Genomic DNA, 230,686 nt, shown 5'->3' with positions numbered 1-230,686 from the left:
CCCAATCACACCCTCATCGTCCTAACGGACACCTCCTCCCTTATTGAGAGAAGGGAAAATCTTTAATTTAATGACCGTTTCATTCTAGCAAGGCAACGATTGTTTTAAATAAACTGCAGCGCCTAAAATTCCTGGGTGCTCGGCAGTAATTACATAGGTCGGAATTTTCGCATTAAACTCGCTAAAACGCCCCTTTTCTTCAAAACGCGCTCTGAAATCACTGCCAGACAACAAGGAAATTAAACGTGGCACAATACCACCAGCAATATAAACACCACCAAAAGCAGCAACGATTAGTGCTAAGTCCCCCGCATAAGCCCCCAGAATTGCGAAAAACTGTGCGACAGCTGCTTCTGCAATAGTACATTGTTGTGTTAAAGCCAAAGTAATAATCTGAGATGCAGGAATAGGAGGTTTCTCTTTTTGGTGCAATGCCGTCAATGCTTGATATAAATTTTCCAAACCTTGACCTGACAATAAGCGCTCATAAGAGACATGATCGTATTTTTTTTTCAGATGACAATAAATAAACCACTCCTGTTCTGTTTTGGCTCCCCAGCTGATGTGTCCACCTTCTCCCGCATGGGCTACATATCCCTCTCGACCAGGCACAAGGAAAGCGACCCCAAGTCCTGTTCCAGCGCCTAATACTGCTCGTGCTCCATTGGGGTCTGCACTGCCTCTTCCTATCTGTATGATTTGCTGATCCGATAAAACAGGAAGGCTCATGGCAATCGCATTAAAATCATTCAAAACGTTCAGTTCTCTCAGATTTAACTTGTGTTTTAATTCGCTGATTGAAAAACTCCAATGTGTATTGGTCATACAGAGCACATCACCAAGTACCGGACAAGCAATAGCAAGAGCAACTTGATCAATTTCTTCCAATTGATGCTGTTCTTTATAAGCCAATAATACCGATTCAATACTGGCGAACGCAGCGCATGAATAAATTTCAATTTTATCCATGACCAAGTTTTCTAAATTGACACGACTAAAACGAGCAAAAGTTCCACCAATATCCGCAACAATCGCATAAGATTTTAAATCATCAACGCTCATAACAAGACTCTTTTCCCTGAAACAAACTGCAAGCGCCCTGCTCAGCTCCTGTAAATTGTGACCTTAACGTGGTGAATAATTCTCGACCCGTGCCAAGGTGGAATGCTGTTTCATGCAAAACAGCTTTGGTTCTTTGTCCTAAAACCTGCTCAGAAACTAATAATTGTAATATACCTTGGTCTGCATCAATTAAAATCATATCCCCCGTTTCAACTCGAGAAAGTACCTCATTATCCAGTGCTTCTGGCGTAACATGAATTGCCGCAGGAACTTTACCTGAAGCACCCGACATACGCCCGTCCGTGACTAAAGCAACTTGATAACCTTTATCCATAAGCACACCGAGCTTAGGTGTTAATTGATGCAATTCTGGCATCCCACAGGCTTTAGGTCCTTGAAAGCGAACTACAACCACACAATCCTGATTTAACATCCCTTTTTGAAACATCTCCTCAAACTCTTCCTGACTGGAACAAACTACGGCGGGAGCTTCAATCTTACTTTTTCCTGAGGCAAGTCCAGAGGTTTTGATTACAGCCCGTCCAATATTTCCACTTAAAACTTGCACCCCACCCTGGGGCTTAAAAGGAGTTTTAGCTGAAATTAATACACGTTCATCACTCGAACTAGAAGGCCCAGAAACCCATAGTAATTGTTCATTGTCCAATATCGGCTGTGTCGTATATCGTTGCAAACCATGCCCCATCACCGTATCAACGTCTTCATGTAGTAGCTGAGCTTCCAATAGGGTGTGAATAAAATAGGCCATACCCCCAGCTCGTTGAAAATGATTAATGTCTGCATATCCATTAGGATAAATTTTGGCAATTAGGGGAGTAACCGCAGATAATTGAGCAAAGTCATCCCAATTGATCGAGTAACCGGCGATACTCGCTATAGCAATCAAATGCATCGTATGATTGGTTGAACCACCAGATGCCAACCAAGCCACTATCCCATTAACAATATTTTTGACATCGAGCATCTTGCCTATGGGCAGGTAATACTCATCCAAATCGGTTAAAGAAAGAATCTGCTGTGCTGCCTGCCGAGTTAAGGCATCGCGCAATGGAGTATTTGGATTGATAAATGATGAACCAGGAAGTTGCAACCCCATCGTTTCTATAATCAGCTGGTTGGAATTTGCCGTGCCATAAAAAGTACATGTACCTGCAGAATGATACGAGGCTGCTTCTGCTTCAAGCAGTGCTTTTTTATCTACCTTTCCTTCCGCATATAATTGACGGATACGTGCTTTTTCCTCATTTGATATTCCTGAAGGCATAGGACCTGCTGGAATAAAAATGAACGGTAAATGGCCAAAACTCAATGCGGCCATTAATAAACCAGGCACAATTTTATCGCAAATACCCAGCATGAGGCCGCCATCAAACATATTATGTGACAGCCCTACAGCTGCAGACATGGCGATCACATCCCGACTTAATAAACTTAACTCCATTCCTGACTGGCCCTGGGTTATCCCATCACACATTGCAGGAACGCCCCCAGCAAATTGTGCGACACCTCCTGCTTCAGAAATAGCTTCTTTAATTAAAGAGGGGTAATTCAGGTAGGGTTGATGTGCAGAAAGCATGTCGTTATAAGCAGAAACAATAGCAATATTGGCTTTGGTCATACCGCTCAGGTTGGCTTTATCCTGCTTCACACAGGCAGCAAAACCATGCGCTAAATTGCCACAATGCAGTATACTGCGCTGAGGCCCTTTAATACGTGATTTTTCAATATGCTTCAGATATAAATCTCTGGTATGAGTACTGCGTTTACGGATGCGATCAGTAACTTGAGCTACAACCGGGTGCATGTTTTTTCCTTAAGGTGCATACAACACCTGAACATTGGCATCTGCATTATTTAAAAAAGCACTGACTGGCATAACTCTAGGATCGTGCTCTGCCATTGCTTGATGCAACACAGCCAGTTTTTTGTGGCCTAATAAATGAAAAAAAATCACGCGACTATTTAGTAATCTTTTTTTAGATAAGCTTATTCGTTGATGAGATGCTTTTTTCGGACTAACACGAAGTACTGCTGCCGCATTATCATCTAATCCTTTATCAAGCTCGTCCGAACAAGGAAATAAAGATGCGGTATGTCCATCTTCCCCCATCCCTAAAACTACTGCATCAAAAGTCGGTAAAGAGGCGATGAGATGCTCAATTTGTTCTAGCGAGTGCCCTTCGTTATATAAACTCAGGAAATGAGCTTTGGACGCGTGATTCTGAAGTAAAAACTGTCGAACCAGATGCTCATTTCGCTCGGAGTCATGAGCAGAAACACAACGTTCGTCAGCCAGAGTTATTGTAACTTGATTCCAGGGAATATCTGTTTTTGCCAAAGCCTTAAATAAATCGATAGGCGTTTTCCCACCTGAAACTACTAGATAAGCATGACCTCGTAGATTGACCGCATCACCGAGAATTTGCTTTAGCCGGTTAGCTAAGTCTTCTGTTAATAAAGGCGCTTCACTAAAACTATGTAACTGCATTTTGTTCACCCCATACATGTGCTTTGCCATTGTATAAACGAATTACTTCCAAAGGCCCCCAAGTTCCTGAGGGATAAGTATAGAGAGGGGTATCTTGTCTTTCCCATGCTTGCTTGATTTCATCAATCCATTGCCAGGCTTGCTCTACTTCTTCACGACTAACAAACAGATATTGATGGCCTAACATTACTTCCAACAACAACCGTTCATAGGCATCCGCAATTCTTTGTGAATTAAAAAGGTGATTGAAATTTAAATCCAACTTACTGTCCCTTAATTGCATGCTTTCACTAAGGCCAGGGACTTTATTCATCATTCGTAACTCCACCCCCTCATCAGGTTGTAGCCGAATAATGAGCTGATTGGGAGACAGCTCCTGTTTTAATTGCTTGAAAATATTATATGGTTGTGGTTTAAAATAAATGACTACTTCACTTTGTTTTTTTGATAATCTTTTACCCGTCAATAAATAAAAAGGAACACCTGACCAGCGCCAATTATCAATATAGGCTTTAATCGCAACAAAAGTCTCGGTGGTTGACTTTTTGTAAGCCCCCTCTTCCTCCAAATATCCAGGTATCTGCTGACCTCTCATCACGTTTCCCACATATTGGGCTCGTACGGTATGATCATGCACATGAGTATCTGAAATAGGTCGTAATGATTTTAATACTTTTAATTTTTCACTACGAATACAATCGGCATCAAGACTCATTGGCGGCTCCATGGCCAAAAGCGATAGGATTTGTAGTAAATGATTTTGCAACATGTCTCTGACTTGGCCTGATTTATCATAATAGGCCCATCGTCCTTCTACACCCACTTCTTCAGCCACAGTAATTTCGACTTTATCAATAGCTTGGTGATCCCAATTTGAGGAAAAAATTGCATTTGCAAAACGGAGTACCAAAAGATTCAGTACCGTTTCTTTACCTAAATAATGATCAATTCGATAAATTTGACTTTCAGCAAAAAAATGGGCCACTTCATTATTAATGGCAATCGATGAAGGCAAGTCATGGCCAATCGGTTTTTCTAAAACCACCCGCGATGGTTGATTTGTTAAACCTATACTGGAAAGACCTTGGCATGTTTGAGCATAGAGTGACGGAGGAATTGCAAAATAGGAAATGGGTATTCGCTCTTGAGGATTCACATAATCGATTATTTTTGCAAAATCTTCAGATTGCGCTAAGTCAATCTGGCAATAAGTTATGCGCTCTACAAGGCGTGACCAAACTCGTTCATCCAGTCCCTCACTTATAAAAGTCTGCATTTTAGATTTCATTAACACGGTGAAATCAGTTAATGTTAACGAATCACGTGCACAACTAATTATACGCGTATTGGCATGAAGCAAATGAGCACATTCCAGTTGATATAAAGCAGGGAATAATTTACGACAAGACAGATCCCCCAAGGCACCGAATATAATTAAATCACAAGGATATTGTGCAGCGACTTCTTCGATCATGTTTATCCTAAATCAATCGTCTTTTAGAGGTTCAATACTAAATTGAAAGATAGTACAGATCAACCCAAATCAAGATTATCTTCAAAGTCGCCATATGAAACAATTTTCGCTATCAAAGTTCCGCGTATAAACCGGGGAACGTAGACCAATGCATTTTTTTCCTACATCGCCGCTATTATCTTAAAAAAAGAAGTTGCAATTTATACGAAACGGTTTAATGTGCTGAATTTTCAGGATCATTTCCAAGAAATTTGGGTATATTATTGCAAAACCTCATTTTTATGCTATATGAAATAAATAAGGTAGCAGTTCGCTTCTGCCGGACATCCTATGGCTTAGCTTTGGAGCGATGACTTAGATGAGTAGTTGTTGCAGTACTGACCTTAACCTAAATCATTATTAGGAGAAGCAGATGCTTAATAAGAGATTTTCAGAAAGACTAAATAAAGAACTTGATAATATTGGAGCTCCCGAATCAAGTGCAGAACGTATTGAAGTATTATCAAAGCTCGTTAAGATTCCAAAATTTAAAGCAGAAGCATTACTAAATGGCGCTACAAATCCTGATGAAAAACTACTTAATGCATTAGCACAAGAATTTGAAGTGAGTGCTGATTGGTTAGTTGGCAAAAGTGATTCATCTCATTAATATTATCTTCAGATTGTAATCGTATAATACATATATTGGCTATAATTAAATCAAAACAGTTATAATTGTGGGATATATGTATTATGCAAACACCAATAGATGCATCAATTATACTTTCCTTGGAACAACAAATTGATCATTACGATAATCGTGGTCCATTTTGTATCAGCCCCGAAGGAGAAGAACAGTTATACGAAGGTATAGAAAAATATGAAGGTACTCGCTATGCATCAGCTAAATCTTATATCGAAAGATATCATCTAAATATAGATCCTAATGCTTCCTCTGATCCCCAATTTTTTAGAAAAAAATTCATAGAATACATTCAAAATCATCCCTTCCCTCAATATAACGATGACCCTGCAATACGTAAGACCCGTCCTGAAGACGCTACCACTGATATGGAGCAATTTTTTGGTAAACAAGGTGCGGAATTATACCAACTCGCATTAGAAGAAGAGATGAATAGCAAAGATTACAGGAATGCAGTAGTCATCAAGTCAACCACTCATTTTGATGGCCCAAAATGGTTAGAACGCCCTGTGGTAATCGTTGGTGGTCCTTCAGCCTCTGGAAAATCTTTTGCTGCACAAGCAGCAGTGGAAAAAGCAACCGAGTTTTTAGTAGCTGATTATAGTGATATGAGTGGAAATCATGTGATAGCGGCTGATGGAGGAATTGTTCGTGAAGTATCGCAAATGCGTAAACTAGTCATCCAATTAGCGAATAATCAAGGATATACAGGGGTTAATGATTTATATAAAAAATCTAAAAAATATATGGAAGGTGTAAAAGACTGTGTCCGTGAAGCAGCATTTTTAACCCCTGAATTAGGTGTTGTGATTCCAGAAACTTTTACAGACCCGTTAAAAGGAAAAAAACTGCTGAAACAAATTGAAAAGTTAGATAATACAAAACATATTTTTACACGTGTGGTAGGTCGCAATGACACTATTTTGAAAAAAGTTGTTGCTTTTATGGGCTCAAGAAGAGCATGGAAAACCGATAATTTTAACCAAGAAGCATTAGATTTAAATAAATCCGGTTTAGCAGAATCCAAGGCATATGGCAAAGGCGGGTTTAAATGGGGTAAATATTTCTCTAAACAAGCAGAGGACTGGTTTCGACATCACAGTAAAGATAAATTATATATGCACATCACTAATGATCTCATTCTTTTGAAACCGGATCCCAATCAACCAGGAAATTGGATTGATGCAAACCAAGACGATGAAGGGGCACGCCTATTCTCTGAGAAGGCCTATAAAGAATGGAAAGCCTTAACTTCTGAACCCGGACCTGATCCTGATGCTGCTCTTTCTCCTAAACCCAGTCTTATCGACTATTGCAAGGCCCATTCAAAATCTCAAATTACAACATCGCCACAAATCGACTTTCTCGTAGCCCAAAAAAAAGTGGAACAAAAAATAGCTTTAGGCCATCAAAAAATTAATAAGTTAATGACTCAAGATCCGGTTAATGAAGAAAAAATTAGATGCCTAAAAACGAGAGAAGCCTTTTTAGAAGGCATTTTGAACTTTTCATTAAAAAACTTGGATCGTTATGAAGATATCGGACAAATGAAAGCTCAGGTTGAAGATCAGCTGTTTGCTCTAAAAATGGACCATAATGCAAAAAAAATTCTCAGCAAAAGAACAATGAATACAGTCAATGAATTTATAGAAACACTGGATAAGGCAAGTAAAGAATTCGAAAATAATCCAACCTTCTTTGAAAAGAGCAACAATACGGTCTTTTTTAAGCGGAAATATAATGAAGTTTTAAAACAACTTGAAAATGTGGATCAGCAAGAAGAGCCAACTACCCCGAACGGTCCGTTTTAATCATTCCGGATTGCTTAAAAATCCTGAGCCGCTGGCCCAGACACTGACTTTTTCATTCAATCGTGTTCAAAATCGACCGTTCACAAGTTAGTTTCCTATCTGACCTATAACTCCTGAAGTGCATTCAATAAATTATCTATATCTTGTTCATTATTATAGTAGTGCAAGGAAACTCTGATACCGCCATCGCGCTGAGTGACCCAGACATTATGGCTTTCCAAGTGTTTCATGACCTTATCTAACTCGGGGAAAGGCCCTAACTGCACGATACCTGAGCGAGATTGTATCTCGGTGTCTGAAAGTACAGGTATATTGAATTGATGTAATCGTTCTATCAAATAATCAGTCAGAGATGTAATACGCTCTGCGATATTTGAAATACCAATTTCTTCAATCAGATCAAGTGCCGCATTAAAACCGGAAAAAATAGTCATATTATCCCAGCCTAATTCAAAAACACGGGCAGATTGATAAAATTGACAACTTCCATCAAAGTTCATTGCAGACTGTAGACTTCTCCAACCGATTAAAGCGGGAGTCAACTGTTTAAAGAAGTCTGGATGAATATAGATAAATGCTATTCCTTCACCACAGGCCATCCATTTATAACAAGAACAAACTAATGCATCAATTCCTTGTTGTTTCACATCGATAGGGAATGCACCAATTCCTTGAGTTCCATTCACAATAAAATGCGCATCTTTTTTTAAGTGCTTAATTTGTTCCAAATTAAGCTTATAACCATTGGCATAATGAACGTAACTGGCAACAATTGAAGAAATTCGTTCATCTTCCTGTTGAGCAGAGTCTAATCGTGCCGCAAGATTCGCAGCTGAATCAGTCCATTTTACTGAATGTCCAGCATTTTCCCAAGGTAAAATCGATGAAGAAAAATCATTTTTTACAAGTAAAACAGAGTCTTTACGGGGGAGCGAATGAGCTAATGCGTTCATACCGAATGAAACACTAGGGATAAAAGCAATATGCTCTTTTTCTGCATTAATCAATTGAGCAATTTTTTCTCGACATGTTTCCATCAGCTGAATGTTGTCACCAAAAATTCTTCCCCCATTCAATGCCAGTGATTGGTATCGATCAGTCACTGCTTGAAGTGCTTGTTTTGATAAAGCGCCACCTCCAGCTGTCATAAAATAGGTTTGTTGATTTACAACAGGAAACAGTTCTCGGTATTTTTCCCAATTTATCATTATCTTATAACCCTTCTTCGCAACAATAATTTAATTCCAGCCGTTCTTTAGCCTCTTCTTCACTCAAGCCGTCTAACACGTAAAGAGTTCCTGCCTTAGTTTTTGCAATCCCTAATTTATTGGCGAGTTGACCGGGCATAAAAACATGGATATGTTCAACAGCAATAGACAATTGATGCATAATATCTGTTTTTAGTTGTTGAATTAATGCTGAAATTTGTGCTGAATCTAGATTGTTTAACAATTCAATTCTCAATTCAACGGCACCACCTCGTGTAATAATTTGGTAATCACAGGCAATTTCATCGTATTCAAATAAGATATTTTCAATTTCTATAGGAAAAGCTGTGTTTCCTGTGGTTTTGCACTGAATTAAATCTGCAGCCCGCCCCATCGCATTGATCACAGGAGTTGAATACTCACAACCACAGTCATTTTGTAATTTACCAAAATCACCCGTTTTATAACGTAACAGTGGCATATGATTTTTATGGGTATTTGTTAAAACGATATTGCCTAACTCACCCTGATTCTTTATTGGTGTATTAAAATCATCTTCTAATAATTCAATAATCAAATAAGGTTTTGAAGGTAAATGATACTGATGTTTACTGCATGATACTAAACCACCACTATCAAGTTCCGTTAATCCGTAAACTCCATGAACAGTTGCTCCTCCATATAGCTTACTGATACGAGCAAATTTAGCTTTGGAGATAATTTCCCCTGTTAAAATAATTTTTTTAATTGACGATTTTGCTGGATCAATACCTTGTGCACGCATTGCCTCGGCGTAACGCAGCGTTTCCAATGGACGAGCAATAAGGAGCTCAGGTTTCATGCGGGCGAAAATTTCCAACATTTTTCTAGGTGAGCACAGATGAGTTTTTACACCAGTAGGGATAGCCATAATCCCTAACTGGTTTAACGCAGCAAAATATTTTAATCCAATAGGATTCATCTCAAAAGGTAATGCAATCACAGCACTTTTGACTTCGGTTTTATCTAAGGCGAGCCATTCGTATATAAAATTCGCGAATTCACGACTGCGTTCTGGACCTAAATCAGGAATAACAGGAAATGGATTACCTGAAGTACCACTGGTTTCAAAATAAGCAGGGGGTCTTTTGGCAAGTGCCTCATCAACAAGGACTGAAATTCCAGGATATTTTTTATCAAGGGTTGGGAAATGCCGGAGATCACTTAAGTCATTAATCGAAGCCGGAACGTTCTTGTAGATGTTGTTATAAAATGCAAAATTCTCTTTTACATATTGAATCAAATCATTAAAGCGATTACACAATACTTCTTGATCACTTTTGCTTAAAAATATACTCGACATATTAACCCCAAAAAATTGAATAAATTACTTCCATGTTTCATTGAAGCGTTCAATATGTTGATGCTATGCATCTGCTAATGCTTCTTTGTCCTTGGCACCTATGCTGTAATTATTTTTAATCTGCATCATTAAGAAATCAGCATATTCCATTGGTTCAAATATTGGCTTTTTCTCAGTATTAACCGGTGCTATTACCGCATGAGGATCCGGTTCAAAAAATAGTGGAATAGAATATCTTTCTTTCCCAGAAACATTAATTACCCGATGTGGTGTTGAAATATATTCGCCGTTACTGAGGCGATGCATCATATCTCCAGTATTTAAAATAAAGGCTCCTTCTAGAGGAGGTACATCCAACCAGGTACCATCACATTGTTTCACTTGCAAGCCCCCAACTGAATCTTGAGCTAACAAAGTCAATGCTCCCCAATCAGTATGTGGTGCAATTCCATATTGATGCTCAGGAATGACTTCGGGTTGTGCTGGATAATATTGCAACCGTAAGAAAGTGGTTGGCTTGATAAAAAATTTATCTAATTCATAATAATTCTGATTTAATGATAGGGAAAAAACACGAATTAAATTACGCAAAAGAAGTAAAACATTTTCACGATAATGTAATAATATATTCTTAAAATCAGGTAATAAATGTTCTGAAGGCCACTGATTAGGTCCGGCAAGATTAATACCTAATTTATAATCTTCATCTGTATCGGACACGTCATGACCCAATATAAATGCTGCGCTTTGATTCGGTATAATCGTTTCACCTAAAGTGGATAACTTAAAACGAGATCCTTGAATAGCCATATACCCGCGAAAAAATTCGTTTTGCTTTATTTTTAATTTTTCTTCTTCAGGTAAATGGTGAAATAATCTTGATTGTTCAAAAATCGTTTCGAACATATGTTGAGAAATCCCATGATTAATAACATATGCGAAACCAATATTGGTATATACTTCTTTAAACTGCTGGGCTAAAGCGTGTAAATCATGTATTGAACGAGCAGTAAAAAGGGCTGAAACATCAATTATTGGGATTTGGCTAACTTTTATCATAAAAATTCCTTAAAAACCGCCTAAAACAAAACAATATTTGGTAAAAAATGCCCTCCCTAACATTTTGGCATCCTAAAAAAGGATGCCTCCTGATGCCTGATGTTCATTATTTCTTTTTAAAACGCAGATAGATCCACTGACATTTATCACTGTATTCATCAGTAACAAATAGTTCTCGAGTTTTGGCCATGCCAGGTGTTAAAGGCTTAGGATAAATAATGTAGTCATAACCCATTTTTGCCCAGAGTGGCATTACAATAGGACATTCCTCTATGAGATAGTTCAATCCATGATTAAATAGGGTACTGGTATCAGTAGAAGGATTAATTAGGGTTAAGCGCTCAATATACGTCAAAACATTCGTATGAAGAGCAGCCTTATATTCTTCATTGTCACGATAAGCAGCATCTACACGCTCTTTAAGTGCTGCATAGTCTTCATGAAATAGAAAATCATCCCAACGAATGATGCTATGAGGTACATTCAATTTACTCAGTGCAAAAGCACTTCGTTCGAGCCAAAGATCACCTGCCTCTTTAGCAAAGATGTATGCTTTTTCTTCACCCAATCTGCCGTAATGATTATGCTTTTGTAGCGTATCAGCTAATACAATGTCGCAGCGTTCAAATGGATATTTATTAACGAGTTCAATTGTTGCTAAAAACTTCCCTTTTTCATGATAAGCCTGTCCAACACTAATAAATAACAGGGCCTTCTTTCCCTCAAAATTCATTTTCTTATTTTCACTCTCGATATCCAAATCAGAATATCTGAATGAAGCCTTATGCGTATTTAATTCTTCCGTGTTTACTGGGATCCATTGTTCCTCAACTTTATGTTCGACAGAAAACATTTAGAACTTCCTTTTGAAAATTGTTATTTTTTTAGCACTCTAAATTGCTAACTATTTAATTTTAAAGTTAAAAATATTTACAATTTGAGAGTTGGGCGTGATTATATCAATTATCCGTACTATTTCACTATTTTTTTTTCATTAAACATTAAAAATATTCACTTTGCTATTTACTAATTCAATAAATTTGTTTTTAATGCGCTCAAAATAAACGACTAATTTAAGTACTAGGCATATAGGATCCAAGATGGCTCAGCAGATGAAAAATCCGTTAAAATGGTATAGCAAGGAGATTAAAGACGGCCCTGCAAATTCTAGAGAACTTTCTTTACATGAAAAAAAGGTGGTCACTCAAGTTCTAGATCTTTTGGAAAACAAAGATTCTGCATGGGATAACAGTACGGTCAAAAATAAATTGCACCATGAACTTAGCCCATTATTCGACGAAATCATGCATTCTTTAATCCAAGTTCGCGGATTTATAACCATAACCGGATTTCCCTCTGCCAATGATAAATACAGCGCTGACGTAATTAAAAAATTTCTTTTAGCGTTTTGTTCACACTTTGGTTCTCCCTTAATCCAAAATAAAAACAATGATCTTATATTTGATGTTAAAAGTATCGAAGGAATGACTCTTGATACCAAAGATTCGCGTGGTCCTTATGTGAAAGATGCTTTGCCAATGCATACCGATGCAGGAGCTATTCTTGGAATGTATTGTCTTGCATCCGCTGATGTTGGTGGTCACACGATACTTGCCAGTTCACGGACTGTTCATGATGAAATACAAAAAATAAGACCTGATCTTCTTGAGGTATTATATCAACCTGTGTATGCGGATCGGCGTGGAAATGAACCAGCAGGCGAACTACCGTATGATTTAAGCCCGGTCTTTGCAATGTATGAGGATGAATTGCGTTGTCAATATCATCAACCATTTTATAACGATGCGCAAAAAAAATTCCCCGAGCTACCGCGCTTTACATCGCAACAAATTGAAGCGATGGCATTATTCGATCAAATTTCACTAAGAGAAGATATTGCATTTGAGACAAAAGTAAAGCCAGGCAGCATAATTTTTATTAACAATGAAGAAATTCTCCATGGACGAACAACTTTTGATCACCCTGAAAATCAAACTGTGCGTCATTTATTAAGGATTTGGTTAAATACTCCGAAAATTAAACATAGCTTCCCGAGCTTTTTAGGATACCCAGGATAAAATAAATACGACACGGATGTTGCCACATTCATCTATTAAAAAATTCATTTGTTTTAAAATAGATATTAATTTACAATTTTCCCGCATACAATGGCTAAAAATTATCTTTTGTAGCCTTTTTTTAAACATACTCTTAGGATGAAACGTGTCTACAACCAGCAAAGTCGATAATTATCAACATAAATGGTATGCATTTATGGGAATTGCCCTACTGTCTTTCGGATGTTATCTCGATTATACCGTAGTCAATGTCGCATTACCCACCATCCAACATGAATTACAAGCAAACCTAGTATCCATGCAATGGGTCATGAATATTTACTTTCTGGCATTATGCGTTTTAGCGACGGTAATGGGGGGATTTGGTGATTTGTATGGTCGTCGACGTTGCTTATATCTGGGGGGAGCGATTTTTGTCATTGCATCGATCATTGCCGGCGTTTCCTCTCACATTCATTGGTTGATTTTCGGTCGATTATTGCAGGGAGTCGGTGCTGCTATTATCTTTCCTTTAGGGCTTTCATTACTCCCCCAATTTTTCCCTGAACAAGAGCGAGGTAAAGCCGTAGCTTGGTTTGGCAGCATAGGAGGCATTGCATTAGCCTTGGGTCCGCTTTTGGGCGGTCTTATCGTGACATATCTGGGATGGAGATGGATTTTCTTCATCAATATTCCTATCTGCTTATTAGGGTATATTTTTTGTTTCAAATCTGTATCAGAATCGCAAACTAATTCCCAACTGATTGCTTTAGATATAAAAGGGATGCTCTTACTTGCATTCACTATGGGTAGCATCGTATTGGGTTTAATTTATACCCAAAGCTATGGTTGGAGCGCACCAATCACTTTAACCTGTTTTGCAGTGACTTTGATCATGGGCAGTTTATTGGTCAAGGCTGAAAATAATCATCCTAATCCTCTGATTGACTTTAAAGATTATTCCAATTTACTCTTTTCAGCCGGAGCTATTCTTGTCTTTTTAGCCGGTATATTAAGCGCCGTTACTTTATTTTTTGATCCCCTGTATTTACAAATTATAAAAGAGCAATCGGCACAATTATCTGGCTTTGTTTTATTCGCCATACCTGTCTCTGTGTTTTTAATTGCTTTTTTTGTAGGAAAACTAATTCATAATCTCGGATTGTTGCATACTATTTTGCTAGGGTTGTTCTTAGGGTGTTTCGCAACCTTATTACAAGTGTTTTTTACCGGTAATGCCTCAGTATTCTACATTATTTTTGCATTTATATGCCTTGGCAGCATGTGGGCATTGGGTAATACTGTCTCAATCATTGCAGCCCAAACCGCAGTAGGCCCTGAACGTGCAAGTGTTGCAACAGGATCTATGGTTACTTTATTTAATATCGGTGGCTCTATAGGCTTATCTCTGGCAATTGTTATTTATAATTTTGTAACCAATCATTCTCTATCTTCGCTAACTAAAGACAACTCAAACGGCCTAGGTGAAACACAAATTTCCACTTTGCAAGAATTCATTGCCAATCCAACTCATTCATTACAACTTTCAGAAAATGATTTAACCCATCAATTGTTTAACAAAATATTCATGAATGGTTTTACTGGCGTGATGACGTTTCTATTTATCGCTTCTCTTATTGCCTTCTCAGTTATCTGGCGGGGCAAAAAAGTTGAAGGCAAACTGAAGTTAAATAAAATTACCCGTGTTAAGAACAATGGTTCTGTAGCTTAATCAGTAGCCTGGTGCTTGCAACCAGGCTCAAATTAAAAATCCCTTTCCGTTTCTAACCAAACCTCTTGGAAAAAATAAAGACTCTGGGAAAAATGTGGCGACAACTAACCGTGAAATCGATCAGTAGCAGTGATCGGTTTTGCATGTTTTTCAATATATTCAATAACTTTTCCAGCAATATTAATGCCAGTAGCTTTTTCTACACCTTCAAGGCCAGGTGAAGAATTAATTTCCAAAACCAACGGTCCATGATTCGAGCGAATTAAATCAACACCAGCTACTTTTAAACCCATTGTTTTAGCGGCGCTGACTGCAATTGCACGTTCTTGAGGTGATAATTTTACTTTGATTGCCTTTCCGCCTTGATGCACATTCGCACGAAACTCGCCATCTTTTGCTTGTCGTTTCACAGCAGCAACTACTTTCTCCCCTACAACAAAGCAACGGATATCAACTCCGCGGGATTCCTCAATGAATTCTTGTACCAAAATATTAGCATGCATTTCTTTAAACGCATTAATGATGCTTACGGCAGATTGATGGCTATCAGCTAGGATTACTCCTTTGCCTTGTGTTCCCTCCAATAATTTAATTACTAAAGGTGCCCCCCCAACCATGCGTACTAAATCCTCAGTATCATCAGGTGATTGAGCAAAGCTCGTTAATGGCATAGGAATACCTTTTCGCGCTAATAACTGTAACGAACGGAATTTATCTCGAGAGCGTGCAATAGCTATGGACTCGTTTAAAGTATACATGCCCATCGTTTCCATATGACGTAAGACTGCTGTTCCGTAATAAGTATTCGATGCACCAATTCTGGGAATCACCGCATCAAAATGAGGCAAGGGAGAGCCACCTCGATAATGAACCTTTGGACAAGAAGCGGCGACATTCATGTAACAATAGAGTGGATTTATTATTTTAATTTCATGACCAGCAGCCTCACCCTCCTCCTTCAAACGCTTGTGAGAGTACAAATGTGGATTAGTGGCTAATATTGCAATTTTCATGAAAAACGCTTTCCTCAACTTTTTATTTTTATTATTAAAGTTCCATGTTGAAAATTTATTTATGACAGACTCATCTAAATAAAGCCTAGTCTAAAATTGTAAAAATCACATTGGAAATAAAAAAAATATATTTATAAAAAATTCCCCAATTAGGAAACCAATAACAGGTAATCTTTTGCTAATAAATCAGCATGATGTGGCGTAGTAAAAAATGCATTAAGTTCTCCTTGCGGATTAAATAGCATTAAAGCACCGCTATGCTGAATATCATAATTTGTTGCATCATCAACTCCCTTTTCAACCACCTTCGCATAGGCGATACCCATCTCTCGAGTCATTGATTTAATAGACTCTTCATCGCCACGAGCTCCATAAAAATTTGGATGGAATGACGTCACATAACCACGTAGTTTCTCAGGGCTATCACGCTCTGGATCGATAGAGATCATCACGATACGAGGTAAATTCTTCACACCCTTGTCTTCAAGGATATGATACATTTTAGTCAATTCCGCCATTGTAGTTGGACAAACATAACCGCAGTTTGTAAAACCAAAAAACATTAAAGTCCATTTTCCTTTTAAACTTTTATTATCGAATGGTTTTTCATCAATTCCTGTCAATTGAAACCGATTCACAGGTCTTGGATTTTCAAGGTATGTACCATGAAATGTGGTCACATCGATTTTTTTCTTAAAATGAAAATGTTGGCCTACAAAAATTCCTGAGAATAATCCTGCAAGAGCCAGCAAAACAACTACAGTAAAGGTAACACTTTTAGCCTTTAAACTCATTTTACCCCCTTATAGGAACATACAGGAAATAAGTCTCACAACACGTCACTCAAATGACTAGGCATTTGCATTGTGGCATGGGACTTATTTCATACACATTCCTTATAAATAATGATCAATCAATAAAAAAACAAACAACAACATCAAATAAACTATTGAAAATCTAAAGGTTTGCATCGCAACAACGGGCTTATCGGTACGATATAACTTGTGAGACCAAAACAAAAATCGTCCACCAAGCACTAAGGCCCCTATTAAATAAAACAAACCACTCATCCCGATAACAAAAGGCAGCATACTTACAACCAATAATAAAATGGTATATAAATAAACATTGAGTTTTGTAAACTCGATACCATGTGTCACTGGTAACATCGGAATTTGCGCATGTTGGTACTCTTCGTAGCGATAAATCGCTAAAGCCCAAAAATGGGGCGGTGTCCAAATAAAAATAATTAATACCAACAATAAAGCTTGGGGATCCAATTGATTGGTGACCGCCGTCCAACCAAGTAGCGGTGGAGCAGCTCCGGCTAATCCGCCAATGACTATGTTTTGTGAGGTGGCTCTTTTTAAATAGCCAGTATAAACACCGGCATAGCCAATCAATGTAATAAATGTCAGTAAAGCGGTTAATTGATTTACAAAAACAACCAAAACGGTCAAACCAAGAGTTCCCATGATTACTGCAAACCATAAGGCTTGACGCACAGAGACTTGGCCACTGGCCACAGGTCTTTTTTTAGTTCGAGCCATAATGGCATCGATTCGCTTATCCACTAAATGATTAATTGCGGCGGCACTGCCCGCACACAATCCAATACCAAGTAATGAAAAACATAATAAGGATAAGCTAACCCAACCCGGTGCTGCCAAGTACATGCCTACAACTACAGTCAACAGCATAAGCAATACAACTCGAGGTTTACATAACTCAAGATAATCACGCCAAGCAGCTGACGAGGGTTGAACTACATGATCAACGTGCATCATTTTGCCCCTTACGCGTAAAATGAAGAGTACTAAATACCGTTGCCAATAAAAGCGCCGCAACGCCATTATGAGCTACCGCCACACTGATTGGGAGGAGATAGATTACATTCAAGATCCCTAAAGTAAATTGAACGAATATGAGTAGGAGCATGAACCCCGCTGCTATTTTGAGATAATTGAAACTGCTTCTTCGCAGGATCAATAGAGAAAGCACCAGGATATACGCAGCAGTGATTACGGCCCCTAATCGATGAATCCATTGAATCGTTACCCGCACATCATGATCTAATAACCCTCCTTGATAATTAGCCCCTACTGGTGAAAATAAATTAAAGCCTTGGGCAAAATGCAAATCAGGCACCCACACTCCATTGCACTGTGGGAAACCAATACATGAGATCCCTGCATAGTTTGAACTCACCCAACCGCCCAAAGCGATTTGTAGGAAAACAATGACCACCCCAAGACGTAACCAAGGACGCCATTGTGGTAAATCCTGCCCGCTTAATGAACTGATTTGCAATCGAAAGCGACTTAAACACGTAACGATCAAGATTCCGCCTAAAAGATGTCCCATAACCACTACAGGCAGTAACTTTAAAGTTACGGTCCACATTCCCAAAGCAGCTTGAAAAAAAACCAGTATGAGTAAAGCGGTAGGCAAATGCCAAGGCATCAAATGATTACCTTGTAAACGTTTGCGTAGCGCCGAAAAACCTATAAAAAAAATCAATAAAGCTAAAGACCCTGCGACATAGCGATGCGCCATTTCAGTCCATGCTTTTCTAGACTCGATAGGAATTTGCGGATATTGAGTCTGAGCTGCCTGTAATTTTTCCTTAGCACTTGGAAGAACCATCTGTCCATAGCAACCCGGCCAATCAGGGCAGCCTAAGCCAGCATCCGTTAAGCGTGTATATGCACCCAACATCACGACGAACAAAGATAAAAGCACAGCAAATGATACTACATATCGTAATAATTTATTCTGCATCAGATTAATCACTCTTGTTTTCTGTGGTATTCAACAACAACTTCAAATCTTTATATACATCCTCTGGATTGACCTGAGGGGCATAACGGAGAATTAAATAATTACCTGGATCAGCTACAAATACTTTTGCATGTGAAAATAATGTATCTTTTGCAATAAGCTCCGTCGCAGATAATGTCGCTACTTTAAAATCTATATCCTTTAAATAGGTTTGTTGTTCTTGCGATAAAGGAGGTGCTTTATCACTGAGAAGAAGCCATTGATCGACTTGATATAACTTACGTCCTAATGCCAGCCGAATACGCGCCAGAACATCCAATTGCTTCATACATGCCTGCTCACAAGCCTTAGGACTCCAAAAAATGATCCGCCATTTAGACTTTCCTTCCAAAGTATCCAAAAGCACCGGTGGATTCAGTAAAATCCCCTTGTTGACCCGTGGAGCTCCTAACCAAGAAGGATGCTGGAAAAACAAATAAGCAGCTACTCCAGGAGCGGCAAATAGTACAACTAACAACAATAAAATATAATATTTACTGACTTGTTTTCTCATTTTTTATCTTCAGATTTAATGCCACAAATATAATTAGTACCACTAATGCCATAACAAACCACTGCAAAGCATAAGCTAAATGCCGCTGCGGGGGCATGGATACCGTCTCCCATTCACGCACAAATCCATTTGCATCTTGCTTGTCGAGGCGAATAATAAACGGAGAGACCGATTTTTGCAAAATTTGACTTATCAATTGATCATCTACACGTTCCAAAATGATTATTTTGTTCCCTCTCTCTTCTAAAGCAGGACCTAACACCCATTGTTTTTTACTTGGAAAATATGCCGAACCCTGTAATTCTATTACTCCTTTAGGAATTTGAATATTTGGAAGAACTCGGCGGGTTAACTCACCAGGAACCCATCCTCGATCAATTATTACGAGGGTGCCATCAGATAACTCCAAGGGAGTTAGTACATCGTAACCAAATTGATGGTTATGATGCTGATTATCCAATAAGAATATTTGTGACACATATTTCCCTTTCAATACAATGCGCTCATATTGCAAAGGCAATTTTTTCTTTGCGGACCAGAGAACTGGTTTTTGCCTTTCTTGTGTCTTTTGTGCAAGAATCATTTTTGTTTTTTCATCGGCGCGATTAATTTGCCAAAAACCAAGGCGAAGAAACAAAGAAAAAAATACGGCAGCAAGAAGCAACATTGGCCAGCTTGGGGTGAAACGAAAATTAAAACAGGTTAAACTAGGCATCATTATTTAATTGTTCAAATGTTAGTCATAATCAGACGGCAATTCAGGAGTATAACAAATGATCACCAAAATTATCATCATCTTTGCCATGATTATCATCGCAGCCTCTCTAGCAAGTGGTCTTATTTTTCTTATTCGTGATTCAGGTAATTCCAAACGCACCATTAAAGCCTTAACCATAAGAATAAGTATTTCGGTAAGTTTATTTATATTTTTATTAATTGCTTTTAAACTGGGTTTAATTAAGCCTCATGGCATTTAAGTGGTTACTGCTCGGTGGGGCATGCTTAAATCCTAATAGAAGTAAGATTGAACGCTCAGGTTGAACCAAAAAGAGGATATAATATGCGTATCTTATTAATCAGTTTTCTATTTCTTTGTCATTGCATACATGCTGACACGATAAAGAACTACATGAATATTGCTGATAATATCCCTCAGATGGAAATTAAAGCAGACCCTCAAGCACAAGCCTGGGCGCGATCGGCCCGTCATGTTTTGACAATAACCTGCGAAAGCATTGCTGAAACAATGATTCAGGCAAATGAAATCGCAAAAAATCAAGGTAATCCTATTTTTTGCTTGCCACCAAGCGTACAACTGAATGCACCCACTCTTTGTGAACTGATTCAACAAACCTACAAAGAAATCTCAAGTCAGCAAAGTGATAAAGACTCCATGACCGTTTCACAAGTAGCCTGGTTAGGTGCGAGTAAACACTACCCATGTCAACAAAATACTGCAGCCAAAAATGAAATGCTTCACGTTTCTGCTGCGTTAGGTCAACCCTCAGCAGCACAACCACCAACAGAACAGCATTAGATGGAGGTCGGGCCTTGTCCCGACAAAAAACTCTTCGGCGATTATTTTAATCAAAATGAATTTTATGTCGGTTCAAGACCAGATCGAAGTTTGATTAATTCGTTTAATGGCTATTTACTGAACTCTTCAAAGGCTTCTAAAGCTTCTGCAGCATACATTAGAGATGGACCACCGCCCATGTATACAGCCATACCTAAAGTTTCTAAAAATTCTTCGCGAGTTGCTTGTAATTTGATTAAAGCTTGCGCATGAAATCCGATGCAACCATCACATTGCTTTGCAACAGCAAGAGCCATAGCAATTAATTCTTTAGTTTTTTTATCGAGTACACCGTCTTTAGTGGCTGCTTGCGCAAGAGCTGAAAATCCAGACATGACTTCCGGCATTTCCTTACGCATTTTAGCTAATTGAGTACTGATGTCTTTGGTGATGTGAGAAAATTTATCTGACATTGAGAAAGCTCCTTTTGTAACTACTCACTCTTGCTTACCTTCTTGCTTTTTGTTCAGAGGCAGTAAGTAAAGATTTATATAGAGTAATTGTATTAATAATTATGCCAAGCAGGCACTCTAATTTATCATGGGTGTAGGATATAAACTGTCTTTTATATCAAACTCACGTTAATTTACCGCATTACTTTGTTTAGAAAAAGGTTTTTGTAGAGTACATCTCAGGTGACTCAATAGTATTTGGAATAGCTTGCCTCGCTCTAGCACATTGTCGGGCCAGAACCCGATTTACGCCTGCTACACTTTGCTGTTAATTCTTTACATTATGGGTTCCTTAATTCATATATTAAATCAAACAATGTTACATATCAGCATCCGCTAAATCTCCTTTAATCAATCTGACTTGCCCATGTATTTTGAGCAATAGCTGTTCTTTAAATAAAAAATAAGCGATCACTTCCGCTTCAATGGCTAAATTATTCAGATTGACCCCTTTAGGATAATAGAGGGCAAATACTTCATTGCCTGCTTCCATGAGGTGTTTATACTCAATGTCATTTATTTTCATATTCTGCTTTTGCTCGATGACATGAGCAATATAATCATTACGGTTCATTATTACCCCATTAATGCATTGCTCATATTCAGGATGAAAAAATTGTTTTACTGTTGAAGCGACATCGAAATTGGGATCGTAAACAGACTCCCAAATACGTTTCAATAGATCGGAATAAGACATATTGGACTACCTTATTAAATGACTTTAATTATGAATAATAATTTTGTTATGTTGGCATCATAAACTGAATTAGATGTTAAGAAAAATTTATAAATGTCCCTTCTCAACGAAGCATACCTAACGACCGAACCATGCAAAATGGCATCACGAGAAAGCCTCTCCACAGCACTTGTTTTATTTGGGTTAATCGTATTTTAAGGAAAATCCTATAAAATAGGATGACCCATGGCAGCAAATGGCACGGATGATTTTGGGTTAGGGCTAGACGCAGCGAAGGTTGCTCATTCAATTATAAGGTATGAAACAATGAGAAAATTGGCTTTTATTATCATTTATTTTGCAGCCTTTAATGGAAAAGTTTTTGCGATCCCTACTGTCTATACCACCCAGACTTTCTATAAAATACTTGGAACCACGGAACAAGATTTGCGCAATCAGCTGAATAAGTTAGGGCCGTTTTTCTCAGATAAACGCTATGATGCAAAAACAACTTGGCAAATTAATTGGAACTATAAATGGCATTATGATAATCCCAGCAAAAATCCTTGCTATCTTACAGAAGTAAAGGTAACGGCTAATATTGTGACTGTCTTACCTGAATGGGAAGATAAAGAGCACGGCAGTGCTGAGAGCCAATTAAAATGGGAGAATTATCTTACTCATTTGAGTCAACATGAAGAGGGGCACGCAAATAATGGAAAAGAAGTGGCTACTGAGATAGAAAACGCCTTATTAGCCATCCCTCCAATGCTTTCTTGCGAGCAGTTGCAATCCACTATTGAAAATACAGCTCAAGGTATCGTGAAGCGACATAATATCTGGGATATAAATTATGATGCGACAACCCAACATGGTAAAACGCAGGGAGCTACCTTTCCCTAGAGATTTAACACAATTAAATACATTCATTCTCTCGAAAATTACATTTCAAATATAAAATATAGCAATTTATATCAAAATACTATATTCTCCATTTTTTTTGGAGAACAATATGGGTATAGTCAAAATTTCTGATGAATTACATGAAGCAACAAAACTGATGGCAAGAGCCATGAGTCGATCAATTAACTCTCAAGCAGAATATTGGATTCGAATAGGAAAGCTGGCAGAAGAAAATCCATCCATTACTTACTCTGAAATTCTCAAAATTTTAATCAATCAAGCATCATTAGGTGAGATACGCGATGTTAGTGAAGACGCCTGAAGAAATAGAAAAAATGCGGGTTGCCAGTAATCTAGCATCCTCTGTCCTTCAAATGATAGAAACTTATGTGGTTGCAGGGATCAGTACGAGTCAACTTGAGGAAATTTGCCGTCAATACATCATTAACGATTTGGAAGCAATTCCCTCAACATTAAACCACTATGGATTTCCTGCATGCATTTGCACCTCCATAAATCATGTGGTCTGTCATGGCATCCCTTCTGATAAAATACTTAAAAATGGCGATATCCTTAATATTGACGTTACAGTACAAAAAGACGGTTATATCGGTGATACCAGCAAAATGTTTCTCGTGGGTACTGTGAAACCTTTTGCTAAAAAATTAGTAGCGGTTGCCCAGGAGTGTCTCTATAAAGCGATTTCAATAGTCCGTCCAGGAACTCAGCTGGGTGATATAGGAAACATAATCCAAACGCATGCAGAACAACATGGATATTCAGTGGTGCGTGAATATGGTGGCCATGGAATTGGTCGTTCTATGTGGGAAGAACCAGAGGTCATGCATTTTGGCAAACCCAATACCGGATTACGATTACACGCAGGAATGACATTTACCATTGAACCAATGCTCAATTTAGGTCGTAAAGAAGTCAAAACGTTAGGCGATGGTTGGACGGTGGTCACCAAAGATCACAAATTATCCGCACAATGGGAACATACCATTTTAGTCACTGACAATGGATATGAGGTGCTTACCTTAAGACCAGAAGAGAGTTTGATTTAATAAACTACCCTCCCCTCTCCATCTTTGGGGGAGAGGGCTAGGGTGAGGGAGAAATGTAACCTAATATCTTCCTTAATCATGACGGCTATGCCGCTTATCCCGACAAAATACTTGCTAATCTGCAGCTTTTTTAACACATCGATTTCCGCAAGCAGTCGCGATACAGCTTTGACCGACACCACAATCATCGTCTTTGGTGCATTGTTCCCAGCATGATGTACAATTCTTTGGGCAATTAGCGGCCAGTTGTTTAGATGATTTAATAAGCATTGTATCTTCTGGAGACGAATAACCATTCATGTTAAGTCCAATAACCAGGAACAATAAAACATTTAACTGTATGCATTTCATTTTACGTCCCTTTAGGTTTACTGAGATAAGCAGCTGTCTCGAGTATTACTACAGCCTTGGATACAGGGTTGGTACTGCTCCTTGCAGTAGGACTCATCATTATGAGTAGTACACTGGTTATATTGAGTTTCACATGAGCTCATACAGTAATCGTATTTGGTATTGCACGATTGCTCATCTGCATAGCTTACATTCAACCAACCGAAAAACATGACGCTGATTAGTAAGACATGAAATTTTTTCATTTACTCATCTCCTTTCTATTGAGGATCGAAAAAATTGATCATGTATATTTACATGAGTCAAAGGACAAAAAACAATCCAACTGTCCATTTAACTAAGTTTAGCAGGAAACAACAATACGCAGTAAACAGGCACACAGCGTGTTACAATTGATTTCTAATCATCGGCAACTGTAATGCTTTGGTGATTAACTCGCTTCGGCTATAGCAGTTGAGTTTATTTTTAGCTGCATTAAGATGGTCTTCAACAGTTCTCGGGGAGAGATTTAATTGTTGACCAATTTGTTTTACTGTCATTCCTTGAACCAAATAATACAAGCATTTGATTTGCTTCGTTGTGAGCTGATTGTTAGAGTTTTGAGTCGACGAATGAGATAGATTATCGTGACCTGTAGTGCTTGGCTCGTGTATCGCCGTAAACAATGAGGTGTCAGAATCAATCAAAAACGAGATCCCCACTATGCCAATGATCTTGCCTTGTCGTGTATATAAGGGTGCCTTTCGACTCATGTAGTGCCGTAAAGGGCCATTATCGAACTGAACGGCTTCAATAAAGGTTTTCGCTTGATTCTGTTGGATAATCGTTGCATCATTTTTCATGAGGATGGGGGCTTGTTCTTTCCATAACAAATCAGTGTCCATTTTTCCCTTTATCTCTTCTGTTTGCATCTTGTTAACGCATAACATGGTATGGTTGCAGTCTAAATAGCGCCCTTTTTTATCTTTCACATAGACGTTCGCAAGAGTAGTATCTAAAATATTGTCCATACTGGCTGTTAAAGTAGATTCTGTACACATAAAGTGGGCTAGTTCACGCGTTATCATAATATATCGATAATAAATTCCTCGATTTATTATACAATGATGTTCAACTTATGTACAGAAATTCCCTCTTCCCCAAACAGGTAATGAGTCCTGTAGCTAAAAAACAAAGAGCTTAACCTTCTGAATCTGAACTATGAACAATGATGTACAAGGTATGCCCCATACCCCACATACAAACAAGACAGGTAAATAAAAATAGCATATGCACTATTGACGTATTACTAAAATAAAAGACTTGGAAAAAAATAGAAAAACACATTAAGAGTAATCCAGACAATACACCATATAATGATCTTAAACTCTCGACTGGCTTTCCAGCAAAAAAAGCCAGTAAAAAAACATATATTGAAATTGCAAATAAGATAGGATCCGATTTCTCTTTGACATCATAAATATATATATGCTCAAACAATAAAGTAGCTATGCCTAATAATACGGCGAATGAGAGAAATCTCACTAGCGCTTTACTCTGTTTTTTCATAGAAAAAAATTGCATCAATACATTCATTTGGTCAGTGTTTAATTTTTTTATTTTTATGTCTTATTATTTTGCTGGTAAGTTAAGAATTTTAACACCGTATTGATCACGGTGTTTGTAGATTATTCACACCAAGACCATAGCCATCACATGTAGAGTAGCTCCCCCTCTCCCTCAAGATAACTGTTGAAAGAGTTGGATGTCATTTCCGCAGGCGAAATCCCTCCCTCACTTGGGCTTAATCCACCTTGTGAATCGATTCCCTCCTTAGGAATGACATGAATTCAGAGCAAAATATACCATTAATATCGATAGTGATTATAAAAAATTCCTATACATCAACACGTTGAAGCTCCCTTAGGAACAAACTCATGCTTGCAAAATAAATGCTCCTGTTGAACTAATAAAAGCTATGTTATATTGCTTTTCATTTAACAGTTGTATCGTGACTCATAAATCCCCTTCCGAACCCTCTTATTTCAAAAGAAGCGTCCGATTTTTATTTGATTATTTTAAAAATTCAAAAAATAAGCGCAGGGCTTATTGGTTACTTTCTGGCAGTGTACTTAGTGTTTTAACGTTATCTGCTCTTGGTTTTATCCTGGGATGGTGGTGCTTCCCCTATATTTTTGCGGCCTTTATTGCTAAGGATTTAACTCTTTTTGCAATAGGAATAGGAGCTGGACTTTTGATTGCAGGAGGGATGGCTGGATTTAATTATTTGGCCAACCTACTTAAAAATATGTTGTATGTTGATTGGCGGTCTTGGTTAACAAAAAAAACAATCCATCAGTACTTAAAGAATAAAACGAATTATCTGGAAATTTCCAGAGTTTACAAAAATCTGGATAACCCGGAACAACGCATTCAAGAAGATATCGATAAAATTGTTGACTCATCCCTGGAGCTCACCTTGGGATTTATCGATAATTTCACTAATCTTGCAATTTACATCACACTCTTAGGGATAGCGGGCAGCTCCATATCGTTCATGCTCTTAGGTCCTGGCTACTTAATCTTAACGGCACTATTGATAGGAAGTATTTCCTCGCTGATTGGTTACTATATAAGCAATCACTTAAATAAATTGACCAATGAGGAGACTAAAGCACAGTCCAATTTGCGAGGAACGCTACACCAACTTAAGAATTCCTCTGAAGAAATTGCCATTGAACAGGCAGAGAAGTACTACAAAAATCGTCTTGAACATGAAGTGGATTCCTTAAATACAACAACCACAAACCGATTATCTATTGAAAATAGAGTCAAAACATTTAATGTATTCAATGGTATTTTTCAAGCAATTGTTCCATTCATGATTGCAATTCCTTTATACATCACCGATCTGATTAGTTTGGATGTTTTTTATTCTGTTGGCTACTACTTTTCCATGGTGGCTCGCTCACTCAACTGGTTTATTCAATCCTTTGAAGTAATTAATAAATTTAGAACAAGCCTGAATCGTGTTGATGAGTTACAAACCATTTTAAATACTGGGAATGAAGGCGAGTCAACACACAAAATTATGCATAAAATAGATCGAGATACTAAAAATCTCGAGGTAAAAAACTTGGAGCTTAAATTACATGGTCGTCCTGAATTGCTTATAAAGGGGCTTAATTTAAAATTCACTCCAGGCATACATACACTCATTCAAGCGCCTTCGGGCACAGGAAAAAGCAGTTTATTTAAAGCAATAGCAGGTACTTGGTTATCTGGTGAGGGTGAAATTTTTATTCCAAAAAGTCGGGAGTCGATTTATTTTTTACCCCAAAAGCCTACACTTCCTGATGATACGTTGAGAAATGTACTCGCTTATCCAGATGCATATTGTCCTTATTCAGATGAAACCTTAGCTAACGCTCTAAAAGCCGTGAACCTCGAAGGACTTGCCACTAAATTAGATGAAAAAATCGGCTTTAAATCTTTGGGTGAACAACAACGAATTGCCTTTGCTCGTGTCTTGTTAAGAAAACCAGAATGGCTGTTTTTGGATGAGGTCACCGCTTCTTTAGATGAGGACACAGAGGAACAAGTCTATCAATTGATCAAGAAAACGCTCCCGGAAACAACAATCATCAGTATCGCTCATCGCTCAACAGTCAAGCGTCATCATGATAATATTTTATTTTTTAGCACCAATGATGAAAAAGAGGTGCAGGTAAAAGAAAGTAGGATTTTTGATGGGTACGCAAAGAATGTAGGCGCCCCGTTCGGCAAATAGCAACTGTCTTGAATTAACAAATCACTTCAAGACAGTCACTGTGCTAGTTTTTCATTCAGTTAGAGTGTGTTGTTTAATATCATTACAGCTGGCTCTTTTTGAACTCGTTTCGGGGCTCTGAAAAACCCATAATTTAAAAGATTTGTTTGTACATATGCTGGAGGTCGACTGTGTTCTGTTTTCTGTGCCTCTCCAGACACTAAAGGGAGATCAACGAGTAGATTGTCGGGTTTATCAAGATCGAGCTCTTTACCCGATGAGAGTAAGGAATCCAAGCTCATAAGCTTATCCAAAATAGGAAGTTCTTCATTTTCCGCTCCATACAATCGATTCGAGTCCAGATTATCCTGCTCCCCCTGTTTGAACTCCGCCCAAAATTCTTCACTATAGAAAGAATCAGGATGCTCCGCAGTTTGAGTCACCTCAGAAAGCTCCAATTCATCGAAGCACTCTCCTGAACTTGCTTGTCCTTCTGTACTCAAAAGCGCACTGTCTTCATCATCAGAGTCTTCAAATACAAGCGGCTCCACAATTTTATCTAAAGCCTCCCCTTTTGAAAAACCGACAATGGAAATACGGTGCCAACTGGAATTGGTGACTCCATTAGTAGGAACTAATTTTGTGTTGCAATGAACATACTTATCGAAGTCCCATAACAATAAATCGCCCTCGTTCAAATCAAAATAGATGCCTTCAAAATAGGATTGAGGGTCGCTGGAGGAAAAACCGCATACACTTGGAAAGAATGTGTATGAGCCCTCATAAGTTCGCAGAGTATTATCCTGACTCTTGGATGGATAGATAACAAATAAAGGACTTAATCCATAGAGGGGAAACTGATTGTGATCGACATGTGCCGTGGTTTGTTTATCATAATTTGCCTCAGCAGCCAAAAGATACTTTGAACCATTTAGCGTAAAGCTGGATGCATACCCCATTACCTGGCAACGTCTTGCGTATTCAAGAGGTGCACAATCCGCATAGATTGTTTCAGCCGTAGCAATAAGTGGTGCAAGCCCTTCTTCGATTCCAAATTTTTTCTCTGAAAATTGGGTAGGTCTTATCCGATGCAGTTTTATTCCTAGTATCCCGAATGGAGCTGAGCGGATATTTCGACTAGCTCCACTCTTTGGTTTGTTTGCTTCCTCTGCAGATACAGCCCCCATTCTATTTAATTGCCTTGAGGTTACCGAAGCTAACTCATGACGCAATCGATCCGATATCATATCGGGTTTAATTGCGCCAATACGGTATATACCAATCAGCTTGCCTTTGGCATCATAAAAATTAGTATCCTGAACAATTTTTAGCGAGGTAGAAAAAGGTTCATCAAAAACATCATTCATTTGAATTTTTTTATTTAGGTTCTCAAACAGAGTTATTTTGGGAATCATACTCTCATCGGACATATGATCTTGAGGAGCCTCAACAGGAGTTTCAACCTGAGCCATAGGGGTTCGCATAACAATATTCTTAAAAGGTTTTTTTCGCTTAATGAGATCGTAACTGACGTTAATCGCTGTTTTTATTTTTTTTATTTCGTTTTCGCTTAAATCAAAATCTAGTTCATCCAGATGATACATGAGTATTTGACCAAGTTGATCTCCAGACTTGCGTTGTAGATAGATGCTATACATCAAATGATGTTGGTATAAATAAATTAAATTCTGAGCAGCTAAAGAGGGATTTATCTCTATATTAGGGATAATTTCATCGGCTACGTATTGACGTCTTTTTATTTCATCTTGATATAACGCTGATCGTTGCAGACTATTATTACTTTTTTTTACAGTGAACGGGAATGTAATGTGATGGGAATAGATAAATTTCGTTCTAAGTAGCTCTGGAAACCCTCTTTTTATTTCATCGCTAAGGTCATCACGTTGTCCTATAGACGATATGTGCTGCATGGAAAGCCGACTGTTATACTCTTGATTTTTTCGTAGCATTTCCGACTGCACCAGTTCGTAGATTCTCGGATCAAATTCAGCCTGTTGCTCAATAAATTTATTTAAATCAGGTGAAATTAATTTTCTTATCATTGAACCTTTTTTTGAGGATGCTTTGGTTGGAGTACTTGCCTCCTTTTCCTTGCCTTTTGCAAGAGAAGATGTCTCTGAAGAAGAATCCGATTTCAATTTTTTTGCTGGGGGAGGAGTCGCTTGTTGGGCAGAAGCGGTTTGCTGCGGAGAAGACACGTAGGCTCTTTTTTTAGTCATAGTAGTACTGCTACTTTGGGCTTGATCGAATTTTTGTTCCATAGGAAAACCTCATTTTATTATTATTTTTAAAAGAAAAGAATGGAATTCTAATCAGGCACAGTATCGCGAAAATGGATAAAAATGTCGAACATATTTTGCGCTATCCGCTATAAAATATGCACATATGGTTCAATCTAGCCAGTTGTCCACACCTTCTTACGGACACTATTGTGACACTGGATACTAAGGAATCTGGGATTGGAGCAAACCAACTACCATGGGGGTAATTGGTTTTTTACTCGTTTGGGTATAGAGGTTTAAACTTGGTTTACCTTTGTCTTGCTACTTATCCTAAACTAAAGAATATTACAAGAGCTCCTGCTATGCTCCAGTTCCTGTAGTCTAATTTCCTCTCTAGCATTCTCAACTAATAGAAGACGAGCGGCGTTATTAATATGCATTTGCGCTTTTGTAAAAAAGTCATGCACGTTTCTTAAGGCCTCTATCGTATGATGATTTTTCAAGTAGGCAATCTTATCAGGTAACTCTTTGCAAATATCTTGTGTTTTTTTTACGGTCACTTCGTTCAATGTTTCTAAAGTAACAACAAACTCTCGCATTGACTCTAATATCTCATTAAACTGCGGCTCATATTGACTGTTGTCAAATTTTTTAACGTTTTGAAAATTTTTTTCTGACTTACCTTCATTTTCATCATTCAACATTTGAACGGTTAGACTATGTAGCTTCTGTTTAATTGCCTCCAAGGCTTTAATTGTTATTTCTTTTTCTTCAATAATATAATTCTGGACCGGTTGAACAAGAGGGTTTACACTGACTGGATGAACCAATTTCTTTGTAAAAAACTTGGGCATAGTATCTATCCTTTTTTAACTAATGGCGGTGGCATTATATTAGTAATCATTTGATTTAAAAAGACTTTAATTGTTTTCCCCGGCACAAAAATTATTTGAGTAAGGTTATGGATTTTTGTTAAATTAACAGTGCATAAGGTTGTAATCGGCAAGTAAACTAGAACTTTAAAAAAAAGATCTATGGGTAATATCGTAGTTCGATTTTATTGTGTTCCGGATCCAAAATATAAAGCGAAATGCCTTGTCCATGTGCCCCCCAGCGTGCCACGGGACCTTCCTCAATCGCGATACCATGAGATTTGATTCTTTGATACCGCTTGTCCCAGTCATGTTTATCAAAGGAAAGACAAAAATGATTTAAATGATTTGCACGCTCATCTTGCTCAGAGGTCGTCACTTCTTTGGGGAAAAGATCAATAATCGTATCTTCGTTAATACGAACTGATGGAAAAGAGATTTTGCCTGCACGGAACTCCTCTACTCGCTCTGGATGTAACCCCAAAATCTCCTCGTAGAAGACGAGCATTATGTCAATATTTTTTACATTAAGTACAAAATGATCCATTTCAACTTGAGACATAGTTCCCTCAATATTTAAGAATTATTTCTTTCTATTATAGAGTCTAGTTAATTTTTTTATTAATGAGGTTGTTGAGGCTGGATATTGGCGAGAAATTAATGAGCTCGCCATACTTTAAAACTGAGAACCACTACGGGGTGTTTTTTTGTTGCGGTTGTAATGCGGACATCAGATTTTCCTGATAAGCACTAATAAGACTTGATAAACGTTGCTTTTCTTCGTGCGCACTCTTGGGTGATATAGAACCTTCTCTCAATTGGCGCTCTACCAACTCACTTTGCGCATTTAAATTTTGAATGACTTTCTGTAAATCTTGAGCGGTAATATCAGGATATTGTTGTTTAAAAAACATCTTGGTCTCTTATTTTGGCACAATGTTCACATAGTACCTTCTGCACTTTCTAAGATCAATTGATATTTAATAAGGAGCGTTTCAAAATTCCTCACCCGCCCTAACCAGCGTCCTAGAAGAGAAGAAAAACTGGTAGATGTAGCTTATTTTTCCTCCGAAGTCGATGCATCAGCTGTATGAACTCGATAGATCCGAAGGAGTATAATCTTTAGAAAGTGCTTCTTGCAGTTGCTTTTTGTAATGATGCGTAGGAGTCTCTCCGGTTGATGTTGTTGCACTTATTTTAGGCCGGAAAATTGCGAGTTCTTCATGGAGCATTATTTTTTTATCCTGCATGTTTTTTCGATCGATAATCGCGGTTTTTGAATTAAGTACTCGTTCGGCTTCATCCTTATCTTCAGGCAAAATAACAGGAAATTGACTCACTGTATCCAGATAACTCTTAAGTGCTTTGGGTGCTTGTCCGTGATTGATGTACTCATCAGCGATTAAAGCATAAGCCCAGAAATCTCTAAGACTAAAACTGAGTTGATGTTTATTTTCTTGGAGTATTTCATTCATCTTTGCAAAATCACCGTGGCGTGCATAAGCAAGCATGCGTTCAGGAACTGATAATGCTTGGGATATTTTAAATAAATCGTCCGCATCTATCTTGACATCATGCACAACAGGCTCTAAACCAAGTTTCAGCGCACAGGCATTAACAGCCCTAATGTTTGCCGGTGAAAAATACGCATGGGTGAAATTATAAAAATCATTTTTGACTTCCTTTCCAGCATGAAATGCATCAAACAATTCGTTCGTGTATTTTCCAGTATCATGCTTGATCGCGCTTCCTATTTTAAATTGCCAATCACCCGATTCGTCTTTATAAAATAAAATGTTTTCATATCCCATTGCATCCAGGATGATATTGGTTTTTTGATAAAAATCTCGATAGTGGTTGATAAATTCAATCATTACCTCTCTGAGCTTGGGATCGCTATCTAAGCGCTGCAAAATGGCACCGATTCGTGGATCCATGATCGCATACTCTTTAAGATCAATAGGGGATTCAGAACCATCTTTATGAATCAGTACTTTATTTAATTGATGAAACAATGCGTTATTGCGTTCCATTAAGTAAGGGTCAAGCTCTGCAGGTTCTATTTTAAAATCAAACTTTACTTTGGATTGGAAGCATTTTTCGTAGGGAACAATCGATAAGGCTGCTTCTTGAGGCGCTTTACCAGGAAGTTTCACTAGCCGTGTACTATGTTGCTCCCGAATGCATCGTTGCTTCCCATCTTTATCAAAGCTGTCGTATAAAACAGCATATTTTTTCTCTAATTCTTCAAGCTCATCTGGATTGGGTTTTTGTTTCATTAACTTAATCACAAAAGGCGCATCTGGAAAACGATAAAGCACATGAGTTCCCCCTTCAGCAATACGCGCAGCTTGACTCAAATCAATCGCACCCGATTGGGTTTTTGGGGTCGAATCAATAAATTTGACTACTTCGGTTTCTTTAGTTAAAGGTATTTCAATCAATTCTTGCATCTTAATTCTTATTTAATTTTGGGTAAGCTCTATTATATTTTGATCAAAATATGAGTCTTGCGGATTGTTCAATAAATTTACACATTATTTGCAGTTGATGTCTTTATTCCCCATCAACCACAACGTAGCGAGGGATCTCCTTGCGGCAGTATCGGGTTAATGGGAGATCTCTCGCATCGTTTGGGATATCAGAACCCTTTAAAGCTTAATGCTTAATACGTCCGTTGGATTTTCCATATATTGCCCTTCGCAAATTACCTTTGCTCCGAGTTTTATGTACATATTGTTTAGTTTAGGATTTAAAGTATCTAGGTAAATTAAATCAGCACCCGATTCAATAGCCAAAGCCTTTGCCTGATTTAAAAGTTGTCGCGCAAAACCTAAACCTCTAAATTGCTCTTCCACAAAGATATAATCAAAATAAATGGCTTTTAAACCTGTATCCTGGGTAATTTTGTCATCCCCTACATCATCCTGAAAAGGAAAAAATCTTTTTTCGAATAGACCAAACATGGCAACAGGTAGTCCATGAAACGTTGCAACATAAATCTGCTCCTGTTTTTTATGAATATCTCGTTGATAATATTTCTTATCACTTTGATGCAAATATCCCCAGGCTTTCTTGGCCCATGATGCCGTAAGCTTTATATGTGCCTCTTTATCTTCCTTGAATTGGGATAGTTGTTTAAATTCAAGCGTGTGTCTTTTCCCTGCTGCGGTAAAAAATATCATTTTAACTCCTTTAAACTTATTAAATTTTTATTTTGTTAGGGGTAGTATGCAATTCGCTCGTCGAGACAAGATGGCGTACTTTAAGCACCGAAACGCCACCTATAATCCACTCGTCATCTAGAACGTGACAAAGAGTGGCTTATGCGTATTGGCGTGCAAAATTACACTGCAAGATAGTACGATTTGTAAAAAGACCCTATTTTTTCAAAGTATTTTCAGGGGTATTTGCGGACCAATGACTCAAATGTTATTGAGTCCAATCAAAAAGTTTTTGCCCCACAGCCATTCCAACTGCAACTCGTGCTGTTCCCCAACCAATTCTGAATTTTTGTTGAAAAAAACTCAACTGACTTAAAAGCGGTTTCTCTGTTTTTTTTGATTCATGCCATAACGGAGTTAACACTTGATATGCTGAGAGTGATTTGCGGGTCGGTGAGGTTGCATATTGCATATTGCGAACGTAATTAAAGGGACTTGATGCAATAGTAGCCAATCCAGCAGCACTCGCATTACCAAGAAATTCACGATAAGCTTGCTTTGCGCGAGGTTCTTGAGTCTCCGGTTTTTTGGCATTACTTTTCATCAAACCTCGTAACATTTCATACGTACTGCCAAAAACCATTTTGTTTATAATTTAGCTTTGGATCACCCTCATCTGTTTGTTCTTTCAAACTTTTTCCTACCATATCGAATGCCCCATAATTGAATGCTCCAAAACATTATTGCCCCTCATCATGTGAATTGATTTGAAATTTTAAGAATACGACTTATTCAAAATAGAAGTGATTCTATGAGAACAACTGCACTAGTGCATTGAAATTTATAAGAAACTCTCCCTGAAGAAAAAAAGCAACAGGTCACGGCCTCTATTGGGGTGGGTAGTGAATAATATCATGGATGCGCGATAGTTCATTGGTTGGATTCCGGTAGCCATGCGATTGATTGGCATTAAAACGAAGTCCTTCTCCTTTGGAAAGTGTTTTCCAGCGTCCGCCTAACAAAATCTCAATAGTTCCATCCACAACAATGACATGCTCAATAACTCCATGTTTATGAGGAGGTGAAAGATGCTCACATCCGGGCAATAAGTCAATAACAAACAATTCAAAATGTAGCTGCTCATCAAATGGAAACAGGGGAAGTACTCGTATTTTTTGCTCATCTGGATGCAAGATTTCGGCGTCCCCAGTTCTATAAACGGGATTGGTTGAATTATCGAGGCTATCTTCAATAAACGAGGAAAAGGAGGTTTGAAATCCACTCGCAATTTTCCACAAGGTAGCAATCGTTGGGCTTGATTCTTCTCGCTCAATTTGCCCAAGCATCGCTTTAGAAACACCGGTTTCAATCGCTGTTTTATCTAAACTCCAACCTCGCTCCTGTCTTAATGATTTTAATGTTTTTGCAATACGTTTTGAAATTTCTTGCATTATGTCCCTTATAAAAAAAGCTTGTGCGTTTTAGCGCACGAGTATATACTGCATTATTATGCGTTATAACGCACAAATTGTGAAGTAGATTGAGGAGGACGGTATGGTTGAACAACCTTTTAAAAACAAACTGGTTGCTGTGCTTAATAAGCGTATTGAGCCAGGAAAAGTGATGAATGCACTTGCTCATATGTGTATTGGTTTAGGTGCAATGATTGGTGAAAAAGAACTGCGTTTAACTGATTATCGAGATGCAGATGGAGGCTCTCACCCGTATATTTCAGAAATACCTTTTATTATTCTTTGTGAGAACTCCAATAAAATTAGAGCCTTACGCCAGAATGCTTTAGCAAAAAATGTTCTTTTTAATGATTTTACTGATACCATGACTGTTGGCACCTATCAGGAGCAAATTGAAAGGACGGCACAGATTAAAGATAACGATCTGATTTACTACGGCATTGTTTTGTTTGGAGATTGGGACGTGGTGACAGAACTCACGCGAAAGTGTTCTTTGTGGCGATGATAGGTTGGTAATCATGATGAATAAAGATAAAAAATTAAGTAAAAGCGCGCAAATCATACAAGATTTTTTATCTCAAAAGGGGATATCGTGTGCGGTTAAGGAGCTTGACTCGAGCACACGCACGGCAAAGGATGCCGCTGATACTTTAGGATGTGGTGTTGCACAAATTGTAAAGTCACTCTTGTTTCGTACTGAAAAAACCTACAAGCCGGTATTGGTCTTAGCAAGTGGTGTTAATCGTGTGAATGAAGTCCTTATCGAGAGTCTCATCAATGAACCTATTGGGAAAGCTGATGCAGATTTTACACGAGAGGTAACTGGTTTTGCGATTGGTGGAGTCCCGCCAGTTGGGCATAAACAGATTATTAATACTGTTCTTATCGATGAAGATTTGTTATGCCATAACGTCCTCTGGGCAGCAGCAGGAACGCCCAATGCAGTGTTTTCATTATCCCCTGACGCACTAAAACAGTTAACAAATGGGATAGTGGTCAAGGTTAGAGCATAAATCATGAAAAAAATATTTTGGGATAATCCCTATCAACGCCAATTAATGACTCAAGTGGTGTCAATCAATGAAAATCGGCTACTTTTTGCAGAAACTATTGGTTTTTCGTTTTCGGGTGGACAGGAAAGTGATCAGGTTAGCGTGAATGGTTTGAGCGTCACTCATTCTGAAATAGAAGATTTCTTGATTTATTATACATTACCTTCGGGGCATGGGCTTTCTGAAGGGGATGTTGTCCTTATGGAAATTGACTTTGTTCGTCGCTACAAATTAATGCGCCTTCATTTTGCTGCTGAATTAATCTTGGAGCTGGTCCAAAGATTGCTTCCCATTAAAAAAATAGGTGCTCATATTGCTGAACATAAGGCTAGAATCGATTTTAACTGTAATCACAATATCTCGGATATCTTTGACTCTCTGCTGCTGGAGTACAATCAAATTATTGCAAAAGATATGGCTATACGCACTGGGTTTTCTGATGAGAAGAGTCAAAGACGTTATTGGGAAATCGAAGGATTCTCCAGGGTTTCTTGTGGTGGAACACATGTAAAATCAACCGCTGAAGTGGGTTATATTACGCTAAAAAGAGCAAATGTAGGTAAAGGTAAAGAGCGCATCGAAATTTATCTGGTGCAATAAGTCAGCTTAAATATAACCTTTATGAAGATTGGCTTTGACTCTTTAGATTTCTTTACATGTTTTATTCGTCATGCTGACAACAGCAATACCCATCCTAAGCGGAGCATTATTAATAATACATTAATATTATTCTGATATAATACAATAGGATCACTACAAATCCGTTTTAAAGGAATTAGCTTGAGCGAAAACTATGGAGTTATCAGAAAATGAAGTTCTATAATAACCTAGAATCCTTTATTTTTGCCTATCAGATGGGTTCCTTCGCTAAAGCAGCCAAACAACTGAATATCACGCAAGCAGCAGTTTCAATTCACATAAAAAACTTAGAAATTTATCTTGGTGAAACCCTCTTTGAACGAAATGCCAAATGCATTGTACCTACTCAAGCGGCTAAAAAACTTTTTTCTTTAATTTCAGAACCTTTTGATAAAATTAGAGATGTCGCCGAAAATTTCTCAAAGTATACAAATTTCATGAGTGGCGAAATCTACATAAGTTGTGTCAATGAGTTCGCCCAAAATTTAATAATGAAATCAATCGGGGTATGCCTTGAACATGAAATTAAATTAAGAATTAATTACATACCTAGAGATTCGGAAATTATTAATGAATTACAAAATAATACCATCGATTTTGGTATTACATCGATTAAATACGATAATCCTAATTTTGAATTTGTTAAATTATTTGATGATGAACTGGTACTTGTTGGCACCGAGCGATGGGAAAAATATATAGATAAAACGACAGAATCTTCGTTTAATGAAAGTCTTAAACACTTGCGGTGGCTCAGTTATGGAAATGACAAGCCTTTTATTCAAAGGTATTTTGAGCTTGCGCTAAATATAGCTCCTAATTTCATTGAACCCTCTCTTACGTTTACGGATCTCAATGGATTAGTTCAGTCGGTAATCAATGGTTATGGGGTCGCGTGTCTGCCTAAATCTTATTTATTACCTCATTTGGAAAATAAATTAATCGTGCAACTTTATCATCCAGAGCCCCCTCCTCGATATGCTTTATATTTGGTTTATAGAGCTAAAAGTTTATTACATAAGCGCATGAAATTTTTTAAGGATCTTGCTGCTCAATCAGCTCTTGATTAACTCAGTTTATTCACTTCGTAATCTTCGTTTTCTTCTTTTGTCTGGCACTTTGTGGATTTAAAGAGCCTTAAGCGATTTTGTTCTAAGCAATAGCCAATTATTATGACTTTAAACCTAAAAAGTGGGTTAGGACCAAGATGCCAAGGTATCCGCTGCTATTTCGCTCGTTCAGAATAGAGCAATGAATCGTGATAGTTCGTGTGATCCCATATTTCATCTTCAGATAAGCATGTTTCTATAAACTCAATTACCGCACCGTGTTCCTCAATCATCGCGACTCTAAAATCTTTTAAAGGAAAATAAGGCTCAAGAAGAACATGTTTTCCTTTTATCGCTTCATCAATACTCTCCACTTTATAAGCGATATGCGGTTGCGTTTGAATTAACGGATGGAGTGGGCAATTAGGACCAAATCGATGATATTGAATTCGGCCAGGTAATTCCCCACCGGAGGTATACGTATCCATAAGGGAGCTATAACGCTCTCCCGGACGGGGTTCTGTTATCGGAATTCCAACATGATGATATTGATAATTCATAATCAACCACTCAATGCTTAAACTGAATCACATTGTACCGAATTATTGTTCTGATATTAAGGACAAACACGGATACACGTTTTTCCCCAAAAGAAATGAACAATAGGAATTATTTTATATAAAAAATATAGATAAGACTGTTTCTGGATTTTGATTAATAACATTCCAGTAAATGCTAACTGGCCTGCACTTTTGGCAATAATATGTTAAGATTATCCAAAATATGATCATCATTCATAGGGTTCATCTTTTTTATGCTATCTAAACTATTTAACACCCACTATAAAAAAGAACCCATTTCTATGAGTGGCTCAATTAAAAAAATCACCTCGGCTCCAATTGTAGTCCCACCTGAGAAGATACTGCAATTATTGCAAGCCCCTGAATGTGCACAAGATAAAATTGGCGAGAAAACTTATAAAATTCTTCGCTTTTTAATAAGAACCAACGGGGAGCTTGTGTTTGCCCACGAGGGATATCCTGGTGGTCCTATTCCAGCCCATTGGCAGATGACTGGGGAAAACTCACCCTCAAAGGCATATTGTCTCACAGCAGGCAATGTTTATTTTGATAAAAAAAATAATTTATTAGAGCGCATTAACAATAAAAGTGGTGATTTTAGACCTCCATTTGATTCACTACAATTGGTTTTCCCTAAGTTGATTCAGGCTCAAATTCCACTGAGTAATACCCTGAAGATTCAAAAATTAGACAGCTCAGGTTGCCCAGAAGAACTTTTTCAAGTGAGCAAGAAAGAAATACTGGCCCATTTTAGTGCTGCTGAGCATCACCCAATCCCATTTGTAAACAATAAATATCTCGATGAAGACCTAAAAAGATTAGAACAATTCTGCAAAGAAAAATTGGCACTGAATAAAAAGAATCAGTTTGGTATGGAATACAGTGAGTCTATTAAACGTTTTTATTCTAAGGCTGTCGATATTCGTAAATCCAGTTTACCGATTAAAGAGATATCCCAACAGTTGAAAAAACTGGCACATCAGGAATTTCATCATCGGCACAGCACGAGACGCTTTCTTGCAGACATCATACTGATCATCAGTTGTTTTGGTGGTATAGGGCTGCTCGTAGGGTTTGGTCGCATGCGATGGGGAACTTCATTTTTTTTTCGTGATGCAAAAACAGCCCGCGAAAAGGAGCTTACGAATAATTGGATGAATAAAAATGCTGAATCCAATAAACAAGAGGCGCAAGTATTTAATAGTTACTCGCTGGAATAATGGCGTTTTTAGAGCCACCTGAATGTTCTCACACCCTCCTCCTTTTTTCTTCTTAGAAGAGACACTGTAAAATGACCCGCTCCAGAACAACTCAATCCGCTTGGGTGCTAAAAATATTTTTTACTCCTTGAATCTTTTTTTCCAAGGAACTCGAAATGGTTTGATGTTCTGTATGTAACGCAATTTGCCGTAAATCAAGACGAGAAATAATTTTCATCATGGTCGTATTATTGATTTTTCTTGCTTTCCTCAACGTACGTAACTCTTGATGGGCTCCCTCTAAAGCCGCATAGCGTAATTGTCGTTCGAATGTTAAGGCTAATATACTTTCTAATTTTTCATTTTCCGTTCCATGGTTTGATACAATAAATTGATTAAACGAATCCATTAATTTGTTTGCAACCTCAATACACAAAACCCTCTCACGCTCATTGGCCTCTTCACATAAGCGCTCCATTTTTATTTTGATTGCTTCTACAGCTGCTTTAGATAAGGCAAGCACCGCTTCATTTTCTTCATCTTGGGTATGTTTATGAAGCAAGTTTTTTAACCCTGGAGTAATCAAAGGCAAGAGCAAACTACTAATAATTAAAGAGCACAGAACAACACCAATCACAAGAATAATTAAAAGTTTACGCTCAGGAAAAGGTCCTCCATCGACCATATGCGGTAATGATAAAATCGCAGCCAAAGCAATTGCCCCACGGACACCGCCGAGTGAAAAAGTACTGATTATTTTTAAATTAGGAAAACGCCAGGAACTCTTATTACGTCTGGATATTAATCCTTCAAAAGGTAATGTTAAATAAATCCATAAGGTACGCAGAAGAATTAAGGTCACGGTAATAAGAACAACAATCATTGCGTATTCGGACAAACTATATCCAGTTGCTTTGAGGAACTTAATTGAATGGGGTAAATATAATCCCAAAAGGATAAAGATAATTCCGTTTAAAGTAATATCAAGAACCTCCCAAACAAAATGACCTTCAAGACGCATTTTGGCCATTGTTCGATCTAAAAATCCGGCCCGGTCTACTGTAAAACCTGCGGCAACAGTAGCCAATATCCCTGAAAAACCTAATTTTTCAGCAGCAAGATATACGGTAAAAGGTAAAAGCAGCAATAATAAATTTTCAGTAGTGGTTTCATGAACGTTATGTTTGGTTAACTTACCTAATAGCGAAATAAAAATATAAGTAAGAATTACCCCAACACCAATTCCACCAAGGCTAATGAACAAGAGGCTCCAGATTGCTGCCGTCAGCGAGAAAACTCCGGTTAACATCGCAGCAACCGCTAATTTAAACGAAACCAAGCCCGAAGCATCATTTAACAGTGCCTCGCCTTGTAATATATGCATGATGCGATCGGGTATGCGCGCTCCAGCGGTCATTGACCTAAGTGATACGGCATCGGTCGGTGAAAGTGCTGCCGCCAATGCAAATGCAGCAGGCAAAGGAATGAGCGGAATTAACCAATGCACCAAATAACCAATCCCAGCCACCGTAAAAAATACCAAACCAATCGATAACATAATGATAGGCCGGGTGTAGAGGAGAAACTCACGTTTTGGAAAATGCCAGCTGTCATTGAATAATAAAGGAGGGACAAACAACAACATAAAAAGTTCTGGATTAAATCCCACATCAAAGAAAGCGGGAAATAAATCGGCCAGAAGTGTCCCTATGGCAATTTGTATTAATGGCGTTGGCAGGAAGGAAACAAAGCGTGTAATGACACCAGAAATCACCAGTAGAAAAAGAAGAATTAAACAAATGACCACGCCTTCCATTGTTTTTATTACTCCTAAGATTTATTGAGATTAATCAATTAATGACTATTTCCCTGTTTGATCTTACCTTAAAACTCAAATCAAATTTGATGCATGAGCATTAACCCTCATTGAGTACTTACTTCTGTTGATTGTAATTCACTTCCATGGACGCGAATAGAGCTAATTAAGTGCTGATCAACGTTTTTCATTCTCATTAAGCTTCTTATAATAATTTTCAATTATAATAAATATACAAAGAGAGTATTTTTTATCTAAAATGTATGCCTGATAATTATGGTTTAAGTGAAATTGGTACTGTTGAAGATGCCACTGCTGCGTGGCAATCATTTTTTGGTCGTTTTTTTTCGCCGGAAATTCCACCAGGTGTTGATGTCACTTTTGATCCAACAGTACGCGTGTTTGTTCCTAGAGAAAATAAAAATGCTAAATACAAACATCCTGGGTTCATAGACCCCAATACAAAACAGTTTCCTGTAGATCCAGAAAGAACCCTACATTCTGATGATTTTGATGACTTTTTAAATGGCAATAAAATTACTATTCCGCCACATATGACTCTCAATGCTAAAGGTTTGGACCAGGTTGCAAAAGCGCTTGCCCGCGGGGATTTTGAAGACGAGGCCTTAAAAAAAGAAGAGCATATTTTTTATGCATTGTGGCTCTTTAAACAAAATAAAATCACCCGTCAACAAATGTCCACGATACTTGCTCGAGCGCAATTTACAGACCCTCTAAAAACGTTTCCTATCCTTGATGAGGCAGGTGAATTTACCAAAGAGGCACAAGAATTATGGCTCCCAACGATGCGGAAAAAAGCATATGGAGAGAATCTCACTGATTGGCACTTAGAGCGATTACGCTTATTGATTCAAGCGTTGCCCAAATCAGAACAAATTTTTTATCTTTCAGAATATAATCCCTATATCATTGCACCAATATTCTTTGTGTCTACATTGGGCAACGCTTTGCAAAGACTTGGTGCCTGGTACAGTATTCCCTACAATCAACAGCATTATGATCTACATATGTCCTTTGGTGTGATCGAAGCACTGCAAATTGCACAGCATGGAATCAACCATGCTACTGCGAGTCGGACAAAAATAGGCACGATAGGAATTGATTCAGTCAAAGAAGGAGTTGAATCCTATTATAGACCTACAGCGATTAGTATGCGCGATAGTGGAGTGGAAGCAACGACAAAGGGGATTCATGAATATCGTGAGACGCCAATGCCCGTAGTCACCGCACACGATTCGTATCATGCGAAACTACATAGTTCAATCAACCCTGAATTTCATATGATGCTCAATCATATGCATCAGATCATTTTCAAACACACCAAACAAAAATGGTCAAAAACAACTTGGGAGCTTGTGGATCGTGAATTCCATGCCTTTAGAACCCGCAAAGTAAGTTTGGACTCTCCAAAAGATGGCGCAAAATTATTTCAAGAATTGCTTCACCGCGATAATAGTGATAAGGCACGTTTATTCAGGAACTACAATCCTCCGAGATTGAGTGATGATGGATTTGCTATCGTTTGGAATATGGTAACTCACAGTGATGTTTGGAAAAATCTTTATAAAATTGATATTGATAGTTTAGAACATCCTTATCGTAAAGAAATTCAAAAAATAAAGACTTTTATCCAAATAGCGGGTAGTGATCATAAGTATCCCGAGATACTGACACTAAAGTATCGTCTTTTTAGTGCCACCTCTAATGCTGAATTTAAGAAAATTTGCAGATTACTCGATTCGCTTGAGGAGCAATTAATCGTTGAGGGCGATCAAAAAGTTACCAATAAAGAGCAAAAATTAGTATTTGGAAAACATACTGAAGATAAGGTTAAAAACTTAACAATCCTTAAATTCAAAAATTTTGGCCAAAGTATATCAATTGATGAAAGCTCAGTAAGGCAATTAATTCCTATCCTTGTAAATATGCAGCTTCTTTCTAAATTTGGTGAGAAAAATACAGAAAAAGTTCAAACAGAACTTAACAAAATCTCTGCGGGATTCAAGGAAAAAAAACAGCACCATGCCTTTTCAAAAGCACAACTGAATGCGTCGATCGCCACCTTTGCGACAATGACTGAAAAATTAGATTTCCTTGAGGCATGCTATGAAAAAATCGTTGATTCTACAAAAAACACTCAACGCCACGCAACAATAGGCAAGGCATTGAGTTTTTTTAAAAACCCATTATCGACCACTCAACGACAGCGCATTATTTTATTAAAAGAAAAACTCGATGAACTCGTTACTGAGTATAAGCAAGGTTTAAACAACGAGGAAGAGCGCAAAGAACTGCAATGGTATATGAAAAATAGGGGATCTAATCTGGCTGTTTGTCATACGGAACGATTTTATATGGATCTGGACTCAACCGTTCCTGCATTTAAATAATAAAAACCTAAATTCTAAGCATCAAAAAAACTTAAAACAGAATCCTGTACTGCCATCGTATCGTCAAAACCGAGTTTTATTAATTCTCGGGCGAATTTTTTTTCAAACAATAGAAAACTGAGTAAATCACCGGAATGACGTTTTGCACCAAGAAAATTCAGTAAGATCCGTAATAACATGGGTATATTGTTATAATGAGACTGAGCCACTGTTGCTATATCCACACTGGGGCGTAAATGTAACGTTTGAATAGGCCGCCAGGGAGCATGCTCTTTTTTCTCCAGGGGTAACATATGCGCCATCGAATTCATGTGACTCACCATTTCTAGATCACGCTCGAGGTTATCTAAAAATAATCCATTGACCATGCTGCCCAAAACACGTGTGAAATCAATCTCGCTACCCTGTAGTTTTTCTGGATTTTGTACATCAGGTAGTTTCCGAGTGCCAATAATTAAAATTTTATCTACTTGGCAACGGATAGCGCCACGTAGGGGAGCCGCTAATCCCACATGCCCATCTCCATAATGAAATCCATCTATTTTTGCAGGAGGAAAAAACAAGGGTAATGACGTGGACGCCAGGAAATACTCCATTTGCAGATTCACTCGTTGACTACTATGAAGCGGATCATTCCAATCCTCAAAATCCTCTGCATGATGCTGATAAAACGAGATGGTTCTTTGAGTTTCATAACAGCTGCTGATGATCTCCATCATGTCTAAGTGCTTATTTTTAATGGCACATTCCAAACTCTCAAAATGAATAATGTTCTTAATAAAATCCTGTAAAGGCGATGTATCAAGGATATGTCCTAAGAGACGTTGCTTCATCAGCATACTGCTCATATTACGCATAGCCGCTTTGCTTAGTGCATAATTACTGGACTTAAAAATATGTTCACAGGTAATATCACGCCATAATTCCTCTAACTTGTTGGCGCCAGCAGAAAAATCAAGCACATTTCCACCTAATACACCCGCATTAATACTGCCAACACTGGCTCCAGTAAGCATGTTGAAGGGAATTTTTTTTGAACCAAGAATGGTGTTGATCGCCTTGATCACCCCAGCCTGATAAGCTCCGCGGGCTCCACCACCCGCCAAATAAAGCGCTATTTTGGTCATTGCTGATTTTCTTAGAAAGAGAAGTAAAAATATAGCTTTGTTATCCGCTAGTGGCAAGTGCATCAGGTCGTATTACCCTGGCGCGAATATAGGGCTACTCTCCTTAATCTCAATTGATCATAAAATGCATCAACTGATTGACTTTTGCACTAAAAAGGAATACCATGAATCATGATTATTTTTTATACTCATCATGCAAGAACCTTTAGAAATCAAACATCCTTTTCTGAGGCGCGTTAAAGAAAGCGATTATCAGCGAGTTTGGGAAATATGGATGCAAGATCATATAATCCAATGGATGTCTTTTACTAAAAAAGATTTAGTATCCTTTAAAGCAACCTTTGACCGTCTCAATAAACAAAGCGACGTCTACGTCATGGTCGATTTAATCGATGACAAAGAAACAATTGTTGGTGTTCGTCGAATAAAATATCTCTCTGGACCTTATGAACATGTTGCGGAATTTTGTTCCATGGGAGTGGATAGCCAGTACCTCAATAAAGGCTATGGCAAAGTTTTTTGGAAAGAATTTGAAGAAATTGTAAAACAAAATCCTAAAGTTAAATGCATTCGTTTCACTCAAAGTGGCGGAAACAACAAAGCGTTCCATCTTTCGGATTCCATAGGTTATAAAACAGAAGCAGTATTTCCAGATTGGTTACAGCGTTCTGGAGAGGATCAAAAAAGTCATTATTATCTTATTGAACGCTTTAGTTATAAGATAATTGATGAAGCATTACTTGAAAAATCAAAATCTTTTGCATCAAAAAAATATGAACCAAAACTGCCGCCTCTCTTGGATGAAACATCCAGTCATTTAACCGTGCAACGAGCAAACAACAAAATTCAAGTGTTACACGATAAGACCCTGATCCTTGATTTTGATTATTATCCTGATGAAAGCGTGATTCAGCATATTGCCTTTCTCGAAGATCTTAAGATTTATCAAAATGATAAAAAACTTTGTACTGCTGCATTAAGATTGGCTTTAAATTCTATATTGACAGAGAACCGGGTAAAAAAACTTGAACTGTTCACTCATGACGACAAAGCTATAGAACTCTGCGCAGAATTAGGTTTTTGGATTCGTGGTGAACGGCCTGCGTCTTACTGCCAAGAAGATAAGTATTTAAACGAATTAGGTGTTGAGTACAGTTTTTTTGATATCAAGGATGCGCACTCTTTATTTAACAGTTTTAAACACAATGAAGGCATAACGGCAAAATTAAATGAGTTGCAGCAGATTATTAATTCCCTTGAAGAAAAAGGAGTTTGTGATTCATTCGGTAAAAATTATCTGGCAAATATAGTCTATCAGATTGTTCGTGATGAGCTTTTAGAACAAAAATTATATGTATCTCTAGAGGACAAACCATGGGAAAAAGTGTTAACCCAATGTCCTGAAGTATTTGCCCAAACAGCAAAACAATTACAGTCTGCTTTAATTATTTTACGCCACCCCCAAAAGGAAGAGGCTAAACCCAGCCAAATCGGAATATTCAGCGGATTTAAGCCCCCCTCTTCCGAGCAAGACACTGATACCAAAACATTGAGAACCAATCCATTGGATTACCTTTAAACAGATTATTTCGAACAAACGAGGAATCTCCTGAATGTGGCATGGATGATGTTTTGGGAAAGGTGTCACCATGAGGAGAGTCTTCCTCTTAAGCTCCTCAAGATAATGAAGTGATAATTTAGTGAAGAAAAAATTTTCTATTTATTAGTAAGTTATATAGTCCAATCCATTCAATATTACCTTCGTACCGGACAAAAAACCACTGAACTAAACTGTGCCCGTGCCCTTGCCCGGATTTTAATGGGAAGAACTGACCATTTTAATGAGCATAGAGACAATTCGGAATAACAAATCTCTGGCATCACTAAGTTTTTTTGTATCGATCAGGCCTAATTTCAGACCAATATCCAATATAGCAGCACATTCAGTTGCAGATCGCTTAGCCATACGATAGAAGCGATGTTTTTCGTGCCTAGCATATTCTCCTGCGCCTTCAGCAATATTAAGCGCTATTGATGAAGCTGCTCGTTGTAATTGATCTACAAGATAAGCTCGCCCTCTGGGTAGCTCTTCTAAGATTTCATCACTTAAAATGATGAATTCGATAGCCGCTTGATAAACGTCCAAGCGTTCATGATCAAAAGTCTATTTTCCATTTTTTATCCATATGTTGAGGTTGGCGTTTTTTCCATTATTCCATGATGACTGTTGGCTGCTTCAAGATAAAAAAATCTCTAACAATCTTGCCAATATGAACCATAGAAGCGCTGCAATTTAATACAAGATCTCGTATGATATCAAGACCGTATCGAAAATAACTTATCGCTTGACGGCCATGTTTCTTGATTTTGTTGCCTTTTGTTCATTTCGCCATTCACCCGTTTTGTAAGCCCAGCAAAAGGCAATAGTCAGCAAAGCCAGTAACTTTTCAATGCAGTCAATCTTGGTGATGTGCGTATCCTCAAAATGAAAACCCTTTGATTTTAAGCATGCAAACAAGCACTCGATTTCCCGGCGTTTTGCGTAGGTCAGGATAGATGCTAGTATTGATTCATCTGTTGCAACAACCAACAACTCTCCATCAGTGAGCCTTAATCCGCTTAAATAAACCTGTGTGGGTCTCCATAACAAAACATCCTTCTCTTCGCAGAAATCCAGATATTTTGGATAGTTCGCTGAGCTTCTTCAAGCGTAAAGTGAATCTCTCCAATCCTTTAAAATCCGGGCAAGGGCACGGGCACCATTAACATTGGGCACGGACACAGTTTAGTTCAGTGGTTTCTTGTCCAGTACGAAGCAATATTACTTAGAAGTATTGACAGAATCACCAACTAAGCTGTATATTAATAATACAAATATTTTTTACCGAATTTTTATGTCCCTTTCTACTGTACACCACAAGTTAAATAAAGAAGCAGCTTTCGCACAAGCGTTTGCTTGCTTTTTTTATTTTAGCTTTTTTAGCCCGCAGCTGGGTGGTCGGTAGAAAGTAACTAACACTCCAACCCCCAGCTTAGTCTGGGGGTTTTGGTACCCGAATTCCCAGACAATAAAAAGCATGGGAGTTGGATAGAACCCAAAGAGGAGTGTCCATCATGCACCATCAATCGCGAACACATCGTGCCCAGGCTCTATCCAAAGTACTTACTGTATGTAGGAGGGGATGATGAGCTATTCCGTCTTAAAGAAACTACCTCCTGTAGAAGAAATTATTCAAGAAATTCCATTGTCTCCTTTGGCCCACCAACAAATTGCTCGTGACCGGGAAGAGGTCAAAGCCATTTTAGAAGGTCGTGATAACCGTCTCTTAATGATAGTCGGACCTTGTTCTGCGTGGCCGAAAAAAGCCGTACTGGAATATGCTCACCGTTTAGTGCAATTAAACAAGAAAGTGAAAAACGAATTAAAACTCATTATGCGAGTTTATATTCAAAAACCGCGAACAACTAAGGGATGGACCGGTCCTGTAAACCAACCTGATTTATTCTCAGCTCCAGATATTGCATCTGGAATAAAATATACCCGAGATATGATGGTTAAGGTCATTGAAATGGGATTGCCCATTGCTGATGAAGCATTGTTTACCCATAATGCTAAAGGATTTCTGGAACTTCTGTCTTGGGTTGCAATTGGGGCCCGCAGTTCTGAAGATCAGGAGCATCGAATTTTTGCTTCCTCCTTAGACTGCGCAGTAGGATTAAAAAACCCCACTCACGGTTCACTGGCTATCGGCGTAAATAGTATTGTTGCCTCCCAACATGATCATGTTGCGGTATTCGATGGCTACGAAGTACAAACCCATGGAAATCCGCACGCGCATATGGTTTTACGCGGCTCCAATAATGCCCCTAATTATTCCATTGCCCATCTTAAAGAAGTAAAACATCATATGGACATGCATCAGATCATCAACCCGTCGATTATTGTTGATGTCAGCCATGATAATTGCTTGGTAGACGGCAAAAAAAATCACCAATTACAACCTGATATTGCTTTAAACGTTTTAGAAAGCATTCAAAGCCACCCCGATTTAAAAAAGTTGGTTAAAGGTTTCATGGTGGAAAGTTTTATCAAAGAAGGGAATCAAAAAGTTGATGCGATGAATCCGGACGACCTTGATTTAAGCGGGCTATCGATTACGGATCCATGCCTCAGTTGGGAACAGACTGAAACGTTTTTGCTGGAACTCGCTAAGATGCGCTCTTTAGAAACAAATGAGTTAGCAATGGAGATACAGGTATGAATACTTTATTTGGTATTTCAGGAGATGCAGGTTCGTTTTCTGAAGAAGCGGCCTTGGTGTATGCGAAGCAAAAAGGGCTAGCTCCAACTCTTGTTCACTTACTGGATATGGAGGGTGTTCTGCATGCAATCGAAAATGAACGTATCGATCTGGGTATAGTGCCTGTCGTAAATCTTATAGGTGGATTGGTCAAGCCAGCATTCCAAGCCATGGGAAGACATTTATTTACTCCTATTGATGAACTATGGCATGAAATCAATCAATGTCTCCTCGTACGACCAGGCATTCAATCCCATCAAATTACGCACATTGTGTCACATCCTCAAGGGTTTGCCCAATGCCGTCAGTTTCTACAAAAAAATTTCAGCAACACGGAACAACTGGAATGGATTGATACAGCAAAAGCAGCCAAGGACTTAGCGGAGGGAATATTGCCACCCCATTCAGCAATCATTGCCTCAGCACGTTGTGCCGAACTGTATGGTTTAGAAATAAAGACAGCAAAAATCCAAGACAGCCATCCCAATCGAACTGCTTTTATCCTGGTAAAAAACGCACGACTTCTCAAGTAAGGAGGATATCATGCCTACACTAGAAGAATTGAGAAAACAAATTGAACAGACTGATGCTTGCATCATTGAAATATTGGCAAAGCGTCAAGAACTTTCGAAACAAATTGGTGCGCTAAAATCGCAAGAAGGAAAAAAAGTACTGGACCGCTCGCGTGAAAAGCAATTGTTTGAGTATTATGAACATTTGTCCAAGCAGTACCACTTGCAAGAGGAATTTATTAATCGCTTATTCAAAATCATCATATCCAACTCGAGAAAGGTGCAAAAATAATGAATCATTTTATAAAGAAGAGGTTACCTGAAGATTCTGCAACCGTGGCGATTAATTCATTAGCCCAACTAAAAATAAATGAAGGGATTAAAATTTATAACCTCAGCGCCGGTGAGCCCAAACTTCCCCCCTATCCCTCAATTGTTACAGCGACTACATACGCCCTGGAACAAGGACAAACCCTTTACCCTCCAGCAGCAGGTGTTCCAGAATTACGGGCCTTAGCCAGTTCCTGGATGAATAAAACCTATAGTTGTGCGTTTAAAAAAGAAAACTGTCTGGTCGTAAATGGTGGAAAATTTGGAATCTATCTGCTGTTGCAATTATTAGTTCAACAAGACGATGAGGTCATTATCCCCGCCCCCTATTGGGTCTCTTACCCAGCCATGACTCAATTATTTGGCGGGAAACCTGTCATCGTTGACACCTTGGAAGCAGAGGGATGGAAGTTGACACCCCAGTCACTTAAAAAAGCATGTTCACCGCAAAGCAAGCTTCTAATTCTCAATAACGCCACCAATCCAACTGGCACATTATATAGCGAAGATGAGCTTATTGAACTGTTGCGCGTTGCGCAGGAACATGATCTGCTTGTTATCGCGGATGAAGTATACAGTGCCCTCACCTATGATGCGCATACATATATATCGTGTGGCTCTTTTCCCCAATATCAAGATCGGGTTGTTGTTATTCAAAGTTGCTCAAAAAATTTTGCCATGACGGGCTGGCGAATTGGTTTTGTTTTCGCACCCCAATCCATGATTCAACCCTTAACTGCCTTGGTTAGTCAGAGCACCAGCGGCGTGACTACTTTAAGTCAATGGGCAGCCATTGCGGCCTTAACCGAAATAAATGGTGTCCATATATGGGTACAACAATGTATGCAAAAAAGAAGAGATACACTTGTTAAGGCTTTAAATGATGCGTTTGGCTTAACCTTAACTTCCCCAGCTTCATCACTCTATCTGTTCCTGTCATTAAAAAGCCTGGGGTTTAACAAGGCAAGCTCGGAAGAATTTTGTAAACAGGCTTTGGAAGAAGCTCATGTTGCCCTGGTTCCAGGAATTGCATTTGGCAAAGAAGGTTATGTGCGGATGTCTTTTGGAGCCGACGAAAACGATTTAAAAGCAGGAGTTGATGCATTAGCTCAATGGCTGTATTCCCAATAAAAGCAGACACTGCCAACTCAACTCCTTTAAAAAACGACTCACTAAGACGTCCCTGGTGTTCAGCCTCTGTATGCGCCAGACTCTTAATCGACCAACAATTCAAATTTTAACCTACATGACCACTATGTTTACATTAAAGGCAATCAATGTGTATAATTAATAATCATCCATAGAAAAGGTGCTGTCATGGTCAAGATTGTTGTCCAAAAAGATAACCATGAGCTCGTTTTGCTGGATACAGAAAACATCAGGTTAAGTGAAGCATCAGAATATTATAAAAAACTTTCATCCTTCGAAAAGATAGATGAAGCCTTGGAAGTCATGTCGGGTTTTGATATGGGCGACAAAGACAATTGGAGAGTCGCAATACTGTTCAAGAGTCTAAAGAAGAAACAAGAAGATTCTAAAGAATCAGAGATCAACTCACTCTTACAACAGTGCAAGAATTTTTCATCAATTTATATACCTAATTCGGAACAGCTTGCAAGCATGAAGAAATTACGCTGTTATCGAGTAGGGGCAGATGCTGGAGCAGGATTTAAAGACGGTGATTTAGATATTCTAGGGACCGAAGGATTGTTACACTGTACCGGTGTTTTGGTCGCCACAACAGATGCAAAAGGCACGCCTTGTTATTATGTCGCACATATATTTGGTGATCGAACCACAACAAGCGCCGTTCAAGAAGAATTAGATCGAATTCTTTCTGACCTACAAAAGCTTACAGACAGAAAACTCCGTTGGTCGGACTTAGAAGATCAAGTGACCTTAGTAGGTCCTGGAAGCGAATATGAAGAACCAAGCCTATGCTATAAACAAACTTTTAAATTATTAACGCAAGCAAAAGCAAATCCTACACCTTTATTTGGTGATAGCGTTGCTTTCAACATCACGGGAGAAGGCGAATTAATCATATTAGATCCTCAGGCACAATTAAACGAGGGGACTCAATCCCAACAGCCGAGGGTAGGCCATGGTATATATTCTCCAGTTGATAATAGAGACGGTGATGAGCCACTAACAACGATTGAGCAACAAATTGCCGATGCAATTTCAGCGGATAATTTTCCGTATAAAGATCATTCAGTGGTGAGTAAATTATAATTGGAATTTTTTCAGATCAATCCGACACAGGGATGAAAAGATGGGTCTACAAGCTCCCAATTTTTACTTGCCGACTTAATCTCTTCATTTGATTCAGCTTCGAATGATGCTAACAATCATATCGCCACTGTGCACACAAAGGTTCCATTTTAAATTGTAAAAAAATCGCAATAAATTGCGGTTTAATTGCTGCTGTCATTTATTATTGAGTTATATTATTACAAGTTGATTTTTTTTTATTTTTATAAAAAGATTATTGTGGAGATACATTATGTCGATGTCTGAAGAGGAAATGAGAAACAGATTATTAACCGAAAAAGCTCAAGAAGCGGAAGAAAAAAAGAAACATCAGCAGCAAGAATTAGAGCTTGAAGAGCAAAATAGAAGAAAAACAATAATCAAACCAGAACAAATAAATAAGGATTGGCCCAAAATAGTTGAAGATTTCAAAAAACAATATGGCAAAGAGCCTGACAAAAATGGTGCACTGGTTTTTGATTCACCCGAAGAAGTAACCAAATTTTTCCTAGCACAAGCCACTGCGACACCCCCCCGAGAATTTCATGGTGTCCAATTAGGTCAAGATGGCAAGCCCATAGATAACCACGTATATTCCTGTGGTAGTGGCCATCTTTTTCAAGGCAGCTTAAAGGAAATTCAAACTCAGATAAAAAAAGCTTTAGAAAATGATCCTGAAAATCAAAAACTCAAAAATGGGCAAGCATATATTGAAAATTTAATAAATCCCCAGAAAACTATTGAGATGCGCCGCAACATAAGTGACTTGAAAAGTACTGGAGAAGAAGCCTTATCCGAATCACACAGAAATTCCATGGGCAGCAGTTTTTAATCACCACAGATAGCCTGTATAGGCTATTTTTCCTGTGTATGAGTCCACTTATTCTTCTATTTTTTTAAGTTTTTTTACATATTCCTATACGTAATGCATTTCAGCTGGAGTTAAGACCTACATAAAAATGGCTAAACCCATGTTGGTGCATTGAAGTGACTTAAGACAAACTCTATAATTTCATTTAATTAAAAATCACAGGATAGAGCATGAAAATAGAAGAAACTACTCAACCAGTTGAAACCTTAACCAATGAAGATTATTCCAAGGCAATGAACTTTATCGGTCAAAATTTATTGTCCTCTTTAGTACAATCAGTGGAAAAATTACCGCCTCATTTTCGTAATAGCAATGTCATATCCCAGGCGCTCGCTGCATTTTTGGCGAATATTATTTACAAACAAACCCCGGGAAATCCTGAGTCCCGCCAACAAATGCTTGAGGCAATGACCAACCTAGTGCGAATGCAACTGAACAATGTCCCAAATCCATCAAAATAAGAATGGAATGATTCCGTATTAATTGATACGGAATCAAAGATAAGCCGCATTAAATTCAGCTTCACTCATAAACAATCGTTTTTCCTTGAAATTGCCTAGATGAATGTTTTTTTCACGGTATTTGTTAAAAAATTTAACTGGCTTGTAAATTATTTGTGGCGGTTGGTACGTATTATTTGCCCGATATTCATTATAATTCGGGTTTATTTTACGAAGGTTATCATCTAATAACTGAATCGAAGTGTCTAAATTGGCTATTGGCGTCGATAAAATAAAAACGAGCCGATTACCCGATCTACAATCAAGATAAACGGCAAAATCATGAATAGGTTGCTTGAGTGCATGAGCAAGCCCTTCCACCACCTGTTTTATTTCAGAAACAAGGATTTTTTCAGAAATTAGGGAAATTTGTTCTTTTGCACGCGCAAAAAATTTGAAGGTAAGTGGTTTCACAGAGGTGATCTCAATAATATCTTCCATTTCATAATTGATTAAGCCGGCAAGGGTTGTGACATAAATAAGATAACGCTCGCCCTCTTTTAGCTCATGCAATTGCAAGAACTCGGAATCATCTCGATTCTGTTTAAATTGATAAAAGACATCAAAGGGATTAAAAACAAGGCCAGGCCAATCACTATGTAACGTATGCCCAAAAAAGCCCTCCGCAGCAGAATAATGCTCTAAAAATAGGAGCTTTTTCTCAGTGCTTACATCACCTATCCAACTTTTTTTAAGGTAATCGATCTGCGAAGAAGATAAAAAATTTCCTCCATAGACACACACCGATAAATTACTCCATAACTGCTGCAGATAATTTACATTAAAATAGGATAATGCTTTTGCAGTAACTAATTGGATAATCGCAGGAAAACCTAAAATCATGCGAATATCTTGATCTTTAATTTCTTCAAAAATACGTGTCATTCGTATTTGTGCATCTGGAATAGACAATGTTTTTGCAGATGGGTATAGCAAGTCCTTATAAAGCCAATGCCGCTTTGAATTCATATAACCAGATATGAAGCCTACAGGCAAAGCAGTAGGAGAATCATAGATATAGGGTTGCGCACTCAAATACAGCGCCTTGCCATCAAATAACTCCTCAGGATTATTTAATTCATTGGAAAACCCTGCATATAAGCTAAAACTAATGCGTACCAAGTTGTTGATTAAACTTGGGGTTATTGGAATGTATTTGGGACCACCAGTAGTTCCTGAGGTTAAAGAAATGGCTTTAATAGGCTCCCAACTGAAGAATCCCTGTTTCCCTTCATGATAGATTTTTTCAAACTCAGGCCGTAACATTTCATAATTAAAAGCAGGTAGTGTTCGTGCATTATCCATAGTTTTTAATCGAGATAAGCCACATTGGATGCCAAGCTCTGTCTTTCTGCACGTATTGATAATTTTTTTAAGTGCTGCATTCTGATAAGGAAAGGGATCATAAGCGCTTTTTTCGATTTTTTTGGCGTAATGACGAATAATGGGGATACCAAAATTTTTTAGAATCCAATGGCGGAACATGCTTCTGGCCTATAGTTTATAAAAACAAAATGTCTCATTACATTTAAGTTTAGATTATGGGCAATTAGTTTGTCTTAACCGGAGATTTTAATTCAGTGATAAAACAACTCACCTGAGTCTCATTCACCAAATAAGAAATCATGAGTAGACGGAACACTTTATAATATTTCTAAGCTGGTTGATTTATAAAATCCAATACTGTTCCTATAATTTAGGATAAACCCCATGTATCTTTGAACTTTTAATCAATTAAAATTAGGAACTAAGGTTTTAATTTCTCAATGGACTTGAACATGATTATTTCCTCTATTACTGACTATCGTGAAGCGGCTCGACGGAAACTTCCTCGATTTTTGTTTGATTATATTGATGGCGGTGCTTTTGCCGAACAAACACTTAAGGCCAATACTGAAGATCTTGCCAAGGTACTATTACGGCAAAGGATTTTAAAAAATGTAGGACATCTCAATTTTGCAACAGAACTCTTAGGACAAAAGCTGGCAATGCCAGTCATCTTAAGCCCCGTAGGCCTTACCGGAATGTACGCCCGGCGAGGTGAGGTCCAAGTAGCCAAAGCAGCTGCAGAAAAAGGAATACCTTTTGCCTTATCTACAGTTTCTGTATGCTCTTTGGAAGAAGTATCCGCTCATAGTTCCCAGCCTGTCTGGTTTCAACTGTACGTACTCAAAGATCGCGGCTTTATGCAGAGTATGCTGGAACGGGCTCAAACTTGTGGTGTGACTCATCTGGTATTCACAGTAGATATGTCCACTCCCAGTGCTCGCTATCGAGATGCACGCTCAGGAATGTCTGGGCCATTTGCGCGTGAACGTCGATTCTTGCAAGCCCTAATGAAACCCTCCTGGGCTTATCAGGTGGGCATTATGGGACGTCCACATGATCTCGGAAATATTTCGACCTATTTAAAAAAATCGATAGGACTAAAAAATTATATAGGGTGGTTAAATAACAATTTTGATCCCTCAATCAGTTGGCGAGATCTGGAATGGATACGTCATTTTTGGAAAGGCCCCTTACTCATCAAAGGAATACTTGATCCAGAAGATGCAAAAGATGCTGTAACATTCGGGGCAGATGGAATTATCGTCTCTAATCATGGCGGGCGGCAACTTGACGGCGTATTATCTACCGCAAAAGCGCTGCCTATGATTGCAGATAAGGTCCATTCAGACCTCACAATTCTTGCTGATTCAGGGGTGCGCTCGGGGCTCGATGTGGTACGAATGCTGGCTCTAGGCGCCCAAGCAGTGCTTCTAGGTAGACCGACAGCATATGCTTTAGCGGCAAGAGGACAAGCTGGAGTGGAACATATGCTTGAGTTGATACGAAACGAAATGGGTATTGCCATGACCTTGATGGGCGTAGGTACGTCTACAGAAATTAACCGAACTCATCTTTGTCCTGGTTCATGAATTCGAAATCATCCCCCTTTAACACTTTGCTCTACTTCTGAGCATCCTAACGCCCTTTAAGACTTCGTTCCTTTCCTTAGCTAGGTGTTCTTAACACCTGTGGCTTTATTCAGCATCAGTGGTATTAATCTGGTAAAATAAAAATAACATTTACAGCTAAATGCGATATACCTCTGTTGGGTCTATTATGAAATACATCATGCATGCAAATGCAATCCGACGTGAAAGCGATTTAAAAATTGGTGCAGGCAGTGAGATGAGTTGTAACACTATAAATAACCTAATAATTTTTTAGGAGCCAATATATGGAAAATAAATTGGAACTTATTGAAAATGAATCTTCACCTCAGCGACTACCCGTCAAAGAATGTGAAGTGAGTCCTAATCCGCAAGGCACCAATTTGTTCTTTACAGTTCAGCACAAGAACAATTTCGCTCCTTTGTATCCCAAAAAATTATCTATTGCTCATGTTGCCCAAGGAGCTATGAGTGGCGATTGTTATCTTCTCTCGGTCATCAATGCAATCCTTGCTTTACCGAATGGAGAACAATACATTCGTGAAGCAATGATTGATAAAAATAATAAAATTTATGTCCGTTTTTTTAAGGATGATAAGCCGCAATGGCTCATTATTCAAAAATCATTACCTACATCTTGGGGTATTTTAAGTTCGGGCAAAATCTGGGTCCGTTTTCTTGAAAAAGCCTATGTTACTTTTATGGGCGGCAATTATAATAAAACGCTAACCAGCGGCGATAGTCGAACCGCGTTAAAAGCATTTCTTGGGGGTTTTACTGAATCAATCCCTATCCCGCAACAAGCACAATCCCCCCTTGCTCAATTATATAAAAAAGTAATTTATGGCTGTAATGGTAAAGACATTTATTCTTTAATTTTTCTGTTGCGCCCTCATGATAAATTAGCAAGTATCACCAATATGCTCCAATATATTTTTGCGGATCAGCAAACGCTATTGCATGAGTGGTGGAACTGGGTCCATTTGAATCAAAAGTACATCGAGCAATTGCTTGAAGAAAATCCCTTTTTAACAAAAGAAGCGTTCATTTACTTTTTAGAACAACGAATGCATCACAGCATAGCTCCCCCAGTTACAGCGATTTCAGCCGTCACACGCTGGTTGCACCGTTATGCAATTTTGCCAGGAGAAAACGAGTACAGTTATGATGAGGTTGATTTGTTCCTTTCATTAAAAAAAGCTCATACAGAACAAAAACCCATCGTCTGTAGTCCTAAAGAAGATCCGCCTGAAGGAATTACCATGCAGCATACCTATGCGTTGATTGACACTATGGAAAGTAAACTAACTCATCGAAAATTTGTCATTCTTCGCAATCCACATCATGAAAACCGTCATTGGTTCTCTCATTACCTCTTCTATGGCGGACGATATTCAATCGAACAAGAAGAAAATGGACAAATTCAATTGATTACTTTACCAGTAAGACGCTCTACTTTTACTATGGAACTCAGAGATTTTGCTCATGCATTTGCGTATGTTGATTGTGGCCGCTCTTTGTTAGACAAACAACTTCAACAAGAACTTGAACACAGCGCTACTTTTAAAAACTATGGATAATTTATTCTATGGCAAAAGATGCAAATAAGGTTACAGCCATTTCTTTTTTTTAAAAAGGAAATACAAGAATAAGGCACAGAAAATAATTAAACCTAATGCGCCAAAATATCCGTATTTCCAGTGTAACTCAGGAATCCATACAAAATTCATTCCATAGATTCCAGTAATTAAATTGAGTGGCAAAAAAATGGAGGCAAAGGCAGTGAGTATGGCCATTGTCTTACTCATTTTTTGCATTAATTCATTATCAATTTGTCCTAATAAGCTATTTAATAACTCACGAATAGAATCCACTTCATGAATGATGAGATGGCTATGATTCGATAAATTATATAAGGAAGAACGGCATTCTTCTGAGACAACAGAAATATTGCGAGTCGTAATCCGCATTAAAATTTCTCTTATTGCCATCATGTAGCGTTTGATTTGTAAGGTCTGGTGCTTTACCTCGGCAACATCCTTATAGATATTTTCATTCGTGGTTTGTAATAAAGAATCGAACTCCTCCGCTATTACCTCATAATTAAAAAGCACCTTGGCATAGTCATTAATAATCCCTTCAAGAAATAAAAATAATATGAAACAAGAGGTTTTTGCATAATGAATAGACTTTGAACAATTGTTTAGAAAATCAAATAATACAGGCAGCGGTTGTGCCGATGCAGTAAAGCAGTAATTCGCAGTAAGATGAAGCACTAAGTTATCGAGTTTAATTTCATTATTCTCATCGAGCTCAAGCGAAGCCAAACATTTAATTTGCAATGTGAGCGCCTTATCATTATCAATAAGATTCGTTAAATTATTTTCTGCACATAATTTAGTGACCTCCTCAGGTAATTTGAGTGTGTTGGTGAGTTGATTAAAAACATCGACTTGCTGGAGGTTACTATGGATCCAATACACTTTGGTTTTATCTTGGGTATTGATCTTCAATTCCTCAAGAGCAACCTGTTTCATATTGTGATGGGTTAAATCAAATTCAATTGCAATGGTGTCAAAAGTATTCATTTTAACGTACATCCATGTGATGCCTTTAATTAATTATGACTTGTTTTTTCTGATAATCAATTTCAAGACAACTGTTCTGAATTTGCGAGTATTCTCTAGAGAATCCCGTCATCCTGATTTGTGTGGAATGACATACCCAGACCAAGAGTAGTTTCCCAAGCACTCCGCCATCCTGAGCAGTTTACAACGAGGGATCTCCTCATTGCGACACTTATCATGTTGGGCCAAGTGTTTAGGCAAGGGCTCTGGGTAATAGGCATCCGTATATATTGGTACACTATTTTTGTTAAGGATTGCATTCACATGGTCATTCGTAATGATCGTATCCCATATACTCAGTTGATAATTTGATAAGGCGTCAGTTGTGAGGAAATTTGTTTTAATACAACACTAAGTGCGGATTTTTCCCTCCTCAAGCGCACCCTAATTGTATAAATTTAGCGCAAAAATTCGTAAAGTTTGTTAATATTCCCTTAATAATTAATCTATAAAATACCGCCATTGTTAAAACTATTCATGCAGATAAAGACTTTCAATCTGGATGAGCGGAGGACTGATACAACTTAGGCAATCTTAATCAATAAGCTCGATTTTGTTGAAATAGATTTTTTAAGTTATATCAGTGATGTTTAACAAATAAACCCAATCCATAAGAAAAATAAGGGTTAGTACCATTCCATATTTTGTTTGCACCCTACCTTAAATCATCTGTTCACCCACCTATCTCAAGCAAATTGACCTGATTTCTTAGGACTAAAAATTAATTCGCATTTATCTATTCTTTTTCATTTTAAAAAACGAATTAACTTTATAAGGTTCAAAAATGACAATACGCTATTTATCTTTTGATTTTGATGGATGTTTATTTAACAGGGCTTATGTTCAATTACCTCATAACAATTTTAGTAAGGATCGAACTGATGCCGTCCTGGTTAAAAATAGGGGGTTCCTGGACAAACTAAAAAGTGAAAATACCAGGTTTTCAGCAGTTTACGGTTTCATTGGTTCGACCCGTCAAGATTATTTCACCGACATGATAAACGGCGGTATTTATAATCCAAAACAATTTAGGGGATCTTGTTGTCCGGCAATGGTCACCATTTGTGATGATCTGGGCATTACTTTTGATCCACTCCTGCTCGCAGACATTGACGGCGAATTGGCCATCGGCACTTCATACAAGCGCATCATGGATGAGATTAACAACGGCACATGGAGTGATTCCGATAAAAATATTCATCAACATGCAAGCTGTGCCAGCATGGATGAATATAAAAGAACCATTCTTTTTACGCAAATGCAAAAAGCAGCGCAGGATCATCCAGAAGAAGAAATCATATTTGATTTTTTTGATGATCGACTAGACATCTTATGGACTCTAAAAGAATATTTTAATGAATACCCCCACATGATTCCCAAGAATGTACGCTTGCGTATACACAGTTATGCTGGAGAAGAAGACAAGTTATTTGAGTCTATTCAAGGTATAGGAAACCCAATGGCTAACTATCAATTCTGCTTACGCAAAATGCATGAAAACGTTAAGTATTTGAATGAAGTTGCAGAGGCACTTAGAGAGATTGCTTTAAAAACTCGTCCTGGAGAGAAAATATTTTCTATTATGAAAGAACTTGCGGAAAAGGGACTCTATTTTGAGAGTTTTGCGCAAGCAAAAGGCTCCTTTGCTCAAAATCCTAACGCCCCCTTTGCGGTACATCCGAGCAGACATAAGGCTGACAGTCTATATCTGTTCACTGTTTCTTATCCAACCTCTAAAGATGTTGTTTCTTTAAGATATGGTCTGGATTTTGAAGGCAAGTTATTCCTGGTTGATGATGAGGGTAAACGATTTGAGATAGGAATGGATCCCCAAGGATTGGCTGCCACACTGGCAACCCATGTTGGTCACGCAAAAAATCTTGTAGCAACCACTGAAAAGTCGAACAAACCTGTTACGCAACCTGCTGAGTCAAAACCTGAAGAAGTGTCAAAAGGCGAGGCTCTTTACCAGGAACTCACAATGAGTCCTTATTTTGTTGCCGATGCAACTAAGGTTAAAGCCGCTCTGGAAGCCAATCCTGAGTTCCCCTTTGTGATACGCAAAAGTAGTGCCTCCAAAGAAGGGATGATAACTTTTGTTGCCGCCCATGATACATCAAAGGGAATTGTTTCCACACGCTATGGGCTCAATAACCAGGGTGAACTATTTACTCTCGATAACGATGGCGCATATAAGCTCACGGACATATCTGAGAATTTAGTAAGCGTTTTGACAGAACAGACTCTTGTTGTGACAGAACGAGTCAATCGTGCCAAAAATCTTGAGGATATCACCTTTAGTGCCAGTCAAAAAACGAATCAAACAATAGGAGTTTTGGTAGCAGAACAAGGATTCTTTGCAGCCAAAGTGGCAGAGGCTACAGATACACATGGTCCTGGTCATGATCTGCAACCCTAAATAGACTGTAGCAAGCATAGGCCGGACTTATGCTTGCTTTTTTCCATAAGGTTATCAAAATGACTATACGCTACATATCTTTAGATTTTGATGGATGTTTATTCAATAAGACGTTCATGGAATTATGGGGTAATCAATATAAAGGCCGGCAGGCTAATGCCCTTATTCTTGCAAATCAAGATCTTCTATTCCAACTGAAAAGAGAAAATACAAAATTTTCAACAACCTATGCATTCATTGGCTCTACCAGACAGGACCTTAGTATTGACGAAGTAAATGGGAAAGGATCTTGTTGCCCCGCCATGCTCACTATTTGCAATGCTCTGGGCATGGTACATGACCCCTTACTGCTGGCCGATATAGAGGAAAATTTGGAAATCGGCACTTCGTTCAATTTAATCATGAGCGAAATCACCAAGAACACATGGGGTATGTTCCACGAGAATACTCATCATCATGCTTTTTGCAAGCAAACTGATGAATATAAGAGGCCGCTGCTTTTTGCACAAATACAAAAAGCAGCGGCGGATCATCCAGGAGAAGAAATAGTTTTTGATTTTTTTGATGATCGAATGGATATATTGACAGTGCTGAATCACTATTTTAGCAAATATCCCTACCTGATTCCTCAAAATGTGACCCTACGCTTACATCGTTACGCCGGAGGAAAAGAGCAATTCATAGAGTCTCTTCATGGTGAAGGAAAACCAATACCAGACTATCCATTCTGGGTACGTGCGATGCCTCAAAATCTCAATGATCTGGATAAAGTTGCAGAGACACTGATGGAACGGGTAATGAGCCCCAAAGAGAAAATATTCTATATTATGCGTGACGTGTTTCAATATGGCCGCTTTATCAAAAGTATTGATGAGGTGAAGGATTACTTCGCTAAAGATCCCAAGGCTTCCTATGTGGTGCATCCCAGCAGGCAACATGGTGATGAACATGCACTGTTCTCTGTTTCCTTTAAAACGGCTAAGGGTATCGTTTCATTTCCCTTTGACTTTAATTTTAATGATAAAAAAATATTTCTGGTTGACGAGGATGAGCGATTCGAAGTAGACATGCATCCGCGAGGAATAACAACCACACTGTTTTTGCTTACTGAACAAGCAAAGTTGATAATAAACTACGATGACAAATGGAAACCTGGCACTCATAAGGTTCAATCAAAAATATCAAAAGGTGAAATTCTCTATCAGGAGCTTACAGAAAGTCCCTATTTTGTTGCCGATGCACAACGAGGTAAAACCATTCTGACAGATAATCCCCAACTCCCCTTTGTAATACGCAAAAGCAGCTTCTCAAGGGAAGGGATGATCACTTTTGCTACTGACTTTAATACCTCTAAGGGAATTTTTTCTATACGCTATGGCCTGAATGCTCAGGGAGATCTTTTTGTTTTAGATAATAAGGGCGCATGTAAGGTCAAAAATGTTTCCAAAAACTTCTTGGACATTTTGAAGGAGCAAACTCTTGTTGCGGAAATACTTGTGAATCGAACCAAGAATATTGAGAGCATCACCTTTACTCGTGATCAGAATAAAGCGGGTTCTAAGGATCAAACAACAGGAGTTGTGGCCTCACAAAAAGGATTCTTTGCTCACAAAGCGCCACTTCCTGCTGAAGCACATATTCTTCCTCATGGTATGAAACTTTAAATAATACTAAGTAGCAAACATAGGTTTGGCCTGTGTTTGCTTTTACCTCTCAAAAACAACCTCAAAGGCTGTTTTTAATTATTTTTTAGCAAATCCTCTTGAACCTTTAGTGTAGATAAGTTAATTATCAACATGGACCCTAAATATCCAATTAGATTATTGGAATGCAAAAAGGATTTAGACATGAAGACAAAAATACCTACTTTCTCAAAATCGCAACGCAAAAATCCTAAAGACAGCCGGGCCTTGCCCGTGCAATTGGTACAACGCGCCGAACCCGATCGCACCTACTATCTTAAAAGTACCGCAGCAGAAATAAATAATTTTTTTTCCTTGCGCGTCAAAGAGCTGTACCACACTCTGGCATGGACCTTTTCTTTAGAGTCTGTGGATTGGAGTACGTTTAACAAATACATTTGGCCTACCATTTCTTCTGGTGCCGCATTACTTCTTGGTCATTATCTAACACCGCTTCTAAGCGAATACCTAATGGGGAGTTCCGAATATGATTTTGTTATCAAATTTCTTTTTAGTGCAACCCTATTAGGATATTGTGCCTTAAATCGGATTACAGACAATAAACTAGAGTCCGGAGTGGCACTATCTGCTGCGGTAGCCAGTGAGGTTATGGCAATAACATACATGTACAGTTCGGTTTTTAAGGGCACTACCTTTTTACTCCCTGTAGCTGATGAATATTCATTAATTGCCGGATTGGGAGCGAGTACATTGGTTGTTCCCAGCGGCATTTCTTATCTCACCCAAAAAGCACAAGAATTACTCGTCCGCTTCCAATACAGTCGAGGCGCACAACGCTCAGATACCGCAGTGATTTCCAGCGGGCTAACGCCAGTATCCAATATCTGGTTCCAAATCAATCATTTTATCGCCAGTGAATTAATGGTCAGTTCCCGTGCCTTTCAATTGGGACTTATTTCTCACAATATTCGTTATGCGGACCGAATCGTACAAAAATTTCGTAACTTACCGGCATTACTCGCTGATTTAGCCCCATCGACGATAAAAAAAATGCGGGTGCAACAAGAAAAACTGGACCATGATTACGAATACAATCATAAGGTACATCGGGTTTTAAAATTTACCGTAAATGGACCCATGCTCGTTAGTGTCCCCAGATACAAGCTTCGTACTGGAGATCTCGTTCTTTGTGATGAAAGCATCTCTTTGGATTGTGTGCCCATATCTGGAGAGCTTGTCGCGCTACAACGTAACGTAGAAGGCCAATGGACGCCAACGCTGGAGCGTAAAAAATTGAGCGTGAATCTTAAAGCGCAAAATGGAGAGGATGTTTGGATAGAACATCAAACCAAAGCGAATTTGACCTCAGATTACAAAAAAGTGGACTTATATGCAGTTCGGGATGGCAAACAAGCAGGAGTACTCGTAGGCGATAAATTAAACCTGTATGGGAATGACAATATTTTTATTCAAATTAAGCCTGAGAAGGAACTTGTATTAAGTAGTAACTATGAGAAGAAAGCAGTTATTAATGAGATTATCGCCGAACGCAAGCAAAGAAGTGTTTTATATTCTATTTTAGGCTCCATCATTATGGCTGCTTTTCTGCAGCGGGACATTACTCTAATGCCTGCAGAAACGCTAAGACTCATGTTCACCCTCTTTCAAACGATGATCCCCTTTTCTGAGGCTTTTTTACGGGAAACTGTAAATAGCCGCTTGATGAAAAGCCTAAATAGCAATTTGGGGGATCAACCTTTTGAAACGATTGATGCGCTTCGTCTGGTGGATTTATGTAATGCTTTGGGTGGATATTATCGTGATAAATTTCCCTATGGGGTTGCGATTATTTCAGATAAAACCGGCACTCTGACAACAACTCAAATGAATGTATTAGGATTGTGGACTACCGATATGCAATCTGAAGTACAGCACCTACTCAAAGAAAACAAAGGAAATCTACTGCTACCCGAAGAATCACAATGGCGTAAATCCTTTGAGGTATTTTGTTATGCCTTTACTAACAATATAAAGGAATTAGAACCTGAGGAACATGCCATTTTGGGGTTATTCAAATCTTTATTGGATAGTTCTCAGTGTTTGGAAGTGACCACCCTCGGAAACAATCACTTTAAAAAAGTGATTGCTTCTAAAAAAGAAGTTGAGACGTTTCATCTGGGTTTATATCGTACCTTTGGCGGCCGTTTCACCCTCGTGCAGGATGGCAAAGAATCCTCTCTTGTCTTTTGTGGGGTGCCTAAAGCGGATGCGTTTCAAGAAACTCCTTTGTTACGGGCTTATACGTCGATGCAAAGTCGTACCGCAGTTTTATCCCGCGATTGGTGTATCGCCCACACGCCAATTAATGAATTTGAATTTACAACCTTAAAAAAATTATTTGATAAAGATGATAAAAAAGCGATTGAAGAGTTTATTTTAAAAAATCCATCATTACTCAAAAAATTAAGCTATTACGGCACTTTTATTATTGATAACCCAGTAAAAAAAGGGGCTGAACAATTTATCGCTCAATGCCGAGAAATATCCGTTCCGGTATTTGTAGCAACAGGTGATACAACTAAAGCAGCGGTAAATATTGCCAAAGTATTATGTCCGGAAAATGCGAAAAACATCATTACCATTCGCGCCAATCAGGCTGAAGACCAAGCGTTTGACGGTTTAAGTGAAAAAAATTGTCCACCCGATGCCACAGTCATATTTGCCGGCGTCAATGAAACCGTATTAGCACAGTTTCAAAAATTGTTGAATCGAGAGAAAACAAAACGTCCAGTCATTATTTTTGCAGAAATGAGTACCGAAGGAAAAGGTATTCTTGCCCGTTATCTCAAAGATCATCATTATTTTATCGTCGCAAATGGTGATGGGACCAATGATGTCATGATGATGAAAAACTCCAATGTGGTTATCGCCCATCATTCCGATGATGGTACGTTTGCTCCTGGTGTAGGTGCTTTGGCAAATATCAGTGAAGAGCAATTAAGAAGATTATTTGGTTCTGATAAAACCTTTTACGAGCTTTTTGATATTAATCTTCCGAAAAGCTTGTTTGTCCAGCAATTCGCTCCTTTAGCGAACTCACAAGAAAAACCGACGATGGCCTTAGCACTTAAAAGCGGGAAAATGACTTTTGATCTAGCGAAAGCGGTCGGTGCAAATGTCACAGAAATGAATCAGCAACATTGGTATAGCGTTGCATTTGACCTATTATGGTTATGGATTGCATTTTATGAAATTAATCAAAGCGCTGATTTACCGATGGATAACCGCAATGTCAATGCTTCACGATTGATTTCAAATACTATGGGCATTGCGCTACTCATCGCAGTTTTTCAATCTTTGGCGAATTATGCGCTGTTTAATGAATCAACCAACTTAGGCAGCATGCTGATGATGTTAACCCTGCTCCCCTTCGTTCTCAAAAGTGTTTTTTCAGGCTTTAAAATGGTTCAAGAGAGCTTATATCCTGAGCCTGAAATCATCGCAGTTGAAGAGGAAAAGGAGACGAATACGAATCGCTCCATCGTGAGTTATGTGGGTTCTTTTTTTTCACGTAAACCTGCAAAGCACTCGGAGAAAATATCTGCTACTCCTAAACTGCAATAGGTATAAAAATCTTGAAGAAAAGTCAGATTTGAGTATCAAATAGGGCTTTTCTCAATTATTTTTTAGTAAAAGTAGTGCCGAAACAAGCAGCAACACGCCTCCGATGACAATCAAACCAGCACTGGAGATTAGGGATAATAAATTGGAGCCAAATCCGGTAACCATCCACGCAAAAGCCATCACAGCGCCTGATATACCCATCACCCACCCCTGCGATTGGGCATCAACCGCATTGGAGAATAGCGTTAATAAACAAGCAAAGGCCATAATATCAAAAGTTGCGATAACCACCGCTAAGGGCCATTGCCACAATGAATTGGGCATCACATACACCAGTAATTGACCTAAGCCCGTGAGTACAAGGGTAAATAAAGCGATGTGCTGAACCTTATATCGTTTAACACATAAGGGCATGCCAATAAGGATGCCTATAGCAAAACCTAAACCGATCATGCCTTGAACTGCACCCAATTGCCAATTGGTGTAATCGTAAGTCGTCTTCATATGTACAATGATGAATTGAAAATAAAGGCTAAATCCCATTTGCATTAATAAAAAAACTAACGCCAGAATGCGAACGGATTGATGTTCAAATGCTTCTATGAAAATTTGTACTGGACGAAAAAAGGATATTTTTTTATGAGATAAAGCTAAAACAGTATCTTGATAGCCAAGTTCGATCCAAGTCCAAGCGATAAATGCAAGGAATGCTGCCATCAAAAAAGGGGTCGTAAAAGTAAACCAAGGCAGTAATTGTTGATCCGACATCACTCCACCCAGTAAGGGCCCCAGAACAGAGCCAAAACTAAAACTCATAGAAATCAGACTCATGTTTAAGGCCTTAGTTTCAGGTGTACTCAAATCAGCAATAGAAGCTTGCGCTATCGGTTGGCTACCCGCCATTAAACCAGAAAGAGCTCTGCCAATAAGTAATAAACTCAAACAAGAAAAAGCAACTCCAGCCCCCATAAGTAGAAAACTGATGGTTATTCCCAACATGCACAACAATAATACTTTTTTCCGTCCCCAAACATCGGATAAATCCCCCATAAAGGAAGTTCCAAAAAACATGCATAAGGGATAAAGCATATAACTTAATCCTAAATAAAAATGTTTTACTGCCATACTCGCATTGGCACTTAAGACAGGACTATGTTCCGCTGTAAATATAGCGGTCATTACTGGATAAACGAGTCCAAAACCTAAAGCATCAATGACAACTGCAAAAAAGCAAGGAGCGGTTTTTCGAAACATAGAACACCTTTGGATTGAAAATATAATCTAATATACTGATATTTTTGAGAGATTGTCTAATAAAGAGAGTAAGGAATCCCTCTTATTCCCCATCGGTCAGCGCTTTGATTGAATAACTAGTTTGGAGGGATATGATAATTACTAAACTACATCCAGGCCATTCCCGCAAAGACGGGAATGACATATGATTTTTTTAATAAAGTCTTTGTAAGAAAAAATTCAATACAACGTTCCTTTACGGCTCAAGTGGCAATTTATTTTGTTCGATAAGTTTTAATGCGGCATCCACTGCGTCTGCATCATATTGAATCCCTCTTCCACGTTTAATTTCTGCAATAGCTGCACTCACACCTAAAGCGGGTCTATAGGGTCTATGAGATGACATTGCTTCTAATACATCAGCTACGGCAAGCACCAAGGCTTCGGGCAAGATCTCTTTTCCTTTCAGTCCTCGAGGATAGCCACTGCCATCAAGACGCTCGTGATGTTGCAAAATAACTTCTGCTACAGGCTCTTTAAGTGGAACATCTTTTAAAATATCATAGCCCGCTTGTGGATGCGCCCTGATGAGCTCCATTTCAACATCAGTCAGTCGAGTTGGCTTGGAAAGAATTTCCGCAGGTATTGAGATTTTCCCTATGTCATGGACTAACCCCATGAGTTCAATTGATGCACAACGTTCCGCGGACCAGCCAAGCTCTTTGCCAATTTCCTTGGCGATTAATCCCACCCGACGCTCATGGCCTGCTGTGTAGGGATCACGAAGTTCAACCATCGACGAAACAGCAAGAAAAGTTCCCTTTATAGCTGCTTCTAATTGAGCGACATATTGATCTATTTGTTCTCTTGCGTGCTGAATTTCGGTCACATCATCAGCTATGGTCAAGAACTGAGAAGTACCCTTCCAGGATATGACCGTCGTATCAACTCTTAAAATTAAAGAGGTACCGTCACTTTTTCTTGTTAAAGGTAAGTTATAAGTAATGCTCGATTCACCCTGATCTAATTGCTCCCATTTTTCAAGAACTAGTTTTCTTGTTGTTTCATCGTCGATCAAATCCAGCAATCCAATTGATAACAAATCTTTTTCATTTCGACCAATTAGTTCACAAAAGCGTGGGTTTACATATAAAAATCGCTTTTTATTACGTATGTAGACACCAACATGTGCTTGTTCAATAAATGCCTGGAAATGTTTTTCACTTTCTTTAAATCGCTGTTCTGCCTCGGTTGCTTTTTGTTCCGAGTAAAATCGGGTAAGCGTAGTCTTTAATAGAGTAGCTACTGAGTCTAAAAGAGAAACTTCCTCGGGTAAAAAAATGGTCTCTGGTGGAGGGGGAGCACAATAATATACATTTATTTTTATTGCAGATCCGTCATTAAGTCTAAATTCCTTTTCTAATTGATAAGGTAATTTTTCTGCATCAGGATTTGAACTAAACTCACCCCAATTACTTTCTATTTTTGCTACCATGTGTTCAGGGTATTGAAAAGCAGAGGGTAACTCATTCACTGTTTTTGCAAATAGTTCTTCAATATTTAAACTGCTGAGCGCAATTAAATTTGAAATTGTATAAAGGCATTTAAGTTCTTTAATCCGTTCTCCCAGGTCGTAGGTCAATTTTTTTCGCTCTTCTTCAAGCGCTTTACGAAAAGTGATATTTCTTACGATTTGTACCCAAGAATTGGGAAATAAATCAGATTCTATAGGTGACAAGCTGCATTCCACCCATCCCTTTGTTCCGGTCTTGATTTCCACAATAAATTTATTTCTTGTGATCGGCAGTTGCGAACATACCGCACATTGCTCAATCGCTTCAGACTTATTATGAAACAGGCTATGGGAAGATAGGCCCACTAACTCCTCAGGTTTAATCTGGGTATATTTTCCTGCCTCAGTGTTCGCTTGGCTGATGGTGCCTTCAGCTTGAACAATAAACGTAGGATCAGGAATATTATCGTAAGTTGTTGCAGCACGTGCCAATATAGCAAAGGGTCGACGTAAGGTTTGTACGACTAAAGCGATGTAGATAAACCAAAAAGAGTATATTTTCAAAATATGGCCGACTATGTTCTGTATGCCAAATAAATTTCTATAATCTGAAACTGCTAAATCGGAAAGGATCATGGAGATCAAACTCAGGCTTATATATAAAAGCAGCTCTTTTGATATCATGGCTTTCTCATACCAAAGTAATATGAGTGTCATAGTCAAAATAAGAACTACCCCCCATTCGCAATAAAGCTTAAACCAAGTCACCCCATAATTATCAATATAGGTGGTTGGAAAATGACCTGAAAAAATGGCTGCAAAAATAGCTAGAACTATTAAAAAAAATATAAAATTAACTACCCAAATCTTCATGGAATGTTTAAAAAAATAAATCGCAAAAAGAAAAGATAAAGCCTGAAGAAGACGAGCAGAAACCCAAAGTTGAGTGCTTAAATTACCTCCTCCTTGAGGCAATAAATCCATTCCCTGATATGAGAGGATATGGGCGATATCGAGGAGTGTACACCAACCTAAGGCTAAAGAAATAAAAACGACAAACTGATTTCTGGTGAATTGTGTCGTTGTGGCGGCTACAGTCATTGCAGTTAATCCAATAAACACCGAAATTAACTCAGTCAGAGTGTGAAACACCAGAAAGTTGGTTTTATACTCAATTAAAATACAGATTAGGAATAAAGCTGTTGGTGGTATCAATACTCTCCACAGCGGTGATTGAACTGGGACATAAGGAGTATAGGCTTCCCTAACAATACTCATTAATGTACTCCCGATGATGTTCCATGTTCATCCGTATGCATCCCGTAAATGGAATTGACTCATATTTTGCTTTTCTAAGTATAGTTCAATTAAACGTTTAGGTTTGATTTTAATAGCGTTCCGGCATAATTAATGAATAGCTATGATTAACTCAAATAATCACTAAAGACTGAGCTCATATTTCCTTAATTATTTATTGTTAAAATTGTTTTAATTTTAGCTATTAGTAATGAGGTTTTTCATGCAAAAAAAATACGAATCCACGACTATGGGAGCTGCCAAGAAGGAGAAAAAAAATGTTTCCTGGAATGACCATAAGACAGAAGGAAAAATAGATGAGGAACATCTTCAGATTGGGAAAAGTTTTTCTCCCACCAAAGAAACATTAGACAGCGAAATTTCAAAATTACAACAAAATGGATATACAGAAATTGAAGCCACTGCGATAGTAGGAAAACCAATAACACCGAGTGGCATAGAGATTATAAAAAATGAGATTTTTTACGATTCTGAAGAAAAAATCGCCGAGCGCAAATTTTTAGCGGCACAAAACTATAATCGTATAGGTAAAGAAGAATCTCCAGACAGTGAAGTGGATGTGCCCTCTGCGCGACAGAGAGAGCAATGGGTGGAAGCCGTAACTACTCCTAAAGAAAAATCGCCAACTTCAGGGAGTGAAGAACAGGGTGCAAAACTTACATTACCTTCGCAAGAGAATAAGCAAGAAAAAGAGAATGCAGTAAATCCCTATAGCTTTTTCTCACCAACCACTATTGGAGTAGGAGTAATTTTAGGTGTCGCAGCGACACTGGGAATTGCTGCATTAAGGAAATAAAAAAGATTTATAAAATCTCAATTGTAGCCTGGGTGAAAGCAACGCTGTAACCCGGGTTTTCTAACAAAATCACACGATATACCCTAAGCTCTCTGAACAACACCCAAGACTACAGAAGGCCTAAAATGTCAGAGGTTAAAATAACCATTTTTTAAATCCGTTTCAAAATCATCAGGCCAATTACTTCGATATAGACCATATTGCTTTTTTATGGAATTTTTTTCAATTGTTATCCACACCTGCCTACTGACTATTTGGTTGGGATCATAACTTGAACCGTTCTTTATTGTTATTTTGAATTCATGAGTAGCAAGCCCATTTCTAAATAAAATATTTTGAACATCTTCTTTTATTACATCCTCTCCATTATGCATTGTTTATTCCTTAAACGGGTACCTAAGGTAATTATAGTATTAACAGGTTACTTCTCATTAAATTCAGTGATCCAAAATTTTTGTGATGAATTGCTATTTGAAGGCACAGGCGCTACGACTATAGTCTGCACCAATGGGGGATTAAATGGTCCGTCAGCAGTTGCCCATTGATAAGTGATCTTAAATTTCCAAGAATTTTTACCTTGCGCCATTTTTTTAATCTTATAAGAAGTTATCCATGGACTAGAAACCCCGGAAACCCAATAGGGCCAACGATCTTCAAATTTCTTTTTCAATTGATCCGAAAATAACATGAATTGGACAGCGCCATTACGTTGTTTATTCGCTTTGGCAAATAAGTTGGCTACTCCGTCTAACTTCTGAGGCGCCAGTGCTTTCTCCAACATGGAGATTCGAGCTGCATCTGAATCAGATGGCGACACATTTTCAGTCATACCCTGTGCGGTAACAGAAAATAAAATCATCAATCCACTGAGCACAATACTTATTTTTGATATGGTCATAGTATTCTCTTTATCAAAGGTGGCTTTAATCTATTATTTATAGGCCAAATAATCCCCAATGTCATTAGGCTCTATCCGACGCCATCCTGAGCGTAGAGATCTCGAGATGATGAGAATTGTAATGGGATGAGTATTTTTTAAAGAGCGCAATCAAATGCTTCGCTGAGGGCCCCATTTCTTGAGGTTGGTGGTGTACTAAATAAACGGGGTACGTTCTGATATTATTTTCCTCCATAATCAGAGGGAGGATCGGTAAATTTCTCTCTTCAACCATTTGCTGTGGGAGCCAGGCAAAACCTATCCCGTGCGCCACACATTGAACTTTCATTTCCAAGGTACTTAGTTTCCAATGAAATTCAGAACCTAACCAACCTTCATTTCGTTTATGATTGGCTCCAGAGTCCTGAGCGATGAGATAACGTTCCTCATAAAGATCTTCGAGAGTAACCTGTTTTTGATGCAAGGGACTGTCTTTGTGAGCGTATGGACGAAAATGCACGTCCATTAATTTATTCCCTGTATAACCTTCTGGAATTTTTGAAATAATAGCAAGCTCTACATCCCCCTGAACTAATTGATCACTAGGACCTGATAATAAGCCTTGATGGATAATAAGCTTAGTCGATTGATTTTCCTGAGCGAATTGGTGCAGTACGGCCATTAATACAGATAATGGGAAAATCTCATCAATGGCGAGGCGCAATGATTTTTCATAGGTTGATTTTAAATTAAGCGCGGCAAGTTCAACATTTTTTGCCGCCCGGGTAATTTGTCGCGATAACTTTAGAATTTCCACTCCTTGTTCAGTCAACACAGCCCTACGTCCCTCAAGCTGCAGTAATTGCAACCCTAGCATGTCCTGAAGTTTTGCAATGGTATAGCTGATATTGGATTGGCTTTTATGCAATTTTATTGCTGCTTTAGCAAAGCTACCCTCGTCGATTACGGTTTGTAATACCCGCCATTGTTCCAAAGTGACCTTAGTCATCATTCATCACTCCAATCCATCTAAAAATTAGATATATTTGACCAAAATTATGCGCTTTTTTAATTTAAATAGCCATTTATAATCAATTTGTTAGATTAACAAGGAGCAATAATGAAAAAGATACTGTTGTCATTAATAACTGGCGGTTTATTGATTCACTCAATTTCTGGCGTCGCAGGATCTCTTCAGGAGACTAATAAGCACATAGTAAGCCAATTTTATCAAAAAGCATTGAATGAAAAAAACTTTGATGCGGCACAAAATTACTTGGGCGCATGGTATATTCAACATAATCCTATGGCTCAAGATGGGATTGAAGGCTTAAAAAACTACATCAATTACCTCAAAAACACATACCCTCAATCACACAGTGAAATCAAACGTATTCTTGCCGATGGAGATTATGTGATTGTCCATGTTCACTCTGTTCTAGAACCGGGAACAAAAGGACGAGCTATACTGGATATTTTTCGTCTAGAAAACAATAAAATTTATGAGCATTGGGACGTGATTCAATCCATTCCGGCTGAGTCAGCAAATAGTAATGGGATGTTTTAGAAAAAATTCCCCTTCATCCACTTATAAGTACCTTCTCTCCTTTGGGGAGAAGGATCGCATAATTGATCTTAATATAAAGAATCTTCGCACCCAGTCGCTCTAAAGGAATAATCAATATAAGTAATAATTCGACTGAATTGACTCTAAATCATTTTTTAAATAATGCCCAAAAATATAACAAACAATATATAATTGCTCTTTTTTATCCATTAAAAATACGCATCATACATAAAATAAAGTTCAGGAATTAAATGAAAACCCACACTGAAATACTCGAAGAGCTAGGCTTGTTATATGAAAAGAATCAATTACCAACCATTGAATCTTCTGTTGAACCAAATGGTGGAGTTCTGAACCTGGATAAAGTGCTGGCCGATAATCCAGAATGCTGGGATACCATCGCTATAGGTGCCTCCCAACTTGAGAAAAAGTCGATCATTCTCCAATGTAATTTAAATGAATCATCAAAAAATTTCCAATTGAAACAACGTGTTATAAAAAAATTAATTGAAGATAATTTTTCCGTATACGTTCCGACCCAGGAAGGTTTAAAAAAAATAGAGGATGAGGAACAAGTGGCGCTCATCGATAAGCTGTATTGTAAGTTAGATTCAACTCAAGAAACTGCCCAGCTAAAAAAACTAAATCTTGTCGGCGATCGCATTACTGTTTTGGATGTACCTCGATTTGATGATCTTTGTGCAAACATTTTAAACTCCCCTACTGCTTTTTTTCATTTTATCAACTTCATCACCCTCGATTTTGTGCATCTGTACAGCGAACTGGGTTACAGCGAAATGTGCAAAAGTGATTTAAACAGTGCCCTGGAATGGTCTTTTGATACCGCGCCTAATCCGGATACAGATTGGCGAAAAAAATACGTGCATTTTGAGGAAAAAATTTCTAGCAGAAACCCAGAAGAACCAATTCCCACTTTTTTGCAATCGGGTCAAGCGGTAAATATCGCAGAAGAACGCGATAATCTTTATCTTTCCTATTTACTACAAAATTATCCTGACTTACTCAAAAAACCAACCCATATTTCTTTGGCCAACAACAGATTACCCTTATTTTCTTTTCTCAACCGAAGAGAAAACCTATTTTCACTGTCCATAGACTGTTGTGAATTTGGACCCGATGAAGCAGAAGAAGACCCGGATGATGAAGTCCTGTTAACGACTGCTTTAAGATTTTTTTTCGCCCAAGAAGTGCGATTTTCTGCACAGTATCTTGCTACTTTATTAAATAACTCACCTCATTTGGTATCTCTTTGTCTTCTGAATGGCTCGGTGAAACATCATACTCCACTAGCACTTAATCCTAAAAAATTAACTCATTTAAAAACCATTTCTCTGGTCAATGAGTGGATGGCGATCTCTCTAATCAGCGATTTAATTAATGCAACTTCCAATTTAACTGAGCTCAATTTATCTAAGTGTTTCGGACCTTGGGATAGCCCCCTTACAATTAATGCGCCACTGACTCATTTAAAAGAACTGTGCGTCAATGCCAGTCTTATTTTTGATGATCTCTACACGCTTGTTAATTCGGCTCCCAATCTCGAATTATTAATCATATCCGGGTTTGATTGGATGGAATATGAAGCGCCTCTAATTCAATTAGAGAATCCGCTCAAAGCGCTAAAAAAAATGGTTATCACGCACGGATTGATGACTGCGGGACAACTCCAAAATCTCCTGAATTGTGCTCCGAATTTAACCCATTTTGACATGTCGTCTTGCTCCATTGACATCGAGTCAATCAATGTTGCACCCAATTCGCTACCCAATTTAAAAGAGTTCATTGCCCTAAAAAATAATCTAAACACCAAACAATTACTTAACCTTTTAGCCGCGGCACCTAATTTATATGAGATTAAAATTAATAATCCCTCGAATCTCCTTGACCTGCTTAATAGTTTGAACCATGGGTCGCTTCCTTCTTTAACGCACATTTCCTTTACTTCAAAGGCATTGACTTTTGCGGAGTTAAATCAATTAATTAAAGTGGCACCTAATTTAAAATCAATATCCTATCCTAATCCCCAAAATAAAATGGAGCGACTTACATCACAATGGCTTCAAGACAGTTATCCTCAAATTGAAATAAAATTTTTAGAAGAGAGCTCAAATAACTCCCAAGGATTGGTGGTACCGAGTGATGGTTCTTTATCGCTTGATGGACATATTGGTAAAAACGATCACATCCCCACCTTGCCTGCGCGAACAATTTTCAGAGCCAAAGAAGGTCCAGATCCTCTAGTTTCAGACTATCACCTTGAGTCATTTTTTTGGTTTGCTCCCACCAAAAGCTTTAGACCCTATGTCCCTGAAGAAAAGCATTTAGCACCCGTTTCTGAATCCTTAAAACGCTCTACACAACAATTGGAAGAACAGTTTGACCATCCAGATACACCCAAAAATACGGTGTATGGTCAATTTATTTTTGAAAATCCCCAAGTCGACAGATGGCTTCAATTACCTGCTTTAAGTGCCTACGATAAACTCATTAACTATGCAGCAGAACATCCGGATTTTGAAATTAAAAGGTGTAATTTTTCAGGTTATTACTTCATCAAGTTCAATAAAAAAGTAGAATCTTGTCTGGTGAATTACATTCTTGAACCAAGGAATAATATTGATTTCACCCTGGACCAAAAGGCTCCCAAAGAACATCTCAAATGGATATCCCAATTATCTTTTGATGCCACAGGAAAATTAGTTGACTGTGAAGCATATCGAAGATTGTTACAACTTGATGTCATAGAACGTATTCAAGCATTAGCCGAATATTGCCGTTTTGAAAAAGAATCGGCAGAGTCGGATATAAAAGGTAATGTGATTGATGTTTTGAATGCTTTAATTAAAAAACGAGCCGGGGTTTGTAGACACCGTGCGCAACTTTTTTCTGCTCTGGCGGATGCCTTGAACATCGGTGCCAGTCTTATTGATAACGACGTTCACCAATTCATACGAGTACACCAAAAAAGCCTACGTTTTACTTTGAATTTAGGTGGAGGAGCAGCAGACATTATTAACCTGCCGATCCCATCACTTAAAAAAAGGCAAGAAGCGAAGACTCAGGAAGAATCTGTAGCGACAACAAAGAAAGCCGTCCCTCCCTTAAAAGCAGGCAATCGATTTCAAACCTGGAATAACTTCCCGATTCAAGCCCAAAATGCAGATGAACTGGCAAAGAAACTTTCTGCTAAAGATTCGCACGTAAGACAATGGCTTATTTTTAAAAACAATCAAGGTATAGACGCGCTGCATCAAGCATCCTTGCTGTGTAAAAACACGTTGTTTTCACGAGACTTGGATTCGCTGGTGCTTCATCACACGAGGGTCGAGGATCACAAGGATCAGAAAGTAGATAGCCCAATAAGTCAATTTTTAAAGAATGCAACATTAAATCCAAATGAATCCTTTACTTGGTTCATTAACTGGTCTGATCCCAAGGCACGTCATGTCAGCTTAAATAGCATTATTGATAATGAAGACCGTAATCTCGGAGGTCTCCCTATCCCCTCTAATGTGCATATTGTCGTAGGAATGGACGAACGCTCCGCATGCAAAATGGGTGATGATTTTTATTCTCGTTTTGATGCAATCAGCCAAGCACCTGAACTCCCTGCCATCGTTTTGCCAGAAATTAAATTAAATCAACCGATAAGCGATGATGATGTCCTTTTCCCTTCGCCGCTCAATTGGGAGTCCATTTTTCTAGGACGGCATACTTTTAATGAGGGAACTCTAGACATTGCACCGGGTGCGCTCATAAAGGCATCTAAAAATAAAACCACCAAGTTAGTGTTGCATAATGCGCCATTTGAAGACCCTAAATTCCGTTTCTTGATCAAAGAATTAATGGCTAAAAAGCGCTTTTTCTTTAATGGTGAATGGCATGAGTTGCATAAGGATTTTCACCTGGAATTTGCCCAACCTGATTTGAGTATTTATCCCGAGGTGATTACGCCTAAAGAAACGCCTGCAAAAAAGCGAATTGTTAACCAGACAACTCTGCCCTTATTTTTTAATCAATACAAAATCACTGAAAAGCATACGCTTAAACCGCTGCCGGGATTTTTTGCGGCAGATCCCGCTCTTGAATTGATCGTCACCGATAATTTAACTGAAATCCAGTGGTATAGCCTCTTAAGAGAAGCCCAAAAAGCATCCTGCGCCCTAACGATTAAAGCAACACCTAAGGTATTCATTCCTGAGTCATTAAAAAAATGGGTAATTCCCATAGAACCATTAGGACAAAAGAGCCGTCTCATTATTTCCAATGATTTAGATGATGCAGAGGAAAAATATAGACCAGAAGGCACCATCACCATCAATGTTGATCCTAAAACCAATTTTAACAGTTTGTTCTTTCATGTATCATTAAAAGACAAACAATTTAAAGGTGAAGACACTGAATTACTAAAAGCCATTAAAGGGGGCAAACCGGTAATTCTCAAAGGACAATTCGCAACAACTTTTGCCCAACAATTACAGACCCTCTTCGTTGATCCACCCACACTTTGGGTCAATGGTGAACCCGTTTCAGCTTCAAACATCACCTTAATTACTGACCATGCAGCTCCTTTTAAAGCCGTCCATAAGACAACCCATGAGTACAAACCTGAAGAAGATTTCGCCCGCTTAACGCCTGGTTTAGCAGAACAGTTAAAGAAAACCTACCAACGGCTCCAACTGACAGCATGTCATAGCCATTTTATTGATTTGCCTAAGGACCCAACCCAGCATGCAAAATGGCTGGATCATTTAATCCTGCGACTAGAGCACCGAGCAGGAATTCTTCCTGACCATGCGGAACCAACTACTCCTGAAATGGTAATGAACTATCTGGACAATCATTCCTTTGTGTTTCTAACGAGTAAAACTGGAGCTGGGAAGAGCTATTTTGTCGAGAAAATCCTGCCTCAGTACGGTAAGCAACATCTAAAACCTATCAAAATCTATCATGGATTGGCTGGAGTAAAAGACTGGCTTGAGCATCAGGATACGAGACAACCCATATTATTTCTTGATGAAGCCAATATCAGTCAGAATCATTATGCATTGTTCGAAGCACTTGCACGAGGAGATAAAGAGTTTTGGTATGAAGGAACCTGTTACCCATTAAAAAAACATAAAATTATCTTTGCAGGTAATCCGACTGATTATGAGGGACGTTTTGAGCCTGATTTATTTAGACGCTTCCCCCATTATTTGTCCTTTGAAGGGCAACCCTTGGATAAAATTTTAAGTCCTTTACTTGAGCACTATGATGATGCAAAAAGCTTATTCAATCTCATTCAAACCTACTATATCAAAGCACAAGCTGCCGGACTGAATATTACCTCCCGCAATGCGCAAATGATGTGTCTGCGCTTTTTCATCTTAAAAGAGTTGTCGCAAACTAAATTGCTATCCCATGATTTTCTCATGCGCTATGCCATTTTAAGTGAAATCAAAACATTAAATCTCGATAAAAAACTGAGCCAATCGATTCGTCTTGACATAAAGCAGGAAAAAAGCTGGAAACAAGAAAAAAAGTCACTTAAAGAAGTCTTAGCACAATTACAGCCTCAAACGATTGATAAAAAATTCATTTGGACTGACTCACGCAAGAAAATAGCATTAAGCATCGAAATGTTGTTGCTTATTCGAGAAAAAAAGATAAAAGGTCTTTGGGATCAGGAATTGGGTATCAATGGAATCATTCTTGAAGCAGAACCCGGTCTGGGTAAAAGTCAATTAGTCTATGCGTTGCTAAAAGCAAAAGGGGTTGAATACAACACCATTGCCCCAACCAATCCTAAAGAAGTACAAGCGAAACTCTTAGATGCCTTTCATAAAGGACAAATCGTTTTTATTGAAGAATTCAATACCCAAGTGCATGAAGAATTACTTAATGCATTACTTTCAGGCTATGACCTCGAAGGAAATCCACCAAAAAAACCCGGCTTTTGCCTCATTGGGACCCAAAACCCAACCACATTTCACGGCAGACAACCCTTATCCAAAGCATTAGATAATCGTCTGATGTTGGCCGAATTAAGCCATTATAACTTCAGCGAATTCATCCAAATACTGACTGAAAAATTCCAATTACTTGTAGAGAAGGCAAAAACATTGACCGAAGAATATTTTTCAGCACGCACCTATGCGCAAAGTCAAAGCTTATTTCCACCGCCAAACCCACGAAATGTAATGAAAGTGGCGGAGGAAGAACAAAGAAATGAAGTATCGGTGTATTAGCGCTCGATAGCAATTACAGAAGCTGCATGTGTAGTAGTTTGGGCCTTGGCCGAACATTTTTAATTGCAAGCAAAGTCTTTTTGTTGGGTCAAGGTTTCACCTGCTTCAACGCAGGTTTCATTAAAGCATCCAAGCTATGACACTCACAAAATTCCTATTGGACTACACTTGAATTATAAGAGGAATAACAGGAGTGCTCAAATGGACACATCGAAGTTTTTAAGTAAGGTCCTTGGGATTTATCTAATTGTGGTCAGCCTGGCCATTTTAATCAACCTGCATCAATTTACACTCTATGTCCAAGAGTTGTTAAAGGATGGTCCATTAATGCTCGTCCTGGGGTTTTGGACCTTTACTCTGGGTTTACTGATGGTTGTAGGCCATAATGTTTGGCAATGGAGCTGGCGACTTTTAATCACGATTATGGCCTGGATTATTTTGTTAAAAGGTGCGAGTATGATTTTTTATCCGCATTATATTGATAGAGCGACCCTTTTATTTGTGCAAAATAAAAGTATTGCCTACAGCGCTGTCGGGTTTGATCTGATCATTGGCATCATCCTCTGCTATTTGGGTTTTAAACGTTAAACTTGCAGCCAATCGAGCAGGCTAGAAATATAAATAGATCCTAGTCAATTTATAGAGGATTAGGTAAAGTATTAAGACGGATTATTTTTTCGATTAAGGGACGGGTAATGAAAATTTTGGCAAAATCGCTTTTTTGTACGGTCTTTTTAGCTAATATTGCTTTTGCTGATGACATATCACAATTCAATACACAAATTCAAAGCCAGTTAAAACAATTGCAAACCGATCAACAACAGCAAACCCAACAGATGAACACCCAGCTGCAGGAGCAAATTAAAAAAGTACAAGCTGATTTGCAACAACAAATACAATCGGTAAATGCTCAATTGCAAAATCAGATAAAAACAGTACAAAGTCAGCTACAGATGCAAATACAAACTGTAAATTCTCAAGTGCAACAATTAGCAAGCAAACAAGCATCGCAACCGATATCCGTTCCAGCTCCAGCTGCTCCGGGAAAAAAATAAAATAATTAAATCACCTTTCCCGCGCGAGCGGGAACTCTTTATTCCACACCTTCTTAATTCTTCCTCATTTTTGCTTTCATCTCTTTTTGTCTTCTCACAATTCTTAATCAAAAGAATCATAGAAGATGACAAAAGAATTTCTCACCTGATCTAGGTTTAAGCAAAAAATGCATTAACAGTATATACTTTAAGATAAAACTGGATCAGAGCAACAGATGCACGAATTTGTATGTAGTTGAGGGGCTGAGTGAGGGAACATGACCAGACGTCAAATTGACTATCAAAAAGTGGCTAACGCCGCAGAACGAGTTAAAAAACAAGGCCGAGAACCATCGCTTACGAATGTATGCGAAGAATTAGGAATGATTACACCAACTCCTAATCTCTCCACGCTACTCGAAAAATGGTATCACACACAACCTGAGTTTCAGCGCTCTATTAAAGCCCCACTGTCAGAAAATATTAATGTGAAACCCCATAACATTCTTGAAAAAAACATAGAATTGGAAAAGTCCTTATCTCTATTACGCGCTACTCTTGAATCGACTGCTGATGGCATCATGATGGTTAATGGTAAAGGACAGGTGGTGGATTGGAATCAAAAGTTCGTGGAAATGTGGCGAATTCCCTCCCATATGTTGGAATCGGGCACCGAAAGTATCGGTTTTGAATACATCTTACAACAGCTAAGTAATCCCGAAGCAGTCATCGCTGATGTGAAGTATCTTTATGAAAATCCAGAATGGCAAGGAGAATTACCTGTTTTACATTTTAAAGACGGACGAATTTTTGAGCGCTTTACGCAACCACAACGGATAGGTTCTGAAATTGTTGGCAGAGTATACAGTTTTAGGGATATAACCCAAAAACTAATGGAGGAAGATGAGCTTCGCATCCGAGAACGTGCCATTGAAGCAAGTACGCATGGTGTAGTGATCATTGATATTTCCAAACCCAATTTGCCGATTATTTATGTTAATAAAGCCTTCGAGCGCATCACTGGATACAGTGAACGACAAATATTAGGACAAAATCTTACCTTTTTGCATGGCAGCAAAATGGAGCATGTCAATCAAAAGCGAATTAACCTGGCAATTAAGGAACTACGTGAAGAAACAGTGGAGTTAGAAAGCTACCGACGCAATGGCGAAGTGTTCTGGGCGGAAGTGAGTGTCGCTCCAGTTAGGGATTCATTTGATAACGTCAAACATTATGTCTGTATTCTTAACGACATTACGCAACGACGTGAGATGGAACAACAACTAATCCAACAAGCAACTCATGATTCGCTCACTGAATTGCCTAACCGAGTATTATTAATTGACCGTGTGGATCAAGCCATTTTACAAGCGAAGAAAAAAGGTTCTATGTTAGGCTTTTTATTCCTTGATCTGGATCATTTCAAAATGACTAATGATACTTTGGGGCATAGCATTGGAGACCGATTGTTACAAGCAGTGTCCAACCGCTTACTTATTGCTACAGATGATTTTGATACCGTTTGCCGCTTAGGCGGTGATGAGTTTGTCATTTTATTACAAGATGTGGCGACTGAAATGCAAGCGCAACAAAAGGCAGAAGAAATTCTCACTTCAATCGCAAGACCCATTCAAATTGATCAGCACAATTTAAAAATTACCGGCAGCATCGGTATTAGCTATTTTCCTAAAGATGGTGATGATTACGAATCTTTAATGAAAAGTGCCGATCTATCGATGTATCATGCCAAAGACAGCGGCCGCAATACCTATCGCACTTATGATAAAGAGATGAACATGCGCATCATTAACCGCATGCAACTCGATAATGCGTTACGTGATTCACTTAGGAGAAATGAATTTCATCTGGTCTATCAACCCTTTATTAATTTAGCTACAAACAAAATTATTGGCTTTGAAGCCTTATTGCGCTGGCACAGCCATATTCTAGGCGATGTACCACCCAATGATTTTATTAGCATGGCTGAGGAAAATGGTTTAATTCTTGATATTGGTCTGTGGGTTTTGCGCGAAGCATGCAGCCAACTGGTACGTTGGCATGCACAAGGTTATGATCAGCTAACCGTTGCTGTAAATATTTCGGGACGGCAATTCCGTCAAGCACATTTATCTGAAGTCATTGAAAAAATCCTTCTTGAAACTGGCTTGCCGGCTAAATTCCTGGAATTGGAACTTACTGAAAGCTTACTTGTCGATAATGTAAAACATGCTGTGGAAACCATGTATGAATTGAAAGACATGGGGGCAAAATTAGTCATCGATGATTTTGGCACTGGCTACTCCAGTTTATCTTATCTCAAGCAATTTCCTGTAGATAAATTAAAAATTGATCGTTCATTTATTAGTGAGTTAGTCAATCGGGAAAATGATGCCGCCATTACACGAGCCATCATCAACTTAGGGCATAGCTTAAATTTAGAGGTACTCGCTGAAGGAGTAGAAACCGACTTACAACGTGAATTTATTATGCAACATGGTTGTGATTACGCTCAGGGATATTATTTTGCCATGCCTCAAAAACCAGAAGAATTACGCGACTTTATTCTTGGTCATCTTTAGAATCGCTACAACGCCACATCACCCGAAGCCGCCTCTAAGTCATCTCGAGCTTCCTCCTGTTCATCCATCCCGAAACGTCTACCCGTCATCCAGCGTAGCGAGGGATCTCCTCGCTGTGGCTCGGTATGATGCTCTATTTATATTTCCTATGATTCGTTCAAATCGGTATGATTTTTGCTGGTAAAAATTAGGTTGAGAAGTATTAAGAGAGTTTTTATGTGGCATTGATTGATTAATTGAAACAAGCAGTCGCAGTACTTTGTTACCCGATATGATTTGGAAGGGTTCACTGCTTTTAAGGAAATAGCTAAACAGGGGCAGAGGTCGCTGGCATTAGGTTAAGAATCCCCTCCTACTTGTGGGAAGGGGTAGGGATGAGGGTTCATTCGTTGCAATCCCCTCATCCGCCCTAGCGGACACCCGCTCCCTTTTAGTGCGAAGGAATATTTCCCAAAATGGCAGTATTGAAACCTAGCCTCACATACGGCTGCGATTGTTATAAAGGAGAATGGAATGAAAGAGGTAACCGTTATTGGCTCAGGTTTGGCAGGAACTTTACTTGCACTCTATCTGGCCAAAAGAGATTATAAACTTGAGCTTGTTGATGCACGGCCTGATCTAAGATTTATGAGTACAGATGATGGACGCTCCATCAACCTGGCCTTGTCATGTCGTGGCATTACCGGCATGGAAGGTGTAGGCATCATGCCGCTGGTGAAAAAGCTCATGGTTCCTATGCGCGCCCGTGCGATTCATGAACTTCAGGGACAAATTAAATTCCAATCCTTTGGACGGCATCATGATGAATACATCAATGCCATTCAACGCAATGAACTCAATATGTTACTGCTTAATGAATTAGAAAAATTTCCTAAGGTTAAACTCAATTTCAACAGGAAACTCATTGATTTGGATGTCGACAAAAAAAGGGTTACTTTTGAATTACCGGATGGTTCCTTCATAAAACAAAAATATGAGCTTTTAATTGGTGCGGATGGCGCGGGTTCATGCGTTCGTGAACAATTAAGGGCAAAACATTTGGTTCATGCCTCACGCACGTTCCTACCTTATGGATACAAAGAGCTTTCCATTGGAGAGCCTGCACAAAATCATCTCATTCACGAACATTTACACCTGTGGCCAAGAGATGCCTTTTTATTGCTAGGCAATCCCAATCTTAACCAGTCGATTACAGGATCCTTGTTCTTGCCCACTGAAGGAAAAAACAGCTTCGCTGAACTGGAAAATGAATTGAAAATCAATGCCTTTTTTAAAGAATCCTTTCCAGATGCTTTTGCGCAAATGCCTAATTTATTGGAAGAGTTTACGCAACACCCTATGGGTAATATGAGTACTATAAAATGCGACCCTTGGTATTACCAAGATCAATGCTTATTAATCGGAGATGCCGCTCATGGTGTAGTCCCCTTCTTTGGCCAGGGAATGAATAGTGCTTTTGAAGACTGTCGTATTTTAAATGACCTTCTGGATAAATATCATGATGACTGGAAGCAAGTCATGCCGGCATTTTACCAATCGAGGAAAGTAAATACTGATGCGGTGGCTCAAATGTCACTGGATAACTTCCATGAAATTCAAATTGATATTAGAGACAAGCAATTTAACTTAAAGAAACAGCTGGAACACGAATTAATGCATCGATATCCAGAACATTATGTTTCAAAACATGTTTTGGTCATGTTTACCAATACTCCATACGCTGAGGCACAAGCGCATGGGGAGTTACAAGCACAATTTTTAAATAAAATATGCGACAAAGTGGAGCGAATTGAAGCGATTGATTGGAATAAAGTAGAGAAAGAACTTAAACAATATGACAAAAAATTGGCATAATTAAACTGAATTTTAAATTATGTTAAAAAATTCAAGGGACTTCTTTGTCAAAAATTTGACATGATGGTGTTTTTTTACTCATTTTTATTGACGGAGTACACTGCTTTTGGATGAAAAAAAGGGGCAAATTCTCCTTTTTTATCGTATTCGAGCAAAAAAAAGAAAAAAAAAGTTGGTATGCGTCATGCATTGTTAAAATTGTCCAACAAATTTATTCTCATGGAGATGGCTATGAAAATCATACAAGATTATATTGATTCCAAACAACAAGAATTCATGAATCATCCTTTTTTTGAAATACTCGAACAATTGAAAAGTTTAAAAGAATTGAGTTACTTTGTTCCTGAACTAACCTTTTGGGCAATGACGTTCCAAGATATTTTAAGAATAAATGAAGAACGAGTTAACGACCCCTACTTAAGAAAAGTTGCTCGTCATCATAGGCTCGAAGACGCAGGCCATGAAAAATGGTTTCTGCATGATAAAAAATATATGGGAGCAGTTAATATCGATTCAACAAATGATACAAATGATGTAAGTTGGCTTTATAGTAAAGAAACTCAATTAACTCGTGATGCCGCCTATGCTATTTTAGCAGAAGTTTATAAAGCGAATGATGAAATTCTCAATATTGTTCTCCTTTTAACTATTGAATCATCAGGACACGTTTTCTTTGAAAAAGTATCAAAACAAGTGAAAAACACAGGAGAAGATAAAAACCTCAAATATTTCTCTACATCACACTTAGAAGTAGAAATGGCCCATGCCTTGTTTGAAGAAGAAATGGAACGATCATTGTTTTCGAGAAAAGTACCTATCCACACTCGCCGCGAAGCATTAAAAATGGTAGACCGATGCTATGATGCATTTAACAAGATGTTTGATGGATTGATTATTGCTTGTAATCGAAGACTCGAATTGGCAAAACAAAGGAATCATCAAGATGCTGCAAACAAAGAACCAGTGGAACTCATTTCACATAAAGCAGTGTAAAAAAGAGTTTGGACAAGCGGTGCTCAGCGATGAGCACTCGCTTTTTTTATTTCAAGAAGATTTTGGTAAACTCATACACTCCAACCCCCTAGCCGTCTTCGAGCCTAAGACCATTGAAGACCTGCAATCATTTATCCAATATGCCAATACCCATCAATTGCCTATCACAGTTCGTGGCAATGGAATGAGCCAAAGCGGGCAATCGCTTGCAGTTCCAGGTGGATTAATCCTAAGTATGAGACACTTCAACAATACATCGAAAGCTGATGCAGATTCGATTTGGGTTGACGCCAACGCCACATGGGCAGCTTTATTAGAGAGCTCGTTAAAACAATCAATGGTTCCTTATGTAGTTCCCCATAATTGTAATTTATCCGTTGGAGGTGTGCTTTCTGCTGGAGGTGTAGGTGCTGCATCATCAAAATACGGTAGCGTTGTGGCTCATGTAAAAGCCTTAGAAGTGGTGCAAGCAAATGGAACAGTGGTCCATCTAGAGCAGCATTCACCTTTAATGTCTGCTTGTTTGGGCGGGCAAGGACGCTTTGGTCTGATCACCAAAGCGCGCATTGCCTTAAGACCTTGTTTGAAAAAAGTGAGAACATTTTTTTTGCTTTATGCAGATAAGAACGAATGGCTGCATGACATGCTTTTGTGCCAAACCAATGCAGATTATGTGGAATCATTTTGCACACCAGCACTACAAGGTGCGAAATTATCGCCAAAAGGTCGCCTCCCTTTTGCGCAATGGTTTTATGCGCTGCATGTCGCTGTGGAATATGATAATAATCCTCCTGCTTTCAGTGATTTAGGCTTAAAACCCTGGCGACTTTTACATACCCAAGATGAATTAATCCATTCTTATTTACATCGCCATGATTCACGCTTTAATGCGATGAAAATGAATGGGCAATGGGAGCTACAACATCCATGGTACGAGTGTTTTATATCTGGTGCACAATTGGAAAACCTGGAGGAGATATTAGCTACTTTGCCTTTACACTATGCTACTGTAGTACATGTTGCACGAATTGCTTCACCCTCTCCGACGGGATTTTTACAACTTCCTAAAGGTAAAGATATTTTTGCCCTGATGATCCTGAATCCCGGTTTACCAAAAGCATTAATTCCAAGTTGCTTGGAAACCATCAAACACCTGGATGCACTCTTTCTACCGCAAGGAGGTAAACGCTATCTTTCTGGGTATTTAGGTGATGCTCCGGATAAACACTTTTGGCAACTTCATTTCGAAGACCGTTATGATGATTGGGTTCAATTGAAAGAGCAGTATGATCCACAAAATATTTTTTGCTCCGTGTTGTATCCCGAATAATTGTAACCTGGGGCAAACCCACAAATGTCCCCTCTCCCATAAAGTGGAGAGGGAATTCTTATTAACTTCAAAAATTGTGCCCGCTCCTCTATTTGGGTTTAAATTCCATTAAAGTAAATAAACTATTCGTTGGATAACTGTTTTTAAAAGTAAACCCTGTGGGTTCAATTGATTCTTGCCATTCGGATAAAGTACGTTGCCGTCCTCCTAATAAAACCATCATCACCAGATCCATCGTTTTATTTGGATGTGGCTTATTGTCATCGGGCATGACTTGTTCTGCAATAAATAAGGTTGCATTTTTAGGCATTTGTTGTGCGCAGTTTTTTAAGATTTTGTGCATCATTTCATCATTAAAATCATGCAGAACCCCCTTAAATACATAAGCATCTGCTTGGGGTATTGTCGCAAAAAAATCCCCTTCTTGAAGGGTAACTTGTTTAGAAAAGCTGTTGCGATCCAATTGACAAATCACGGCCGGCGTATCAAAAAGAATTGCTGTTAACTCAGGATATTGGCTGGTAATTGCTTTCAAAAGCCCTCCTCGGCCTCCCCCCATATCAACAATGCTGGAAAAAATGGAGAAATTAAATGCTTGGCTGATAGCTGTTTCATCATAAGAAGATAATTTCGCCATCCCTCTATCAAAATTTTGCTGTTTCTCTGGGTGTTGGCTAAGAAAACTAAAAAAATCATCTCCATGTTGCAGTTCAAACGCCGGCGTCCCGGTCTTAAGGCTGGCATCTAACTGAGAAAAAGCTTGCCACCAAACATCATCAACCATACACAATACATCACGCATGGAGTGAGGGTCATCATCGCGAAGCGGTTTAGATAATTCGGTTAACGAATAATAGCCATTATCGTAATGAAATAAATCATAACTTGTTAAAAATTTTAAAACCCTATCCAGCAACTCGGGCTTGCTTTCCGTGAGTTTTGCCAACTCATCAATCTTTTTAGGTCCAAATGCAAGATGATTCGCGATACCTAATTTGGCGATGGCATGTAATGCTCGTGAAACCACATACCACCGAGACATAATCGCTAATTGAAGCGGAGGGTTGTCCATTTGAGATTGCATTTATAATTCCTTTTAATATGATTTATTTATTATTGGTTAATTAGCTAAAAAAGTTAAGTATTAATCATGTAATTTCTCAATAAGTGCGGACTAATTCGATCTGTTCCTCTCCTCTGCTGCGTGCCCATAGCATGTAGGCGGTGTATTTGCCAACCTTATTGAGAGGGTACTTCTTTATCCCCAAAAAAAAGAACGCATAGATATCGAACTGTTCTCAATTCCCTCATAAATGAAAACCAATTCATCTTCATTTCGTGTTGCACCTAAAATATAGAGCAATGGATAATAATGATCCGTTGTAGGAACACTTAATTGACCTGCCTCGGTCTGATCATAATGATTGAGCAAAGCGATAAAATCTCGAGTGACTAGCTTTTCCTTGAGCCATTCATCATACTCTATTGCCCAATCATAGGGCCTTGATTTGCATTCCCAACTAATCTTAGAAAGGTTATGTACCAGATTACCACTACTGACTATCAGAATGCCTTGTTCACGTAACACTTGTAATTGCTGACCAATTTGATAATGAAATTCCACGGGTTGCTCTATGGCGATACTCAGTTGCACGATAGGAATATTTGCACGAGGATATACATGTCGCATCACCGACCAGGTTCCATGATCTAATCCCCATTGCCCGTCATCTAAATGAATGGGTGTCTTTGTCACAATGGTTTGAATCAGTTCTGCCGTTTCAGGGGAACCAGGGGCTGGATATGAGATATTGAACAGCTTTTTAGGAAACCCATAAAAATCATGAATCGTTTTAGGATTTGGCATATGGGTAACCCACGAACCTTCTGTGAGCCAGTGAGCTGAAATACATACGATTGCTTTTGGTTGAGGGATTTTATTACCTAATGCATGTAAACTCGAGGTAAATTTATTGGTTTGAATTGCATGCATAGGACAGCCGTGACCTATAAAAAGTAACGGCATCCGCGTGTTGCTGCCCCAATTATCCCTAATTTCCATAATCAAGCACCGTAAGTCAGTACTCACTTAGTATCAATATTAGTTGAAAAAAATCGCACCGGTTTAATTTCAGCCCTAAATTGAAAAAAAAGTTCCATGACCTATGACTGAATATTGGCTGTTTTTATGATGGCAACGGCAACGCTGCTGATGGGATGTTTACCTAAGGGAGTTCTTAACTTAAGGGCGAGAGGGAGTCCATTTCCGTACTCTAGCCTATAGATGATATTCTGTTGTTGGTGTTGCTTGTTGTTGGTGTTCTACTTCAGATTTTTGCTGGGGAATTTTAAAACCTCTTTGTTCAAGGCAAGAGGAATCTACAGGAATGATTTTGCCCCAATGACTCAGATGAATATTTTGCGCTGAATGGGATTTACTAAGTAATATATTAACGACATCATTTTCAAATCCTAGCGGGCCGCAAACAAAGATGGATGTTTCAGGATCAATATCTTTTGTCTTTAAATGTTCTGAAATACGTCCTGATTTAAACTGATTTCCTTGTTCCGCTGTAAATGAAATATAGTGTCGTGCATCTTGATTGAGCTTTAAAATTAACTTTGGAAATGGAAGATCTTCAAGCTGTTTTGCGGAATAAATAATTGAAACCTCTTTTCCTTCAGATGTTAAATTTTTATACATGTTTCTCATGACGGATTCTGCGGAACCAGCACAAATCAATAATACTTTTTGCCCTGTCGGCTTAAATTCATTTCCGCAGGGTGCATCAACTTCAAGATCTGAATTGACTTGACTTTCAGAGAGACAATTTTTCGCCCCTTGTTTCAATACTTGACTAATCTTGATATACGAATCATTTCTATCTGACGCAATAGCTAAATAAAGAGGTTTGCTGGATCCATGAATAACCATATATTGTCCATTCCCACAATCTTTTGGAGAGAGGCCGTTTATCTCTAAACTATAGACTTCGCTTTCTCCGTGTGTTTTCTTTTCTTTGAGTGTAGCTTTTTGATGTACCATGAGATGACCTCTAATAAACTTTAATTGAACAAATAATGCGCTATATTGGGAAGGACTCAGGAATTTCCGAGCATCGAAATCAACTCATTATGAGTTGAGCAGCGAATATCCGAAGTCCAGCATGTTGTGCTGATCATAAATTGCAACCACAGGGATTTGCTTTCTTTTGACCCTTGAAGCGCATTTATTATACAAATCATTCCTTAACGAATTATTATGTCCATTGTCCTGGAGGGTGATGAATTGTCTCAATTGATTGGCTGAAACAAATAGAATGAAACAAGTTAATATGAATTATATCTGGAGCGTTTATAGTATGGGCAACGAGCCCATACTGGGAAATAGAGTAACTACTCAGCTAATGCTACCGGCAGCATTGCTGCTTGACTCAAACTGGCGATTCTTACTCCAAAAGCAACGAGTAATCCTCCCATGATTTTAACAATATAAAATTGCAAACGATTCAGGTTGGTTTTGACATACTGATGGGTCAACATATAAGAAAGGCAGGAAAACCAAATCATGTGAATTAAAGCGATTTCTACCCCATAACCTAACTCAGCGGCAATGGAATGCCCAGGCTTTACAACTAAGGTAAAAAATGCCAGTAAAAACATAATTGCTTTGGGATTTAAAAGATTACACAACAAACCTTGATTAAAGGCTTGCAAACCCTTAATCGAATGCGTGGCGTGATGGGCATCCAACTTCATCATTTCACGTTTGGCCAATAAGCTTTTGATGCCAATATAAATCAGGTACGCTGCACCCAAATATTTGATAATACTAAATGCGAGCAATGATTTTGAAATAACCAGTGCCAGTCCTAAAATACAGTAACTTGCATGAATCAAGAGACTTACTGAAACCCCCAGGGCGGTATAAATTCCTGCTCCTCTGGAATAAAGTAAAGAATTCTTAGTCACCAGGGCAAAATCAGGTCCAGGAGAAATCGCAGCCAACATAATCAACATACTGATCGATAAAAACTCTTGCACAATAATCCTCCATGTAATCAGAAAAATATCATGATAACATGAAATGGGTTTACAAAAATGAGAATAAGTGCATTAAAATTTGTCTTAATGGTTCTTGTTTTGTAATGATGTTTACCTGTTCCTTACATCCTTTAAAATCTAAAGACAAAAATGAAAATCGTTGATTGATACTTCGCTCGATACCATCGTTTTTTAGAAGATAAATCATGCATTCAATAAATTCGTGTTCATTAAGGGTCAAATCAACATAGCGGCGATATAAATTATCGATAAAATCGCAAAAACTGCGCACTGCTGCACTGACACTCTGAGCATCTCTTGTATTTTTTTTACCTGATTTGGCTAGAAACATATCGGCTTCGGTTTGCAGTAATTTCAATTGTGCATGAACCGTACTGACTCCAAAACGCTTCCGCTGCCTTTTCTTTTTTTCAGCTTCAGCTAAAGGCTCATACCATTCATGATCCTTGTTATCTCGATAATAGGTAATGAAATTTTTATCGGCACTCATTGATTGTTGCGCATAGGCTTCTTGAGATAGAACACACTGGGAATCAAAAATATCACCCAAATGTTCCGCTGCATAATGTGAAACACTTTTTCCACCATGACCATCATAAATTCCGATTAAAAAGGGCGAAGACTGAGAAAGTGTTTGTACGGCAATTGAAACATTATCGCTTGAGCCCAATGCAAGCGCTTCATTAACAAGCATTTTTGCCAGTTGATGCTCCTGCTGCTTGCTGGCAGACGGTACCTTACTTAAACAATTAAAAAGCCAATGTTCATGCTCTTCCTGGGTCTGTGAAGCTAAAGGTTCTGTAAAACCATCACACGTCATAATGATTTGCACCTTCCCTACGTTTGCTTCCAGAATTTCCAGTTGTTCATAAATTTTATCAAGCGGGTTAATATCGATACTCGCATCAGCACAAACGACCTGAGCATTAAAATTAAAATCTCCGAGCGCTCGTGATACTGCCAACTGACCGTTGATGCGATCAAAAAAAACGACACCACCAGCTCTTTGAATACGTTCTAATTCGACGCCAGGATGGTGAATGATACTATTTAAACGGAACACTCCTGCCAATTTTTCCTGTGTGTCATAAACCACAACAAAAGAAAGAGAATCCGCTAAAGTTGCAGTGATTAAGGTTCTTTGACCATCGTACACTGTTGTCGATGCCGTGCTACCCCCATAAAGTAAGGAGCGACCTAAATGGTTAACCAGATGATAGCTGGTCCACAAACGACGACCAATATCTTGAGGAGTAAGCCAATTAAAATGATCTGCGGTGTACCAACTTGCAAAGGATGCATCCTCTTGGCTTGGACGAGCCCCCATAGTCTCGTATAAACCAAAACCATGGGCTTTTACTCGTTCGCAGACAATCTCTTTATCATGAGGCAGTGATGTAATTTGATGAATGCGCGTCATGCTTGTTCCTCATCAATATCTCCCTGTAGAACTATAGCATAAATTAACCACACCCCATTTTGACCTGAGCCCAAGCCCCTGCACCATCCTATATCGCTGCGCTCGGAGTGATGGGGATAGCCCTATTCTTCAAAGGCTTCTGCTCTTAAGTGTGTCAAGTAACCGCAATGAAGCAAATAATCAAGGTATTTATTAAACAGAGTTGCATCTATTTTTTCGCAGTAAATCCCATGATTGGCCAACTGATTTTTAGTATAAGTACAATCAATTTTCGCTTTATTGTTGTGGAGATATAAATCGAATAATGAACGGTCTTTCTGTGCCAATTTTTCGGTGAAAAAGGGGCGAAGAGGAGAAAATGAATGATTAAGATGGCTACTCTTGTGTTGAATCATTTGTTCCCAATCAGGATAGGCGATCTCCTTTATCTTAAAACCTTTCGCTTGAATATATCCAAATAATTGCGCTACCTCGACTTCGTGTGGATTTATTAAGTGATACGTATCAGCCTGATAGGGTTTTTCCATGGTAAAATGAGTAATGGCCTTGGCCACATAATCGACAGGGACAAAATTGAAGCGCACATCAAGAGTAGGCCTCGCCTCCAATTCGATACAACCTTTGAGTATCCGACATACTACATCTTCATGGTTCCAGTATCCCGTTTGGCTTTCCCCAGTGATCAGGCTTGGTCGGTAGACTATCGTTGGAATATTGTAGCTACGAGCGTGAACGACCAACCGCTCTGCCAACCATTTTGTTTGATTATAACCGCCATAAATTCCGTCTTCTGGTGTAAGCTCCGATTGTTCGCAAATCACTACATCCTCTGCCAAATCCGCGGACATAAAATAACCTACAGTGGAAATATAATGCAATGCCTTCAACCTTTTATAACCCGCTAATTTGATGAGTTGTTTCGTGCCAAGGACATTACTCGCCATCAATTTTTGATAAGGATAGATAAAGTTAAGTACCGCAGCGCCATGAATAATAAGATCGACCGTATCGGCCAAATATTCCCAATCCTGTCTGAAAAGGCCTAAGTTGTTTTTTTCCAAATTACCTAATACGACTTTAATCCGCTCATGAAAAACTGAATCCCATAGGCCATAATCCTCCATGTTTTTAATCACACGGCTCATTCCTGCAGCGAGGGAATTGGCTTGAACAAGGCAAGTAATGCGCCAGTTGGTATGGGTCAATAACTCTCGCAGTAAATAAGCGCCTAAAAAGCCTGTTGCCCCGGTTATTAATACATGTTGGGGCATGGATTTGGACGAACTAGTGACGTGCGGGACCATGTTTTTATATTGATGAAACTCAGCGGCTAGATCGACGGAGGTCAGGTCAAGCCTTTTTTCTGTTTTTCCCGTATGCAATAAGTCTATAATGTCGCCCAGACAAGGATCCGCAAGTAAAAATTCAATGGATATGTCTTTACCCGAGTGGGTTGAAAGGGTCTCATGCAACTGGGCCAGCTTCACAGAGTTCAATCCTAACTCACTTAATTTTTTTTCTTTATCTAAGACCGTAAGATCACTATTGAAGATCGAGTTGAGCCGCTGGGTAATCTCTGAACCGGTAACCTTCTTGACCTGTTCCTCTGCTTCATGCGAAACAATCTTATCAATACAGAGAAAATCTAAATCCTCTTCCAAATATTTTTTCTTACATAATAAACGTTGCGTTTTTCCACTGGTTGTTTTAGGAACTGAATTACGACCAACAAGCGCGACAACATCGGCATCAATCCCATGTTTTTGCAGTAGGGTGCTGCGTAGAGTTCTGATGATTTCTTCTAAGTTCGGTGCCTGAACGTTCTTTTTAATTTCTTGGACAATAACCAATAACTCACGTTCATGTTCTTCTATCGAAAAAATAGCACAACAATGCTCACGCAAATCAGGGTGGCATCTATGAAGGGTATCTTCTAAATCATGCGGGTAATAATTACATCCGCGAATAATAATCAGGTCGTTCAGACGTCCTGTGACGTACAGCGACCCCTCATCCAGATAACCCAAGTCCCCTGTGCGTAAAAAAGAAGGCTCCCTATTCTCAATTCGCGCATTAAAAGAACGGCTTGTTTCTTCAGGTGCTTGCCAATAACCTTGGGCAACACTCGCCCCGGCTACCCAGATTTCACCAACCACTTTTTCAGGACATTCTTGTAAGGTCTCGGGATTAACAATGGCAAGAGTACAACGATCAATGACCTGTCCACAGTTTATCAAACTACGCGCATCAGGATGTGTTTCATCACAATAAATTACTTTGCCTTGATTTAATGTGTTCTTATCGACCCATTGACTTCTTATTCCTTGTTTGCGTCTTCCTCCTGTAACCATCAATGTCGATTCGGCAAGTCCGTAACACGGATAAAAAAACTCAGGCGAAAATCCACACGAAGCAAAACGTTGAATAAAGCGCTCAACCGTTGCTTTGCGAATCGGCTCTGCTCCGCTCATGACAAATTGCAAGCGGCTTAAATCCAATCGACTTTTTTCTTCTTCAGTGATTTCACTGGCACATAAATCATAAGCAAAATTGGGGGCTACCGTTGCCGTAGCGCGATAGTGCGATAGGGTTTCTAACCAAATTGCCGGACGTTGTAAAAAGGTCAATGGCGACATAAGCTTGGCAGGGATGGTACTGAAAACAGGTTGTAATATCCCCCCAATAAGTCCCATATCATGAAAATGAGGTAACCAAGAAACACTAATGTCTTCTTCAGTCAGCTGAGTAGCTTTTTTGATTACAAACAAATTATGCAGCAAATTACCATGACTGATCATGACTCCTTTAGGTTTTCCAGTGGACCCTGAAGTGTATTGTAAAAAAGCGAGGTGGTTTTCTGTAAGTGATGGAGAATGCCATGTATCCGTTGCATTCATCCAATCTTCTACCGTGATAAACCGTATCGCTTCATAATTTCCATATTTGCCCTTTAGTTTCTTGATTTGCTGCACAAACTCTTTAGTGGTTAAAACAACATGAGCTCCTGAGTTTTTAATAATATGTTGGAGTTTTTCAGCCCAATCTTTGGTAGTCGGAGAATAAGAAGGCACTGCAATGGTCCCGGCATACAAACAACCAAAAAAAGCAGCAATAAAATCCAAACCCGGTGGATAAATAATTAATACACGATCACCAGGCTTTGCTACTTCAAACAAAATACTTGCTATTTTTCTTGCTTGCTCTGCCAACTCACGATACGTCAGACTCTTGTTTTCCTGTATTTTTCTGTCTATGAACGTATAGAGCGGGAAATCTGGTTTGTTTTCTGCTTTTTTTTCCAGTAAATCGACCAAACTTGTATAACCTTCCCCCATACCCAACCCCTAAGAACTGCTTGTAAAATTTTTTGGAAGTGCTGTCTAAGTACATAAAAACTCTTTTAGGCAATTTATTATGGAATATCTATTTGAAAAGTACAGCGATCTCAGACAAACTAAAAAAATTTTAAATGACGGTAGGATTAATTGAATGTTTCATTTCATAGTTAAAGCGATTTTGAAAATAAAAGAAGCCAGCATTTATTCTTTTGCGGGTTTAAAAGCAGCCTTTCAAGACGAATTTGCTTTCCGCCTTGAATTGTACGTTGGCATTATTGCCATTCCTACAGCGTTTTTTGTAGGAAAAACATCTGTTGAACGGGCTTTATTAATTAGTACCTTACTCATAGTATGGGTAGCTGAATTATTGAATTCAGCGGTAGAAACCACACTAAATCGAATTGATCGCGCCTGGAACCCTTTAACTAAAAAAGCCAAAGATCTGGGTTCAGCAGCGGTTTTTATTACGATTGTTAACGCACTTGTGGTGTGGCTCTTCATTATAATCTCTCGGTTTTAAGGAGAATGCCGGTTGGTCCTTGGCCCAACACCATATTGCTGCGCAATAACCCATAAAGAATTGTCGGCCAAGGCGACCTACAGAGCTACAACTCCTGCGTGCTTAATGCGTAAAGGTTGTTGTGCTTTGGATAAATTGAACGATTTCATCCAATTGCTCTCTGGCACAATACTCTGCTTCCTCTTTTTCCGGATCAATTTGAGCAAGCTTTTGATAAAATTTCTCTATATTCTGATGTCGACCTTTACCAAAAATCTTGGAATGGCTGAAAAAGTAGAACAATCCTGGTTCAATCTTTGTCTGACCAATTTGTTTCAATTGTGCCAATTGTTCTAAAGGGGATAGTTGAGAACACAAAATTCTGGCAATTTTTCTCATTCCCGTGCTGTTGGTATTAATAAATTTCTTTGCTAGCTGTTTGCCCTCTACAATGCTCCAAACGCAGTTATTAAAACTATCCATCGCTTTCTTAAATTTCAAGTTTTCCTTCTGCAACATGTAAATCACTTTTTCCACATTAGGATAAGGATTATCTTGATCTTCAAAATCAGCCCTTCGATTTTCTTTAATTAATCTTTTCGCCAATTCATAATGAGATTGAGGTAAAGCAAATCTTGAAATTTCTTTATAAATATCCGCTCTTTTTTGGAGCATCCCTCGATTAAATGTGTGATTCAAGATGTTATTTTCATAAAGTGGGTTCACTCCAAATGGAACTAATTCATGTTTTGACACTAACAAGTTCATTTTCTGATGGTAGCCTTCAAATTGCTTAAAGCATTCAACCATCTTCGCCCAATTATCACTAAAATTTTTATAGGTATCCATCCTGGCGGGGAGAGTAATAAGGAATTTATTGACTTCATCAATCCTCGGGCGGTCTGCAGGTTTTTGACTTTGTAAACGATAGAGTAATGTTTTTATGTCTTCAAGAAGGTAAGGATCAATTTCGGATACATCATAACCAGTAAAAAGACCGTCTAGACAATAAGTTGCTGAGGCTAATTCGTACAACGTTGCCGCCGACTCTTTATTTTTTAAAATATTTTTAGCCCCAAAAATCTCGCCTAATATCGCTGCGAAAGCATACATATCGGATTCATAAGTGCTGCCCTCGCCAATAAGTACCTCCGGGGCCATATAAGCAGGAGTTCCTGAAGGTTTTAGGTTATTCTTTGAATCAATATCTTCGGCCAAACCAAAATCAATAAAAATAATCTGAAATTGTCCATGAGACAATTTTTTATAACAGATGTTAGCGGGCTTAAGATCGCGGTGCACCACGCCTTTTTGTTGTAATAAAAGCATTTCACTGGCTATCCTGGCCGCGACTTCGAGGCGAAACTGAAAAGAATAGTTGTAGCTGGGACTAAAGGGCAATAGCTTATCCAGGCTAGTCCCACAATCTTCAAGGATGGTAATGACTCTGTCTTTTGCCCCAACAACACCAATAACATTGACCCCATGCTTTTTTTGTCTTAATGCTTCTTTTTCTGTCCTCTTCAATAGCTCTGCATAGGAAGTTTCCTTCGATGGCCTTTGTACTTTGACCACATCGTTAACCGGAATGAGTTGCGCTTGATAATGCTTCTTTTTAGGGCCATGCGTCACCACGATTTTATATTTTGATTCATTAACCGAACCAAAACCGCCCTTCCCTTTGTGGGCGTTAGCAATAATATGCCATTGATTTTTACCAGAGAGAACTAAACTGTGGCTAAAAGAAAATGGGGGGGCGCTATCAAAGAGACTTAATTTTGATTTTGATTTTATTGGCACAAGACTATCTAGTGGTGAGGCAAAAAAATTGACGTCTTCTTTTTGCTTAAATAAAAATTTAGCAACTTTTTCATCCAGAAAAATAGGTTGCTTCTTAGTATCCCATATTTCGTCAAAATCAATGTGCTTCATCGGTTCATAACGCTAAAACAAAAATAGGATAGCCATAGTATCAGCTTATTTCTTATTAATAAAAAAAATTTAAATTCACTTACGAGAATTTTCAATTCGGGTTAATATAAGCGTTTATTACAGCAGCCGTTTACCAATTAAACCCAACATGTCCAAACCAATAAATCATACAAAACGCGTTTCCTATGTTGTTCCAGTTTACAATGAAGAAGCAGGAATAGCCGAATTTATTACGGCATTAACTGATACCCTAAAAAAACTGGGTTACGCCTATGAAATACTTATTGTGGATGATGGCAGCCAGGACAATACGCCGGTAGTTATTCAGCAATTAAGAACACAATTTCCGCTCCGCTGCATTCGTTTTAGTAGAAATTTTGGCAAGGAAAATGCCATCAGTGCCGGGCTTGACTATGCCCAGGGCGATGCCGTGATTCTAATGGATGCTGACTTCCAACATCCGCTGGAACTTCTAAGCCAATTTCTTGCTAAATGGGAAGAAGGCTATGATATGGTCTACGCTGTGCGTCAAAACCGTGCTAATGAATCTTGGTTAAAACGAACCTGTGCCAAAGCATTCTATCAACTGACTTCACGAATCAATCGGATTAATATCCCTGCAAATGCCGGTGATTTCAGACTTTTGGATCGCAAGATCGTGAAAGCACTGCAAAAATTACCTGAGCGAAATCGTTTTATGAAGGGCTTATACAGTTGGGTTGGATTTAAACAAGTTGCTATTCCTTTTGAAGTACAACCTCGAAAGACAGGTACTTCACAATGGAATTTTTACTCGCTTTTGGACTTGGCAATTACAGGAATTACTTCATTTACTGCATTTCCATTACGAATGATTGCTATTGGTGGAATTAGCGTTGCAACCCTTGCAATATTTTATGGGATTTGGATTATTATCAGTACCCTGATATTTGGTATAGAAACTCCTGGTTGGGCAACCATAGTCACAACAATTACCTTTTTTGGCGGCTTACAACTTTTTGCCTTGGGCGTAGTGGGGGAATACATAGGCCGTGTTTTTGATGAAGTCAAACATAGACCCCATTACATTATTGATGAGGAATCCAGCTTTGATGACAGCTCAACTTAAATTAAGGTATCGACTGATTTATTTTGCGGCAATTGGTGGCTCTGCGGCTTTAATCCACCTCTTTGTTGTATTCAATTTAGTGAATTTCATGCAAATCCAAGCGCTCACCGCCAATGTTTTTGCCTTTTTAATTGCCTTTAATGTCAGTTTCTTAGGACATAAATATCTTACTTTTGCTCGACTGCATGATGAAAAAATTTTAAGTTTACCCCATTTTTTTTTGGTAGCCGCTTCTGCGGGAATCATTAATGAAATGCTTTACTTCTTGCTTCTACGTTATACGACTTTAAATTACTTGTTTGCTTTATTTCTGGTTTTGGGATTAGTTTCAGTCTATAGCTTTACGATATCTCGATTTTGGGCCTGCCGTTAGATTCATGACGACCCCTCCCACAAATGGGAAGAGAAGCTTCCTAACTTAGGATTTAAATCTCAACCTCACTTTGCTCAAGTACAACTTCATTTTCTCCTCGAATGCATTGAATTTTCCTTTGTTTTACATCAAAGACATATTGTAATCTGCAAAATTCCCTTGGATTAGAAAGTACATTCGGATTAAAAACCACGAGATTAACTCCTTGTGGCTGTCTCGCGGAGGGAACAATTAACAATGGATGTCCTTCTTGAGCTACTCTTCTCCCTATTTCTTGGCATGGTGTGTAATTGTTTGGATCAATTAACCAGGGGAATTCTTCTTTTTTTTCAGTAAGGTCAAGCCCTAAACCCTGACAATAAATTTTCGCCACTCTCCTATCAATGATGACAGTCTCTTGGTTTTGAAAAATATCCCAGGAATCTTTAATTTCCTGAACAAAATGATATCGTGTTTCATAAATCGTTGTATTTAATGTTTCTGAACCATACCAGCAAGCCATTGAACCATCGCTATAACGAGAGCTTGTTATGTTTTCAAATGGATAATCAATAAAATCATTTTTACTGTAATCAAATGCACGTTGAATTAAAGATTGGTGGGTTAATACCGGATGAGTATGACTTTCTATCGTATTTGCTGCTTCCCAATTTAGAGGATCATCACTGAGATCATCAAATAAATCTTGAGATACTTTTATTCCTCTTATATTTCTAAAAATATCTTGTGAGTATTCCCTGACAGTATCAAATAAAGACACGTTTACTGGCCTCGCAAAAAATCAGTAAGTCGTCTTATTTGAGCAATGCCAATATAACCTTGCTCCAGCATCACATCCAAAGGGCGAAGATTATGGAGCTTTTGATTTCTTCCTTTTATCCATTGATAGACTAATTCTCGATTGTATGGATAGAGAATTCTCAAATTTTTATGAATCCCTAAAAGATTGCCCACTCGCTCCATTGTATCTCTACCCGATATATGAGCCGTTCCCTTCTTAAATTTAGCTAGTTGTGCAGGGCTTATGCCGCCTAACAATTCACACTCTTCTTCATTTTTTAATTGCCAATGCTTAAAAAGGGCAATAACGTTCTGAGTATTACGTTTTAAAACGTCTTCACTTAAATCTTGTGATGTATTAAACGGTGCTAAATGTAAATGATTCATGTTTATTACCTCTATTTATAGATAATAATAGTATATAAATAGATTTTTTACAATAAATCGAGTAAAGAAAGATAAATACACTCAAATGAGTACCCTGCTGTAAAAGAGACTCAGCATCAAATTGAATCGATTGATAGGCGTTTTTTAGTTGCGATTAAGAGACCGGATAAAAGCCATTCACAACTTCTACAGGCTCACGAATAATGAGACGTTTCCCAACCATTTCTTTTACTTGAGGTAATACCGCATCCACTTTTTCCGGTGTATCAACGAATTGCACCACTAAAGGAAGATTGCTACCTATATCAACCAATGAGGTTGATACAACAGGGCTTTTTAGGGTAAATCCGGCAATTGCGCGCAACACAGTTCCACCTGCAATTCCCTGTTTATCCAGCATACTTAAAAGTTCAAGGTGTAGGGGACGATGTTGCCATTTGTCTCCTTCGTTAATATAAATAGAAACTTTTACATGACTCATATTAGATTGTCCGAGCGAGCACTACGCCCGCAATAGCTGCTGCTAGTGATAAAACATTATTGCAAATAATATTTAGTGCAGCAAGGGCGTAATCACTCTGTTCCAGCAACACATAGCTTTCATAACTGAAACTTGAAAATGTTGTATAACCGCCACAAAATCCAACTGCAACAAACAAACGCCATCTTGGATCAACCTCTACCCGCTCTAAAGTCCAGGTCATAAAAAAACCCAGGATAAAACTTCCTGTAAGATTCACAATAAATGTTCCAAAAGGAATACCTGCAGATAAATATTTGACGGAAAAACGGTTCACTAAATAACGCAAATTCGCACCAATGATCGCGCCACAAGAGATCCAAAAAAAATTATTCAAGGTATTCTTCCTTTTTTTAAACGACTCCAAAGTATCTAAAAGGGATAATACATAAAAAAAAAAGACGAGTAAATTTAACCTGGAAGCTGTTTACAATCCCTGTCATCCACGCACGATGAGAAAGTTCCTGGACTATAGTCCCCACTTGCGATGAAAGATCCCTCGCTACACCTGGGATGACAGGGAGAATGCATGTTCATCTTGGGCTAAATGAACCTGAAATTCATCACAATCTTTTAAAAATTCTTCGCTTAAAAAATAATTAAATTCATTTAAACGCGCCGGGGATATAGGATCAGTAGGACTCACTTTATCTGCTGGATGACACATAATTAATGTGTTGTCCTTCATTAAAGCCATCCACTTTCTGAACATCTCTCTATAATTAGCATCAGGTGCAAAATCATAAATGCCCGAGAAGTAACGATTATGTGGGATGCCTAAATGTATCAGTTGCTTCAGTAATGCCTTACCTCCTGTAAACTCCAATACTTTTGCTTTAAATCGACTTTGTGGCACATTAATGGACGGCCAAGTGGCGCGAACAAAAGTTCCATAATTTTTCAATCTTTGTTCATAAAGATCCAAAATGACTTTCCGTATCACAGGAAATTGATGCACATGCTGGTGGCCATCAATAAAATCAGGGGGTTGTTGCATGATATTTATAAATTGATCCAATTGAGCTAAAAACTCTTTTGCAATAAAAGATAATTTCAGCGCGTGCAGATGCGACTTAATCAACAATTCATGTAATGTAAAAGATAATTGTTCTGGGATGGATGCTAAATGACCTTCAGTTAAATTAAAATGCAAACCAATTTGGATGTGCTGACATTTTTTTAAAGCGAGTAGCTTTTTGGCATAAGGAATAAAACTCGGCATATTCACCATGCAACTTACAGCAGACAGACGCCCCATATGGACTAATTTTAAAATACCTTCCGAAATTCCGGAGTCCAAACCAAAGTCATCTGCACATAGAACAATAGTTTTCGAATCAATCACAATCAAGCGCCAATACTTTGTAGCAAAAGCATATGATATATCATTTTAACTATAATATTGTAGCCTGAGTGCGCCTGAGAAGAATCCGAAACGTGTGTATGCTAGGACAGCATGATCTCATGCTTATATGCTCACCAACCTGGCACAAATTGTTTCGGCACGTCAAATAAAGGTCGTTAAATTTTTTATCTTAAAGCTGCTTCTGACTGTGTTTTTACAGGAAAAAAACGAGCGCCCAAAATATTGATGCACAAGCCACCAATCACTAACAATCCTGCAGCGAGCTTCCACAGTTGGAACGGTTCATCTAATACGAAAACCGAACTAATCATTGCCACAATCGGCACCAATAACGTAAAGGGCGCGACCATTCCCACTGGATAACGAGCAATGAGCCAGTTCCAAACCCCATAACCTATCCAGGTCGAAGCAAAAACAATATAAAACAATGATAATGTACCCCGCCAACTGATGTGTTCGTAGGTATAAACAAAACTGGATGCGCCCTCAAATATCAAAGAAAAAAGAAACATCGGGATGCAGGCAACAAAACTCCCCCAGACAATAATTGCCATCATGTTGTTGTTACTGCCTTTAATTTTCTTGGTGATCAGATTGCCTAAGCCCCATGTTGCGGCAGCTGCAAGAATAAAAATAAAACCAAGCAAAGAGATATCACTGTCAAAATGCATCGCAACCAAACCAATCCCCGTAAAAGCAACCAGAGCACCTACAATCTGGCCTAGATTTGGCTGTTCGCCCAAAAAAATTACTGCGAAAAACATGCTAAAAAATACCTGCGTTTGCATGAGTAACGACGCCATTCCAGCAGGCATACCAACATTCATACCGATAAATAGGAAGGCGAATTGCAGGGCAAACATGACAAAGCCATATAAGACAATCTCTTTAAATGACGCATAAGGTATTTTGACAAAAAAAACAGCCGGCACGCTGGCAAATAAAAAACGTAGCGCGCAGAGTAGCAGAGGTGAAATTTCTTCCAGTCCAAAGGAAACAAAAAGAAAATTTACCCCCCAAATCAAAACGACTAAAAGCGCCAATAAAAGATGTGTAATGGGCATCATCAGTGCTCCAATAAAAATCTTATTTTAGCCTAAAGTCTGTTACAAAGCTATTTAAACAGTTTATTTTTTGGTCAGCCTAGTGGTTAAAATAAAGAAAAGATTTGATCGCAATTAAGTGGTTGCATACAGGAATCAGGATAAATTTTATTTCTATTTTGTAATCACCACGTTAAACTGCGCTTTCTTTTTAAAATAGTGTTTAAAAGGCCTGTTGAGAAGCAATATAATCGCCTTCATCCCGAGTACAATAGAGGATGAGGAGATGCCCTCGGTGCATCGCCCAGGCTATATTCCTCTACTTTTTATGGCTTAAATTATGAAAGAAATTATTCTCGCTACCAGCAATTCCGGTAAAATTAAAGAATTACGCGATTTATTAGCGCCAATAGAATGTATCCCACAAACCGATTTAGGTGTTACTGATGCCATAGAAAATGGCTTAAGCTTTATTGAAAATGCACTAATTAAAGCACGTCATGCCAGTTTTCATGCAGGGAAACCTGCTTTAGCGGATGATTCGGGCTTAGTGGTACCGGCATTAAATGGCGAACCGGGTATTTATTCTGCTCGCTATGCCGGCGATAATGCAACTGATGTGGAAAACATCCATTTACTCTTGGAAAAAATGGCTCATATTCCCTCACAACAGAGGGAAGCTTGGTTTTATTGTGCCATAGCAGTAGTTCAGCATGCCAATGATCCAACACCAATCATCGCCACAGGACTATGGAAAGGGATGATCCACACTCACGCTGTTGGCGACAGTGGATTTGGTTATGATCCCATTTTTTATATTCCTGACTTTCAATGCACAGTAGCTCAATTACCTGCTAAAATTAAAAATAATATCAGTCACCGCGCACAAGCATTAAAGCAACTGCGTACTCTAATTAAGAATTGATGATGGACACTGATGCACTCTTTGCGCAAGCATATAAGTTCCAATATGAAGGTCATTTGCCACAAGCCATTAGCCTTTATGAACAAATCCTGTTACAAGAACCTAAGCATCTCAATACGTTACACTTTTTAGGGCTTACTTATGCTCAGTTAGGGGATATGGATAATGCCATTCTCTATCTGTTACAAGCACTCTCGTTAAATCCTGAGAATGCAAGTTTGCTTAATAACATAGCGAACGCGTACAAAAAACTACACCGCCTGGATAGGGCAATTGAATATTATCAACAGGCCATAAAACTGAAACCGGATTATGCTCAAGCCCATAATAACTTGGCCACGGTCTATGCATTACAACATAATTATCCTCAAGCGCTATTACATTATACCCGAGCAGTTCATGCTGAACCTGATTTTAGTGCTGCACATTTTAATTTAGGCTTATTATTGCTGCAAAATAATCAATTGGATGCAGCCAAAACCCAATTTAATAATGTAGTCTCCTTAAATCCTTTTCATACTGAAGCCTTGTTTTATCTCGGTGTTTTACATCTGGAAAAAAATGCGCTTGCCGAAGCAGAAGAAGCATTTCAAAACGTTTTAGAGCAAGACAGTAAGCAAATAGAAGCGCTGTCCAACTTAGGAGTGATCGCTTTAAAAAGGCAGCAAAACCAATTGGCAATTGATTATTTTAGTAAGGCATTAGCCTTGGACAATGAGAACATCGAGGCACGCAATAACTTAGCTGCGACCTTTATGCATCATGACCGTTTTGAGAATGCACTGATGCATTATGACGTATTACTGCAAAAAGAACCGGATAATGTTGAATATTTATACAATTCCGGCGTAGCACAAATGGCTTTAGGCCATTTAAATGAAGCCATTATTCTTTTTGATCACATACTTGAGTTAGATAGCACTCATACCTCCTCTCTCAACAATCTGGCTGCGATTTATCTTAAATTGGAACAAAAAGTTAAAGCCAAAGAATATCTAGAACGTGCTCTGAAGATTAATCCCGAAGATACAATAAGCGCCCATATGCTCTATGCTCTTACCGGCAATAAACAAGCAACAACGACTCCTGAGTATGCCCATAATTTATTTAATAACTACGCGCTTTATTACGATCAACACATGAAAGGCACGTTAAACTACTCCATCCCACAGCACATAGCACGTGTAATCCATCAATTAGAATTACCTGCAAACACCCATACCTTAGATTTAGGCTGTGGAACCGGTTTAACCGGGATTGTTCTTCGTGAAGTGAGTAAACACTTAACCGGCGTTGATATTTCTGAAAAAATGCTGGCCCAAGCTAAGTCAAAGGAAATCTATGATAATTTGGTAGAAGCGGAACTCAATCAATTTCTACAGCAAAACAAGGCAACCTATAATTTGATTATCGCCGCCGATGTCCTACCCTATTTTGGTGAGCTCGATACGCTATTTCATACGATTCATCAACATCTGAAATCGAAAGGCTATTTTATTTTTACTACGGAAATCAGCCTGGAGAATCCGTGGTCGCTTGAAACAAGTGCTCGTTTCAGTCATCATCCGGACTACATCAAAAAATTAGTAGAACAAAATCGATTCCAACTCGTAAAACAGGAAAAAATTCCTGCACGCATACAAGAACAACGCGTTCTGGAGGTAATGCTTTATATTTTAACAATTTGAATAATTTTAAGCAATTAAACAAAATAATACATATACTATATTATATAAGGAATGGGAAAGTGACTCTACCACTTTTATAGAGAGCAAGGAGCTTATATGTCGAAGCCCATCAATGCACATAAATTTGTCGAGGCACCACAACTAACTTCCGACGAACAACATGAAATCAATCGGAAAATTGATTTTGAAACCGCAAAATCATTTCACAGCATGGTTAAACTTGGCGCTTTTGCCAATATTTGCGGTGCCTTTCTTTATGTTCTTGCCATCTATAATACAACCCAACCTGTATTGATCATTTCTTGGTATCTTCTTTTGGTGATTGCCAATTTACTCAATGTATTATGGGCTCTCCGCTTTGAATACAAACATATAAGCCGTCAAGAAATTCTTAAGTGTCGAAAAGGTTTTCTCTACATCGTCATTTTAATATGTCTGATATGGAGCAGCATTGGCATTGTGTTTATGGATGATGGAATGCATCAACAGATGACCACCATTATCTTTTTATCTGCCGTTTTGATTTGTTTTTCGTTCTCGACAGCAATTGATTTAACCATGGGAATTGCCAGCATTGTTTGTTTGCTTAGCCCTACAATTTTATATCATTCTTATATAACCATTAGTGCATTTCATTCTGAAGCGGGTAATATCAGTATGTCCATTACTGGCTCATTTGTGATACTTGGAATCTTTATGCTCATTGCCTGCTTTGTAGGCAATAGAATCATTTTAAAATTATTTCGTTTGGGTTATGAAAATGCCTTACTGAGCCATAAACTGGAAAACTTGAATGCTCTTTTGGAACAACGGGTCAAAGAACGCACCGAAGCGTTAGAAAAGTCATTAAAATTAGTGACCTACCAAGCAACGCATGATTTATTAACCGATTTACCTAATGAACGTTTTCTTTATGAACACATAAATAACGTAGCCGAACGAGCCGTTAAAGATCATCATAAATTTGCCATTGCCTGCTTTTCATTAAACAATATGATGAAAATTAATGACAGTATCGGCCATCACGCATCAGCCACCATTATTCATCGTATTGCCCAACGGTTTAGTCAACTTGCAGAAAAAAACACTAAATCAGGACTTACGAAAAACTCATTAAAACAGAAGGATTTTTTAGTTCATTGATAAGATAATTTTTTAAGAGGTTTTTTTTTATTTGATAGACAGTTTGTGCCGTTTGGTAAGCAATTTTTTTCAAATTAACCCAGACATAAATAGCGCAGGCGATGTGATTTCGTTGTATGCGTTGCTTGCGGCACTGACATTTATCAATACCAGTAAGCTGCTTCACTTCGCGATGAAATTGTTCCACATACCATCGTATGGCACAAATTTTCTTCGTGTCATTAGCGCAAGTTTGTGACGTATCATTAGTAGCAATAAGATCTGTTCTATTAGAAGAAATAGCAACAGAAAACAACTTCATCTGTAAATGCTCAGGCATCCCTTTAAGCCTAATGAGCTTGCCGTGTCTTAATTCATCTTCGCTCCATTCAAAGCTACGCAATGGCTGGTAGGTTTCATCAGACCCCTTGAGTTTAGCTAATCGATTTTTTCTCATGGGGCAATAGAATATTTTGTTATGATCATTGATAAACAACATCAGCGTGCTGGTAGCATACCAGGTATCCATTAACACCGTTTTAAACGGTAATTTCTTGTGGTAAACAATATTATTAAGCATGTCTTTCACATGGTCTGCTTTACCTTTCCCGTCTTTTTCCGGGTCAAAAATTCTAAAATCGATAACCCAAAATTGCTCGGTCTGTGGGTTAACGTAGATGCAGTTAACCAGTCCTATTCCGCGAATAACGCCATGGGCATTACCACTGTACTGCCAACGTACTGATTCGATATGGCGGGAATGGCTTTTATCTAGAACCGTATCATCGAATACAATAAATCCTTCCTCACTTGCCACAAGCTCAGCCTTAACTTGTAACCAAACGTCACTGGCTGTTAATCGCTCTCTTTCTAGGTACAATTTTACCAAATCATGGCTTACATCAGATACATGCTCCGCATAATTGGTGAGCGTATAATTGACTTGGCTACTTAGCAAATATTGGCAATATTCTAATCGGCCAAATGACTTTCTTGGGCGGGCTATGGCTGCGCTCTGTCGGAAAAAATATACGCCATCTTAGATAAATAAAACTACATTGCAAATGATCTTTTCGACATCCTCTCCTTGAGAATTCTCTTGTTTTTCTTTGATCTATTGGCCTAATAGGTGGGGTTTTTCGTAAGTCCTGTAAATATTTCTTTTCATTATTACGTAAAGATGTATTTGTTATTCTCATTGATCCAATCATCGACATACTGGAAATAGAAGAATGTACTCAGGATTTATTTATTGTTTTAGATAATCCTGTCTATGTAGCGCAACAAGAATTGAATTTAACTGCAAGTATTGGTATCAGTGTATTTCCCGATGATGGCCGGGATGTAGACACACTGATTACGCATGCAGAAGCGGCACGCACCCTTGCCTCAGAGCGCGGCGGCAATAGTGTCCGTGTTTATAATACGATCATAACTGCAGATGCTACGAGACAATTAAACATTGAAAATCAACTCTATCGGGCGATTGAAAACAATGAGTTAATTCTAAATTACCAACCATTCATTGACTTACGAACCGGGACTGTTTGTGGCGCAGAAGCCTTAGTGCGCTGGAATAATCCCGTTTTAGGGTTGCTTTCCCCAATGGAGTTTATCCCCTTAGCAGAAACAAACGGCATGATTCTTCCTATTGGTGAATGGGTATTAAGCACTGCTTGCCAACAATTGAAAAAATGGCATAACAGTGGGTTTAAATTGATTCTGTCCGTTAATTTGTCAGCGAAACAGTTGGTGCAACACGATCTGGTCGAGCATATTGCGCAAATTTTAGCGGATCAGAAACTGTCTCCCAAGTACCTTGAGTTAGAGCTCACGGAGTCCAATGCATTTCAAAATGAAGCCATTCCAATTATTAATAAATTTACAGAAATGGGTATTTCCTTAGCCATTGATGACTTTGGTACAGGCTACTCAGAGTTTGGTAATCTTAAGCTCTTTAAAGTCAATAAAATAAAAATTGATAAAACATTTATTCAAGATATTGACGTGAGTATTGATAGTAGAAATATCGTCAGCAACACCATTGCCTTGGCACATAGGATGAATATTGATTGCTTGGCAGAAGGGGTAGAAACCCTAGAGCAAATTAAATTCTTAAAAGAAAATGGATGTTACATCATGCAAGGTTATTACTTCAGTCAACCGCTGGATGTCAAAGATTTTTCTGAGTTTTTAAAAACGCATTCCCAAAATACCTACGAGGCACTAACGAATTGGTGAAGCTAATGCATCCAATCAGTTCTGAAAACAAATCGTAGCCTGTCTGCATTAGGTTGGGTCTCGACGCAACACTATCCCTCAATATAAAGATGACATTACCTAAGAGTATTGATAGCATGATGCAAGTTCAGATAATCGATTTAGCAAATGGAAGTTGCGTATGCAAAATATTATTAATCGAGTACAAAAGCGAGCTCAAAAAAATCCTCAATCTGAAGCAATTCTCTATTTAGAAGATGGAAAACATCCGACTGCAAGTCTCACTTTTGGCGCGTTGGATCATCAAGCCAGAATTATTGCCTCCCATTTACAAACCCAACACATGAAGGGCAATCGTGTGGTTCTTCTTTACCCTACAGGGATTGAATTTATAGTCAGTTTGATAGGATGTTGGTATGCAGGTGTCATTGCGGTGCCAGTACCCTGCCCTAAAATCGATGAATTTGCCAAACACGAAGCTTTACTGAACAGTATCGCCGACGATGCGGACATTGCTGCCGTTTTAACCTTGGATCAATTGTGTTCCAGTATTGAGACGACTCTAAAGAAAAAAGTACCTGTATTTGCCACGGATAGGCTAAAAAACAAACCGGCTAACGATTATCAAGCCATTCATCTCACTGAGGATACCGTCGCCTATTTACAATATACATCAGGGTCAACCTCTACCCCCAAAGCAGCAATAATCACCCATGGCAATTTACAACATAGTTTGCAAGAAACCCTTAAAGTTTGGCATTACACCAAGAAAAGTATCACTTTAACCTGGGCTCCCCATACCCATGTTTACGGATTGGTATGTGGGATCCTAGTACCTCTATATCATGGCACATTGGCAATTATTATGCCGCCAGCAGCCTTTATTAATAAGCCGATTACCTGGTTATCCGCCATTTCAACCTACCGTGTCACCCATAGCGGTTGCCCTAATTTTGGTTATGATATTTGCGTGCGTGACATTCAGGATGAAGAGCTTGCCTCGCTTAATTTAAAGCATTGGAGCGTAGCAATTAATGGTGGCGATATGGTTCAATATCAAACCCTTACTCGTTTCGCCGCAAAATTCAAAGTATGTGGTTTTGAGTTAAAACAATTCTGTTCAGCATATGGGATGTCCGAATTATCGGGAGCAATTGCCGTAACGTCTTTTGGTTGTGAACCCCGCTCGTTACCACTGCAAGAGCATGCACAGCGACAATTGGTCAGTAGCGGCAAACTCTTGCCAGGACTGCAGGCCATTGTCGTTGACCCTCAAACGAAACAGCCTGTTGCTTACGGAGAAACCGGTGAAATCTGGTTATCAGGCAAATCGCTGGCTCAAGGCTATTGGCGACGTCCTGAGGAAACACAAGAGGTATTTCATGCGACAGTCTCTGGCGGTGATTTACACTACTTTAAAACCGGAGATTTGGGATTTATCTTCGACGATGAAATTTATTTAACTGGACGGTTAAAAGAAGTCATCGTCGTTTATGGCAAAAAATATTATCCGCTTGACATAGAGGCTACCGTCGCCAATGCACTAGCCCCATTCCAGATCAAACTCCCCCAAGTGGTCTTTTCTACAGAAATTAAGGGTAAAGAAAAAATTATCGTTGTTCAGGAATTGTCGGAACAGACATATAAGTCGCTCTATCCTGAGATCAAAAACACAATTCGTCATGCGATCACCAAACATCATGGGCTGGATGTTCATGAAGTCCTTTTAAGCCCTAAGGGGGCAATTCCCAAAACTGGGAGTGGCAAATTACAACGAAAGAAAGCCCAATTACTCTTTAATGAACAAAGTCTTGCGGTATTAATACAAAACGAGCCCATAAAGGCCCCAACCAAGCAAACTGAAGAGCATAGTAAAAACCTATTCATCACGCTGATCGCTAAAGTATTAAACAAAGAGGCGCAAGAAATCGACTTGCATGCGCCATTAAGCCATTATTCCTTTGACTCGATTAATATCATTCAGCTTACCAGTGTTCTTAATGAAACCTATCAACTCGCTATATCTCCTGCAGCTTTGTATGAATACGCCACTTTAGCAGAGTTTTATACCGAATTATTAGCAGCAAAAACGGTTGTGGTGGATCCTGAAGAAGAACAGCAACCCAGCAATAGCAATCTGACCCAAAACGACATCGCCATCATAGGAATGAGCGGTATTTTTCCACAAGCACCTGATGTGGATACCTTTTGGGATAATTTATGTCAAGGGAAAGATTGCATCAGTGAAGTCCCTTTATCTCGCTGGAACTGGCGTGATTTAACCGTGAGGTGGGGTGGTTTTATTGAACAGGTGGATCAATTTGATGCGGCATTTTTTAATATTTCACCTCATGAAGCAGAACTTATTGATCCGCAACAACGATTATTTTTGCAGATCGCTTGGAAAACCATTGAAGACGCTGGATATACTCCTTCATCCCTTGGGGTATTGAAAACAGGATTATTTGTAGGGGTATTTAATCATGATTATGCTGAGTTATTGCAAAAAAATGAGGTTATGGATGCCTATCTGACTACCGGTACGATGCACAGTATGATTGCGAATCGTATTTCCTACATTTTAAATTTACGCGGACCCAGTGAGGCAATTGATACCGCATGTTCCAGCTCCTTAGTAGCCATTCACCAGGCAGTGCATGCTATTTTGCAAGGCGATTGTGAGCTGGCAATTGCCGGAGGAGTGAATACGTTAATTACCCCTACCTCATTTATTGCAGCCCAGCAAGCGGGGATGCTAAGTGACGATGGACGTTGCAAAACGTTTGATAAAAACGCCAATGGTTATGTGCGCGGCGAAGGGGCAGGTGCCATTTTGTTAAAAAAATTATCGCAGGCATTGCAAGATGGCGATCATATCTATGGAGTAATTAAAGGCACCGCGGTGAATCATGGAGGGCATGTGAATACCCTCACTGCCCCTAATCCCAATGCGCAAGCAGAAGTCATTATTTCAGCGTGCCAGCGGGCGCAAGTACCGATTGACAGCATTCAGTACATTGAAACCCATGGCACCGGCACCCCCCTAGGTGACCCCATTGAAATTAACGGCTTAAAAAAAGCATTTCAATACTTGGCCTTAGAGCAAAACGTTGACTCTTTGCCACAACGCTATTGTGGATTAGGCGCAGTGAAAACTCATATTGGTCATTTGGAATCTGCAGCCGGAATCGCGGGGATTATAAAAACTTTATTAGCCATGCAGCATGAAAAGCTACCGGCTAATTTACATTTAAATGAATTAAATCCTTACATCGAAATTGAGAACAGCCCATTTTATCTCGTTGATAGACCCACTCAATGGTCAAAAGTCCCGGGTAAACCTAGAAGGGCGGGAGTGAGCTCCTTTGGTTTTGGGGGAGCAAACGCGCATATCATTCTTGAAGAGCCTCCGGAACGAACACCCGTTTCACCTCCTAAGCATCCTGTACACCTTATTTGCTTATCAGCAATGACTCTAAATGGATTGCAGCAACGGATGATGGATCTACTCAACTGGTTGGAGAGCCAAAAGAATTTACCCACTCTGGCAGCACTCAGTTATACTTTAAATGCCGGAAGACAACATTTTAGTAAACGTTTTTGCGTGATGGTGAAAACAATTGCCGAATTAAAGAAACAATTGAGGTCTATTTTATCCAGCAAAGACATCCAAGCGCACTTACTTGATTACGAATTATCCAATACAAATCATCACCCTGCTGATTTAAAGCAACTACGCCATGACTACCTACAAGGCAAATCCATTGATTGGCGCACCCTCTATGGTGAGTATCAGGAAAAAGTCTCGCTTCCTAGCTATCCTTTTGCCAAAGAATCGCATTGGGTCGACATCAAAAATAATGTACATCACCTGCATACATTGATTGATGAGAATATTTCTACCTTCTCCTCGTCTGCTTTTAGTAAACGATTCACTGGAAATGAATTTTATTTGCGCGATCATAGGATTAACAAAGAACCAGTCTTGCCCGGTGCTGTGTGTTTGGAAATGGTTCGCATTGCCGCCAATATGGCGGCGAAAAACCAGCAAGTAACGAGTCTAAGCCAGGTCATTTGGGAAAAACCAATAAAAAATCCGGATTTGGCTACTCCACTGCATGTCGTTTTATTTCCGGAAATGGATACTGTCTCATTTTCCATTACTAACCAAGACGAAACAGTTTCTTATGCGCGTGGAATGATTCATTATACAGATAATTCTTCCGATGCCCCGCTCTACTTACTTAAGCTAAACGAATTAAAATCCACATTGCCTTACACTCAAGATCCCAAAGTCATTTACAGCTATTTTAATCATGCAGGGATAACCTACGGCCCCAGTTTTCAAGTTATTCAAAGCATACATTTTGATGAGCATCATCTTTTAGCAGAAATTGCTTTGCCTGAAAACCTAGCGACTCAACATCATGAGTTAGTACTACATCCCTGTTTATTTGATGGAATCTTACAGACTACCCAGGTACTGCTTAAAAATCATGAAGTGCTTTATCTACCCTTTTCTATTGAGCAAATAGATATTTATAAGCCTCTGCCAAATCGCTGTTATGTCCATGCGAACCTGATTTCGACTGCAGACAGTCAGCATATGCCGACATTTAATATTCAAGTCACAGATGCTGAAGGAGCACTCTCATTAGTCATTACGGGATTTACCTTATATCCAGTGCATGAACCTGCAGCCACGGTAGCATATTATACCCATCAATGGATTCCCCAAGCTGCGCAAGGAGCAACCCGAAAACATCCAGACTCCATTCTGATTTTAGGCCATAACGAACAATCTGTGCTCGCAATAAGCACCCAATTCCCAGGTAGAACGGTCTCGTACCAGCTCCTAAAAGAACCTTCTCATTTAAATATCAACATCGATGTACTGAGCGAGTGTATTATTATTGCTCTGGAAGAATTCCATAGTGAGTCTCTTTCAACGACAGAAGTTCAAGAAAGAATTGAGCAAACTTATTATCTGGTCCATGCTGTAGTAAACCAAATCAGTAAATTAAAACCCAAACAACCCATACAATTAGTGGGTATCATTAACAATCCCTCCATTTTTTCCCGGGCATTGGATGGATTTGCAAAGTGCGTGCATCAAGAACAATCCAACATCTCGTGTCGCTTCATTGAATTACATGATCTTAGCCTACTGACCAATGAATTAACTCAAAATGAGATTTATGTCCGCTATGATAAACGGAATCAGCGTTATATCAGAGAGTACCTCCCACTGCCTACACTAAAAGATACAGCGCCAATGCTCAAGAAATCCGGTGTTTATTTAATTACTGGCGGCATGGGCGGGCTGGGCTATTTATTTGCTACGTATTTGGCCAAACATTATCAAGCCCAAATGGTATTAACAGGTCGTTCCCCTCTGTCTGAACTACATCAAAAAAGAATCGCAGAACTGGAACAGCACGGCGCCTCGGTAGCTTATGTATCAGCAGATGTATCATCCTACGAGGAGGTGCAAGCACTGATTCAAATCATTAAAGAACGCTTTGGTGCAATAAATGGCATTATTCATGCCGCAGGACTTACTCAAGATGGATTGATTGTCAATAAAACACTACCTGAAATAGAACAGGTTGTCGCCCCCAAAATTTTTGGTGCCTGCAATTTGCATACGGCAACACGTAAAGAACCTTTAGATTTTTTCATTCTCTTTTCATCCGCCGCAGCAGTGTTTGGTAATTTAGGACAAAGTGACTATGCCTACGCGAATTGTTTTCTTGATGAATTTGCCGACGCACGAGAGCAACAAAGAGCTCAGGGGCACTGTAATGGGCATACTCTTTCAATTAATTGGCCACTTTGGGAAGAGGGGGGGTTACAGATCGCTCCCGAATACCAACAGGAGCTTGCGCAAACTTTAGGTATTCTGAGTTTGTCCACTCAGCAGGGATTGAGCGCTTTCGAGCACGCGTTACAGCACTCTGGTGCACATTTTATTGTTCTTCCGGGCTATCAGCAAAAACTCAGGCATGCATTGCAAAAAAATTCACTGGTGAAGCAATCCATCACTTCCTCCAAAGGCGTAATGCCCAATTTAGGTGAACAAGCTGAAGCGTTTTTAAAGAACATACTCGCTGAGACCTTAAAGTGCTCACCAGAACGTATTGATAGAGATTCGCCTTTCGAACACTACGGCATCGACTCCTTAATGATTATTCAACTCAATCAACGCTTGGCCAAAGAGTTCTCTGCATTACCCAAAACCTTATTTTTTGAATGCCAGACCATGGCTGATTTAACTGAGTACTTCATGGAGCATTATCCCCATGAATTAATTCAACATTTATCTAAGTCGCCTCTGCCCTCCTTGCACGGACAGGGACTTACTGCCAATCAAGCACCCATATCAACTCAGAAATGGTCGGAAATGAGCGAATCGCTTAACTCAACCACAGCGCCCCAAAGCTTAATGACCGCGCCAAGAGGACTTAGTTCGAGGAAAAATATCTCAAAATCACAAGACATCGCCATTATTGGGATCAGTGGACGCTATCCCGAAGCGCAGGATTTAACAGAATTTTGGCACAATCTGTATGCAGGAAAAGACTGTATTACCGAAATTCCTCAGGATCGATGGGCTTTAGCAGATTATTTTGATGCCAATCAAGAGTGCCAAGGTAAAATGTACAGCAAATGGGGTGGTTTTTTAAAGGATGTGGATCAATTTGACCCCCTCTTTTTTAATATTTCCCCTCGTGAAGCGGCCCTGATGGATCCACAGGAACGATTATTTTTAGAAACCGCATGGAAAACCATAGAAGATGCCGGCTATAGTCGGGAAGCATTAGTTAGGAGAAAAATTGGAGTCTATGTTGGTGTGATGTATGGCCAATATCAGTTGTTTGGCCATGAATTATCACCCTCCGGCCAGTTTGTCCCGACGAATTCGGTGTTTGCTTCTATCGCTAATCGGGTTTCTTATTTTTTTGATTTTCATGGTCCGAGTATCGCGCTGGATACCATGTGTTCTTCTTCGCTTACTGCCATCCATTTAGCCTGTCAAAGCATTCATAAAGGCGAATGCGAGATGGCACTTGCTGGTGGCGTGAATCTATCGCTGCATCCCAATAAATACCTTTTGCTAAGTCATGGAAAGTTTTTAGCAAGTGACGGACATTGCCGCAGCTTTGGTGAAGGCGGCGATGGTTATGTTCCTGGCGAAGCCGTGGGGGCAGTATTACTCAAACCCCTAGATAAAGCACTCGAAGATGGCGACCTTATTTACGCGGTAATTAAGGGAAGTCATCTTAATCATGGTGGTAAAACCAACGGTTACACAGTACCCAACCCAAATGTTCAAGCCGAATTACTTGCTGAAACCTACCAACAAGCCCAGGTTGACCCAGCACATGTCAGTTATATCGAAGCACATGGCACAGGAACTTCGCTGGGTGACCCTATTGAAATTGCCGGATTAAATAAAGTATTCGGTCAATCCATGCAACACCAATGTGCTCTTGGTTCAGTCAAATCGAATATCGGACATTGTGAGTCTGCCGCAGGGATTGCTGCGGTCACCAAAGTAGTCTTGCAACTACAAAACCGTACTCTAGTCCCTTCGCTTTTCTCTACCACCTTAAATACCAACATCGACTGGTCGCTCACCCCATTTAGGGTGCAACAAACCGTCAGTGAGTGGAAGCAACCCATACCCACTATGCCGCGAATTGCGGGAATCAGCTCTTTTGGTGCTGGAGGTTCTAATGCCCATTTGATTTTGTCTGAAGCACCAGATGTATTTTCTTCTCCGGCAAGAAACAAATCACATTATTTGCTCACGCTATCGGCCAAAACCGAATTCGCCTTAAATCAACGTCTCGATGATTTATTGGCATGGCTTGAGCAAAATCCATCAGCACAGCTAGAACAGGTCAGTTACACCTTAAATGCAGGCAGAAGTCATTTTGAGTATCGTTGTGCCATGGTGGCAAGCTCGCTTGATGAGGTGAGCGATTTAATTCAACAATTTAAAGCAGGAAAAAATCCGGCTCACTTGTTGATACAGCAAAATGCAGGCAATACCTCTGAAAACCGCCTTATCAACACAACGCTTTTGCCTTTAGTAATGCAGCAATTGTCACAAGCCACTCAATATCAAGAGACTTTGCTGACACTGGCAAAATTTTATGTGGAAGGCCAAAATCTGGATTGGCAGCAAATCCATACAGGTGAATCCAGGAAAAAACTATCCTTGCCCACCTATCCTTTTGCCAAAGAACGTTATTGGTACTCTGATGAGGAACAACGTGCTTCTGCTCAAGAAAAGCCAATCAGTCGGACATTAACCCCAAATGGCCTTGCCGAGAAAGTAAACTCTTTTCTGATGCGAGAAGTAACGCAAATATTGAAATTGACGCAACACCGAATTGCCATAGAAAAAAATCTGGGGGAATACGGGATGGATTCGGTGCATTTTATTGAATTGGCCAAAAAGATTACGGAACATTACGCAATAGAATTCACACCTGCGGTTTTCTTTACGCACAGCAGCATATCATCAATCAGCCAATATCTTATCAATCAATTTCCAGAGGCAGTGGCACCGACACACCATGAGGTGGCCCAACTGCGCGTAAATACTCATCCAGTAAAATCCAGACGGATAGTAACTGATGAGGCGGATTCGATTGCGATTATTGGGATGCAAGGAATTTTCCCTCAAGCAGATGACCTTACCTCATTTTGGCAACATTTGGTTGAGGGCCATGATTTAGTAACGGAGATCCCTGCAGAACGCTGGGACTGGCGAGATCATTACGGCATTGAAGCCAATCAAAGTAACTCCAAATGGGGTGCTTTTATCAACAATTTCGATCAATTCGATGCTGGCTTCTTTAATATTTCAGCCCGCGAAGCAAATCTTATGGATCCACAACAACGCCTCTTTTTGGAAATCGCATGGAAAGTCATTGAAGACGCAGGCTATGATCCCTTTGCATTATCCTCACAGAACATTGGGGTTTTTGCCGGAGTTGAGTTTAGTGAATATCAAACGTTAATTGCCAAACAACAAAAAGAACATCATGGATTTATCGCTACAGGCAACTCGCATAGCATGATCGCCAATCGTGTTTCTTACTTTTTTAATTTCCAAGGTCCAAGTGAGTCCATTGATACGGCGTGTTCCAGCGCGCTGGTTGCAATACATCGCGCGGTACAAGCCATTCGCCATGGTGAATGTGATATGGCAATTGCTGGTGGCGTAAGCCTTATATTAAGCCCAGATACCCTGGTAGTTACCAGCCAATTAGGTGCCTTATCTGCAGATGGACGATGCAAGACTTTTGATAAGGCGGCAAATGGCTATGTCAAAGGCGAAGGCGTAGCCGGCCTGTTACTGAAACCTTTGAAGCAAGCACAACACGATGGAGATCATATCTATGGGGTCATTAAAGGCTCGGCAGTAAACCATGGCGGCAAAGCGCAATCTCTGACGGCACCCAATGCTGCCGCACAAAGTGAACTATTGATTCGTGCTTACACACAAGCCAATTTCAATCCAGACACGGTGACCTACATTGAAACTCATGGGACAGGCACCGCTTTAGGTGATCCTGTAGAGATCGAGGGATTAAAACATGCGTTTACCACCCTACTTACATCTGAAATCAAACCAAACTCAATTGCTTTAGGTTCTGTAAAAACCAATATCGGCCATTTAGAACCCGCCTCAGGCATAGCGGGAGTCATCAAGTTGATTATGGCCATGACCCATGAAACCCTACCCGGTATTTTGCATTTAAATGAATTAAATCCTTACATCAATTTGGCCAATACCCCCTTCTACATTGCTAAAGAGACACAAACCTGGCGACGCATCAAAAATAAAACAGGAGATGATATTCCATTGCGTGCAGGCGTTAGCTCTTTTGGCTTTGGTGGCACCAATGCACATATTGTTCTTGAAGAAGGTCGGCCCCACCAGACCATCGTTGAGCGCCATCAAACAAAACCCTATTATTTAATTGCACTTTCAGCCAAACACCAAGAGAGTTTGCAACAAAAAATAGAGGATCTCTACCAATGGCTGAACCAAAATAAAGAAACGGTTTTCTTACCATCCCTAAGTTATACACTGAATGCAGGTCGTGCTCATTTTGTGTACCGTTGTGCTCTGGTAGTAGACTCTATTGAGGCATTACTCCACGCCTTGACCTTGTTAATCCAACATGAAACTCCAGAATATTGCATGTTAAATGAAGGTCAAACCTTGACAATTCAGGGACCAGTATTCGATGAAGTATATCAAGCAGCAATTAAGGCGTTGCACCAGCCAGACAACCCAGACCAGTATCGCCACAAATTATTTATCTTAGCTGATCTCTATACGAAACATTATGTTATTGACTGGCAACAAGTTTATTATGGCGAAAAAATATCGCGATTAGGTACTTTGCCTGCTTATCCATTCATCAAGCAACGCTATTGGTATGACCAGGAATCAAATGCCACACGAGCCCCCACAATCCTCGCACCGGTAGTCAAACAAGCCATCCCCGTAGAAATGGATCTTTCCAACCAGGTATTAACCTATTTACAGCATATCTTTGCAGAAAAATTAAGTACCATGCCTGAATGCATTCAAGTGGATGAAACCTATGAGGTTTATGGTGTTGACTCAATAATTGGCTTGGAAATTACCAATCGCTTGGAGAAAGACTTCGGCACCTTACCCAAGACATTACTCTATGAACGCAATCGATTAAATGATTTAGCCAAATTTTTCATCAAAAATCATAAAGAAAAATTGTCGGGTCTCGTGTCTGCACTCCATGCGGTACCCGCAGTAATCCCGCAGGAAATAGAAACTGCGCAACCCATTACAGTGACTCGTGAACACCCAAGCCAATCATCCCAAGACATTGCAATTATTGGCTTAAACGGAACCTTCCCAATGGCCAACTCCATGGATGAGTTTTGGCATAACTTAAGCACAGGACGTGATTGTGTGGGCGAGGTGCCTGCTGATCGCTGGAATTATAAAGAGTACCCGGTAGTGATCGGAGGTGAGGAACATTATTTCCCGCATGGAGGCTTTATACCTGATGTCGATAAATTTGACCCCTTATTTTTTAATATCTCCCCCCGCGATGCTGGACTTATGGATCCACAAGAGCGTTTATTCATGCAGTCTGTGTGGTCTACTTTAGAAGATGCAGGTTATACGCGTGACAAATTAAAGCGTAAAGCAAACAATTCGGTCGGTGTATTTGCTGGCGTGACTTATAATTTTTACCCACTGTTTATTGCCGAGGAGTGGCAGAAAGGAAATCGTGTGCCACTGGATATCCAATCGTTCTCCGTAGCCAACCGAATTTCCTACTTTCTTGATGTTAACGGTCCAAGCTTTGTGGTCGATACAGCTTGTTCATCCTCCTTGGCAGCAATCCATTTAGCGTGCGAGAGCTTGTTACGAGGTGATTGTAAAATGGCGATTGCCGGTGGCGTCAATTTGTCTTTACATCCGAGTAAATACCACTTCCTAGGTAGTTTTAATTTTATGTCGGAACATGGACGTTGCGCGAGTTTTGCTGAAGGAGGAACCGGATATGTGCCCGCAGAAGGTGTTGGCTCTGTTTTACTGAAACCTTTGGCTGATGCAATTGCCGATAACGATATGATTTATGGGATCATTAAAGGAAGTAGTATGAATCATGGGGGTAAAACCAGCGGTTATACTGTTCCTAATCCCAATGCCCAAGCAGCAGTAATTCTCCAAGCATTAAAGAAGGCACAGGTTGATGCTCGAACGGTATCCTATATCGAAGCACATGGTACAGGAACGGCCCTGGGAGACCCTATAGAAATTCGTGGTCTTCAAGATGCCTTTGAACATTTTACGGAAGACAGGCAGTTTTGTGCGATAGGCTCAGTCAAATCCAATATTGGACATCTAGAGTCTGCTGCCGGCGTATCACAATTGGCCAAGGTCCTTTTACAAATGCGCCACCAAAAATTAGTACCTACACTGCATAGTGCCCAATTGAACCCCTTTATTGACTTTCAAAACTCACCTTTTTATGTACAACAAGAACTGACTGATTGGCAGCCTGACCTTAATCTACCACGCCGTGCCGGAGTCAGTTCTTTTGGTGCGGGTGGCGCGAATATACATATGATAATTGAAGAATACCGACCACCAAGAACACAACAGAATAGCGTAAATGGCCCGTATATTTTCATACTATCTGCATTAAATGAGGAGCGATTGGCAGCAAAAATACAACAAATGCACCACTATTTGTTACAACACAGCCATACAGAAAATAAAGAATGGCTCAGGGATGCATGCTTTACTTTGCAAACTGGACGAGAGCATATGACGGCACGATTCGCAGTGATCGTCACGAGCAAAGACGAGCTGCTTACGGCCTTGACGAATTATCCTCAGGGTAGTGGTTCTCAGTTCTGGATAAATCCTAATGCACAAAGTAACCCCCAACCTGCTGCTCATTTAGCAGAATTAATCAGTAATGCCCACTATGAAGAATTAGTCCAACATTGGGTTAACGGAGCAAAAATAGATTGGGACCAATTACACACACAACAATCCCCCAACATTATCTCCCTACCTACCTATCCCTTTACGAAACGACGCTGCTGGATACCCACTAAGGAAGTAGAAACACAACCCGTAGAATTAGCCAGTGTGCAACCAAGCATCCCTTCTGGAGTCTGCAATACAAAAGGGATTGACGCCCAAGATTGGCTTTATATGACTCAATGGGAGAAAAATCCTCAACTCACTCAGACCGGCTTGTCAAAAAATGAGGGGAAATGGCTGATTTTTTGTGATCACGAATCAATTCCAGTATTGAGGCAAAAGTTTGCAAGCGGTATTTATTGTTTTGTAAGCAACCAATGTGCAGCAATTAATCAGGATGAATACGCCATTAATGGATCGCAAAAAGCAGATTATGAACAATTATTTGCTACGATCCATGCATTGCATCAAGAACATTTACACGGAGTTATCTATGTATGTTCTGCAGTAGCTCCTACTGAAACATATACTGCGGGGGATACTGCTCAAACAGTGTTATACCTGCTCCAAGCCATGATTAAGCATTCTTGGCAACATCAACTCACGTTTTGTCTTGCCTCACAATCAGCCCAACACGTGAATCCCCAGGACTGCATCAATATATGGCAACATCATCTTTGGTCCATGACCCGCATTTTTGCCGCCGAACAGGCAAAATACCAGGCTTTGCTGCTTGATTTGGAGAGGGATGCGGGGATGGAACACAATGCTAAGATCCTAGCTCAAGAATTGGCTCATTACCAAGTGCAACAAAATCACGTTGCCTATCGTGCTGGACAACGCTACACCATTCGTTTCATGCCTTATGAGATGCCACAAAATCATGAGCCGGTTCCCTCTTACACGACTCCTGTTGCTGCATTAATTACTGGTGGCTTAGGTGCGTTAGGTTATGAAATAGCAGAATCTATTCTAGCCCAAGGGACACGTTTTATCTTGCTTACCGGAACAACTGAATTGTCTGCTCAAACTGCAGAAAAAAATACCTGGCTCAAACAATTAGAGGCTCGAGGGGCACAGGTTCGCTACGCGGCAGTCGATGTGGCTGACAAAGAACAAATGCAAAAGGTGATTATGGATGCTGAAAAAGCATGGCAGCTGCCCATTGATGGCGTTTTTCATTTGGCTGGAATCACTACGGATAATGTCACGATTGCCGATATGGATGAAGCATTATGGAACAATGTATTACGCGTCAAAATACAAGGCTCATTGGTGTTGCATGAACTCTTTTTGCAGGCCCGATTGTCGTGCTTCGTGTTGTTTTCTTCCATTGCTGCAGTGCCCCATTTTGGTATGGCTGGGCTTAGTGCCTATGCCGTAGCCAATGAATTTATGAGTGGTCTTGCTTTATATCGTCGTAGTATGCAATTACCTGCATCCAGCATTAACTGGGTCGCTTGGTCGGAAAAAGGAATGAGTCACCGACATAATCATGATGCATTTTTAGATGCTGTAGGCATGGCGTCGCTAACTGTTAAGGATGGAGTCGCCCTATTTCAGACCCTTCTCAGGCTTAATCTTGCTGAAATTACGGTGTGTCAGATTCAATGGAAGAAATTCTTACAAGTTAATCCCACAGCCAAACAACTGGATTTCTTTAAACATTTTGTTGCTGAGTATGCTGCAAGCCCATCCACACCGGTCGTTTCTTCATTAAACTCCGAAGAAATTACTGCATTAGTTCTGAATCTCTTTGCTAGCGTATTAGGGTTAGAAGTAGCTGAAATTGACCGGGAAACCCCTTTCCAGCAATACGGGATGGACTCCATTACCGGCATCGATTATACCGAAGAACTGGGGAAACATTTTCCCGATGTGGTCGCTCCAATGGATTTATACCGCTACCCCACCCTAAATCAATTGACGAATTACATCGTGCAACGAGTGCAAGTGAACTCCGAGTCCAGTCCTGCACCACTTTTTAGCGCAGAAGGAACTATTGATTTGGATCACTTAAACAATGCACAACTCAATGAACTACTTGAATTGGAATTAAAAGAGCTCGAGCTGGCCTATGAATGATACCACTACTTTAAAAAAATCATTGTTAATGATTCAAAAGCTAAAAAGGCTTTTGCAGGAACAAAATGAAAAATCATTTGATCCCGTTGCAATTATAGGGATGAGCTGTCGTTTACCCGCAGCAAATAACCCGCAAGAATTTTGGGAATTATTATGCCAAGGTAAAAATGTCATTTCCCCAATCCCCGATGAACGTTGGGAACTGCTAAAAGGAACACGAGAATCCGAACAACGTGATGCCAATTTACCTTATTGGGGTGGCTACTTACAGCAGATTGAGGCCTTTGATGCATATTTTTTTGGCATTAGCCCTCGCGAAGCCATGCGCATGGATCCCCAACAACGTATTTTAATGGAGGTCGCGTATGAATCCCTTGAAGACGCTGGTTTAACTGTTGAAACCTTAGCTGGCTCCAATATGGGGGTTTTTTCCAGCTTATACGCAAGCCAGTTCAGTCATCTACAAAAGCTGGACTCAGATATGGATGCTTTGTTTATTCCTACAGGAAGTGCCATCAGTATGGCAGCCAATCGCTTATCGTATTTATTCGATTTGCGGGGGCCTAGCCTAGTATTAGATACTGCGTGCTCTTCTTCACTGATTGCTATTCAATTAGCATGCCTCAACTTACATGCAAAATTATGTGATACCGCCCTAGTCAGTGCAGTGAATATCAATTTATTACCCTCCATTCACTCCGTTTTAGCTAAAGCAACAATGCTTTCGCCTACTGGACAGTGCCATACTTTTGATGCCAAAGCAGATGGTTATGTGCAAGGAGAAGGAGCCGGATCCATTGTGCTAAAACCACTTTCCAAAGCATTAAAGGATAAAGACAAAATCTATGCCGTGATCACCGGTGGGGCAATCAACCAAGATGGCAAAACAAATGGTTTAACCGCCCCCAACGGTTTGCAACAAGAACAATTATTGCGTTCCGCATATCGAGCAGCCAAAACAGACCCTGCACACATTGCCTATATCGAATGCCATGGAACAGGAACCTTTTTAGGAGATCCTATTGAAGTGCACGCTTTGGGAGAGGTAATTGGCAAAAATCGCGACCCTGAAAAACCCTGCTGGATTAGCTCAGTCAAAACCAATCTAGGCCATCTGGAACCTGCAGCAGGTATTATCAGTGTGATTAAGGTGGCTTTAGCTTTAAAAAAAGGCTTGCTTCCTCCTCATCTTAATTTTGCACAGGCAAACCCACATATCCCTTTTGATCGTTATTCTTTGCGTATCCCACATCAAACAGAACAATTACCTCGATATGGCGATACGTGCATTGCTGGCGTGAGTGGTTTTGGTTTTGGAGGTGCCAATGCCCATATTGTACTCCAAGAACATTCTGTAAATGAGCAACCTGTCTGCACACAGGCCCTCTGTCGAGATAAAGAATTATTTACCATTTCGGCAAAAGAACCCGCTGCATTATCTGCTTTGATTGAGCTTTGGTGTAATTTTTTGAAATACAATCCAGAAACGAACCTGGCGCAACTCTGCTATAACCTCCATATCAAACGCTCTCATTACCTACATCGTCTGGCCATAATTAGCACTTCAATTGCGGATCTTTATCAAAAACTGGAGATTTTACGTGCTGATCCTCACACTAAAAATAAACAGATATTTATCAATCATGAATTAAAGAAAACCAACAGCCCGCTGCAAATAGCCGAGTTTACAACTATAGACTTACCGCTTTTAGCCAAAAACTATGTAAACCAAGCGCAGATTGATTGGAAAAAATTTGAAGCAGAACGAACTTATATGCCTTTGGATATGCCGTTTTATCCATGGCAACGCAAAACTCATTGGCCAACTTTTGAGCAAAACTCAACAAGCGGACATGGCAATACCAGCCATCCAATGCGAGGAAGAATGCTTCCTTCGCCTTTATCCGCGCGACAATTTGAGTTTGTCTTTGATACCAAAACAATGCCCGAGGTTCAGGATACCTTTTATGTGTTGCATGCAGGCTATTATCTGGAAATGTTAGCGTATGCCTCCGAGCAATTACAACCAAAGGGCTCCTTTAGCATACATCATCTTAATTATTTATCCCCTATATTAGTTCTTGATGGAAAAACCGTCTTGGTCCACTTAATCATCGAAAATGATGAGAAAGATGCATTATCCTTTCGTTTTTTCAGCAGTGATGGCAAGGAACATTGGATAGAACATGCAACTGGAACGTTAACTCTTCATGCTCCTACTCGCAACGCACTCGAAAAGAGCAAGCACGAGCTAATGCAACGACTTCCAGCGTCGGGAACTATGGAAACCTTTTACAACCGCATCACAGGGATGGGGATGCCCGCTGGTGACACCATTCGTTGGGCACATCAATATTGGGTAAATAACAATGAATTATTTTGTATACTACGCGAACCTAAAGCTGCAGAACGTGGAAGACAATTTATAACTCAAATGCATCCAGGTATTATCGATGCCTGCATTCAAACACTCTTTTTATTATTGCCAGAACAATTGTCTAAACCCTATATTGCATCACATATGGGCACTATAGAATTTCATGGCTCAGCAGAAGACCAACGATACATACATACCGTATTAAAAGAACTCCATCCAGAAGGGAAGCATATCATTGCTGACTGGTACTTGTTGGATAAAAATTATAGTGTAATCGCTCAATGCCATGATCTACGCATGACCCTACTCAACGATACCCTGCAAATTGATCAAATTATGGAGATTCAATCCCAATTCCAACTCGATTTATCATTGCCTTATGAAACATGTAAACATCAATTGATTCATTATTTGACTAAGCAATTCGCGATGATTTTTTCGATGCCACAACAGGACATCAGCCCCTTTCAATCCTTGCATGAATTAGGGATGGATTCGCTAATGGCCTTAGCGGTTATCCGAATCATAGAAACCAATTTGAACGTGACTTATTCTGTACCGCTAATGATGCAGGGGCCATCCATTCATGAGATTGCTGAGTATGTGTTATCAAGCCAATGGCTAGGCCCGAAACAAGAGCCTACACCACAAAACCGTTTAGATAATCTGTGGATTGCCAATCGAAAAATACAAGAAAATGCTCAAATTCGCTTGTTTTGTTTTCCCTATGGCGGTGGTGGTGCCTCCATTTATCGTGAATGGCAGCAGGAGTTCCCCGATTTTATTGAAGTATGCCCGGTACAATTGCCAGGTAGAGAAAATCGGATGGAAGAACAACCGCTCGATAATCTTGATAACCTGATTTCTTTGTTGGCCCATCAACTGGCCCCTCAATTTGATTTACCTTTTGCCTTTTTCGGCCATAGTTTTGGTTCACTGATTGGATTTGAGCTCACTCGTTATTTGCGTTGTCATCATCTCGCCACCCCTGTCCATCTTTTTGCATCAGCTTATCCTGATCCCCGGGTCCCATCCAAAAGTTTGAATAATCTGCTGGCAAAACTACAACACTTGAATATCAATTTATTTGATTTAAATTCAGAACGAATAGGTGAATTAGACGACCAACAATTAACGACTTTATCCAGCGTGTTTCAAGAAAATGGTATTGTTGATTACAGTGACGAGCGAATGAACAAAAGCATTATTAAGGTATTATTACCCATTTTTATTGGTGATATGAACATTGTAAAAAGTTATGCTTATCGCGATGAATTACCTTTAAAATTGGATGCCACTGTATTTTTAGGGACACACGATGCATGGGTCGCTCCCGAAGATCATTTTGGATGGAGCAATCACTTTTTGAAACCCTGTGAATTTCAACAATTTGATAGCGGACATATGTTTGTAAGAGAAAAAGAAATAAGATCGAAAATCATTCAAAAAATTACCGAAAAGCTCTCGTGTTTTACTATGGTAGAATGTGAGATCTAATAGCCTGAGTTGCTTTGTAACCCGGATTAGCGCAGCGTAATCTGGGTAAATTACGTCAACCAATAATGGTTCTTCTCAAAACAATAGGTCGGCAAGCTGACTTTTGATAATCCATGAATATAGGGGGCATAATTCGCGGCCCAATCGACCTGTTTGCCATTTAAATAAGCACTTTGTAGATCGCCATCACTAACGATTTCTTCAGTCAACGTACTTTCTATGGCTATGGTTTGGCCTAATTTCTCAATCAACTCCTCCTTACTATGAGCATAAATAGCTATCCGCCATTCGAAATGACAACGGCCCGTGGCTACAGTGTAGCATATATCCGCTAATGAATCCTTAGTGGTTTTCAAATAATCCTTGTACGCACCTATCAAGGACTGCAACGAGTTCTCCGTTTTTGCGGATAAAACAAAAAGTGATGTTGCAGGTAACTCGACCGGCTCTTTTTTGCTGTCTTGAGCAGACTCCTCAATGATCACATGAGCATTAGTCCCGTTAAAGCCAAAAGAGCTGACAGCAGCCCGACGAGGATTTTGGCCTCGTACCCATGGCTTCTTCACCGCCATAACTTCTGCAGGAAAGTTTAAACGAATATGCGGGTTGAGCGTCTTAAAATGAAGATTCGCTGGAATTTGCTCATGTTGTAAGGCCAAAATAGTTTTAATAAGGCCGGCAATACCCGCTGCAGCTTCCAAATGACCAATGTTGGTCTTTACAGCTCCCAAATACAGCGGATGATTCAATTCCCTATGTTCACCATAGACCTGTCCTATTGCACCGATCTCAATAGGATCGCCTAAAGAAGTTCCTGTTCCATGACACTCAATATAATCAATGTCATTTGATTTTAATCCCGATTTAATCAAAACAGTCTGTAATAATGATTTTTGCGCAGCACCATTAGGTACCGTTAAACCACTACTTGCACCATCCTGATTAATCCCGGATGCTTTGATAACCGCTAAAATTCGATCATTATCCCTTTGCGCTGCAGACAAAGGTTTTAAAATGACCACGCCACATCCTTCTCCGCGAACATAACCATTTGCACTGGCATCAAACGTCTTACATGCCCCATCAGGCGATAGCATCCCCGCTTTTCTTAAATTGAGGGTGAGATCGAGAGACAAGAGCGCATTCACTCCGCCAACGATGGCGAGCCCACATTCTTCATTACGTAAGGACAAACACGCCTGATGAAGAGCAACCAATGACGAGGAGCACGCTGTATCTATCGCCATACTTGGGCCTTGAAGCCCTAGGACATAAGACAGTCGTCCAGAAGCGGAACTTGCCGCATTACCCGTTGTGACGTGAGGGTGAATAATTAATGCTTTATGGCTAAAAATAATGTGTTCATAATCATGACTCGAAATTCCAATAAACACCCCAGTACTACTACCACGTAATTGGCGCGGATCACATGCGGCATTCTCCAACGCTCGCCATGCGTTGGTTAATAACAAGCGTTGTTGTGGATCTAAGAGCAACGCCTCACGTGGTGAGATGGAGAAAAAACCTGCATCAAATTCAGTTATCCCATCAATACAGCCTCCTTTTAGTGGAGGTAAGGAATTCAACGCCTCAGGGCTTCGATTGCTGTAATATTCAGAGAACCAACGCTCTTTGGGAATCTCTCGAACTCCATCTTTTCCCTCCGCCAAAAGTTGCCAAAATTCATCGATATCCTTAGCCCCTGGAAACTGGCAGCTCATGCCAATAACAGCGATCTCTTCATGCAGTGGCGATCTCAGGTTCTTTATATGCTCCGGCGGTGATCGTAGAGGCTTTTCCTTTTCAGGGCTCAGCTCCTCGTACATATAATCAATTACTGCCTGAATATTAGGGAAATTAAATAATAACGAACTCTCCAAGATTAACGCATCGCCTAATTTTGTCTGTAACAAATTAATTAATTCTACGGCATTAATTGAATCAAGGCCTAAGTCAAAAAATCCTTTACTCAAGTCGATGGGCGTGTCTTCGATATGGATGTAGTGAGCAACTGATGTTAATACCATATCTTTTATTGCCAATCGCTGCTCATCCTTGGTCAACTGCTTAAATCCCTCGAACCACTGACTGGGATTTTTAACTGCATTCACCTCATCCTCATCAACTTTCGGCCTGTCTTGCACTTCAGAGGCAATAAAACGATAAAGAGGGAGCAAATGATGTTCTTGGATTAATTGTTTACAACGTCTACGTTGTAACTTACCACTACTTGTTTTAGGAATCGATTTAGCCGGTACTAAATGGATGGCATTAGCCGTAATATGACTGTCTTGGCTCAGTCTTTGATTGATGTGTTCAATGATCTCAGGATAGGTTTGAGGCGAAGTTTTAGGCTTTAACTCGGCAACCACTACTAAAATTTCTTCATCTTCGACTTGATCAGCATAGGCAATCACACATCCTTTTCGTATGGCGGGATCTGCAAGAAAAACGGATAACTCGATGTCTTGAGGATAATAATTTTGGCCACGAATAATGATCATATCTTTTATTCGCCCACAAACGAAAAGCTGACCTTGGTATAAAAATCCAAGATCACCACTTCGCAAGTAGTTTTCATTTGAGGGATCATTATCTAAATGCGCATGAAAGGTTTTCGCTGTTTCTTCTGGATTATTATAATAACCTTTTGCTACCGATTTACCTTGAATCCAAATCTCGCCAATCTCTAATTCACCACATTCGGTCAATAATTCTGGATTCACGATTTTTAATGGCATCAGAGGGGTGCCACTGCTTTCAAGGCATGTAGAAGGACCATCACTCGGGTTAATGTCGACCCTATTTTGTTTTAATTGCTCCGAGTTGACAGAAAGTCTAACTTCCTCTGAGAGCGCGAATTTACTTGCTGTCATTACAGTCGATTCGGCCAAGCCATAACAAGGTAATAATACGTTTTTTCTTAGACCAGCCGCAGCAAAAGTGGTATAGAAAAGTTCCATCGTTTTGGGGTTAATAGGCTCTGCTCCATTGGCAGCGACTTGCAAACAACTTAAATCCAATGTTGCAATCTGTTCCTCAGTTGCTTTTGAAGCACATAATTCATAGGCAAAGTTAGGGCCTCCGGTGAGAGTACACCGATATTTTGAGATCCCCTCCATCCATCGGGATGGTTTTGCGATAAAATCTAAAGTGGGTAAAAGTACGGAAGTCCCCCCCACATACACGGGTTGAATAATACCAGCAATTAAACCCATATCATGGTAAGGAGGTAACCAGGAATAGCAAATAATATCTTCGGTCGTCTGGCAGGCATATTTAATAATTTCGGAGTTATCCACTAGATTACCATGACTGACTAAAACTCCTTTAGGTTCAGCAGTAGAGCCCGAAGTATATTGGATAAAGGCTACATCATCGCCAATAACTGGATAAGGATTGAACTGCGTCCTATCAATTTTTAGATCATGAGCAATAATCAGCATATTAATTTCCATTGTTCCCAATGTCTTAAATAGCCGCTGATGCGTATCCGATAAGCCAACATAAGACTTTAATCTATTTGGTATAAAACGATTTACTTTTTGGGCAATATTGAGGCCTCTGGAGGTCAGAGCATCAAAAAGTATTAATTGTGGCTGCACATTCTCGATAATATGTAAAAATCGATTGGCCATCATTTTATTAAATGGTGGTACTAAAGGCACAGCAATTGTTCCAGTAGCCAAACAAGCAAAAAATCCTACGATAAAATCTATTCCAGGCTGGGCACATAAAATGATTCGATCTCTGGGATTTGCTTTTTGTTGAATTTGGTATGCTAAATGAAATACTCTAGCGATCAGTTCTTCATAGGTTATGACGTTGAGTTCTTTATCCTTGCTTAACAACCGATAGGCTGGTTTTTGCGGAGTGTTTTGATAATTTAGCAACAGTTTAGAAATAATTGTATCGGTTGGGCTATTACCAGCAGAATCTTGCGACATATACCACCACTCTCAATCATTGAATTTTGGATAACCATGAATTTCCTATAATTATAGATGGCTTTTTTTGAACTTGTGGAAAAAAAGAACTTTGCTCTGCGCGCCATGTTGACTGCAAAACGCTACGGGTTTTGCTAAAACCAACAGTGGTCGACGGGAACGTTAAGCAAAACTCCAGGTAATTTGCCCACCAATTGCAGTGGTTTGCGTGTTGGTATGTCCTTTAAGGGAGGTCACTGGAGTAGTGAGATTCACCGGCATTTGGTTAAAAAATGAATGACCGACACCCACATCATAGCCTAAATTCTCCGTAGGTTGAAAATGGGCTCCCACAGCCAGGATAGTTGCGCTTCCTACCGGATCTGCAATGCCTCGATCGTGATCATTAGAAGGAGTACTCATAAATTGAATTCCACCTCGTAATAACAATTTTTCGGTTGTTTTAAACGTGGCACCGACGGCATAATCAAAACAATTGTGGTAATTGAAGGGAATGGTTACTGGAAGTGTTACTCCAAAAGGAGTTTCCGTATGCTCCATTGTTATTTGATTAAATGTTCTCCAATTGGTGTAAAATACTGTAGCCATGCCCGTCCATCGTTGGGTAAAATCATGTTGCACACTCAGTTGAGCTCGAGCAGGCAAAGCGGCTTTAGTTTCTTGTTGATTTGTTCTGAAGATGCCACCAAAAGGTACATGAACAGTACTGTGCCCATTAGTCGTAATGGAGATTTTAGAGTAGTAACTTAACCCTATCCGGGTTGCCGACGACAAGTCAAATAACAAACCACCATGCCCACCGTATCCCCAGCCACTTAAATGATTCTCAAGTCGTGAATCGAAAGGAAAAGAAATAGGTGGACCATACATATTATTGAGTGTAAATGCCAAATGAAGTGCATCAAATCCCGCGCCTAGAGAAAAACGATCCGTTAGCTTCAGCCCCACACTTGGACCTACATCAATCCCCACCACCTGGGAACGCGTGGATGCATAACGCGCAATGGAGGAGCGTGAAGAGCCATAATTCGTACCTAAACCGAATGGTGTCGTAAAGTTTAAACCGAATGTAATGCGCTGATTAAGAGGAGCAGCATAATAAAATGAAGGCATGAACGCTTTAATTTGACTGTGCGCTACCCCAGATTGAACTACGGGGAAAGGAAATGGAGAGGGTGGCGTCACCGAAGTCCCTGTAAAACGTGCTGTCCCGGTGATACCTAATAAATTACCCACTATTTGTTGATGACGCAGCTTCACCAGTGCTGCCGGATTCGTATAAGCCGTACTTGCATCACTATCAGCAGTTGCCCAATCGGCATAAGCGACCCCCAAGCCCGCGGTATTAACAAAAGGCAAACTAAAATCGGAATGTGCCGAGACGGGTGAAGAAAGACAGAAAACAGAAATCGCTAGGGATAATTGAGACAATTGGCGCACGTTTTGCTCCTTTATATGTAAGTGCTCAGCGCCTTTCAAAGAACGGCTCTACTACCCAAATTGAGAACATCCAACCGTCCGAGTAACTATCAATAAGGAGATCTGAGCTACCTTTATATTTTGCCATCCTTTAATAAATTAATCATTATCTCAATCTCTTCCGACATGGGTCTGCAATGCTCTATTTTTGGTGAATAATCACGAACCTTGTGGTAAATGGATTGAGCTTTTTTACTTGCCTTTTCGATACCTCGCAATTCAAGTGCTTGGGTTGCCGCAAGCAGCAAAATAGCGGTTAGACGCTCCAAATTGGCAACTGACTCTTGCAAATCAAAAGCAGCATGTGTTCCTAAACTGTTCACATCTTGATTATCACCCTCTGTCGGTAAAGTATATGCCTGATGTGACTGGGCCAATTTGCGATTTTGCACTGCAAGCGCCGCAGACAGCAGCTGCATGGAACGGAACCCGTTGTGTTTTTCTGGATTAGGCACTAAATTCACCGGTAAATCATGATTTTTACGCGGATGGACTAAATTGGCGAGCAATGCATGCATCCACGTTGAGGCTTGAGCAATATTCATTTTCAAAATATCACACGCATCAGTAACATAATAACCCATAAAATTTGCACTATGATGAATATTATTCGCAGCAACATCAATAACAGGATTATCATTAACGGAATTCATTTCACTTTCTACCCACTGAATTGCACGTTCCAAATTCTCTTGAAAAGGACCAAATCCTTGAGGAACTGAGCGAATAGAATAATAATCTTGTACGGGTTTATAGGCATAATCATTGGTGCGTAACTCATCTAAATCCGTCAATAATTGACTGCCTTCCCAGAAATCGATGAAAAATTGATTGATTTCAATTTCTCCCTTCTGTTTTTTCAGTTGGTGTACCATTGGATGGTACGCGCTACTAATTACGAGTAAAGACTCTAAAGTCATCGCAACAGCTGCTAACATGTATTGAAATAAATGATGCAAATCATAAACTGCCAAACTGGCAATTGCCGTCATAAATGATGTGCCATTAATCAAAGCAAGCCCATCACGCATCACGGGTTTATATGCTTTGAGACCAGCTAATTGAATGGCCTCAGGGGCTAACATTACTTTATCTTGATAAGTGACTGCGACAGGCTCTCCAATCAACGCTGCTGCAATCATGGAAAGAGGAATAAGATCGCCACTAGCACCAATAGATCCATAACAACGAACAACGGGAGTAATACCCGCATTGAGAAAATCTAAAAGTGAATTGATCAATTCAGGATGAACACCTGAATACCCTTGCGCCAAGCAATGAGCCCGCAACATCATCGTGACACGCACGATGTGAGGTGAAACTACTGTCCCTAAACCGCAAGAAAGTGAGCGGATAATGTTTTCTTGTCGTTCATTGATGGATTCATAATAATCTAATGTGTCCGTATCTTTGAGAGCAGCATCGATATAACGAACCTGATCCCCAAAGTTTGTATTCACACCATAAATAGGAATTCTCGAATCAACATGTACTTTCAAATATTGATATGAGGCCTCTATTGCTTCCATCGCCTGGGGTGGTAAGGCCACCGCTGATGAATAATGCGCCAATGTTTGAGAAGAGGCAATAGTCAATTGACAACCATGTCCGATGGTTACAACGGACCTACCTTCTCGATTCACATCTACACCATGAGACGTTTGGGGAGTATTGAAAGACTTTAGATGTTCCAACCGTAAACTCCATTTATCATAGTAAAAAAAATCATCATGACACTGCTTTTTAGTGTGTTCTTTTTTGTAAAACTTTTCAATAAAAAATTTAGTGTCTTATTTAGGACGATATGTTCTTTAAACTCGGCACATAAGCTCCCGGATTAGGCTATGCTAATCCGTACGATACAACACCCAAGCTACAGTACACATTAAAATGGCAACTCCAGCTTATCATTCAATAAATGCATTTGTTTCTTAAATAATTGTTGAATGTGCTCCAAATTATCTTCATCTTCTGCTTCAAAACGAGCAACGAGACAAGGAGTTGTGTTGGAAGCACGTAATAGTCCCCATCCTTTATCGAACTCAACACGTAAACCATCAATTGCAATAACTCGTGCCTTAGGAAACTCTGCCATTTCATTAAAGCGTTTCATAAATTGAAACTTCTCATCATCTGCTATAGCGATTTTCAGTTCAGGAGTATTAATGCTATTAGGAATCGATTCAAATTGTTCACTTACCGTTAGATCCGCGGCACTAATGATTTCGAGCAAACGACAAGCACTGTAGAGTGCATCATCAAATCCATACCAACGATCTTTGAAAAATAAATGCCCACTCATTTCACCTGCCAGAGCAGCACCTTCTTCTTTCATCACGTGTTTCACGATGGAATGGCCTGTGGGACACATTCTGGGTAATCCACCAGCCTCTTTAATTACCGATTCTAAATGGCTTGAACATTTCACATCAAAAACTATAGTCGCTCCAGGAAGGCGGGTTAATAATTCACGTACATAGAGCATCATCAACCGGTCAGGCCAAATCATCTCACCTTTATTGGTAATTAATCCCAATCGATCCGCATCCCCATCAAAGGCTAAACCTATATCCGCTTGGTGCGCGGCCACTGCGGCTTTTAAATCAGCTAAATTAGCCTCTATTGTTGGATCAGGATGATGATTGGGAAAGTGACCATCGACATCGCAATAAAGAGCCACCACCTCACAACCTAATTCACTGAGCACTTCGGGAATAATAGGACCAGCAATACCATTACCGCAATCGACCACCACTTTTAATGGACGTTTAATTTTTATATCACTTAAAATACGCTGCTTGTATTTAGGCAGCACATCAAATGCCACATCTTTACCTTGACCGACAATCCGCTTCCGTTCAAGAACCAAGTGATACAAGATATCAATGTCTTTTTGCATCAAGGTCTTACCTAATAAGACCATTTTAATTCCATTGTAATTTGCTGGATTATGACTTCCTGTGACCATCAAACCACAATCAATCTCTTGAGTATGAATTGCAAAATACATCACTGGTGTTGGCACCGCACCTAAATCAAATACATCAATCCCACTATCCAATAGTCCTTGCTTTAAAGCCGAAGCCATTGCAAAACTGGTGAGACGACCATCACGTGCCAAAAAAATTTGTTGCCGTTTTAAGTCATGCAAATGACAAGCCAGGGCAAGTCCAATACTATAAAAGGCATTCTCATCCAATTCTTGTCCGATTATGCCGCGAATATCATAGGCACGAAACACAGAACGAGAAACTTGTTTTTGCTGATATTTCATTTAATGTCTCCCTGAACTGCCAAATCCACCTTCGCCTCTGGAGGTTTCAGTAAACGAGTCCACTATTTCAAAAGCGGCTTGCACAACCGGAATAAAAACTAATTGAGCGATACGCTCTCCTGGATTTACGGTGAAATGTTCAATGCCTCTATTCCAACAAGAAATCTTAAGCTCACCTTGATAATCCGAATCAATTAACCCCACTAAATTACCTAAAACAATACCATTTTTATGTCCCAAACCTGAACGAGGTAAAATCACTGCGGCTAATTTAGGGTCAGCAATATAAATGGATAATCCTGTGGGCAATAATACGGTTTCTTGGGGGGCAATTTGAATGGGTTCATTAATACAAACTCGCAAGTCTAATCCAGCTGCACCATGGGTCGCGTAGGTAGGTAATGGGATGGTATCGCCGATTCGTGCATCAAGAATTTTTAATTGAATTGCTTGGGTCATAATTTTTCCTATAAAAGCTCAATGCGCATCATTTTGCAGAGTTGCGGCAATGATTGCAATAATTTGTCCTGCCAACCGTGTTTTATGGGTTAAGGGCAATTCGATTTGCTTGTTTTTTGTAATGACGATCACTTGATTCACATCACTATCAAACCCAAGTCCTTTCCCAACTGAATTGGCCACAATCATATCTAATTTTTTACGTTGTAACTTTTCAGTAGCATAATGCACAACATCCGTGGTTTCAGCAGCAAATCCAACCACACAAGAAGCCCGAGCTGAATCAGCAACACGACTGAGAATATCGGGGTTTTTTATCAACTTAAGCGTCATTTCGTCATGGTTTTTTTTCTTCATTTTCTCTGACGCAGGTGACTCAACCCGATAATCTGCAACAGCAGCTGTTCCTATAAATATACCATCTGTAGGCATTTCTTGCATTACGGCATCAAGCATCTCTTGTGCGGACTCGACCTGAACTCGTTTGATCCCGGCCGAAGCATGTAAAGAAGTGGGGCCACTAATTAAAGTAACTTGCGCTCCGGCCATAGCCGCGGCCTCTGCCATAGCGTACCCCATTTTTCCGGAACTATAATTGCTGATATAGCGTACTGGGTCCATAGGCTCTCGAGTAGGTCCAGCGGTGACCAGTACTTTTTTACCCGCCAATAACTGGTGTACATCACTTAAACGTAGTGCACTCATGATGTGTTCCACTTCACTCACACGTCCAAAACCATACTCACCACACGCTTGCGAACCTTCTTCAGGCCCAACAAAAATGGCTCCTCTTTCCCGCAAAATCGTGCAATTGGCTTGGGTTGCTGGATGAGCCCACATACTATGATTCATCGCGGGACAAACTATGACAGGGACTTCTGCTACGAGGTACAAAGTAGAAAGTAAATCATCCGCAATGCCCTGAGCCATTTTGGCAAGAATATTTGCAGATGCAGGCACAATAACTAAATAATCTGCCCAACGCGCTAGCTCAATGTGTCCCATAGCGCGTTCTGCCTCGGCATCAAATAAATCGGTACGTGCGCTATTGCCTGATAAAGCTTGCATTAACAAAGGGCTAACAAACTGCTGAGCTGATTGGGTCATCACCACCTGTACTTCAGCTCCGGCTCGAGTTAACTCTCGAATTAGGTAGGCTGATTTGTACGCAGCTACCCCACCACATACTCCAAGAAGAATTTTTTTGCCAATAAAATCTTGCATGACTGGTCATTTTTGATAAGAATAGCTCCGATCAAAGCATAAACTTCGCAATAAAGGAATAGAAAAATGACGGTTGTCCAATCAACACGGCAGTTGAACTTGCGTGAAAAACTGCTCACCCATGGGGTACAAAGTCTTTCAGATACTGAATTACTCGCTGTCTTTATCAGCTCTGGCAATAGTAAAAAATCCTGTGTACAACTCGCTTTTGAGCTCCTCAAACACATGGGCGATTTACGAGCGATTCTTAACGCCGATAAACAATGCTTCAAGCAAGTATCTGGTTTAGGGGAAGTTCGTTATGCCCAGCTGCAAGCAGTCAAAGAAATATGTCGGCGCAGTGATTTCATTCAATTACAAAAAGATACACCAATCACAAACAGCAGACAAACCTACGCGTATTTAAAAAAACGTTTGCGCGATTATAAATATGAAACTTTTGCCGCTTTGTTTCTCGATAATCAACATCGCATCATTGCCTATGAGGAACTTTTTTCTGGCACCATCAATACGGCAACAATTCATCCAAGACCCATCATAGAACGTGTTCTTCAACTCAATGCAGCAGCACTTATTCTCGCCCACAACCACCCCTCAGGTTTATCCGATCCCAGTCATCAGGATATCGCTGTAACTGAACGCATTCGAGAAGCCCTGGAGTTAGTTGACGCGCGTTTACTTGATCATCTCGTCATTGGTGATAATGAAGTCTATTCCATCCTAGCCGAAAGCAAGTCGATATGTCGCGAATAATCCCCCTTAACCGACGCGTTGCGTCGGGTGAGGGTTTCGAAACAAATAACTATCTAAAAAGCAAAATTCTCTAATATAATTAAAATATCCTTACACAAAACCATAATATCCCCCATGACCAAATTTATTTTATCGTTGCTTTCTTCTCTTGCTGTGAGTACTGTTTTCGCTGAAACAGATTATTGTCAACTGGCATTAGAAAATTTATATGCAAAAAAAGGGGAGCTCATTTCTGTAATTAAAATTAATACCAATAAAACCTCGCTTTATTCATCAACCATCGAAACAAGTACCGATTGTCAAAATTATACTCCTTTGTTTTCGGTAAAAAATCCTGATGCAATAAAAACTAAAGGAGGTTTATGTGCTGTATTGCCTGCCGATGAAATAAAATCGGGTTTATGCTCCTTGCACGTGACGCTTTGCATCTCAGAGAAAGAGTGTCACGGTTTAACGATAAAATTAACCACAGAAAATAATCATTATACAAATGCAGATCCCGCTTATTATGAAATGGACTTTTCCAATAATTGATAAAAACTATCTATTCAGAAGCAATTCAATCCTGTTACTGTTTTGGTTCAAAATGGTCCTTGCTTCTAGCAGTTGAATGTTTCGCGAGCATCCAATTCCTTTTGTTTCTCTGCAAACGCTTGAATTTGCTCTTTTGAAAGTGTTACTTTATAGACTTCATCCGTCGCATAATTTGTCTGGAAGAAAATAGCAAACTTCTTATTTTCTCCTATTGGCTTTTCTTGCTCACACGGTATTATTTTTTCAATAAGGTGATACGCTTCGCTCAAAGTCTTACCTTTATGTTGCGAATCAAAGCCTACTTGTACCCCCAGTTCAAGTATCTCCAAACTGGCCAAATATCTTAATGCCCGCTCAAGATCCTCATCTTTAAGCGGATGACATATGTCAGATAACTTCTCTTTAAGCATACTATTTTTTGCTTGCAAATTAGTTTCGCCTACAAAAAAATGCTGTTGGTGTATGGATTGAAGGTGTTTAAATAATTGTTCATTATGAGAAGGCTTATGAGTAATATTTCTTTTTATAAAACTGCCACTGCGTTCACTACTGACTAAATCAGAATAATTTTTATGAACCATTACGTAATGAATGGTGTCAATATGGGCTAATCTTTTACCTTCATAGGCACGCATCGTATCGACTATCTTACTCATCGACAGCGGTTCGCTTGGTTGCCACTTAGCATAATAACGTGCTATTTCAGTAGCTATATAGAATGCATCGGCTTTATCTTTTTTTAGCGTTTTTTGATGCTCTGCCAGTGCCTTAATAAAATGCTGATTGTATTGTTCAACCTTTTTTTGTTGTGGACCATCCAATTCTAAATTGAGCCTATAATCGAGTGCATTATAAAGATTCGCCTCTTCTTGAAATTTGGTAAGTACCCTTTCCACCTCTGAGCGGCGTGTTCGTAATTCTTTCCCAGCAGAAACCCATTGATCAATAGATGTATGATGTCCCCAGGTATTATTAAAAACAGCTCCCATAACACTCTGGTTATAATAAGTTTTTGCGATTTGGCCTACTATTGAAAGCTGACAATGCCATTCCTCAGGAATAGGAACAGCGCCCAGCGAATGCGCTTCGGTTAGGGATTGATCGCCAGCCACACCACATAAATCAGATAGGCGCATCAAATCAAGGGTTGTATCATGAGTAAATCGATTTCTTTGGAATACCCTAAACTCCCTACCATGAGGATTTTTCTCATCTAAAATAATCTCTTTATGGGGATTTTCTGGGTCTCCGGTAAAGAAAACAAGCTTACCATACCCCAATTTTTTTAACTTATCTTGAAAGTCTGGCTCTTCAAGCATGGATAATGTCGTCTTGTCTCTCCCATCCTTGCTTGTGACACTCATAAAGTAATTCGCATGTTTCCCTTCTTCATTGCTCGCAGCAAATACAGCCGCAGCTCTTTTATAAGACTTAGGAAAATTGTAATAAGAAAAGGCAAAACTATTTTTTTTAAGAAAGGATGGATCTTCAGCAGACTTACCAAAAACTTGTTTTTTTAAAGGCGGATCGAGTTCGTTAAGGATTTTACTTCGAGCTTCCAGTTTCTTGGCAGGATCAAGATGCGAAAATTTTTTTAAATCGGATTCGATTAAAATTCCAGGAAAAGCATCACCTACACCGACATTTCCACTCAAACAAATTATTGGTGGTTTATATTCTGTCTGCTTATAAAGGCCATATTCTCCAATAAAAATTTTGAGGCACTCGTTATTTTTGTAATAGTGTTCCAAGGAGTTATCAAAAATTGCGGTTTCCACTGCAAGTTTTGCGCTGTGACATACCTTTTCTACTTCATGCGAATCAGACGAGTCAACCATGTGAATTTGGTGATATTGATCAGGGAGATTCGGTTCAATCTCGTGTACTTTATGAATCGAAGTTTTTTTACCCACAACGTAAATAGGGGCATCAGGGTACTTATTCATGAGAAATTTAGCAATTTTCATTGCCAGAGAAACATCCCCATAGCCTTCCTGATCAATCATATGCAAAACTATAGGGCCTTTAAAATCAGATTTAAAAATATCCTCGGTCCGGATCATGATCTACTACCAAATACAACGCTATATGGTTAATATTAGACCATTGATTGAGTTATATAGGCTGAGGAATACTTTTTATTGACTTTGAAACATCAAAATCTTTTATGAATGAGGAAGAAAGACTAGAAGAAGCCGACCAACACTAGGCTCGGGCGAAATCAAAAGAAATAATTTTAGCGATCTCCGGTTGTTTTAGGGCCAAAGCCACTAACCGGTCAATACCTAAAGCCACGCCGCTGCATGAAGGCAATCCATGTTTTAAAGCCTGCAAAAGATAGTGATCTGCAGCTACGGAGGGAAGACCTTTTTCAGTTCTTAGCTTTTGGTCTTGAACAAAGCGTTTTGCCTGGGCATCAGCATCAGTCAACTCATGAAAGCCATTCGCTAATTCCACTCCTTGGTAATAGACCTCAAAACGTTCTGCGACTCCATCATTAATTTTTGCTAAAGCAGCTTGTGATGCTGGAAAATTATACACAGCAACTGGCGCATTTTCTTTTGCTAAACAAGGCTCTACAACATGACTCATCAGTAAAAACAGATATTGATCTCTATCCTCTTCCTGAGAAGGTAATACATTATCCAAATCAAAGCGCGCCAGTGTTTTACGAAGTTGTGGGATTGTTGCAGTGAATGGATCCACATCACACGCTTCCAGAAAAGCGTGTTGATAGGTTTTTCTGATCATGGATTTAGAATGCATCACCATTTGCAGAAACAGATCCATTTCATCCATCAATGCATGATGATCAATACCTAGTTGGTACCATTCTAATAAAGTAAATTCTGGATTATGCCAGCGCCCTAATTCATCGTCGCGAAATACCCGCGCTATTTGAAAAATAGAACCACTTCCTGCGGCAAGCAAACGTTTCATATGATATTCAGGGGAAGTTTGTAAGCAATAGGTTTCATCACGAAACGTTGCTTTGATATTACTGAGATAGACATCCGTTGTGCCATAACGGGCCATAATTGGCGTTTCAACTTCCAAATAACCGCGTTCAGTAAAGAAATGCCGTATTTTTCTTAATAGTTCTGCACGTTGGCGCAAATACTCAATCGATGCCGAAGGTTGCCACATTTAATAAAAAATTCCCAATTCAAGACGTGCTGCTTCAGTCATTCTCTCCTGAGACCAAGGCGGCTCCCAGACTAACTCCACAGTACAATCACGAACCCCTTCAACTTTATTGACTGCTTGTTCTACTGTTCCCGGAAAAGTTTGAGCAACAGGACAACCAGGAGTAGTTAAAGTCATTTGAATGGTAACATGGGCTTCGTCATCAATGGATATATCATAAATTAAACCCAAATCATAAATATTAACAGGAATTTCAGGGTCATAAATTTCCCTAAGCGCATTAGTAATGGCCTCTTTCAGCAATTCTGAATCTTGTTTTTTCTTAAAACCAAACATAAAGTACCCGCTTATATTCTGGATAACCCAAGGCCAGTTTCCATTTTGCTAGTTCCCACATCACCTCGAGCGCAGCGAGGGATGATGTGATAGAAACCAAGCCTATTCCGTTTTCACTACATTACTGTCTTTATTCAATGCCGCTTCTAATGTATGCCAAGCCAACGTAGCGCATTTTACTCGGGCTGGATAAGCCTTCACTCCCGCTAGAACCATTAACTTGTCCATATGAAGTAACTGTCCCTCTTCGTTTTGTGTCAACATATGATGAAAACGATGAAACAGTTCATGCGCCTCTTCTATGGTTTTTCCTTTTAAAGAATCGGTCATCAAGGAAGCTGAGGCTTGGGATATGGCGCAACCACATCCTAAGAAACTTAACTCAGTGATCAAATCTTCTTCGATTTTGGCATAAACTGTTAATTTATCACCGCATAAAGGATTAAAACCATTCGCTTGCACCGTTGCATCTTTCATTTCATAATGATGACGTGGATTGCGATTGTGATCGATAATGATTTCCTGATAAAGCTCACGCAGTTCAGCACTCATGCAAATACCTCTTTAACTCGATGCAATACTTTGATGCATCGATCAATTTCCTCTCTAGTGTTATAAAAGGACAAGGAAATTCGTGACGTAGCAGCAACATTGTAAAAATCCATTAATGGCATAGCACAATGATGACCGCTGCGTACTGCAATTCCTTCACTATCTAAAATAGTACCTACATCATGAGCATGGATTGTTCCATGCACGAAAGAAACAACCGGTACTTTTTGCTGAGCAGTTCCAATTATATTAAATCCGCCCACAGACCGAACCCCAGCAGTTGCATAGTCTAATAACTGTGTCTCATAAGCGATAATTGCTTCCATATCCAAAGATTCTAAATAATCAATAGCGGTGCCTAACCCAATCACACCCGCAATATTCGGTGTGCCTGCTTCAAATTTATGCGGAATAGGCGCATATTCTGTTGCATCAAAGGTCACGTAATTAATCATCTCGCCACCTCCCTGATAAGGAGACATGGCATTCAAAAGCTCTTCTTTACCCCATAAAACACCAATACCTGTAGGACCATATAATTTATGCCCTGAGAATGCATAAAAATCACATCCCAAATCTTGCACATCTACAGGCAAATGAGGAATAGCTTGCGCGCCATCTAGTAATACTTCAGCACCATACTCATGGGCCATCTTAATCATTTCTTTTACTGGATTAACAGTACCCAAGGCATTGGAAGCATGAGTAATCGCAACAAACTTGGTATTTTTATTTAATTTTTTGGCAAACTCTTCTAATAAAACTTCACCATCCAGTGAAATAGGCGCAACTTGCAGTTTTGCCCCGGTTTTTTTGCACACCATCTGCCAAGGAACAATATTGGAATGATGTTCCATATGGGTAATTAAAATTTCTTCATCCGGTAGAATACGCGGTGCAACCAAACTTTGCGCAACCAAGTTAATTGCTTCAGTAGTGCCGCGAACAAAGATACATTCATTTGGGGAGTTGGCATTGATAAACCGCTTTACTTTGGAACGAGCTGCCTCATAGTGCTCTGTGGCTCTGACACTTAAAGTATGAACACCGCGATGGATATTCGAATTATCCTGCTCGTAATAACGAGAAATAGCCTCAATCACTGCTTTAGGCTTTTGGGTCGTTGCCGCATTATCAAAATAAACTAAATCAAAATCATTTACTTTTTGCTTGAGTACAGGGAAATCGTTGCGAATTGCATGAAGATCCAAAGCGTCCATTGAGCTTACCCCAACTGTTGTGTTAATAAATGCCCCATGTAGTCCGCCAATTGACGATGGGGAATAAGCCGCAAATTATCACTGGCAAACGCATGGATTAAATAGTGTGATGCTTCAAGTCGATCAATTCCGCGGGTTGCCAAATAAAATAATGCTTCCTCATCCAATTGTCCAACCGTTGCCCCATGAGAACACAATACATCATCAGCAAAAATTTCCAATTGCGGTTTGGTATCCACTTCTGCATTGGCTGAAAGTAAAAGATTTTTATTTTGCTGTTTGGCATCCGTATGCTGTGCTTCTTGAGCAACAATTACTTTACCATTAAATACCGCACGCGAACGCCCCATGAGAATCCCTTTATAATCCTGTTCACTACTGCAACAAGGCACCAAATGCTGCACTGTTGTATGATGATCCACATGTTGCCCTTCTGCAGGAGCATATATTCCGTTCATTAAAGAATGTGCTTTTTCTTCTTGCAAATACAAACTAATATCGGAGCGTACCCATTGGCCGCCAAGGCTTAGAGAATGATTCGCAAACTCACTGCCTGCTAATTGCTTCACGGATAAATGACCGACGTGAAAAGCAGATTTACTCTCTCTTTGAATGGTGCAATGGGTTAGTTTTGCACCAGCCCCTACAACAACCTCAGTGACCTTATTGGTCAAATAGCAACAATCTGCCAAACCTTGATAATCTTCAATAATCGTAGCCTGGCTGTTTGCCTCAGCAATAATCAAATGTCGCAGATATACCGCTTGATTCATACGATTTTGTATATGCGTTAAAGCAATCGGCTCGTCAATAACGACTCCTGCGGGAATGTAAATCACCACCCCACAATGAATCATGGCGGTATTTAAAAAATGAAAACCATGTTCTTGTTTTAAAATCGTACCCAAATAAGGCTTCAACAGCTCCGGATGCTGGGTTAACGCTACGGTTAAAGGAAGTACCAATACTCCTTTCGGTAACGCTTGCGCAAGCTGCTGCTCACCAGAAATAAGTCCATTAAGGACCAATAAATTCTGCTTTATTGGTAAATCAGAAGACATTGCTTGATTGTATGCGATATCCCCTGAATCTTGAGAAGGCTCAGCAGCATCAGAACGCATAAAGGGTTGATTTAACAAGGCATCAACAGAAGTATATTTCCAATTTTCATCATGGCGCGTTGGAAAGCCCTGCTGACTCAAATCATTTAATGCTTTAGTTTGCAATTGGGCAAGCCAAGGCAAAGTAGAAAAACTGGCCTTTGCCCGTTGTTGGTAAAAATCCAAGATCTCGCTCATCACTCCACCGTTTCCTCAAGCCAACTGTACCCTTTTTTCTCTAATTCAAGTGCTAATGTTTTATCACCGGACATAATAATACGGCCATTGACCAACACATGAATAAAATCTGGCTCAATATAATCCAGCAAGCGCTGATAATGCGTTACTAAAATAATAGAGCGCTCTGGTGAACGCATTGCATTAACACCATGGGAAATAATCCGTAATGCGTCGATATCCAACCCTGAATCGGTCTCATCAAGAATCGCAAGCTTTGGTTCTAAGGCAGCCATCTGTAAAATTTCATTGCGCTTTTTTTCGCCACCAGAAAATCCTTCATTAATACTGCGGTATAAAAAACTTTCATCCATTTCCAATAACTGACATTTCTCTCGAATGAAGGTCAGAAACTCAATAGCATCTAATGGGTTTTTTCCCTGGCCTTTACGTACTGCATTAACGGAGGCCTTGAGAAAATTGACGTTTGTCACACCAGGTATTTCTACAGGGTACTGAAAAGATAGAAATATACCGGCACGCGCTCTTTCCTCGGGAGATAAAGGAGCTAAATCCTGGCCTAGATAGCTTATTTCTCCACCAGTCATATGATACGAAGGATGGCCAGCTAATACCTTAGACAGAGTACTTTTTCCTGAACCATTCGGTCCCATAATGGCATGAACTTCACCCGCGTTTACCTGAAGATTAATGCCTTTTAAAATAGCTTGACCATTTATTTCAACACTTAAGTCTTTAATTTCTAACATATTAACCTACTGCCCCTTCTAAACTCAGACCTAGCAATTTCGTTGCTTCCACCGCAAATTCCATAGGTAATTCTTTTAATACCTGTTTACAAAAACCATTTACAATCATTGAAACAGCATCTTCGGTGTCGATTCCACGTTGCTGACAATAAAATAACTGTTCTTCACTGATCTTCGAAGTCGTTGCCTCATGCTCTACTTGTGCTGTAGGGTTTTTGACCTCTATATAAGGAAAAGTATGTGCGGAACATTCAGAACCCATAAGCATGGAATCACATTGAGTATAATTGCGCGCATTGGTCGCCGTCGGTGCAATACGAACCAACCCACGATAAGCATTATGTGCACGCCCTGCACTGATTCCTTTGGAAATAATGGTTGAACGCGTGTTTTTACCAATATGAATCATTTTAGTACCGGTATCGGCTTGTTGATAGTTATTGGTTAACGCAACTGAATAAAACTCACCAACAGAATCATCACCTTGTAAAATCACGCTTGGATATTTCCAGGTAATTGCTGAACCGGTTTCTATTTGTGTCCAGGAAATTTTAGAGCGTTTACCACGACATGCCCCACGCTTGGTCACAAAATTATAAATACCGCCTTTCCCTTCCTTATCACCAGGATACCAATTTTGTACGGTGGAATATTTTATTTGCGCACCATCCAACGCAACCAATTCAACCACCGCTGCATGCAATTGATTTTCATCGCGCATCGGTGCAGTACACCCTTCAAGGTAAGAAACGTAACTGTCTGCATCCGCAATAATCAAAGTACGTTCAAATTGTCCAGTAGAAGCTGCGTTAATGCGAAAATAAGTTGAGAGCTCCATAGGACAACGCACCCCTTTGGGTACATAAACAAAAGAACCATCACTAAAAACAGCTGAATTCAAAGCGGCATAAAAATTATCACGATAAGGCACGACCGAACCCAAATATTGCATCAGCAACTCAGGATACTTATGGACGGCTTCAGAAATAGGGCAAAAAATGACGCCTTTTTCAGCGAGTTTGGCTTTAAATGTAGTGGCTACGGAAACGCTATCAAACACGGCATCTACCGCAACGCCGGCCAGCATTTCCTGTTCTCTTAAAGGAATCCCTAATTTCTCATAGGTCCTTAGCAATTCGGGATCCACCTCATCCAAACTTTTGGGTGCATCTTTTTTCTGTTTAGGTGCTGAATAATAAGAAATAGCCTGGTAATCCACAGGAGGATAATGCACGCTAGACCATTGAGGAGGCGACATAGTTAACCAATGCCTGTAGGCTTTTAAACGCCACTCCAGCAAAAACTCTGGCTCACCTTTAATTGCAGATAAACGACGAATAACCTCTTCATCCAGTCCAGGCTCAAAAGTATCTACTTCAATGTCGGTTGTAAACCCATGTTGATATTCTCTATCGAGCAGAGAATTAATTTGCTCACTGCTTTTAGCCACGATTAACTCCACTTGCCAATTGCCGAACTCGTTCCACGTCATGTGCTTGTAACGTTGGTTTAGCCAGAGTGGCTAAACTGACACTATCCAAAGCTGTTTCAATTGCTTGGCTAATCAATCGCCAATTACCCTGAATAGTACAAACACCTTGTAATGAACAATCATTAGGTTGCAAACTACACTCTGTGAAACCACGATGTTCTTCCAATGCAAAAATTATTTGCGACACTGAAATCTCAGTTGCAGGTCGTCGCAAGCGATATCCTCCAGCCACTCCACGCACCGAAGTTAACAAACCTGCACTCGTCAAACGTTTTAAAATTTTACTTACCGTTGGTACAGTCAGATGAGTATGTAATGCAATATCACGAGCATTACATAGTTCTTGCGCGTGTCTGGCGAGATAAACCATCACAACTGTTCCATAATCGGCCAACTTGCTGATGCGCAGCATAACACCTCAAACTCGAATAATCTAGTACTGAATAAGTCTTAATTAGAGACAAACTCCGTCTTCATCATTTTTTATCTATATTATAAATATAGTACCAAAATAGTTCTATATTTGGCAAACGTGAATAGTACCTTATTGTTAAGGAATGACGCAATACGCCCTGGAAATATATTCAACATTAAGTGGGCGACCAGCAAATTATGCTTAAAGTAATTAGGGGAACTGTTCATAAAGGGCAGAATCTCCGAATTCTCCTTGTCCAGATGGCCGCCCTCAGTTTCATTTGCACCTTGAGCCATAGACTTATTCGAAATAAATTCTCGATTTGGGCTATACTTTTCGTAAGTCGAGTCAAAAAGAAAGCTTCATTTATAATGCATTCCTATAGATTAGATATGGTGAAGGATCTTGATAGCGCAATAAGTGCGCTCCGTTCACAGCTCGATGCGTTACTCACGCAAGTAAAAGAATCTGATGCACACCTGTCACAATATTTTGACGTAGCCAAAATAACTGCGGCGCTCAGTTCAACCGCAGATAAAGCCTTTGGACTACCCACATTAACCGCGCTTGAAATACTTGCTGCCGATTTAATACAAGTCAAAGAAATTGCTGATTTAAGCCCAAAAAAATCAGAACAAATAGCTGAGGTGATGAAAGCAACTCCATCCCTAATGTATGCCGTACATTTTTTGAGTGAGTTATCTGAAGCCATTAAGGAAACAGAGCGCCTACTTAATATAGAACTTGTAGTTAATTCAACTAAAAAAAATGATCCGGAAACAATTTCGGTATTTAACGATCAGAGCATTAGCTATTCATTGACAAATCATTCATTCGAGCGATTTAGTGAATTCCAAGCTACGGCTCCGAAAGAGCAGCCATCAGAGAACATACCATGGAAAAGTGATCTGGCTCAGTTCGAAGGCGATCCCGAACGGCACTCACGATTAATTTCCAAACAGATTACAAATTGTCATTGTGTGATTATGCTCGATAAGACCACACAAAAGGTATGGATGATGCATGTATTGCCTAGAAGTCAGTTTTATATCAAGCCTATCTATGTTGATTTGCTCCATGAACAGAGCGGACTTAATGATCAGACCGATATGGAGGTACTTTTTTTCTCTCGTTATTATGACCAACATCACTGTGACATCCATAAATTCACGGCAACATTGCCTAAGGAAGCAAAAAGAAACATTCTCTTAACTGAATCCCCAGCTTCCACTTTTAAAGGAGCGTACTTTGTATTGTTTGATCCTCAACGTAATAAAATTATCATGGCCACTCATTCTTTGTCAGAATGCCGCGTCTATGAGGATGTTTTTCCGGGCATTGAACCTTCTCCAATAAAAAAACCATTGTTCGATTTGCAACTTGCATTTACGATTGCCCAAAAAGAGATGAATGAATTAAAAAACAAAGGGATAATGATTAAAGATTTATCACCCGGTAGCACGATTCATCCCGAACATTTCCAGAGCCACCCAGATATTAGGCAAACGGTTAAAGAATTAATTGAGCGATTAAGAAGGGAAAATAAGAGTGGTGATCCCAAGGCTGCTCAAGCTTTTTTTCAAAAATGTGATTTCCTAATCCCTTGCTCTATCAAAGAAGTGGAGCATCTCATCAACAAGAAGAAGCTACTTACTTCAGGCCAAAAAGATAATTCGAAACCCTATGACATAGAAAAAATAATTTTTGATATCTCGCTGGAAAAAGAGCTTGGCACAGTAGATGCAGTTAAAGACATTAGACATATTTCCGGTCTTCTGCATGTACCTAATAAACCCTTGTTTATTTCTTCATTTAGCCAATACTCCCAGGCATTTAAGGAGTGCGGCATCATTTTAAAGCTGAATCAGGAGATTCAAGAACGGTCAACCTGGCTCGCATTTGAGACCAATGGTATTTGGTGTGAGACAGACATCCATCATCCAGGTTATTTTTATCCTTTTGATACATGCCCCACATCAGAATCTTTAAAACAATCATCAAGTATTAACATTCAGGTATTTGGTGGTGTGGGTATTCAGGATATTTCTGAAATATGGGTACCAAAAACGATTGATAAAACATTATTAGCTGAACTTAAAACCTTGCAACTACCTATTTATCAATATTCTTTACAAAAAAAATCAAACGATGATTCGTTCTTCAAAGAGGCATCCTTTGTCCCTGATTTCAAAAAAAGGCAATTGGTTTATGAATCTACCCCATCGAGCAAGCCGAATGATGGAATGTGCACTATCTCCTAATAATCAATAATGGGTCAGTAAAGAAGTCTCCTTTCTTTGAAAACCACCACTCGAAACCGCCATTTTTGCACAAAACAAGGAAATTAAGATTTACTTTTAATCATACTAACCATAAAATACACGGCCCTTATTAAAAGCAAAACAAGGAGTTAATTATGGATTACGGTGGTCTATTCAATTTAGGTACAGGTTACAGTTTGTTTTCAAGTGGCTATAACTTTCTGACACATAGAAGAACATCACAAATCGTAAACACGCTCTCTTTTATAGGTGCAGCCTATAGTCTTTTGGCGAATTATAACAAATTCAATGAAGTAGTGGGAACATATGCCTTAGATGCCCTAGTTCATGGGTTAAACCTGCTTTTGATGGATTCACAAAATCCTAATGTCATTAAAGCATTACAATATTTAAACGATGCTCAAATTGCCACTAACTTTGGAGCCATCAGTGGTATTTTTAGCAAAGGCGCTCTTTCTAGCGATTTAGTACTTAAAGGACAATTAGCAGGAGATGCATTCACTCATCTTGTTAACCATTTAGCATTATTAAAAAATGATGCTGAAGCTGGAAATGATGAGAGTAAAGCACATAAACTTTAATCGTAGCCAGCGGTAACCGTTTGGGTATTCAAAAGATGAGGCTGCATTCATGATGTGGCCTTATGCCATTTGAGAAATGATAAAAATCCTTCGCTTAAAGACAAAGACCTCCTGACTCCGACTGCATTAAACCAAAATCCCAGATCATAAAGCTTGACTCACTTGAACTATGCGCGTTATATAACGTATCATCTTCTTTTTAATTTGAGTGTTGCACTACGATTTCATGCTTGAATCAAGACCTATTAGGAGCACGACCATGACAGTTGCGCATTATCCAGCCTCACTGGTCAGCAGTCAGCTTGTTAATTCGGGATCCATGCTTGTCCCGCAAGGTTACTATCGTTCAAAATTATTTATTGCTCCTTTTTCTACTAATGCTTTAGTTGCAGCAGCAGGTCCTTTACTATCCCTATTGGAACGACTATGTCTTAGTCCATCGCTTCCCCCTATTGAAAATATTAGAGACAACATTGAGCATGAATTACTGGCCTTTCAAAGCAAGATGGATGCCTCCAAATACCCAGCAGACTTTGCTGCTATTGCCTATTATTTAATGTCCGCTACCATAGACGAAATAATTGGTAAAAATTACATGCGTGTCTATCAAATTACTGCTGAATTCAAAGCGTTTACGCCACTGACGGGGGATGAAGCGCTGCCACAACATCGTTTTTTTGAAATTCTTAACTACATTAAAGAGCGACCGAATCAATACCTTGATCTTATTGAATTGGTTTATTTTTTCCTGATTGTTGGTTTTGAAGGCCATTACCATCTCAAGCCAGATGGACGACAGAGTTTAGATAATTACATTGAAGATCTTTATCAAATAATTCAACAAAATCGGTTTAATCAACCACGCCGCTTATTTAATGAAAACCCTATCCCCAAAATAGTTAAAAAAAATTATAAAGCTGCCATAATAACGTTGATTTCTGCGGTTGCTGTGGTTGCACTTGCTTTTTTCACCAGCCAATATTTATTGGAAAATAAAGCAAAAACCGTTTTATTTGGACATACCCAACTTGCTCTTCTGGACAGCTAATGGACAATTCGTTACACGCACTATGTGATGCTATAAAAAAAATACTTTCACAATTAAAGCCACAAAGCAATCCACTATCTTTTATAGTGATTACCGGTAAAAATGCTCAAGGAAAATCGGCCATATTAAAGCAAAGTAATATGGAAGAAATACCTGTTTTTAGCGAACAACATGCTAAAATTTATTTCAATCAGAAAGGAATCATCATTGAGCTGGGTGAAAATTGGCTGAATAACAGCAAGACCTTATTACAAGCCACGCTAAAGCAATTAAATCGATGCAACTCGCATCTAAAAATTACTGGTCTTGTTTTATGCATTGATGTCAATGAACTACTTATTGCTGATCCGGGACAATTTGCAGAACATAAAAAAGCACATGTGCAATTGTTGGAGCGGTTTGGGGCAAATCTAAATTACTCGGTCAATCTTGCACTCATCTTTACCAAAATGGATACCCTTGCAGGTTTTACCGAATTTTATCAAGCCGATCACGCAACTGATTTATCGAAACCTCTAGGATTTTCGCTTGATTGTAGAAATGAACTTAAGAAAAAAATAGAAGCTTATTCATTACAATTCAATCAGCTTACAGAACAAATTGGTCAACAAGTAATTAATAAAATGCATCCTGCACGCTCAACAATGAGGCGCAGTTTAATTCGGGAGTTTCCATTACAGGTTGCAAGTTTGCGAGCCCCTATCCAGGCACTCATCCAAGGAATTTCACCGAAGCTCTTTAATTTGCACTCCATTTACTTCACTAGTGCAGAGCAAGGTGGTGTCAGTATTGATCGGTTAAATAAGAAAATTCAGCATGAATATGCATTGGTAGTGCAAGATACATTCCCGCAAGCTACAAACTTCAGGGCTTATTTTGTTGAGGGCGCATTAAAAACCATTCAAGAGCATTGCAGTCAAGTACCACAAGTAAGAAAATTTTCACAAAAACCCATTATTGCAGCGACTGCAAGTATCGCGGGGATCAGTTTACTCCTCTTAAGTTACAACCACTACAAAACAGCTCATCTATTGGATGAAGCAAGTAAAGAATTACTGGCTTACGATGTACTCAATAGTCAAGAAAATAAAGAAAAACAGGCTCTTTATCATTTGTCTAATGCTGCAAAAACGATGAGTCATATTCCAAGTAACTCCTTATCGCTACCCACAGTACATCAATTAAAAACAAATTTACACCAAAATGCTGAAAATCGTCTTCATGGTGAATTTTTACCCTCTTTAACCCATGAGTTAGAAGAGGTAATCAACAATCCAGGTAATACGCCGATTGTTCGCTATAATGCGCTGAAAATTTACTTGATGCTTAGCCAACCAGAACATTTTTCAGCGATGCAAGTACATGATTGGTTTGCTAACCGATGGAACAAACAACCTGAAAGTGCTTTCAAGAAACAAATGGCGCTGCTCAAACTTCTATTAAGCAAACCACCAAAAAATATAACTGTGAAACAACAGGTAATTACTGATGCGAGAAATTATTTAAATGCATTGCCCTCCAGTTATCTTTATTATTCCATCGCTAAAGAGTTTTTCCCTACTGCAAAACAGAAAATTGCAATTAACGGTTTTGTATTGGCAACCAGCGAACTGCCGGTTTACTTTACCCGTTCTGGTTTTAATGAAGTGATGCAAAAAATTCCTGATATTAGCCATAATTTACAAAAAGAAAATTGGGTACTTGCACGCAATGATGCGGTTCAATTACAGGAAATGATCACTCAAGCCTATTGTTTTGATTATGTCACCTGGTGGCAAACATTCATGCGTAAGTCACAGCCTTTACATTACCAAGATTATCAAGCAGGGCGACAGGTAGTTAAAAGCTTAGAACAATCTCATGCACTGAGTAAAATGATTGGCTTAATTCAACAAGAAACTAAAGCCGATCTAACTGATAATTCATCACCTTTTAATCATTCTATTGCCAATCAGTTTACCGATTTGAACTTAATGAGCCATTCCAGCACTAAAGAACTAGGCTTAAAGATCGTTGATTTGGAGCGATTTATCTCCACGTTATCGATGATAAATGATGGCGGCAAAACGGCGTTTAATATTATTAGAACACGTTTTGCCAGTGATAGTGCCTCCGATCCAGTAAGCCTGCTTTACAATCAAGCCCGGCAATTACCGGAGCCTTTAAGTACCTGGACCAAGCAATTAGCAAGTGATACCTGGGGCATTTTAATAAAAGACAGTCGTCAGTATATCAATCAACAATGGCAACAAACGGTTTTTAGAGAATTCCAAATGACTATTGCCAGACGCTATCCTTTTGATGCGTCGCAGAAAGAAGAAATAGCAATAAATGATTTTAATCATTTCTTCTCTACTCATGGCGCATTAAACACGTTTACTGAAAGTTTCGTGAAACCTTTCTTGGACGTTTCCAGTGCGGAGTGGAAACCTAAAGCGGTCAATGATTCGGTACTACCCATAGCGTCAGAAACATTAGATGCGCTCATCCGAGCCAATATTATTACCAATATGTTCTTCCCTGATCATGGTGAAGAAAGCAAAATTGATTTTAGTTTGCAAAAAATCAGTCTTGATCCTGTAGTTGCTAATCTAGAACTTGAGATTGGCGGAACCAAATTAACTGATAATCAAGGCAGTGATTCAGTAATTCGTTTTTCCTGGCCACAACCCAATGCAAAGCTTGCGCTGGACTCCATTGAAGGCAATCATTATGAACTGGCAGAACAAGGCACATGGGCCTTATTTAAACTACTCGAGAAAGTAAATGTTCTGGTTGATGAGCAAGACAGTTCGAGCTTGCAAATTCTCTTTGAAATTAACAGTAATTCAGGACGTTACTTATTAAAAACAAACAATCAAGTTAATCCCTTCACACCAGGAATTTTAAATGGATTTACCTTGCGTGACTCTATAGTCTAGTTCTGAACCACTAGACCTCTTTCCAAACCCGCTGTGAATGAGAAGCGCGAAAAGACAAGAGCGGACAGCCGCGAGTATATGAGGAGAGAAGCACCTATTTAAGAAGCTATCCACCTCCTTTGCAGAATTAGGGAAAGGCCTACTTTTCTAATCTCATTGACGCCAGTTGTTGTTGACCATTTTTAAAAGCGATTGCTTCGTTAATCAGTATCTTGGTAGTAGAGGCTTGAAGAGATTTATCCCATTTTGGATAGATCCTCATGTATTCTTCTAAAATATTAAACCCTATATTGTCATACAGATAATTCCTGGTCGCATTTAATACGGATAGTTGATCAGAATACTGTTGAAACCTTGGGCGTTTTTCCTTTTGCTGCTTGCAATAGGTTATTTCATCTTCAATACGATTCAATAAACTCTGAAATTGTGACTCAACGGTATTTTTTGGCGGTGCTTTTGAAGAGGCAAAGAGGCCAATACCACCCATATCTTCTTTTTGATGCTCAGACATCATTATCTCCCTATAATTCAGATACAGTAGGCAATTCAATTCATTATTGCATCATGTCCATCCTACGTGACTGAGGCCAAATTTTTAAAGTCCATTCAACTTTTTATGTTAATTATAGTTAAAATTTTAACAACAAAGAGGCAGATTCCTTGGATTTCATATATACTCTTTATCTCAATTGGAAAAAAGAAAGGTCTATTTTATGCGTACGTTTATCTCCTATTTGCTTATTGCCTTATTCAGTTTTGGCCTGCTGGTTAACGAAGCCTCTGCTAAGCGTTTTGGCTCAGGTAGAAGCTTTGGCATACAGCGTTCACAAAACGCCCTGTTTTCTCAAAATAAAGTGCAGAAATCCAGTGTTATGGGACAAAGCACCAAAAATCCAAGCAGATGGGGTGGTTTACTCAGTGGTTTATTAATTGGCGGCTTACTGACCAGCTTATTTATGGGACATGGTCTTACCAGTGGGATCTTGTCATGGATCATTGTAGGTGCGATTATTTTTTTCATTGTCGGTTTTTTCCGCAAAAGAATGCAGCCGGGCTTTCAGTCAGGACAAAGTCAAAGCAACTCCTTTAACCAAAATCCTTTTAGTAATTTTACCCAATCTTTCAATAGCAGCAGTGCAGGGGGTTATGGCGATAATGGCGTTGCTGAGTATCCTGCAGGTTTTGTACCTGAGGCCTTTTTACGTGAAGCAAAGGTGACATTTAATCGATTACAAGCAGCTTACGATCAAAAGAATCTTCAAGATATGAGTGATTTCACCGCACCCGAGGTATTTGCAGAAATTAAAATGCAATTGGATGAGCGGGGAGATGCGCCTAATAAAACAGAAGTCATCCGTTTAGACGCTGAATTACTTGATGTTTCAAGACAATCTAATTCTCTAATCGCAAGTGTTCGCTTTACTGGCACTATTAAAGAAAATGATGAACCAAGCCAGCTTGATGAAATTTGGCACTTTCGTCAATTCCCTAACAATCCTCAATGGGTTGTGGGTGGGATTCAACAAGACGTATTTCAACCCTAATAGAAGAATGAACCTGGGGACTCTACAAAACCCAGGTTACCTCCCTCTTCATCCTAGGACCATTTCCATAGGTTAAGAAAACCTCCCTTCTCCCCTCATCCCGTCATCCCAAGTGCAACGAGATATCACTCTCCTTGAGCACTTTACAAAACGAGAAGTTCCCTCGCTAAGCACAGGATGACAGGAACAAAGGAGAAGAGGTCTCTCAGGGCGGCTGGCGCATTGATTACAGCGAGTAAACCCAAACCTCTGTCCCCTCTCCACAAGTTGGAGCGAATTTTAACTGAATAGCAAATACAGACCAGGAATTTCAATGGGCTCAGAACACTAATTCACAATAAGTGTTTCATCAAAGACAACTACTTGATTCCGACCCTTTTCCTTGGCTTTATATAAAGCCTTATCTGCCTGGATTACAATGCTGTTGATATCATGATTGCCATTAAAATATGAAATGCCAACACTAATCGTCACATGAACTTTTTGCTCATTCACCGTAAAATAATTTCTGGAAAATTGAAGCCGTAAATCATTACAAATTTTTAGACTGCTTTCCAGATCAGCACCGGGCAATATGATTGCAAATTCCTCCCCGCCATATCGTCCGATAATGTCTCGATTACGTAAACTAACCATAAATAATGAGGCCAGCTTTTTAATTACCAGATCACCAAAAGGATGACCATAGGTATCATTTATCAATTTAAAATGATCAATATCGATCATAATAAAAGACAAAGGTGAGTTCTGTTGTTTCGCTCTAGCCACTTCAATATTTAAACGATTTAAAATACTCGAATGGTTTAATAAACCCGTCAGACTATCTGTAGTCATGTAATAATTTAAAATACTTGCACGGTTGGATCGTGAGCGTACCGCTGAAACCAAATCCTGTGGTGAAACAGGTTTGGTAAGAAAATCATCTCCGCCCAAACTAATCGCTGCTAATTTTTTATTTTTGTCATCCTCTGTAGAGAGGAAAACAATAGGCATTTTAGTATATCTTCTATCCTTACGCAGTAACGCAGCAAGCTCCAAACCAGAACATTCTGGCATATAAATATCCATCAACAATAGATCGGGCTGAAAAGTTTCAAGCTCTTTTAATAAATTTAATGGATTGGTGATGGCGCGAGTAATCATATCCGCTTGTTTTAAAATCAGTGAATAATATTCAGCAAGTGACTTAGAGTCATCCAGAATTAAAATGCGGTATGCTTCATTAACGGTTGAACTGCAATTTATATTTAATTCTTGTACTAAATACGTTACATCGAGGGGCTTTTGAAAATAAGCCACACAACCGGCACGTATTGCGGTAAGTCGCGGTGCTAACTCAGCATTGGGAACGATACAAAATAATTGAATGGGTGTTTTCTGCTTTTTTTGTATCGCAATCAGTTTATCCAGAGCAGATTTTTTCAAATAATTGGTGTCAACAATTAGTGCAATAGGTTGTTTTTCTTGAACTGAACTTAATAAAGACCCTATATCATCGATAGGGTGTGCATGATAGCCAGCGTATTTAAGATTTTCACTCAGTTCATGAACTAAATCAGTTTCCTGTTCTAAGATGTACACTAATTTATTGTCGGTAAGTTCCGTTACGTCCGTAAAAATGAGTGGTCTTTTAGGAGCCTCTCTAGCTAATACACTTTTTAATTGGGCAAAAAAAGAATTAATTAGTTCCTGATCCTCATGAGTTAATAGTCCATTAACTAAAATTTCCTTTAATAATATTTCCATCTGGCGTGCTGTCTTACTTAATTCCATATAACCATAGGTTCCCGCTGAGCCGCACAAACTGTGGACATCGCGATGAAAGGTTTGAAAGCCTGCTAAATCCCATTTTTTGAGTAGCTCATGCCATTGGATCTCTATATTATGAATTTTTTCTGGTAAATTCTTGCCATAGAGAACAAAAAGGTCATGTAATTTTTTCTGTATTTTTTCATCCATTATATTTCAACCATGCATTTTTTATTGACGTCGCAAGGGTCAAAGGATCAAAAGGTTTTTTAATGACATCTATTGCTCCGATCGACTTATAATCTTGTATCTCATTATTTTGTATTTTAGCCGTCATAAATATAGCGGGTATTTTTATAAAATTTGGATTCTTACGTATTTCTCGTAAGGTAGTAGGTCCATCCATTTCTGGCATCATGACATCCAATAAAAGCAAATCGGGGATGTATTCTATTGCTTCTTCGAGAATTTTTTTCCCATTAGAACAATACCTCACCGTAAACCCACCAATATCTTCCAAAGCAATTTGGGCAATCGCTCTTATATCCTCTTCGTCTTCTGCATATAAAATCTTCTTAAGTTCTTTATCAGCCATCATCCTTTCCTTTAATCAACCCGTTAAATAAGGTTTTGAATCGTATTTAATAAAATTTCATTTGAGGAACTCGATTTAAGCAATGCTTGGCTCACATACTTAGAATAATCTTCATTTAATTTGGTATCAGAAAATACAAGTACCGGCGCATGATATTTCGATATCAAAGGAAGAATATCGGCACCATTTCCATCGGGCAACAATAAATCTAAAATCACTAAATTATATTTCTCCTTTTCAAGCATTTTTTTTGCTTCGTGTAAATTATTCGCGGTTGTAACATTCGCATGTTTTTCCAGCAGCACTTCTAAAATTTTTTGGGTATCTTTATTATCTTCAACATGCAATATATGAGGTTTACTTTGGAGGTTATTTTTTTGTATTTTGCTGATTGTAAAAAGTAGCTTATTAAAATCTATTGGTTTATCCAACCAATCAACTATTGAAACAGCATCTCCATTGGATAATTCCCTTCCTGTTTCAGCAATCACTGAAAGCACAATAATAGGTAAATTTTTTGTTTTTTTATTGGAGCGCAGTTCTCTAATAAACGAAACGCCATCTTGATCCGGTAATATGAGATCCAACAAGAGCGCATGGTATTCCTGTTTTTCTAACATTTCTCGTGTCTCTTTCGCGGTATTTGCCACCTCCACAAGAAAACCCGCCGATTCCAATAGTAATTTGAGGTAATTTGATTGATCACTATCGTCTTCACAAATAAGTAGCCTTTTTCTAGTCTCTGAGGCAGCTATTTGATTTTTTTCTTGGCTAATATGCAATTGGTGTGCTATTGGTAAATCGAAATAAAAGGTAGTGAGATCATTAGGCTTACTCTCAAAACTTAAGCATCCCCCCATTTTCTCGATAATGGTCTTGCTGATATTTAATCCTAAACCAGTCCCTCCCTTTCCTCGAGTCGTTGAAGAGTCGCCTTGAGAAAATTTTTGAAAAATTCGAGGTTGGAATTCAGGTGATATTCCCGTACCCTTATTGGTAATAGAGACACGCACCGATGAATCAATTTGTTGGATTCTTAACGTAATCGTCTCTTTTTCATAAGAAAATTTACAGGCATTAGAAACCAAATTAGCCAAAACTTGCATTAGACGACCGGAATCAACGGTGACTAAATATTCTTTTTCAGGGGAAATTAATTCAATTTTTACCCCGAACTTATCTGCATACATTTTATTAACATCTATTGACTCCTGAACTATTTCATTTAAGTTGGTGACTTTTAATTCAAAATCCATTTTCCCGGCTTCAATTTTTTCAATATCCAAAATATCATTAATTAACAACAATAGACGTTCACAGTTATTATTTGCTATTTCAAGCAATTTCATTATTTTTTCGGGAAATTTACCCATGACCCCACTTACTAAAAGTCCGAGAGAACCCCGAATAGAAGTAAGTGGTGTGCGTAACTCGTGACTAACTATAGAAACAAATTCATTCTTTAATCTTTCAGTTTGTTTCAAATCAGTAACATCATGGATTACAATCACTGCGCCCAGGTTCTTTCCCTCGGAATTAATTATTTTTTGCCCATCAATGACTACATTGCGAATCCCATTATTTTTAATATGCATCAGAAGTTCAACAGCGCGTACTCGTTCACCATTTAAAGCGCGTTTAAGAGGAAAATCTTCGGGGTTAATGGGCTTATTATTCGTAGTGTAAAAACTAAAATAATCCAAGATGTTATTGATGGTTTTATTTGACTTGTCTGAGTTAATGTATTTTTGAATCGTATGATTTAAGACCGTAATTCGCCCCTCAGCATTACATGCGATAATCCCATCTTCTAAGTTATCCAGCATTGCATTGAGAAATTCCTTCTTATTTGAGATCGCCGTGACCATTTTTTTATAATAATTTGAGACAGTCAGTGCAAGAGCAAAAATTAATCCACTAACCCCTGCAATGAAAAAGGCTAAATAACTAGGTTGTATCGCTGCATCTTCGTTTATCATCACATGGGATAAATTGGGGGTAAATACTGCGGCGGACATCCCTGTATAATGCATTCCACAAATGGCAAGCCCCATGAGTAAGGAACTGAATATTTTTAAATTAAATTGTCTTTTACTTGAACCATAATTGCTTTCTAAGGCTAACCAAATAGCAGCTTCTGCGGCAGCAACTCCAATGAGAATAGAAAGAAAAAATAAAGTCGGTAAATAATGAATCGTTACATGAACCTTCATTGCCTCCATGCCCATATAGTGCATGCTGGATATAGCAAGACCAACGATTAAGCCACCCAAAGCAAAGTGCAAAATGGAGTAATCTTTTTTCTGTAGAATAAACAAAGCTAAGGCGGAGGCAAGTATGGCAACAATTAGGGAGGCTGCCGTCCAACTTAAATCATACTCCATGGGCATACCCATAATAAAAGCTAACATGCCAACAAAATGCATGGACCATATTCCTGCCCCCATGGCAAAAGCACCGCCTGCAAGCCAGTAGATTCGTGCATGCTTATTATTCGTAGCACGAAGTCTGCCTACAAGAGTTAAAGCCACATAAGAAGCAAAAACTGCGATTATATAGGATAAGATCACTAACTTTACATCATAGTGACCCGTTATTACATCAACCGGAATTGGAGTCGTTTGAAACCATTCAGACAAAGTGTCCATTATTACTTCCTGTAATAGTAACACAAAGGTTATTTATATTTTTTATTGTTGCGGCGAATCACTTAAAGCATTTATTCAAAATACTCTACTTAACTATAGACCTTTTTGACACTTTTTACGTATAGAAAACTTATTATTGCCTATTCATTTCCCTAAGCATCAACGTGCCCGCGCACGGGCACGTTCACGTATTATACGTACTGCACATCAATAATTTCGTATTCCACCATACCGCCTGGGGTGTTAACAATGACGGAGTCATCCAATTCTTTACCAATTAAGGCACGACCCATAGGAGAGCTGTAAGAGATTTTATTCTGTTTAATATCGGCTTCATCTTCACCAACAATTTTGTAAGTAACCTGCGCATCGGTTGCTATATGACTGACGGTAACTGTTGAACCAAAAACAACCTTGCCATTGTTGGGTAATTTACTGATATCAATAATTTGTGCATGTGATAATTTTGCTTCTAACTCCTGAATACGCCCCTCATTAAAACTTTGCTGTTCGCGAGCAGCATGATATTCGGCGTTTTCTTTCAAATCACCATGAGCTCGTGCTGTAGCAATCGCTTCAACTATACGAGGTCTATCAACAAATTTTAAACGTTGTAATTCTTCTTTCAGTGCTTCCGCACCTTGTACTGTCATGGGGTGTTTACTCATATCTACCTCAAAAAAATAATTCCCTGGTAATTCTACTTTTTCTCCAATACAACCAGAGAAAGAGCTTTGCGCAATAAGTTAAGACCTTCACCCAATGATGTCAATTAAGCTTTATACGTAGCCCGTATCAGCGCGCAGCATAATACGGGGATACATCCTTATGATGATGACTCTGTCTAATCCATAGTGCATCATTTAGTTGACATCATTGCGCCTTCACCCAGGCTACAATTTTTATGTTCCCTAATGTAAATCCTGTAATCGGGTTACAGTCTCTCTATCCTCATATTTCATAGCCAAACAAGCCGCTTCAGCGCCTGATAAAGTCGTAGTATAGCTGACCTTGTGTTGTAATGCATTGCGCCTGATTGCAAAAGAATCGGCGATTGCTTGCTTGCCCTCGGTTGTATTTACAATAAAATCAATTTCATTATTTTTTATAAAATCCAAAACGTGAGGTCTACCTTCATTGACCTTAAATACTCTGCGACAATCCACTCCAGCCGCCTGCAAAGCCAACGCAGTACCTCGCGTTGCAATGATTTCAAAACCCAATTCAATCAATCGCTTTGCAATTTCACCTACTCGTGTTTTATCCGCATCGCGCACTGAGACAAACGCACGTCGTCTCTTAGCTATATTAGAACCAGCGCCCAATTGTGCCTTCGCATAAGCTTGTCCAAAACGTCTGGCAATACCCATTACTTCACCTGTTGATTTCATTTCAGGGCCAAGAATAGAATCTACTCCAGAAAATTTGATAAAAGGAAAAACGGGAAGCTTAATTGAATAAAACGAGGGCATATGATGATTTTGACTTAAGCCTTGTTCTTTTAAACTAACTCCCAACTTGCAAAGCGCTGCAATTTTAGCCAAAGGCAACCCTGTCGCTTTGGAAACAAAAGGAACAGTCCTTGAAGCCCTTGGATTAACTTCTAGAACATAAATGTCATCCGCTTGAATCGCAAATTGCGCATTAATCAAACCAACTACACCTAAATTCAATGCCATTTGGCGCATTTGCTCCATTAAATCTTGTTGTACCACCACACTGAGACTGAAGGGAGGCAACGTACATGCAGAATCACCCGAATGAATGCCAGCCTGTTCTATGTGCTCCATTACGGCACCAATCAACACCTCCTTTCCATCACAAACGGCATCAATATCGACTTCAATAGCGTCATTTAAAAATTTATCCAACAATACGGGTGAATCATTAGATACAGCCACTGCATGCGAGAGATAATGGCGTAAATCATCCTCTTGGTAGACAACCTCCATTGCTCGGCCTCCAAGCACATAGGACGGGCGAACCACCAATGGATAACCAATCTTATTGGCTAAAGTAATTGCTTCTGCCTCGCTACGTACCGTACCATTATCGGGCTGATGTAATTTCAACTCAGTCACTAATTTTTGAAACCGATCTCTATCCTCAGCTCTATCGATGGCATCAGGAGAAGTTCCAATAATTTTAACCCCATTTGCTTCTAAAGCACGGGCTAATTTTAAGGGGGTTTGGCCACCGTAATGAACAATAACTCCATCGGGTTTCTCTACATCGACAATACCTAATACATCTTCTAAAGTCACAGGCTCAAAATATAAGCGATCTGAGGTATCAAAATCAGTAGATACAGTTTCAGGGTTGCAATTGACCATGATGGTCTGACAACCGGCATCTCTAAGCGCCATAGCAGCATGTACACAGCAATAATCAAACTCAATACCCTGACCAATACGATTAGGTCCCCCACCGAGAATCATAATTTTTTTCTTATGTTTATCGGGGCGAGCTTCACAACGGGTTTCATAACAAGAATACATATAAGCCGTATCACTGGGGAACTCACCAGCACAAGAATCAATACGTTTATAAACAGGCACAATGCCTAATTCTTTACGTCGTGTACGTACTTGCTCTTCCGCGCAAGACCAAATTTTAGCCAAATAAGCATCAGCAAAACCACGTCGCTTCAGCAAACGCAAAGTCACAACATCCACATCGGAGAGTTTTTTACCTGCTATGGACCGTTCCAAGGCAATCAATTCTTCGATTTGCGCCAAAAACCAGGGGTCAACACGACTTTCCTGATGAATTTCCTCAAGCGACATATTGCTTCTAAATGCATCGGCAATGTACCAGAGTCGATCCGGTGTCGGTTCTCGTAAATGTCCTCTTAGACGTGCTAAATCACCTCTTTGGAATAAAGGATGCAAACCACAACGACCGATTTCTAACCCACGAATTGCTTTTTGTAATGACTCTTGGAAATTGGATCCGATGGCCATCACTTCCCCTACGGACTTCATTTGCGTCGTCAACGTATTGGAAGTTTGTGGGAATTTATCGAAATTAAACCGAGGCACCTTAGTCACTACATAATCGATACTTGGTTCAAATGAAGCAGGAGTTTTGCCCCCCGTAATTTCATTTTTTAACTCATCAAGAGTGTAGCCTACAGCCAATTTTGCAGCGACTTTCGCGATCGGAAATCCAGTTGCCTTGGAAGCCAAAGCAGAACTTCGAGAAACCCTGGGGTTCATTTCTACAACCAGCATGCGTCCATCTTCAGGATTGACGGCAAATTGTACGTTCGACCCGCCTGTATCAACGCCTACCGCCCTTAACACCTTAATCGCAGCGTCACGCATGCGTTGGTATTCTTTATCGGTGAGTGTTTGGGCTGGAGCCACAGTAATCGAATCACCGGTATGGACTCCCATGGGATCAAAGTTCTCAATGGTACAGACAATAATGCAATTATCATTTTTGTCGCGCACAACCTCCATTTCATACTCTTTCCAACCCAGCACTGATTCATCGATTAATAATTCATGGGTTGGCGACAACTCTAAACCACGCATGCAAATTTCTTCAAATTCTTCTCGGTTATAGGCAATACCGCCCCCACTGCCACCCATAGTAAACGAAGGACGAATAATGGCTGGATAACCTAATTGTGCTTGCACCTGGATTGCTTCTTCCATACTATGGGCAATTGCCGAGCGTGGCATATCCAAACCAATTTTAATCATCAATTGCCGAAATTTTTCTCTATCTTCAGCGCGATCAATTGCTTCACGTGTTGCACCAATCATTTCCACTTGATACTTGGTCAATATCCCTTCACGCACCAGATCCAGCGCACAATTTAGCGCTGTTTGTCCACCCATAGTAGGTAAAAGAGCATCTGGACGCTCAATTTCAATGATCCGTGCTACTTCCTTCCAAGAAACAGGCTCAACATAAGTTGCATCAGCAAGCTCTGGATCGGTCATAATGGTTGCGGGATTGGAATTTACTAAAATTACCCGATACCCTTCTTCCCTAAGGGCGCGTACTGCTTGGGTACCAGAATAATCAAATTCACAAGCTTGTCCTATCACGATAGGACCTGCTCCGAGGATAAGAATGGATTTAATATCAGTTCGTTTTGGCATATTGACAACAAAAAAGAATAAAATTGACGTATTTTACCTATTTTTGCTTAAAGTTTATACCCTTTAGGAACAATTAACTGTATCGATTGGCTAAAATAATTTGTAATCCCGCTTCAGTTAACGATAAATATTTATAATGAGGGTCTGCTGTTGTCCGTTCCAGCCATTCGTTGGCAATGCATATGTCCGTTAATTTTTGTACCTCCTCTACAGAGACAGGTCTTTGTATTTTTTGAGAAAGCATCGCCGCTGCATCCTCTTCCATACTCAAAAATACTTGATCTCGAGTTGTTCCACGATTTTTCATCTCGTCATAAAATAATCGCAAAATATCAAGTTCATTCATGATCTTGGTCCCTTAAAAGAATCATTTTACCTATCTACAGTATAAACTTAAATTGTCCTTTTGAGTGATGAATCCAACAAGAAAAAAAGCAATGCCATTTATTCTAGAAAGAAGCGGTGGTCTTTTTTGAGCGATAGATCACCATACTAACCTGGGCCAAAATTCATTGAATTATCCTTATCCAGAGAAAGTACAGAATTATCATGAGCTACTGGAGCAAAAAATGATTGTGGCGATAAACCCAGCCCTAAATCTAATTTTTGCTTTTCAGTTAACCTAATGGATAATGCATTGACTAAAAAGCGCATTTGTACAGCAGCCTCATCAAGCTCTTGGGACGAGCAATTGTCTTTTGTCAGCAGATACCAAATATATCTTGTTTTTTTGCCATTATAATCTCCAGGTTCTTTCAAAAGATCCTTATTTAGAGGATGAACCGGACTATGTTGCAACCACTGTAATAAATTATTTTTATCGGTAACATAACTGGTTGCAGGGATGTTAAGCCATTTTTGGCCATCCTGATATTGTTTGACCAGCAAAATAGGTGTGTTCACCTCCATATCGGCAATCAGTTCATCCTTTATTTGGCTTTTATCATCTTGTTCTAAAGCAAGTCTTACTTTTTCCAGCTTGAGTGATAGATCTTGATATTGCGTATATAACTTTTGTAACGATTCAAATTGCTTTTTCGCCAGTGGAGGCAACGGATCTTTAAGCTTAGGTAATTCATCAATGAGCTTCTGGATTATTTTTAATTGATTTTCACTTAACAATTTAGTGGACACCTGCCCTTCTTTGCTTTCCAGATCTAGAACTTCCAAAGGCTTAGGGGCTACAGGAACATCGTGCAAGTCCTCAATATTAACGCGTTGAAATCCATCAAAATCGACCGCATTAATTGCGTGCTGTGTGTTTACTCTAGCCCGAGAAGAGCTCTCAGGGGGGATTGGGTTGAACAGTCGTTGTGACTCTAATGCATTCCAAAAACCGTCCATACCATAGAGTAGGCCATTTTTAAAACCAACCCACAATGACTCCAGCATATTAATTACGGTATTAAAGGTTAGATAAACTGCTATCCCTGCAAGGGCCACTGTAGTTATTGCCGTGAGTAGCGGCAAAAAAATCAACGCCGTGATTAGAAAATTCACCCTGTTCGGTATTCCCTTCTCTTTAAGGGTATCCGCCAAATTAATAGGAAGCACGACTAGAACGGCCACTCCCAAAAAGAGCGCTGCTAGTGCATAAAAGGTATTATTCACCAGAACACGGAGAGGTAAAACAGTAGTACCTAATAAGATTGCCAGAAGATGCTTCAACAAGGACATAAAATACTTTTATAAATAGTGAGTTAACCAATCGTATAAAAAAATCTCACTACGATCAAGGAGCGCCCTTTGAATTACCCCTGATGCATGTTACTCTTGCAGCCGTTTATTTTATACAAGTCAAATCCGATGGAAGTAGTTGATGTCGTTATTGTAGGTGCCGGTGCCGCCGGTTTGATGTGTGCCATTGAAGCAGGCAAACGTCACCGTAAGGTTTTGGTACTTGATCACGCCAATAAAGTTGGAAAAAAGATCTTAATGTCAGGCGGTGGTCGTTGTAACTTTACTAATTATTACATTGAACCTGAAAAATATAACTCCCATAATCCCCATTTTTTTAAGTCTGCTTTAACTCGTTATACCCAATGGGATTTTATTGAACTTGTAAAAAAATATAAGATTCCCTTTCATGAAAAAACCTTAGGACAATTATTTTGTGATAATAAATCAAAAGATATTGTCGATATGTTGCTTAAAGAATGTGATGCGGCAGGGGTTACAATCCAATTGAATACCAGCATAGAAGACATTCAAAAATCACAAAATTTTAAAATAAAAACCAATAGAGGAATTGTTCCTTGTCAGTCATTGGTTATTGCCACTGGTGGTTTATCCATACCCACGATGGGAGCCACCCCTTTTGCTTATAAAGTTGCAGAGCAATTTGGAATCAAAGTATGGCCTACTCGCGCCGGATTAGTTCCTTTTACTTTGGATGTTGTAGAAAAAGAAAAAATAGCTCCGCTTTCAGGGATTAGTGTTGACAGTTTAGTAAAAAATACACGCATTGAGTTTCGTGAAAATACGCTATTCACTCATCGCGGTTTGAGTGGCCCTGCCATTTTGCAATTGTCTTCTTATTGGCATCCAGGAGAGAGCATTTGTATTAATTTATTACCTGAAATTAATCTTCTGAACTATTTAAAAACTGCACGAGCAGATAAACCACAAAAACAATTAAATTCAATCTTGTCCATGCACTTGCCGAAACGAGTTATTGAACTCTTCATTGCACCTGAGATTATCGACAAGAAACTTGCTGAACTCTCAAATCGTGATTTGGAGTCTGTGGCGAAACAACTCAACTCGTGGCTGGTTAAACCTAATGGTACAGAAGGGTATCGCACTGCTGAAGTAACCATTGGCGGCGTGGATTGTCATGCGATTTCCTCAAAAACCATGGAGGCTCAAGAGGTTCCTGGCCTTTATTTTATTGGCGAAGCCTTAGACGTCACCGGTTGGTTAGGAGGCTATAATTTTCAATGGGCATGGTCCTCAGGATGGGCCGCGGGGCAAGTAGTATAAATCCGTTACCTGACATGTTCTCATCGATGATTTTTGCGGACATCGCTTGAGCTTCGGCTCAACTTTCCTTGAATACAAACGTGATATGAACCATTGGGGCCAAGGTCCAACCTGCGTCTATTCTATTGCAAATAGAAGCGGCTGTTATCTTAAAAAGAAGTAAACAATAATGGTTACAATGATGGATAAAACAAGGTATAAAAATTTACCAAGATGCATTTCACTTAAAAGATTTTTCGCTTTTTCCCAATAATCGATTAGATCTATGATAAACGAGCCGCAAAACCATAAATAGATGGGGCGTTGCCAAAATGGTTTATCTAAAAAACCGCCTAAAACAAATAATTGTTTTTTACATAAACTGCAATAATAAACGGCTTGGTCCGTAGTGATTAATCTTTTTTCCCAACACACCGTGGGTTCCATACGCTGTCGGCAGAACTTACACTGGATTTTCATATTATTAAGATTTTAATACGATATGGGCAATATTTTACCATAAAAAAAAGGGGCAGAACATTAAATAAGTAGCCTGGCTGCAAGAGCCTAAGATGGTGGAAAACATTCTTTATTGTAAAGTAACCTACTTACCTAACTCTTTTCATTAAGTACAAACCCAATAAAGCAAAAATAAAAGTAGGTCCTAAAGCAGCTAATTCAGGCGGTAATTGAAATACGGTACTCAGTGGACCAAAAAAACGGCTCAAAATATGGAAACTAAATCCTACTGCCGCGCCAACCAACAATTTTGAGCCCATAGTCGTTGAACGCAAAGGACCAAAAATAAATGGGATGGAAAGGATCATCATCACCATAGTCGTCAATGGTTGGATAATCCGTTGAAGAAAAGCAAACTGATAATTATGTACATTTTGATGATTTCGCTTTTGCTCTCTTATATAACGATTCAGTTCTTGTAAGGTCATTTCATCCGGTTCAATACTGCTGATTGTCAAAATTTTTGGTTTTACAGATACATCCCAGGGAAGAGAGGCAAATGTCTGGGTTTTGGTTTTATCTGCTTCAAAATCGGTTTGCTGTACATTATATGCAATCCAACCTGTAGGGGTATAGCGAGCTTCGGCAATAAAACGAGACATTTTTAAATGATGATGATTATCAAAACGAAATTGATAAATATTGTTTAAAATATTATTAGGGAGGATTAAACCTACTGAAATAAAGTCATTGCCATACCGCAACCAAGATCCCTTTGAAGTTCTTAATGTTTGTCCGCCACTGACTGCAGCAGTCTTATAATCATTGGCATAATGCGATAAGTATGGAACTACAGTTTCTCCTAATGCAGTAACCAACACAATCAGTACGATGGAGGCCTTTAAAACCGCCATAGTAATCTGCCCTATAGACATTCCTGATGCCCGCATGACCACCAACTCACTATGATTGGCCAAAATTCCTAGCCCAATCAAGCAGCCGAGAAGGCTTGCCATAGGAAAAAATAAATAGACTTGGTAGGGCATTTGCAATAAAACAAAAAATGCAGCTTGCGTAATCCCATAATCCACTCGGCCTAAATCATTTAATTGGTCGACAAATAAAATGAAAATTTGTAGCCCAACGAGCATGAGCGTCACTAACCCAATTGAGCCAAGAACAGTTTTCGCAATATAGCGATCTAATATTTTCATCATGCCAATTTCGCCTGATTACGCCCGATTAAGAACAAACCGAAGGCAACTACGATAAGATGTACCCACCATAAACCGATCCATTGAGGCATTTTTCCAGAAACCATTGCATCACGGGCAATAAATAACAAATTAGCATATAAAATATAAATGATGATTGCGGGGAATAATTTAGCATATTTCCCTGAGCGTGGATTAATACGACTCAACGGAACAGCGATTAAAGTCAAAGTAAATACCATAATGGGTACAGACAAACGCCATTGCAACTCTGCTGCCTTAGCAGGATCTTCATTGTTGAAAGGGAGTAAACTGGTCGTACTCATTGTCCGTAGATCTTCCGATGTATTGACAACAGGATGTGGCAAGCGGGCTTTATACTGTCCAAATTCTGCGACTTGATAATCCGCCTGTCCTGGAATTCCTTGATATTCTTTGCCTTTTTGCAGAATGATATAGTCCTCTCCTGTTTTTGCATCAGTTTCTGCAAAAGCTTGATCCGCCCATAAAATATCCCAACGAATTTGATTATTGACCGAACTACGTTTTGCCAAAAATACTTGTTCCGCTTTGGTATGATCACGACTCATCGATTGAACATAAAACACTTCTTGACCTTCATTAATCGCATGAAAACGTCCAGGCATAATCGTTTGTACCAAAGTTTTTATCCCTGTAGTTCGCAACAACTTCGCTCGTTCAATATAAATTAAAGGACTTCCCCAAATCATAATTACAGCCACAATAATCCCTACGACAGTCGCCATAATAAAACTGTGTTTTAATAACTGATTTGGCCCATAACCACAGGCACGCAATACGGTCATCTCACTCTCAGCATACAAACGACCGTATGCGAGCAACATGGCAATATAAAAACCTAATGGAACCAATAGACTCAATAAAGTGGGTAGTTCAAGCATCATTAGCTTCATAATAATGACACCTGGGATATTTCCGGAGGCTGCGCGATTGAGGTATTGAATAAGTTGGTTACTCAGAAAAATTAATACGAGTATGGAGGTGAGCGCAATTAAAGTGAGAAACACTTCTTTGGCTAAATAACGAAAAATAATCACCCAATGCCCCTATTTTAATAACCTTTTCTAATTTTTTTTCTAACCTTAAAACATTGTATCCTCTTGCAGGAAACTAAAAAAGTCTTTTCTAACCGTACTTTGGAACAATAGTTTGTTGCGTTTCATTAATTGTAATTTAATTGATTGACTAATAAATTTATATAAAGACCATTTGTTAATCATAACATCCATTAAGCCTATTGAGGGTAATTTAGTGGAAAGTACAGAAAAAGGATTTAAATAATGTTCCAAAACAAGAAATTAAAGCGTTATCAACGGAAAAGAGACTTTAGGAAAACCCAAGAACCTAAAGAGAACGCTATAAAGAAGAGTAATGAGCCCTGCTTTGTCATTCAAATGTATGATGTCAGTCCTTTGCATTATGATTTTGTGCACCAATTAATAATGAGAACATCACCTCTTGGAGTCAATCACTATGGAAATTGAAGGCATTGATATATCTCATGCTGATAAATTACTTTATCCAGATGACAAGATTTCAAAAAAAGAGGTTGTAGACTATTTTTATAAAATCGCAGAACATCTTTTGCCTTTTGTGCGAAATAGGCCAATATCATTTAAACGATACCCAAATGGTATTAATGAGGCTGGCTTTTATAGTAAACATCGTCCTGATTATTTTCCTGATTTCATTGAAGAATTTACTGTACCTCGAATACAAAAGGATTTAAGCATGAAAATGGCAGGTATCCGCTCTAAAAAGGCTTTGGTTTATCTGGCCGCACAAAATATTCTAGAGTTTCATATTTCACTGTCCACTATGTCTGCGATTGACAAACCGGATCAAATTATTTTTGATTTGGATCCCCAAGATAATGATTTTGAAAAAATTCGAGAAACTGCTCTCGCCTTAAAAAAGATTTTAGATGAGTATCAACTCACCTCCTTTGTCAAAACCTCTGGTTCTCGGGGCCTACATATTCATCTGCCCATTAAAGCCCATTATCAGTTCGATCGCGTTAAAGAAATTTCAAAAAAAATAGCTGAAAAGCTGCATCAACAAAAACCTCAAATAACCACTTTAGAACAAAGAAAAGACAAACGGGGCAATAAAGTATTCATCGATTTCCTCCGAAATGATTATGCCATGACTGCCATTGCACCCTATTCCTTACGCGCAATAAAAGGAGCGCCTATAGCAACCCCTCTTGAGTGGAAGGAGCTAGATAATCCTGCCTTACATCCACAATCTTATCATTTAGGTAATATATTTCAGCGCTTGGAGCATAAAGAGAACCCCTGGAAGAATTTCAATAAATATAATCGACGTATCGAATTAAACGCTCTATTGAACTGATGTACGTTATTTGTAGAATCCGATACTCATAGGCAATTTGATTATATAAGGTCATCCTTAATAATCATAGCGAGGAGCAAGTGGAGCCCCTGTAGCGCATTGAATTGGGATGGAATAAATAGTTCAAATATAAAAAAGCAGTTCAAGCTTAATGGCTTCAACTGCTTTCAAATAAGATATTTAATTAATGCTTTACTTCAGTAGCTTTTTTAGCTTCTTGGACGAAACCTAACATTGCTTTCTCAAGAATTTGAAACGATTTTTGCATGTAATCTAAAGCCTTTTTTCCATTTTCAACAGCTAGATTAACTTGCTTTTCTAATAATTCTTCAGGCTTTTTAATATTAGAAAGTTCCTCAGGTTTCAGATAATTCAAACTTTGCAGCGTTTTCACGTTCAATTCAGCCATTGCTTGAAAAGGTTCTTGAAGTTTTTTAGCCGCTTCGGTCCATCTTTCAAAATTTTGTTGACTCATGATATTCTCCAATATGTTGCATCGCACAATTTAATATTAGTCTATTGATGACAAATTTGTCAATGGGTTAAGTAAATATTTTTTTGCAATGCACCATAAAAATCAACAACAGAATGCCTTTATCATCACACCAGTAATAACATTTTAACTTTTAAATATAGTCTGCCATTGTTGCATCATCTTTTGCATTTGTTGATTCCAATTTTCAGTTGCCTGAAGATAAGGATTATTTTGCAATGGTTTTTCCATAACTTGGAACATTTGTTCCATCATTTGTTTTAAAGAAGCATGCATCGGATGATTTGCCAGAGCAATGATCTGCCGCAAAATATCGGAAGATAAAAATTGAGTTGAACCTGCTTCCATCTCCACAATAATTTGCAACAAGATCGAGTTCGTTAAATCGTTCCCAGTTAGCGAATCCTCTACTTTAAATTGCATACCCTCTACAACATAACGCTGTAAGTCTTCAAGGGTTATATATTGACTTGTCTCAGTATCATAAAGTCGACGGTTTTTGTATTTTTTAATTAATCGAGTCATAGTTTTCTCTTAATATTTAGGTGAGTTTAAGCTATAAAAATCTCACCTTATTCTTTACAGCCTTTCCGTTAAGTGAAATTTCCTTTCTTCCTATCCCGCCATCCCAGTGCAGTGAGGGATCTCCATCATAATCCTGTACTACAACTCGAGATCTCGCAATGCACGGGGCTGACAGTAGCAGAGTAGCGGATCTTTTATTCAATAAAAGAGTTTTAATACATATGAAGGCCGCCATTGACGCTGAGATTAGCTCCTGTAATATATCGACTCTTCTCGCTAATTAAAAACTCTACAGCCCAGGCAATTTCTTGTGTTTGCGCCAAACGCTTTGCCGGAATTTGAGCAATAATCGAATCCAGAATATCGGGTCTTATGCCTTTCATTAAGCGAGTATCCACATACCCAGGCGATAGGCTATTGACAGTGATGTTCTTACTCATTAATTCCTGAGCCAAACTTTTAGTAAAACCGTAAACACCCGCTTTTGATGCAGCATAATTTGCTTGCGAAAATTGTCCTTTTTGCGCATTTACTGAAGAAACATTAACAATTCGTCCTGATTCATGTTCTCTCATGTTTTCAACAACATGACGAGTTACATTAAACATACCATCAAGATTTACCGTTAATACTTCATCCCATTGCTTCTTGGTCATTTTAGTAAATACAGCATCGCGAGTGATACCCGCGTTATTAATTAACACATCAATATTACCAAACTGTTCAATAATGGAAGAAATAACCTCCCCGCATTGATCAAAATCCGTTACATCCATATGTCGAAAATAAATATTTTTATATCCTTCATCCATAAGCTCTTTTTGCCATGCTTTGCCATCTTCTTCTGTAATTAAATCAAGAGCAAAAACATGTTTGTAAGATGAATTCAATTCTTTCGCAATTGCTGTGCCTATATCCCCAGTACCACCAGTAATCAAAACGATATTATTATGTTGCATGAGATTCTCTATAAGTTAGAAGTTTGAGAATAAAACAACTACAATGGCCAGATTTTTAATAGCAAACCCTAGCGCATTTACATATATTGCCCACCATTCACATCCAAATTCGCGCCAGTAATAAATCCACTGTCTGGAGATGCTAAAAAAGCAACTGCATCAGCAACCTCTTTTGAATGTCCCAAACGACCAACAGGAATACTTGAAATAATAGACTTTAATACCTCTTCTTTTAAAGAAGCAAGCATGGGTGTTTCTATATAGCCAGGAGAAACCGTATTCACGGTTATGCCTTTATTTGCTACTTCTAATGCCAGGCTTTTGCTAAAACCATACAAAGCAGACTTAGTAGAAGCATAGTTACATTGCCCGAATTGGCCTTTTCGGCCATTAATTGAAGAAATGCTGATGATGCGACCATAACCCTTCTCGATCATGACTGGAATTACATTGCGGGTCATATTAAATACGCTAGTCAAATTCGCATCGATCACATTTTGCCATTGTTCTGGAGTCATTTTCCGTAAACTACAATCCTGAGTAATGCCCGCATTGTTAACCAGGACATCAACACGGCCATAACGCTCCATGATTAAAGACATTATTTTTTCACAATCTGCAAATTGCGCGATATCCCCATAAACGATATCAATATCATAGCCTAGCTTTTTTTGCTCTTCTTGCCATTGCTTCGCTTCTTCATGGTTTCCATGCTTGAAATAACACGCGACTACTTGAAAATCGGCAGCTAAACGTTGACAAATGGTTGTGCCGATACCACCAGTTCCACCAGTAACTATTGCTACACCTTTCATCATAACCAACTCCCTGTTATTGCGATAATAAACTACTACTATAGAAAATCGAGACTAAAAGTCAAATATCCTCTTCACTGCCATTAAGCTTCATATCTATGTAAAATGGCCATTCCCCCGTAGGTTGGAATCCATCTCTATCAGCAAAGCCAATTCAGGGATGAAACTTCCGTCTAAGCGGGAATGACCATATTCCTTAACCTAATGCAGCCCACTCATCTCCTCTCCGTGAGATGAGCAGTTGAGCGAAATTAAAAAATTATAAAAGAATTACCTATATACCGGTACATATCCTTTTAGCTGTTGCGCAAATTGTCTCAATACTTCTAGGCCTGATTCTTCTGCTTGTCTACACCATTGTTGCAATGCTTCGATTAACTCTTTTTGCGTAGATGCAGTTTTTAACCAAATATTTTGAAGTGACTGTTTATGGGCGTAAACCACACGTAATTGTTCACGGGCTTCAAGCAAATTCGATAAACGCATTTTAGCTTTTGAGTTCAACAGACGATTTTCCCGACGCAATAAACTTCCAGCGCGCGCAAAGAGTTTTTTGCCTTCTTTATTTTCAATGCTGTTATTTTTTTCTTGCTTGAGTATCGGTCGAATCACACTTTTATAATAATTAGACATCACCTGAAAGCGATTTCCAATCACTGCCTTTACGGTATCTAAATCGACTTGCAGCTTGCCCTCGTCCATAGCCAATTTAGGTGGTAACTTTTTCACTTTGGCAAGACCTAAAAAGGAAAGGATACGGATATACATCCAACCTATATCAAACTCCCACCATTTAATAGAAAACTTTGCTGAAGAAGCAAACGTATGATGATTGTTATGCAACTCTTCGCCACCGATCCAAAAACCCCAAGGGAAAATATTTCTTGCAGCATCAAGGCATTCAAAATTTCTATACCCCCAATGATGGCCGATCCCATTAATTACTCCAGCTGCATGAAATGGAATCCACATCATTTGAATTGCCCAAATAGTGATTCCAGGGACACCAAATAAAAATAAATCAATAAGCAGCATAAGTACAATTCCCTTGGCAGAATGAGGGGAATAAACTTTTCGCTCAAGCCAGTCTTTAGGGGTACCATGAGAGTATTTGGCGACCATTTCTTTATCTTTACGAGCTGCTTTGTAGAGTTCAGCTCCTTCCCAAAATACTTTTTTAATGCCAAAAACTACCGGGCTGTGAGGATCACCCTCGACATCTGATGATGCATGATGTTTACGATGTATAGCAACCCAATCTGCTGTAACCATTCCCGTAGTTAACCACAACCAAAAACGAAAAAAATGACTGATAATAGGATGCAGTGTCAGCGCGCGGTGGGTTTGATTGCGATGAAGATATATTGTTACCGCCGCGATAGTAATTTGCGTGAAAATCAACGTTGCAATCACATATCCCCAAAAAGACAGGTTTAAATAACCAAAAACCATAATAGCTCCACTTCAAATGCAAAAATGCAAAAATGCAAATTAAGAAAAAACTCATCCTTTAGTTGGATACCTCTTGTAAGAACTCCAGAAAATCCTTATCTCATAATAAGGATATCACAATTTTACTCTTTCCGTTGCAACATTTCATTATGTAGCCGATAATTAATAATGAATAAACTATGGAATCAAGCAATGAACGATAAATTCCCTCTGGGAAAAATCTTTGAAAATTTGGTGCCTTTTATCATAGCGGGTTGTGCAATCGCCCTATTTTTTGGTTTATTATTTATGTTCTCCTACGTTTTAGTTTGGGGAATTATTATAGGGGCTATCCTATGGCTTGTTGCCACAATAAAACAATACCTGTTCCCAAGCAGCTCGACTAAAACAGAAGTGATTAAAAAAAATCAGGGCCGCATCATTGAGCATGACGATAAAAAATAATGCCTGAATTACCTGAGGTTGAAACGACTAAAGAAGGAATTAAACCCCATATTGAAGGTCACACAATTCAAGAAGTTATGGTTCGTAATCCCAAACTCCGAATCCCCGTGCCTGATAATTTGGCTTCGTTTTGTGTCGGTAAAAAAATAATCGCCGTTACCCGTAGAGCGAAGTATATCCTGCTGCAGCTCTCAACAGGACATCTTTTAATTCATCTCGGCATGTCGGGGCATTTACGCATTGTATCGGCTCAGAGCAAACCCGAAAAACACGATCACATTATGTTGATGCTAAACAATGGTCTGGTATTACGGTTTTGTGATCCCAGACGTTTTGGTTTATTTCTTTATATCCAGGAAAACCCATACCAACATCAATTGCTTGCACATTTGGGCCCTGAACCTCTTTCGGACGAATTTAATGGTTTTTATTTATTTCAGAGAGCCCAAAATAAAAATAAACCCGTTAAATCATTGATTATGGATAATGACATTGTGGTAGGAGTTGGCAATATTTATGCATCAGAAAGTCTATTTTTAGCGAATATACATCCGAATACTCCTGCAAAAATGCTTTCAGAAGAAATGTGTGACAGACTCACTACACAGATTAAAGAAGTGCTAAAACAAGCCATCATCTCGGGGGGAACAACCTTGCGCGATTTTTATGCTTTTGATGGCAAACCCGGTTATTTCAGTATATCACTCAAAGTATATGGCCGAAAAAATCAACCTTGTTTGCGCTGCCACCACCCTATTGAATCGGTGATAATTGCCGGACGTAATTCTTTTTTCTGCCCTACATGTCAAAATTAATTTTTTAAATGCTCGAACGTGGGTAAGCAACAAAAAGATCGCCAATGTTTTTGATACTCATGGTGTCTTTCCAGATGAATGCTTGTTAAGGAGGAACGTAAGATTTAGTACCAGTGAATTCCTCACCCAGGACCGGAAGTATATTTTTTTGCTAAATAGGCTAAACTTTCTATATTGAATCGACATTTCTAACGTGAATGAGACTCTTTAAAAACTATCTGGGCATTCGTATGAACTTGCGCTATATTACCGCTACTTTACTTAACTCTAACACTAATGAAAATCAATCAATTACGAACCGCATTTGTTCTTTGTAATATAATATTTTATACAGCAGTAACCAGTACGCGCTGTATTTTTAAATATTTTTTTAGCACCATAAATCGAAAATGGACAGATAAGGCGATCCATCATTGGGTTGATCAATTGCTCAATGCAGTACAAGTAGAATATAAAGTAATCAATCCTTTTAATGTCCAGCCACAAGAAGGAAGGGCTACAATTCTGATGTGCAATCATTCGAGTGCCTACGATATTCCACTTGCATTTAAGGCCTTTCCAAATCACTCCATTCGCATGCTCTCTAAAAAAGAACTCGCAAAAGTTCCCTTAATGGGTAAAGCAATGGTAGCTGCAGAATTTCCTTTTATAGATAGGAAAAATAAATATCAAGCCATCAAAGACTTGGCCTATGCACAACAGCTCATGGAGAGTGGGATCATTATGTGGATTGCCCCTGAAGGAACTCGGTCCAAAGATGGAAAACTTGGGTCGTTTAAAAAAGGGGGCTTTATCACTGCAATTCAATCCAAAGCAACCATTATTCCTATAGGAATACGTGGTGCTAATAATATTTTACCCGCACGAACCTTTAATTTTCATCTGAAACAAAAAGCAGAAATACATGTAGGCAAACCAATCGATGCATCACAATTCACCATTGAAAATAAAGAACAATTGATTCAACAAACTTATTCAGTAATCAAAGAACTGGTTGGAGAAGATCAGCCTAGACAATAGAGTAGTAGCCACAAGTAAAAATCTAGAGAAAAAGGCAGATTTGAGTGCCCAATATGGCTTTTTCGGTTAGAAGCGTGCTCCATGCCCATATCCGCTTGGAGCATTCACTATAGATGCTGCTAATCCAATAGCTCTCGGATCGGATGCCGCGGTAAGGATATTCGTTTGCTTATCCCAGGTAATCGCTTGCATATCACCATAGTATCGTTCTAATGGCATTAAATCATACCCCATGGCTTTTAATGCTTCTTGAATCGCCGGCGGAAAAGTATCCGGTTCAAACTGCAGTACATCAGGTAAATACTGATGATGAAAGCGCATTGCTGAAACCATACTAATTGCACCGTACCCATCGTGGAATACTAATGCTGCAATTAAAACCATAGTAGGAATACGACTGCCTCCTGGAGTCCCCAAAATGGCAACACGCTGTGGTAATTCAAGGAAGGTAGGTGTCATGCTGGATAATGGTCTTTTGCCGGGAGCGATGGCATTTTTATCGCCACCAACAATACCAAAAACATTTTCCTCGCCAACTTTAGTAGAAAAATCATCCATTTCATCATTTAGCAAAACACCGGTACCATCGGCTACAACACTGGAGCCAAAAATATAATTTATCGACATCGTTGCAGAAACCCGATTACCCTCGGCATCAATAATAGAGATATGCGTAGTATTAGTAGTCTCAGGTTGCATTGCTGACTGTTTTTTTACCTGTCCACGTAAAACGGCACTAGGTAGTGCTTTATGTGGTGGGATTAAGGTACTTAACTTTTTCGCATTCTCAGCAGAAATTAAATTCCCAATAGGAATAGTCACAAAATCAGGATCGCCCAAAAACTGCTCGCGCTGCCAATAGGCCAAACGCATGGACTCTACCAAGTGATGTATCCATTGAATTTTTGAGAAGGAGGACAAAGGGTAGTGAGACAATATATTGAGCATAGTCAATAACGCAACGCCACCTGCTGAAGGTGGGGGTGCCGTTATAATTAACATGTTATGATAGGCACCAATTAATGGTTCTCTCACTTTGATTTTATATTTAGCTAAATCCTCAAGGGTCCAAATTCCTCCCGCAGCATTAGCCCCTTTAACCAAACGTTCTGCAACTGCTCCAGTATAAAAGCCGTCTTCGCCCTTCTCGGCGATTAACTTTAGAGTATTTGCCAAATCCGTTTGAATTAATTGCTCCCCAATGCGATAAGGACGTCCTTTGTTCAGGAAAATTTTAGCTGTAGAAGGGTATTTCTTAATTTGCTCCAGTCGGTCTTCGTTGTTCAGCAATGAGCTTAATTGCTTATCAACCTCAAAGCCCTCTTGTGCTAACCTAATTGCCGGAGCAAGCGATTGTGCTAAAGGTAATCGTCCATAATTTTTGGCAATGTAGACCAATGCGGCTGGCTCCCCAGGGATTGCTGCAGCTAATCCTCCATTTAAGGATAGTCCTGGTATCACATGCCCATCAGCTCCCAAAAACATGTCTGCCTTTGCGGCTTGAGGTGCAACCTCTCGTCCATCAATAAAGATGTTTTTATGCTGATTTTCTTGATGCAGTAACCAAAATCCTCCTCCACCCAATCCTGAATGGTATGGTTCAACAACTGCTAATGCTGCAGATACAGCAATTGCTGCATCAAAAGCATTTCCACCATTTGCTAAAATTTCGAGTCCGGCATTAGTTGCTAACGGATTTGCACTGGCTACTGCATAACCAGGAGGACGCGAGTTATTTTGCTGGGCAAGCGCATTAGTAGGAAAATATAGAAAATTGATGCTACTCGTAATCAGGAAAAAGCCTTTGGATAGTCTTCTAAGTCCCATGTTCATGTTGCCTCTTTTGGAGTTCTCTGACGACACAAGAAGGAACGAACTGAGAAATATCTCCTTTCAGAAGCGCAATTTCACGTACTAGAGTAGAAGAAATATACATAAAATTTTCTGAGGGGGTTAAAAAAATGGTTTCTATTTGTTTGGATAATTTTCGATTCATTCCAGCCAATTGAAATTCATATTCAAAATCAGACACTGCGCGCAAACCGCGTAAAACAACCCCTGCATTTTGTTCTAATGCAAAATCAATTAACAGGTTATCAAACCCAAGTACACGTACTCCAGGTAAATGGGCAATTGCCTCTTCTACAAGTTCAATTCGTGTCTCTAGTGGCAAAAAAGGACGTTTCGCTTTATTGCTTGCTACGGCAACAATAATTTCAGGAAAAATCGTCGCGGCACGACTAATAATATCAACATGTCCATTCGTAACGGGATCAAAAGTTCCAGGATAAATTGCTTTTAATTTCATAATGATTAAGACTAATTGCATATGCGAACAGTCTAGCGTATTGTTAATTGAAAAACTACATAAAAGGACTTGAGGTGACCAATGAATAATATAAAACGATTAATAATAATGATAACCCCCTTTTTACTAACTGCCTGCGCTCCTCCGCGACCTGCAGCAGAATTACCCGAAAATAAAGTCATGCCTGTAGAACAACGTAAAGCAAAAACAGAGACTGTTTCCTCATGGGAACTTCGTGGGGCCATGGCAGCCAAAAATAAAAACAAAGGATGGTCTGCTGCCATGAATTGGAGACAAGAAGGTCCCAGTGCTTATCAAATCCGACTTATGGGCCCATTAGGTAGCGGGACAGTCCTTATTGACAAAAAAGGCAATACAATTACCTATCAAGATGGACCCAAAAAGATCAGCTCACATAATGCGGACGAATTATTAGTAGAGCAAACAGGAATTCGTCTTCCGGTAAACAACCTTTATTATTGGGTGCGAGGTCTGCCTGCACCAGGACCTGTTCAAACTGAACACCGAGATAAGTACAATCACCTAGTCGCACTGGAACAAAATGGTTATACCATCAATTTCACCAAATATACTTCCGTTAAGGGCATTGATTTGCCAAGTATGATTCGTCTTGAAGGCAATGGGGTTATGGTCAAAGTAGTAATTCAAAATTGGACTATTTAAATCCCAGTTAGAATTGACTAAAAGCAAGATTTAGAACGTCAGATTTTTCTAAATCTTGCTTTTAAATGATTCGTTTTAACCACATATGATATTCTTGCTCTAATGTCAACTACTGCTTCCATTTAAAAATATAAAAAATTATTGCTTTCAAAGTTGACATGTTTCCAAAAGCACTGCAAAATACGCAACACATTTGCAGGGATGAACGCAATTTTATAATGGATGATTGTAAGAATCTGCAAATTTAGGGGTGTCGCCAAGCGGTAAGGCACAGGGTTTTGATCCCTGCATACCTAGGTTCGAATCCTAGCACCCCTGCCACATTCTTGTTGATTCAAGTAAACAGACAGCAGAAGATAACCTAGAAGGATGCGTTCTTGTAATGCTCAAATAATAATAATATCTTTTTGGCTGTCTTCTGCTATGTGTTTAAGTTAAATGATTAAACCTAAATCTAAAGGCTTTTTACACATGTCCACAATGATGATTTTTGCCGGAAATGCAAATCCGGAATTAGCTCAACAAATTTCTTCTCATCTGCAAATACCTATTGGCCAGGCTACTGTTGGTACTTTTAGCGATGGGGAAACAATGATTGAAATTCTTGAAAATGTTCGTGGTCGGGACGTTTTTATAATTCAATCAACTTGTGCACCAGCTAGTAATAACCTCATGGAACTTTTGACCATGGCTGATGCGCTACGAAGATCTTCTGCTGCTCGAATCACCGCTGTAGTTCCTTATTTTGGTTATGCACGACAAGATCGACGAGTACGCTCTGCACGTGTGCCTATTACAGCAAAAGTCGTTGCTGATATGATGGCTTCAGTAGGAATTTGTCGGGTCCTTACAGTAGACCTTCATGCAGACCAGATTCAAGGCTTTTTCTATATGCCTGTAGATAACGTTTATGCAACTCCGATACTTCTCGAAGACATAACAAAACAGAATCTAAAAAGCATTATGGTCGTTTCCCCTGATGTGGGAGGTGTTGTTAGAGCTCGAGCAGTAGCGAAGCGTCTTGATCATGCTGAGTTATGTATCATAGACAAGCGCCGCAGTGGTCCTAATAAATCCGAAGTAATGCATATTATTGGTGAGCCAAAGAATAAAGACTGTATTATTGTCGATGATATTGTTGATACTGCAGGAACGCTCTGCTCTGCTGCCCATGAGCTTAAGAAAAATGGCGCTCATACTGTCAGAGCTTATATAACACACCCCGTTTTATCTGGCCCTGCAATCAATAATATTAAAAATTCTGGACTCGATGAAATTGTAGTTACCGATACGATTCCCTTATCTGATGAAGCTCGGGAATGCGAAAAAATTCGCGTTGTCAGTTTATCAGACATGCTCGCACAGGCGATTAAAAGGGTGAATATTGAAGAGTCTGTAAGCTCAATGTTTGCTGAGTAACTGTACGCTTATTACTTGCTACACGTTGTGCAAATTGTAGGTTGGCTCTTGGGTAACAAAAAACTCAAAAATGTTTTTATGTTGGGCCAAGACCCAACCTACATTTTATTTCTTTCGCCTATCCACTTAAGTGTCTAATTTTTCTTTGCTCAATGTGATGAAGATTCCCGAGATTGAAGGCAGGGATTTTTGACCTATCCTGCATTAGTATACTTCATAAATTTACATTAAAAAAAAAGGAGCTCGTTCGCTCCTCTTCTTCAATTCAATGTTCCGTTAGTCTCGAGTACCAACATATTTATCATCGAAATATCGACGCAACTTAGTTCTCAAAGTACCACGGCTAATCCCCAGCATAATTGCTGCACGTGACTGATTGTACTTGCAATGCTCCATCACTGCGCGAAACAAAGGTGTTTCAATCTCTTCAAGTACAAATTGGTATAAGTCAACAGGATCAGTTCCCTTAAGCTCTGAAAAATATTTTTGCACTGAAAGAGTTACGCTTTCGGCCAGAGAAGCGGTGTTATCCACTACTTCGTTACTGATTGTTGTCATTATTATTAGCTCCTCCTTTTAAAAACAGTATATTACCGAAACAAGCCCATTGAGACAAGGGCAGAACAGAAAAAACTGCATTAAAAATCAATATATAATGTTCATTCACAGCGCAAGGAGTTCTTATAAGGAGTGAGTTGTTTTTTACGAACTACTCCTTACAAAATTACTCCAATTGCATCTTAAAATTTCATCATTGAAGGGTCATATGGTTTGCCATTAATTGTAAATTTACCCTGGTCCAAACTCGCTTCAATCACAAAATCAGTTCCTTGAACTGTAATTAAGCCACTTTGCTGCAATGCATTTATTTGTTTGTTGGTTTGCATTTCAGCGAGTTGCTCAACTGATGGAGATGGCTGATTTGTTTGAGCGGCTGTTTGGTTCGCTTGCAATTGTTGTGTTAAGGTTTGTTGCAATTCAGGCTTTTTGGCGATTTGTTGAATCACTGATTGCTTCATTATCTCTTTTACAGCTTCTGCAGGAACTTGTAATTTCGCTTTACCCTGAATTTTTTGCATCATTTCAAATGGGTTAGCATTATCACCCTTTGGCAAAGTGACAAAAAGATTACCTTCAATCTGCCCCTGGGGAATCTTTAGGCTCAGTTTAGAGATTTCAAATTCCGCACCCTTATTAAATAATTTGGGTAGTTCAGGAAGCAGCGCAAGCATTGCTTGTTGGCGTTGCATGTCATTACCGTTTTGCATCGCCGTTGTTTGCTGATTAATTTTAGCCAACACATCCGCATCAAGGTTTCTTAAAGCAACTTCCAAATCTCCTGGACCATAATTTTGGCCATTTGCTAATAGAGATTTTAGAGTCACATTAAAATTAGTATTAAAAAGATGCTGCTCGATATCACTGTCTGACTTAATTACCAGATCGACAATCTCAAACATTTTTTGATCTTTAACTAACACAATAAAAGAGGGCAGGATGAAGTTTGCATCCCCAAGATACAGTCCGGCAGGTGTTTCATGCAAATCATAATCGCTGGATACTTTACTTAAAGTAATTTTGGTATCATCTTTGGTAGCATTTAAGCCATCCAATTTGATTTTCCCTTCAACCTTTCCCATACCAGAAGACATGGTGGTACTTGAGTCCATACCCAACCATTCAAAGTTACCAGTACCATCTTTGGCAATTAATTTAAAGTTAGGTACTTTGAAATCAACGGTGCTTTCATTTAAGTAATTCACGAAAATACTTAAATCCAACTGTGGCTTAACTGAGTCTTTAGAGAATTGAGCATCAAATTGTTCATTATATTGCGATGGAAACGGGAAAACTGTTTCAGCATAGCCCAACCCAAAGCGCAAACGATTATTTGCAAAAATAACTGGACCATGATGGATTGTTAGTGGCATCTCCGAATTAAAATCTTGGGCAGGAAGAGTTTGAGGTTGTCCATTTGCATCTTTAACAACGCGTTCTGGAATATGTAAGCGCCATTTAATTTTGGCTTCAGAACTAAATAATCCTTTATGGTATTGCTCAATTTCAGCAAATAATCCATTAGATTGGTCAATTACTTCTACATTCTTTCTGATTGTTTTTTCAGTAAGAACCCCCATGCCATAATATCCGCCTAGAATTAGAACGGCCAGGATAATTACTAATCCTGTAAATTTTTTCATTCTGTTCTCCATGTTATTAATTCGCAAGCAGCAAAACTGCAGCTCAAAGTATAACAGCAAATAACATCGGAGTGCGATAAGCTTATAAAAAAACAGCAATAACTATTTTTTATATCAACTGATCTTTTGTTCCAATTTTTTTGATGAACAGAACTTGACGTCATCCCGGCGTGTACCGCGGGATGACAAAGGAGTTGAATAATATTCGAGTGGACAATAAATCCCTAAAAAATACCTACAGGTTTAGGCATGATTTTTGGGCTTACAATAAGTTTCCTTAACTGTAAAAGCTAAAATGAGTGCGATAATGGAGCAAAGAGGAAGTATCCTTAAGCCCGCTTGGAAATCAGAGAGTAATAAAGTCTCAACATTATAAGCACGAGCACCTGAAACCATATCGACCAATCGTCCAACCAAAGGCTGCAATAGAGCACCTACAAAGATTGATATCATATTGGTAAATGCAATAGAAGTTCCGACTACACTTCTGTCATGTATCTCAGTTGAAACCGCATAGGCAATGGCAACACCCGTATTTGTTACCCCGAAAAAGAAGAAGAGTATATAAGCTGATGTTTGGCTTAGATTAGGACTAAATACATAGAGAGAGGTAAGAATGACACCAAAAATTGCTGAAAGTATCATCAAAGGCTTACGACGCCCCATCTTATCTGAAAGCCAACCGGATAAAGGACCGCTAATCCCCCAACCAATAAATATTAATCCTGTAGCAAAAGCAGCAGCATGAGCGCCAAGCCCCCTTCCGAATTGTAAATATGCAGGGCCAATTGCCTCACCAATCACCGCGGTTGGGCCAAATAAAAATCCGGCATATAACGCATTGAGCCATGTTTGTCTGCATGATAATACAATTTTTAAGCTCTGGAGAATGCTGAGCTGATTCACAGAGTGGACTTCACTACGATGCTCTCCAGGTTTATCTTGTACAAATTGATACAATAACGCGGCCAGGGCGATAAATAGAAAAGCAATAATCAGCATACTGTGGCGCCAACCCACATTAGTCACTAAAAATGAAACAGGCGCTTCACCAGCAGCAGCCCCGAGCATTCCTAATGCCTGGGTTAAACCTGCTAATAAACCCAACATGGTAGGTGGAAACCATGATGTCGCTAATCTTAATGAACAGATAAAAGCAAATGCTGCACTGAAACCTATGAGCATTCTGCCTATTGAGGCCATAAACAAACCATCTGCAAGACCAAAAACACAACATCCAAACGCGGTAACTAATGACATTACTGTAAGTAGCCAACGGATACTTAACCGGTCTACCGTGAGGCCTACAGGGATTTGCATTAAAATATAAGGGACATAAAATGAGGCGGTTATTATGCCAAATCCCGCTTCATTAATCCCAAAATCCATTTGCAAGTATCGATGCATTACGCCGGGTGCAACACGAGCCATATAATCAGAAAAATAGAACGCAGCAGCCAACCCCCATACTAACCAAGCAAATCCTAAATATTTTTTTTGGTTATAAATCTCTACTCTAGACTCATGTATTTTGTTCATAAACTCTCTACACTAATAAAAATCCTAATTAGTTTTGTTCGATTGAAAAGGTACTAACTGGTAGACACATCAAAAAACAAACCTCCAGGATAGAGTTTGTTAACATTCCATTTACATTCCGAGTTCACTAGTACATCGTTAACGGTATGAAATAGAATCAAACCCTAATATACTTATCCAAAAAATGAGCAATAATTCTGCAAAACAAAACCTACATTATACTGGTGTTGTCATTTATTTCAACACATAGTTTGATTTCATTTTCATAGGTATAGAAAATGGTTATAATTTACAAACATAATGTACCTTGTTGCACACGAATGTCACAATCTGATATTAATATTACTAAGGCTCAAAATGAATGCTCTGAATCATGCAATAAAAGAAGCGCTTAATGCTGCTGGAAATAACAAAGAAGCGAATAAAGCCTATCTTGAGTTTATTAAAGCGAATTTTATTATACCCATTGAAAAAAATTCAGACGAAAATCAACCTAAGGTATTGTTTTTACAAGAAGGAGAACACGTTTTTCTTCCTGTGTTTTCTGAAACGAGTTATCTTGATGCATGGGCTGTTGATATAGCTACTGACATAAACCTGCTTAAATTATCCGGTGTCGATTTACTTAAAGGACTTGGTGAGAATGTAACCGTATGTCTTAATATCGGTAGCGATATATATAAAGAATTCAATCCATCGGAAACAGCGCGAATGCGCTCCATGGTATTAAAATTTTTCAAGGATTAAAATATCTACCCAAGAAACTGGCTAAGACCTCACAATGTTTCTTGGGTAATCCTCTCCCTCGATGGGAGAAGGTACTCATGAGGGTTCAGCAGCATAATCCGACAATGATGAAGCGAAATCTTCTATAAAACTTCACTAAAGGGCAAATTCTATGCTACCAATTCAAATAATTGATATCCAACTATTGCTGAAGCTGCTATCGCGCCACTAATTTCAATAACTAGAGATAAAAAGCTGTGCTTATGACCATACTCTTTATCGTTTGCAGCTCCTTCTTCGCATGCAGACAGTTCTTCATTGTCGGTCGTATTTAATTCAAATAAAGGTTCTTCACCCTCAATTGCGTCCCACCAACCTTCTAACCAATGTTCTGCTTGTTGAGTACCCTTACGAAACGGATTATCCTCTTCAGTAACATCGGCGAGTGCACACTCGTAACCAAATGCATAACTGTCTTCATAAGTTGGATGTTCGATGTTAAAACGTAATTTAATATGTGGTAGTAAGGCTGTTATGTCGTTCATGATTATACCCTCTATTTATACAGTACATGAATTTTTAATACTGTTAATAATTTCTACATTTAAGTTAATTTTACGACTTTATGTTAACGCTTATTTACCAAATAAAAACATTTACTAATTCTTGACAAATTTTTTTTAACTCAGAAAAAATAACGTTCGAAATCAATATTGTTGTTATTTCTAATATTAATATAGCAATTAATATGCCAATCTTTTTTTTGTCTCTTTAAAAAACACAAAAAATAGAGTAAGAACAGAAAGAGGGAAAAAATATATATTTGTGGCAGAAGTTAACTCTTTGCCGGCAAATTTTGCCGCCAGTACCGTTTCTACTTCATTTAAACACGCAGCATTCAAAGTGTATTAAAGCGCACATAAAACACTAAGCCGGGAGGTTAATCAACTATTTTAGTCTCTGAGATGAATTGTACTGTTATCTAGGTTATAGCTAAGGAGCTAACCGATGATGCTTCCATTGTCCATCATGTTGATAATAATGAATTCGATCATGCAGGCGATTATCCCGTCCTTGCCAAAACTCGATCTCGTCGGGAATAACCATATAACCACCCCAGTAGTTAGGACGTAGTACTGGTTCTTGTCCATGCTTTTGTATTAAATCATTCAGAGCTTTCTCCAACGACTCTCTTCCCGCAACCTCATGGCTTTGGGGAGAAACAATTGCACTGAATTGGCTTTTAATAGGTCTTGAGGAAAAATAAAGATCAGACTGCTCCTCATCAACTTGCTTGATTTGACCACGAATACGTACCTGCCTGGCCATTTGTGGCCAATAAAAATTAAGCGCTACATGAGGGTTATTTTGAATTTGTTTTGATTTTGTACTTTGATAGTTGGTATAAAAAACAAACTTACCCTCATCAACACCCTTTAACAAAACAACCCGGGAGTCAGGGTAACCTCGCTTATCTACCGTAGAAAGAACCATAGCGGTCGGATCGTTTTTTTCATTTTTTAAAACATCTTCAAACCAAAGCTTAAATTGAATAAGCGGATCAGCTGGAAGTGATTCCTCACTTAAATTGAGATCCCCATACTCACGTCGTATATCCGCAATGCTTCGAAAATTTGTCATGAAATACCTAAAAAAAATTGGGTATCAGTGAACCCCAGTTATAGTGAACGATTCGATATTCCTCAGTTTTGGCTTTACCTGCGTCCATCAATATGATTTGGCTTTTTCGCCTTTGTCATCTCCGCAAAAGCGGAGATCCATTTTCAGAGCAACTCACTACTTTATTTAGAAATAGATCCCCGCCTGCGCGGGAATGACAAAATACTTAACTTAATGGCTGTAGGCTTTGCCTTAACTCAAGCTATAGTCTAAATTGACTACCAACCAGTTACTTCGGCAATTGCATCGCCTAAATCAGCTGGTGAACGTACCGTTTTTACACCGGCTGCTTCTAATGCTTTAAACTTCTCAGCTGCAGTTCCTTTACCACCAGAGATAATTGCCCCAGCATGCCCCATGCGCTTGCCTGCGGGCGCGGTAACACCTGCTATATAGGAAACGACTGGCTTACTTACATGTGATTTAATGTATTCAGCAGCCTCTTCTTCTGCAGAGCCTCCAATTTCACCCACCATGATAATGGCTTGTGTTTGAGCGTCTTGTTCAAACAAAGCTAATGCATCAATAAAACTGGTTCCAGGAATTGGATCACCACCAATACCAATACAGGTACTTTGCCCAAATCCTTTATCGGTGGTTTGTTTTACTGCTTCATAAGTTAGTGTACCAGAGCGTGAGACGATACCTACTTTACCAGGCAAATGAATTGAACCTGGCATAATCCCAATTTTGCATTCACCTGGAGTTATAATTCCAGGGCAGTTTGGTCCAATTAAACGGGCCTGGGTATTATTTTCCAAATAGACTTTTACTTGCAACATGTCTAATACAGGAACACCCTCTGTGATACAAACAATTAATTGAATTCCTGCGTCTGCTGCTTCCAAAATAGAATCTTTGCAAAATGGCGCTGGAACGTATATTACGCTGGCTTCCGCTTTAGTTTCTTCAACGGCTTCTCGCATAGTATTAAATACCGGTAAGCCCAGATGCTGCTGCCCACCTTTTCCTGGTGTCACGCCACCAACCATGCGTGTGCCATAAGCAATCGCCTGTTCTGAATGATAAGTTCCTTGTTTTCCAGTAAAACCCTGACACAGTACTTTAGTATGTTTATTTACCAATACACTCATTGTTAACCTCGAATTTTAGTAATTAACCTAAAAACCGCAGTTGAATTATTGAGAGGAGTAGATTCAACTGCCGTTTTTAGGATTAGGCAACAGCTGCCACAATCTTCTTCGCAGCATCAGTTAAACTGGTTGCAGCAATCACATTCAAATCACTTTTATTTAAAATATCAGCACCAAGTTGCGCATTATTACCTTCAAGACGTACCACCACAGGAATTTTCACATCGACTTCTTTCACTGCAGCAAGAATGCCATCGGCAATGAGGTCACAACGAACGATACCACCAAAAATATTTACTAAAATACCTTTGACTTTTTCATCTGAGACAATAATTTTCAATGCTTCACTGACTCGTTCCTTGGTAGCGCCACCACCAACATCTAGGAAGTTAGCTGGTTCCCCGCCATGAAGTTTAATCACGTCCATAGTCGCCATAGCCAAACCCGCACCATTTACCATACAACCTATAGTGCCATCTAAAGGAATATAATTTAATTCCCAGTCACTCGCACGATTTTCTCGTTCATCCTCTTGAGTTGTGTCACGCATACTTTTTAACTTAGGTTGACGATATAATGCATTGCCATCAATATTAATTTTTCCATCCAAACAAATTAATTGACCCTGCTTGGTTACAACTAAAGGATTGATTTCTAATAAGCTCAAGTCACAATCAACAAACATTTTACCCAAGCCCATCATCAAATGAGTAAATTGTTTTATTTGCTCATCGTGTAGACCCAGTTTAAAACCCACGTCACGACATTGGAAGGGCATGACCCCAACTAACGGGTCTACAATAACCTTGAAAATTTTCTCAGGGGTCTCTTCTGCCACCTTTTCTATTTCAACACCGCCTTCAGTGGAAGCCATGAACACCACACGACGAGTTGCGCGATCCACAACAGCGCCAAGATATAGCTCTCTACCTATGTCACACGTTTCTTCAATTAGTACAGTATTAACGGGTTGACCATGAGCATCTGTTTGATAGGTAACTAATCGAGTACCTAATAATGCTTTCACCGCTGCAGCTAATTCGTCTTTGTTCGAGACTAATTTCACGCCACCTGCTTTTCCTCTACCACCGGCATGAACTTGCGCCTTAACCACCCAACGGTCAGAAGATAACTGTGACGCGACTTGCATTGCGTCTTCAACACTATAAGCTACCTCACCCTTAGGAACGGGAAGGTCGTACTGAGCAAATAATTGTTTAGCCTGGTATTCATGTAAATTCATTGCCATTACCTTTCTAAAAGAAGCTAAATTCGTCAACACACATCAGTATCCATTGAAGCCTTCGCCCAGAATACATTTATGTGTCATTGCGTATTTCGCTGTTACATTTCATTAAACATTAAGTAAAAGACGAGCAGGATCTTCCAATAACTCTTTAACGCTCACCAAAAACTGTACTGAATCTTTACCATCAATCAATCGATGGTCATAAGACAACGCGACATACATCATCGGACGAATCACAATTTGTCCTTTTTCCACTACAGGTCTATCTTCGATTTTATGCATTCCCAAAATTCCTGTTTGGGGTGGATTAATAATTGGAGTAGCCAATAAAGAACCAAATACCCCACCATTAGTAATGGTAAAGGTACCGCCTTGCATGTCTTCCATCGCTAATTTGCCTTGTCTGGCTTTTGTTGCTGCATCATTAATAGCCAATTCAATCTCAGCCATGCTCATTTGATCTGCATCACGGATTACTGGGACGACTAATCCTCGTTCCGTTGATACCGCAATACCAATATCATAAAAACCATGATAGACCACATCCTGACCGTCAATGGAAGCATTTACTGCAGGGAAGCGTTTTAATGACTCAACGACCGCTTTAGTAAAAAACGACATAAATCCGAGTTTAACACCATGTTTCTTCTCAAAACTGTCTTTATACTGAGCGCGCATATCCATCACAGCTTTTAGATTGACTTCATTGAAGGTTGTCAACATTGCTGCATTATGCTGTGCTTCTAATAGACGCTCAGCAATTTTAGCTCTTAAACGCGTCATGGGTACACGTCGCTCTTCACGTAAACCCATAGGTGCTTTATATTGTTGCTCTTTGTGAGTTTCTGGGGATTTCGATGTTTTCTCTCGAGTAGATTCGATATAAGCGAGAACATCTTCTTTGGTAATGCGACCGTCTTTGCCACTACCTTGGATTTGCCCTGATTGCAGATCATGTTCTGCCATCATTCGTCGTACTACAGGACTGGTTGACTTATCCTCCTTCGCACTTACCTTATCATCTGACTCGTCACGTCCCTTCGCAGTTTCGGTTTTCGTTTCTTCTTTAGCTTCAGCGCCAGAACCTTCTTTTATTTTTGCCAATAATTGACCAGAATTTACTGTGTCTCCTTCTTGAAACATTATTTCAGCCAGTATCCCATCTGCTGGGGCTGGAACTTCTAATACAACTTTATCTGTTTCTAGATCCAGTAAATTTTCATCACGGGTAACTTTATCACCTACTTTTTTATGCCATGCAGCCACAGTTGCATCAGCAACTGATTCCGGCAAAACAGGTACTTTGACTTCAATAGACATGGTTATACCTTCTTATTTTATTAAATTCGTTAACACTCTGTAGTCTGAGGTAAAATGAACTCTTTATCCCAGACTACGATAACTCAAATTCAGCCCAATAAAGCTTGCTCTACTAAAGCTTGTTGCTGCTGTGCATGCAGCGCAGGACTTCCTACAGCAGGTGCAGCAGCAAACTCTCTTCCGGCATAGTGCAAGGTTTGTTCAGGAAGCAAACAATCTACTATGTTATGCTGAGAAGAGAACCATACTCCCTGATTTTGTGGTTCTTCCTGACACCAAATCACTTTCTTGGCCTGAGGATATTTATCGAGCTCAATCGAAAGTGCCTTTTTAGGAAACGGATATAATTGTTCGATTCGCACTATAGCAACGTGATTTAATTCTTTATCACGGCGCATTTGCAGTAAATCATAATAAACCTTTCCACAGCACAGCACTACCTTGGTCACTTTTTTTGCATCCAGTGCATCAATTTCCGGAATAATTGTATGGAACTTCCCTTTAAATAAGTCTTCTAAAGGAGAAACTGCTAATTTATGACGTAACAGGCTCTTAGGAGTCATTACAATTAATGGCTTTCGGAAATTACGAATAACTTGTCTTCTTAACAAATGGAAAATTTGGGCTGGGGTAGTTGGCGTACACACTTGCATATTATGCTGGGCACAAAGCTGCATGTAGCGCTCCAGGCGTGCAGATGAGTGCTCAGGACCTTGTCCTTCATATCCATGGGGTAATAACATCACCAGACCACATAAACGCCCCCATTTTTGTTCACCAGAACTAATGAATTGATCGATAACAACTTGTGCACCGTTGGCAAAATCACCAAATTGAGCTTCCCAAAGCACTAAGAAATTTGGAGCAGAAGCTGAAAAACCATATTCAAAAGCTAACACTGCTTCCTCTGAGAGTACCGAATCGATTACAGAAAAAGGTCGGTTGAGTTCATTGGTTATTTTCTCTAAAGGCACAAACGTCTCGCCTGTCTCTACATCATGTAATACCGCATGGCGATGCGCAAAAGTTCCTCTTCCAGAGTCTTGGCCCGACAAACGCACACCATAACCTTCTTGAATTAGGCTGGCATAGGCCATAGTTTCAGCATAACCCCAATTCATCGGTAATTCACCGGCGGTCATTTTATCACGCTCATTTAACAAGCGCTGTACTACTGGGTGTAATGAAAATCCCTCAGGCAGTTCACTTAATTGTTTTGCTAATTTATTCAAGTTTTCTTTAGAGATGGTGGTATCTACTTTATCTGTCCATTTTGCATTCATATAAGGGGTCCAATCCACCGCGTATTTCCCCTCATAATCCCCATGAACTAAGTCCACCACTGCCTTACCTTGATCCAAGGAATCACGATAAGCATCGACTAATTTTTCAGAATCTTTGCTGGTAAGTATTCCCTCTTGAATGAGTTGTTCGGCATAAATTTCGCGTAATGGACGCATGGATTTAATTTTTCGATACATGGACGGTTGAGTTACTGCTGGCTCATCTGCCTCGTTATGACCATGACGACGATAACAAACCAGATCAACAACCACATCCCGTTTAAATTTCATTCTGAAATCAAACGCTAATTTAGTCGCAAATACAACTGCTTCCGGATCATCACCGTTCACGTGAATAACAGGCGCCTGTACCATTTTAGCAACATCGGTACAATATAAAGTAGAACGTGCATCCAAAGGATTGCTGGTAGTAAAGCCTATTTGGTTGTTAATCACGATGTGCACTGTACCCCCAGTACAATAACCACGCGCTTGAGAAAAATTAAACGTTTCCATCACAACGCCTTGGCCAGCGAATGCAGCATCTCCATGAATAACAATAGGGACAACTTTTTCCTTGTTAACTAAATCATTGCGTCGGCCTAAACGAGAACGTACTGACCCTTCCACTACGGGGCCAATAATTTCTAAGTGCGACGGATTGAAGGCCAAAGCCAAATGAACTACGGAACCTGAACCTGTTTTTATATCGGAAGAAAACCCTAAATGATATTTCACATCACCAGTGCGTTCGTATTTGATTTTTCCTTCAAATTCTTGAAAAAGCTGGTTAGGTTCTTTACCCAACACATTGACCAAGACATTCAAACGGCCACGATGAGCCATACCGATGACCACTTCCTTAACATTATCCCTTCCAGAGCACTCAATGAGTTCTTTCATCATGGGAATTAAAGAATCGCCCCCTTCAAGAGAGAATCGTTTTTGTCCCACATAGCGTGTACCTAAATAACGCTCTAAACCATCTGCAGCAATTAAGTCTTTTAAAATCTGTCGTTTTTTTGTTGCATCTAGTTTCAAACGGCCACGCACAGACTCCATTCGCTCTTGGATCCATTCAATTTCTTCAGTATTAGAAATGTGCATGTACTCAATACCAATACTGCCGCAATATGTTTCCCGCAGTGCGTGGTATATTTCATCCAGAGTCATTTCTGGGCCATTAAATGTAGTACCTGCAAAAAATTTGCGACTTCGATCGACATCCGATAAGTGGTGATAATCTAATTCCAATGCGGGCACTGGAGTACGCTCGGTCATTTCAAGAGGATCAAGTTTGGCCGCATGATGTCCCAATGCGCGGTATGAATTAATTAAATCTGCAATTCGAAATTGTTGACTATCTGAAGATTGGATTACCGGTATTGCTTTTTTATCTGCGTTCTGCAAAAAATAATCGCGTATCTCTCTGTGGGAACGTTCCTTTTCAGCACCATTAACCTTGGGTAAAGCACTAAATACTGCTCGCCAATCGGATGAAACCGAACTAGGATCAGCAAGATAATCTTCATATAGGCTATCAACATATGCCATACTTCCGCCAGATAAATAGGAGGAAGCCCATTCTTTTTGCAGATCAGAACCGCTCATTTTCTTTTTCTCCAAAGGGGTATTAATCACTACCACCATTAAATTGGTAAGTACTCAGCCCCTATCAGGGAACGACTGGATTTGGCACATAGTGCAAGACCGTTTTTCTAATCAATGCGCAGACTAATTATGCTGCACTGATCAGAAAAATCTTCTCACACCCTGCGCTCAAATCCAACCGTTCGAATTCACCTTAACATAGGAGACCTGAGCCCTTACTTAAATTGGCTATTCCACTCATCCCCGTGGATAAAACAGCTATCCCCGCAAGAGCGGGGATCCATCCTTATTCTGGTTTCGAGATCATTTCAGGATAATTCTCATTTTAGAGAATTAAATGTTCCTATTTTTAATGACTTTTACCAAGTACCCTCAATAATAACAAAGTACCGTTAGGTTTCTTTTGTTAGCATTTGCTGGCGAATCTCAGCAATTGCTTTCATGGGATTGAGACCTTTCGGGCAGACACTGGTACAATTCATGACGCTTCGGCAACGGAACACACTAAATGGATCTTGTAATTTATCCAAACGATGCGCTGTCGCGGTATCACGACTGTCTGCTAAAAATCGTCTTGCCTGTAATAATCCAGCAGGCCCTACATATTTTTCTGGATTCCACCAATATGAAGGACATGAACTGGTACAACACGCACATAAAATACACTCATATAAGCCATCCAGCTGTGCACGCTCTTCTGGAGATTGTAAGCGCTCCTGAGCTGGTGCAACTCCATCATTTTGTAAATAGGGTTCGATGCGCTCATATTGTTGATAAAACTGAGACATATCAACAGCCAAATCACGGATTACTGGAAATCCAGGCAAGGGCCGAATAACAATTTTGTCGGTTTTCAATTGAGACACGTGGGTAATGCATGCCAAGGCATTTGTTCCATTAATATTCATGCCATCTGAACCGCATACTCCCTCACGACATGAGCGTCTGTAGGTTAGAGAAGGATCCTGCTCTGCTTTTAAACGCTCAAGTAGGGTGAGCAACATAGGATCACTTTTAACCGGGATCTCCAACTCATAATCTTTCATATAAGGCTTAGCATCCACCTCAGGATTATAGCGATATATTGATAGGGTCAATTTTTTACTATCTGCCATGTAATCTATCCTCTTTAGTAAACGCGTTCTTTGGGCGCAAAAGGCTCGACATGCTTAGGTGATGCATTAACTGGACGAAAATCAATTTTCTCACCTTCCTCAAAATAGAGCGTATGTTTAATCCAGTTCTCATCATCACGTTTTGGGTAATCCTCACGGCTATGAGCCCCACGACTTTCAGTACGAACAATTGCAGATTGCGCTGTTGCGTATGCAGTTGCCATTAAATTATCCAACTCTAATGCACTGACTCGTTCTGTATTAAATACCTTGCTTTTATCTTCTAATTTGGCATGGGCCAATCGCTCACGTAAAGCTTGTAAGCGTTTTAAGCCAGAGGCCATAACGTCACCTGTGCGGAATACACCAAAGTCTTCTTGCATTACACGTTGCATTTCATCATGAATCACAGCAGGGCTTTCCCCTTCTGTTGAATCGTTCCAGCGATTATAGCGTTGTAACGATGGAGCAAGATCATCGTCACTAATATAAGTCAATTCAGGCAATTGATTTGCGAGCCATAACTCTTCAACATGCAATCCTGCTGCCCGACCAAAAACAACTAAGTCCAGTAACGAATTACCACCTAAACGGTTCGCACCATGAACAGAAACACAAGCACATTCTCCTACCGCATATAATCCATCTACGACATGCTCCACTCCATTCGTTTTAGTAAGGACTTGACCATACATATTCGTGGGTATTCCGCCCATACTGTAGTGGCATGTAGGAACAACTGGGATCGGCTCAACGATTGGGTCAACTCCAGCAAATTTCATCGATAATTCACGAATTCCTGGTAACCGTGACTTAATGAGATCGGCTCCCAGATGATCCAATTTTAATTTAACGTGATCAACCCCTTTTGGATCAAAACCTTTACCTGCACGTATTTCGAGAGCCATAGAACGGGCAACGACATCGCGAGATGCAAGATCCTTAACCCGAGGAGCATAACGTTCCATAAAACGTTCGCCGTCTTTATTAATTAAATAACCACCCTCACCGCGACAGCCTTCGGTCACTAAAACACCAGCGCCAGCAATACCTGTAGGATGAAATTGCCACATTTCCATATCTTGTAAAGGAATGCCTGCTCTTAAGGCCATACCAAAACCATCCCCAGTATTAATAAAAGCATTGGTTGTGGATTGATAAATACGGCCTGCGCCCCCAGTTGCTAAAATACATACCCGGGATTGGAAAAATACGACTTCACCAGTCTCAATACACATTGCTGTGACACCAGATATGTGACCATGAGCATCTTTAACGAGATCAAGAGCATACCATTCACTAAATACATGTGTTTTGGCTTTTAAATTTTGTTGATACAGGGTATGAAGTAAGGCATGTCCTGTTCTATCTGCTGCAGCACAAGTGCGGGCAGCTTGTTCACCACCAAAATTTTTTGATTGGCCACCAAATTGGCGTTGATAGATTCTTCCATTATCCATACGAGAAAAAGGCAAACCCATATGTTCGAGTTCATATACAGCTTCTGGGCCTGTTTTACAGAGGTACTCAATCGAATCCTGGTCGCCAATATAATCAGCACCCTTCACTGTATCGTACATATGCCAACGCCAATCATCTTCATGAGCATTTCCTAATGCACAAGTAATCCCGCCTTGGGCTGATACCGTATGTGAACGGGTTGGAAATACTTTGGATAAGAGAGCAACTTTTAAACCAGAATTTGCCATCTGCAGTGCAGCTCGCATTCCAGCTCCGCCTGCGCCAATAATTACTGCATCAAATGTGTTACGTGCAATTGCCATGCTACCGCCCCCAAAGGATCATTAAGCCCCAAGTAAATTGACTCAGGAGCCATAAAACGACTAACATTTGTACTGATAAACGCAGAGCAGTACACTTCATATAATCGGTAGTTACTGTCCAAATACCTATCCATGCATGCAATGAAAGAGCAAACAAGGCAATAAGTGACGCGATCCGCACTAAAGTATTCGAAAAAAGAGCATGCCATTGTGCAAAACCTAGTTCAGGATGCAATAACAAAAATCCAATAATAAAGAAAGAATAAACAGCAAAATAAACCGCGGTGACTCGTTGAATCAACCAATCCTTTAGCCCATTACCTGTTAAGCTGGTGACATTATTTACCATATCCAGATTCCTAGAAAAATTGACAAAATAATGGCAAGAATAATGACTAAAACAGCGGAACGCCGACCAGCATTAAGATGCTCACCAAACCCCATGTCCATCACAAGATGTCTAATCCCTGCAAGTACGTGATAAATCATTGCTGCACCAAATGCCCACAGGATCATTTTATAAGCAGGATGGGACAATAAACTCTTTACTTGTGTAAAGGATTCTTCAGATTGCATTGATTGGCCAAAAATATAAAGCATTATGGGTAACAGTAAAAATAAAACTACCCCTGAAATCCTATGTAAAATGGACGCTATCGCCATAGGGGGATAATTTAAACTACCCAAATCCAGATTAACGGGTCTTTTTTTGTTCACTGTGAGTTTCTTCCTTAATTAGAAAAGTTAATTAAATAAAGCACAAATGCGAAGTATAGCACTCTGTTGTTATCGCGCAAGATTAAGTCGATATGGATTCTAACCAAAATATAGCTTGTCTATCTCTAATCCAAATAAATTTGTTCATTATCTCGGTTCTTTAAAGGCTCTTTTTACTCGATAAGATCTTAAAATTAAAGATAAAAAATATTTCGTAGGTTACAATTTTATCAATTTGTTATTTTATTGGTATAATTAATATACATCTATTGTATTAGGTATCAATTATGGCTATCTCTAACAATCCAAATGAGCGATTGACTTATTGTGTCTCTAAGGGTCTTGTTAAAACGGTAAAATTTCTTGTTAATGATATAAATCAAATTCAGAAAATTCAACCAGAAACTATTAATAAGGCATTAGAAAGTGCCTTAAAGACAGCAACCTCCAAGGAAGCAGAACCAGGTGAGCGAATTCATAAGCAATGGGAAATTATCACGCTGTTATGCAATATACCCAAAGGGCTACCGCAACCTAATGCAACACTTGTTAAAAAAGCATTGGCGCAGCGTGAAAAATATTATCAAAATTTATGCGATACCGAATTTACGGACTTGATCAAGCAAAAAATGAAGAAAGAGGATTGGGATTCAGTTTTTGATTATCTTGAAAGCGATCGGGTAAAAAAACCATCTCAGATTGCAATGAGTTTTACATTAAGAGTCGCGGCACATCACAATGATTGGCCAGTTTTTATGAAACTATTAAATCATCATGAGCCTGATTGGAAAATGGCTGGCAACCTGCTCTTTTCAGCGGCAAAAGCAGGACAATATGATGCAGTGAAACAGCTTTGTAGTTTGTCTCAAGAAAATATGCCTAATGCGAGCAACATTAAAAGAGCAATGAAAGAAGCAAAAAGTACAGGACATCATGAAATTGCCAATTATCTGGCTTGTGAACTCATCCATCAAAATAATTTGGAAAAAGATCCCTTAGCACTGACCCAGGCCATACTTCAAGATTATGTTGATCATTCGTTTATAGGAAGCAGTTTATTTAATTCGCAAGTGAAAGGGGTGAAAAATATCCTTACCCAGGTAAAACGCATAACAGCTCAAGAACATGATGAAAATGCAAGAAACAAAACTGTACTTGATGTTGTTCAGTCTTTACAACAAGTTTTAGGTGATAATACAGAATTAATGGGTCGTGTTGATTTCATTAAAGCACATCGCGGTAAAGTCGAAGAAGCTCCTTCACTAAAAGTCGAACTGTGATTTTCCTAGTTTGATTACCAACAGCAAGCCCCCCTTTTAATGGAGGGCTTTTTTTATTTAGGCCGTACCGAAGATGTTTTAGACTGCTTATAGGTGTCACGTGGAGCCTCAAGTGGGTATCCGTATTTATCTGCATTCTGTTTGACAATTTGTAAATAACGCTCACCCCATTCACCTGGATCAAAGTTAGTTACTACCACGTTGTAAGGTAAATTAATAATTGATTCAAAGGCTTTTCTTTGGGGAAGCAAATGTCCGCCAAAAGAAACTTGCACTTCTGCTTCTTTATCAATACCTTCATCTTTTAAACGCTCAACCAATATATAGATCATTTTTTCTATAGTCATATAGAGCTTATACATGGACATTCCAGCGGAAAACATTTCTTCACTTTTGGAAGTAGACAATTTTGATCCTGCATCAAGAATAGGATACACAAATTCAAACTCATGTGTTCCTGCAATTATTTCTGGCTTGATCAGTACAGGAGGAGAAATAAGCTCTACAGTTGGAGACACAATATAAAGTTCAAAATCAGCCCAACGCCACCAGATTTGATAGACCCGCTCCACTAAGGTTATAGGATCATTTAAATCCTCTTCCATTTGCAGCTTACGCAAGTCAAGACTGTTCTCGTTATCAATGTTATCCAAATCTTCAAGATACTCTGGGTTTTCATCAGTAGTAGGGAAACCTGGTTCATCAGCCATTTGCATACCACATATAAATCAAGCTTATATGGTTATATTAGCCCAAATTTTATGAATGAGCACGAAAGTTAAATCTGCTGAAGTAAAAAACCTGTAAAAAAATGTAACCTGCATGAGTAGATACGTCATCCCGAGTGCAACGAGGGATGACGGGGCCAAGTGAATCGAATGGTAAACAGACCCTAAATATATTGATAATATTCTGGCGCCTTAGAATGACATTTAAAGCAGGTGCTTTGGCAATTTGCTTTTTCCTGGCATTTACGTATGACTCCCTTGCCAATCCATAAATCCAGCATGGGCTGTAATGCTTGAAGATCCAAACGAAACTCTCGAGTCAATTGCTGGGTGCTCACTACACCTTGACGACTAATGTAATCACGTATTTGCAACAGCATTATTCCTCCGCATATTTCGTTTGGCGTATTGGCGTAACCCGATAACAATAATGAGAACCAATAAGAACACGATGATCTCGATAACACTTTGTTCAGAGCGCTGAATCCACTTGGCGGCTTGATAAAACCCAACTGCGGCAGCATAAGCAACCACAAAAGACCAAACCACAGAAATCCACATATATTTCCTGTTTGCTTCTTGTCGAATTACCGCCATGGTCGAGACACAAGGGATATAAAGAAGTACAAACAATAGATAAGCATAGGCACCTATTTTTCCGTCAAAACGTTGTGCCATAATGCCATATACGGACTGAGATACCGGATTATCTGCTGCACTAGCCAATATTGGATTTGTCAAAGCAGAACCCAATTGAGCTAAATTCTGCGGTACAGACCAAAAAGCGGCTTTGATACCTGCCCAGAAATCAAAATGAGCGGCGGCAAGTTCACCTACATGACCTACCTGGGCATAAAGTGAATTGAGCGTACCCACCACTACTTCTTTAGCTAACATACCCGTTAACAATCCCACTGTTGCGGGCCAATTGTCTTGATGAATTCCCATGGGTGCAAACAGAGGGGTCATCCATTGCCCCATTACAGAAAGCAATGATTGCGTACTGGCTTCGCCGGAATTAATTCCACCGCCCAAAGTAATGGCGTTTAAACCACCTAAAATAACACAAATAGGTACGATTAATTTCCCCGCCCGCACTACAAAAAAGCGTAATCGCATCAAGGTTTCTTTAAATAATCGCTTAAGAGCAGGTTTATGATAAGCAGGCAACTCCAAAATTAAGGGGGAAGCATGTCCTTTTAAAGTAGATTTACGCAAGATGAACCCGGTTAATACCGCCATCAAAATCCCTACAAGATATAAAGAAAACACGACATTTTGGCCACCCGAGGGGAAAAACGCAGCGACAAATACTGCATAAATCGCCAACCGCGCACTGCATGACATAAAAGGACTCATCATCACGGTGAGCAAACGATCTCGTTCTGAATCCAGCGTTCGCGCTGCCATAATCGCGGGAACGTTGCAACCAAAACCAACGATCATTGGCACAAACGATTTTCCGGGTAAACCCATCATACGCATTGCTTTATCGACAACAAAAGCTGCTCTGGCCATATATCCTGATGTCTCTAATAGGGATAAAAAGAAGAACATCGCCGCAATGACAGGGATAAACGTTAAGGTGGTATTAATGCCTTTACCAACTCCGTTGGCCAATAAAGCAATCAACCAATTAGGGGCATGGACCTGCTGTAATAACCAGGCAGTACCTTGAACAAATATCGTATCAGTACTGATATCAAAAAAATCCTGAAACGCACCACCTACATTAATCGCAAATAAAAACATCAAATACATCATGGCAAAAAATATAGGGAGGGCAAAAAAACGATGTAACATAATCTTATCAAGCTTTGCAGTAAAATCCTCACTGGCATCACTTCGTTTTTTCTGTACAGCGGTCACCATCGCATGTATTTTCTGATATCGAGCATCCGCTAACAAGATATCAAGACTAGGCTCTGCTTCGTTGAGTAAGGGCAAATCTTTAGTAAGCTTTTTATCTAATAACAACTCATCCCCCTCTGCAAGCCTACGCGCATAATAATAAGCAAGAGATTGGCTATACCCCTCATGAACTAAAGTGTTTTCCAGAGTAGTTAATGTTTGTTGTACCGCTTGGGGTATAGGCAGTATCCAGGGGATATGCTTTTGAGGCAGGTGAGTTAGGGCCTGCATTAACTGTGAGATCCCAACCTTTTTATGTGCTTGGATGGGGATAACAGGACAACCTAATTGTTGAGACAAGGCATTGATATCTATGGAGATGCCGCGTTGCTGAGCAATATCCATCATATTCAGCGCGAGCAGTACGGGTTTGCCTAATTCCAAAATTTGAGTGGTCAGATATAAATGCCGCTCCAAATGACAGGCATCAATCACATTGATAATACAATCTGCCTCCATCGTTACCACAGAGTCGGCAGCGATGTGTTCATCCTGACTAACGCCATCTGCATTCGCCACTAGAGAGTAAACCCCCGGCAAATCCGTTACTTCAATGCGTTGTTGGCCTACGAAGAATTCCCCAGTTTTCTTTTCAACCGTGACACCAGGCCAATTTCCTATTCGCTGATTGTCACCAGTTAATGCGTTAAATAAGGTGGTCTTACCACAATTAGGATTACCTACTAATAACACATGAGTCATATACGCTCCAAAATCAATTGACTCGCTTCATCCTTACGCAAAGTTAAGGAAGTTCCTCTGACTTCAATTTGGATAGGACATCCTAAAGGAGCAATTCGGACCACTAAAAGCTCCGTGCCGCAGGTCACGCCCAAAGACAAAAGTCTACGTCTATATTGCATCTCCGTTGTACCAAAACTGGTTAATCGTGCTTTATCACCGGGTACTAATTCTGTAATTTTTATCATGTCCTAACAGCAAAATAGTGAAATAATTTTAATCTTAGCATAAATGAAATCGAGAATCATTCTCAATTAAGAAAAAAATTATACATTAACTCAATTTTGAATCAACTTATAGCCTTGGCAAAATACAGCAGAATTCGGTAATTTTGCCCCCTCTGCCGAAGCCCCCTATTAAGAATTACCAGCAATCAACTCTTTAAGTGCTCTTTTGGGATGACGTGCTAAATAATCCACCGATTGCATTTCCAGCAAACGGCTTAATGTCCGCTTGAAGGTTTCTTTCATTTCACCTTCAACATACAGCTCTTCGACGGCCACTTCCGCGGAAATAATAATATTAATTCCACGGTCATACATCACATCAATAAAGTGAATAAACATAATGGCTTGTAACGTATGATTTACGGTTAATGAAGGGATGTTACTTAAAAAAATGGTGTCGAATTTATCTGCAAGCTCCAAGTAGTCCAATTGGCTACGAGGCAAATTACACAGGATATCAAAAGAAAACCAAATTGACTGCTCCGCAATCTTAAGGTAAGGAATTTCACGATTTTGGATTGTAATAAAACCATTTTCCTGAAATTCTTTTGTTAACAGCGTGAACTGCTTCTCCATAGTCAAAGCCGTTTGCTCATTCAATGGAAATAAATAAGCATCGAGTAAAGGAGCTCGCCCGACTCGATAATCTCTTTGTTCATTTAAATGCAATACGTCGCAATGCTCTTTAATTGCCGTAATAGCAGGTAAAAATCGTTTTCGATGAACCCCGTTGCGATATAACTCATCCGGAGGTATGTTCGAAGAAATCACTAAAATAACCCCATTAGCAATTAACGCTTGTAATAACTCCGCTAAAATCATGGCATACGCAACGTCATGAACCATAAATTCATCAAAACAAAGCACTCGCGTTGTTTTTGCTAATTCCTTAGCAATTTTGCGAAGTGGATTCTTTTGTCCTTGCACTCGTCTCAATTGCGAGTCAACTTGTTGCATAAAATGATGGAAATGAAAACGTGCTTTCTTTTTCTCTTCAAGGCAATCATAAAATAAATCAATTAAGTATGTTTTTCCCACCCCAACGGGACCATAAAGATACACTCCTTTAATTCTAGTTTTAAGGAAGGGATAAAACCAGGATGAGTTCGATTTTTTTACCTCATCCGCTACACATTGCATCTGTGCCAATATTTCTCGCTGTAAGGGATCATCATCTATTTCACCACGATGAATTGCAGCTTCATATTGACTAATCAAATTCATCATAAAACAACCTGAGAATGAATGTACTCTATGAGTTTAGCTTTCAGCTCGATTAATTTCCCATGAAAAAAATGGCCCGTATTGGCAAAACGAATCACCGGGAGTTCAGGATGAGCTTGAGCTGCAAACTCAAAAACCAAATGGGGAGGAACTACCTCATCTTCATCCCCTTGCACAATAAGCCAGGGATAAGGTGCCGGATTAAATTCGCCATAATTATAATGATGTATTGCAGGAGCCACTGTAATTAACAATTTTGCATCCGATTGTGACGCTGCCCGATAAGCCACGTAAGAACCAAAAGAAAAGCCAGCAAAAATAAGTTTCTTTTCCGGCTGTTCCTTTTGCCACTCACGAACTAAAACCAGCATATCCTCACTCTCACCAAGACCTGCATCATAATTACCGTCAGATTGACCTACCCCGCGAAAATTAAAGCGTAACGAAGGAATGCCTAACTCTTTAAAGACACGCGCTAAAGTGGTAACCACTTTATTATTCATCGTGCCGCCTTGCAGTGAATGAGGATGTCCCAAAAAAGCGATAAAAACAGAGTTATTTTGCTCTGGGACAGTTAAAACTGCTTCTAATTTCCCAACAGCTCCTTGCAAAAATATCGCATGTTCACCTGGGACAGTTAATTTTTCAGTGATTTGCATAAAAAACCTGTTATCATAAGTACATATTTCATGCAGTTACGCCTATGAAGTGGGGGCATAACCTTCATCGCCCTGATGGGCACCTTCTCCCTAATAGGGATAAGGAAATCTTCCTTCCAGGTGAAGGAAACAAAATCCCCTCCGCCACTCGCAGGGAGCGGGGCTAGAGTGAGGGTTTCACATCCACCTTAATGATCCGCTACACACAGAAGGAAGCTGCGTGAAGCCTGAATGATAACTCGAATTATAGATGAACAAAATGCATAAAGAGCAAAAAGAAGCAATGCCCATAACAAAAAACCTCCCTTTTTCTAAACGTTTTATTTTTTTAATTATAATTCCGGCAGTTTTTGTGCTTATCGGAATAATTCTTTATTTGCTTGGTGGTCGATATGTGGCAACAGATAATGCCTATGTTAAAGCGGATATGATCCCTTTAAGCCCGCAAGTATCAGGTGTGGTTCAAGAGGTTTTTGTCATCGAGAATCAGAATGTAACAAAAGATCAACTCCTTTATCGGATTGATCCAGAACCTTTTAAAGTAGCATTGACTAAAGCCGAATCTAAATTAGCTCAAGTCCGCATTGACATTTTGGCTATGAAAGCCAATTATCGTGAAAAGCAAGCTGAATTAGAACTTGCTCGCACTAAATATAATTTTTCCCTGCGCAATAAAAAACGTCAGATGGATCTTGCAAAGAAACACTTTGTATCTTTATCCAGTTTAGATGACGCCAATGAGGGTGCGGAACTTGCGGCACAACAGATAGTCACTTCGGAACATAATTTGCAAGGTTTGGCAGCATCCCTTGCAGGTAGTATTGACGAACCTGTTGAGTCACATCCCTCTTATTTAATGGCAAAGGCAGAATATGAACAAGCAAAACTGGACTTACTGCGTACTGAAATTAAAGCCCCAGTAGCAGGAACCATTAGTGCTCCTCCCAAAAATGGGCAATTTGTCAGTAAAGGTTCTATTACCATGACTTTGGTTGCTAATGAACATCCCTGGATCGAAGCAAACTTTACTGAAAAAGAGTTGACTTATGTCCGCCCAGGGCAAAAGGTAATTACCACCATCGATATTTATCCTGGAAAAAAATGGAAAGGTACTGTCCAAAGTTTAAGTCCTGCAACCGGTTCAGAGTTTTCAATTATTCCAGCCCAAAATGCCACCGGGAATTGGGTTAAAATTGCTCAGCGCATTGCAGTCCGCATCCAGTTACAGCCCGACCCGAACAGCCCTCCACTGCGTTCAGGGCTCAGTTCCTGGGTGGAAATTGATACAGGGCATAAAAGATATTCATTTAAAAATCCTCCTCTTCCCAAAGTAGGAGAGGGTTAAAACTACCATGTAGTCTGGATGAGCAAAGCAAGCTCTGCTGCATTCACTTCTCCTCTTATGGGCAGAAGGTGACCGATAGGGGGGATGAGAGTATTTACTCTATTCCCTCCCCCTGCCCCTCTCCCATCATTGGGGAGGAGCATTTTAATATAACGCAGAATTATTTCGCGGCACCCAGACTACATTTTAACGATAGATTTAGTGAACTCGATGATTAAAACATATCAAGCACACCAAGGCTCAAAAAGGGTATTCATTACTTTGTCGGTCATGCTTGCAACAGTAATGCAATCATTGGATACAACCATTGCTAATGTAGCCTTACCTCATATGCAAGGTGGGATGGGCGCAACTCAAGAACAAATTTCTTGGGTTCTTACCTCCTACATTGTTGCAGCAGCGATATTCACTCCTTTGACTGGGTTTCTGGGTGATCGCTTTGGAAGAAAACGAATTTTTATTTGGTCCGTGATTGGTTTCACTATAGCCTCGATGCTTTGTGGTGCTGCGCAGAGTTTGTCGCAAATTGTCATATTCCGTTTACTTCAAGGTGTTTGTGGCGCCAGTTTGATTCCCATATCCCAATCCATACTTTTAGATTCAAATCCTCCAGAAAAGCACGGTTCGGCAATGGCTATTTGGGGTATGGGGGTTATGGTTGGCCCCATTCTTGGCCCCTCTCTAGGCGGATGGCTTACTGAGTACTACAACTGGCGATGGGTCTTTTACATTAATCTTCCCTTTGGGGCACTTGCCTGGATTGGTTTAACTATATTTCTTCAGGAAAATAAACTTAAAACTGAAAAACATTTTGATTTAATGGGATTCGCCTTTTTAAGTATCGCAATTGGCTCATTGCAGCTATTTCTTGACCGGGGTGAGTCACTGGATTGGCTTAATAGCAATGAAATAATTATTGAGGGATTAGTAGCCCTCATCTGCTTGTATTTGTTTATTGCCCATATACTTACTTCCAGGACTCCTTTTATTGATCCATCCATGTTTAAAGATCGAAATTTTAGCGTAGGACTGGCTTTTATTTTTATAATTGGAATTATTTTACTGGCTACCATGGCCTTACTACCGCCTTACATGCAAGGTTTAATGAATTATCCGGTAATCGACGTAGGCATACTCTTAGCTCCAAGAGGGATAGGCACTATGATGGCGATGATGATCGTAGGCAAGTTATCTGGAAAAGTTGATGCGCGTTATCAAATTGGCTTGGGATTAATTTTAACGGATTACTCTTTATGGCTTATGACCTTATTCAATGTGAACATCAGCAATAGCGACATCATTTCTTCAGGAATTATTCAAGGATTGGGACTGGGTTTTATTTTTGTTCCATTATCTACACTTACGTTCGCCAGCTTACCCCCGCAGTATCGCAATGACGGTACTTCCTTATTTAGCTTACTCAGAAATATCGGCAGCAGTATAGGTATTTCCATAGTCATGACCAAATTAGCCCAAAACACTCAAGCAAATCATTCTGCCTTTGCCAATTTTATCACTCCATTTAACATCAATTTAAACCACGCAAGTGAGCTAGGAGTCTTTAATCTACAGTCAACACAAGGTCTGGCCATTCTTGATGCAACGGTAACCAAACAAGCTTTATTACTTGCCTACTTACAAGATTTTCGCTTCATGATGTGGTTGGTATTATGTGCTTTTCCACTTTTGTTTTTGCTTAGACCACCGTCCAAAAAATCAACTACTTCTCAACTTCCTGAATTTGAAATATGATAGCCCGAGTGAGCCAGCAAACTCGCTGCTCATAACTCACCTCATTCCTTCACTTTCTCAGTAAGTTTAGAACGAGGTCAAATGCACTGACCCATGTTGGCAGTGACTTTTTTTTAACTTTTTTGGAGGACTTGATCCATGCGACAGGTACCTAGAGTGTGTCTCGCTTTTCATCATTATGCTTGCTTCAGTGTATTAAGGGGTAAAGCATCATGAAAATACATGATTTTAAACGTAAAAAAGAAGAACAACAAAAAATTTCCATGATTACCTGCTACGATTATCCATCCGCCTGCATTGTAGCTGAATCCAATATTGATTGCGTTCTCGTTGGCGATTCAGTAGCTATGGCCGTTCATGGCCATGAAACAACAATCATGGCGACTATAGAGATGATGATACTGCATACTCAAGCTGTAGCACGTGGATTAACACAGCAATTTTTAATCAGTGATCTCCCTTTTTTAAGCCATAAAACCTCAATGGCTCAAACTATTGAACATGTAAAACGCCTATTACAAGCCGGGGCACAGGCAGTGAAAATTGAAGGGGGAGATACAGATACCTGTAATACCATTTCCTATTTAGTCAACGCAGGGGTTCCTGTTATAGGCCATATCGGTTTAACACCTCAGTCCATTCATCAATTGGGTGGGTATAAAGTACAAGGAAAAAATCAAGAACAAGCAGAAAGACTAATCCAACAAGCACTTGATTTAGAAGCAGCCGGTTGCTTTGCTCTTGTCATCGAATGTGTACCCCAACAATTAGCACATACCATAACTCAGTCATTGGCTATACCTACTATTGGTATTGGGGCAGGCTCTGATACTGATGGTCAAGTCCTTGTTTGGCATGATATGTTGGGTTTACAAACTGATTTTAATCCAAAGTTTGTTAAACGATTCATCCAAGGTAAGGACATTCTCCTGAATGCCTTAAATGCCTATGCACAACAGGTACAGCAAGTGAGTTTCCCAACTACTGAACATTCATTTTAATTCACGAGAATCCGACATAAAAGGCATATAAGTGCCTTTTATGTTGTTCAACAAGGACGATATTTATATCGATCGTTAATTAAAACGGTATTGAATCATTTTACTAATAGGGTTAAATCTGTAGGAGCAACTTATGCAAATTTTCCACAACCTTGATGAATGGATAAGCTTTCGTAAAACATTATCTCCCTCACTCAATCTTGGCTTTGCACCAACAATGGGTAATTTACATGCAGGGCATGCCTCTTTATTTGTAGCGAGCCAAAAGGAAAATCAACATACTGTTTCAAGCTTATTTGTCAATCCGACGCAATTTAATCAAGCAGAGGATTTTAAGAATTATCCCCGCACTTTAGAAGCTGATCTTAAGATTATGGAAGATGCTGGCGTTGATTTTTGTATTCTTCCTAATGAACAATCTATGTATGCGGATCAATACAATTACCAGGTGCAAGAAAATCAACTTTGCCAACTGATGGAAGGAAAACATAGACCAGGGCATTTTAATGGAGTATTAACGGTAGTAATGAAGTTATTCAACCTGGTTAAACCGCATAGAGCTTATTTCGGTGAAAAAGATTATCAACAATACCTATTAATTCAAGGAATGGTTAAGGCTTTTTTTATGGATATAGAAATTAAAGCCTGTCCCACCATTCGTGAAGTAAGTGGTTTGGCTTACAGTTCCCGCAATAATCGACTCAATAAGGAACAAAAAGCATTAGCGGAACAATTTGCCGCACTATTTCAACAAAAAGAGCTCAGCTGTGCACAAATCATCGAACGATTAACTGCAAAAGGCATTGCTGTAGAATATGTTGAAGAGCATCAAAATCGTCGTTTTGCTGCAATACGAATTGATGAGATCCGGTTAATTGATAATTATTCTTTAGAATAATTTTGAGCACTTTCAAAAATGTAGCCTGGGTTAAGCGGCAGCGAAACCCAGGTTTTTATTCCAATTAATCCTTCATAAAAACTAAAGTATTTAATATAACCAGTCGAATTTTAATCGATTAAGCGAGTTATTGCCTGCACATCCGCTATTGTTCAATAAGTTTGCCCATACAGCTAAGAAAACCTCAAGGGCCTCAATGGAGACCTTCTAGAAATTCCTGGTTGCAAGCAACCAGGCTTGTATCTTTAATCTGTAAGCAAAAAAGCTTAATCTCAAGGGCACTTGAGATGGGAGAAGTGATCTTGTAACCGGGCAAGGCATAAAAGCCTGATGTGTAGATTAGGACCTTCTCCCCACTTATCAATCGACCGAACAGTATCTTAGGCCGCTCTCGTCAAAGTAAGCCTGTATTCGCAAGCTTGGTCAATGATAAATAACCTCAAGTATTTTTTACAGCCATTGGAGATTAGCATGAGTGCATATGATTTTATAGGTGTTGATATCGCTAAGGATAAGTTTGATAGTGCTCTAGCAATCAATAACCGTTACAAACATGCTGTTTTTCCTAATAACAAACAAGGATATCAAGCATTTCATAAATGGCTTGAGCAACACACAATATCTCCTTGGGTCTGTATGGAAGCAACTGGTCATTACAGCGAGGGGCTTGCTGACTTCTTAACGGAAAAAGGAATTCGAGTGAGTGTCATTAATCCCTTTCAAATTAAGAGCTTTGCCAAAGCCTCCCTAGCACGCAATAAAAATGATACGATTGATGCAAAAATCATTGCCCAATTTGGTCAACGTATGGAACCCCGCCTTTATCAGTCAAGCTCTATAGAGCAAAAAGAAATAAGAGAGTTAACTAAAGTATTGGATATGCTAAAAGCCCAGGTCATTCAATTAACGAATCAACTACATAGCCTTAAGGGACATGCAGCACAGAAAAGCGTCAAGAAAATGATTGAGAAGCTGGAACAAGAAATTAAAGCCATTCAACAACAAATTGATGAACGCATTGATAATAATAAGCAGCTTAGAGAGCAATTTGAATTATTACTGTCTATTAAGGGTATTGGAAAACTTACTGCCTATCAGATATTGGCACGTATGCCTGAAGTACAATGCTTCCAAACAGCAAAACAATTCGCTGCCTATATGGGGATTACTCCCAAACAACATCAATCAGGTTCTTTTATCGGCAAAACTACGATTTCGAGACTCGGTGACAGCCGATTAAGAAAGGCTCTTTACATGGCTGCTTTAGTTGCCAAACGTTACAATAAATCGCTGCTTCCTTTTGCTAATAAACTTCAAGCGAAAGGCAAAACACCGAAAACAATCATTTGTGCTGTGATGCGCAAGTTAGCTCACATTATTTTCGGTGTCTTAAAAAATAAGCAAGCTTTTAATGAACATTTAACTTGCTTTTAAAGACAGTATCTACAATAACTCTGGAATTGCGTCGCCAGGGACTTCTTCCGTAATCGCCGGCTGGGGAGCAACTTGCTGATATTGGGTTCCAAGCGCTGTTGATTGTGCAGGAATACCAGCCCAATGAGTATTTTCAGGTAAACGCTCCCCTTTCATTAATAAAGAAAGACTTCCTAAACAAGAATTATCTTCCATTAGGGTGTTGTAGAGAACAATTGAACCTACCCCTATATTGCAACCCGAACCAATCGTCACATTAGAGACTTTGAATATTCTATCTTCATAAAGATGGGTTTGAATGATGGTCTCTGCATTAATACATACATCATTGCCTATAGTAATTAGGTCAAATTCTGAAAACTCAGCACTGTCGGTGAAAACTCTTTTACCCGCTTTAGTTCCAAGACAACGATGTATCCAAAGTGCGAAAGGAGTTCCCAAAACTTTATTCGTTAAATGGGGGTTTGTATAGTAGTTATAAGAGTACTCAATAACATCATTTTTCCAAATAAAAGGATCCCAAATCGGTTTGGTTAAAGGCTTCAATCTACCCAACATCAACCATTTAAGAGCAACCAACACCCCAACGAGACAGACGGTAAAGAACATTTCGGCTGGTGGTAGAACTAACGCGGTAGTAAACCAAGAATATTCACTTAACATATAGTCTAAAACATAAAGCATATTGAATAATGCAATTAATGAAAAAGTTGACGGTAAAATAATTCGCATAAACTCAATGGCTAAACGCATGCAGTACAGTTTTTTAGATGGATAAAATGTATCCTTATCAGAAAAACCAACAAATAATTCGCGTTTTGGCAAAAAGACAGCTGGTGAACCCAACCAAGCAGAATAAGGCTCTGTTGCTTTGTCTCCTGGTGGTGTCACAGATAAACATCCTAATAAAGCACCTTCACCCATTGATTTACCTGCTGGTAATAAACTTACATTACCTACAAAAGCTCTTCTTCCAACAGTTACAGGAGCAAAAGAAATAAAACCATTACACACGCTGGGCCACGCCAACGCGACTGAACTGGCGGCAAAGCCACCTTCCTCAATGGTTACCAGATCAGGAATGATATGAGGGGTCTCTCCCAGCTCGACGCCTTTACCGAGTTTTGCACCCAACAGGCGTAAAAACATAGGCAAGTACAAGGTATCTGCCATCACTGAGATTTCATCGCCGTCTAATAATTTCACCATAATCCAATGGCGGAAATAATAAAAACTCTTCAAAGGATATTCGCCAGGTTTTATCTTATCCATAATGATCTTTTTACAGATTACTATGCATAGATAATACAATCCCAAAAAGAGTATCGCTCCTAAAGGTATGGCAAAAAACATCGTGGTAAAATAATGACTTTGATCATAGTAATAGCTAATCAAAGAGATGGATGGGATTAAGCATAAGTAATACACCACCATCACAAAAACAACGCCTAAATAGTGCAAAATACCAAACAGGGTATTTTCCAACATCGTCGATTCTTCAACTGCAATTTTTTTACGGGTAACATGGTCAGCAGGGGCAGTGCCAGCCAATGCAGGAGAACCAGCAAAATACGCTCCTTGAGGAATTAAACCTTGATCATGAAGCATGGACATGTCATCCAAAACCCCATTATCTTCAATCTGTGTATTTAAACCCACCACTGCACGTGAGCCCACATAGCAATTATTGCCTATGTTGATAGAACCAATCTTTAACCAGCCATCTTCAACTATATAGCCATTAAGTCTGCAATCAGAACCTATAGAAGTATTGTCTCCTACAGTTAATAAATCATGCGCAGAAACCTGCATGGAGCCCAAATGACAATTTTTTCCTATTCTGGCGCCTAACAATCGATAATAGATAGCCGCTAACGGTGAGCCGACCAAAAATTTAGCTAAAAACAAATTTTTGAGCAGTCTTTGAACTAACCACCAACGAAAATAAAACCACCCCCAAAGCGGATACTCACCAGGCTTCACCCGGCCAAGTAAAATCCACTTCAAACAGATCGTGATAAATAGCGAAATGATGGGCATGGATAAAAACAAAGCTAAAAACGCCAGTTGTGATTCTCTAGAAATAATCGAATACTCAGAACTCACCCAGCTATAACACAAAATAACAGCCAATAGTTGTAAAGTACCTACTGCATATTGCAATAAACATCCAAAAAATTGACCAACACCACATAAATAATACTTCCACTGAGGTGCTCGGTACTTTTTCTTAGCCACTTGCTCTTCACTTACATGAGGATTGGCATTAAGCGCACTAAATTTCTGTTCCAACTGACTAATTGTTGGATTTTTATATAAATCAAGAATTGAGATATTTTTTAAGGCGGGTATTTTGCGTAGGTTTGAGATCACTTTCGCCGCATGTAATGAGTGCCCACCTAAATCATAGAAAAAGTCTGCGTTTACGGAAATATTATTACAATCAAATACTTTTTCCCAGGCAAGAACAATTTCCCGAGCCAATTCTGTTTTAGGTTCTTGATAATTTGTCTCGGTCTTTTGTTGCGTGGGTTTAGGGAGTTCCTTCCGATTTACTTTACCACTCGCTAATACTGGAAATGTTTCCAAGGTTTCGATTAATGCAGGTAACATATAATCGGGTAAGCGAGATTTTAAAAAGTGTTTCAGTTCATTTACATCAAGAACATGATTTGTATCGAGGATCAAATAAGCAACTAATGTCGGTTGCTCCAATGCATGTAAACCAACCACTGCCTGCTTAATTCCCGCATATTGCATGATCACCGTTTCAATTTCGTTTAATTCAATGCGAAATCCACGTAATTTAATTTGATCATCTACACGCCCGACAAAACGCAGGTCACCATTAGGTGCTCTGGAAACTAAATCTCCTGTTCGATACAAGCGCTGATTCTTATTTGCTGGATTTAAAATAAATTTTTCTGCTGTATTCTCCGGCCGATTGACGTAACCACGAGCCAAAGCAACTCCAGCAATACACAATTCACCTTCCTCACCTTCCGCTACTTCTCGCAATTGCTCATCAAGGATAAGCACTTCATAACCGGGCAATGGTTGGCCAATAGTGATTTCTTTGTCGGGATGACATTCTGCATAAGTTGCAATAATCGTTGCCTCAGTAGGACCATATGTATTGACGATCCTCAGTCCGTCTCTACTCCACCGTTTGACTAAAGCAGAAGAACACGCTTCCCCGCCTAAAATTAAAAGCCGCAGATCAGGCAATTGCCCCTCTAAAGCCGACAACAGAGTAGGCACTGTTGAAAAAACACTGACGCGATGTTGTTGTAAAAACGAAATTAAACCTAAACCGGAACGCACCTCTTTTGCAGTGCACGCAATAAGAGCGGCACCATTAGCAAAGGCCATCCAAAACTCTTCTAAAGAAGCGTCGAATGCTAAAGAAAATCCTTGATATACCTTATCATCACTGGTTATATCATAAAGTTTACTTGCAGTTTGCACATAGTGACAAATGCTGCGTTGCGTAATTTCTACGCCTTTAGGCTTGCCTGTTGAGCCTGAAGTGTAAATGATGTAACACAAGTCATCAGGACTCAAATCATCTTGAATTAATCTTTGTGTGGGACGTTTCGAAATTTCTTCAGCAAGTGTGTCAATCACATAAGTAGTTGGCCATGCCAGTTTTTTTTGGGCCAATTGCAGGGAAGAAGTTAAAACTGCATCAAAAGGTAGATCAGAAAAAATGTAGTTAATCCGCTCATCTGGATAATCTACTTCAATAGGCACATAAGCTGCGCCTGTTTTTAGCGTAGCGAGTATCGCAACATAACATTCTATAGAACGTTCGAATAGAATGCCGACAATACTCCCCTTGGATATTTTGTTTTCATAAAGAAAATGAGCTAATTGATTGGCGCGATTTTCTAATTCTTGATAAGAAATGAATGCGTTATCACAAATCAAAGCGATATTGCTTGAATAATTATCAACGGACTGCTCAAAAAAATGATGCAATTGCATAGTGTTATAACCGGGTGAAAAACTCAAATTGGTTGACTCCTACTAATTGCGCCATTTTTCCACAGTTTAATTGATTTAATTGCTTATTTTTAATAAAAAAGAAGCGAGCAAGAACCTATATTCTCAATATATTATATTTAACATCAATAGTAAAAGGCTTATGGAAAAAAACACAGAAGCAAGATTATTTTTCGGCGATTATAATTGTTTGTCGGATTACAATCGAGCCCATTTGAAATAATTTTTTTTAATTTTATTCTCCGTTCTACTCCCCATAGTATCTCATTTACAACAAAATGATATGGAGTTTTAATGAAACGAAGCCAGAAGTTCTGAAATGCTTCAATCTTTCTTCGTTTCATCTGAGCCAATTCCAAGGTCCTCTTCATTTAGAAGAAAAAGGAGCCCTATTTAAAAATTTCTTGTAGGAAGTTGGTCATCGATTGCCAGGAGCGTTGCGCAGCAACCTCATTATAGATAGTCCCTAATTGCTTATCATGCGCAAGCGGATTAGTAAAAGCATGTTGCACATGGCCATACATATGCATTTGCCAATCCACATTTGCTTCGTTCATCTCGTTACAAAATTCATGTACCTGATCAGGCTGCACCATAGGGTCATCGTAACCATGCAAGGCTAAAATTTTGGCTTTAATTGGCTCAGATTTTAAGCTGCCAGGTTTATGCAACAAGCCATGGAAACTTACTACCCCCTTAAGATCAGCTCCAGAACGCGCCAACTCGAGCGCACACAAGCCTCCAAAGCAAAAACCAATAACTGCAACTCGTTTACTATCAACCTCTAACATAGAACACGCAGCAGTCAATCCTGCTTGAATGCGTTGTCGTAATAATTTTTGATCAGAAACCAAGGGATTCATGAGCGCTTGTTTTTCTTCTGTAGTGGAACCAAGTCGGCCGTGGCCATACATATCTACAGCAAAACCAACATAACCCATTTGAGCTAATAACTTTGCTTTCTCACAGGCAAACTCATTACGGCCGGTCCAATCATGAACAACTAATACTGCAGGACGTGGGCCAGCGAGTGCCTTATCATAAGCTATTAAGCCATGACATTCCTGTCCGTTATCTTGATAAATATGATTTAAAGTATGCATTGTAGTTCCCTAAATAAGCCATTAAATTGTTTTGAGGCCTAGTTTATAAAATTGGGCTAGAGAGATAAAGTCATGAAATAAATTAAGTATTATTTAATCGTTCACGATTATCTGAGCCTGGCGCCTTCCCCTGCCCATCGTCCATTTTGCATCATCTTTTTGTAATCCAACTCCACATTACCCGCTAAACAATCATTAAAAAAAACCAATAGACAATAATTTATACTAAACTTAAAGTAAAACTCTGAAGGGGATATAATCATGATCACTTCATCATTAATCCATGTACGAGACATTTTACACGCCCAACTGTGTTATCAGGCATTTATTACACCTATATTTTTTCCTTTGGAAAAAGAATATCGAGATTTTGCAAAATTGGCTTGTGAGTTTATCGAAGGAAGACGCACAGAAGTGATACATAATGAATTTCCACGCCATCATGTATTACATCGTTTTGCCCCACAAAAAAATTCAAAAGGGAAAAAAGTACTGATTACCCATGGATGGATATCACGTGCCGCGTACATGGCTCGCTTAATCCATGTGTTACATCAACAGGGATATGAAGTATATGCTCTTGATTTTCCTGCTCATGGCGAAGCTAAAGGACTACAGTTGCCTTGGACTGATGCGGTTGCCATTTTGAAGGATACCATCAATCAATATGGTCCCTTCTATGCAGTTATTGGACATTCTTTTGGCGGTTCTATGTTACTCAATACCCTGAACGTTGCAGGTCAACTGCCTGAATGGCAATTAAAACATAAACCTGAACGTGCAATTTTAATTGCCTCACCAACACAAATGCGCAGCCCAGTTAATCACATTGCCAAAAAATTTAAACTGACTGGACACGGGTACTTGTATTTACGCCAGGTGATGAAGCAGCAGGCGTGCTTTGACATTAAACTAGTGCGTCTACACCATTTCATTTCCCAATCACCTAATATCCCTTTCTTATGCATCCATGGGGAGCTCGACAAAACGATTAGTACTAAAGAATCGATCGAATTCTGTAAAAAATATCCAGATGCCAAACTTTGTCTCCTTCCGGAAGCAAATCATGTGAGTGTATTATTGGACGAACGAGTAGAACGATTAGTAAGTGACTTCTTGGAATGAACCATTAGGAACATAGGCGAGGGGTTATGCCCTTGAGGTTTAGAGCCTGCTCAACAAAATGACTCTTAGGTGACTCACTGTGTGTTGGGCCTTGCCCAACACACCTGCTTTAAAGATTTTCTATATATTGTCGCAATTTTTTCATTGCATTTTTTTCAAGCTGTCGAACCCGCTCAGCAGATACGCCATACTTTTTAGCCAAATCATGTAAGGTGAGCTTATCTTCAGCTAACCATCGTTGTTGTAAAATATCCTGGCTGCGTTCATCTAATTGCTCTAAAGCAAACATCAATTTTTCGCGACCTTGATCGTCAGTATTTTCTTTTTCTAACATGACTGAAGGATCATCATTTGCATTGAACAAATAACGCTCAGGCGCCGTATAAAATTCATCATGATCATCTGCATCAGGAGCATCATAAGGGGTATCCATCGCATTCAAGCGTTGCTCCATGACTAAAACATCTTCACAACTTACGCCTAAATCGTTTGCTACTGCAGTCACTTCTTCACGGCTCATCCATCCCAAACGATTTTTCATTTGGCGGAGATTAAAAAATAACTTACGCTGTGCTTTAGTTGTAGCAATTTTGACAATACGCCAATTGCGTAAAACGAATTCATGAATTTCTGCTTTTATCCAGTGCACAGCAAAGGAGACAAGACGTACTCCCATCTTCGGGTCGAATCGTTTTACCGCCTTCATCAATCCAATATTACCTTCCTGAATTAAATCGTTCAGAGGCAAACCATATCCCAAATAACCGCGAGCAACGCGAACAACATAGCGCAAATGAGCAAGAACTAAACATCGCGCAGCCTCAAGATCTCCTTCAGAATGAAAACGCTCAGCATAAGCAATCTCTTCCTCTAAGGATAACATAGGAATTTGATTAACCCTGTGAATGTAAGAATCAAGACTGCCCACAGGTAAATTCATTTCGGCAAGTTGCAAATATTGACTCATACTTCTTTCCTCTAACATTTCGCGATAGAAATTAGGTGAAAAATAAGACGAAACCTTACAATTGTGGTTCAATGGAAGCCAATTGACGTTTTACAGATAAACGGGCACCCATCCATCCTAGTATAATTGCAAATAAAACAAGTAGCAAGATCTGACGCATTGACAAACCGGTTAACGGATAGTGCATTTGATAAGCAACTGCCAACTGATTTACCGCTGAGCCTAGACTAAAAATAAAAATATTCACCATAAAAATCGCAAAAACAGCGCCTAATGCGCCATACCAAACACCAGAATACAAAAAAGGTCTCAGAATGAACGGATCTTTTGCGCCAATTAACTTTAAAACCTGGATTTCTTCTTGTCGGCTATGAAGCGCCAAGCGTAAGGTAGTGCCAACAATCATAATGACGGCCATTGCCAATAAAGCCAGTAATGCGTCTGCAAACTTAGCGGCAAATCCTAAGACGGCATGCAAGCGACTTATCCACTCCATATCAACTTTTGCATTGTCTACCTGTGATAGATTTTGCAACTGTCGTGCTAATAAATCCAATTTAGCCGGTGAATCTATGATTAACGCCGGCACTACATCGATCAATGCCGGCAAAGGATTCTCCGGAAGATAACGCATAATATCCTGCATCCCCTCTTGCTGGGTTAATTCCGATAATCCATCGGTAGAGGATTTTAAGGAAACATGGGCTACACCGTCCGTCTCACGGGCTTTTTGCAGAACAAGCTGTTGTTCTGCTTCAGATAAACCGGGTTTTAAATAAAGAGAAATATGCCCGCCACGCTGCCAGCTTGCAGTTAATTTAGCAACATTATCTGAAAATACCCAAAAGAGAGCCGGTAAAGCTAAGGCAATAGCGATCACTATAGAAGTCATCATCGTTGCCAATGGTTTGCGGCATAATAAATTTAAGCTTTGTACCGCTGCCTGCAGATGATAAGAAAGGATTGCTTGTGCTTGTTTTAACACATTCGTCCCCCTTTTAGCATGACAATACGATGTTTCATTCCTGCAATTAATGCCAAATCATGGGTGGCAATTAATATACTAACGCCCACTTGATTAAACTGCTCAAAAATAGTCATGATTTCCGTGGAAAGTTTGGGGTCAAGATTTCCAGTAGGCTCATCAGCCAATAACAATGAGGGCTTATGTACAACAGCACGAGCAATCCCCACGCGTTGCTGCTCTCCACCAGATAAATGGACAGGAAGCATTTTTTCCTTGCTTAATAATCCCACCATATCCAAGGCAGCATGCACTCTTTTGGCAATCATGGGAGAGGGCATACCCTGAATTTGTAACGGTAAAGCGACATTGTCAAATACGGTACGATCATTCAGTAAGTAAGGTGATTGAAAAGTAATTCCCAATTGACTGCGATGCGCCGCAACATCGCGCTTTTTTAACTGATTCAAACGCAATCCATTGACGGTTAACTGACCAGAAGTGGGCCATTCTAAAAGAGCAATTAATTTGAGTAAGGTACTTTTTCCTGCTCCTGAATGCCCAGTAAGAAAAACCATTTCTCCTTTTTGTAAGGAAAAATTCACTTGACTTAACGCTTCAAAACCACCTGGATAACGTTTAGTTACTTGGTCAAATGTGATCATTAAATAGTGCACCAACAAATTGTGTTGCATCAAAGGGTCGTAAATCTTCTATCCCTTCACCAATCCCTATATAACGAAAGGGTATTCCTAATTCATTCGCAATGGCAAACAAAATCCCACCTTTAGCGGTGCCATCCAATTTAGTCATGGTAATCCCCGTCAGCCCTACCGCTTCGTGAAATTGTCGAGCCTGAACTAAAGCATTTTGCCCTATGCTTGCATCCAATACCAACATCGTTTCATGAGGAGCCTCTGGACAAAGCTTCTGTAGAACTCGTTTTACCTTCTTTAACTCATCCATTAGATTGCCCTGCGTATGCAACCGACCCGCGGTATCAGCGATTAAAATATCTATTTTCCGCGCTTTTGCTGCTTGCAATGCATCAAAAATCACCGAGGCACTATCTGCTCCGGTATGCTGGGCAATCACGGGGATGTCATTACGCTCGCCCCAAACATGCAACTGCTCCACTGCCGCGGCTCTAAAAGTATCTCCCGCAGCCAACATGACTTTCTTTCCTTGCTGCTGAAATTGTTTCGCCAGTTTACCTATGGTAGTGGTTTTACCAGCACCATTGACTCCAACCATCAAGATCACAAATGGAGAATGATCTGCTGTTTCTAAAGTTAAAGGGTAGCTGTTTTGACTCAAAATTGCTTGTAAATGAAATTTCAGCGCATCATAAACAGCATTCCCATCTGATAACTGCTTACGAGCTAAGCTTTCGGCCAACTGCTTTAATACAGCTTGAGTGGTCTCCATACCTAAATCAGCGCTGATCAAAAGAGTTTCTAGCTCATCCATCAAATCTTGGCTGATTTCCTTTTTACCGAGCAGTAATCGTCCAATTCCATCACCTAGCTGATGGCGTGTTTTACTCAATCCTTTCCTGAAACGTGCAAAAATCCCCTCTTTTGCAGGCTCTTGTCCCTGTTCAATTACTTCCTCAGGAACGTCAGGCATCGAGTCAGCAACACTTTGTGACTGATCGGCCTCTGCAGAGGTGGAATCATGACTTCGCTTAAACCATTTAATCATATAGTATACAAATCCTGAAAAATATGAAATTCTATCATCTTTTTTACTTTGAGGTTAAGTTGTGCGCAAAATACTCTTTACTTTACTCATGGTACTATCTTGCCAGACCTTTAGCCAAGTTCAAGAGTTTATCTTGAATAATGGATTAAAAATCTTAATTAAAGAAGATCATCGAGCTCCAATTGCGGTATCAATGATTTGGTATAACGTCGGCTCCGCAGATGAACCCGGTGGAATTACCGGCATATCACATGCCATGGAGCATATGATGTTTAAAGGTACTGAAAAATATCCTTTAGGCGTCTTTTCCAAAACCATAGCTGAAATTGGTGCCCAAGCGAATGCATTCACTAATAATGATTATACCGCTTTTTTTGAAAAAACGGATGCTTCTAAACTTGCCACCAGCTTTGAATTGGAAGCAGATCGTATGAATCATTTACTTCTTGATGCTAATGAATTTGCCAAAGAAATTAAAGTAATCCAGGAAGAGCGTCGTCTACGCACCGATGATAATCCACAGGCACTTGCCTTCGAACGTTTTTTGGCTACGGCGCACTTAAGTGCTCCTTATCATCATCCGGTTATTGGCTGGATGAGTGATCTGAAACAGATGACCGTAGAAGACCTAAGGGAATGGTATAAAAAATATTACGCACCCAACAATGCAACTTTGGTGGTTGTAGGGGACGTTAACCCAGAACAGGTTCGTGCTTTAGCAGAAAATTATTTTGGCGCTTTGCCCAAACAGCCTATACCTGAACGAAAATTAAAAAAAGAGCCTCCTGAGCTAGGTCAGAAGATTGTTCATATTCAAGCTGCAGCAAAATTACCTTTACTCATGATTGGCTATTCAGTCCCCAGTGTGGTCACAGCAAAAGAAGCCTATGAACCTTATGCTTTAGAAATCATCGCTGGAATTTTAGACGCGGGGGACAGCGCTCGTTTTTCTAAAAACCTCATTCGCGGCAAGCATGTTGCTAATGGCGCAGATACCTATTATAACCCCTACACAAGATATCAAACTCAGTTCATCGTCTATGGTTCTCCTAACCAAAGTCATACAATTAATGATTTACAAAGTGGCCTTCTTAATGAGCTCGATGACCTGAAAAAAAATCCAGTGAGTGCGATTGAATTACAACGCATTAAAAATCAAATCATTGCACAAAAAACTTTTGAAAAAGACTCTATCTTCGGACAAGCCTCTGAATTAGGCCTTTTAGAAACAATCGGTGTGGGTTGGAAAAAAAGCAAAGATTACTCCCAGGCAATCAATGCAATTACACCGCAACAAATTCAGCAAACAGCACAACGTTATTTTCAAGAAAAGAACATGACTACAGCAATCTTAGAACCTAAAACACAAAAGGTGGCACCATGAGAATTTTTAGCGCGTGTATTTTGGCAATAACGATTGGACTGTCACAAACAGCGACAGCGAGTGTGTTCAAAACTGAAAAATGGATCACTAAAAATGGAGTTCGGGTTGTTTTTTATCCCGCTATGGAAGTTCCTATGCTTGATGTCAGCATCGCTTTTGCAGCAGGATCGTCCTACGACGAAAACCAATATGGACTTAGTGCTTTAACCAGCAGCATGATGAATCAAGGAAATGCTGGCCAAAGCGCAACAGCAATAGCTGAGTCGCTCGCTGATGTAGGCGCTCAATATAAGGTCGAAATCAACAGAGATATGGTGGTATTTAGTCTTAGGACTTTAGTTAGCCAAGAAGCGATGAACAAAGCGGGAAATACCTTCACTCAAATCATTAACCATCCGGATTTCCCAGATGCGGCTTTCTCAAGAGAAAAGAAACAACAACTGATGAGCATCGAACAGAGTCAAGAATCACCTGAAGACGTAGCCCAGCTTCGTTTTTTCCAGGCTTTATACCAACAGCATCCCTATGCACATCCTGTTCGTGGGACAACGGAAACGGTTAATGCAATAAGTAAAAGCCAAGTTATTGAGTTTAATAAACGCTATTATGTAGCAAAAAATGCTATTTTAGTTATGGTGGGTGCAATTGATAGTCAAGCAGCACATCAGCTTGCCGATCAATTGACTCAGGAGCTACCAGAAGGACAAGCAGCGCCACCGATTCCTAAAGCCTCCCAACTAACCAAGGCAGAAACAATAAATATTCCATTTCCATCATCGCAAACCATGATACGCCTCGGCCAGGTCGGTATTGATCATCATAATCCAAATTATTTTCCTCTCATTGTAGGAAATTATATTTTGGGAGGTGGTGCGTTAGTTTCAAGGCTTGCTGTAGAGGTAAGGGAAAAACGTGGCTTAACTTACGGTATAGAAAGTCAGTTTGCTCCTATGTCAGGATATGGACCTTTTCTTATCAGCCTATCGACCAAAAACAAACAAACTCAGGAAACATTAGATGTGATTCAGAGTGTTTTGCGCGCCTTCATTGATAAGGGTCCAACTGATGAAGAGATGAATGCAGCAAAACAATACCTCACTGGAAGTTTCCCACTTTCTTTATCCGGTAATCGCAGTATTGCAAGCCTCTTATTGCGCATGAATTTTTATCATTTACCAGAAGATTTTCTTGATACCTATACGGCTCGGATCAATGAGATAACCAGTGAGCAAGTGAAGCAGGCATTCAAACAGCAAGTCAATCCCGATAAATTGTTATTGGTTACAGTGGGTAAATCATGAAGCAGGTCGTGCGCATCATAGGAGGGGTATATCGAGGAAAAAAAATACATTTTCCAGATATAGAAGGCCTGCGCCCCACCCCAGATCGCGTGCGTGAGACTTTATTTAATTGGCTTATGCATGACATCAGAGAAGCACACTGCCTGGATGCCTTTGCAGGGAGTGGTGCTTTAGGTCTGGAGGCCTTTTCTCGAGGGGCTGCACACGTTGTTTTTCTGGAGCAAGCTCCCAAGGCCCATGCCAATTTACAGAAAATAATCACCTCATTTAACGATCCGAAGCTCAAACTACTCCAAACCGATGCGGTTCAGTATCTTGAGCACAGTAAAGAAAAATTTGATATTATTTTTCTGGATCCTCCTTTTGCGCAAACCTATCTTCCTCAATGTATTTCATCTATAGCGCAAAGTAATATTCTCAAACCTGGGGGCCTTGTTTATGTGGAGTCTCCTACGAAGATTCACATGGATGAAAAAAAGTGGCAGCAAATAAAACTAAAACAAGCGGGACAAGTTGTCTATGCGTTATTTGAGAAACTCAATTAATTTTTTACATCATTAAATTGATATAATTCCTCATTGATAGGCTTGACAAGCAGCCTAGCTCCTGTTTCAATCAAACGAATAATTCCAGACATTTAAGAATATTTGAATGAACAACAAGCTTGTCATGCTGTTTATTGCCTCAATCCTGCTTTCAGGTTGTAAACATGGTGGCGTTCTCTTTAAAAAACCACCGGTTAACAATCCTAGTGATGATGCTACAATTAAATTAGCAGAGGCGGCGGTATCTGTAAGCGATTCCATGCATGAAATGGCGCGCGTTGAAAAAGTAATTCTACCACCACCTGTAGATAATACACTGACCATACCTAATGCGTATAATTTACAAGCCAGGGCAAGTGTGGACTGGTCTGGTCCTATTGAGGAATTAACTGCCCGCATTGCGAAATCAGCGCATTTCAGGCTCCGCGTTTTAGGAAAGGCTCCTTCAATTCCCGTTTTAATTAGCCTTAATGTTAAAGATCAAAGTTTAGCTGAAATCCTGCGTGATATTGATTACCAAGCTGGTCAAAAAGCCAATATTCACGTCTATCCTAACAGTCAGGTTGTTGAATTGCGCTATGCCAAAATTTATTCCTAGTTTAATAGTTGTATTGTCTGCTTTACTAATTGGATGTCACTCATCGAAATATATGGGTGACACTACCTCATTAGCCGGGCTACAAGCCATGGCTAATGTAAACCAAAAGGAAAGAAATAAGAGACAAAACGGTAGAATTCGTCAAACAGCACTAAGAGAAACAGCTTTAAGCCTTGGGGCTCAAGCAGGTTTGGCAGCTCGCGCAAAGGTCATTGATGAGCATCTTATAAGAGAATCTCGCAGACTCGATACGATTTATGATTTTAATTCGTTGATCCTAGAGCACAACATCCTACCTCCAGTATTATTAGAAGGAAGAAATACCCTTAATCTTGCTGATGCACAAACGATACGCATTTCCGATCGTTCCTATCGAGTTGCAAAACAAGCTCATTTTGTTACGACACCTCCCACTTGGCGGCAATACTTATGGCTGGATTATGTCAAACCGGAATACCCGCACTATACCCTACTGCCTAAGACCAAGGTAGAGAAGAAGATGTGGTGTCTTTATGTAGCTAAAGGCTGGAAAAATGGTATTGATCAAGCCAATACTATTCTTGAGGAGAACATTGCCCGCCTTAAAGAAGATTTTGGTGGTATGATCCTTTACAGGAAATTATTAGCAATGAATATGGTATCCCCACCGTATGTCTCTCACACCGATTTGGGAATCACCGGCGACGCGTCCGAAATTCATATTGACGATAGGGTTCTTAGAATTACAGCATTGCCAGCTCTGAATATAAATAGCGAACAATGGCGAGCTGCGGTTTCTAAAGATGAAAATGCACTCGAACAATTTAAAAATATGGAAAAATTGGCAAATCGTTCTAAA

At 39.4% G+C, this 230,686-nt stretch carries 186 protein-coding genes, 1 tRNA gene and 1 pseudogene (1 of these 188 only partly in view); 76 read left to right on the top strand and 112 right to left on the bottom strand.

Features of this window, described 5'->3' with window-relative positions; translation table 11 throughout:
• Positions 1–84 precede the first annotated feature (84 nt).
• The 4 genes from glk to zwf are packed head-to-tail and all read right to left on the bottom strand — an operon-like array spanning position 85 to position 5,045.
• Complete coding sequence (glk, locus tag ACF8MK_RS08150; RefSeq protein ID WP_392538877.1) at positions 85–1,062, bottom strand: glucokinase; 978 nt, start codon at positions 1,060–1,062, stop codon at positions 85–87.
• A complete protein-coding gene (gene edd, locus ACF8MK_RS08145; RefSeq protein WP_392538876.1) occupies positions 1,052–2,887 on the bottom strand; it encodes a phosphogluconate dehydratase in 1,836 nt (611 codons plus the stop codon). Before edd ends, glk begins: the two co-directional genes overlap by 11 nt.
• 9 nt (positions 2,888–2,896) lie before the next feature.
• The gene (gene pgl / locus ACF8MK_RS08140) at positions 2,897–3,571 is read right to left on the bottom strand and encodes a 6-phosphogluconolactonase (RefSeq protein ID WP_392538875.1); all 675 of its coding nucleotides are present in this window, start codon (positions 3,569–3,571) and stop codon (positions 2,897–2,899) included.
• Positions 3,558–5,045 carry a glucose-6-phosphate dehydrogenase gene (gene zwf / locus ACF8MK_RS08135; protein WP_392538874.1) on the bottom strand — a complete coding sequence of 496 codons (1,488 nt, stop codon included), beginning with the start codon at positions 5,043–5,045 and terminating at the stop codon, positions 3,558–3,560. The genes pgl and zwf overlap by 14 nt, the downstream gene beginning before the upstream one ends.
• A 412-nt stretch (positions 5,046–5,457) precedes the next feature.
• On the opposite strand from zwf, the gene ACF8MK_RS08130 reads away from it, so the two are divergent.
• Both ACF8MK_RS08130 and ACF8MK_RS08125 read left to right on the top strand, forming a co-directional pair.
• Positions 5,458–5,694, top strand: a complete 237-nt coding sequence (locus tag ACF8MK_RS08130) for a hypothetical protein (protein WP_028380906.1) — start codon at positions 5,458–5,460, stop codon at positions 5,692–5,694.
• Positions 5,695–5,813: 119 nt separating this feature from the next.
• Complete coding sequence (locus tag ACF8MK_RS08125) at positions 5,814–7,538, top strand: hypothetical protein (RefSeq protein WP_392538873.1); 1,725 nt, start codon at positions 5,814–5,816, stop codon at positions 7,536–7,538.
• Positions 7,539–7,642: 104 nt separating this feature from the next.
• On the opposite strand, the gene ACF8MK_RS08120 is transcribed toward ACF8MK_RS08125, so the two are convergent.
• The 4 genes from ACF8MK_RS08120 to ACF8MK_RS08105 all read right to left on the bottom strand — a co-directional run bounded on the left by ACF8MK_RS08120 (position 7,643) and on the right by ACF8MK_RS08105 (position 12,000).
• Positions 7,643–8,746 carry an aminotransferase class V-fold PLP-dependent enzyme gene (locus ACF8MK_RS08120; protein ID WP_392538872.1) on the bottom strand — a complete coding sequence of 368 codons (1,104 nt, stop codon included), beginning with the start codon at positions 8,744–8,746 and terminating at the stop codon, positions 7,643–7,645.
• A gap of 4 nt (positions 8,747–8,750) precedes the next feature.
• Positions 8,751–10,088: a phenylacetate--CoA ligase family protein gene (locus ACF8MK_RS08115; protein ID WP_392538871.1), complete on the bottom strand. Its 1,338-nt coding sequence runs from the start codon at positions 10,086–10,088 to the stop codon at positions 8,751–8,753.
• A 63-nt stretch (positions 10,089–10,151) separates the two neighbouring features.
• Complete coding sequence (locus ACF8MK_RS08110; protein WP_392538870.1) at positions 10,152–11,147, bottom strand: isopenicillin N synthase family dioxygenase; 996 nt, start codon at positions 11,145–11,147, stop codon at positions 10,152–10,154.
• Between the two features lie 106 nt (positions 11,148–11,253).
• Entirely contained in the window at positions 11,254–12,000 is a 747-nt protein-coding gene (locus ACF8MK_RS08105; protein WP_392538869.1) for a tRNA-dependent cyclodipeptide synthase, read from the bottom strand.
• Between the two features lie 247 nt (positions 12,001–12,247).
• Between ACF8MK_RS08105 and ACF8MK_RS08100 the strand changes: the two genes are divergently transcribed.
• Complete coding sequence (locus tag ACF8MK_RS08100) at positions 12,248–13,225, top strand: TauD/TfdA family dioxygenase (RefSeq protein WP_392538868.1); 978 nt, start codon at positions 12,248–12,250, stop codon at positions 13,223–13,225.
• Positions 13,226–13,370: 145 nt separating this feature from the next.
• The gene (locus tag ACF8MK_RS08095; RefSeq protein WP_392538867.1) at positions 13,371–14,936 is read left to right on the top strand and encodes an MFS transporter; all 1,566 of its coding nucleotides are present in this window, start codon (positions 13,371–13,373) and stop codon (positions 14,934–14,936) included.
• Positions 14,937–15,040: 104 nt separating this feature from the next.
• Here the strand turns inward: ACF8MK_RS08095 and rimK are convergent, their stop codons facing one another.
• The 6 genes from rimK to ACF8MK_RS08065 all read right to left on the bottom strand — a co-directional run bounded on the left by rimK (position 15,041) and on the right by ACF8MK_RS08065 (position 19,998).
• Entirely contained in the window at positions 15,041–15,949 is a 909-nt protein-coding gene (gene rimK / locus ACF8MK_RS08090; RefSeq protein ID WP_265703304.1) for a 30S ribosomal protein S6--L-glutamate ligase, read from the bottom strand.
• Positions 15,950–16,098: 149 nt separating this feature from the next.
• Positions 16,099–16,743, bottom strand: a complete 645-nt coding sequence (locus ACF8MK_RS08085; protein WP_392538866.1) for an SCO family protein — start codon at positions 16,741–16,743, stop codon at positions 16,099–16,101.
• A gap of 102 nt (positions 16,744–16,845) precedes the next feature.
• Complete coding sequence (cyoE, locus tag ACF8MK_RS08080; RefSeq protein WP_392538938.1) at positions 16,846–17,733, bottom strand: heme o synthase; 888 nt, start codon at positions 17,731–17,733, stop codon at positions 16,846–16,848.
• Positions 17,723–18,730, bottom strand: a complete 1,008-nt coding sequence (locus tag ACF8MK_RS08075) for a heme A synthase (RefSeq protein WP_265703302.1) — start codon at positions 18,728–18,730, stop codon at positions 17,723–17,725. The genes cyoE and ACF8MK_RS08075 overlap by 11 nt, the downstream gene beginning before the upstream one ends.
• A 4-nt stretch (positions 18,731–18,734) precedes the next feature.
• Positions 18,735–19,283 carry a hypothetical protein gene (locus ACF8MK_RS08070; RefSeq protein ID WP_265703301.1) on the bottom strand — a complete coding sequence of 183 codons (549 nt, stop codon included), beginning with the start codon at positions 19,281–19,283 and terminating at the stop codon, positions 18,735–18,737.
• On the bottom strand, positions 19,264–19,998 hold the full coding sequence (locus ACF8MK_RS08065) for an SURF1 family protein (RefSeq protein ID WP_392538937.1): 735 nt from the start codon (positions 19,996–19,998) through the stop codon (positions 19,264–19,266). The genes ACF8MK_RS08070 and ACF8MK_RS08065 overlap by 20 nt, the downstream gene beginning before the upstream one ends.
• A 58-nt stretch (positions 19,999–20,056) precedes the next feature.
• Between ACF8MK_RS08065 and ACF8MK_RS08060 the strand changes: the two genes are divergently transcribed.
• Both ACF8MK_RS08060 and ACF8MK_RS08055 read left to right on the top strand, forming a co-directional pair.
• Complete coding sequence (locus tag ACF8MK_RS08060) at positions 20,057–20,260, top strand: twin transmembrane helix small protein (protein WP_058477128.1); 204 nt, start codon at positions 20,057–20,059, stop codon at positions 20,258–20,260.
• Positions 20,261–20,343: 83 nt separating this feature from the next.
• Positions 20,344–20,820 carry a phosphatase gene (locus ACF8MK_RS08055; protein WP_265703300.1) on the top strand — a complete coding sequence of 159 codons (477 nt, stop codon included), beginning with the start codon at positions 20,344–20,346 and terminating at the stop codon, positions 20,818–20,820.
• Positions 20,821–20,930: 110 nt separating this feature from the next.
• Here ACF8MK_RS08055 and ACF8MK_RS08050 read toward each other — a convergent pair whose 3' ends face one another.
• Positions 20,931–21,272 (bottom strand): carboxymuconolactone decarboxylase family protein, encoded by a 342-nt coding sequence (locus ACF8MK_RS08050; protein ID WP_028380892.1) that lies wholly within the window; start codon positions 21,270–21,272, stop codon positions 20,931–20,933.
• Between the two features lie 358 nt (positions 21,273–21,630).
• The gene (locus ACF8MK_RS08045; protein ID WP_392538865.1) at positions 21,631–22,008 is read right to left on the bottom strand and encodes a hypothetical protein; all 378 of its coding nucleotides are present in this window, start codon (positions 22,006–22,008) and stop codon (positions 21,631–21,633) included.
• 225 nt (positions 22,009–22,233) lie between these two features.
• Between ACF8MK_RS08045 and ACF8MK_RS08040 the strand changes: the two genes are divergently transcribed.
• The 3 genes from ACF8MK_RS08040 to map all read left to right on the top strand — a co-directional run bounded on the left by ACF8MK_RS08040 (position 22,234) and on the right by map (position 23,957).
• A complete protein-coding gene (locus ACF8MK_RS08040; protein ID WP_392538864.1) occupies positions 22,234–22,890 on the top strand; it encodes a DUF922 domain-containing Zn-dependent protease in 657 nt (218 codons plus the stop codon).
• Positions 22,891–22,999: 109 nt separating this feature from the next.
• Complete coding sequence (locus ACF8MK_RS08035; RefSeq protein ID WP_265703297.1) at positions 23,000–23,212, top strand: ParD-like family protein; 213 nt, start codon at positions 23,000–23,002, stop codon at positions 23,210–23,212.
• Positions 23,193–23,957, top strand: coding sequence for a type I methionyl aminopeptidase (map, locus tag ACF8MK_RS08030; protein ID WP_392538863.1), 765 nt, complete (start codon positions 23,193–23,195; stop codon positions 23,955–23,957). Before ACF8MK_RS08035 ends, map begins: the two co-directional genes overlap by 20 nt.
• 114 nt (positions 23,958–24,071) lie before the next feature.
• Here map and ACF8MK_RS08025 read toward each other — a convergent pair whose 3' ends face one another.
• The 4 genes from ACF8MK_RS08025 to ACF8MK_RS08010 form a co-directional block, all read right to left on the bottom strand.
• The gene (locus tag ACF8MK_RS08025) at positions 24,072–24,308 is read right to left on the bottom strand and encodes a hypothetical protein (RefSeq protein ID WP_392538862.1); all 237 of its coding nucleotides are present in this window, start codon (positions 24,306–24,308) and stop codon (positions 24,072–24,074) included.
• A 17-nt stretch (positions 24,309–24,325) separates the two neighbouring features.
• Positions 24,326–24,553: a hypothetical protein gene (locus ACF8MK_RS08020; RefSeq protein ID WP_392538861.1), complete on the bottom strand. Its 228-nt coding sequence runs from the start codon at positions 24,551–24,553 to the stop codon at positions 24,326–24,328.
• Positions 24,554–24,694: 141 nt separating this feature from the next.
• Positions 24,695–25,375: a LuxR C-terminal-related transcriptional regulator gene (locus ACF8MK_RS08015; RefSeq protein WP_392538860.1), complete on the bottom strand. Its 681-nt coding sequence runs from the start codon at positions 25,373–25,375 to the stop codon at positions 24,695–24,697.
• 112 nt (positions 25,376–25,487) lie between these two features.
• Complete coding sequence (locus ACF8MK_RS08010; protein ID WP_392538859.1) at positions 25,488–25,856, bottom strand: hypothetical protein; 369 nt, start codon at positions 25,854–25,856, stop codon at positions 25,488–25,490.
• Between the two features lie 442 nt (positions 25,857–26,298).
• Between ACF8MK_RS08010 and ACF8MK_RS08005 the strand changes: the two genes are divergently transcribed.
• On the top strand, positions 26,299–28,077 hold the full coding sequence (locus tag ACF8MK_RS08005; protein WP_392538858.1) for an ABC transporter ATP-binding protein/permease: 1,779 nt from the start codon (positions 26,299–26,301) through the stop codon (positions 28,075–28,077).
• A 59-nt stretch (positions 28,078–28,136) separates the two neighbouring features.
• On the opposite strand, the gene ACF8MK_RS08000 is transcribed toward ACF8MK_RS08005, so the two are convergent.
• The 8 genes from ACF8MK_RS08000 to ACF8MK_RS07965 form a co-directional block, all read right to left on the bottom strand.
• On the bottom strand, positions 28,137–30,338 hold the full coding sequence (locus ACF8MK_RS08000; protein WP_392538857.1) for a hypothetical protein: 2,202 nt from the start codon (positions 30,336–30,338) through the stop codon (positions 28,137–28,139).
• A gap of 296 nt (positions 30,339–30,634) precedes the next feature.
• Entirely contained in the window at positions 30,635–31,153 is a 519-nt protein-coding gene (locus ACF8MK_RS07995; protein ID WP_265703258.1) for a hypothetical protein, read from the bottom strand.
• A gap of 178 nt (positions 31,154–31,331) precedes the next feature.
• Positions 31,332–31,733 carry a VOC family protein gene (locus tag ACF8MK_RS07990; RefSeq protein WP_392538856.1) on the bottom strand — a complete coding sequence of 134 codons (402 nt, stop codon included), beginning with the start codon at positions 31,731–31,733 and terminating at the stop codon, positions 31,332–31,334.
• 130 nt (positions 31,734–31,863) lie between these two features.
• The gene (locus ACF8MK_RS07985) at positions 31,864–32,085 is read right to left on the bottom strand and encodes a hypothetical protein (RefSeq protein ID WP_392538855.1); all 222 of its coding nucleotides are present in this window, start codon (positions 32,083–32,085) and stop codon (positions 31,864–31,866) included.
• A 168-nt stretch (positions 32,086–32,253) separates the two neighbouring features.
• Positions 32,254–33,624, bottom strand: coding sequence for a hypothetical protein (locus ACF8MK_RS07980; protein WP_392538854.1), 1,371 nt, complete (start codon positions 33,622–33,624; stop codon positions 32,254–32,256).
• 198 nt (positions 33,625–33,822) lie between these two features.
• Entirely contained in the window at positions 33,823–34,356 is a 534-nt protein-coding gene (locus ACF8MK_RS07975) for a GNAT family N-acetyltransferase (protein WP_392538853.1), read from the bottom strand.
• A gap of 247 nt (positions 34,357–34,603) precedes the next feature.
• On the bottom strand, positions 34,604–34,939 hold the full coding sequence (locus tag ACF8MK_RS07970) for a hypothetical protein (RefSeq protein ID WP_392538852.1): 336 nt from the start codon (positions 34,937–34,939) through the stop codon (positions 34,604–34,606).
• A gap of 283 nt (positions 34,940–35,222) precedes the next feature.
• Positions 35,223–35,786 (bottom strand): helix-turn-helix domain-containing protein, encoded by a 564-nt coding sequence (locus tag ACF8MK_RS07965; protein WP_392538851.1) that lies wholly within the window; start codon positions 35,784–35,786, stop codon positions 35,223–35,225.
• Positions 35,787–35,889: 103 nt separating this feature from the next.
• On the opposite strand from ACF8MK_RS07965, the gene ACF8MK_RS07960 reads away from it, so the two are divergent.
• From ACF8MK_RS07960 to ACF8MK_RS07945, 4 genes are all read left to right on the top strand, one after another.
• Complete coding sequence (locus ACF8MK_RS07960; RefSeq protein WP_392538850.1) at positions 35,890–36,312, top strand: DUF2000 domain-containing protein; 423 nt, start codon at positions 35,890–35,892, stop codon at positions 36,310–36,312.
• Between the two features lie 16 nt (positions 36,313–36,328).
• On the top strand, positions 36,329–36,820 hold the full coding sequence (locus tag ACF8MK_RS07955) for a YbaK/EbsC family protein (RefSeq protein ID WP_392538936.1): 492 nt from the start codon (positions 36,329–36,331) through the stop codon (positions 36,818–36,820).
• 3 nt (positions 36,821–36,823) lie between these two features.
• The gene (locus ACF8MK_RS07950; RefSeq protein WP_392538849.1) at positions 36,824–37,459 is read left to right on the top strand and encodes an alanyl-tRNA editing protein; all 636 of its coding nucleotides are present in this window, start codon (positions 36,824–36,826) and stop codon (positions 37,457–37,459) included.
• Positions 37,460–37,668: 209 nt separating this feature from the next.
• The gene (locus ACF8MK_RS07945; protein WP_392538848.1) at positions 37,669–38,568 is read left to right on the top strand and encodes a LysR family transcriptional regulator; all 900 of its coding nucleotides are present in this window, start codon (positions 37,669–37,671) and stop codon (positions 38,566–38,568) included.
• 155 nt (positions 38,569–38,723) lie between these two features.
• Here ACF8MK_RS07945 and ACF8MK_RS07940 read toward each other — a convergent pair whose 3' ends face one another.
• Positions 38,724–39,107, bottom strand: a complete 384-nt coding sequence (locus ACF8MK_RS07940) for a helicase (RefSeq protein WP_392538847.1) — start codon at positions 39,105–39,107, stop codon at positions 38,724–38,726.
• Positions 39,108–39,361: 254 nt separating this feature from the next.
• Here ACF8MK_RS07940 and ACF8MK_RS07935 point away from each other — a divergent pair, with 254 nt between their 5' ends.
• Positions 39,362–40,348: a hypothetical protein gene (locus ACF8MK_RS07935; protein ID WP_392538846.1), complete on the top strand. Its 987-nt coding sequence runs from the start codon at positions 39,362–39,364 to the stop codon at positions 40,346–40,348.
• A gap of 91 nt (positions 40,349–40,439) precedes the next feature.
• On the opposite strand, the gene ACF8MK_RS07930 is transcribed toward ACF8MK_RS07935, so the two are convergent.
• Positions 40,440–42,143 (bottom strand): Na+/H+ antiporter, encoded by a 1,704-nt coding sequence (locus ACF8MK_RS07930; RefSeq protein ID WP_392538845.1) that lies wholly within the window; start codon positions 42,141–42,143, stop codon positions 40,440–40,442.
• A gap of 263 nt (positions 42,144–42,406) precedes the next feature.
• On the opposite strand from ACF8MK_RS07930, the gene ACF8MK_RS07925 reads away from it, so the two are divergent.
• Positions 42,407–44,554 carry a hypothetical protein gene (locus ACF8MK_RS07925; RefSeq protein ID WP_392538844.1) on the top strand — a complete coding sequence of 716 codons (2,148 nt, stop codon included), beginning with the start codon at positions 42,407–42,409 and terminating at the stop codon, positions 44,552–44,554.
• Between the two features lie 14 nt (positions 44,555–44,568).
• On the opposite strand, the gene ACF8MK_RS07920 is transcribed toward ACF8MK_RS07925, so the two are convergent.
• Positions 44,569–45,681, bottom strand: coding sequence for a patatin-like phospholipase family protein (locus ACF8MK_RS07920; protein ID WP_392538843.1), 1,113 nt, complete (start codon positions 45,679–45,681; stop codon positions 44,569–44,571).
• A gap of 274 nt (positions 45,682–45,955) precedes the next feature.
• Here ACF8MK_RS07920 and ACF8MK_RS07915 point away from each other — a divergent pair, with 274 nt between their 5' ends.
• Entirely contained in the window at positions 45,956–47,260 is a 1,305-nt protein-coding gene (locus ACF8MK_RS07915) for a GNAT family N-acetyltransferase (protein WP_392538842.1), read from the top strand.
• A gap of 237 nt (positions 47,261–47,497) precedes the next feature.
• Here the strand turns inward: ACF8MK_RS07915 and ACF8MK_RS07910 are convergent, their stop codons facing one another.
• Positions 47,498–47,827, bottom strand: a complete 330-nt coding sequence (locus tag ACF8MK_RS07910; protein WP_392538841.1) for a four helix bundle protein — start codon at positions 47,825–47,827, stop codon at positions 47,498–47,500.
• Positions 47,828–47,972: 145 nt separating this feature from the next.
• Positions 47,973–48,328, bottom strand: a pseudogene (locus tag ACF8MK_RS07905) (IS4 family transposase); the annotation flags it as partial.
• A gap of 538 nt (positions 48,329–48,866) precedes the next feature.
• Here ACF8MK_RS07905 and ACF8MK_RS07900 point away from each other — a divergent pair.
• From ACF8MK_RS07900 to ACF8MK_RS07870, 7 genes are all read left to right on the top strand, one after another.
• On the top strand, positions 48,867–49,943 hold the full coding sequence (locus ACF8MK_RS07900) for a 3-deoxy-7-phosphoheptulonate synthase (RefSeq protein WP_392538840.1): 1,077 nt from the start codon (positions 48,867–48,869) through the stop codon (positions 49,941–49,943).
• Positions 49,940–50,515, top strand: coding sequence for a prephenate dehydratase (locus ACF8MK_RS07895; protein WP_392538839.1), 576 nt, complete (start codon positions 49,940–49,942; stop codon positions 50,513–50,515). Before ACF8MK_RS07900 ends, ACF8MK_RS07895 begins: the two co-directional genes overlap by 4 nt.
• A gap of 10 nt (positions 50,516–50,525) precedes the next feature.
• Positions 50,526–50,786 carry a chorismate mutase gene (locus tag ACF8MK_RS07890; protein ID WP_265703239.1) on the top strand — a complete coding sequence of 87 codons (261 nt, stop codon included), beginning with the start codon at positions 50,526–50,528 and terminating at the stop codon, positions 50,784–50,786.
• A complete protein-coding gene (locus ACF8MK_RS07885; protein WP_392538838.1) occupies positions 50,786–51,955 on the top strand; it encodes a pyridoxal phosphate-dependent aminotransferase in 1,170 nt (389 codons plus the stop codon). Before ACF8MK_RS07890 ends, ACF8MK_RS07885 begins: the two co-directional genes overlap by 1 nt.
• Positions 51,956–52,141: 186 nt before the next feature.
• Positions 52,142–53,059 carry a hypothetical protein gene (locus ACF8MK_RS07880; protein ID WP_392538837.1) on the top strand — a complete coding sequence of 306 codons (918 nt, stop codon included), beginning with the start codon at positions 52,142–52,144 and terminating at the stop codon, positions 53,057–53,059.
• Positions 53,060–53,330: 271 nt separating this feature from the next.
• Positions 53,331–53,909: a hypothetical protein gene (locus tag ACF8MK_RS07875; protein ID WP_392538836.1), complete on the top strand. Its 579-nt coding sequence runs from the start codon at positions 53,331–53,333 to the stop codon at positions 53,907–53,909.
• Positions 53,910–54,118: 209 nt separating this feature from the next.
• Positions 54,119–54,409, top strand: coding sequence for a hypothetical protein (locus ACF8MK_RS07870; RefSeq protein ID WP_392538835.1), 291 nt, complete (start codon positions 54,119–54,121; stop codon positions 54,407–54,409).
• A 33-nt stretch (positions 54,410–54,442) separates the two neighbouring features.
• On the opposite strand, the gene ACF8MK_RS07865 is transcribed toward ACF8MK_RS07870, so the two are convergent.
• Positions 54,443–55,933 carry a GH3 auxin-responsive promoter family protein gene (locus tag ACF8MK_RS07865; protein ID WP_392538834.1) on the bottom strand — a complete coding sequence of 497 codons (1,491 nt, stop codon included), beginning with the start codon at positions 55,931–55,933 and terminating at the stop codon, positions 54,443–54,445.
• 293 nt (positions 55,934–56,226) lie between these two features.
• Here ACF8MK_RS07865 and lldD point away from each other — a divergent pair, with 293 nt between their 5' ends.
• Together lldD and ACF8MK_RS07855 are read left to right on the top strand one after the other, a co-directional pair.
• A complete protein-coding gene (lldD, locus tag ACF8MK_RS07860; RefSeq protein WP_265703233.1) occupies positions 56,227–57,366 on the top strand; it encodes an FMN-dependent L-lactate dehydrogenase LldD in 1,140 nt (379 codons plus the stop codon).
• Positions 57,367–57,671: 305 nt separating this feature from the next.
• Positions 57,672–58,964, top strand: a complete 1,293-nt coding sequence (locus tag ACF8MK_RS07855) for a C2 family cysteine protease (protein ID WP_392538833.1) — start codon at positions 57,672–57,674, stop codon at positions 58,962–58,964.
• Positions 58,965–58,994: 30 nt separating this feature from the next.
• On the opposite strand, the gene ACF8MK_RS07850 is transcribed toward ACF8MK_RS07855, so the two are convergent.
• Positions 58,995–59,972, bottom strand: a complete 978-nt coding sequence (locus ACF8MK_RS07850) for a magnesium transporter CorA family protein (RefSeq protein ID WP_392538832.1) — start codon at positions 59,970–59,972, stop codon at positions 58,995–58,997.
• Positions 59,973–60,795: 823 nt separating this feature from the next.
• Here ACF8MK_RS07850 and ACF8MK_RS07845 point away from each other — a divergent pair.
• From ACF8MK_RS07845 to ACF8MK_RS07835, 3 genes are all read left to right on the top strand, one after another.
• On the top strand, positions 60,796–62,430 hold the full coding sequence (locus ACF8MK_RS07845) for a hypothetical protein (protein WP_392538831.1): 1,635 nt from the start codon (positions 60,796–60,798) through the stop codon (positions 62,428–62,430).
• Between the two features lie 59 nt (positions 62,431–62,489).
• Entirely contained in the window at positions 62,490–64,094 is a 1,605-nt protein-coding gene (locus ACF8MK_RS07840) for a hypothetical protein (protein ID WP_392538830.1), read from the top strand.
• A gap of 183 nt (positions 64,095–64,277) precedes the next feature.
• Positions 64,278–67,697 carry a cation-transporting P-type ATPase gene (locus tag ACF8MK_RS07835; RefSeq protein WP_392538829.1) on the top strand — a complete coding sequence of 1,140 codons (3,420 nt, stop codon included), beginning with the start codon at positions 64,278–64,280 and terminating at the stop codon, positions 67,695–67,697.
• A 51-nt stretch (positions 67,698–67,748) separates the two neighbouring features.
• On the opposite strand, the gene ACF8MK_RS07830 is transcribed toward ACF8MK_RS07835, so the two are convergent.
• Positions 67,749–68,951, bottom strand: a complete 1,203-nt coding sequence (locus ACF8MK_RS07830; protein ID WP_392538828.1) for an MFS transporter — start codon at positions 68,949–68,951, stop codon at positions 67,749–67,751.
• A gap of 235 nt (positions 68,952–69,186) precedes the next feature.
• Positions 69,187–71,721, bottom strand: a complete 2,535-nt coding sequence (locus tag ACF8MK_RS07825) for an MASE3 domain-containing protein (RefSeq protein ID WP_392538827.1) — start codon at positions 71,719–71,721, stop codon at positions 69,187–69,189.
• A 241-nt stretch (positions 71,722–71,962) separates the two neighbouring features.
• On the opposite strand from ACF8MK_RS07825, the gene ACF8MK_RS07820 reads away from it, so the two are divergent.
• Positions 71,963–72,556, top strand: coding sequence for a hypothetical protein (locus ACF8MK_RS07820; RefSeq protein ID WP_392538826.1), 594 nt, complete (start codon positions 71,963–71,965; stop codon positions 72,554–72,556).
• 128 nt (positions 72,557–72,684) lie between these two features.
• On the opposite strand, the gene ACF8MK_RS07815 is transcribed toward ACF8MK_RS07820, so the two are convergent.
• From ACF8MK_RS07815 to ACF8MK_RS07805, 3 genes are all read right to left on the bottom strand, one after another.
• Positions 72,685–72,930 carry a hypothetical protein gene (locus ACF8MK_RS07815; RefSeq protein ID WP_392538825.1) on the bottom strand — a complete coding sequence of 82 codons (246 nt, stop codon included), beginning with the start codon at positions 72,928–72,930 and terminating at the stop codon, positions 72,685–72,687.
• A gap of 47 nt (positions 72,931–72,977) precedes the next feature.
• Positions 72,978–73,454, bottom strand: coding sequence for a hypothetical protein (locus tag ACF8MK_RS07810; RefSeq protein WP_392538824.1), 477 nt, complete (start codon positions 73,452–73,454; stop codon positions 72,978–72,980).
• A gap of 64 nt (positions 73,455–73,518) precedes the next feature.
• Positions 73,519–74,445 carry a LysR family transcriptional regulator gene (locus tag ACF8MK_RS07805; RefSeq protein ID WP_392538823.1) on the bottom strand — a complete coding sequence of 309 codons (927 nt, stop codon included), beginning with the start codon at positions 74,443–74,445 and terminating at the stop codon, positions 73,519–73,521.
• A 108-nt stretch (positions 74,446–74,553) separates the two neighbouring features.
• Here ACF8MK_RS07805 and ACF8MK_RS07800 point away from each other — a divergent pair, with 108 nt between their 5' ends.
• The 8 genes from ACF8MK_RS07800 to ACF8MK_RS07765 all read left to right on the top strand — a co-directional run bounded on the left by ACF8MK_RS07800 (position 74,554) and on the right by ACF8MK_RS07765 (position 89,041).
• Complete coding sequence (locus tag ACF8MK_RS07800; protein ID WP_392538822.1) at positions 74,554–75,000, top strand: ester cyclase; 447 nt, start codon at positions 74,554–74,556, stop codon at positions 74,998–75,000.
• 251 nt (positions 75,001–75,251) lie between these two features.
• Positions 75,252–81,251: a hypothetical protein gene (locus ACF8MK_RS07795; protein WP_392538821.1), complete on the top strand. Its 6,000-nt coding sequence runs from the start codon at positions 75,252–75,254 to the stop codon at positions 81,249–81,251.
• A 201-nt stretch (positions 81,252–81,452) separates the two neighbouring features.
• Positions 81,453–81,839 (top strand): hypothetical protein, encoded by a 387-nt coding sequence (locus ACF8MK_RS07790; RefSeq protein ID WP_392538820.1) that lies wholly within the window; start codon positions 81,453–81,455, stop codon positions 81,837–81,839.
• 107 nt (positions 81,840–81,946) lie between these two features.
• On the top strand, positions 81,947–82,306 hold the full coding sequence (locus tag ACF8MK_RS07785) for a hypothetical protein (protein WP_265703215.1): 360 nt from the start codon (positions 81,947–81,949) through the stop codon (positions 82,304–82,306).
• 257 nt (positions 82,307–82,563) lie between these two features.
• Entirely contained in the window at positions 82,564–84,864 is a 2,301-nt protein-coding gene (locus ACF8MK_RS07780) for an EAL domain-containing protein (RefSeq protein ID WP_392538819.1), read from the top strand.
• Positions 84,865–85,377: 513 nt separating this feature from the next.
• Positions 85,378–86,718: an FAD-dependent oxidoreductase gene (locus ACF8MK_RS07775; protein WP_392538818.1), complete on the top strand. Its 1,341-nt coding sequence runs from the start codon at positions 85,378–85,380 to the stop codon at positions 86,716–86,718.
• A 231-nt stretch (positions 86,719–86,949) separates the two neighbouring features.
• Complete coding sequence (locus ACF8MK_RS07770; RefSeq protein ID WP_392538817.1) at positions 86,950–87,711, top strand: hypothetical protein; 762 nt, start codon at positions 86,950–86,952, stop codon at positions 87,709–87,711.
• Positions 87,662–89,041, top strand: a complete 1,380-nt coding sequence (locus tag ACF8MK_RS07765; protein ID WP_392538816.1) for an FAD-binding protein — start codon at positions 87,662–87,664, stop codon at positions 89,039–89,041. The genes ACF8MK_RS07770 and ACF8MK_RS07765 overlap by 50 nt, the downstream gene beginning before the upstream one ends.
• Positions 89,042–89,129: 88 nt before the next feature.
• Here the strand turns inward: ACF8MK_RS07765 and ACF8MK_RS07760 are convergent, their stop codons facing one another.
• The 6 genes from ACF8MK_RS07760 to ACF8MK_RS07735 form a co-directional block, all read right to left on the bottom strand.
• Positions 89,130–90,125: a methyltransferase gene (locus ACF8MK_RS07760; protein ID WP_392538815.1), complete on the bottom strand. Its 996-nt coding sequence runs from the start codon at positions 90,123–90,125 to the stop codon at positions 89,130–89,132.
• Between the two features lie 174 nt (positions 90,126–90,299).
• A complete protein-coding gene (gene ygiD, locus ACF8MK_RS07755) occupies positions 90,300–91,103 on the bottom strand; it encodes a 4,5-DOPA dioxygenase extradiol (protein WP_392538814.1) in 804 nt (267 codons plus the stop codon).
• A 216-nt stretch (positions 91,104–91,319) separates the two neighbouring features.
• The gene (locus ACF8MK_RS07750) at positions 91,320–92,087 is read right to left on the bottom strand and encodes a hypothetical protein (RefSeq protein ID WP_392538813.1); all 768 of its coding nucleotides are present in this window, start codon (positions 92,085–92,087) and stop codon (positions 91,320–91,322) included.
• A gap of 350 nt (positions 92,088–92,437) precedes the next feature.
• Entirely contained in the window at positions 92,438–93,085 is a 648-nt protein-coding gene (locus ACF8MK_RS07745) for a LysE family transporter (protein WP_265703206.1), read from the bottom strand.
• A 49-nt stretch (positions 93,086–93,134) separates the two neighbouring features.
• Entirely contained in the window at positions 93,135–94,526 is a 1,392-nt protein-coding gene (locus tag ACF8MK_RS07740; protein ID WP_392538812.1) for a PP2C family serine/threonine-protein phosphatase, read from the bottom strand.
• 122 nt (positions 94,527–94,648) lie between these two features.
• Positions 94,649–97,861 (bottom strand): thioester reductase domain-containing protein, encoded by a 3,213-nt coding sequence (locus ACF8MK_RS07735; protein ID WP_392538811.1) that lies wholly within the window; start codon positions 97,859–97,861, stop codon positions 94,649–94,651.
• A gap of 154 nt (positions 97,862–98,015) precedes the next feature.
• Here ACF8MK_RS07735 and ACF8MK_RS07730 point away from each other — a divergent pair, with 154 nt between their 5' ends.
• Positions 98,016–98,384, top strand: coding sequence for a diacylglycerol kinase (locus ACF8MK_RS07730; protein WP_265703203.1), 369 nt, complete (start codon positions 98,016–98,018; stop codon positions 98,382–98,384).
• A 102-nt stretch (positions 98,385–98,486) separates the two neighbouring features.
• Here the strand turns inward: ACF8MK_RS07730 and ACF8MK_RS07725 are convergent, their stop codons facing one another.
• Positions 98,487–100,295: a protein kinase gene (locus ACF8MK_RS07725; RefSeq protein WP_392538810.1), complete on the bottom strand. Its 1,809-nt coding sequence runs from the start codon at positions 100,293–100,295 to the stop codon at positions 98,487–98,489.
• A 148-nt stretch (positions 100,296–100,443) separates the two neighbouring features.
• Here ACF8MK_RS07725 and ACF8MK_RS07720 point away from each other — a divergent pair, with 148 nt between their 5' ends.
• Both ACF8MK_RS07720 and ACF8MK_RS07715 read left to right on the top strand, forming a co-directional pair.
• Positions 100,444–101,403: a glycosyltransferase family 2 protein gene (locus tag ACF8MK_RS07720; protein ID WP_265703269.1), complete on the top strand. Its 960-nt coding sequence runs from the start codon at positions 100,444–100,446 to the stop codon at positions 101,401–101,403.
• Positions 101,387–101,776 carry a GtrA family protein gene (locus ACF8MK_RS07715; RefSeq protein ID WP_265703200.1) on the top strand — a complete coding sequence of 130 codons (390 nt, stop codon included), beginning with the start codon at positions 101,387–101,389 and terminating at the stop codon, positions 101,774–101,776. The genes ACF8MK_RS07720 and ACF8MK_RS07715 overlap by 17 nt, the downstream gene beginning before the upstream one ends.
• Before the next feature lie 52 nt (positions 101,777–101,828).
• On the opposite strand, the gene ACF8MK_RS07710 is transcribed toward ACF8MK_RS07715, so the two are convergent.
• The 6 genes from ACF8MK_RS07710 to ACF8MK_RS07685 all read right to left on the bottom strand — a co-directional run bounded on the left by ACF8MK_RS07710 (position 101,829) and on the right by ACF8MK_RS07685 (position 105,893).
• Positions 101,829–102,536, bottom strand: a complete 708-nt coding sequence (locus ACF8MK_RS07710) for an RES family NAD+ phosphorylase (RefSeq protein WP_392538809.1) — start codon at positions 102,534–102,536, stop codon at positions 101,829–101,831.
• Between the two features lie 2 nt (positions 102,537–102,538).
• Positions 102,539–102,943, bottom strand: coding sequence for a hypothetical protein (locus ACF8MK_RS07705; protein ID WP_028380824.1), 405 nt, complete (start codon positions 102,941–102,943; stop codon positions 102,539–102,541).
• A gap of 154 nt (positions 102,944–103,097) precedes the next feature.
• Positions 103,098–103,424 (bottom strand): DUF190 domain-containing protein, encoded by a 327-nt coding sequence (locus ACF8MK_RS07700; protein ID WP_265703198.1) that lies wholly within the window; start codon positions 103,422–103,424, stop codon positions 103,098–103,100.
• 1 nt (position 103,425) lies between these two features.
• Positions 103,426–103,800 (bottom strand): fluoride efflux transporter CrcB, encoded by a 375-nt coding sequence (crcB, locus tag ACF8MK_RS07695; RefSeq protein WP_265703196.1) that lies wholly within the window; start codon positions 103,798–103,800, stop codon positions 103,426–103,428.
• 165 nt (positions 103,801–103,965) lie between these two features.
• Positions 103,966–104,808 carry a ChbG/HpnK family deacetylase gene (locus ACF8MK_RS07690; RefSeq protein ID WP_392538808.1) on the bottom strand — a complete coding sequence of 281 codons (843 nt, stop codon included), beginning with the start codon at positions 104,806–104,808 and terminating at the stop codon, positions 103,966–103,968.
• Positions 104,809–104,993: 185 nt separating this feature from the next.
• On the bottom strand, positions 104,994–105,893 hold the full coding sequence (locus ACF8MK_RS07685) for an EamA family transporter (RefSeq protein ID WP_392538935.1): 900 nt from the start codon (positions 105,891–105,893) through the stop codon (positions 104,994–104,996).
• Between the two features lie 319 nt (positions 105,894–106,212).
• Between ACF8MK_RS07685 and rdgB the strand changes: the two genes are divergently transcribed.
• The 3 genes from rdgB (at position 106,213) to ACF8MK_RS07670 (ending at position 109,628) form a co-directional block, all read left to right on the top strand.
• A complete protein-coding gene (gene rdgB / locus ACF8MK_RS07680; protein WP_392538807.1) occupies positions 106,213–106,797 on the top strand; it encodes an RdgB/HAM1 family non-canonical purine NTP pyrophosphatase in 585 nt (194 codons plus the stop codon).
• Between the two features lie 2 nt (positions 106,798–106,799).
• A complete protein-coding gene (locus ACF8MK_RS07675; protein ID WP_392538934.1) occupies positions 106,800–108,485 on the top strand; it encodes a tetratricopeptide repeat protein in 1,686 nt (561 codons plus the stop codon).
• A 96-nt stretch (positions 108,486–108,581) separates the two neighbouring features.
• Positions 108,582–109,628, top strand: a complete 1,047-nt coding sequence (locus ACF8MK_RS07670; protein ID WP_392538806.1) for a GGDEF domain-containing protein — start codon at positions 108,582–108,584, stop codon at positions 109,626–109,628.
• Here ACF8MK_RS07670 and ACF8MK_RS07665 read toward each other — a convergent pair.
• Positions 109,585–110,613 (bottom strand): transposase, encoded by a 1,029-nt coding sequence (locus tag ACF8MK_RS07665; protein WP_058478568.1) that lies wholly within the window; start codon positions 110,611–110,613, stop codon positions 109,585–109,587. The two genes, ACF8MK_RS07670 and ACF8MK_RS07665, sit on opposite strands and share 44 nt — an antisense overlap.
• Before the next feature lie 110 nt (positions 110,614–110,723).
• Here ACF8MK_RS07665 and ACF8MK_RS07660 point away from each other — a divergent pair, with 110 nt between their 5' ends.
• The 3 genes from ACF8MK_RS07660 (at position 110,724) to ACF8MK_RS07650 (ending at position 130,306) form a co-directional block, all read left to right on the top strand.
• Positions 110,724–111,848, top strand: coding sequence for a putative bifunctional diguanylate cyclase/phosphodiesterase (locus tag ACF8MK_RS07660; RefSeq protein WP_392538933.1), 1,125 nt, complete (start codon positions 110,724–110,726; stop codon positions 111,846–111,848).
• A gap of 160 nt (positions 111,849–112,008) precedes the next feature.
• Positions 112,009–126,432, top strand: a complete 14,424-nt coding sequence (locus tag ACF8MK_RS07655; protein WP_392538805.1) for an SDR family NAD(P)-dependent oxidoreductase — start codon at positions 112,009–112,011, stop codon at positions 126,430–126,432.
• The gene (locus ACF8MK_RS07650) at positions 126,425–130,306 is read left to right on the top strand and encodes a beta-ketoacyl synthase N-terminal-like domain-containing protein (protein WP_392538804.1); all 3,882 of its coding nucleotides are present in this window, start codon (positions 126,425–126,427) and stop codon (positions 130,304–130,306) included. Before ACF8MK_RS07655 ends, ACF8MK_RS07650 begins: the two co-directional genes overlap by 8 nt.
• 50 nt (positions 130,307–130,356) lie before the next feature.
• On the opposite strand, the gene ACF8MK_RS07645 is transcribed toward ACF8MK_RS07650, so the two are convergent.
• The 6 genes from ACF8MK_RS07645 to coaBC all read right to left on the bottom strand — a co-directional run bounded on the left by ACF8MK_RS07645 (position 130,357) and on the right by coaBC (position 140,689).
• Positions 130,357–134,253: a beta-ketoacyl synthase N-terminal-like domain-containing protein gene (locus tag ACF8MK_RS07645; RefSeq protein ID WP_392538803.1), complete on the bottom strand. Its 3,897-nt coding sequence runs from the start codon at positions 134,251–134,253 to the stop codon at positions 130,357–130,359.
• A 162-nt stretch (positions 134,254–134,415) separates the two neighbouring features.
• Positions 134,416–135,693, bottom strand: a complete 1,278-nt coding sequence (locus tag ACF8MK_RS07640) for an OmpP1/FadL family transporter (protein WP_392538802.1) — start codon at positions 135,691–135,693, stop codon at positions 134,416–134,418.
• A gap of 113 nt (positions 135,694–135,806) precedes the next feature.
• On the bottom strand, positions 135,807–137,375 hold the full coding sequence (hutH, locus tag ACF8MK_RS07635) for a histidine ammonia-lyase (protein WP_392538801.1): 1,569 nt from the start codon (positions 137,373–137,375) through the stop codon (positions 135,807–135,809).
• A 242-nt stretch (positions 137,376–137,617) separates the two neighbouring features.
• Positions 137,618–139,006, bottom strand: coding sequence for a phosphomannomutase/phosphoglucomutase (locus ACF8MK_RS07630; RefSeq protein ID WP_265703187.1), 1,389 nt, complete (start codon positions 139,004–139,006; stop codon positions 137,618–137,620).
• Positions 139,007–139,465: a dUTP diphosphatase gene (dut, locus tag ACF8MK_RS07625; RefSeq protein ID WP_028380811.1), complete on the bottom strand. Its 459-nt coding sequence runs from the start codon at positions 139,463–139,465 to the stop codon at positions 139,007–139,009. It abuts the gene before it with no gap.
• 18 nt (positions 139,466–139,483) lie between these two features.
• On the bottom strand, positions 139,484–140,689 hold the full coding sequence (gene coaBC, locus ACF8MK_RS07620; protein ID WP_392538800.1) for a bifunctional phosphopantothenoylcysteine decarboxylase/phosphopantothenate--cysteine ligase CoaBC: 1,206 nt from the start codon (positions 140,687–140,689) through the stop codon (positions 139,484–139,486).
• Between the two features lie 66 nt (positions 140,690–140,755).
• Here coaBC and radC point away from each other — a divergent pair, with 66 nt between their 5' ends.
• Together radC and ACF8MK_RS07610 are read left to right on the top strand one after the other, a co-directional pair.
• Positions 140,756–141,442 carry a DNA repair protein RadC gene (gene radC / locus ACF8MK_RS07615; protein ID WP_392538799.1) on the top strand — a complete coding sequence of 229 codons (687 nt, stop codon included), beginning with the start codon at positions 140,756–140,758 and terminating at the stop codon, positions 141,440–141,442.
• Positions 141,443–141,556: 114 nt separating this feature from the next.
• Positions 141,557–141,976 carry a hypothetical protein gene (locus ACF8MK_RS07610; RefSeq protein WP_392538798.1) on the top strand — a complete coding sequence of 140 codons (420 nt, stop codon included), beginning with the start codon at positions 141,557–141,559 and terminating at the stop codon, positions 141,974–141,976.
• Positions 141,977–142,041: 65 nt separating this feature from the next.
• Here ACF8MK_RS07610 and ACF8MK_RS07605 read toward each other — a convergent pair whose 3' ends face one another.
• The 9 genes from ACF8MK_RS07605 to ACF8MK_RS07565 form a co-directional block, all read right to left on the bottom strand.
• Positions 142,042–144,039, bottom strand: a complete 1,998-nt coding sequence (locus ACF8MK_RS07605; RefSeq protein ID WP_392538797.1) for a hypothetical protein — start codon at positions 144,037–144,039, stop codon at positions 142,042–142,044.
• A 142-nt stretch (positions 144,040–144,181) separates the two neighbouring features.
• Positions 144,182–145,123, bottom strand: a complete 942-nt coding sequence (gene epmA / locus ACF8MK_RS07600) for an elongation factor P--(R)-beta-lysine ligase (protein ID WP_392538796.1) — start codon at positions 145,121–145,123, stop codon at positions 144,182–144,184.
• Positions 145,124–145,459, bottom strand: coding sequence for an SUF system Fe-S cluster assembly protein (locus ACF8MK_RS07595; protein ID WP_265703181.1), 336 nt, complete (start codon positions 145,457–145,459; stop codon positions 145,124–145,126).
• A gap of 102 nt (positions 145,460–145,561) precedes the next feature.
• The gene (gene sufU / locus ACF8MK_RS07590) at positions 145,562–146,011 is read right to left on the bottom strand and encodes a Fe-S cluster assembly sulfur transfer protein SufU (protein WP_265703180.1); all 450 of its coding nucleotides are present in this window, start codon (positions 146,009–146,011) and stop codon (positions 145,562–145,564) included.
• Positions 146,008–147,231, bottom strand: a complete 1,224-nt coding sequence (locus tag ACF8MK_RS07585) for a SufS family cysteine desulfurase (protein ID WP_392538795.1) — start codon at positions 147,229–147,231, stop codon at positions 146,008–146,010. Before ACF8MK_RS07585 ends, sufU begins: the two co-directional genes overlap by 4 nt.
• Positions 147,232–147,236: 5 nt before the next feature.
• On the bottom strand, positions 147,237–148,529 hold the full coding sequence (gene sufD / locus ACF8MK_RS07580) for a Fe-S cluster assembly protein SufD (RefSeq protein WP_392538794.1): 1,293 nt from the start codon (positions 148,527–148,529) through the stop codon (positions 147,237–147,239).
• Positions 148,529–149,278 carry a Fe-S cluster assembly ATPase SufC gene (sufC, locus tag ACF8MK_RS07575; RefSeq protein WP_265703178.1) on the bottom strand — a complete coding sequence of 250 codons (750 nt, stop codon included), beginning with the start codon at positions 149,276–149,278 and terminating at the stop codon, positions 148,529–148,531. Before sufC ends, sufD begins: the two co-directional genes overlap by 1 nt.
• 1 nt (position 149,279) lies before the next feature.
• Positions 149,280–150,728, bottom strand: coding sequence for a Fe-S cluster assembly protein SufB (sufB, locus tag ACF8MK_RS07570; RefSeq protein WP_265703177.1), 1,449 nt, complete (start codon positions 150,726–150,728; stop codon positions 149,280–149,282).
• The gene (locus tag ACF8MK_RS07565) at positions 150,721–151,182 is read right to left on the bottom strand and encodes an SUF system Fe-S cluster assembly regulator (protein WP_265703176.1); all 462 of its coding nucleotides are present in this window, start codon (positions 151,180–151,182) and stop codon (positions 150,721–150,723) included. The genes sufB and ACF8MK_RS07565 overlap by 8 nt, the downstream gene beginning before the upstream one ends.
• 395 nt (positions 151,183–151,577) lie before the next feature.
• Between ACF8MK_RS07565 and ACF8MK_RS07560 the strand changes: the two genes are divergently transcribed.
• The 4 genes from ACF8MK_RS07560 to icmF all read left to right on the top strand — a co-directional run bounded on the left by ACF8MK_RS07560 (position 151,578) and on the right by icmF (position 158,017).
• Positions 151,578–153,446 carry a hypothetical protein gene (locus tag ACF8MK_RS07560; RefSeq protein WP_392538793.1) on the top strand — a complete coding sequence of 623 codons (1,869 nt, stop codon included), beginning with the start codon at positions 151,578–151,580 and terminating at the stop codon, positions 153,444–153,446.
• A gap of 155 nt (positions 153,447–153,601) precedes the next feature.
• Positions 153,602–154,048 carry a hypothetical protein gene (locus ACF8MK_RS07555; protein WP_392538792.1) on the top strand — a complete coding sequence of 149 codons (447 nt, stop codon included), beginning with the start codon at positions 153,602–153,604 and terminating at the stop codon, positions 154,046–154,048.
• Positions 154,049–154,307: 259 nt separating this feature from the next.
• Entirely contained in the window at positions 154,308–155,096 is a 789-nt protein-coding gene (icmH, locus tag ACF8MK_RS07550; RefSeq protein ID WP_392538791.1) for a type IVB secretion system protein IcmH/DotU, read from the top strand.
• A complete protein-coding gene (gene icmF, locus ACF8MK_RS07545) occupies positions 155,096–158,017 on the top strand; it encodes a type IVB secretion system protein IcmF (protein WP_392538790.1) in 2,922 nt (973 codons plus the stop codon). Before icmH ends, icmF begins: the two co-directional genes overlap by 1 nt.
• A gap of 139 nt (positions 158,018–158,156) precedes the next feature.
• Here the strand turns inward: icmF and ACF8MK_RS07540 are convergent, their stop codons facing one another.
• Entirely contained in the window at positions 158,157–158,528 is a 372-nt protein-coding gene (locus tag ACF8MK_RS07540) for a hypothetical protein (RefSeq protein WP_392538789.1), read from the bottom strand.
• Positions 158,529–158,730: 202 nt separating this feature from the next.
• Here ACF8MK_RS07540 and ACF8MK_RS07535 point away from each other — a divergent pair, with 202 nt between their 5' ends.
• A complete protein-coding gene (locus tag ACF8MK_RS07535) occupies positions 158,731–159,561 on the top strand; it encodes a Tim44 domain-containing protein (protein ID WP_392538788.1) in 831 nt (276 codons plus the stop codon).
• Between the two features lie 327 nt (positions 159,562–159,888).
• On the opposite strand, the gene ACF8MK_RS07530 is transcribed toward ACF8MK_RS07535, so the two are convergent.
• The 7 genes from ACF8MK_RS07530 to ACF8MK_RS07500 all read right to left on the bottom strand — a co-directional run bounded on the left by ACF8MK_RS07530 (position 159,889) and on the right by ACF8MK_RS07500 (position 170,345).
• Positions 159,889–161,520: a diguanylate cyclase gene (locus ACF8MK_RS07530; protein ID WP_265703169.1), complete on the bottom strand. Its 1,632-nt coding sequence runs from the start codon at positions 161,518–161,520 to the stop codon at positions 159,889–159,891.
• Complete coding sequence (locus ACF8MK_RS07525) at positions 161,513–161,905, bottom strand: response regulator (protein WP_392538787.1); 393 nt, start codon at positions 161,903–161,905, stop codon at positions 161,513–161,515. The genes ACF8MK_RS07530 and ACF8MK_RS07525 overlap by 8 nt, the downstream gene beginning before the upstream one ends.
• 23 nt (positions 161,906–161,928) lie before the next feature.
• A complete protein-coding gene (locus tag ACF8MK_RS07520; protein WP_392538786.1) occupies positions 161,929–164,553 on the bottom strand; it encodes an MHYT domain-containing protein in 2,625 nt (874 codons plus the stop codon).
• A 191-nt stretch (positions 164,554–164,744) separates the two neighbouring features.
• The gene (gene greA, locus ACF8MK_RS07515; RefSeq protein ID WP_392538785.1) at positions 164,745–165,221 is read right to left on the bottom strand and encodes a transcription elongation factor GreA; all 477 of its coding nucleotides are present in this window, start codon (positions 165,219–165,221) and stop codon (positions 164,745–164,747) included.
• A 243-nt stretch (positions 165,222–165,464) separates the two neighbouring features.
• Positions 165,465–168,668 (bottom strand): carbamoyl-phosphate synthase large subunit, encoded by a 3,204-nt coding sequence (gene carB / locus ACF8MK_RS07510; protein WP_392538784.1) that lies wholly within the window; start codon positions 168,666–168,668, stop codon positions 165,465–165,467.
• Positions 168,669–168,741: 73 nt separating this feature from the next.
• Positions 168,742–169,014, bottom strand: coding sequence for a hypothetical protein (locus ACF8MK_RS07505; RefSeq protein WP_265703164.1), 273 nt, complete (start codon positions 169,012–169,014; stop codon positions 168,742–168,744).
• A 146-nt stretch (positions 169,015–169,160) separates the two neighbouring features.
• Entirely contained in the window at positions 169,161–170,345 is a 1,185-nt protein-coding gene (locus ACF8MK_RS07500; protein WP_392538783.1) for a coiled coil protein, read from the bottom strand.
• Positions 170,346–170,474: 129 nt separating this feature from the next.
• Here ACF8MK_RS07500 and ACF8MK_RS07495 point away from each other — a divergent pair, with 129 nt between their 5' ends.
• Complete coding sequence (locus ACF8MK_RS07495; protein ID WP_392538782.1) at positions 170,475–171,650, top strand: NAD(P)/FAD-dependent oxidoreductase; 1,176 nt, start codon at positions 170,475–170,477, stop codon at positions 171,648–171,650.
• Positions 171,651–171,794: 144 nt separating this feature from the next.
• Here the strand turns inward: ACF8MK_RS07495 and ACF8MK_RS07490 are convergent, their stop codons facing one another.
• The 3 genes from ACF8MK_RS07490 to lptF all read right to left on the bottom strand — a co-directional run bounded on the left by ACF8MK_RS07490 (position 171,795) and on the right by lptF (position 174,381).
• Positions 171,795–172,064 carry a hypothetical protein gene (locus tag ACF8MK_RS07490; protein WP_392538781.1) on the bottom strand — a complete coding sequence of 90 codons (270 nt, stop codon included), beginning with the start codon at positions 172,062–172,064 and terminating at the stop codon, positions 171,795–171,797.
• Between the two features lie 173 nt (positions 172,065–172,237).
• Positions 172,238–173,302 carry an LPS export ABC transporter permease LptG gene (gene lptG / locus ACF8MK_RS07485; protein ID WP_392538932.1) on the bottom strand — a complete coding sequence of 355 codons (1,065 nt, stop codon included), beginning with the start codon at positions 173,300–173,302 and terminating at the stop codon, positions 172,238–172,240.
• Positions 173,302–174,381: an LPS export ABC transporter permease LptF gene (lptF, locus tag ACF8MK_RS07480; protein WP_392538780.1), complete on the bottom strand. Its 1,080-nt coding sequence runs from the start codon at positions 174,379–174,381 to the stop codon at positions 173,302–173,304. The genes lptG and lptF overlap by 1 nt, the downstream gene beginning before the upstream one ends.
• 243 nt (positions 174,382–174,624) lie before the next feature.
• On the opposite strand from lptF, the gene ACF8MK_RS07475 reads away from it, so the two are divergent.
• Together ACF8MK_RS07475 and ligD are read left to right on the top strand one after the other, a co-directional pair.
• The gene (locus tag ACF8MK_RS07475) at positions 174,625–174,828 is read left to right on the top strand and encodes a hypothetical protein (protein ID WP_392538779.1); all 204 of its coding nucleotides are present in this window, start codon (positions 174,625–174,627) and stop codon (positions 174,826–174,828) included.
• Positions 174,818–175,699, top strand: a complete 882-nt coding sequence (gene ligD, locus ACF8MK_RS07470) for a non-homologous end-joining DNA ligase (protein WP_392538778.1) — start codon at positions 174,818–174,820, stop codon at positions 175,697–175,699. Before ACF8MK_RS07475 ends, ligD begins: the two co-directional genes overlap by 11 nt.
• A gap of 184 nt (positions 175,700–175,883) precedes the next feature.
• Here the strand turns inward: ligD and ACF8MK_RS07465 are convergent, their stop codons facing one another.
• The 5 genes from ACF8MK_RS07465 to ACF8MK_RS07445 all read right to left on the bottom strand — a co-directional run bounded on the left by ACF8MK_RS07465 (position 175,884) and on the right by ACF8MK_RS07445 (position 179,943).
• Positions 175,884–176,174, bottom strand: a complete 291-nt coding sequence (locus tag ACF8MK_RS07465; protein WP_392538777.1) for a phasin family protein — start codon at positions 176,172–176,174, stop codon at positions 175,884–175,886.
• A gap of 144 nt (positions 176,175–176,318) precedes the next feature.
• Positions 176,319–176,717 (bottom strand): polyhydroxyalkanoate synthesis regulator DNA-binding domain-containing protein, encoded by a 399-nt coding sequence (locus ACF8MK_RS07460; protein ID WP_392538776.1) that lies wholly within the window; start codon positions 176,715–176,717, stop codon positions 176,319–176,321.
• 212 nt (positions 176,718–176,929) lie between these two features.
• A complete protein-coding gene (phbB, locus tag ACF8MK_RS07455; protein WP_265703153.1) occupies positions 176,930–177,676 on the bottom strand; it encodes an acetoacetyl-CoA reductase in 747 nt (248 codons plus the stop codon).
• Between the two features lie 77 nt (positions 177,677–177,753).
• Positions 177,754–178,494 (bottom strand): acetoacetyl-CoA reductase, encoded by a 741-nt coding sequence (gene phbB, locus ACF8MK_RS07450; protein ID WP_265703152.1) that lies wholly within the window; start codon positions 178,492–178,494, stop codon positions 177,754–177,756.
• 267 nt (positions 178,495–178,761) lie between these two features.
• Positions 178,762–179,943: a fatty acid desaturase gene (locus ACF8MK_RS07445; protein WP_265703151.1), complete on the bottom strand. Its 1,182-nt coding sequence runs from the start codon at positions 179,941–179,943 to the stop codon at positions 178,762–178,764.
• A 192-nt stretch (positions 179,944–180,135) separates the two neighbouring features.
• On the opposite strand from ACF8MK_RS07445, the gene ACF8MK_RS07440 reads away from it, so the two are divergent.
• From ACF8MK_RS07440 to ACF8MK_RS07430, 3 genes are all read left to right on the top strand, one after another.
• Positions 180,136–180,387: a hypothetical protein gene (locus tag ACF8MK_RS07440; RefSeq protein WP_265703150.1), complete on the top strand. Its 252-nt coding sequence runs from the start codon at positions 180,136–180,138 to the stop codon at positions 180,385–180,387.
• Positions 180,387–181,202 (top strand): bifunctional DNA-formamidopyrimidine glycosylase/DNA-(apurinic or apyrimidinic site) lyase, encoded by an 816-nt coding sequence (mutM, locus tag ACF8MK_RS07435; RefSeq protein WP_392538775.1) that lies wholly within the window; start codon positions 180,387–180,389, stop codon positions 181,200–181,202. The genes ACF8MK_RS07440 and mutM overlap by 1 nt, the downstream gene beginning before the upstream one ends.
• A 276-nt stretch (positions 181,203–181,478) precedes the next feature.
• Positions 181,479–182,222, top strand: a complete 744-nt coding sequence (locus tag ACF8MK_RS07430) for a lysophospholipid acyltransferase family protein (protein ID WP_392538774.1) — start codon at positions 181,479–181,481, stop codon at positions 182,220–182,222.
• 66 nt (positions 182,223–182,288) lie between these two features.
• Here the strand turns inward: ACF8MK_RS07430 and ggt are convergent, their stop codons facing one another.
• A complete protein-coding gene (gene ggt, locus ACF8MK_RS07425; protein WP_392538773.1) occupies positions 182,289–184,055 on the bottom strand; it encodes a gamma-glutamyltransferase in 1,767 nt (588 codons plus the stop codon).
• Positions 184,039–184,551: a pantetheine-phosphate adenylyltransferase gene (gene coaD / locus ACF8MK_RS07420; RefSeq protein WP_392538772.1), complete on the bottom strand. Its 513-nt coding sequence runs from the start codon at positions 184,549–184,551 to the stop codon at positions 184,039–184,041. Before coaD ends, ggt begins: the two co-directional genes overlap by 17 nt.
• Before the next feature lie 60 nt (positions 184,552–184,611).
• Between coaD and lolB the strand changes: the two genes are divergently transcribed.
• The 3 genes from lolB to ACF8MK_RS07405 all read left to right on the top strand — a co-directional run bounded on the left by lolB (position 184,612) and on the right by ACF8MK_RS07405 (position 186,633).
• Entirely contained in the window at positions 184,612–185,214 is a 603-nt protein-coding gene (gene lolB, locus ACF8MK_RS07415; RefSeq protein ID WP_265703146.1) for a lipoprotein insertase outer membrane protein LolB, read from the top strand.
• Between the two features lie 246 nt (positions 185,215–185,460).
• Positions 185,461–185,535: transfer RNA gene (locus ACF8MK_RS07410), tRNA-Gln, on the top strand.
• Positions 185,536–185,685: 150 nt separating this feature from the next.
• Positions 185,686–186,633 (top strand): ribose-phosphate pyrophosphokinase, encoded by a 948-nt coding sequence (locus ACF8MK_RS07405; RefSeq protein ID WP_392538771.1) that lies wholly within the window; start codon positions 185,686–185,688, stop codon positions 186,631–186,633.
• Positions 186,634–186,909: 276 nt separating this feature from the next.
• Here the strand turns inward: ACF8MK_RS07405 and ACF8MK_RS07400 are convergent, their stop codons facing one another.
• The 3 genes from ACF8MK_RS07400 to ACF8MK_RS07390 all read right to left on the bottom strand — a co-directional run bounded on the left by ACF8MK_RS07400 (position 186,910) and on the right by ACF8MK_RS07390 (position 190,373).
• Positions 186,910–187,191 (bottom strand): helix-turn-helix domain-containing protein, encoded by a 282-nt coding sequence (locus ACF8MK_RS07400; protein WP_003633193.1) that lies wholly within the window; start codon positions 187,189–187,191, stop codon positions 186,910–186,912.
• 182 nt (positions 187,192–187,373) lie between these two features.
• Entirely contained in the window at positions 187,374–188,834 is a 1,461-nt protein-coding gene (locus tag ACF8MK_RS07395; RefSeq protein WP_265703144.1) for a YdgA family protein, read from the bottom strand.
• A gap of 243 nt (positions 188,835–189,077) precedes the next feature.
• Entirely contained in the window at positions 189,078–190,373 is a 1,296-nt protein-coding gene (locus tag ACF8MK_RS07390) for an MFS transporter (RefSeq protein ID WP_265703143.1), read from the bottom strand.
• Positions 190,374–190,730: 357 nt separating this feature from the next.
• Between ACF8MK_RS07390 and ACF8MK_RS07385 the strand changes: the two genes are divergently transcribed.
• Positions 190,731–191,120 carry an SseB family protein gene (locus ACF8MK_RS07385; protein ID WP_392538770.1) on the top strand — a complete coding sequence of 130 codons (390 nt, stop codon included), beginning with the start codon at positions 190,731–190,733 and terminating at the stop codon, positions 191,118–191,120.
• A gap of 149 nt (positions 191,121–191,269) precedes the next feature.
• On the opposite strand, the gene ACF8MK_RS07380 is transcribed toward ACF8MK_RS07385, so the two are convergent.
• From ACF8MK_RS07380 to sdhC, 10 genes are all read right to left on the bottom strand, one after another.
• Positions 191,270–191,644: a transmission trait enhancer LetE gene (locus ACF8MK_RS07380; RefSeq protein ID WP_392538769.1), complete on the bottom strand. Its 375-nt coding sequence runs from the start codon at positions 191,642–191,644 to the stop codon at positions 191,270–191,272.
• A gap of 448 nt (positions 191,645–192,092) precedes the next feature.
• Positions 192,093–192,740 carry a pyridoxamine 5'-phosphate oxidase gene (pdxH, locus tag ACF8MK_RS07375; RefSeq protein WP_392538768.1) on the bottom strand — a complete coding sequence of 216 codons (648 nt, stop codon included), beginning with the start codon at positions 192,738–192,740 and terminating at the stop codon, positions 192,093–192,095.
• Between the two features lie 257 nt (positions 192,741–192,997).
• Entirely contained in the window at positions 192,998–193,873 is an 876-nt protein-coding gene (gene sucD, locus ACF8MK_RS07370; protein WP_265703139.1) for a succinate--CoA ligase subunit alpha, read from the bottom strand.
• 82 nt (positions 193,874–193,955) lie between these two features.
• Complete coding sequence (gene sucC, locus ACF8MK_RS07365) at positions 193,956–195,116, bottom strand: ADP-forming succinate--CoA ligase subunit beta (protein ID WP_392538767.1); 1,161 nt, start codon at positions 195,114–195,116, stop codon at positions 193,956–193,958.
• Positions 195,117–195,227: 111 nt separating this feature from the next.
• Complete coding sequence (gene odhB / locus ACF8MK_RS07360) at positions 195,228–196,442, bottom strand: 2-oxoglutarate dehydrogenase complex dihydrolipoyllysine-residue succinyltransferase (RefSeq protein ID WP_392538766.1); 1,215 nt, start codon at positions 196,440–196,442, stop codon at positions 195,228–195,230.
• Between the two features lie 89 nt (positions 196,443–196,531).
• Complete coding sequence (locus tag ACF8MK_RS07355; RefSeq protein WP_392538765.1) at positions 196,532–199,336, bottom strand: 2-oxoglutarate dehydrogenase E1 component; 2,805 nt, start codon at positions 199,334–199,336, stop codon at positions 196,532–196,534.
• Positions 199,337–199,728: 392 nt separating this feature from the next.
• Entirely contained in the window at positions 199,729–200,451 is a 723-nt protein-coding gene (locus ACF8MK_RS07350) for a succinate dehydrogenase iron-sulfur subunit (protein ID WP_392538764.1), read from the bottom strand.
• Between the two features lie 14 nt (positions 200,452–200,465).
• Positions 200,466–202,235, bottom strand: a complete 1,770-nt coding sequence (gene sdhA, locus ACF8MK_RS07345; RefSeq protein ID WP_392538763.1) for a succinate dehydrogenase flavoprotein subunit — start codon at positions 202,233–202,235, stop codon at positions 200,466–200,468.
• Between the two features lies 1 nt (position 202,236).
• A complete protein-coding gene (gene sdhD / locus ACF8MK_RS07340) occupies positions 202,237–202,584 on the bottom strand; it encodes a succinate dehydrogenase, hydrophobic membrane anchor protein (RefSeq protein ID WP_028380758.1) in 348 nt (115 codons plus the stop codon).
• Complete coding sequence (gene sdhC / locus ACF8MK_RS07335) at positions 202,578–202,952, bottom strand: succinate dehydrogenase, cytochrome b556 subunit (protein WP_265703132.1); 375 nt, start codon at positions 202,950–202,952, stop codon at positions 202,578–202,580. Before sdhC ends, sdhD begins: the two co-directional genes overlap by 7 nt.
• A gap of 287 nt (positions 202,953–203,239) precedes the next feature.
• Here sdhC and ACF8MK_RS07330 point away from each other — a divergent pair, with 287 nt between their 5' ends.
• On the top strand, positions 203,240–204,232 hold the full coding sequence (locus ACF8MK_RS07330; protein WP_392538762.1) for a hypothetical protein: 993 nt from the start codon (positions 203,240–203,242) through the stop codon (positions 204,230–204,232).
• Between the two features lie 53 nt (positions 204,233–204,285).
• On the opposite strand, the gene ACF8MK_RS07325 is transcribed toward ACF8MK_RS07330, so the two are convergent.
• The 6 genes from ACF8MK_RS07325 to ACF8MK_RS07300 all read right to left on the bottom strand — a co-directional run bounded on the left by ACF8MK_RS07325 (position 204,286) and on the right by ACF8MK_RS07300 (position 209,722).
• On the bottom strand, positions 204,286–204,942 hold the full coding sequence (locus ACF8MK_RS07325) for a virulence factor (RefSeq protein ID WP_392538761.1): 657 nt from the start codon (positions 204,940–204,942) through the stop codon (positions 204,286–204,288).
• A 182-nt stretch (positions 204,943–205,124) separates the two neighbouring features.
• Entirely contained in the window at positions 205,125–205,340 is a 216-nt protein-coding gene (locus ACF8MK_RS07320; RefSeq protein WP_392538760.1) for a FeoC-like transcriptional regulator, read from the bottom strand.
• Positions 205,321–207,573, bottom strand: coding sequence for a Fe(2+) transporter permease subunit FeoB (feoB, locus tag ACF8MK_RS07315; RefSeq protein WP_392538759.1), 2,253 nt, complete (start codon positions 207,571–207,573; stop codon positions 205,321–205,323). Before feoB ends, ACF8MK_RS07320 begins: the two co-directional genes overlap by 20 nt.
• Positions 207,570–207,800 (bottom strand): FeoA family protein, encoded by a 231-nt coding sequence (locus ACF8MK_RS07310; protein WP_322783958.1) that lies wholly within the window; start codon positions 207,798–207,800, stop codon positions 207,570–207,572. The genes feoB and ACF8MK_RS07310 overlap by 4 nt, the downstream gene beginning before the upstream one ends.
• 168 nt (positions 207,801–207,968) lie before the next feature.
• Positions 207,969–209,063: a cell division protein ZapE gene (zapE, locus tag ACF8MK_RS07305; RefSeq protein ID WP_392538931.1), complete on the bottom strand. Its 1,095-nt coding sequence runs from the start codon at positions 209,061–209,063 to the stop codon at positions 207,969–207,971.
• Complete coding sequence (locus ACF8MK_RS07300) at positions 209,063–209,722, bottom strand: alpha/beta hydrolase (protein WP_392538758.1); 660 nt, start codon at positions 209,720–209,722, stop codon at positions 209,063–209,065. Before ACF8MK_RS07300 ends, zapE begins: the two co-directional genes overlap by 1 nt.
• A 250-nt stretch (positions 209,723–209,972) precedes the next feature.
• Between ACF8MK_RS07300 and ACF8MK_RS07295 the strand changes: the two genes are divergently transcribed.
• The 5 genes from ACF8MK_RS07295 to ACF8MK_RS07275 all read left to right on the top strand — a co-directional run bounded on the left by ACF8MK_RS07295 (position 209,973) and on the right by ACF8MK_RS07275 (position 216,152).
• A complete protein-coding gene (locus tag ACF8MK_RS07295) occupies positions 209,973–211,067 on the top strand; it encodes an HlyD family secretion protein (RefSeq protein WP_392538757.1) in 1,095 nt (364 codons plus the stop codon).
• A gap of 210 nt (positions 211,068–211,277) precedes the next feature.
• Positions 211,278–212,819, top strand: a complete 1,542-nt coding sequence (locus ACF8MK_RS07290) for a DHA2 family efflux MFS transporter permease subunit (protein ID WP_392538756.1) — start codon at positions 211,278–211,280, stop codon at positions 212,817–212,819.
• A 212-nt stretch (positions 212,820–213,031) separates the two neighbouring features.
• Positions 213,032–213,820: a 3-methyl-2-oxobutanoate hydroxymethyltransferase gene (gene panB, locus ACF8MK_RS07285; RefSeq protein ID WP_392538755.1), complete on the top strand. Its 789-nt coding sequence runs from the start codon at positions 213,032–213,034 to the stop codon at positions 213,818–213,820.
• A gap of 133 nt (positions 213,821–213,953) precedes the next feature.
• Positions 213,954–214,718, top strand: a complete 765-nt coding sequence (gene panC / locus ACF8MK_RS07280; RefSeq protein WP_392538754.1) for a pantoate--beta-alanine ligase — start codon at positions 213,954–213,956, stop codon at positions 214,716–214,718.
• Between the two features lie 471 nt (positions 214,719–215,189).
• Complete coding sequence (locus ACF8MK_RS07275) at positions 215,190–216,152, top strand: IS110 family transposase (RefSeq protein WP_392536322.1); 963 nt, start codon at positions 215,190–215,192, stop codon at positions 216,150–216,152.
• Between the two features lie 9 nt (positions 216,153–216,161).
• On the opposite strand, the gene ACF8MK_RS07270 is transcribed toward ACF8MK_RS07275, so the two are convergent.
• Both ACF8MK_RS07270 and ACF8MK_RS07265 read right to left on the bottom strand, forming a co-directional pair.
• Positions 216,162–220,166 (bottom strand): Pls/PosA family non-ribosomal peptide synthetase, encoded by a 4,005-nt coding sequence (locus ACF8MK_RS07270; RefSeq protein WP_392538753.1) that lies wholly within the window; start codon positions 220,164–220,166, stop codon positions 216,162–216,164.
• Positions 220,167–220,546: 380 nt separating this feature from the next.
• Positions 220,547–221,260, bottom strand: coding sequence for a dienelactone hydrolase family protein (locus tag ACF8MK_RS07265; RefSeq protein WP_392538752.1), 714 nt, complete (start codon positions 221,258–221,260; stop codon positions 220,547–220,549).
• A 261-nt stretch (positions 221,261–221,521) separates the two neighbouring features.
• Here ACF8MK_RS07265 and ACF8MK_RS07260 point away from each other — a divergent pair, with 261 nt between their 5' ends.
• Complete coding sequence (locus ACF8MK_RS07260; RefSeq protein WP_392538751.1) at positions 221,522–222,385, top strand: alpha/beta hydrolase; 864 nt, start codon at positions 221,522–221,524, stop codon at positions 222,383–222,385.
• A gap of 109 nt (positions 222,386–222,494) precedes the next feature.
• Here the strand turns inward: ACF8MK_RS07260 and rpoH are convergent, their stop codons facing one another.
• Genes rpoH through ftsY form a run of 4 tightly spaced genes read right to left on the bottom strand, consistent with a single transcriptional unit; the run spans position 222,495 to position 225,945 of the window.
• The gene (rpoH, locus tag ACF8MK_RS07255) at positions 222,495–223,352 is read right to left on the bottom strand and encodes an RNA polymerase sigma factor RpoH (RefSeq protein WP_392538750.1); all 858 of its coding nucleotides are present in this window, start codon (positions 223,350–223,352) and stop codon (positions 222,495–222,497) included.
• A gap of 55 nt (positions 223,353–223,407) precedes the next feature.
• Positions 223,408–224,337 carry a permease-like cell division protein FtsX gene (gene ftsX / locus ACF8MK_RS07250; RefSeq protein ID WP_392538749.1) on the bottom strand — a complete coding sequence of 310 codons (930 nt, stop codon included), beginning with the start codon at positions 224,335–224,337 and terminating at the stop codon, positions 223,408–223,410.
• The gene (ftsE, locus tag ACF8MK_RS07245; RefSeq protein WP_265703116.1) at positions 224,331–224,981 is read right to left on the bottom strand and encodes a cell division ATP-binding protein FtsE; all 651 of its coding nucleotides are present in this window, start codon (positions 224,979–224,981) and stop codon (positions 224,331–224,333) included. The genes ftsX and ftsE overlap by 7 nt, the downstream gene beginning before the upstream one ends.
• On the bottom strand, positions 224,968–225,945 hold the full coding sequence (gene ftsY, locus ACF8MK_RS07240) for a signal recognition particle-docking protein FtsY (RefSeq protein WP_392538930.1): 978 nt from the start codon (positions 225,943–225,945) through the stop codon (positions 224,968–224,970). The genes ftsE and ftsY overlap by 14 nt, the downstream gene beginning before the upstream one ends.
• A 136-nt stretch (positions 225,946–226,081) precedes the next feature.
• Between ftsY and ACF8MK_RS07235 the strand changes: the two genes are divergently transcribed.
• From ACF8MK_RS07235 to ACF8MK_RS07215, 5 genes are all read left to right on the top strand, one after another.
• Positions 226,082–227,404, top strand: coding sequence for a M16 family metallopeptidase (locus ACF8MK_RS07235; RefSeq protein ID WP_392538748.1), 1,323 nt, complete (start codon positions 226,082–226,084; stop codon positions 227,402–227,404).
• Positions 227,401–228,705: a M16 family metallopeptidase gene (locus ACF8MK_RS07230; protein ID WP_392538747.1), complete on the top strand. Its 1,305-nt coding sequence runs from the start codon at positions 227,401–227,403 to the stop codon at positions 228,703–228,705. Before ACF8MK_RS07235 ends, ACF8MK_RS07230 begins: the two co-directional genes overlap by 4 nt.
• Positions 228,702–229,250, top strand: coding sequence for a 16S rRNA (guanine(966)-N(2))-methyltransferase RsmD (rsmD, locus tag ACF8MK_RS07225; RefSeq protein WP_392538746.1), 549 nt, complete (start codon positions 228,702–228,704; stop codon positions 229,248–229,250). Before ACF8MK_RS07230 ends, rsmD begins: the two co-directional genes overlap by 4 nt.
• A 106-nt stretch (positions 229,251–229,356) precedes the next feature.
• A complete protein-coding gene (gene dotD, locus ACF8MK_RS07220; RefSeq protein ID WP_265703111.1) occupies positions 229,357–229,848 on the top strand; it encodes a type IVB secretion system lipoprotein DotD in 492 nt (163 codons plus the stop codon).
• Positions 229,829–230,686, top strand: partial view of a type IV secretion system DotC family protein gene (locus ACF8MK_RS07215; protein WP_392538745.1) — the 5' portion only. The gene runs 69 nt beyond the window's last position; 858 of the gene's 927 nt are visible here — the first part of the coding sequence; it begins with the start codon at positions 229,829–229,831; its stop codon lies off the right edge, out of view. The genes dotD and ACF8MK_RS07215 overlap by 20 nt, the downstream gene beginning before the upstream one ends.

Source organism: Legionella sp. 227 (assembly GCF_043161935.1).
Lineage (GTDB): Bacteria > Pseudomonadota > Gammaproteobacteria > Legionellales > Legionellaceae > Legionella > Legionella sheltonii.
This window is presented reverse-complemented; position numbering and strand designations above follow the sequence as displayed.

Coding starts and splice junctions, on each gene's coding strand:
- glk (WP_392538877.1), bottom strand. CDS start 1,062: ATGAGCGTTGATGATTTAAAATCTTATGCGATTGTTGCGGATATTGGT.
- edd (WP_392538876.1), bottom strand. CDS start 2,887: ATGCACCCGGTTGTAGCTCAAGTTACTGATCGCATCCGTAAACGCAGT.
- pgl (WP_392538875.1), bottom strand. CDS start 3,571: ATGCAGTTACATAGTTTTAGTGAAGCGCCTTTATTAACAGAAGACTTA.
- zwf (WP_392538874.1), bottom strand. CDS start 5,045: ATGATCGAAGAAGTCGCTGCACAATATCCTTGTGATTTAATTATATTC.
- ACF8MK_RS08130 (WP_028380906.1), top strand. CDS start 5,458: ATGCTTAATAAGAGATTTTCAGAAAGACTAAATAAAGAACTTGATAAT.
- ACF8MK_RS08120 (WP_392538872.1), bottom strand. CDS start 8,746: ATGATAAATTGGGAAAAATACCGAGAACTGTTTCCTGTTGTAAATCAA.
- ACF8MK_RS08115 (WP_392538871.1), bottom strand. CDS start 10,088: ATGTCGAGTATATTTTTAAGCAAAAGTGATCAAGAAGTATTGTGTAAT.
- ACF8MK_RS08110 (WP_392538870.1), bottom strand. CDS start 11,147: ATGATAAAAGTTAGCCAAATCCCAATAATTGATGTTTCAGCCCTTTTT.
- ACF8MK_RS08105 (WP_392538869.1), bottom strand. CDS start 12,000: ATGTTTTCTGTCGAACATAAAGTTGAGGAACAATGGATCCCAGTAAAC.
- ACF8MK_RS08100 (WP_392538868.1), top strand. CDS start 12,248: ATGGCTCAGCAGATGAAAAATCCGTTAAAATGGTATAGCAAGGAGATT.
- rimK (WP_265703304.1), bottom strand. CDS start 15,949: ATGAAAATTGCAATATTAGCCACTAATCCACATTTGTACTCTCACAAG.
- ACF8MK_RS08085 (WP_392538866.1), bottom strand. CDS start 16,743: ATGAGTTTAAAGGCTAAAAGTGTTACCTTTACTGTAGTTGTTTTGCTG.
- cyoE (WP_392538938.1), bottom strand. CDS start 17,733: ATGCACGTTGATCATGTAGTTCAACCCTCGTCAGCTGCTTGGCGTGAT.
- ACF8MK_RS08075 (WP_265703302.1), bottom strand. CDS start 18,730: ATGCAGAATAAATTATTACGATATGTAGTATCATTTGCTGTGCTTTTA.
- ACF8MK_RS08070 (WP_265703301.1), bottom strand. CDS start 19,283: ATGAGAAAACAAGTCAGTAAATATTATATTTTATTGTTGTTAGTTGTA.
- ACF8MK_RS08065 (WP_392538937.1), bottom strand. CDS start 19,998: ATGCCTAGTTTAACCTGTTTTAATTTTCGTTTCACCCCAAGCTGGCCA.
- ACF8MK_RS08060 (WP_058477128.1), top strand. CDS start 20,057: ATGATCACCAAAATTATCATCATCTTTGCCATGATTATCATCGCAGCC.
- ACF8MK_RS08055 (WP_265703300.1), top strand. CDS start 20,344: ATGCGTATCTTATTAATCAGTTTTCTATTTCTTTGTCATTGCATACAT.
- ACF8MK_RS08050 (WP_028380892.1), bottom strand. CDS start 21,272: ATGTCAGATAAATTTTCTCACATCACCAAAGACATCAGTACTCAATTA.
- ACF8MK_RS08045 (WP_392538865.1), bottom strand. CDS start 22,008: ATGTCTTATTCCGATCTATTGAAACGTATTTGGGAGTCTGTTTACGAT.
- ACF8MK_RS08040 (WP_392538864.1), top strand. CDS start 22,234: ATGGCAGCAAATGGCACGGATGATTTTGGGTTAGGGCTAGACGCAGCG.
- ACF8MK_RS08035 (WP_265703297.1), top strand. CDS start 23,000: ATGGGTATAGTCAAAATTTCTGATGAATTACATGAAGCAACAAAACTG.
- map (WP_392538863.1), top strand. CDS start 23,193: ATGTTAGTGAAGACGCCTGAAGAAATAGAAAAAATGCGGGTTGCCAGT.
- ACF8MK_RS08025 (WP_392538862.1), bottom strand. CDS start 24,308: ATGAAATGCATACAGTTAAATGTTTTATTGTTCCTGGTTATTGGACTT.
- ACF8MK_RS08020 (WP_392538861.1), bottom strand. CDS start 24,553: ATGAAAAAATTTCATGTCTTACTAATCAGCGTCATGTTTTTCGGTTGG.
- ACF8MK_RS08015 (WP_392538860.1), bottom strand. CDS start 25,375: ATGATAACGCGTGAACTAGCCCACTTTATGTGTACAGAATCTACTTTA.
- ACF8MK_RS08010 (WP_392538859.1), bottom strand. CDS start 25,856: ATGAAAAAACAGAGTAAAGCGCTAGTGAGATTTCTCTCATTCGCCGTA.
- ACF8MK_RS08000 (WP_392538857.1), bottom strand. CDS start 30,338: ATGGAACAAAAATTCGATCAAGCCCAAAGTAGCAGTACTACTATGACT.
- ACF8MK_RS07995 (WP_265703258.1), bottom strand. CDS start 31,153: ATGCCCAAGTTTTTTACAAAGAAATTGGTTCATCCAGTCAGTGTAAAC.
- ACF8MK_RS07990 (WP_392538856.1), bottom strand. CDS start 31,733: ATGTCTCAAGTTGAAATGGATCATTTTGTACTTAATGTAAAAAATATT.
- ACF8MK_RS07985 (WP_392538855.1), bottom strand. CDS start 32,085: ATGTTTTTTAAACAACAATATCCTGATATTACCGCTCAAGATTTACAG.
- ACF8MK_RS07980 (WP_392538854.1), bottom strand. CDS start 33,624: ATGCAAGAATTGATTGAAATACCTTTAACTAAAGAAACCGAAGTAGTC.
- ACF8MK_RS07975 (WP_392538853.1), bottom strand. CDS start 34,356: ATGATATTTTTTACCGCAGCAGGGAAAAGACACACGCTTGAATTTAAA.
- ACF8MK_RS07970 (WP_392538852.1), bottom strand. CDS start 34,939: ATGAAAAGTAATGCCAAAAAACCGGAGACTCAAGAACCTCGCGCAAAG.
- ACF8MK_RS07965 (WP_392538851.1), bottom strand. CDS start 35,786: ATGCAAGAAATTTCAAAACGTATTGCAAAAACATTAAAATCATTAAGA.
- ACF8MK_RS07960 (WP_392538850.1), top strand. CDS start 35,890: ATGGTTGAACAACCTTTTAAAAACAAACTGGTTGCTGTGCTTAATAAG.
- ACF8MK_RS07955 (WP_392538936.1), top strand. CDS start 36,329: ATGAATAAAGATAAAAAATTAAGTAAAAGCGCGCAAATCATACAAGAT.
- ACF8MK_RS07950 (WP_392538849.1), top strand. CDS start 36,824: ATGAAAAAAATATTTTGGGATAATCCCTATCAACGCCAATTAATGACT.
- ACF8MK_RS07945 (WP_392538848.1), top strand. CDS start 37,669: ATGAAGTTCTATAATAACCTAGAATCCTTTATTTTTGCCTATCAGATG.
- ACF8MK_RS07940 (WP_392538847.1), bottom strand. CDS start 39,107: ATGAATTATCAATATCATCATGTTGGAATTCCGATAACAGAACCCCGT.
- ACF8MK_RS07935 (WP_392538846.1), top strand. CDS start 39,362: ATGCTATCTAAACTATTTAACACCCACTATAAAAAAGAACCCATTTCT.
- ACF8MK_RS07930 (WP_392538845.1), bottom strand. CDS start 42,143: ATGGAAGGCGTGGTCATTTGTTTAATTCTTCTTTTTCTACTGGTGATT.
- ACF8MK_RS07925 (WP_392538844.1), top strand. CDS start 42,407: ATGCCTGATAATTATGGTTTAAGTGAAATTGGTACTGTTGAAGATGCC.
- ACF8MK_RS07920 (WP_392538843.1), bottom strand. CDS start 45,681: ATGACCAAAATAGCGCTTTATTTGGCGGGTGGTGGAGCCCGCGGAGCT.
- ACF8MK_RS07915 (WP_392538842.1), top strand. CDS start 45,956: ATGCAAGATCATATAATCCAATGGATGTCTTTTACTAAAAAAGATTTA.
- ACF8MK_RS07900 (WP_392538840.1), top strand. CDS start 48,867: ATGAGCTATTCCGTCTTAAAGAAACTACCTCCTGTAGAAGAAATTATT.
- ACF8MK_RS07895 (WP_392538839.1), top strand. CDS start 49,940: ATGAATACTTTATTTGGTATTTCAGGAGATGCAGGTTCGTTTTCTGAA.
- ACF8MK_RS07890 (WP_265703239.1), top strand. CDS start 50,526: ATGCCTACACTAGAAGAATTGAGAAAACAAATTGAACAGACTGATGCT.
- ACF8MK_RS07885 (WP_392538838.1), top strand. CDS start 50,786: ATGAATCATTTTATAAAGAAGAGGTTACCTGAAGATTCTGCAACCGTG.
- ACF8MK_RS07880 (WP_392538837.1), top strand. CDS start 52,142: ATGGTCAAGATTGTTGTCCAAAAAGATAACCATGAGCTCGTTTTGCTG.
- ACF8MK_RS07875 (WP_392538836.1), top strand. CDS start 53,331: ATGTCGATGTCTGAAGAGGAAATGAGAAACAGATTATTAACCGAAAAA.
- ACF8MK_RS07870 (WP_392538835.1), top strand. CDS start 54,119: ATGAAAATAGAAGAAACTACTCAACCAGTTGAAACCTTAACCAATGAA.
- ACF8MK_RS07865 (WP_392538834.1), bottom strand. CDS start 55,933: ATGTTCCGCCATTGGATTCTAAAAAATTTTGGTATCCCCATTATTCGT.
- lldD (WP_265703233.1), top strand. CDS start 56,227: ATGATTATTTCCTCTATTACTGACTATCGTGAAGCGGCTCGACGGAAA.
- ACF8MK_RS07855 (WP_392538833.1), top strand. CDS start 57,672: ATGGAAAATAAATTGGAACTTATTGAAAATGAATCTTCACCTCAGCGA.
- ACF8MK_RS07850 (WP_392538832.1), bottom strand. CDS start 59,972: ATGAATACTTTTGACACCATTGCAATTGAATTTGATTTAACCCATCAC.
- ACF8MK_RS07845 (WP_392538831.1), top strand. CDS start 60,796: ATGACAATACGCTATTTATCTTTTGATTTTGATGGATGTTTATTTAAC.
- ACF8MK_RS07840 (WP_392538830.1), top strand. CDS start 62,490: ATGACTATACGCTACATATCTTTAGATTTTGATGGATGTTTATTCAAT.
- ACF8MK_RS07835 (WP_392538829.1), top strand. CDS start 64,278: ATGAAGACAAAAATACCTACTTTCTCAAAATCGCAACGCAAAAATCCT.
- ACF8MK_RS07830 (WP_392538828.1), bottom strand. CDS start 68,951: ATGTTTCGAAAAACCGCTCCTTGCTTTTTTGCAGTTGTCATTGATGCT.
- ACF8MK_RS07825 (WP_392538827.1), bottom strand. CDS start 71,721: ATGAGTATTGTTAGGGAAGCCTATACTCCTTATGTCCCAGTTCAATCA.
- ACF8MK_RS07820 (WP_392538826.1), top strand. CDS start 71,963: ATGCAAAAAAAATACGAATCCACGACTATGGGAGCTGCCAAGAAGGAG.
- ACF8MK_RS07815 (WP_392538825.1), bottom strand. CDS start 72,930: ATGCATAATGGAGAGGATGTAATAAAAGAAGATGTTCAAAATATTTTA.
- ACF8MK_RS07810 (WP_392538824.1), bottom strand. CDS start 73,454: ATGACCATATCAAAAATAAGTATTGTGCTCAGTGGATTGATGATTTTA.
- ACF8MK_RS07805 (WP_392538823.1), bottom strand. CDS start 74,445: ATGATGACTAAGGTCACTTTGGAACAATGGCGGGTATTACAAACCGTA.
- ACF8MK_RS07800 (WP_392538822.1), top strand. CDS start 74,554: ATGAAAAAGATACTGTTGTCATTAATAACTGGCGGTTTATTGATTCAC.
- ACF8MK_RS07795 (WP_392538821.1), top strand. CDS start 75,252: ATGAAAACCCACACTGAAATACTCGAAGAGCTAGGCTTGTTATATGAA.
- ACF8MK_RS07790 (WP_392538820.1), top strand. CDS start 81,453: ATGGACACATCGAAGTTTTTAAGTAAGGTCCTTGGGATTTATCTAATT.
- ACF8MK_RS07785 (WP_265703215.1), top strand. CDS start 81,947: ATGAAAATTTTGGCAAAATCGCTTTTTTGTACGGTCTTTTTAGCTAAT.
- ACF8MK_RS07780 (WP_392538819.1), top strand. CDS start 82,564: ATGACCAGACGTCAAATTGACTATCAAAAAGTGGCTAACGCCGCAGAA.
- ACF8MK_RS07775 (WP_392538818.1), top strand. CDS start 85,378: ATGAAAGAGGTAACCGTTATTGGCTCAGGTTTGGCAGGAACTTTACTT.
- ACF8MK_RS07770 (WP_392538817.1), top strand. CDS start 86,950: ATGAAAATCATACAAGATTATATTGATTCCAAACAACAAGAATTCATG.
- ACF8MK_RS07765 (WP_392538816.1), top strand. CDS start 87,662: ATGCTGCAAACAAAGAACCAGTGGAACTCATTTCACATAAAGCAGTGT.
- ACF8MK_RS07760 (WP_392538815.1), bottom strand. CDS start 90,125: ATGCAATCTCAAATGGACAACCCTCCGCTTCAATTAGCGATTATGTCT.
- ygiD (WP_392538814.1), bottom strand. CDS start 91,103: ATGGAAATTAGGGATAATTGGGGCAGCAACACGCGGATGCCGTTACTT.
- ACF8MK_RS07750 (WP_392538813.1), bottom strand. CDS start 92,087: ATGGTACATCAAAAAGCTACACTCAAAGAAAAGAAAACACACGGAGAA.
- ACF8MK_RS07740 (WP_392538812.1), bottom strand. CDS start 94,526: ATGACGCGCATTCATCAAATTACATCACTGCCTCATGATAAAGAGATT.
- ACF8MK_RS07735 (WP_392538811.1), bottom strand. CDS start 97,861: ATGGGGGAAGGTTATACAAGTTTGGTCGATTTACTGGAAAAAAAAGCA.
- ACF8MK_RS07730 (WP_265703203.1), top strand. CDS start 98,016: ATGTTTCATTTCATAGTTAAAGCGATTTTGAAAATAAAAGAAGCCAGC.
- ACF8MK_RS07725 (WP_392538810.1), bottom strand. CDS start 100,295: ATGAAGCACATTGATTTTGACGAAATATGGGATACTAAGAAGCAACCT.
- ACF8MK_RS07720 (WP_265703269.1), top strand. CDS start 100,444: ATGTCCAAACCAATAAATCATACAAAACGCGTTTCCTATGTTGTTCCA.
- ACF8MK_RS07715 (WP_265703200.1), top strand. CDS start 101,387: ATGACAGCTCAACTTAAATTAAGGTATCGACTGATTTATTTTGCGGCA.
- ACF8MK_RS07705 (WP_028380824.1), bottom strand. CDS start 102,943: ATGAATCATTTACATTTAGCACCGTTTAATACATCACAAGATTTAAGT.
- ACF8MK_RS07700 (WP_265703198.1), bottom strand. CDS start 103,424: ATGAGTCATGTAAAAGTTTCTATTTATATTAACGAAGGAGACAAATGG.
- ACF8MK_RS07685 (WP_392538935.1), bottom strand. CDS start 105,893: ATGCCCATTACACATCTTTTATTGGCGCTTTTAGTCGTTTTGATTTGG.
- rdgB (WP_392538807.1), top strand. CDS start 106,213: ATGAAAGAAATTATTCTCGCTACCAGCAATTCCGGTAAAATTAAAGAA.
- ACF8MK_RS07675 (WP_392538934.1), top strand. CDS start 106,800: ATGGACACTGATGCACTCTTTGCGCAAGCATATAAGTTCCAATATGAA.
- ACF8MK_RS07670 (WP_392538806.1), top strand. CDS start 108,582: ATGTCGAAGCCCATCAATGCACATAAATTTGTCGAGGCACCACAACTA.
- ACF8MK_RS07655 (WP_392538805.1), top strand. CDS start 112,009: ATGCAAAATATTATTAATCGAGTACAAAAGCGAGCTCAAAAAAATCCT.
- ACF8MK_RS07650 (WP_392538804.1), top strand. CDS start 126,425: ATGAATGATACCACTACTTTAAAAAAATCATTGTTAATGATTCAAAAG.
- ACF8MK_RS07645 (WP_392538803.1), bottom strand. CDS start 134,253: ATGTCGCAAGATTCTGCTGGTAATAGCCCAACCGATACAATTATTTCT.
- ACF8MK_RS07630 (WP_265703187.1), bottom strand. CDS start 139,006: ATGAAATATCAGCAAAAACAAGTTTCTCGTTCTGTGTTTCGTGCCTAT.
- dut (WP_028380811.1), bottom strand. CDS start 139,465: ATGACCCAAGCAATTCAATTAAAAATTCTTGATGCACGAATCGGCGAT.
- coaBC (WP_392538800.1), bottom strand. CDS start 140,689: ATGCAAGATTTTATTGGCAAAAAAATTCTTCTTGGAGTATGTGGTGGG.
- radC (WP_392538799.1), top strand. CDS start 140,756: ATGACGGTTGTCCAATCAACACGGCAGTTGAACTTGCGTGAAAAACTG.
- ACF8MK_RS07610 (WP_392538798.1), top strand. CDS start 141,557: ATGACCAAATTTATTTTATCGTTGCTTTCTTCTCTTGCTGTGAGTACT.
- ACF8MK_RS07605 (WP_392538797.1), bottom strand. CDS start 144,039: ATGATCCGGACCGAGGATATTTTTAAATCTGATTTTAAAGGCCCTATA.
- epmA (WP_392538796.1), bottom strand. CDS start 145,123: ATGTGGCAACCTTCGGCATCGATTGAGTATTTGCGCCAACGTGCAGAA.
- ACF8MK_RS07595 (WP_265703181.1), bottom strand. CDS start 145,459: ATGTTTGGTTTTAAGAAAAAACAAGATTCAGAATTGCTGAAAGAGGCC.
- sufU (WP_265703180.1), bottom strand. CDS start 146,011: ATGAGTGCTGAACTGCGTGAGCTTTATCAGGAAATCATTATCGATCAC.
- ACF8MK_RS07585 (WP_392538795.1), bottom strand. CDS start 147,231: ATGGACGCTTTGGATCTTCATGCAATTCGCAACGATTTCCCTGTACTC.
- sufD (WP_392538794.1), bottom strand. CDS start 148,529: ATGAGCGAGATCTTGGATTTTTACCAACAACGGGCAAAGGCCAGTTTT.
- sufC (WP_265703178.1), bottom strand. CDS start 149,278: ATGTTAGAAATTAAAGACTTAAGTGTTGAAATAAATGGTCAAGCTATT.
- ACF8MK_RS07565 (WP_265703176.1), bottom strand. CDS start 151,182: ATGCTGCGCATCAGCAAGTTGGCCGATTATGGAACAGTTGTGATGGTT.
- ACF8MK_RS07560 (WP_392538793.1), top strand. CDS start 151,578: ATGGTGAAGGATCTTGATAGCGCAATAAGTGCGCTCCGTTCACAGCTC.
- ACF8MK_RS07555 (WP_392538792.1), top strand. CDS start 153,602: ATGGATTACGGTGGTCTATTCAATTTAGGTACAGGTTACAGTTTGTTT.
- icmH (WP_392538791.1), top strand. CDS start 154,308: ATGACAGTTGCGCATTATCCAGCCTCACTGGTCAGCAGTCAGCTTGTT.
- icmF (WP_392538790.1), top strand. CDS start 155,096: ATGGACAATTCGTTACACGCACTATGTGATGCTATAAAAAAAATACTT.
- ACF8MK_RS07540 (WP_392538789.1), bottom strand. CDS start 158,528: ATGTCTGAGCATCAAAAAGAAGATATGGGTGGTATTGGCCTCTTTGCC.
- ACF8MK_RS07535 (WP_392538788.1), top strand. CDS start 158,731: ATGCGTACGTTTATCTCCTATTTGCTTATTGCCTTATTCAGTTTTGGC.
- ACF8MK_RS07530 (WP_265703169.1), bottom strand. CDS start 161,520: ATGGATGAAAAAATACAGAAAAAATTACATGACCTTTTTGTTCTCTAT.
- ACF8MK_RS07525 (WP_392538787.1), bottom strand. CDS start 161,905: ATGGCTGATAAAGAACTTAAGAAGATTTTATATGCAGAAGACGAAGAG.
- ACF8MK_RS07520 (WP_392538786.1), bottom strand. CDS start 164,553: ATGGACACTTTGTCTGAATGGTTTCAAACGACTCCAATTCCGGTTGAT.
- greA (WP_392538785.1), bottom strand. CDS start 165,221: ATGAGTAAACACCCCATGACAGTACAAGGTGCGGAAGCACTGAAAGAA.
- carB (WP_392538784.1), bottom strand. CDS start 168,668: ATGCCAAAACGAACTGATATTAAATCCATTCTTATCCTCGGAGCAGGT.
- ACF8MK_RS07505 (WP_265703164.1), bottom strand. CDS start 169,014: ATGAATGAACTTGATATTTTGCGATTATTTTATGACGAGATGAAAAAT.
- ACF8MK_RS07500 (WP_392538783.1), bottom strand. CDS start 170,345: ATGTCCTTGTTGAAGCATCTTCTGGCAATCTTATTAGGTACTACTGTT.
- ACF8MK_RS07495 (WP_392538782.1), top strand. CDS start 170,475: ATGGAAGTAGTTGATGTCGTTATTGTAGGTGCCGGTGCCGCCGGTTTG.
- lptG (WP_392538932.1), bottom strand. CDS start 173,302: ATGAAAATATTAGATCGCTATATTGCGAAAACTGTTCTTGGCTCAATT.
- ACF8MK_RS07475 (WP_392538779.1), top strand. CDS start 174,625: ATGTTCCAAAACAAGAAATTAAAGCGTTATCAACGGAAAAGAGACTTT.
- ligD (WP_392538778.1), top strand. CDS start 174,818: ATGGAAATTGAAGGCATTGATATATCTCATGCTGATAAATTACTTTAT.
- ACF8MK_RS07465 (WP_392538777.1), bottom strand. CDS start 176,174: ATGAGTCAACAAAATTTTGAAAGATGGACCGAAGCGGCTAAAAAACTT.
- ACF8MK_RS07460 (WP_392538776.1), bottom strand. CDS start 176,717: ATGACTCGATTAATTAAAAAATACAAAAACCGTCGACTTTATGATACT.
- phbB (WP_265703153.1), bottom strand. CDS start 177,676: ATGCAACATAATAATATCGTTTTGATTACTGGTGGTACTGGGGATATA.
- phbB (WP_265703152.1), bottom strand. CDS start 178,494: ATGATGAAAGGTGTAGCAATAGTTACTGGTGGAACTGGTGGTATCGGC.
- ACF8MK_RS07445 (WP_265703151.1), bottom strand. CDS start 179,943: ATGGTTTTTGGTTATTTAAACCTGTCTTTTTGGGGATATGTGATTGCA.
- ACF8MK_RS07440 (WP_265703150.1), top strand. CDS start 180,136: ATGAACGATAAATTCCCTCTGGGAAAAATCTTTGAAAATTTGGTGCCT.
- mutM (WP_392538775.1), top strand. CDS start 180,387: ATGCCTGAATTACCTGAGGTTGAAACGACTAAAGAAGGAATTAAACCC.
- ACF8MK_RS07430 (WP_392538774.1), top strand. CDS start 181,479: ATGAAAATCAATCAATTACGAACCGCATTTGTTCTTTGTAATATAATA.
- ggt (WP_392538773.1), bottom strand. CDS start 184,055: ATGAACATGGGACTTAGAAGACTATCCAAAGGCTTTTTCCTGATTACG.
- coaD (WP_392538772.1), bottom strand. CDS start 184,551: ATGCAATTAGTCTTAATCATTATGAAATTAAAAGCAATTTATCCTGGA.
- lolB (WP_265703146.1), top strand. CDS start 184,612: ATGAATAATATAAAACGATTAATAATAATGATAACCCCCTTTTTACTA.
- ACF8MK_RS07405 (WP_392538771.1), top strand. CDS start 185,686: ATGTCCACAATGATGATTTTTGCCGGAAATGCAAATCCGGAATTAGCT.
- ACF8MK_RS07400 (WP_003633193.1), bottom strand. CDS start 187,191: ATGACAACAATCAGTAACGAAGTAGTGGATAACACCGCTTCTCTGGCC.
- ACF8MK_RS07395 (WP_265703144.1), bottom strand. CDS start 188,834: ATGAAAAAATTTACAGGATTAGTAATTATCCTGGCCGTTCTAATTCTA.
- ACF8MK_RS07390 (WP_265703143.1), bottom strand. CDS start 190,373: ATGAACAAAATACATGAGTCTAGAGTAGAGATTTATAACCAAAAAAAA.
- ACF8MK_RS07385 (WP_392538770.1), top strand. CDS start 190,731: ATGAATGCTCTGAATCATGCAATAAAAGAAGCGCTTAATGCTGCTGGA.
- ACF8MK_RS07380 (WP_392538769.1), bottom strand. CDS start 191,644: ATGAACGACATAACAGCCTTACTACCACATATTAAATTACGTTTTAAC.
- pdxH (WP_392538768.1), bottom strand. CDS start 192,740: ATGACAAATTTTCGAAGCATTGCGGATATACGACGTGAGTATGGGGAT.
- sucD (WP_265703139.1), bottom strand. CDS start 193,873: ATGAGTGTATTGGTAAATAAACATACTAAAGTACTGTGTCAGGGTTTT.
- sucC (WP_392538767.1), bottom strand. CDS start 195,116: ATGAATTTACATGAATACCAGGCTAAACAATTATTTGCTCAGTACGAC.
- odhB (WP_392538766.1), bottom strand. CDS start 196,442: ATGTCTATTGAAGTCAAAGTACCTGTTTTGCCGGAATCAGTTGCTGAT.
- ACF8MK_RS07355 (WP_392538765.1), bottom strand. CDS start 199,336: ATGAGCGGTTCTGATCTGCAAAAAGAATGGGCTTCCTCCTATTTATCT.
- ACF8MK_RS07350 (WP_392538764.1), bottom strand. CDS start 200,451: ATGGCAGATAGTAAAAAATTGACCCTATCAATATATCGCTATAATCCT.
- sdhA (WP_392538763.1), bottom strand. CDS start 202,235: ATGGCAATTGCACGTAACACATTTGATGCAGTAATTATTGGCGCAGGC.
- sdhD (WP_028380758.1), bottom strand. CDS start 202,584: ATGGTAAATAATGTCACCAGCTTAACAGGTAATGGGCTAAAGGATTGG.
- ACF8MK_RS07330 (WP_392538762.1), top strand. CDS start 203,240: ATGGCTATCTCTAACAATCCAAATGAGCGATTGACTTATTGTGTCTCT.
- ACF8MK_RS07325 (WP_392538761.1), bottom strand. CDS start 204,942: ATGGCTGATGAACCAGGTTTCCCTACTACTGATGAAAACCCAGAGTAT.
- ACF8MK_RS07320 (WP_392538760.1), bottom strand. CDS start 205,340: ATGCTGTTGCAAATACGTGATTACATTAGTCGTCAAGGTGTAGTGAGC.
- feoB (WP_392538759.1), bottom strand. CDS start 207,573: ATGACTCATGTGTTATTAGTAGGTAATCCTAATTGTGGTAAGACCACC.
- ACF8MK_RS07310 (WP_322783958.1), bottom strand. CDS start 207,800: ATGATAAAAATTACAGAATTAGTACCCGGTGATAAAGCACGATTAACC.
- zapE (WP_392538931.1), bottom strand. CDS start 209,063: ATGAATTTGATTAGTCAATATGAAGCTGCAATTCATCGTGGTGAAATA.
- ACF8MK_RS07300 (WP_392538758.1), bottom strand. CDS start 209,722: ATGCAAATCACTGAAAAATTAACTGTCCCAGGTGAACATGCGATATTT.
- ACF8MK_RS07295 (WP_392538757.1), top strand. CDS start 209,973: ATGAACAAAATGCATAAAGAGCAAAAAGAAGCAATGCCCATAACAAAA.
- ACF8MK_RS07290 (WP_392538756.1), top strand. CDS start 211,278: ATGATTAAAACATATCAAGCACACCAAGGCTCAAAAAGGGTATTCATT.
- panB (WP_392538755.1), top strand. CDS start 213,032: ATGAAAATACATGATTTTAAACGTAAAAAAGAAGAACAACAAAAAATT.
- panC (WP_392538754.1), top strand. CDS start 213,954: ATGCAAATTTTCCACAACCTTGATGAATGGATAAGCTTTCGTAAAACA.
- ACF8MK_RS07275 (WP_392536322.1), top strand. CDS start 215,190: ATGAGTGCATATGATTTTATAGGTGTTGATATCGCTAAGGATAAGTTT.
- ACF8MK_RS07265 (WP_392538752.1), bottom strand. CDS start 221,260: ATGCATACTTTAAATCATATTTATCAAGATAACGGACAGGAATGTCAT.
- ACF8MK_RS07260 (WP_392538751.1), top strand. CDS start 221,522: ATGATCACTTCATCATTAATCCATGTACGAGACATTTTACACGCCCAA.
- rpoH (WP_392538750.1), bottom strand. CDS start 223,352: ATGAGTCAATATTTGCAACTTGCCGAAATGAATTTACCTGTGGGCAGT.
- ftsE (WP_265703116.1), bottom strand. CDS start 224,981: ATGATCACATTTGACCAAGTAACTAAACGTTATCCAGGTGGTTTTGAA.
- ftsY (WP_392538930.1), bottom strand. CDS start 225,945: ATGCCTGACGTTCCTGAGGAAGTAATTGAACAGGGACAAGAGCCTGCA.
- ACF8MK_RS07230 (WP_392538747.1), top strand. CDS start 227,401: ATGAGAATTTTTAGCGCGTGTATTTTGGCAATAACGATTGGACTGTCA.
- rsmD (WP_392538746.1), top strand. CDS start 228,702: ATGAAGCAGGTCGTGCGCATCATAGGAGGGGTATATCGAGGAAAAAAA.
- dotD (WP_265703111.1), top strand. CDS start 229,357: ATGAACAACAAGCTTGTCATGCTGTTTATTGCCTCAATCCTGCTTTCA.